Below are 230,686 nucleotides of genomic sequence, written 5' to 3'. Positions count from 1 at the left end.
GTCGTCTCCGCGGTGCCTGTGCTCGTGGTGTACGTGGCCAGCCTGCGGCTGCTGTCCTCGGGTCTGACCATGGGCGCGGTCAAATAGCCGCGACACCGCGCCGGTGTCGGCGCGGTGTCGCTGCCGGGAAGCCGACGTCGACGAGCTTCCCGCGCACCGGGCCGCGCGCCGGCGACCGTCCAGTTGGCCGGCTCCTGCCGACAGCGGCGGGTTGACGTCGTCGATGCTGCTCGGGCTCGCCGGATACCGCATCGGCGGTACGCAGGGCCCGGCTGCGGCGACCGCGGTATGTGCGATCACCGTGGTTGGCCGACGACGTGGGACGGGTCTGGTCGCGACAGTGGAGGCGTTCTGCTCCACCGTGGTGACGAAGGGACCTGCTCCATGTCTGTGCTGGCACGCTGGTGCGTCAGGCACCGCAAGACCGTCTTCGCCGGCTGGCTGCTGGTGGTGGTGGGCCTGCTCGCGCTGGTGATCGTCGGCGGGACGGCGTTCAAGACCTCTGCCGAGATGCCCGACAGCCAGTCGTCGAAGGCGTATGCGCTGCTCGCTCGGGTGTCCGGCGGTGCGGGCGAGGCGACGACCGCAGGCAGGGTCGCATGGCACGCGACGGCTGGTTCGGTGACGTCGGCGCAGGTGCGACAGCAGATCGATGGTCTGCTGGACGAGGTCGGTAGGCAGCCGGGCGTGGTCTCCGTGGTGAGTCCGTACGGCGAGGCCGGCGCTCGACAGGTGGCACCGTCCGCGAACACGGCGTATGCCCAGGTGATCCTGCGCTCCGACGCAGACGTCGCCGGCGTCGAGCAGGTCCTGGACCGGGCTGCGCTCAAAGGAGTGGAGCTGACCTACGGCGGCACCGCGTTCGACCACCAGCCGCAGCCGAGCCACGGCGGTGAGGCCGTCGGCCTGGTCGTGGCGCTGGTGCTGCTGATGCTGATGTTCCGGTCGTGGTGGGCGTCGTGGCTGCCGCTCATCACCGGGATCGCCGGCGTGGTCGTGTCACTGCTGCTCGTCGTGGTCGCCTCGCACGTCGTCACGCTGGATGCGACGTCGATCACCATGGCGTCGATGATGGGTCTGGCCGTCGGCATCGACTATGCGCTGTTCATCGTCAACCGCACCCGCAAAGGGCTGCTCGCCGGTCATTCGGTCGCGGATGCGGTGGTCCGGGCGGCCGACACCTCCGGCCGGGCGGTGGTCTTCGCCGGGCTGACGGTCATCGTGGCGCTGGCCGGGATCCGGGTCGTCGGCATGGGGGTGCTCACCGGCATGGGCGAGGCCGCCGCGGTGACGGTGGCGTGCACGGTGCTGGCCGCCTTGACGTTGCTGCCGGCGTTGCTGGGCACGCTGGGGGTGAAGGTGCTGTCGAAGCGGCAGCGCGCGCAGCTGGCCGAGGGTGTCGTCGAGGACCACCGGCCGGGCGGACTCGCCGCCGGGTGGGCCCGTCTGGTCCAGCGGGCGCCGTGGCTGGTGGTTCCGCTCGCGCTGGTGGCGGTCATGGTGCTCGCGGCGCCGGTCCTGCAGATGCGTGTCGGTGACACCGACGCGAGCAGCGACCCGTCCGGGTCGCGGTCGCACCGGTACGCCGTGATGACGTCGACCGCGTTCGGCGCGGGCTTCGACAACCCGCTCGTCGTCGCGGCGAGCACTCCCGACGCCCGGTCGAAGCAGGCGTTCGCGCAGCTGGCCGACCGGCTCGCCGGGGTGCCCGGTGTGGTCGCGGTGACTCCGGTGAGCGCGTCGGCGGACGGCACGGCCGGTATGACGACGATCGTCCCCGCCGGCAGCGCGCAGGCCGCGGAGACGGCGGACCTGATCGAGCGTCTGCGTGGTGACGTCATCCCGTCAGCGGAAGCCGGGACCGGCCTGCGCGTCTACGTCGGTGGGAAGGCGGCCTCGAGTCAGGACCTGGCCGACGCGCTGATGGGCAGGCTTCCGCTGTACCTGGGCATCATCGCGGTTCTCGGGTTCCTGCTGCTGGCGGTGGCGTACCGCAGCTTCCTGGTGCCGCTGGTGGGGGCGTTGAGCAACATCACGAGCATCCTGGTCGGCCTCGGCGCCATCACGGCCGTGTTCCAGTTCGGCTGGGGCAGCGAGCTGATGCGGGTCGGCTCCGGTGGGCCGATCATGTACATCGTCCCCGTGATGATCGTCGGGATCGTGTTCGGTCTGTCGATGGACTATCAGGTGTTCCTGGTCAGCCGGATGCATGAGGAGTGGAGGCACACCGGCGACAACCGCCGGGCCGTGCGGGTCGGCGTGAGCGAGACCGGCCGGGTCATCGCCACCGCTGCGCTGATCATGGTCGGTGTGTTCGCCTCCTTCGCGTTCGGTGGCCAGCGGATCGTCGCTGCGATCGGCGTCGGCCTGGCGGTCGCCGTGCTGATCGACGCCTTTGTCGTGCGGATGACCCTCGTCCCGGCGCTGATGACGGTGCTCGGCCGGTACAACTGGTGGTATCCGCGCTGGGCGGAGAAGGTCACGCCGCATGTGGCGGTCGAGGGCGCCCCGGAGACGCAGCCGGCACAAGAACGGGAGCCGGCCGCCGTCGGATGAGTTCAGTACGGGGTGCCCGGACATGCGTCCCGTGTCCGGGCACCCCACCGTCAGCGGATGATGGAACCGACCGAATGACCAGGGAAGGCATTGCACGTGACGATCCGCGTCCTCCTCGCCGACGACCAGGCGCTGCTACGGGCCACCTTCCGGCTGCTGCTGGACGCCGCCGCGGACATCGAGGTCGTCGCCGAGGCCTCCACGGGCGACGAGGCCGTCGCGAAGGCGTTGCAGACCGGCCCTGACGTCGTCCTGATGGACATCCGGATGCCCGGCAGCGACGGCATCGCCGCCACTGGTCGGATCGCCGGGGCGCAGAGCCTGGCCGGCACCCGGGTACTCATCCTCACCACGTTCGAGACCGACGAGCACGTCCTTGCCGCGCTGCGCGCCGGGGCCAGCGGCTTTCTCGGCAAGGGGGTCGACCCCGCCGACCTCCTGCAGGCGATCCGCACTGTCGCCGCGGGTGAGTCGTTGCTGTCGCCGGCCGCGACGACCGCGCTGATCGGCCGGTTCCTCACGATGCCGGACCAGGCCACCGCCGGCGCCGACGCCCGCTTGGCCGACCTCACCACGAGAGAGCGGGAGATCGTCGCGCTGGCCGGCACGGGACTGTCGAACGACGAGATCGGCCGGCGGCTGTCGATCAGCGCCGCGACCGCCAAGACACACGTCAACCGCGCCATGATGAAGATCGGCGCGCGCGACCGCGCCCAGCTCGTGGTGTTCGCCTACGAGACGGGCCTCGTCACGCCGGGACGGAGCTGACCGTGCGCGGGTTGCGGGCCGGCGGGCTCTCGCTGGTGGTCGTGCTGATCGGTCTGGCGCAGATCGCCTACGGCCACGGCCCCGGGTTGTTCAAGCCGACGATTCCCCAGCTCGTGCTCGTGCTGGTTGGGGCCGGGGCGCTGCTGGTGCGGCAGCGCCACCCTCGCGCGGTCGTGGTCGTCACGGTGCTGTGCGGGGCGGCCCTGCCGGCGTTCCCGCCGCACCTCGTGCTGGCGGACGTGCCGACCATGGTGGCGTTGTACACCCTCGCGCTGCGGGCCGGACGGCGCACCGCGGCGGCGTACGGTGCCGTCGCCGTGCTGCTGCTCACCGGCAGCTCCATGTGGTGGCTTCCGGGGCATCTCTTCGACATCCGCAACCTCCTGCCGCTGAACTACATCGCTGCCGCGGTCGCGATCGGCGACTCGGTGCGCAACCAGCGCACGCTCCTGACCCAGGAACGCCGCCGGGCGGCAGAGGCCGAACGGGACAGTGAAACGGAGGCCCGCCGGCAGGTGCGCGAGGAGCGCGTCCGTATCGCCCGCGACCTCCACGACGTCGTCGCTCACCACATCACCCTGGTCAACGCACAGGCCGGCGTCGCACACCACCTGCTGCGCACCGATCCGGACCGCGCCTACCAGGCCCTCGCCGGCATCAAGGAGACCAGCCGGGCGGCCCTGGACGAGCTACGGGCGACGGTCGGCCTGCTGCGGGCCGACGACGAGCCGGACGACCGGCAACCGGCACCCACCTTCGCCGGGCTCGACGCGTTGCTGGACGGGTTCCGCCAGGCCGGGCTCGAAGTCCGCCTGACCCGCGCCGGCGCTCCGCGACCGCTCACCGGCACCGCCGACCTCGCCGCCTACCGGATCGTGCAGGAGGCACTGACCAACGCCCGCAAGCACGGTGGCGGGGGAGCCGTGGACCTGGACGTCAGGTACAACGAGGACACACTCGACATCACGCTCGCCAATCCGGCGCAGCCGGGCGTGCAAGGACCGGGCACGGGCCACGGCATGATCGGCATGCGGGAACGCGCCGAGTCGGCCGGCGGCCGGTTCACGGCCGGCATGATCACCGGGAGGTTCGTTGTTCACGTCAGCCTGCCGTTGGCGGCGGACTGACCCGGCGGGCAAGCCGCGCACCATCCATTCCTGCCGTCCGCACCGGCGACCTGCAACCGGACGATCCCGGCCCGACGGGGCACCGGCCGCACCTACGCCCGCCGTCGGCGACCGCCCGGGCCAGTCGGTAAACCGCGTCTCGTCTGGGGCTGACATCGATGCATGAAGCGCCGACGCGGGTGTCAGGAGCGGTTGGGCTTGGCCTCGACCTTGGTAGTCACCGGAACGCGCGGCTTCGCGGTGAACGAGTTGAACCTGGCGCGTAGGTATTGGAGCTGGTCGAGCGCCTGCACCGACTCAGGCATCGTGGTGAGCAGATTCTCGTCGAGGTAGAGCGCGCGCAACGCGTGCAGGTTGCCGATCGAGTCGGGCAGCGAGCGCAATTTGTTGTACGACAGATCCAAGGTCTCCAGCTCGCGGAGCCGGCCGATTGAGTCGGGGACCGTCGCGAGTTCGTGGCCGGCGATGTTCATCCAGGTCAGTGCGGTGAGCTCGCCGATCGACTCAGGCAGGCTGGTCAGCCGACCGTTGCGGATGGCGAGCCGTGTCAGCCGGGTCAGTTCGCCGATCCAGCCGGGCACCTGGCTCACCGGGCCGGTGAAGTAGAGGTATTCGAGCGCGGTGCAGCTGCGCAGCTGCGCCGGGAACTCGGTGAACCGGTTGAATCCCAACGACAGCGTGGTCAGGTTGACGAGGTCGGCGAACGACGCCGGCAAGGCGGTGAGCTGGTTCGAGTTGAGATCCAGCCCGGTCAGGGAGGACAGCTTTCCGATCGATTCGGGCAGCGCGACGATCTCGTTGTCGCGCAGCTGGAGCGAGCGGAGACCGCCGAGGTCGCAGATCGTTTCCGGCAGCGCGTCGATCTCGTTGTCGTCGGCGCGAAGGTCGACGAGGGCGGCCAGCTCGCCGATGTTGTCGGGCAGCCGGGTCAGCTTGTTGCCGGTGACGCGAAGGGTGTGCAAGGAGCGTAGGTCCGCGCACCAGTCGGGCAGCGTCGTGAACGCATTGCGGTCGAGCCGCAGCGTGGTCAGTGCGGCGAGGTCGCGCATCCGGTCGGGCAGCGTCACCAGTTGGTTGCCACTGGCCGTGATGTGCTGGAGCGCGACCAGCTCGCCGATCTCGTCCGGCAGCGCGGTGAGCTGGTTGTTGTCGAGGCGTATGTCGGTCAGCGCGGTCAGCTCGCCGATCCAGGCCGGCAGCGCGGTCAGCCGGTTGCCGCTCAGGTCGAGTGTGGTGACCGTGGTGAGGTCTCGAATGGCCGGACGAAGCTTCGTGAGGCGGCGACCGGACAGGTCGAGGCGGGTGCCGCCGTTCGTGCGGGCGTCTTTGATGAGCTCATCTGTCGTGGGCACGCGCTGCCAACCGTTTCCGTTGAGGGTGGGGTGTTCGGCACCCTAGTAGCTCTCCGCAACCTCACATACGACAGTCGATCGTCACGGAACGCGATACCACCAGCAGAGGCGTTCGTCGTCGAGCGTGCGGCGTGACCGACCGGGCCCGGCCGCCCGCCGCAGCCCCGGACCGGGCTGGTAGCGGCGGTGCTCATGGAACGTGTGGCGGCCTACAGCGGCTGGGACGCGCGGCCCTTTCCGGGCTCCGACGGGGCCTCGCGGGTCCTGTGGTCCGCGGCCCGGCTGCTCGGCGCGTGGAGCGGTGAGGTCCGTGCCGAAGTGGCGCCGGGTGGTGGGCCGGTGGACGGCGTGGACACTCCCGATCAGTGGAGGCGGCGGCCAAGGCCGAAACCCAGCCTTGGCCGCCGCTGTCCTTGTTCAGCCGATGCCGGCGCGCGCAGTGGTGAGCCTGCCCAGCAGTTCGTGGGCGCGCACGGCGCGGTCGGCGTCCTCGCGGCGGACCTGTTCGATGAACGCCTCGACGTCGTCGTGGCCCTTGGCGTCGGCAGCGTACTTCGCGCACACCTGGCTGCCTTTGAGGGCGTGGTACTGGATACTTACGAGGTCGTAGACGATGTCATCGGCAGGGGTATGAGACTCGGCCATTGCACAACTCCTTGTCGTCTCCTTGCGTCGCTGGTTCCCTGATACCTACCCGCAGATCACCGACGAACCATCGGCACACGCCGGCGGAACAGCGAGGGGTGGCCCGGCACCGTTGGACTCCGACAGCTGTCCCTGGTTGACCCTGGTGGGCCCGGCACTGGTGGAGGTCACCGCCCGGTGCTGGTGTCCGGGGGTGGTGTGGTGAGCTGGGGCGGTTCGCTGGGTAGCTCGACGGGGAGCTCGGCGTGCAGGGCGGTCCCCGGGCCGGGTGGGCTGCTGATGGTGATGGTTCCGCCGAGGGCGTTGACTCGGTCGGTCAGCCCGAGCAGGCCAGTGCCGCGGGCTGGGTCGGCGCCGCCGATGCCGTCGTCGCGGACCGTCAGGTGCAGCCGGCCTGCCTCGAGCGTCACCTGAAGGTGAACGTGGGAGGCGTGGGCGTGCCTGGCGGCGTTCGTCAACGCCTCCGCAACGATGTGGTAGGCCGTCATCTCGACGGGTTCGGGGGGCCGGCGGTCGAGGCGCACGTCGAGCTCGACGGGCAGGCGGGAGCGGCGGGCGAGACGTTTGAGTGCGGGTCGCAGGCCAAGGTCGGACAGCAGTGTCGGGTGGATGCCGTAGGAGACGTCCCGCAGGTCGTCCAGGACCGCATTCAGGTTGTCCGTCACGGCGGACACGCGCTGGCGCAGCTGCGGCATTTCGGGCGGGATGTCCGAGGCGGTGCCGCCCGTCTCGATGGCGATCGCGATGAGCTGCTGGATGCGGTCGTGCAGGTGGCGTTCGATCTGGCGTCGGGCGTGGTCGGCGGCGGCGACCACGCGCACCCGGGAGGCTGCCAGATCGGTGCGGGCCCGAGTGTTGGCGATGGCGGTGGCGATCAGGTCGGTGCAGTCGGCGAGCCGCGCTTCGGCGTCGGGGGCCAGCGGCTGCTGGCGGGTCACGGTGGCGTTCACGACTCCCCACAGGCGTCCCTCGACGAAGATCGGGGCGCCGACCGCCGCGTGGACGTGATGCCGGCGCAGGTGGGCGGCGATCGGACCGGGAGCGTCGGCGTAGCTGTCCATCCGGGCTGCTCGCCCGGTCTGGCGGACCGTTGCCGTGACGCTGCGCCCGTCGAGGGACAGCCGTGTGCCGACCGGCAGTTCGATGTCGGCGGCTTGCCAGGCGCCGATCGCCGTTGCGGTGCCGTCCGGTTCGTACCGCACGATGTGCGCCCCGTCGCTGCCGATGAGTCCGCCGAGTTCGGTGGCGATGACGTCCAGGACCTCGGCCGGTGCGGCGCCGCGCGCCACGCGGGTCGCGATGCGCCGCACCGCGGTCTGTGTCTGGGCGGCGTGGACGAGGTCCCGTACGCGCTGGCGCACCGCGTCACCCATCGTGTTCAACGAGCGGGTGAGTTCACCGGCCTCGCCGGCGCCGGTCTCGGGGACGCGGGTGTCGAGCTCGCCGCGGGCGAGGTGGCCGGCCATGGTGGCCGCCCGGCGAACGGGCCGGACGACGACCCACGCCAGGTACTCCACGAGGATGACGCCGACCAGCACCGCACCTGCCATGCCCGCGGTGACCGCCGTCGCCGCGTGGCCGCCGGCCTGCTGGGCGTGTGTGGCGCGGTCGGTCGCCAGCTGCCGCTCCCTCGTGATGAGGTGGTCGAGTTCGGCTCGCAGTTCGGCGACTCGGCGCTCGTCGTCCTGCGCCGTGGCCGTGCTGTGCACGGCGGGGTCGCCGCGCTGCGCTGCCTGCAGCATCGGCGTGGCGTAGTCCCGGACGTAGGACTGGCTGTGCTGGGCGACCTGCCGGGCCTGCCGGGCCTGGTCCGGCGTTCGGGCCAACCGCTCCAGCCGGGCACTTGCGTGCGTGAGCGCGGCCTGCTCCTGCATCGATGCGTTGAGCAGGCCCGGGTCCTTGGTGGCGATGAAGCCACGCTCGGTCCGGTCCAGGTCGAGCAGGTGCTGCTCGACCTGCTGCTCAGCGACGACCATCTCCATGGAATGCGTCGACATGCGGTCCGTATCGCGGTGCTGCAGAATCGCGGCGAGCAGCGCGCTGAACACGCCGCCGAACACGAGGATGAGGACGACGAAGCTCACGACCATGCGAGGAATCAGCCCACCACACACGGCAACCTCCGATCCGGATCCGCGGCTCGGTCGCGGCCACACCGGCTACCCACTCCGTACGGCCCCGAACTGCAAGAGCCACGCAAACGGGCTACAGCCACTCAACGACAACTCGCAGGCGCCGCCGGGCGACGCATCGCCGATGTCCCGGGTACAAATTCCCCAGCTACGAATCTCCGGGCCACAACATCCCTGGCCGCTTGGGCCAACCGGCGCATTCCACCGTGCCGCGCGCATCCGTCATGAACACCCGCGGATGCCCCTGAGCACCCTGCGGAGGACGGTATTGTGGGATCAAGCCACCCCCAGGTAGCAGATGCCGAGCTGCCCGCGGCCAGCGCTATGTCATGAGCCTCACGTCCAGGCAAACCGCCATGGTCGTCTAGAACGCGGCAGCGTTCCCCAGCAGCACGGGGATCGGGGTGGCAATTGCATCAGCGCGGATGGTGAACGGACACGCATCCGAGCCATCTCGTTTCATTGTCCGCCCCGCCTCGTGCACCGACCACGGTCTCCGGGAAGTTGGGAACTGCGTCTGTTGGTTGGGTGATGCCGAGGGCGGTCAAGGGAGCCCTGGCCAGCCGCCGTGTCGCAGCCAATCCCGGACCGTGTCGTTCGCGGGCCGCCAGTACCGTGGCGGTCGTTGCCACGTCCTCCCCGGTCGCCCCGGACGAGCTCGTCCGGGTTGTGGGCTACTTCCGCGGCCGCGGGCCGCGGCTACCGCGGCTACGAGGTGCGGGTGTACGCGAGCGTCCACGCGTCGACCGGCTACCTCGCCGGGCCGGCCAAGCAGCGCGTGGCGGATGCGGTTGCGCAGGCGGCGGGTCTGCTCGTCGACGCTGACCTCGAGCCAGTACTTGAGCAGGATGATGCCGGAGTCGACGATGGCGCGGTTGTACCAGCTGCGGTCGAAGATCACGACGTCGCCGCGCCGGGTAGGTGCGGCAGGTAGCGTTGCAGGTACATCTGCGAGCGTTCCCGGTCGTCGGGTGCGGGTAGCGCGACGATCCGGAACACGCGGGGGCTGACCCGTTCGGTGTTGGCCTTGATCGTGCCGCCCTTTCCGGCGGTGTCGCGGCCCTCGAAGACGGCACAGATCTTGGTGCCGGTGGTCTTGACCCATTCCTGCATGGGCGACGAGCTCGCCGTGCAGGATGCGCAGGTCGCGCTGATACTGCTGGTCCTTCGTCCGGGACGGTGGCTGTTCGTCGCACTTCATGTCCTCTGCCTTTGAGCTCAGGTGGGCATCGGTGACTGGGCGGTCGCCGGTCCGGTGGCGGTATTGGTACTGGTGCGGTCGGGTCCGACGGCTCGGCGCGGGTCGGTGCCGGTCTGCCCGGCGCGGGCGCGGCGGATCGCTTTGGCGGTCTCGGCGACGGCGGGCAGCGCGAGAGCCAGGCCGAGGCAGGCCAGCCATTGCGTCCCGGTGAGCGGCTGGGTCAGCAGGGTGCGCTGGAGGAAGCCGACCCAGGTCGCCAGGATCAGCATCCCGATGGTGATGAGGCTGATCGCCGCGGCTTTGAGGATCGGCGGGCCGAGCCCGCTGGCCGGGTCGCGCCGGTTGATGACGGCGTTCGCGACGGTGCCGAGGCCCAGCACCACGAACGTCATCGTGAGCGACGCGCTCGGAGCGTCGGCACGTGGCTCGTCGGGACCCCAGAGGAGCGGGACGAGCGCGGCCAGGAACATCACTGCCGCGTAGGACAGCCAGGTCAGCTCGGCGGCGCGGTTGGTGATCGGCACCGCCGGGTCGCGTGGCGGCCGCCGCATGACCGCCGGGTCGCCGGGGTCGACCGCAATGATGATGACGCCGATCGCGGTGGCGAAGAACAGCAGGTAGAGCACCATCGCGGGGGTGAGCGCCTCGCCGCGGTTGAGGTTGCCGGCGGTCGCGGCGACGAACAGCATGACCAGCGCCAGCAGTTGCGTCATCTGAAACCGTATGTAGGCGACGATCTTCTCGTAGACGCGGCGGCCGATCTCGATGGCGTGCACGAGGGTGCCGAAGTTGTCGTCGGTGAGGATCATCCGCGCGGCCTGTTTGGTGACCGCGCTGCCGCTGCCCATGGCGACGCCGATGTCGGCCTGTTTCAGGGCGGCGGCGTCGTTGACCGCGTCGCCGGTCATCGCCACGACCAGCCCCTGACGTTGCAGGGACTGGGTCAGGCGGAGCTTGTCCTGCGGTGACACCCGCCCGAAGACGTGCAGCTGCGGCAGTCGGCGGGTCAGCTCGTCCTCGGGGAGTGCCTGCAGGTCCGGGCCGCTGATCGTGCCCGGTCCCAGGTGCAGCGTCTCGCCGATGGCCCGGGCTGTGGCGGCGTGGTCGCCGGTGATCATCCGGACGTCGATGCCGGCCTGCTGCGCGGTCCGTACCGCGGTCTTGGCCTCGGCGCGGAGCGGGTCGATGATGCCGACCATGCCGACGTGACCGAGCCGGTAGGTCAGCGTCATCGGGTCTGTGCGCATCGCCGGCTCCTCGTCGAGGTCCAGGAGCCGGGCGGCGAAGGCGAGCACCCGCAGGCCTTCGCCGCCCATCCGGTTGTTGGCGGCGTCGATGCCCGCGCGGGCCGCGCCGATCGGCTCCTGGCCGCCGTGCAGCGGTCCGCTGGCGTAGGCGCAACGGTCGAGGACCACGTCGGGTGCGCCCTTGACGAGCATGATGACCCGGTCGGTGCTGTCGACCTGGATGCGGTGGAAGGTGGCCATGAACTTGTAGCTGGAGTCGAACGGGACCTCGGCCAGCCGCGGGTAGGCGCGCCTGGTCTGCTCGGCGTTGACGCCGAGTTTGGCCGCGAGCACGACCAGCGCCGCCTCGGTGGGGTCGCCGATGACGCCGCCGTCGTCGGCGACGGTCGCGTCGCTGTCGAGTGCGAGGCCCAGCGCGAGCCCGGTGAAGTCGGGCGTGGGCGTGCCGGCGACGGATGTGATCCCGCCGGTCTTGCGGTAGCCCTCGCCGTCGACGGTGAACCAGGCGCCGTCGGCGTGGATGACCGAGACCATCATCTCGTTCATCGTCAGTGTGCCGGTTTTGTCCGTGTTGATGGTGCCGGTGGCGCCGAGCGTCTCGACGTCGGTGAGGTTCTTGACGACGGCCTCGGCCCCGGCGAGGTCCTTGGCGCCGTATGCGAGGAGCCCTGACACGAACGCCGGCAGGCCCGTCGGGATCGCCGAGATCGCCATCGCGGTGCCCAGCAGCACCACATCGTTGAGCGGCAGGCCCCGCAGCCAGCCGACGACGACGATGAACGCGACGGCGGTCCACGCGACGATGCCCAGTACCCGGGTGAGCGAGTCCAGCTCCCGTTGCAGCGGCGACCTGGTCCGGTGCACGGTGTTGAGCATCGTGGCGATGCGGCCCATCTCGGTGTGTATGCCGGTCGCGGTGACCGCCATCGCCGCCGTGCCGCGAGTGACGGACGTGCTCTGGAAGAGCATGTTGGACCGGTCGCCGAGTGCCACGTCCCCGCCGCTGGAGGCCGCGGTGAGGACGGCGCCGTCCTTGGCCACGGGTGCGCTCTCGCCGGTCAGCGCCGCCTCCTGGGTTTCCAGTGTCGCCGAGCGAAGGACCCTCCCGTCGGCCGGGACCAGGTCGCCGGCCTCGAGCTCGACGACGTCACCGGGGACCAGGTCGGCGGCGGGCACCACGATCACGGCGCCGTCGCGCACGACCCTGGCCTGCGGCACCTGCGTCGTGGCGAGCGCGTCGATGCTGGCCCTGGCCCGCAGCTCCTGCCGGGCGCCGAGCACGACGTTGAGCGCCACGAGCAGCCCGACGACGACCGTGGTCAGGAGCCCGCCGGACACCAGGCCGACCACGACCACGACGATGAGCATGAGGTTCATCGGGTCTCGTAGCTGCCGCAGCGCCACCGACCATGCGGACGGCGGTTGTTCACGCGGGATGCTGTTCGGTCCGTACGAGCTGAGCCGGGTGGCCGCCGCACCGTTGTCCAGCCCGCGCTCGGCGTCGCTGTCCAGTGCCGTCATCACCTCGCCCTGCGGCCTCGCGTACCACCGCGCCTCTGCCTGATCGATGGTGCTGGTCGCACCGGTCATCGCGGGCCCCCTTCGACGTCTCCTGCCGAACCTTCGCTGTCGCTCAGTCGTGGCCGGGGGACGCCGCGGCGGTACTGCGCTGACGCAGCTGGAATGCGAACGCCACCTCGGCGGCGCCGATGAGCAGGGCGCTGATCCCGGTCAGCAGGATCGTCACGCCAAGGGACAGGCCGGGCCAGAACACGAACGCCAGACCGACCAGCAGCGACACGGCGCCGATCGCGATCAGCGAGACACGGATCCTGCCGTGGGTGAGGAACGCGATGGCCAGTTCGGCGATGCCGCTGACCAGCCAGGCCAGGCCGATGATGCCGGCCAGGGCCGCCACACCGGTGGCCACGTGCTGCAGGCAGGCGATGCCGCCGACGATCAGCAGCGCACCGAGACCACCGAGCAGCACCCGCCGGCCGGTCGTCTGGTCGTGGGCGAACGCGCCGAAGATCCGGATCGCGCCGGCGACGAGCAGCCAGACCCCGACCAGCACACCCAGCAGGGACAGCGTCTTGGATGGCCACGCGAGGACCGCGATGCCGAACAGGATGGTGATCAGCCCGAGCCCGAGCATCTCCCGGAACGGTTCGACCGCCGCAGCAGGTTTGGCCGTGTCGTGTCGCCGGGTCTGCCGGTGATGCCATGGAAAGCTGGTCATGCCGCCTCCGTTCAACGTCCGCGGTTGTCCACCTTCGATACTCTGCGGCGGGCCGCTCGACCGCCTCACCCGGCCAGGTCGGTTCACCCGGGTCAGGGAACGGTGCCCGCATCGAGCCGCTGCCCGCGCACCGCTTCCACGACGACTCGGACCCCGGCGGGCACCTGGCCGTGCAGCGCGGTGAGGAGATCGCCGACCGGTGGCAGCGGTTGCGGTGCCAGGACGTCGATCACCGCGGTCCGCGAGGCGACGGTGACGTTGACGACCTCGGCGCCGGGCACGCCGGCGATCCACCGGCCGGCGGCCGTGGTGATGCGCTGGGTCCACCGGTCGACCTGCAGGTTGGCGGCGGTGTTCGCGCCCAGTGGGACGATCAGGATGACGAGCAGCACCATGATCGTCGCATAGCCGGCCCGCGGCCCACGGGTGACACCGCGTGTCTCCCGGGCGTAGCCGTAGGCGGCGAACACCATGGTGCCGGCCAGCACCAGCGACACCACGTTGGACGCGAACAGGACCAGCGCGCCGGCGGCGAGCGCGAACTCGCCCTGCCCGGCACAGACCCCGGCCACGGCGAGGGGCGGCACCAGCGAGATGGCGATCGCCACGCCCGGCAGTACGTCGCTGACGTCCCGCCGGGACAGCCCCACCGCGCCGGCGAATCCGGTCGCGACGGCGGCGACCAGGTCGGCGAGCCGCGGTGATGTGCGGCCCGACACCTGCGTGTTGGCGAGCAGGTTGGCGCTGCCTGGCACGGCGAGGGACGCGAGCACGCCGACGGCGACGACCGCGGCGAAGCCCAGGGTGACGAACCCGGCCGAGCGCAGTAGCAGCCGCCGCTCCCCGGTCACGATGCCCAGCGCCATGCCCATGATCGGCGTCGACAGCGGCGCGATGATCATCGCGCCGATCACCGTGGCGGTCGAGTCCGCGAGCACCCCCGCGCCGGCGATCACCGCAGAGATGAGCAGCATCGACCAGAACGCGGACTGCTTCGCCGAGCTGTCGCCCCGGGTCAGGTCGAGGTGGTCGGCCAGTGCGTCGATCGGCTTGCGTTGGCTGCGCGGCAGCAGCCCGGGCCACCACCCGCGGGCCTGCATGCCGTCGTTCATGGTGCCAGGCGGGTCATGCGCCGCTCATCGTCGCGAGCGGTGCGTCCTGGCCGACGCCGTTGCCGTGCGGGTGGTCGAGCTGGTGGTCGAGGTTGATGGCCGCGTTGATCAGGGACAGATGGCTGAACGCCTGCGGGAAGTTGCCGAGCTGCTCCCCGGTGAGGCCGACCTCCTCGGCGTAGAGGCCGAGCGGGTTGGCATACGTCTGCATCTTGTCGAAGACCAGCCGCGCCTGCGTGAGCCGCCCGGCGCAGGCGAGGGCCTCGACATACCAGAACGTGCACAGCGAGAACGTGCCCTCGTGCCCGCGCAGGCCGTCCGGCGACGCGCTCGGGTTATACCGGTAGACGAGACTGTCCGACACCAGCTCCCGATCCACGGCGTCCAATGTGGACAGCCACAGCGGGTCGGTCGGCGTGATGAACCCCGCCAGCGGCATCAGCAGCAACGAGGCGTCCATGACCTCGGAGCCGTAGTGCTGAGTGAAGCTGCGGGTGCGGTTGTTCCAGCCGCGTGCCATGAGCTGGTTGTAGACGGCATCACGGGCGGCGGTCCACCGGGCCAGGTTCGCGGGCCGGCCGCGGCGCGCGGCGAGCCGGATCGCCCGGTCGAGCGCCACCCAGCACTGGAACCGGCCGTAGATGAAGTCCTTGCGGCCGCCGCGGGTCTCCCAGATGCCCTCCTCGGGCTGATCCCAGTGCTCGCACAGCCAGTCGACGATGCCGGCGACACTCGTCCACCCGTCGTGGGCCATGCCTTGGCCCTGGGCGTCGGCCCGGTACAGCGCGTCGAGCGCCTCACCGTAGATGTCCAGCTGCAGCTGGTCGGCGGCGTCGTTGCCGATGCGGACCGGCTTCGACCCGCGCCAGCCCTCGAAATGCTCCAGGGTCTCCTCGGTCAGGTCGGACGAGCCGTCCACCCGGTACATCACCTTCAGCGGCCCCGACCGGCTGCCTTTGCTCTCCACCACACGGTCCTTGAGCCAGCGCCCGAACGCCGCCGCCTCATCCGTGTAGCCGAGACCGAGCAGCGCGTGCACCGAGAACGACCCGTCGCGGATCCAGGTGTAGCGGTAATCCCAGTTGCGTTCACCACCGGCGAGCTCCGGCAACCCGGCCGTCGGCGCCGCGACCGGTGCCCCGGTCGGCGCATAGGTGAGCAGCTTGAGGGTGATCGCGGACCGGGCGACCATCTCCCGCCACCGGCCGCGATAGGTCGACGCGTGCACCCAGTCCCGCCAGAACCGTGCGGTATCTTCGCCCAGACGCTCCAGCTCGGCCGTCGGCATCCGGGTCGGCCGGCCGCCCATCGACTCCAAGACGATCCCGGCGGTCTCACCCTCCCGCAACGACTTCGTGATGTGCAGATCATCGCCGCGACGCTGCACCTCGTTATTGCGCTGCGCCACGCCGACGGGATGCACCGTCAACTCCTGGCCCTCGGCGGAGAACACCGCGCCTTCGCTGGAGAGGTCGAGCTTGTGCGGCAGCCGGCCGTAGTCGAAACGGGGCCTGATGTCGATGGTGAACCGCATCGTGCCGCGGACCATCCGCACCATCCGCACCAGGCGGTGCCGGTCGGTGGCGACCGTCCCAGCGACCGGCATGAAGTCGGTGACCTCGCCGACACCGTCCGGGGTCATGAACCGGGTGATCAGCATCCCGGTGTCCGGGAGATAGAGCTGCCGACTCACGTAGTCCTCGGTGTCGGGCGCGATCCGGCAATGGCCGCCCCGCTCCACGTCCAGCAGCGAGGCGAACACGCTCGGCGAGTCGAACCGGGGACAGCACCACCAGTCCACCGTCCCGTCACCGCTGACCAGCGCGGCGGTCTGCAAGTCACCGATCAGCCCATGGTCGCCAATGTCCGGGTACCGATGCATGGCACACTCCCTCGTTGCCGGCCGCTCCCAGCACGGCCCTGATCCAGCCCGTCAACGCTGACCGGCGGTGGTTCCGCTCGCCTCGCCCGCCGGAGAGGACCTCTGGGGACTCACGCACCGGGGCGGGCGACGACTTCAGCCGCACCGCGAACCGTATTCGCCGCCGCCCGAGCTCTGAGCTGGAGGTATTCTTCGCCGCTGACCCACACAGCCGACGGAGGACTGCTCGATCGCTGCCCGCACCGGCGAGATCGGAGTCGATCCCGCCGGTGCGGTTCTCCGGGCCTGACTCTCTCTTGACGAATGCGATCAGCGGTGCAGCGGTGTCGTTCGATCTGGTCCAGGTCGCCGCGGCGCAGGGTGCCGGAGGTCTGGGAGTAATGTCACAGGTCGCTGTAGCGGATCATGACGGGGGTTTCGGTCAGGGTGAGCTCGGCGCCGCCAGCCAGGGGCTCCGTCGTGCCGTCGAGTCGGAGCAGCGCCTCCGCCGTGGCCTCGGCGTGCAGGCGTACCGAGCCGGTGTGGGTCCAGCGGATGACGGCGCGCCGGTTGCCGGCCGGGGTCGGCACGACGAACTCGCACTGCCACGCGTGCTGGGGCAGGCCGGCGGGCTGGCCGTGGCCGCAGGAGCGGATCTGCGCGCCGGCGAGCCAGCGCTGCAACTGCTGCACGGCGAGGGCGGCCTCGGTCGGCTCGCCCTCGTCGGCCTGCAGCACGATGGGGATCTTCGTGCCGCCCCAGTTGTAGAAGTACATGCGGTGCAGGTTCGTGGTGCGGGCGAGCAGCCCGACGAGGTAGAAGCGGACGGCGTAGTCGCGGGCGCGGGCCCGGTCGAGCTGGCCCTCCAGCGGGATGGCGTAGGTCGTGCCCGTGTTCCACAGCGGCGGGTGCAGGCCGGCCTCGTGGAAGAGCCGGTCGATCTGCGTGGTCAGCTCCAGCATCGTCTCCGGCGGGTCCTCCGGCGAGCGCTGGTGCAGCTTGACGGCGGCGGCGTGGCAGTACTCGTAGCCGCCGAGCCGGGCGAACTCCCGCAGCACCTGCTGGCCCTCGGCGCTCCACAGGTTGCCCATGCCCGGGCAGACCACGGTGGCGGCGGGATCGGTGGCGCGGATGATCGCGCTGCCCCGGCGGGTCATCTCGACCAGGGTTTCGACGCTGCCGGTGTACATCCGGGCGTCGTTGGCGAGCACCCACAGCTCGTAGGCGGCGATGCGGCCCTTGTACCGGCCGACCAGCGCGCTGACGTACGCGTCCCACACCGCCAGGTCGTCCGGCGGCGACGACTTCGCGTTGTCCGGGTAGACCGACCGCTTGCCGTTGGGCGCCGCCCAGGCCGGCGTGCCGCCCATCGTGTAGAGCACCGGCAGCCTGGCGGCGGCGGCCCCTTCGACGAGCCGGTCCAGGATCGTCCAGTCGAACCGGTCCCGCGCCGGGTTCACCCGCGACCAGCCCGTCTCGCTGTCCCACAGGCGCACCGCGCCGGTGGTGAACCCCGGCATGTGCCCGGTCGCGCTGTTGATCGTCACCCCGAAGTACTCCGGCGGGACCGGTCGCGCGGGCAGCGTCCAGCTCGGGCCGCTGATCCACTGCGGGGTCGCGCTCGGCGGCGCGGTCTGCGGCCGGTCTTCCCTGCCCCGCCACCACACCGCCGCGACCGCACCCGCCAGCACCAGCAGCGCCGCGGCCAGCCCGGCGTACAGGGCGAGGCGCCGCGGCACCGGTGCAACGGCGGCCTTCGACGAGGCGGCGGGTCCTGCGGTGGCGGCGGGTTCTGAGCCGGCGGCCGGGTCTGCGGTGGCGGCCGGGTCTTGTCGCGGGGCCGCGGCCCACAGCGGATAGAGCCGGTCGAGCTCGTCACGGTCCGCCCCGCACGCCGTGGCGATCCGCTCCACCGTGCCGAAGTCCTGCGGCACCGCCGCCCCGGCGACGAACCGGTGCACCGTCGACTTGCTCAGGTTCGTCTTCTGCCCGATGCGGGCATAGCTGAGCCCGCTGCGGTCCTTCAGCGCGGTCAGCAGCGCGGCAAGCTCGCCGGGACGGTGCGGCATCGCCGTCATCTCTCCAGGTGTCGGGGCGGGCTGCATCCTATCGGCCGTCCCAAGACCGCAGCATCCCCGCAGGTCAGCCCGTTTCCGCCGTCCCGCCGTCCCAGATCGGTCCCGGCATCTGGCGCCCGTACCGCGGCGTTGACAGACTGCCAGCGCGGTGGCCCGGACCGTTGGGGGAGCGGCGGTCCGGGCCGCCGGCGACGGTGACCGGATGCGAAACGGGGGCATCCGGTCACCGTCCGTCTCGAGCGCGGCATCGACGGGTTTGCACGCAAATTGCACGGGTGCTGAAACCGGAGGCGGCCACGCCGGCGGCGCAAGCTGCAGTGTGCGTCCGAGACTTCGAGGACCATCATTTTGCGACAGTTTCTGCACGCCGCCGTCGCAGCGCTGCTGGCCCTCGGCGCGGGGCTGGTGGTGCCGGCGGTCCCGGCACATGCGGCGCTGAACTGCAACGTCCCCGACCCGCCGCCGAAGTGCGAGGACCCGCCCGAGCCGATCGACCCGTCAGGCGCGCTGACCGGGGCGACCCGGGTGCCCGCCGGGGTGAGGGTCGTCGGGTGGGCCACCCACCCGGACCGGCGTCCGGTGACGATCAGTGTCCTGGTCGTCGGCGCCTTCGTCGGCACGGTGACCACCGGTACGAGTGGGGGCTTCACCGGGACGGTGCCGGCGCGGGCCGGAGACCGGGTGTGCGCCGTCGCGCACAACACGGGCCCGATCGTCGGGAGCGCCGACATCAGCTGAATCGCGCTCGCCGTCGCGGGCGACCCGGTCGGCGCGGTCGACCAGTTCGACCGGTCCGGGACCGACCTGGTCCTGAAGGGCTGGGCGGTCGACGGCGACACGACCGGCGCGCTGGATCTGCACGTGTACCAGGACGGCGCCTTCACCGGTTCGGCCCGGGCCGACGGTCCGCTGGCCGTGCCGCCGGCCGGGTACCCGGAGTACGGCACCGCACACGGGTACACGTTCCGGATCCCGGAGCGGGGGGACGGGGCGCACACGATCTGCGTCTACGCCCTCAACGTCGGCGCGGGCAGCGTCAACACGCAGCTGGGGTGCTGGCAGTACACCGTGAAGCACGAGCCGTTCGGCGCGCTGGACGGCGTGACGCGGACCGGCGACAAGCTGCGCGTGTGGGGCTGGTCGGTCGACCCGGACGAGCCGCGGACCCCGACCGACGTGCACCTCTACGACAGCGGCGGGTACGTCGGTGCCTTCACCGCGAACGGGAACCGGCCCGACCTGCCCGCCGAGTACGGCGCGGCGCACGGCTACGACCTGACCCTGCCGGCGAACATGGCGACGGGCGACCACTCGTTCTGCGCGTACGCGATCAACCGCTCGTACGGCAGCACCAACACCCTGCTCGGGTGCCGGCCCTACCACGTGCCGGCGCCGGTCGTCGCCCCGACGATCCTGGCGTTTCAGGACTGGGGCCTGACCTCCAAGGCGGTCGACCTGGAGTGGACGGACAACTCGGGCAGCGAGACCGGCTACCGCGTCGACCGGTCGGTTGCCGGCGGGGCGTGGCAGGAGGTCTGGCGCGGCCACCCCAACGCTTGCAGGAGCACCTTCCCAAGTCGAAGGTGGTCAAGGCCTTCAACCACATCGGCGCGCCGACATCACGACCGACGGTTCCCCGTCCGGCGCGCCGGGCCGGCGCGCCCTGGTGGTGTCGTCGGACCATCCCGACGCGGCCGACTTCGCCAGGGACCTCTACGACCGGATCGGCTTCGACACGGTCGACGTCAGCCCGCTGAGCGAGTCGTGGCGCGTCGAGCGCGACCGGCCGGCTTATGTCGTCAAGCAGACGAAGGCCGAGCTGGAGGCGAACCTCGCGAAGGCGACCCGCACGGTCTGAACGCAGCCGAACGGCCCGGACCGGGCCGCCGCCGTGCTGGGGCGGCCCGGGGACGGCGCGTCAGCGTGTCTTCGGCAGGTCGAACTGGTCGGCCCGTTGGCAGTCGCTCGAGCCGCCGATGCCGGACGAGCCCACGCGGTCCAGGGCGTCGCGGGCGTTTTCGCGGCCGAGGTTCCAGCCGTACCACGGGTCCGGCTCGTCCAGGTCGTCGACGATCCAGCTCAGCGCGCAGCGACGGACCGAGTCCGGGAGGGTTGACAGGGCCGGGGTGGCGTCGGAGGACAGGGCGCGCAGGTACCAGGCGTCGATCTTGCCGGTCTCCTGGTAGCGCGCGATGTTGCGGCGGGCCGCGTAGTCCTCCGGGTTGAGCACCGCGAGGGTGAGCAGCATGATGACCGCGAGACCGACGGTCGCCGACGGGATCCAGGTGCCGCGCCACCGGATGCCGGCCACCATGATCATGATGAAGACGGTGCCGAGGAGCAGCTCGAACGCCATCACGAAGATGCGCTCGCCGGTGAAGCTGTAGACCTTCTGGTAGGCGTACATGCGGGACAAAGCCGACACCACGATCACGATGCTCAGCGACGAGAGCAGGCCGAGCAGCGTGCGCAGCAGGATGCGGTCGACCCGGTCCTCGCGGCTGGCCCAGCGGGTCACGCCGCCCAGCACGGCGATCGTCAGCACGGTGACGGTCGCCAGCTGCCAGAAGCCGCTGCGGGCGTATTCGGCGTAGCTGAGGCCGGCGGTCTGCAGCACGTGGTGCTGGCCGCCGAACAGGACGGTGGCCTGCACGACGACGAATCCGCTGTACAGCAGGACCAGCGCCCCGATCGGCAGCCCCCACTCCAGGCGGCGCAGCCGCACGGTGCCCGGCTTGTCGATGGTGGACAGGTCCGGCGGTGCGGCGACGGTGTAGACGGCCGCGACGGCGATCAGCGCGCACAGGATGAACAGGAACACGCGGCCGACGCTGACCGTCGGCACGACGGCGGAGAGTACCTGCGAGAACGCGGCGTCGGCGGAGGAGAGCAGCGCGCCGAAGACCAGCACGAACAGGACAGTGATGATGACCGACCAGGCGACGCGCTGGGTGTGGCGGGGCTTGCCGTGCCGGTCGCCGGTGGCGCTGAGGTGCTTGGCCACCCACGGGATGCCGCGCAAGGCCGCGAACGGCGCCGCCACGAGGCTGAACAGTATGGAGCGGACGCGTTGGCCGCCGACGATGGCCAGGGCGGCGCAGCCGAGCGCTCCCAGCACACAGAACGTGACGAGCCACCAGGCGTTGCGGAACGCCAGCACCGACAGCAGGACGACCGCGGAGCCGGCCCAGACAGCCCGCATCGCCCGGTCGGCCTTCGGCAGCGCTGCGGCGGCCGGCCAGATGCCGGCGATGACGGCGGCGACGAGCGCGAACCCGCCGAGGAACCAGCCGATGCCGACCCGCGTGCCGGGCAGGACGATCGCGGCGACGAGTCCGCCGGCGAGCACGGCGACCGGTACGCGCCAGCCGCTCGCGGGCTCCGGCCCGGGCCAACGTGCTTCCAGGAACCCGGGCGGCAGCGGTCGCGGCGGCCCCATGACCCGCGGAACAGTCTGATAGGGCCGGAACGTGGGCACCACAGGATGCGGCGGGAAGGGCGCGCCAGACGGCGGCGCGAAGGGCCGTGTTCCCGGCTGGTGCTGCACCAGCGGCGGTGCGACAGCCTCCTCGTCTTGTTCCTTGTCTTCTTCGAGCTCGTCGTCGGGCAGTTCCTCAACAGGCGCGGCGGCTGTGGCCACAACGGGCGTGACTGGCACGGCCGCGACGGGCGTGACTGGCTCGGGCTCAACGGGCGCGGCCGTCATGCCCTCGACAGGCTTGACCGCCGCGCCCGGGACCAGCGGCACGAACACGGCGAATCCCGGGGTTCCCGCGGGAATCGTCACCGGAATCGCCCACGTCGTCTGCCCCTCGGCGGTGCCGGGCCAGGCGACCGGCTGTGGCCGTCCATCGCCGCCGGGCATGACCAGCAGATACGGTACGGCCACGGGCGGTTGGACGGTTGGATCGATTTCGTCGGGTACGGCGTCGGTCATTGGGTAGCTCCACGTGTCGGTGGACAGTTGCCGGACCACGCCCGTGCTCACCGTCCGTCGCCGTCCCGCCGATGAGCCCAGATCGGCGGGTTGTCACGAATAGTGACGGCGCGTAACACGGCAGTGCGGAGATGGCGGGGCGTGGCGCCAACTGGCGCTTTGGTCCGGACCGGATTTTCCCTGCATGGCCCGGCGGCAGGGATCATGGCACGGCGGCGCGGCCGCGGACCAGCCCGTGGCGCACACCTGGGACGGTGGGACGTTGCACCACCGCCCACCTGCGAAAACGCGGCTTCCCGGGACGAGGCGCCGGGCAGTCCAGTGCGGAGAACCGGCGGTGTGCGCCAGCAGCCCGACGATGCTCCGCTGTGAGGCGGGCAGGGTGAGGCGCTGGAAGAACTGCCACATCAGGGTGTTGGCGCCGATCTCCCGGGTGGTGGTGCCGTTGCCGGGGAAGGCGGCCGGGGTGCCGGGCCCGGTGTGGCCGCCGTCACTGATCGTGTACAGAACGGTGTCGGCGGCGCAGTTCGGGTAGCTGGTCCTCGTCACGTGGGTGGTGACGGAGACGGCGGCCGGGCCCGAGGTGCAGCGGTTGATCGCCGCCCAGCGGGCCTGGGCGCCCGGGATCGGGTAGCGCCAGACGTCGCCGCCGCCCTGGTAGGGGTTGGTGGCGTCCTGCTGGCCGCGGAAGGTGATGACCGGGACCGGACGGGCCGGGGCGCACGACGACGGGTCGGGCTGGGCGGGGTTCCGCAGGTCGGGGGCCGGCGCGCAGGCCGGCGACCGGGGCGATGGCGGCGACCTGGTGCGGCCGGGCGCAGGCGGCGGCCGACGTCATCCGGCCGCCGCCGGAGTACCAGGTGCCGTAGACGCGGGTCGGGACGGCGCACAGCGCGGAGGTCGCGGTGGTGAGAACGGCGACGATGGTCATTGCCACGCATGCGACGTCACGCCGCCCGTGGGGCCGTGCGGGGCTGGCGGACTCATGGGGTCGTCGCCATGCGGCGGGCGCGGCACAGCACGATCGCCGAGTAGCCGTGGGCGGTGTCCTGGCCGGTCCGGTGGACCTCGATGGTGCCGTCGAGCGGGGCGAACTCGGGCTGGAGCACCTCGTGGATGTCGTGTTCGTCGATGTCGGCGCCGGGGAAGGTGTGGCCCGCCACGGTGTAGCCGCGGCAGCGGCGCAGGGCCGCGGTGACGAACAGGCCACCGGGCTCTACCAGGCCGGTGATGTGGCGCATGAACAACCGCCACGTGGTCCGGTCGGCTGTGGCAGAGTCCGCGCAGTACGGGCTGATCACGGTGGCGTACGTGCGGCCGAGCGGGCGGGGATGGCGGGCATCGACCCGTACCAGCGATGTGATCTTGCTTCTCGTCAGGTCTTCACGTGCGGCGAGCTCCTCGTCGGACGGATCGGCGATGCCCTCGCACTCCAGGGTGTAGCGGACGAACGGGCGCCAGTCGTGGGCGCCGGGCTCGCGGTCGAGCCAGCGCTGGATCTCGGTGAGGTTGGCCGGGAGGTAGTCGCCGAGGTGGATCTCCGAGGCGATCTCGGCCGCGGCGAACACGTGGTGGAGGGTGGGCCCGGTGCCGAAGAACAGCACGGGGCGGTCGCGTTCGGCGTGGCGGACCGCGGCGACCAGGAAGGCGATGGTGGCGACCTCGTCCGGCTCGACGGTGCGGTAGTAGCCGGTCAGGTAGTGTGCCGGCACCCAGTCGATGTCGAAGGACGCGTACCGGCGGCGGCCGAGGAAGGCGCGGGTAAGCCGGGCCAGGCCGTACTCGTACGCCCCGGCGGCGAGGTTCGCGCCCGCCAGGAAGACCACGGCGTCGTGGGTGCCGACGGTGTCGCTGAGCGCGGCGGTGCCGAACGCACCCGCGTAGTACGGCACCTCCGCCGCGACCTGCGTGCCGGCGTAGCCGATCGCCGCCGCCAGCCGCGGCGCGCGGGCGCTGGTCGTGACGCGTCGGGTGAGGTCGTGAGCGGCCTTGGAGATGACGTTGGTACTGGTGCCGGTGCGCGCCAGCAACGACCAGTTCGCCACCAGGTTGGTGCGCAGTCCGAGCCCCCAGGCCACATAGCTGCCCGCGAGCAGCGCCACCGCCCAGGGCGGGGCGACGTCGTCGAGCAGACCCGACGCGACCAGGGCGACGCCGGCTGCGGCCGCCCAGACGTCCAGCGCGTAGTTCGACACCACGGTCGCGGCGATGCTGGCAGTCCATCCGCTCATCGGGACACCGAGACGCCGGCCTCGCGGTCCGTGAGCCGTCCCGTGCGGTGCAGCCAGCGGATCGTGTCGCCGTACGTCTCGATCAGCGAGCGCGGTTTGATGCCGAGCTCCTCGCGGGCGCGGGAGTCGTCGCAGCGGGTTGCCGCACGGATGAGAACCACCCCTTCATGGTCGGCCGGGAGGTGGAACGGGGTGATGCGCTGGAGGGCGGACATGCTCCAGGTCAGCGGCAGCATGGCGGCGGACGGGACGACGAGGCACGGCAGGCGGCGGCCGGTCAGCGCCCGCAGGGCGGCGTACATGGTCTCGCCGTCGGCGAACTGGCCCGGGACCAGGTAGCGGCGCGGTTCGGACCGGGTCGTGAAGACGGCGGCGTGCACGGCGGCGACGTCGCGGACATCGACGACCTGCAGGCCGCCGCTGGGCCATACCGGGTACCGCCCGCGCAGCATGTCCCGCAGCCGGCGGGTCTGGTCGCCGAAGTGCGGGTCGTCCGGGCCGAGGACCGCGCCCGGCTGCACGATCACCACCGGTGCGCCCGCGTCCTGCAGCTCGCGGGCGACGGCCTCGGACCTGACCTTCGACTGGATGTACGTCCCCGGTGTGCTCGACAGCGGAGCGTCCGGGCTGACGGTGGCTCCCCGCCGTAGCAGCGCGACGATGCTGGAGACGTGCACGACCGGGTCGCAGCCGGCCTCGACGGCGCCTCGGAGCACCGTCTGCGCAGCGGCGAGGTTGGTCCGCGCGATCGCCGGTCGGGCGCGGGCGTCCAGGTCGTACACGGCGGCGGCGTGCAGGACCGCGTCGCAGCCCTGCAGCGCGCGGGCGACGGTGCCGGGGTCGGTGACGTCGCCGACGATGTGCTCCACGACCGTGTGCACGCCGAGCGGTTCCAGGGCCGGGGCGATGCGGGCGGGCGAGCGGACGAGGAGCCGGACGTCGTGGCCCGCGGCGATGAGCGCCGCCACGCTGTGCGAACCGACGAAGCCGGTCCCTCCGGTGACAAGGATCTTCATGTCGTCGGCCCCTTCTTCGATGATGGCGACGTCGAGGCGAGGATGGAGCCGGGTGGTGTTCACTTTCCAGGTCAGATAGTTGTTATTCGCTGTCCAATCCGAACCGCGGCGGTGGAGAGTTCAGGTGGAGGTGACGACGTGTCGATGTCTCTCGGCGAGGTGCTCGAGTCCGCCCGGCGGCAGCGGTTCGTAGGACGCCGGGCCGAGCTCGCGGCGTTCGACGCCGCCGTCGGCGGGCGCTCGGCGCGGCGGGTGCTGTTCGTGCACGGCCAGGGCGGCATCGGCAAGACCACGCTGCTGGCGGAGCTGGGCGCCCGGGCGCGTGCGGCGGGCCGGACCGTGGTCCACGTCGACGGGCGGGACCTCGACCCCTCCCCGGACGGGCTGCTGTCGGCCATCGGGCGGCCCCTGCCCGCCGCCGCGGTCCTGCTCGTGGACGGCTACGAGCAGCTCGCCCCGATCGACGGGTGGTTGCGTGAGCAGTTCATACCGGGTCTGAGCGCCGACACTGTGGTCGTCCTGGCCGGCCGGGAGCCGCCGGCCGCGCCTTGGCGCTCCGATGCCGGGTGGCGAGCGCTGATGACGGTGTGCCGTCTGGAGCCCGTCGGTCCCGACGAGGCCGCGCAGCTGCTGGTGCACGCCGGTGTTGAGGCGTCCGTGCTGCCCCACCTGACCGCGCTGGGCGCCGGGCATCCGCTGACCCTGGCGCTGCTGGCCGATCTGGCGACCCGAGGGCAGGTGCCCGACACCCTCGCCGACGCGCCGGATCTGATCTCCACCCTGTTGCAGTCGTTCGTGGGCGAGGTTCCGACCCAGCCCCAGCTGATCGGCTTGGCCACCTGCGCGATCGCCTGGTCGACCACCGAGGACCTGCTCGCCCGGACGGTCGGCGCCGACGCCCCCGCGGTGTGGCAGTGGCTGGCCCGGCTGCCGTTCGTCACCAGCAGCCCCAGCGGGCTGTCGGTCCACGACCTGGCCCGTGACGTGCTCAACGCCGAGTTCCAGCGTCGCCTGCCCGAGCAGTACCGCACTTATCAGCGCCTCGTCTTCGACCACGCGGTCGCCGCCCTGCGCACCGCGAGCGGCCGGTACGGGCAACCGGAGGCGCACCACCTCTTCTTCATCCACCGCCACGGCCCGTTCGGCGAAGTGATCGCGGCGCTGCGGACGCAGGGGTCGGCGGCAGTGGTACCGGCCCGGCCCGACGAGCACGACCAGGTATGCGCCACCATCGAACGGTTCGAGGGACCGCTCAGCGCCGGCCTCGCCCGCGCCTGGCTGTCCGAGCAGCCCGAGCGACTGTCCGTGGTCCGCACCGGCGATCGCGTCGCCGGCTTCGCCCACCACGTGCTGTGCCCCAGCGGCTCCCCGCTCGAGGACCGCGACCCGGTCGTGCGCGCCGTGCTGGACCACGTCGCGCGGGAGAGCCCGATCCGCCCGGGCGAGCACGTGCTGATCAACCGCTTCGCCGCCGGGGTCCGTGACCACCAGCACGACCCGTACATGGTGGTGGCCGGCCCGGTGTCCAGCATCATCGAGTGGCTCACCCGCCCACTGGCCTGGTCATTCGTGGTCGTGGTCGACGAGGCGTTCTGGGCGCCGAAGTTCGACTACATCGCTTTCGCACCCATGGTCCGCATCGAGGTCGGCGGCCTGCCCCACGTCGCCTTCGGCATCGACTGGCGCCGCCTGCCGGTCGGGGCGTGGCTGGACCTCATGTACGAACGCGGCCACACGGGCGGCACGGGTCGTGCACCGGCTGCCCTGCTGCGGCCGCCGCCATTGTCCCGCGCCCGCTTCGACGCCTCCGTCCGGACTGCCCTGCAGTCCCTGCACCGTCCCGAGCAGCTCGCGGTCAATCCGCTGCTCGGCACGGCCCTGGGCACGGACGCCACCCAACTGCGCGCCACGATCGAGGATGCCGTCGGCCGGGTCGGCGACCTCCCGAAGGGCCACCAGCTCCAGGCCGTGCTGCACCGCACCTACGTCCGCCCGGCGCCGACGCAGGAGGCGGCGGCCGAGGTGCTCGGCCTGCCGCTGAGCACGTATCGCCGGTATCTGGCGAAGGCCGTCGATCACCTGACCGACATCCTGTGGACGATCGAGATCGGCGGGCGCACCGGGTAGGGCCGTCGTCGAGCTGGTTGGGATCCGTCCGTGCCGGCTGGTCGAGATCTTGAGAGGCGCTGCCCAGGTTTGAGCCCGGGATGCGCGGCGGGTTCCCGGCTTCTGACTTTGCCTGGAGGGGACCGTCCTCCCGGCGATCGACTTCAGGCGGGCATGTCAGGAGTCCGGACACGCCCAGGCGGCACTGACCCGCCGACGCTTCCCGCTGCAGGCGCGGGGGCGTGTCCTCTACGACGTGCCCGAGGCGTTGCCACACGCCTTCGGGGTGGAGCTGGTCCGTCCCCAGGAGCAGTCAAGGGCGACAGACATTTAGGTCCCTTCGGTGGTTGCCCGAAGCAGTTGACTGTCGCGTGTGCCCGTGCGGGCCGGCGTTGCGGCCGTAACGAAGGCGAGCAGGTGCTGCGGGCTGGCCAGTAGTGGGACAAAGCCGAGTTCGGCGGCGCCGACAAGGGTCGCGTCGTCGCCCAGAGCCGAGGTGCGCAGTCGTACCCGCTCGCGGGCCACCGGCAGAACGTTGATCGCGATCCGGGCACGCACCTGCGCCGACGCGGCTGGGTAGACGTCGCGCAGCATCCCGCCGAAGATCACCATGGCCGGGTTGAACAAGTTGATGAGATTGGCCACGCCGATGCCGAGCCAGTCCCCGATGCGCCGCACCGATTCCAGCGCGGCCGGATCGCCCCGGTCGGCGTCATCGACCACAGCCCGTACGGCGTCGCGGCCGAACTGCGTGGCGGGCCTGCCTGCGGTGTCGAGCAGGGCTCGTTCGCCCACCTCAGCCTCGAAACAACCCCGCGAGCCGCAACCACACGCCCGCCCGTCGTACGGGTTGATCACCATGTGGCCCACCTCGCAGCCGTAGCCGCCATCTCCATCGAGCAACTTGCCCCCGACGATGATCCCGCCCCCCACGCCCACATCGCCGTGCAGATAGATCAGGTTCTGCAGGCCGATGCCGACACCGCGCTGCTGTTCGGCCAGGGCGCCCAGGTGTGCCTCGTTACCCACAGCCACCGGTAGGCCCAGTCCGAGCCGCCGGGAGAGTTCGGCGCCGAATGCCTGGTCCACCCAACCCAGGTCAGGGCCGAAGCGCACCATGCCGTCATCGGGCCGGATCATGCCGCAGTACGATGCGCCGATCCCGACGCAGGCCGAACTGGCCGGCGCAGAGCGGTGCAACCGACGGCCGAAGCGGGCCAACACGTCCACGACCCAGTCAAGATCAGCACCGGCCCGTGGTCGTACCGCCTCGAGCCGGTCGAGTACGGTCCCGCCCAGATCCACCCTGGCCGCAGTCACCCGGTCCACGGCGACATCGAAGGCCAGCACGTGTACCCGGTTGGGCTCGGGGCGCACCACCAACGACGGGCGCCCACGCCGTCCGGCGCCGGCCGGCGTCTCCTCTCGGACCAAGCCGATAGCGATCAGCTCGGCCGTCAGCGCCATGATGGTGCTGCGGTTCAAGCCCATCCGCTCGGCCAACGCTGCACGGGAGACCGCGCCGTCCAGATGGACGTGCCGCAACAGGATGCCGAGGTTGGGCGATGGATCCTGCAGAACCACGCGAACCTCCGACATCGGCTCGGATGTGCCAACAGTCGAGCCCGGAAACAGGACCGGCGGGCGCCGTAGTCCAAGGCCACAGCGTACCGAGAACCCCGCCCCGCGTTTGCGCTCGGCCAATGCGCCCATCTCGGTGTTGCCTCCAGCAACACACCGCATGCCGTAACCCATCCGAAGATCGAGTTCGGTGCCAAAGCTTGGTCGACCAAGCGTGCATTCGGTCGAACCGCACCACCCCGTCATCTGGGCCGGACCATGCTCGACACGAATTCGGAGGCGCCTTTCGATCGCTTGCAGGGGGTAGCGTCATTCGAGCCGGGATATGTGAGGTTTCGGTGGCTGCGCGACGGGCCTGGTGTGGTCCCGGGCGGGGTCCTGTCAGCAGCCGCGCCACGTGCGTAGTTCACGGATGAGGGGTGTCGATGACCGGCCAGAGTGTTAGCCGTTTCGGTGTCGCTGGCGCCGCCCTCGTGTTCACGATGGGGACGCTCGTGCCCGGGAGCGCGTCCGCGGATCCGGGCGCTCCAGTGGCGCCAGGGTCGCCGATCGATCCAGCGTCGGCGGTGCCGAAAACCATCGTGCTCGACGTTGAGGCCGGGAAGATGGTGTCGGTGGAGCCCGGCCTACCAGCCGGGGTCGCCGAAGTACCGATCGGTTTTATCGACAGTGCCGACTGGCACAAGTAAGGCCTGCATGCATGGCTGACCTTCCCGCAACGCAAGGTGTCCCGGTCGTGCGCGCAGACTTCAGCGACGACAGCACCTGGCGGCGACTCATGAAGGAGATCACCGCCCCAACGGAGGAGGGCTTCGGCGCTGACGTCGAGTTCGTCGAGGACCGGACGCTCGCAGGCCTGGATGCCGTGGCGATCGCGGCCGGTTACCGTCGTGCCTACCCGCATCAGTACCGGCACCCGATCCTGTTCGTGGTCGACGCTGTTGCCGTCTCAGCGCCGAACCACCCGCTCCTGGTCATCAACCTCAATGCCAGGGACAGCTCGGGACCGTTCAGAACCCTGCCACGGCAGGTGCAGTCGATCGAGAACAACCTGTCGATCGCAAACATGGACTACTTCGAGTTCGCGCGGTCCACCGGTCCAGACGGCGTCTTCCGAGGCTTCTGAACACCTTGCCGACCCGTCTGCTCAATACAGGGGGCACCTCGACTGGACGGTGCTGGTCTGCTGCGGATGGGGCGCCGCCACCGTGCTGACCCGGCCCGGCATGCTGTTCGTCGGGCAGGGCATCCTGGTCGAGGCGGGCACGGTCGCGATCGACCCGGCGTTGCGGAGCATCAGCCGCTGGTACCTCGGCCTCTGGGCCCTGGTTCGTGCTGGGTAGCCTGGCCTTCGGCGCGGCGGCGCGGGCGCACGTCCTGGCGTCGCCCGATCGGCGCCGCGAGCGCGCGGCCGGCATCGTCAGCGCCGCAGGCGGGCTCGGCCTCTCCGCGATCGCCCTCGTCGCGTGCATCGGATAGTGGCTTTCGCAGCCGTCAGCCGGGGCCGGGGTCGTGCAGGCGGCGCCACTCGGCCGAGGCGTCGCCGTAGCGGGCGCGGAAGCGCCGGCGTCACCACCGAGGTCCTCCTGGCCGCGGCCGCGCGTGACGACGGCGGAGGTTTCCGGCCGCGCCGACCGGAGCCTCGGCAACCGAAGAGTTCCGGCATCTGTCTGTTCTGTAACATCGTGGAGCCCTGACGGGTCCGGACCGAGTTGGAGTGCCTCCGTGCCGTTGCGCCGCATCGCCGTACTCGGGTTGACGATCCTGATACTGACCTTGACGCTCGGTGGCAGCCGCGGCGGCAGCGGCCCGCCCGCGCCTGCTGTGGCCGCGCCGGTCGCGGCGGTGCCGGTGGTCGCCGAGCACCGGGAGCCGACGGTCCAACCGAGCGTGCCGAGCCCCATGGCCTCGCCGTCCGTGTCGTCGCCGGTTGTCGCGACGGGTGACGGCCCGGCTGGGACGGTGCGCAAGACGGGGTCGGATGCGGTCGCGCTGACCTTCGACGACGGCCCGTGGGACGACACCCCCGCCGTGCTGGACCTGCTGGCCCAGCACCGCGTCAAGGCGACGTTCTGCATGGTCGGCCGGCAGGTCGCTGCGCGCGCTGAGATGGTCCGGCGGATGGTCGCCGAGGGGCACACCCTGTGCAACCACTCGTGGAGCCACGACGAGATGCTGCGCACCCGTACGCCTGATCAGATCAGATCCGACATGCAACGCACCATCGACGCGATCCGGGCGGTCGCACCCGGCGCGGTGATCGGCTACTTCCGCGCCCCTGGCGGCAACTGGTCGCCGGACATCGTGAGCATCGCGGCCGGTCTGGGCATGACGTCGATCTCGTGGACCGTCGACCCGCGGGACTGGAGCGGCCCGGGGGTCCAGTCGGTCGTGAATACCGTGCTGACGAAGACTCGTCCTGGTGGGATCGTGCTCCTGCACGACGGCGCGGGGCCGCAGACGGTCGCCGCGCTGCGAACGATCCTGCCCGACCTGGCGGGCCGGTTCACCCTGATCGCCCTCCCGGCGCCGACCAGCGTGGCCCAAACCTTGCGATAGGAGACCGCCGGGCAACTCAGCCGGTCCTGACGGCGGCCGGGCCGCACCCGGCCCGTCGGCTGGCTGTTGCTCAGCACCGAGTCGAGCGGTGGTCGGCAGCGGTTGCGCCGGGGTCGTCCTATCCACGGGCGGCCCATTGATCACGACCGGAACGGCAAGACATGGTCGCCTCGGCGGTATCCTCCACGAGTGCCGACATGCGCCTGACCTGTACGGAGGAGATCTTCGGCAAGGGCGAGATCCGGCTGGGCCGGTTGGCGTACCGCATCAGCGCTATCCTGTCGCGATACGGCCGTGTCGAGATGTCGAACACGGTTCGGTACCTCGAAAGGACTGTGCATGCCTCGCGTGGTACCGGCGGTCATCCGCGCCCTCGACATCCTCGAACTCTTCCTGGACCAGCCCCGGCTGTCGGCCCGCGAGATCGCCGAACGGCTCGGCCTGCCTCGGACCACCGTCCACGAGTTGCTCGTCACGCTGGTCGCCCGCTCGTATCTGATCTCGGTGCCCGGCCAACCGGTCCAGTTCCGGCTTGGCATGCCACTGTTCCAACTTGGTGCCGCGTTCGCCGGCCAGCTCGACCTGGTCCGCGAGGCGCAGGATGTGGCGCAGGACGTCGCTGCGGCCTGTGACGAGGCTGTGCACGTCGCTGTGCTCAGCGGCGCGGATGTGATCTACCTGGTGAAGGTCGACAGCACGCACCCGGTCCGGATGGTGTCCGCGGTCGGCCGGCGGCTGCCCGCGCACTGCACGGCCGTCGGCAAGATGCTGCTGTCGAGCCTCGACCCGAGCGACCTTGACGCGCTCCTGCCGCCCGGCGGCCTGTCCGCCATGACGCCGGACAGCATCACCGACCCGGACCGGTTCCGTGCCGAGCTCGATCGCATCCGCGCCGAGGGCGTGGCGGTCGACGACGGCGAGTCCGACAGCGCGGTCCGCTGTGTCGGAGCGCCGGTCCGCGACCACACCGGCAAGACGGTCGCGGCGATGAGTGTCTCCGCGCCGATCATCCGCTGGACGCCCACGGCGCACGCGGAGTGGACGCGGCTGGTCTGCGAGGGTGCCGTCGCGTTGTCGACCCGGCTGGGATACCGCGCACCGCGCTGACGCGCCCGTTCGGCGCACGATGTGGCCGACTGTCCATCGGCCTCATTGACACCTCTCACTCGGTCCTCTACCGTCGCGTCCTATCGAGATATCGAACTCCGTTCGAAATATCGAACACCGCGTTGAGATGTGCTCACGAGAACACGCCGCAGTGGATCGCGCTGTCCTGTGTGGACTGACGATCCTCGCCTACGGAAGGGAGTTCCGTATCACCCGATTCGACACCTGGCGTCCGTGGATCCCCGTTCTATTTCTAGTCACGAACATCAATGTCGCACGCATTTTTCCAGGTACCGAAGTCATTCGGATGTAACTGTTCAATGTGGGTATTGACCCGCCGCGATCAGCGGCCGTAGCGTGCGGCACGCGCAGAACAGTTCGGAAGTCGATCGAAAGTATCAGACCGTTCCGGCGGTGGAATTGGCACATCGCCGTCCCCGCACCGCTGAGCCTTCGGATCATTTGATGGCTTGCGACAAAGGAGGTAAATGGTCATGGAGAACAACCCGTCGTGGTCCCGGCGCGGCTTCCTGGGAGTGGGTTTGGGCGTGCTCGGCGCGGCTGGTCTGGCCGCATGTGGGGACAGTCCCTCGAAGTCGGCTCCGAAGGTGCAGCCGGAGGTTCCGCAGGAACTGCTCGACGCCGCGGCGTCGTTGAAGGGCTCCTTGATGGGGGTGCTGTCGCAGAAGCTGTACTCGACGGCGGCGAACGCTGCGCTCGACAGCTCGATCAAGACGTTCGCCGACGCCACCGGGACGAAGATCGAGAACAGTCTGGTCCAGGCCGACGCCGGTGATGTGGTGGCCAAGATCGACGCAGAGGTGAAGGGTGGTGTGGCGCGCGACCTGGCGTTCATGACCGACTCGCGGTTCGTGGCGCAGTTCCACGCGCTGGGCGACCTGGAGGATGTGACGGACGTCGTCAAGGCGCTCACGGCCAAGTACGGCGAGCCCACCGCGGAGTCCAAGAACTTCTGCGTCTTCGACGGCAAGTGGTTCGCCATCCCGTACCACTTCATCGGCATCGGGTCTTTCCTGCGCAAGGACTGGATGCAGGAGAAGGGCATCACCCCCAAGGAGATCTACACCTGGGAGGAACTGCGGGACCTGTGCCTGGCCATCTCCGATCCGGGCAAGCGCCGGTACGGCTGGGGCATGACCGTGAACCGGTCCGGTGACGCCAACGGCATGATCGAGGCACTGATCAACGCCTACGGCGGGTCGATCGTCGACAACGACGGCAAGAAGGTCTTCTTCGACTCGCCCGAGACGGTGCAGGCGGTGAGCTTCCTGGGCGACATCTACACCAACCCCAAGTACAAGCCGATGCTGCCGCCGGGCGTGGCCGCCTGGACCGACTCCAGCAACAACGAGAACTGGCTCGCCGGGATCCTCGGCTACACCCGCAACCAGTTCAGCGTCTACGCGGACTCCAAGACCAAGAAGAATCCCGTCTACGACAACACGCACGTCTTCGCCGACTGCATCGGACCCGCGACGGACAAGCCCCTCCTGCTCGGCCAGTCCCAGGGCTTCGTCATCTTCAAGGGCGCCAAGAACGCGGCGCTCGCCAAGCTCCTGGCGCAGTACCTGGTCAGCGCGAAGGCGCTGCTCGGCGTGGCGAAGGAGGCGCCCGGCCTGGCATTGCCCGCCTGGGAGAAGGTGTGGGATTCCGACCCGTTCTTCACCAGCGGCGACCCCGCGTTCCCCGTCCTGCGCAAGATCACCCAGCTGTCGCTGCCGCTGAAGACGAAGAACGGCCTGGCCTTCCCGCAGAAGGCCAACGCCGGTCAGCAGGCCGCCACCGCCGCGTACGTCCTCACCGACATGATGCAGCAGGTCGTCCAGGGCACGGCGCCCGACAAGGCCGTGACCGCCGCCCACGCCAAGATGGTGCAGATCTTCAACCAGCAGGGGCTGCCCCAGTGACATCGGTGCGGACCCCACCGCCCCCGGCGACGAAGACATCCCCGTCGCCGGGGCGCGGCTCCCTCACGACGACCCAGCGGCGGCTGGGTCGCGACTGGCGGCTGGCGGCGCTGTTCCTGGCGCCGATGGCCCTGCTGGTCGGCGGGCTCGTGCTCGTGCCGATCGGCCGTTCCGTCGTCACCAGCACGACGGAGCGGCACGGGCAGGACAGCGTGTTCGTCGGCCTGGGCAACTACATCGCCCTCGCCGGCGACGAGCAGTTCCGCACGGGCGTGCTGAACTCGTTCGTGTTCACCGCGTACGCCGAGGTGTTCAAGGTGGTGCTGGGTCTGTCCGCGGCACTCCTGTTGCACCATCGGCGGCGTGGCCGGGCCGTGCTGGCCGGGCTGCTCCTGCTGCCGTGGGTGGTGCCGACGGTGGTGACGGCGTTCAGCTGGCGCGCACTGCTCGACCCGATCTTCGGCAGCGTCAACACGCTGCTCACCGACTCGGGCATCGGCCCCCTGCTGGCCGCCGCGCACCTGGTCGACGAGTGGCCCGCGGGCTGGCTGTCCGACCCGTCGCTGGCCATGCCGTCGGTCATCCTCGTCAACGTGTGGAAGGGCGTGCCGTTCTTCACCGTCACGTTCCTCGCCGGGTTGAAGGCCATCCCCGCGGACCTCTACGAGGCGGCGACCATCGACGGCGCGTCATCGCTGCAGCGGTTCATCCACGTGACCCTGCCCGGCCTGCGCCACGTCATCACCGTGACGGTGACCCTGTCGTCGATCTGGACGTTCAACAACTTCGACCTCATCTGGCTGCTGACACAGGGCGGCCCGGGCGATGCGACCGCGCCGTATGTGCTCGTCGCCTACTCCAAGGCGATCCTGCAGCTGCAGTACGGCGCGGGAGCGGCAGTCACGCTCGTGATGCTGCCGGTCATCGGCGTGCTGGTGTTCGTCCTGGTCCGGTTGATGCGCCGCAACGACGCCGGCGCGCCCTCCCGACCGCCCGGGCCGGTGCGCAAGGCAATGCCATGGGCCATGGCCGTGACGGTCGCCGGTCTGCTGGCCTGGGCATCACCCCAGATCTTCTGGAAGGCCGCGGTGGTCCTCGCGGTGATCCTGCTGGTCGCCGCGGTCGTGGGCCGGGTGGTTACGGCGTTGCAAACCTGGGGGCACCGCCGGGCGTCGTCCCTGGTCTCGCGCCTGGGATCTGGTGTCGCGCTGGCCGGGCTGCTCGTCTTCGTGCTCGGCCCGCTGTACTGGATCGCCGTCACGGCCTTCAAGTCCGAGGACCAGATCGTCATGCACAACAGCGACCTGTGGCCGACGCCGTGGACCCTGCAACAGTTCGGTGACCTGTTCACCAACCAGCCCTTCGGCCGCTGGTACCTCAACACCGTGCTGGTGTCTCTGACGTCCACCGTGGCGGCACTGCTCTGCGCCGCCCTGGCCGGCTACGCACTGGCCCGGCTGCGGTTCCGCGGGGCGCAGAGCTTCACGGTCACGGTCCTGCTCACCTACGTGATGCCGGGAGCGCTGCTGTTCATCCCGCTCTACCAGCTGCTCATCGGCGTGCGGCTCAACGACTCGCTGTGGTCGCTGGTGCTGACCTACCCGACCTTCACGCTGCCGTTCGCCACCTGGCTGCTGACCGGCTACTTCTCCTCGATCCCCACCGAGCTCGAGGAGGCCGCGCTGGTCGACGGCTGCACCCGCCTCCAAGCGTTCCGCCGGGTGATGCTGCCGCTGGCAAAACCGGGCCTACTGGCAGTCGGACTGTTCACCCTCACCAATGCCTGGAACGAGTTCCTCTTCGCCTTCGTATTCCTCACCAAGGACGAATACAAGACGCTCCCCGTCGGAATGCAGGCGATGATCACCGGAGACGTCGTCCCGCAAGGACAGCTCGCCGCCGCGTCGCTGCTCGTCAGCATCCCCGTGGTACTGATGTACGCCTTCGGGCAACGCTTCCTGACCGAGGGCCTCACCGCGGGCGCGGTGAAGGGCTGACACCCGCCCGCCCCTGCGAAGGCAGCCCAGTGGACCCCGGCAGTCCGGGCAGCCCGGCCGACAACGCCGGTGGCGGGCTCCGCAGCCCCGGTCTCGGCATTGATTTCCGCCCGGACTGCCTGCTGACGAATTGCACGGACGACTTCAGAGAGTGCAGGCCTTGAACATCGTCAGGTACGAGTTGAACGGCGACGTCCACGTCGGACTTCATACTGATGGCGCGGTCGTCGAGGTCGAGGGCGTCTCGGCGCTGGCGCAGTTGTGGCATCTGCCGGCCACGCAGTTGCGGGCGCGGTTGTCCCGGTCCGTGTCGGGTCCTGTGGTGCCGCTGTCCGGGGTGCGGTTGCTGGCCCCGGTCGACGCGTCGACCGAGGTGTGGGCCTGTGGTGTCACCTATCGGGAGTCGCGGGAGGCCCGTATCGAGGACAGTGAGCGGGCCGCGGATGTGTATTCGCTGGTGTACGACGCGCAGCGACCGGAGTTGTTCTTCAAGTCGGTGCCGTGGCGGGTTCGCGGTCCTGGTGCGCCGATCGGTATCCGGGCTGACTCCGAGGTCGATGTTCCGGAGCCGGAGCTTGCTGTCGTGATCAATCGGTTCGGTGAGATCGTTGGTTACACGGTCTGCAACGACGTGTCGTCGCGCAGTATCGAGGGCGCGAATCCGTTGTATCTGCCGCAGGCGAAGACCTACTACGGGTCGTGTGCCCTCGGTCCGTGGATCACGCCTGCCTGGGATGTCAGCGATCCGTATGCACTCGCGATCGACCTTTCGATCGAACGGGACGGTCGCGAGCATTGGCGGGGACGTACCAGCACGTCGTCGCTGCACCGGCGGTTGGATGAGTTGGTCGGTTACATCATGCGTGGTGATGTTCATCCTGACGGTGCAGTGCTGTCCACCGGAACGGGTCTTGTGCCGCCGGCGCCGTTCACCCTGGCCGATGGCGACACGGTGCGGATCACCATCGACGCGATCGGTACTCTGACCAACCCGGTCCGGCGCGGAATCCCTCAGGCGGGGGCATCGTGATCGCCAGCATCGACCCGAGCACCGGCGCCACCACCGAGGTGTTCGACGTCCCCGCCGAGGACCTCGACCGGCTGGGCGAGCGCGCCCGCGCCGCACACCGCGAACTCGAAGGGGCCGGGCGCTCCGGCCGGGCGGCGATGCTGCGGGCCATGGCGGCGGCGGTCGAGGAGCGCCGCACGGCGCTGGTGGCGGTGGCCGACCGTGAGACGGGCCTGGGCCGGCAGCGGCTGAACGCGGAGCTGACCCGCACGGCGTACCAACTCGAGTTCTTCGCCGGCGTGCTCGACGACGGCGCGTACCTCGAGGCGGCCATCGACCACGCCGGTTCGACCCCGATGGGTCAGCGCCCGGATCTGCGCCGGATACTTGTCCCGCTGGGGCCGGTGGCGGTCTTCGGCGCCGCCAACTTCCCGTTCGCCTTCTCCGTTCCGGGTGGCGACACTGCCTCCGCGCTGGCCGCCGGCTGCTCCGTGATCGCGAAGGTCCACCCGGCCCACCCCGCCACCTCGCTGCTGTCCCGCGACGCGCTGCTGGCCGGCGCCCGGGCCGCGGGCCTGAGCACCGATGTGGTGTCGCTCGTGTACCGCGACGAGACCGCGGCGCGGCTCGTGCAGCACCCGGACATCACCGCGGTCGGCTTCACCGGCTCGCTGCGCGTCGGCCGGCTGCTCGCCGACCTCGCCGCCGCCCGGCCGGCGCCGATCCCCTTCTACGGCGAGGTCGGCGCGGTCAACACCTTCGTGGTCGGCCGCGCCGCCGCACGCGACCGCGGCGCGCAGATCGGCGACGGGCTCGCGGCCTCCTTCATGCTCGGCGTCGGGCAGTTCTGCACAAAGCCGGGGATCGCGGTCGTTCCGTCCGGTGCGGCCGGATCTGCGCTGACGCAGGCACTCGTCGACCGGGTCGCCGCGGCGGGCGCCGGCATCATGCTGAGCGAGCGCATCGCCGACGCGTACGCCGACGGGGCCGAGTCCCTGCTCGCCGCCGCCGGCGTCGAGGTGCTCGCCCGGGGCGGCGACGGGCCGGCCGAGGGCTTCCGGGGCTCGCCGCTGCTGCTGCGGGCCCGGCCGGACGCGCTCGAGGGCACGCTGCTGGAAGAGTGCTTCGGGCCGGAGCTGATCGTCGTCGAGTACGACACCGACGACGACGCCCTCACCACGCTGCGCCGTTTCGGGCCCGCGCTCACCGCGACCATCCACGCCGATGACGAGGACCGGCCGCTGGCCACCCGGCTGCTGGACCACGCACACCGCACGGCCGGGCGCGTGGTGTGGAACGGCTACCCGACGGGTGTGGCGGTCGCCTGGGCGATGCACCACGGCGGTCCCTACCCCGCCACCACCAACGCCCTGCACACCAGTGTCGGCGCGAGCGCGATCCGCCGCTGGCTGCGCCCTGTCTGCTTTCAGGACGTCCCCCAGGAACTGCTGCCGGACGAGCTGCGCGACGTCCCCGAGCACGGCCGCACCCCGCGCCGCGTCAGCGGAACGCTGGATCGCGGATGACCGTCGCGCCCTGTCACCCGGCAGACGACGGGAGTCTGCACCTTGCCATGTCCGATGTGGACGATGGTCTGATGCAATATTTCGTGGAATGTTGAGAGGAAGGCGCATGCAGCCACGTCGCAGCGCGCAGTGGTACGCGGGCAACGACCGCAACAGCTACATCCACCGGGCTTGGATGCGTCGAGGCCTGCCGGCCGACGCGTTCGACGGCCGGCCGCACATCGCGATCGCCAACACCGCCTCCGACCTGACCCCGTGCAACGCCCACCTCGACGAGGTCGCCCGCAGCGTCAGCGACGGCATCTACGAGGCCGGCGGCATCGCGTTGAACCTGCCGGTGGTGTCGCTGGGGGAGACGCAGGTGCGCCCGACGGCGATGCTGTGGCGCAACATGGCCGCGATGGCGACGGAGGAGATGCTGCGGGCCAACCCGATCGACGGCGTGGTCCTGCTCGGCGGCTGCGACAAAACCATCCCGTCCCTGCTGATGGCCGCCGCGTCGGTGGACCTGCCCGCCGTCGTGATGCCCGGCGGCCCGATGCTGACCGGGACCTTCCGCGGCGTCCCGCTGGGCTGCGGCACCGGTGTCTGGCAGCTGAGCGAGGAGGTCCGCGCCGGCACCCTGAGCGCCGCCGAGTTCGTTCGCTCGGAATCCTCGATGATCCGCAGCAAGGGTCACTGCAACACCATGGGCACCGCCTCCACCATGGGCCTGCTGGCCGAGGTGCTCGGCATGACCCGGCCCGGCGTGGCCGGCATTCCCGCGCCCGACAGCCGCCTGCTGGAGGCCGCCCACGCCACCGGTGTGCTCGTCGTGGAGATGATCGAAGCCGGTCGGCGGCCCAGTACCGTGCTGTCCCGGGGCTCGTTCCTCAACGCGATCGTGGCCCTCGCCGCCCTCGGCGGCTCCACCAACGCGGTGGTCCATCTGCTGGCCATCGCCGGCCGGCTCGGCGTCGAGCTCACGCAGGACGACTTCGACCGTACCGGCTCGCACGTGCCGCTCCTCGTGGACCTCCAACCGGCCGGCCGCTTCCTGATGGAGGACCTGTACCGGGCCGGGGGCCTGCACGCGGTCCTCAATGAGGTCCGCGACCTGCTCGACCCGGCCGCGCTCACCGTCACGGGGCGGCCGCTGGTGGAGCACCTCGACACCGCGCGGGTCTACGACCGCGAGGTCATCCGCCCGCGGGAACAGCCGCTGCAGCCGGCCGCCGGGATCGCGGTCCTGTACGGCAACCTCGCGCCGGACGGTGCCGTCATCAAGCCCGCCGCCGCCTCACCGGAACTGCTCTCGCACCGCGGTCCGGCGGTCGTCTTCGACTCGATCGAGGATCTGCACGCCCGCCTCGACGATCCGGACCTCGGCGTCACCGCCGACTCGGTGCTGATCCTGCGCGGCTGCGGCCCGAAGGGCTACCCCGGCATGCCGGAGGTCGCCAACCTGCCGCTACCGGCCAAGCTGCTCGCCGAGGGCGTCCGGGACATGGTCCGCATCTGCGACGGCCGGATGAGCGGCACTGCGTACGGAACCGTCGTCCTGCACGTCACGCCGGAGGCCGCCGTCGGCGGGCCGCTGGCCAAGGTCCGGACCGGCGACATGATCATTCTCGACGTCGCGGGCCGGCGCCTCGACGTCGACATCCCCGACGCCGAGCTCGCCGCCCGAGAGCCCGCCGCCGCCGCCGTGAACGCCTTCGCCCGCCCACGGCGCGGCTGGGAGCGCCTCTACGTGGACACCGTCGGCCAGGCCAACATCGGCGCCGACCTCGACTTCCTGCTCGGCTCCAGCGGCGATGAGGTCTCCCGCGAATCCCACTGACGAGGAACCCCGGTGAACATCCCCCACACCGCCGCCATCGCCGGCGACACGTGCATCATCAAGCGGACCTGGTGATGCACGTGCGCCGGCCGCATACAGAGGGCCTTGCTGTCAGCGCTGCAGCGTCAGCACGCCCGGCCGCCACGGCAGCAGGTTGTAGTCGCCGCCCGCGCTGGGGTTCTTGCCCTGGTACAGGAACTGCAGGTTGCACGGGTCGATGGTCTTGGTCTGGTCGGGGTTGGTGCGGACCAGGTCACCGTGGCTGATGTCGTTGGTCCATGACGCACCGCTGTTCGCCTTGCCGGCGAAGGGGTTGCTCTCGCTGGCGGCCTGCGGGGTCCACGACCCGCTCAGGCTGCTGGACGTGAACGACCGGAAGTAGCGGCCCTGGCTGCCGATCGCCTCGACGATCATCAGGTACTGGTTCTGCCCCTGCACCTTGTAGACCTCGACCGCCTCGAACAGGTTGTTCGTCGAGTCGCTCATGATCGTCGTGTAGCTGGAACCGAAGTTGCCCGGGAAGTTCCCGATCGGCATGCTGGCCCGGTAGATCTTGCCGTTGTCACCGGCGAAGAACAGGTACATGTTCTGACCATCACCGATGAGCGTCTGGTCGATGACGCCGGTGCTCGAGCCGGTGATGCTGCCGGTGAACAGCGCCTGCGGCGACGACCAGCCGTTGGGGTTGGTCGGGTCGCTGGACGTCTTGTAGTTGAACGCGTTCGGACCCCACTGGTAGGCCAGCACCCACACGTTCTTCGGCGCGAAGTAGAACAGCGTCGGCGCCACCGTGCCCTGGCTCATCCCGGTCTGGGTGGCCGAACCCATGTCCGACCAGTTGGTGAACAGGCCGAAGCTCATCGAGCCGTACGACCCTCCACTGGAGACGTTCGACGCGTAGACCAGGTGCTTGCCGTTGTAGACGACATTGGTGAAGTCCTTCAGCGACACCCACCCGGACTTCGGGTTGGCCAGCGCGCCGGTCGACGACCAGCGATACGTCGACGGCAGTGAACAGTTCCCGCTCGGGCTGGTGCTCGGGCTGGCGCTGGCACTGCGGCTCGGGCTGGCGCTGGTCGAGCCGGGCGAGCTCGGCGAACCGCCGACCGGGCCGTTGCAGGCGGTGCCGTTGAGCGCGAAGTCGGTGGGGACCGGGTTCGAGCCGTTCCAGGAGCCGTTGAACCCGAAGGCGGCGTTGCCGTTGGTGGGGATGCTGCTGTTGTAGGTGGCATTGGTGACGGTGACCTGGGCGCCGGACTGGGCGACCGAGCCGTTCCAGAGCTGCGTGACGGTCTGTCCGGCGCCGAACGTCCAGGTGAGGCTCCAGCCGTTGACGGCGTCGCCGTAGTTGGTGACGGTGACATTGGCGTTGAAGCCACCCGGCCAGGAGCTGGACACGACGTATTCGACACGGCAGCCGGCGGCCGCCTGAGCGGTGTTCGCGGTCAGCACCGCGGCGGTCCCGGCCACGGTGAGGCCCGCCGTACAGGCGACCACCACCCAGGACCGCGAGCGAGGGAACTTCATCAGGTCCTCCGGAGAAACGGGGCGTGGTCGGGCGGCGCGTCAGCCGCCCGTGCGGTCGACCGTCTCGCACGCCTCCGTCCGGTCAGACAGCGGAGAGCCATCCGGCGGAGAAAGCTCCGGGTGGGACCGGCCGGATACTCGGAAGCGGGAGACAGACGTCCGCGAATGTTATCGCTCACATGTGTGCCGTCAAGTGACGCGGGAATGCTCGAGACTTTCGAAAGACGCGTCATGTTTATCTGCCGACGGCAGGTAGGCCAACGTCCGGCGTCACGCCGAGCGAGGGACGCTGTGCCGGACCGCGCTCAAGCGTGTGATCCGCAAGTTCTGCAAGGAGCCGCGATTGCCGCCGGCTCCGGTGCGGTGCGCCCGGAAATGGCCGAGCCCTGCGACCGGCACGGCAAAAGTGTTATGTGCGGTACTGCCGCGCAGTCGCGTGTGATGACGTGAAACTTCCATTCCTGGTCGTTTACTCCACCCGGTCCCGAAGGAGTTTCGGAATATGTTGTCTTCGCGTGATGGCCGTGACAACATCGGCGCGCACGAATCCCCCGTACGGCATCGCCCGGCGTTGCACCGCGACGTCCGGCGTGACGTGTTCGTGGAAGGAATCGCACGATGTCAAGACGCAGAGGTTCGCTCGTCGCGGTAATCGCGGCGGCGCTCGTCGTGGTCGCGGCCGGGTGGCAGGCCAGCGGCCACGACGCGACCGCGGAGGCGAGTACCAGCGGCACGCTCGCCACCACCGCCGGATGCGGCAAGGCTCCGACCCTCACGAGCGGCACCCGCTCCATCCAGAGCGGCGGCCAGAATCGTACGTACATCCTCAGAGTCCCCGACAACTACAACAACAGTCATCCGTACCGGCTGGTCTTCGGACTGCACTGGTTGAACGGCTCCGCCAATGCCGTCGCCTCGGCCGGCTACTACGGGCTGCAGCCGTTGTCGAACAACAGCACCATTTTCGTGGCGCCCCAGGGCATCGACAACGGCTGGGCCAACACCGGCGGCCGTGATCTGACGCTCGTCGACGATCTGACCAGCCTCATCGAGAACGGTCTGTGTGTTGACACCGCCCAGGTGTACGCGATGGGCTGGAGCTACGGCGGCGCGATGAGCTATGCGCTCGCCTGCGCCAGGCCGAACGTCTTCCGCGCGGTCGCGGTGCTGTCCGGCGCGAACCTGAGCGGATGCAACGGCGGCACGCAGCCCGTCGCCTACCTGGGCATCCACGGCACGCACGACAGCGTGCTGAACATCTCGAACGGACGGTCGTTGCGCGACACGTTCGTCAGGAACAACGGGTGTACCGCGCAGAACCCGCCCGAGCCGGGGCAGAACAGCCTCACGCACATCGCCACGAGCTACTCGGGCTGCCGGGCCGGATACCCGGTGCGCTGGATCGCGTTCGACGGAGACCACACACCCAGCCCGGTGGATGGTTCCACCAGCCCCAACGACTCCCGGACCTGGACGTCCGGGGAGGCCTGGCGGTTCTTCACGCAGTTCGAGAGCACCACGCCGCCGAGCTCGACCCCGCCGAGCTCGCCGTCCTCGTCGCCGTCGACCCCGGCGTCATCCTCGCCGCCCCCGCCGTCCGGTGCCAAGCGCATCGTCGGCGCGCAGTCGGGTCGGTGCGTCGACGTGCCGAACTCCTCGCGCACCAACGGCACGCGCGTGCAGCTGTACGACTGCCACAGCGGGACGAACCAGCGGTGGACGCTCACGTCGAGCCGCCAGCTGACCGTGTACGGCAACGTGTGCCTGGACGCCGCCGGGTCCGGCAACGGGTCGGCCGTGCAGATCTACAGCTGTAACGGCCAGGCCAACCAGCAGTGGAACGTCAACAGCAACGGCACCATCACCGGCGTGCAGTCCGGTCGGTGCCTGGACGTCTGGGGCACCGGCAACGGCCAGCAGATCCAGCTCTACGACTGCAACGGCCAGGCCAACCAACGCTTCAGCCTCAACTGACCCGCCATGTCGCCGGTGGTCGAACGGCCACCGGCGACATCTTCAACGGTAACGGCCACGACCACGTCACCGCGGCCGACCGGTACGGCCTCATCAGGAAGGGCAGGGCCTTTGCGTAGTCGGTTGGCGGATGGCTGAGCTGGGTATGTCCGGGTGTCTGTGTCGGGTCCGGGATGATGCAGGGCATGCGCGATCAACGCCGTTGCGCTCCGCGTCCGACCTGCCGCGCTCGGTCCCGTTGCGTCAGCAGTCGTAGCGACCGTTGGCGGACGTCGACGTAGCGCTCGTGCACCTCCGGGGTGCCGGCGGTGGCTACCTCCTCGGCCGCGACAGGCCAGTGCGGCGGCTCGGCACCGCCGGACAGCGCCCAGGCCGCCTGACGTGCCGCGCCGAGCGCGACGTACTCGCCGGGGCTCGGCACGCTCACCGGCGCGTCGAACAGCGCCGGCGCGACCGCCCGTACCGCGCGGGACTTGGCCGCGCCGCCGATCAGCAGCACCCGGTCGACCGGGGTGCCCTGGGCGCGGAGCGCGTCGAGGGCGTCGGCGAGGCCGCCGAGCATGCCCTCCACCGCGGCCCGCGCCAGGTTCGCCGGCGACGCGTTCGCCCGGGTCAGCCCGGCGAGCAGACCGCGCGCGTCGGGCAGGTTGGGGGTACGTTCCCCGTCCAGGTACGGCAGGAGCGTCAACCCGCCCGCGCCCGGCGGCGCCGAGAGCGCCAACTCGTCGAACTCGGCCAGCGACCGGCCCAGCAGGTCGGCGACCGTGCCCAGCACCCGGGCCGCGTTGAGCGTGCACACCAGCGGCAGGAACCGGCCGGTCGCGTCGGCGTAGCCGGCCACCAGCCCGCTCGCGTCGGCGGTCGCAACCTCGCTCACCCCGAACGCGCATCCCGAGGTGCCCAGCGACACCACCACGTCGCCGGGCCGCAGGCCGACGCCGAGCGCCGCGGCCATCGTGTCACCGGTGCCGGCGGCGAGCACCGCACCGGACGCGGTCTCGCCGACCGTCTCGGCGGGCCCAGCGACCCGGGGCACAGCCAGGTCCCGGCCGAAGGCGAGCCTCACCAGGTCCCGGCGGTACTCCCCGGTCGCCGGCGACCAGTACCCGGTGCCGGAGGCCTCGCCGCGGTCGGTCGTCGGCTCGCCCCCGTCCGCGCGCAGCCGGTGGGTGAGCCAGTCGTGCGGCAGCAGCACTGTGGTGGTCCGGGCCGCGAGATCCGGCTCGGCGCGGGCGAACCAGCGCAGCTTGGTGACCGTGAAGCTGGCCACCGGCACCAGCCCGACCGCGTCGGCCCACGCCTGCGGGCCGCCGAACTCGTCGGTGAGGTCGACCGCGGCGCGCGCCGAGCGGGTGTCGTTCCACAGCACAGCGGGACGCACCACTTCGCCGGCCTCGTCGAGGCAGATCATGCCCTGCTGCTGCCCGCCGACGCCGATCGCGGCGACACCGTCCAGCAGCCCAGCGCTGGCCTGCTCGTACGCGGCCCACCACAGGCGCGGATCGGCCTCGGTACCGTCGGGGTGCGGCGCGCGGCCCTCGCGGAGCACCTCGCCGGTGTCCGCGTCGCACACCACGACCTTGGTCGACTGGGTCGACGTGTCGACCCCGGCAACCAGGGTCATCGCACGCCCCGCAGGTGTTCCATAGTCAGTTGATCGAGACGCTCGAACGCCATGCCGGCGGCTTCGACCGGGTCGACGGGGGCGCGGGTGGCGTCACCGAAGTCGTCGCGGGCGGACCAGCCGACCGTCCACAAACCCAACGAGAACTTGTGCTGCGGAGTAGGCGTGAAGCCACTCATGGCGGTGCCTCCGTCGTTCGCGGTTGAACCGACTTTACGCACACCAACCGGTTAGTTCAATATCCTTCCAAACCTCGGCCGGGCGCTGCCGGAATGCTGCAACGATCGCCCGATGCTGATGGGTGCCCGCAAGATCGCTCCCGCGCTGGCGGCGGGCTGCACGACGATCACCAAGCCAGCGGCCCAGACGCCACTCACCATGCTGTTTCTGGCCCGCATCATGGAGGAGGTCGGCGTCCCCCCGAGTGGATGTACGCGATGATCCATGGGCTCGGTCGCGCCGCCAACGAGGAAGCCCTGGTCGGACGCAGAACCGCCGATGAAGCCGGTCGGTTGCTCTCCCGCACCCTGACGCACGCTTTCGTCGCCCGCCGTGACGGTTGAGCGAAATCCTACTTGTCCAATAGGATGCATCGGTGGCATTGGCCGGGCGTACGACCTTCGCGGTGGACGAGGTCACCAGCCTCGTGCGCGACCTCATCGGGATCGACACGTTGACGGTGACCAGCACCCGCAGGCCGCCGTCGCGGTACGCCCCCACGGTCGTGGGCTCGGCGACGGCCGCGGTGATCGGCGCGCGCCAGCGGAACACGCCGAGTTCGGCGCAGTGCTGGACGAGGTCGGCGACGTCGGTGCCGAAGCTGTGCGTGTGTAGCGCGAGGAGTTCCGGGAGTCCGAGATCGTCCAGGTGCGTGGAGTCTGGCTCCGTGTCGTCCGTGAAGGTTCCAGTTGCGTTCGGTGTCGGTGACCGGGAACGGGTCGCCTGACCATGGTTGGTGCAGCGCCGCTGTCCTGGTGAACAGCTGCCCGGGCTTGAGGTGTGGCTCGGCGACCTGCAGTCCCGGCGCGCTGACGCGGCCGGGTGCGGCGCGTTGATCGGGCCGGTCCAGGACCTGGCCGCCATCATCGGGGAGGAGCGCCGGGAAGGAGCCGGGGTGCGGGAGAGGCCCGGGGCGTGGTTGGTGGCGTCGGTTCAGCGGGCCGTCCGCCGATGACAGGCGGCTCAGCTATGCGGCCCAGCGCTTGTGTGACGGCTTGCGGACGCGCTTGCGGGAGAGGATCCACAGCGCTTCGACGCCGTCCTTCCAGGTGATCTTCTTGCCTTCTTCGCGGGTGCGGGCGCGGTAGCCGATCGGCACCTCGTAGGGGCGGTGCCGGTCGCGCAGCAGCTTGCCGGTGACCTCGGCCTCCATGCCGAATCCATCGGTCTTGTCGTGGCTGTGCGCTTTGGCGTACTTGGCGCAAAAGTCAGCAGGGCTCTCGTAGAGCATCGGAACCTCCTCCTTGGTCCTGCCTCAAGTTGGACCGTTGACGCTGACGGGCGAGCAGAGTGCCGGTCGGCCGTAGGCCGCGATGATTCCGCCTTGTCGTGCAACACGGGTGGCGCGCAGCTTCGTGTTAGGGGTGAGCAGGGAGGCGAGTTGACATTCGAGGAGTACGTGGCGGCGCGGTTGCCGGCGCTGCTGCGGCAGGCGACGGTGCTGGCCGGCGATCCGCACGTGGCTGAGGATGTCGTCCAGGACGTCCTCATCAAGGCGCAGCCGAAGTGGGCGCGGATCTGCGAGTTGGACGCACCGGACGCGTACCTGCGCAAGATGATCGTGAATGAGCTGCTGTCCGCCCGGCGGCGGGTGGCTGCCGCCCTCCGCCGGGAACGGGCCCAATGGCCGGCACCGGCCCAGAATGACGTCGACGTGATCGTGCTGCGTGAGGCGATCCTGCAGGTGATCCGTACCCTCCCGGTCCGTCAGCGCCTCGTGATCGCGCTGCGCTTCTACGAGGACATGTCCGACGCCGACATTGCCGCGTTACTGGACTGCACCGAGGGGACGGTGCGTAGTCAAGCGTCGCGTGCGCTGGCCAAACTGCGTGAGATGGCGGCGACGCAACCAGTACTGGAGGACAAATGATCGACGCCGATGCCATCCGAAGCGCCTTCGCCGCCCTCGCCGACGAGGCCCCACCACCGGAGCGGATCCACGCTTCGCTGGCCGTCCGCGCGCGCCGGCACCGCCAGCGCCGGCTGGTCCTGCGGCTCGCCGGCGCCGGTACGGTCGCGGCCGCCACCGGCGTCGCGGCGGCTGGAGTGTGGCGCTTCACCCGGCCGCCGGAGTCGAGGTTTCCGGTGCTGTACGCCGGTCCCGGCGGCGGCTGGCTGGAGGTTCCCCTGCGCTTCCGTCCGACATGGCTGCCCCGTGGGTACGGCGAAGGGCAACGTGGCGTCGTCGTGGATGGGACGCAGGCACCCGTGGTCTCGCGGGGCTGGCAGACAGGCGACATGAGCCAGGGGATCTCGTTGATGGTCGGCTGGCACTCATCGCTCGATCCCGACCGGCCGAACGGTCCACTGACAACGATCGACGTCAATGGAGTGCCAGGTCGGCTCGTCCAGGTCGGCGATCAGACTCTCGGCACGTTCCTCACCTGGCAGCCGCCTGGCCAGCCGCAGCTGTTGATCAGCGTACACACCGATGATGGCGCGGACGCCCAACAGAACCTGGCCGTCCGGGTCGCGCGCTCACTGCGGCCGGATCCGGGAGTCACCTCGGTCGGCCCGCGCTTCGGCTGGCTGCCGCTCGACCTTGCTGCCGCGCCCTGGCGGCTGGCACACGGATTTGCAGGCACCGACTGGGTCCAGGATGTGAGGGTGAGCGGCACCGGCGGACGGCAGCTCATCATCAGCATGGGGACCAGCGCCGAGATGCGCCTGGCGAACACGTTCACCAGCGAACCGGTCCGCATCCGCGACTGGAGCGGCTGGCAGGTGCCGGCGATGGGACAGCTCTTCCTGGTGCTGCCCGACGGCATCGAGGTGTCCGCCCAACTCGACGATGGACCCGGCGGCGAACAGGTCATGCCCACCCTGATCCGGATCATCGAGGAGTTTGAGTTCGGACCATGGCCGGACATGAGCTGGATCGGTGGACGTTGAGGTTCAGGCCCGACCACCCGGCGGGCACGTGGCCCTACCGGAAAGTTGACGTTGTCTCACTGAAGTTGGTGCTGGTTCAGGTCGTCCGCGTCTTCGCCGTAGATCTCGTAGTGGTCGCCGTTCGTCATCACCACTTCGATCGCTGGATCAAGCTGTCGTATGCCCATTGAACCGGCTGAGTGTTTTCCCAACCGGCTTCCGTGTACTCCTTGAGCACGTAGTCGGCTTCGGCCTTCACCACGTCAGGACCAATCGGCCTGATGCGGTCCAACCGGTCAACTACGCCCCACGCCGCCTGGTCGGGGCCGTTGCTGCCCGGGATGAATACCAGGTCGCCCGGTGCGATGGCCTCCGGTCATTCCCGCGAACCGCATGGCCGCGGCCTACACCGCCGGAGCGCTCACCGGCGGCCCCCGGGTCGCGCTCCTGGTGGTCATGATGGTCACGTTCGCGCTGGGCGAGTGCGCGTACAGCCCGGCGTTCTACACCGTCGTCGAGCGGATCGCGCCGAAGGGCACGCTCGGCCGCTCGTCCGGCGCGGCGTGGGCGGTGTTCCAGGTCGGCAACACCATCGGCCCGCCGATCGCGGTGTTCCTGGTCGGCGGCGACGTGCCGTTCTGGCTCGTACTGGCGACGGCCGCGGTGGCCGCCGCGGCGCTGGTGCTGATCGTCGCCCGGCGGATGCACGCGGCACCCGAGCCGGCGCTCGCCGCGCGGTGACGCCGGCCGCCCGGCCGAGCCCGTTCCTGACGCTGCCGGGGGAGACACATCGTGGCCGCGCGACACGCCGTGCACAGCCACGATGTGCTCCCTCGAGCACCGTCGCGGGTCAGTAACCGAGCCGGTCGAGGATCCGGGCCGCCACCTCGAGGGTGTCCCCCTCCGGTACGGCGGAATAGCCCCCGACCGCCCTGCGCCAGGCCTCCTCGTGCGCGACGACGCGGGCCCGCAGGTCGTCGACGTCCGGCGATTCCCCCGCCGTCGCCGCCCGCGCCAACCAGGTCGCCCACAACTCCCACCGAGGCAGGTAGTAGTCCCGGATCAGCCCGGCCCAGTGGCGTCCGGAGTAGTCGTGCAGCCCGCTCGTCTGGTGGCCCCAGACGGAGACGAGGCTTCGAGCGTCCCGCTCCATGACGTCGGCCTCGGCCGGCGACCCGCCCCACGCGCGGGCGTCGGCGATCCACCGGCCGACGCGCGAGTCCGAGCGGGTGCCGGCGAGTTCGTCGAGGTCGAGCAGGTCCACCCGGAACCGGGCCAGGTGCTCGAGGATCCCGTCCCGGTCGCCCTTCGCGAAGGCCGCCATCATGCCGCGGATGTGCACCCGGCACCCCTGCGCCACCACATGACCGACCAGATCGGCGACGTCCCGCTCCAGCGGTTCCCGAGCCCCCGCGTCCGCCGCCCGCCGCAGGAGCAGCCGCGTGGCGGCGGCGATCCGCGGCAGGGCGCCGAGCACCATCGGGTCGTTCTCGGCGTCGATGTTCGCCGACTGCCGCTGCGGCTCCGCTTCCCGCGGGACGAACTCCCCGGCCAGACGCTGCGCGGCGAAGGGCGTTCCGGTCGACCACGGACGGGCGATGACCGGCGACGGGATCGACCGGGTGCGGCCCGGCCCGTAGAGCGTGTCCGCCAGCAGCCGCCAGGCCTCGACGACGTCGTCGTGCCCGGAAACGTAGCGCTGCCGCGCGAACGAGTCCAGCCACTCGTCGACCTCCGCGGTGCCCCAGGCGAGGTCGGTGGCCAGCTCGTAGAAGACGGTGTTGTTCTCGATCGCCTCCGGCGCGAGGCCGATCCCGGTGAGCCGGGCCGGCCGGGTGCGCCGCAGTTCCTCGACATCGCGGCGCAGGCCACGCAGGTCGCCGAAGAGCGCGAAGCGACCGCCGAAGTTGTGCACCGCGCACCACACCCAACGCCGCTCGAACATGCCGTTTCGGCGCCACATGGGTGCGTGCTCACCCCACAGGTCGAGCAGGACGAGCCGCTCCTCCGGCACGCCGGCGAGGTACGCGCGGACCCGCTCCGGGCGCCAGAAGTCGCGGTGGTAGTGGAACGGCCAGCCGGCGAGCACCCAGGTCGCCGCCGGGTCGTTGTCGGCCATCGCCCGGTAGACGGCCCGGCCCGCGGACTCCAGGTAGTCGGGGTCACCGGACGGCGGCACCGACTCGATGTACGGATCGACGGCGTAGTGGTGGTCGGTGCCGAACAGCTCCCGTTGGACGCTCATGAACTGCGCGGCCAGCGAGCGGTACCGCTCGCTGCCGGGGCCGAGGATCCGGGTGTGCCAGCCCTGCCACTCGAGCTCGCCGTCCGACGGGCCGGCCAGTTCCGGCGGTACATGTCCGCCGAACATCGGCAGGACCGGCGTCATGCCCAGCGAGCGCTGCCGTTCGAGGATCCGCTGCGCCAGCTCGACGTGCCGGCTGACCCAGGTCGACGGCAGCGGCCCGCCGAACGAGTTGGTGTTGCCCATCCACGTCCACGGGAAGTGCGCCGCGCTGCCGATCCACTCGTCGATCCGGGCCTGGTCGAGCCCGGCCCGCCGGAACATCTCCGCCAGCACCGCCTCGTGCCCCACCTGCATGAGCGGGTGGGTGACACCGTGCAGCGCCATCCAGTCGATCTCCCGCTCCCAGCGGTCCCAGTCCCAGAACGCCGAGGAGTAGCCGTAGGTCACCGCGTTGAGGTAGTAGCGGATCGGGAACGGGCTCGCCAGCCGGGTCCGCGGGGCCGCGGGCCATGACTCCAGCGGCGGCTGGAGCCTCGGCTGGTCCCAGGTCACCTGGCGGCCGGTGACCGCCTTCAGGTACTGGGCGAACGCGGACGCCGCGGCGACGGGGTCCGAGCCGCGCAGGGTCAGTACGCCGTCACGGCACTCGTACTCGCCGGCGGCGGCGTCAGCGCCCGCCGGAATCGTCTCGACCCGCACGTCGCCGCCGGCCACGCGGGCCGCAAGGGCTCGGACCGCATCCAACGCTCACACCTCCTCGAGGGTGCGGTTCAGCCGGGACCGCTCGGCGGCGAAGGCGACGAAGTGGCTCTCCATGCTCTCCTCCAGCGAGGTCGGGGCCGCCCCGACGTCCGCACCGGCGAGCCGTCCCCGGACCCGTCCGGTGAAGTCGCTCATCAGCCCGGCGTCCCCGCCGCCGTGTCCGGTGAAGGCCTCGATGACCTCGTCGACGATGCCGGGCGATCCGGCACCGACCTCCAGCGTCGAGTCGGGTCGTTGCCCGTCCACGTGGGGTGGCGCCTCCAGGAAGGGCGTGACCGTGATCCGCCCGGAGCGCATGTCGGCGCTGATCTGCCCGTGGCTGCCCATCATGACGAGCGTCCGGGTGTTCTCGGCGGTGAACGCGGAGACCACCAGCGACGCGGTGACGCCGTTACCGAACCGCAGTGCGGTCGTCTGGTGGTCGACGACGTCGTTGTCCATCCGGTAGACGCACCGTCCGTAGTCGGTCAGTCGCAGGGCACGCTGGCGGCCTGCCGGACTCGTGTCGTTCGTGACGACGGTGACCGGCGGGCCGTTGATGCCGGCGAGTTGCTCGACGTAGAGGCGTTCGGCGTTGTACGGGCAGGTGTCGGCGACGGCGCAGCCGTCGACGCAGCGCTCCGTCGACCCCTTCGGCGCGCGTTCGGCCCGGAAGTGACGGCGTTCGCCGAACGAGGCGACCGCGGTGATCGGCGCCCCGACCAGCCACCGGAGGATGTCGATGTCGTGGCACGCCTTGGCTAGCAGCATCGGGCTCGACCTGTCCGCGCGGTGCCAGTTGCCGCGGACGTAGCTGTGCGCGAAGTGCCAGTAGGCGATGTTCTCGATGTGGGAGATGCCCTGGAGTTCGCCGATCCGGCCTTCGTCGAGCAGGCGGCGCAGGGTGCGGAAGAACGGGGTGTAGCGGAGCACGTGGGCGACGGTGACCGTGCCGGGGCTGCCGTCGGCGGCGGCCGTCAGTCTCCGCAACTCCTCGGGCGTCGGCGCGATGGGCTTCTCGAGCAGGACGTGGTAGCCCAGTTCGAGGGCCCGCAGGGTGGGATCGACGTGATCGCGGTCCGGGGTCGCGACGATGACCGCGTCCCATGGGCCGGGTGTCGCCAGCGCCTGGCGCCAGTCGGTGTACCGCTGGGTGGCCGGAACGGCATGGGCATCGCCCACGCGGTCGCGGCGCTCCGCGTCGGGGTCGGCGACCGCGACGACCCGGCCCTCGTCCGGGTGCTCCAGGCACCACTGGGCGTACGCGTGCGCGCCGCGACCTCCCGCACCGAGCACGAGGAGTCGCACTGGACCTGTTCCCGATGACACGGGGGCCGTCACGTCGATCATCAACCTTTCTGGGTTCATCGGTCCGCTCCCGAGGTCAGGCCGGCGACGATGTAGCGCTGAGCGAGGAAGAATATGGCGATGACCGGTGCGGTCACCGCGATGGAACCGGCCAGGAGCACGGTCACCGGCACCTGCTGGTCGGTGAGCTGGGCGAGACCGAGCGGTGCCGTCCACAGCGAACGGTCCTGGACCAGGAAGAGCAACGCGTAGAAGTACTCGTTCCACGCGATCATGAAGACGTAGATGGCGGTCGCCATGACACCGGGCAGCGCGATCGGCAGGACGACCTTGCGCAGCATCGTCGGCAACGAGCACCCGTCGAGCAGGGCCGCCTCCTCGACGCTCTCCGGCAGGGCGAGGAAGTAGTTGCGCATCATGTACAGCGCGACCGGGATCGTGGCGGCGACGTAGATGATGAGCAGTCCGTACAGCGATCCGGTCAGGCCCATCCGGCTCAGGATGACGAACTCCGGCACCGCGATCACGATGCCTGGGAACAGGTACACGGCGAGGATGATCGCGCTCGTGAACCGGCGGCCCCGGTACCGCAGGCGCGCCACCGCGTACGCCCCGAAGACGCACCCGATGATCGACAGTACGACGGCGGCGACGGCGACCAGCAACGAGTTGATCACGAACCGGCCGAGCCCGAAGCCTCCCGCCGACGGGTCCTTCATGGCTGTGGTGTAGCTGGACAGGTCGATCTCGGACAGCCCGGGCACGACGTCGAGCGGGTCCAGCAGCACGGCGGAGTACGGGCGCAGTGAGAGCAGCACGCCGTAGAGCACCGGCCCGACGCTGCACATGAGCGCGACGATGATGAACGCCCACCGCAGGGCGGCGACCGGGCGGGAGGAGCGCATCGGTGAACTCACATCGTCTCCTTCCGCCTGGAGAGCAGCACGTATCCGGCGAGCAGCACGCAGAGGATCACCGACATCAACATTCCGTAGGCGGCGGCGCCACCGATGTCGGCCCGGTTGATCAGCTGGGTGTAGACCTTGATCGCCATGACCTGGGTGCCTCCCGCGCCCCCGGTCAGCAGGTAGATGTCGTTGAAGCTCTGGAACGACCAGATGAACCGCAGCAGTACCAGGAGCAGGACCACTCCCCGCAGTTGCGGAAGGACGATGTGGCGCAGGCTCTGCCAGCCGGACGCGCCGTCCAGCGCCCCCGCCTCCTCGATCGCACCGGGAACGCTCTGCAGGCGGGCGGTGACGAAGAGGAAGGCGAGCGGGAATGACTTCCAGACCTCGAAGCAGACGACGACCAGCAGGGACACCGGCACCGGCAGGCCCGCCAGGTCCATCGAGGTGGTGCTGAGAAAGCCGATCGGACTGTCCCAGCCGAGGTACTCCTGACCGAACGCGTTGACGATGCCGTACTGCGGGTTGAGCATCGTCCGCCAGATCATCGCCGAAGCGATGACCGGCAGCACGTACGGGATCAGCAGCAGTACCCGGACCAGGCCCCGGCCCCGGAAGGGGCGGCGCAGGGCAAAGGCGAGGGCGAGGCCGACGCCGACGGCCCCGATCGTGGTCAGCGCCGAGTAGGCGATGGTGGTCCACAGCGCGCCCCAGAACGCGTCCGACCCCATGGCGTCCCGGTAGTTGTCGAGGGTCCACTCGACGGAGGATGGCGACAGCCGCGGGATGTCGATCAGCCGTATGTCGGAGAACGAGAAGACCACGGACAGGACGAACGGGATCAGGATGACCAGGGTGATCAGCACCAGCGACGGGCCGGTGAGCAACTGGCCGTTGAGGTTCTCCCGCTGGGCACGGCTGAGCCGTTCCCAGCGGGAGACCCGGGTCGTCGGAGTACTCACAGTTCCGCTTGGATCTTCTTGACCCGCTCGGCCATGTCCTTGGTCACCTGCGCGGGCGGCGTGCCGTTGTAGAGACGGTCGAGGAATTCCGCGAGCGCCCCCTGCGAGGTGACCGCGCCCGCGAGGGCCGAGTCTTTCGTCCCCATGCCCCACAGGTGCACGGCGTTGATGCCGTCACGGATCGCGGTGACCATCTCCGGGCCGTACAGCTCGGTGACGGAGCTCTTCCGCTCGGGCCCGATGCCGAGGTTGGCCCACGCCTCGATGTAGGCGTTCGGCTCGCTCGACGTCCCGTTGCGCAGCGGGATCCGCCCCTCGGTCGCCGAGGCGAGCGTGTCCTTGTAGCCCTCGTCCAGCACGTACTTGATGAACGACTTCGCCTCGTTGGTGTGGGCACCCCGCGGGATGCCGTAGCCGAGCGTCGCGCCGTACTGCGCCGGGTGGTCGCGGTCCAGCACAGTGATGAAGCCGGAGTTCTTCGCGAGGAACGCCGGGTCGTCCTTGCACTGCGGGCAGGTCGCCGGGTTCGCCTTGTCCAGGCCGGCCAGCTCGTCGAGGATGTGGGTGGAGAAGAGCAGCATCGAGGACTTCCCGGCGAGGTAGGCCGCTCGCGCGCTGGTCACGTCGAAGTCTCCCTGCACGCTCGAGTCGCGCAGCACCTTGAACAGTTCGGCCGCCCGGGTGCACTCCGGCGAGTCGATCGCGACCTTGCCGTCCTTCACGAGTTCACACCCGGCGCTCTGCCAGATCGAGTAGACGGCCTCGGTGCCCGAGGGGGTGCTGGACTGCGTGCCGAGGGCGATGCCGGTCACCCCGGTCTTCTTCATCTCGGTGGCGGCCTTCGCCAGTTCCTCGAGATTGGTGGGCGCCGCGACCCCGGCGGCCTGGAACAGGTCCTTACGGTAGACCAGCAGGTGCACCCAGCCGTCGCTCGGCACCGCGCCGAGCTCGCCGTCCTGGCTGAACGACTGCAGGGCGTTCTTGTTGAACGTGCCGGCACCGAGGTCGTCGACGACCTGCTTGGCGGCCTTCGTGTCCAGCAGCCCCTGCGACCGCCAGTTGGCCGTCGTCGCGGCGCTGTGCAGCATGACGTCGGGTACCTTCCCGGACGCCGCGCCCGTCACCAGCGCCTGCCGCTGGTCGGCCTCGCTCAGCGGGACGACCTTCACGGCGATGCCGGTCTTCTCCTTGAACTTGGCCGCGATCGCCTCCTGCGCCGCGACCCGGTCCGGGGTCGTCTGCGGCGTCCAGAAGGTGATCTCGTCGGCCTTCTTCGACTCTGGATCAGCGGACCCGCCGCAGGCGGCGAGTATGGTGAGCGCGGCCGTAGCGGCAGCTGCCGCCACGGTCCAGCGCCTGATCGCGTGGGCCATGTTCGATATCTCCTCGATCTGTTCGTACTCAGTGCCGCTCGATGACGCCGCGCATGACGTTGCCGACCGAGGTCGACGGCGGCTGCGCGCCGAGCAGGGGGCTGATGGTGGCGGCCACGTCCACGAGGCCGGCGTCGCACAGCGGGGCACCAGCCCGGATCCCGGCGCCGGAGGGCACCGGCGGGACCTGCGCCTCGGCCGGCCCGCCGGGTGCGGCACGCGGGACGTCGTCACGGACCCGGCCCATCGTTCCGCCTCCCTCCATATAGCGGGATCGTGAGCGACAGTCTGCGAATCTACGAGGAAGACTGTCAACAACGAGGGCCGAAGTGCAAGAATCCAGCATGCAACGCCACCTGTCTGATGGGAACAGCGGATCCTTGGACGAACTCGACCGGCGGGTCATCGGCGCGCTGCTCGCCCATCCCCGCGCCACTCACGCGCAGATCAGCGAGGCGGTCTTCACCTCCGAGGCGACCGTCTCCCGGCGGGTTCCCCGGCTGCTGCGCAGCGGCGCGGTGCGGGTCATCGGGGTCATGGACAACGAGACGACCCGCCGGGCACGATCGCTCTTCGTCCGGCTGCGCTGCCGCCCGGACGCCGCCAACCGGTCGGCCGATCATCTGGCCCGGTGGCAGGAGAGCGGGTCGGTCAAGCTGGTCACCGGCAGCGTCGACTGCGTGGCCGAGGTGTCCTATGCCTCCAACGAGCACCTGCTCCAGGTGATGTTCGAGCAGTTGCCCGGCCTCGACGGCGTCCTCGCCGTCTGGAGCAACCAGGTGATCCGCAGGTTCTCCACGCCGCACAACTGGAACCCGAGCCTCCTGCCGGCGGACGTGGTCGACCGGCTGCGGTCGCAACGGATCGATCGGTGGGACGAGCAGGCGCCCGTCGACGCTCCGCCGCGGCTGAGCCCGCTCGACGAGATGATCATCGCCAGCCTCGCGGTGGACGGCCGCCTGGGTTGGCAGCCGCTGGCCGATCGGTGCGGCGCGACGCCGGCCACCGTCCGGCGGCGCACCGAGGCGATGATGGCGGCCGGCCTGCTGCGAATGCGGACCGTCGTCGAGCCCGGCGTTGTCGGGCTTCCGGTGAACGCGTTCATCTCACTCAACGTCAACCCGACGCAACTCGGCCAGGCGGGTGCACTGCTCGCCGCCCATCCCGCCGTGCTCATGATCGCCGCGACCACCGGCGACCGGAACCTCTGCGGCGAGGTCGCGCTGGAGAGCGACCGGGCGCTGTACGACTTTCTGTCCGCCACCATCGGTCAGCTGCCCGGCCTCCAGCACGCCGACGTGGCGATCGCGCTGCGTTCCGTCAAGCGGGCGGGGAAGGTCCTGCCGCCGATCTCGATCGACGGTGCGCTCGGGCGCGATCCGGCGGATGCGGACCTCTAGGCCGTCAGGAATGGAGCCGGTGGCATCACGCGCGTGACGGCGGGCGGAGTGCTCCGCGGGATGGCCGATAGCCAGCATGAGAGCGCTCTCGGTCGTAGGATTCTTGCGCTGCATTGCCAATCGTTGACAGTCTGCATCGCCCGTGTCGAGACTCCTGGCAATTCTCGACAGTCTCGTCACCGAGGAGAGGGCATCATGATCCACCGGACCAAACCACTGTTTGCGACCGCCGCCCTACATAGAGTTCGATCCCGGTCGCGTGCCGTCGGCCTGCTCGCGTCCAGCCTCTGCCTTGCGCTCGCCGGCAGCCTCAGCCCGTCGCCGGCCTTCGCCGCCGACCCGGCGGCCGGAGCCCACCGACCGGCGCCGTCCGACCACATCGTGCTGCTCGCGTTGGACGGCTTCGACGTCGAATACCTCGACAAAGTCCCGATGCCGAACCTCCAGCACCTGCTGACCCGGGGCACCCTCACCACCTCCACCGGCGTGATGCCCTCCATCACCAACCCGTCGTGGTCGTCCATCGCGACCGGCGCCTGGCCGGAGGCGCACCAGAACACGGCCTACTGGTACAACCCCGCGACGGGGGTGGCCGTCGGCCAGCAGCGGGACCTGGCCGTGCCGACCATCGCGCAGGCGATCCGTGCGCAGGGTGGCACGGTGCTGTCCTCGCAGTGGTTCGTCGTCCAGAACTACGGCACGGCGTTCGGCGACCCCGACGGCATTTACACCCAGCCGGGCGGGGACTGCCCCCGTCGGGTCGACGACGCCGTCGCGGTGCTCGGCGGCAAGCCGGTGAGCAGCGGCGGAAAGCTGGTCACCGCACCGAAGATTCCCGACCTGATCGCGGTCTACTGCGACGTGCTGGACGCGCTCGGGCACGCCGACGGCGACATCGCCCCCGGCATCCCGGACGCCCTGCGGCAGATCGACGCGCAGATCGGCCGGCTGGTGGATGCCGTCAAGGACGCCGACATCTACGGTCGTACGACGTTCGTCATCACCGGTGACCACGGCATGTCCACGTTCACCCAGGGCACCGACACCGCGATGCTCGCCGCCATCGCCGGCGCGGGCTACAAGGCACAGATCCTCAACGCCGGCCAGTCGCCGGCCGCTGACACGGATGCGGTGATCGTCATCGGTGGCGTCGGCAGCCTCCACCTGGTCGGGGACGCCGCCAACGACCCGGCCGCCGCCGAGCGGATCAAGGCCGCGCTCCTCACCCTCCCGCACGTGCGCGCGGTGTACGACAAGGACGCGCAGCGCGCCATGCACATGAGCCCCAAGTTCGGCGAGCTGGTCATCGAGCCGGAGTCCGGATGGTCGCTGGGCGCGACACCGGCCGGGCCGCGCGGAGTGCACGGCCTGACCGAGACGCTCTCCGTGCCACTGGTGCTCGCCGGCGCCGGCGTGCGGCCGAACACGCCGCCCCAGTCGCCCCGGCACGTCGACCTCGCCCCGACGATGGCGGCCCTGCTCGGTATCGAACCGCCGTCCGGCAGCCAGGGGCGCGTCCTGACAGAGTCGATCCGTGTCAAGTGAGCGGAAGGACCACACCGTGACGTCCCAGCCGGCCTCCCCGCACGTACAGTTCCCGGTGGATCGGCGCCGCCTGCTCACCCTCGGTGCCGGTGCGCTCGTCGGAGCGGCCACCGGCGTCATCGCGTGCGGCTCGCCGGGCACCGCGGCACCGCCGGCACCGTCGGGTTTCGCGCTCCTCGGCGACACCCAGATCGACGTCTCCCTGCCTGAGCGCACCGAGTGGGTGGGCTGGGTGTACCAGCAGATCGCCGCAGCGGACCCCCAGCTCGTCTGCCACGTCGGGGACATCGTCGAGCACGGTTCGGCGGAGGAGTACGACACGTACCTGTCGATCGTCCCGGTCGCCCTGCGGCCGCGAATCCGGTACGTGCCGGGCAACCACGACTGGCGGTGGGACAGTACCGCCGGCGAGCGCTACGGCGCGCTCTTCGGACCCCGCCGCTACTCCTTCGACTTCGCCGGAATGCACTTCGTCGCCCTGGACCCCAGCCACCTGCTGCAGGAACCGGGCGGGTTCGGCGAGTCGGGCATCAGCTGGCTCACCCGGGACCTGGACCGGGTGCGGCCGGGTGTGCCGATCATTCTGCTCTGCCACTTCCCGTTCGGCGGCGACAACTACTACGTCAGCGACCAGGAACGACTGCTGGAGCTGCTGGACCGCTACAACGTGCGGGCGATCTTCGCCGGGCACATCCACACCGAGGAGGTGCAGCGGTTCAACGGCCTGACCCAGCTGGCCGTCGACGACACCCGTGGTGCGCCGATCTACTACTGGGTGGAGCGGGTGGTCAGCACGGCGGGCCCGATGCTGACGGTGACCGCCGTGCAGCGAGGCGCCGACGGCGCCCCGGTGTCGCGGCCGGTGCTGGAGATCCCGCTCGCCGGCCCCCGCACGGCGGTCGAGGAGCGACCGCAGTCGGTGCGGCTCGCCCAGTCCGGTGCCGCGCTGGCGGTGTCGGTGCGCCTCAACCCTCATGCCCGCGCGGCCAGCGTGCAGGCACAGCTGTTTCCCCAGCACACGTACGGGCTGAAGGACGCCGGCCAGTGGCGTGACCTGCCCGGGGACGCCTCCGGCCGCGGCTATGCCGGCACCCTGGACATCGCCGCGCTGCCACCCGGCGAGCACCGGATGACGGTCCGGGTCACCAACCCGGAGGGCGCCTGGTACGAGCAGAACCGCACCTTCACCCTGCCCGACGCCGACCGGAGGCTGCGCTGGCGCGAACAGCTCGGCGCCCCGGTGCAGGCCGGGCTGGCGGCCGGCGACGGCCTGCTGGTCGCCGCGACGGTCGACGGCACCGTGATCGGGGCGCGGCCCAGCCGTGCCAAGCTGGGGCGCTGCTGGCAGACCCGGATCGGGCCGGTGCACGGCCGGCCGGCGTTCGCACCCGACGGCCGAACCGTCTACCTGCCGTCGGATGATCACCACTTGTACGCGCTCGACCCGGCCAGCGGCAGAACGCGGTTCATGTACGACGCGGGAGCCCCGGTGCTCGGCAGTCCGCTCGTGACCACGATCGGCGGCCGCGACGTGGTGATCTTCGGCGCGGGCGAGGCACGGCACGCCATCGACGCGGCGACAGGCGCCCCGGTGTGGACCGTGTCCGGACAGGGCATGTTCACGGGGCGCGCGGCGAGCGACGGCACCCGGGTGTACGCGGGTGGCGGCCTCGGCTACGCGTACGCGCACGACGCCCGCACCGGTGCGGTGCTGTGGGAGTCCTCCACCAACACCCGCACCACCGCCTACAGCCGCCTCATCTACGGCCCCTGGGCCGACACCCTGATGGTCCTGCCCAACGGCCTGGTCCTGGTGTCCACAGTGGCCAACGCGTTCGCGCTGGACCCCGCCACCGGCGAACAGCGCTGGTCGCGGGCCGGCTCGTTCATCTATGCCCCGAAGGCGCAACTCGCCGGCGGTGACCTGCTGATGTTCGACGACGGGGCGCGCACCGCCGCCCGGGTGGACCCGTCCACCGGCCAGGCGCGGTGGACCGCGGGCCTGGTCGCCCGCCCGGTCAACACCGGCGCGGCGGTGCACAACGGCGTCGCCTGGGTGCCCGGCACGACGGGACTGCTGGTCGGCGTCGACGTGGCCAACGGGGCGATCCGGGCCCGCCTGCAACTGACCACCACGGCGTACTGCTACAGCCCGCCGGTGGTGGTCGACGGAACGCTGCTCGTCGGTGACCAGGACGGCCAGTTGTACGGCGTCGCCGTGGACTGAAACGACCCGAGTGGCTCCCCGCATCCAGGCGCGGGGAGCCGCTCGCTCCGTCAGGTACCTGGAGCCGGGACAACCGCTGGCGAGGACGTGCGATGGACGATGTGGCGATCAGGGACCTGCTGGCCGGGGACGCCCCGGTGACCTGGGTGTTCGCGGGCGACAGCATCGTGCAGGCCGCCCGGTGGACGGACGGCGCGCGCGGCTACGCCGAGCTGTTCTCCGAGTGCGTCAGGTATGAACGCGGCCGGTCCCTGGACGCGGTGATCAACACCGGGGTCAGCGGTTGGCGCGCCGCCGACCTGGCCGCGAACCTGGACCGCGCCGTCCTGCGGCACGCCCCGGACGTGACGGTGATCGGGGTCGGTACGAATGACGCCAAGGGCACCCCCGTCGAGGACTTCTTCGCCGTGATGGTGCCGATCATCGACCGGCTACGGCGGGCCGGGTCCCGCGTCGCCCTGCAGACCCCGGTCCCCGGCCCGATCGAAGGCATCCCCGCCTACGCCGAGGCGATCCGGGCGCTGGCCACCGAGCAGGGCGCCGCCCTGGTCGATCACTACGCCCGCTGGAAGCCGGCCGATCCGCGGTGGTACGGGGACCCCGTCCACCCCAACGCTGAGGGCCACCGCGTGATGGCCCTCAGCCTCATCGGGGCGCTCGGTGTGCCCACCGACCGGCCGCCAGCAACGGAGTGAACCGTTGCACCCACCGGAAGATCGTGACGTGATCGGCCTCGACACCACGCTCGAGCAGCAGTTCCTCGACGTCACGATACGAGAGGTTGTACCGCAGGTACAGCCGAACAGCGACCACGATCACCTCCGGCGGAAACGGGAACCCGACGAACGCGGACCGTGGCGGCGATGACAGTCGGCGGCTCGAAAGCATCACTGCTCAACCCTGCCTCGATCATGCCGAACGACGAATGCAACAGAGCCGTCAGCTCCTTGGTCTTCACGCCGAGGGTGAGGCTGCGCAGCGCGTCGCTGTCGGCGGCGGCGCGGTCGTTGACGACGAAGAGCTTGCTGAACCCGGTGCGTAGCGCGGTGACCCGCAGGTCGATGCCGGGCAGCACGTTGGGGTAGACGGCGGAGTCGCCGTCCAGCCGCGGCGGGGGCAGCGCCTCGGGCCAGGTGAGGGTGAACTCGCGGCCGTGGTCGCGGACGCGGACGATGTCGCCGTTGCCGCCGGCGGAGAACGTGAGGTCGACCGGGCCGGCCTTGGACCGCAGCGCCCGGCGGCGAGGTCCGGCTGCAGCGTCAGGTCGACCGGGACCCAGGTCTTGCCCTGCAGCACCCGCACGGGGGCGGTGTACTGCCGCATCGTGTAGGTGCCGGACGGGTTCGCGAACTACTCGGTCGTCTCGGTGTGTCGCTCGAGGATCTCCACCGGCTTGCCGGTGTGCTTGGCCTCGGCGAACCGGGTCACGGTCGGCACCTCGGCCGCGATCGCGCCGGGCTGCTGCTGCGCCGGGTTGGCGGCGGTTGGCGGCTGCGCCGACGGCTCCTGTGCGCCGAGCTGCGACCAGTTGATCACCGCCGCCGCGGTCAGGGCCGCCGCGACGGTCAGCACCGGCCAGCGCCGGCGTAATGCTTGCGATCTCATCTGTTGCCCTCCCCGTGGGTGTTGTCGCCGTGCCCGCATACGGCGTGTGGGTCGCCCGTTCTGGGCGACCCACACGACATCGGCTGTTCACGACGTTGACACCTTTGGGCGCATTTGCGCGGGCAGGGCGGCCTCGCACCTGCGCCCCGGTGCCGTTGCGCCGCAGCTTAGATGCATGCACCTGAATATTTCAATGCCTTGTAAATCGACCGATCGACATGGATGATCCGTGCTGCGACACCTCTACTCGAGGTGTTGATCATGGCTCGTTACGGGGAGGATGCCGTGGTCTGGTCCGGGTTTCATGCTGTGCGGACGGAAGTGCCGCCGGTTCGCCACCGCCGCCGTTGGCGGCAGCGGGTGGTCTCAACACTCATCGGCGTGATCGCTGTCACGCTTGCCGCTGGTGCGGTGTCGGTGCTGCCGGCGCATGCGGCGCCGGTGGATCCGTTCGTGGCGGGGCCGAACCAGGTGGAGCGGGTCGTCCCGGCGGATAAGAGCCACAAGAACGTGGTGCAGCCGCTCGTCGACGCGGAGCAGGACATTGCGCTCAAGGCGAGTCCGCCGGTGGCGTGGCCGACGGCGGAGACCACGACGGTCGATCTGGCTGCGCGGCGTCTGGCGGCGGAGCCGCAGCGGACGAACGCGCATGTGGTGAGTCCGGCGAGGGCGGGGCCGACCCGGGCTGGTGGCAGCCCGGTGTTTGTGGGTGATGCCCGTGAGGTGCGGGAGGATCTGCGGAAGGTGCCGCTGGCGGGCCCGCAGGCAGTGCAGGTGGAAGTGTACGACCGGGCCCGCACCGCGAAGTCCCGTGTGGACGGTCTGTTGCTGCGGGTGTCGCGGCCGGACCGGGCGATGAGCAATGACGCGATCGCGGTCGAGGTTGATTACAGCGGTTTCCGGGCCGCGTACGGTGGCGCCTGGAGCTCCCGGCTGAAGCTGGTTGAGCTGCCCGAGTGCGCCGCGACGACTCCGGAGTCGAGCGCCTGCCAGGTGGGCACGAAGCTGGCCGCCACCAACGACACGACGGCGGGGCGGATCGGCGGTGACGTGACCCTCGCCGGCGGTGCGACGAAGCTCCTGGCGGTGCAGGCCGCCGCCTCGGGCAGCGCCGGCAACTTCGGCGCCACCTCGCTGTCCACGTCGTCGACGTGGAATGCGGGTGGTGCGACCGGTGACTTCACCTGGTCCTACCCATTGCGGGTGCCGCCGGCGAACGGTGGCCCGAGCCCGAGCATCAGCCTTGCCTATGCGTCCAGCGCGGTGGACGGCCGGACGAACGCGGCGAACAACCAGACGTCGTGGATCGGGATGGGGTTCGAGTTCGCGCCCGGTCAGATCGAGCGGCGGTACAAGCCGTGTGCGTCCGATGTGGAGGGCGCGGCGAACAACAAGACCCGCCCGACGGGTGACATGTGCTGGTTCTCCGACAACGCGAGCATCTCCCTCAATGGGCACTCGTCCGAGCTGGTCCGGGTCGGGACCACGAACTTCTGGAAGCTGAAGGACGACGACGGCACGATCGTCGAGCAGAAGTTCGACGGGGGCCGCAACAACGGCGACGACAACGGCGAGTACTGGATCTTCACCTCGCCGGACGGCACCCAGTACTACCTGGGCTACAACCGGCTGCCGGGCTGGAACGGCGGCGACGAGACGAAGTCGACGTTCACGCTGCCCGTGTACGGCAACCACCCTGGTGAGGCGTGTTACAACGCGTCGTTCCAGGCGTCGGCGTGCCGGCAGGGGTACAAGTGGAACGTCGACTATGTCGTGGACGTCAACGGCAACACGATGTCGTACTTCTACGACCCGGAGACGAACAACTACGCCCGCTACGGTGAGGCGAACAGCCCGGACTGGTACACCCGCGGCGGGAACCTGAAGCGCATCGAGTACGGCCAGCGCAGCAACGCCGTGTCCAGCACGCCGGCCCTCGCCCGGGTGCTGTTCGAGACCGGTGACCGGTGCCTGCCGAACACGAACTGCAACGACGCGTGGAACTGGCCCGACACGCCGATGGACCTCAACTGTGCCGCGGCGCCGTGCACGCAGACGTTCTCGCCGGCCTTCTTCACCAAGCGCCGCCTGAAGCAGGTCGACACCGAGGTCCTGAACAACAACGGCGTCGGCTACCGGCCCGTGGACCGGTACACGCTGCGGCACTCCTACGTCAGCGGCGACGCGGCGACCGGCTACGCGCTGTGGCTCGACGGGATCACCCAGACCGGTCGCGGTGCCACCCCGGAGATCGTCATGCCGGAGGTGACGTTCGACGGCACCTTCCTGCCGAACCGGGTCGATGACCTCGCCAACAACATCGCGCCGCTGAACTGGCGCCGGATCATCGGCATCACCAACGAGAACGGCGGCACCCTCGCGGTCCGCTACGCGCCGACGAACTGCTCCCGCACCAACCTCCCGGCGTCACCGGCCACCAACACCCAGCGCTGCATGCCGGTGAAGGGCAGCGACGACGCGTTCCCGAACCGCATCGACTACTTCCACAAGTACATCGTCGACCGGGTCACGCAGTCGGTGGCCGGGTACACGGTGCCGGCCGTGACGCAGGTCGTGAACGACTACGAGTACGTCGGTGACGCCGCGTGGCGGTTCGACGAGCTCGACGGGATCACCCCCGAAGAGGACAAGACGTGGGCGCAGTGGCGCGGCTACGGCACCGTCATCACCCGGACCGGTGACGGCAACGACGGCACCCGCGGCAAGACCGAGTCGCGGTTCTACCGCGGCATGCACGGCGACAAGACCGGCACCGCCGGGGTGTTCAAGACGGTCAACGTGACCGACTCCAGGGGTGGGTCGGTCCCGGACGAGGACCGGTTCAACGGTCAGACCCGGGAAGCGAGCAGCTTCCTGGACGACACGACCCGGCTGAGCACCACCATCTCGGACTTCTGGGTGTCCGCGGCGACCGCGTCGCAGACCCGGCCGTGGGGCGTCATCAACGCCACCAAGGTCGCCACCTCTGCCAGCTACTCGTACATCTACCTCAGCCCGACGAACGTCCGTGAGACCCGTGTGGTCAACACGATCGCCGCCGACGGCACGATCACCGCCGTGCACAACATGGGGGTTGTCGGTGACACCACCGATGATCAGTGCACGAAGTACACGTTCGCGTCCAGCGCCGTCGCGTTCCTGCCGAACCGGCCGGTCCGGGTGCAGCAACTGAGCGCGGCGTGCTCGGTGGCGGATCCGCCGAAGGCGGATGTGCTGTCGGACTCCCGCACGTACTACGACGGGTCCGACACGTTCGGCTATGTCGGTGCTCGCGGTCTCGCGACCCGGGTCGACGCGGTCAACGGGTTCACCGGTGCGAACGCGAGCAGCGCGACGTATCAGACGAAGTCGAAGGCGGTGTACAACGCCGACGGCAACATCACCGACACGTACGACGTCAAGCTGAACCGGACGAAGACGGCGTACACCCGTGACGGCAACGGACCGATCACCCGGATCACGACGACGGACCCGATCGGTCACATCACCTATGTCGAGTCGGATCCCGCGTGGGGCGCGCCGGTGCTCAACGGTGACTCGAGCAACGCCACGGTGTTGGGTGATGTGAAGAACGAGGTCGAGCTCGACGCCTTGGGCCGGGTGCGCAATGTGTGGGGTACGACCCGCGTCCGCGGCGTGGACACCCCGGACGCCAGCTACCAGTACCTGATCCAGCGCAATGCTCCGCCGGTCGTCGTGTCGACGACGCTGCAGTCGCCGGTCGGGGCTCTCGCGCCGCAGTACACGTCGAAGTACGAGATCTACGACGGCCTGCTCCGGCTCCGGCAGACCCAGATCGCCAGCCCGTCCGGTGGGCGGTCGGTCAACACGATCGACTACGACAGCCAGAACCGGATCGTGAAGCGCTCCGGACCGATCTACAACGACGCGCCGTCCGGCTTCAGCTACCTGCCGATGAACGAGGCATCGCTGCCCAACCAGGTCCGCACGCTGTATGACGGCGCCAGCCGGGTCACCGCCGAGATCCTGATGGGCCACAACGCGTCCGGGCTGTTCGAGAAGTGGCGCACCACGACCAGCTACAGCGGCGACCAGGTCAGCACGACCCCGCCCGCCGGGGCGGGCGCTGCCACCGTCACCTACGACGCGCAGGGCCGGGTGTCGAAGCTGTGGCAGTACAAGACGGGGGTGCCGACGCCGTCGGATCCGAACAGTTACGACGAGACGAAGTACAGCTACACCAAGGACGGGCAGCAGAGCGTCGTCGAGGACTCCGCCGGCAACAAGTGGGAGTACTTCTACGACGACCTGCACCGCACCAAGGAGACCAGGGAACCGGACCGCGGCACGTCGAAGTTCGAGTACAACCAGTACGGCGAGGTCGTCAAGACCATCGACGCCCGGAACCAGGCGCTCAGCATCACCTACGACACGGTCGGCCGCCCGGTCGAGCTGAAGGACGTGACGCTCACGCCGGAGAAGCGCCTGGCGACGTGGACGTACGACACGCTCAAGAAGGGCCTGCTGACGTCGTCGTCGCGGTGGGTCGGTTCGGATGAGTACCGTAGCTCGGTCGTTGAGTACGACCACGCGATGCGGCCCACGAAGTCCTCGATCGGCATCCCCATGATCGAGGGCGGTCTCGCCGGCACCTACCTGTACGAGCACACGTACAACTTCGACGGGTCACCGAAGACGACGACGCTCCCGGCCGCCGGTAACCTGCCGTCGGAGACGCTGACGTACGGCTACAACGCGTGGGGTCTGCCGTTCTCCCTGACCGGCGCCTCGACGTATGTGCAGGCGTCGGCGTACAACTCCTTCGCGGAGCCGTTGAGTGTGACGGTCGGCGCGACCGGCGCCGGGAACAAGTCGCTGCTGCTGCAGTTCACCTACGAGGAGGCGACCCGCCGGCTGGCGTCGTCGTCGGCCCGCCCGAACGGCGGCGCGTCGGTGTACAACGCGAAGTACACCTACGACGCGGCCGGCAACACCACGTCGGTGTCGGACCAACCGGCCCTCACCGGTCAGCCGCAGGACCATCAGTGCTTCGCATACGACTACCTGCGGCGCATGACCGAAGCATGGACACCGACCACACTGGACTGCGCCGCCGCGAACCGTACCGTCGGCAACCTCGGCGGTCCGGCGAAGTACTGGAGCAGCTACACGTTCGACAAGACCGGCAACCGTACGGCCGAAACGAAGCATGAACTGCCGGGCGAGCCGACCAAGAACTACCTCTACGGCACCGGGCACAAGCTCGGCAGCACCACCGTCGGCGGCAGCACCCTCACGTCGTACCAGTACGACGCCTCCGGGAACACCACCCACCGGGTCGTCGGCGGCAGCACCCAGGTCCTCGATTGGAACTCCGAGGGCAAGCTCGCCAAGGTCACCGAGGGCACGAAGATCACCAAGTTCCTCAACGACGCCGCCGGTCAACGGCTCATCCGCCGCGACGACACCGGCACCACGCTCTACCTTCCGGGCCAGGAGATCCACCTGAGCACCGGCGGTGCGGAGACCGGCACCCGCTACTACAGCCACGGCGGGTTGAACGTCGCGGTCCGGACCGACGACAACAAGCTCACGTATCTGGCGTCGGACCCGCACGGCACCGCGACCGTGGCGATGGACGCCTCGACAGGGACGTTCCAGAAGCGGCGGTCGACCCCGTTCGGTGAGGACCGCGGCGCGGCCGTCACCGGGTGGCCGGGTGACAAGGGCTTCATCGGTGGCACGAAGGACCAGTCGACGGGCCTGACGCACCTCGGCGCCCGCGAGTACGACCCGACGCTGGGCCGCTTCATCTCGGTCGACCCGCTCACGATCCCCGAGGACCCGCAGCGGCTCAACGGCTACGCGTACGGCAACAACGCGCCGATCGTGAACGCCGACCCGACCGGCGAGGCGTTCCCGGCCGATCCGGACGCCAGCCCTGGGCCGCCCCCGCCGACGAAGCCCGGCCTCACACCGGAGGAGGAAGCGGCCCGCGCCGAGGCCGAGGCCGTCAAGAAGAAGTCGATCATGGACATCATCCTCGAACAGGGGCTGGCGTTCCTCCTCGACTTCCTCGGCATCACCGACATCATCGACTGCATCAACACCCGCAAGGTCAGCTCGTGCGTGAACGCGCTGCTCGGCGTGTTCCCATCAGGCCGGGTCCTGAAGTCCCTCAACTCGATCCGTAAAGGCATCGAACGGGCGTTCTCCGCCTACCAGTCATGGCAAAAAGCCATGAAGATCGCCAACGACGTCATCAAACGCACCGACGACCTCATCGCCGCGGCGAAGAGGAAGGCCGACGAACTCGCCGCCAACATCGGCGCCGGCGCCAAGAAAGCCGACGACGGCCCAGGCGGACTCGCCGACGACGCGGGCAACGCGGCCGGCGGCGGGGGCAAGGGCAAGGGCGGCAATCCCAGCAAGTGTGGTGGCAAGGGCGCGCGCCACAGCTTCGATCCGGAGACGCCCGTCCAGATGGCAGACGGCTCCGTCAAACCCATCAAAGACGTCAACGCCGGCGACGAGGTCGTGGCCACGGACCCGGAAACGGGTCGGACGACGACACGCGTGGTCGAACGTCAGCACGTCAACCTGGACAGTGACCTCGTCGATGTCACGCTCGCCGGCAGCGACGGCGTCGAGACTCTGCACACAACTGAACGTCACCCGTTCTGGTCCGTGACCCGCCAGGCATGGGTCGATGCGGCAGCCCTGCAGCCGGGCGAGCAGGTCCACACGCTCGACGGCGTGACGGTGGTCGTTCTCGAGGTCCAGTTCCTCGGCGCGACGCGGGTCATGTACGACCTCACCGTTGCCGAGATCCACACGTACTACGTGCGCGCCAGCAACTCGCCGGTCCTGGTTCACAACTGTGACAACTCGGAACATGCGGACGACTGCTACTGTGATCTGGGGGACACTCCTAAGCCGCGGGTAGATCCGCTGAGTGATGACGTCTGGGGTGCTGCCGAGGAGGCGACGTCATCGAGTCGCGAAGTCCACGGGGTGTTGGCAGCCGCGGATGACGGGTACTCGATGAGTGACATCGACGAAATCATTCAGAGTCCGGACCAGATCCTGCGGCAGGTCGAAGATAATAGATTCGTCTTTATTCGAGAACTTGGCTCAGGCCAAGCGTACGCGGTCATCCGCAACCCGGAAAACACTGTAACAATCAGCAGCTTTGAATTGCCGATTACATCGGTGAACGACAGGATCCGTAAGAGAAGGTGGCGTGTCGACTGACGTCAGTGGTAAGGTAATGTGTTGCTTCTGTTATAAGATCATCCGTCTTGAAGAAGATGAAAATGCGATGCGAGTGCGACTGGCCAGACTGTCGGACCTGCGCCCCAAGCAGGAGATGTACACCCATTCGGCGTGCCTGAAAGAACGGCTTCCCGGCGGTTTCGATGTCTGGTGGGAGTAGGAGTACATCCACCGATGAATGATTGCTCCGGGGAGGCCCAGTGGCTGGGCTTCCCCGGACGTCGGGTTCCTGAGAAGGTGCTTGAGACGGGTGTCGCACGGCGTGTCCGGCTGGTTGACGGTTCTGCCGGGGACGCCCCTGTCAGGTGCGGTTCGCCGATGTCAGACGCCGCTGCAGGATGCCGCTGAACTGGCGTGACACCTGCAGCGGGGGGCGGATCTCCACCGACTGGCTTTGTTTGCATCGAGGGGTCAGGGGTTCGAGTCCCCTAAACCGGAGGTAGTGCTCCGCCGCTCGGGCGCTTCATCGCGAGCACTCAGGGTTACCTGGATGGTCAACTCGGCTTCATGACGAGGAGAACCACACCGCCGCCGACAATTGGGCTGCCTATATCATGAGGAGGTCCAGCTAGCGCGGTGTGCACGATATCGGACCAGGGCGGTGACGGCATGGACGCCTTTGGCGAATGGTTTCTGCTTGCAGAAGGTGACGTGCTCTCCTACGTCAAGGACGTGGCCGCACTGCGCTTGTTCGATGAATTCGGCATGCTGCTGTGGGACATCCCGGACGATCAGTTCCGCATCGACGTGATGCGGAATGCGGATCGCTTCGGTTGCTCCTATCGAATGTTCATCAAGCGAGCCACGCTCGAGGCGCACCAACGCGGTACGCCTTCGTAGCCGAAACTGATCAGGACGTTTGCCGCAATGCCCGCCGTCGGACACCGACGGCGGGCATTGCTACGTAGTGGTGCCAGAAGGAGAAGTGCCCACACGATGTCGATGGTCTCGAGTAACGCGTAGTCCACCGACTTGTAATCGGGAGGTTGGGGGTTCGGCCGCTTCACCAGCCCGGTCGTCGGGCAGCGCACCGACGCTGCGGTGAACGCGACCTGGAAGGGCGGCAGCATCAACGCCCCGATCGGCGGCTTCGGCGTGACCCAGGGCGCAAACCTGCCGTTCCTGGTCCGCTGGACCGGTGTGCTGAGCCTGCCGGCCGGGACGTGGAAGCTCGGCGGCCTCACCAACGGCGCGATGCGTGTCTACCTCAACGGCTCGTCCACCCCCACCTACGACGACTGGGCGGGTACCGCCAGCGCCATCAGCCCCGGCTACGGTTCCGCCACGGTCAGCGGTGCCCACACCTACCAGGTCAAGGTCGAGAGCTGGGTCGCCGGTACGGCGGGCACCGATTACACCGTGCAGTTGTGGGCGAAGAACACCGACATCACCGACCCGGGCACGACCTCCGAATGGGTGGTGTCCAGCGGGTGGCTCACGCCGACCTCGACCGGCGTGCCGCCGGGCTGGAGCCTGCTGGCCAACCCGGCCACCGCGCAATGGGTGCACGCCGACGACGAAGGCAGCCAGGTCGTGCTCCAGGGGGCCTCCGGGCAGACGGCGATGTTCACCCGCACGGCGCCGGGCTACTACCAGGCGCCGCCGGCGTGACAACCGCCTCGCCGACATCCGCGACGCGCTCGCAGACGCCGCTGTCGCCGCCGGCACCCCGGCCGGCACCGCTGTCGCCTGCCCGGCCGGCAGCACCGGACTGTCGGTGACCCCGGTCGACACGCAGATCTGCTACGACAGCACCGGGCGCGTCGCCACGGTCATCCAACCCACAGCCCGGGGAAGGACGTGGTCGCATCGCCCCACCGGCCGGCCCGCGGCGCCCCCACACCGGCCGGCCCGCGACCCCGTCGCACTGACCTCGGTGGCCCCGCAGGTGCCCCGGGCCGAAGAACGGCACCCCCTCGGCCGATCCCCGGCCCAGCCGAACGGCCGACGCGAAACATGTCCGCACCAGGCGGAAACTCGCAGGTCACCCACGGTAGGAAGGTCCGCCGAAGCGCGTGAGATCCGCGTTGCCGGATGCATTGACGTGGCCTGAGTCACGGCTCTATCGTGAACCACCAGTTCACTCAGTGATCCGATCCAACGGTTCACTGAGTGAAACACTACCGCCGGACGACGGCTCCCGAGAGGTTTCGGAGAGTGCCTGCACATGACCGCGACAAAGATCGTTCCGCCGCCGTCGGCCGAGACGGGGCGCGCCCAGCGCGGGCGGCAGCAGCTGGCGCAGGGCCGGCCCCTTCGCGGACCTAACGTGAAGAAGCACGTCATCAACACCGTCGGCTCGATCGGGGTCGTCGCGCTGCTGGCCGGGCTCTGGGAGGGGTACAAGGCGCTGGGCCAGGCGGCCGGCGACGTCATCCCCGGGACCAGGATCGGCTTCCCGGTGGCCACCGACGACCTGTCGATGCCTCACCTCTCGACGATTCTGCACTCGCTGATCGAGCCGGCCCGGCGCGGCGACTCGACGTCCCTGGCTGCGTACCTGATCGGCGAGGCCACAGTGACCCTGCGCGAGGCCCTCTACGGCCTCGTCGCCGGCTCCGTGCTCGGCCTGCTGCTCGCGATCGTGTTCCTCAACGTGGTCCCGATCAGCAAGGGCCTGATGCCGTGGCTGGTGGCCTCGCAGACGGTGCCGCTGGTGGCGATCGCTCCGATGATCGTGATCTGGGGCGGCAAGGCCGGCGCCCCGCCCTGGATCGCCGTGACCGGCATCGCCGCCTACCTGGCGTTCTTCCCGGTCACGATCAACACCCTGCGCGGCCTGAAGTCACCGCAGAAGGTGCACCTGGAGCTCATGCACAGCGTCGGTGCCAAGCGCCGCCAGGTGCTGTGGTGGCTGCGCGTACCGGCCTCGCTGCCGTTCGTGTTCGCCGGGCTCCGGCTGGCCGCGACGGCGAGCGTCGTCGGCGCGATTGTCGGCGAGCTGTCGGCCGGCACCGGTCGCGGCATCGGCCGGTCGATCCTCACCTTCGCCTACTACTACTCGAACGGCCCGGAGAAGCTCTACGCGGCCGTGCTCGTATCCGCGGTCGCCGGCATCGTCTTCGTGCAGCTGCTGGGCCTGATCGAGCGATTCGCGCTCCGGCACCGCCATGCGTGAGCAGTCCGGAAGCGCCGGAAACCCATGGCTCGGACCGCGTCAGCGGCGGACCGTCGCTCCCGCCGGGAATCCCGGCGTCCGCGGTGGCAAGACCGCACCGAACCTTCGACATGTGCCTGGAGTAGCTGATGACTGAGCCCGCCATCATCTCCGTCCGCGGAGTCAACAAAGAGTTCAACAGCGGCGGCAAGCGCTCGGTGACCGCGCTTCAGAACATCGACCTGACGATCGAGCGCGGCGAGTTCGTGTCGCTGCTCGGCCCGAGCGGCTGCGGCAAGAGCACCCTGCTGCGTGTGCTGGCCGACCTCACCGAGCCGACCAGCGGCACGGTGACGCTCAACGGCAAGACGCCCCGCGCCGCGCGGACCGACCGTGACTACGGGATGGTCTTCCAGCAGGCCGGCCTGTTCGACTGGCGCAGCGTCCAGCGCAACGTGGAGCTGCCGCTACAGGTCGCCGGGGCCGGCAAGCAGGCCCGCCGGGCGAAGGCGCAGGAGATGCTGGAGCTCGTCCGGCTCTCCGAGTTCGCCAAGCACTTCCCGTGGCAGCTCTCCGGCGGCATGCAGCAGCGGGTGGCGATCGCCCGCGCGCTCTCCGCCGACCCCGCGATCCTGTTCATGGACGAGCCGCTGGGCGCGCTGGACGAGATGAACCGGGAGCGGCTGCAGGGCGAGCTGCTGCGGATCTGGGCCGACACCCGGACCACGGTCGTGTTCGTCACGCACAGCATCTCCGAGGCGGTCTTCCTCTCCTCGCGGATCGTCGTCATGTCGGCCCGCCCGGGCCGGATCGCCGCGAGCATCGACGTGGACCTGCCGTACCCGAGGACCTCGGCCACCCGTAGCACCGAAGCGTTCTTCGCCAAGGTGACCGAGGCCCGCACGGCCCTGCACAGCGAGCTCGCCGAGCAGGCTGCCTGATGGCCGTCACCCAGGCCGTCCAGCCGTCCCGGCTGCGGGTCCAGCTCGGCCGCGTCCTGCCGGTCGTCGTCACCGCCCTGGTGATTCTCGGCGCGTGGCAGCTCGCCGTCATCGTGTTCGACGTCCCGTCGTTCATCCTCCCGACGCCGACCGCGATCCTGTCCGCGTTCGCCGGCCAGTTCGGCACGATCATGTCGGCCTCCCGGATCACCGTCGAGGCGGTCCTGCTCGGCCTGCTCATGGGCGTGGTCTGGGGCGTCGTGGTGGCGTTGGTGCTGAGCCGGTTCCCGAGCATGTCCGGGCCCGTGCTCACCGTGGCCGTCATCATCAACTGCGCCCCGATCGTGGCCCTGGCCCCGATCTTCAACAACTGGTTCGGCGTCACCAGCCTGGTCTCCAAGGCCGGCGTCGCCGCCGTGATGGTGTTCTTCCCCGTTCTGGTCAACACGACCCGGGGCCTGCTCCAGGTCTCACCCCTGCACCTGGAGCTCATGCAGTCGCTGGCGGCCAAGCCCCGGCACGTGGCGCTGATGCTGCGACTGCCCAACGCGCTGCCCTTCCTGTTCAACGCGTTGAAGCTCGGCTCCACCCTCGCCGTCATCGGCGTGATCGTGACCGAGTACTTCGGCGGCCCGAGCAACGCACTCGGCGTCTACATCGCCTCGCAGGCGTCGCTGCCCCGGTTCGACTACGCCTGGGCCGGAATCCTCGTGGCGAGCGTGCTCGGCCTGGCCATGTTCGGCGTCGTCTCGCTGCTGGAGCGCCTCCTCATGCCCTGGCACTCCTCGCTGCACGACGAGAACCCGTAGGCGCCACACCCCCTCAGAAGCCCCCACACTCTTCTCTGCTTTGGAGTCACCATGTTCCTTCGTAGACGGCCGGGCCGGTTGGCAGCCGGTCTGAGCGCCCTCACCGCCACCGCGCTGCTCGCGACCGGCTGTGGCGGCATGTCCGACAGCGGCACGCAGGCCGCGTCCGACGCCGGCAAGGACTGCCAGTCGAAGACCAAGGTCCGCGTCGTGCTCCAGTGGGTCGCCCAGGCCCAGTTCGCCGGCTACTACGCGGCGAAGGACAAGGGCTTCTACGACGCGGCGTGCCTGGACGTGACCATCCAGGAGGGCGGCGTCAACATCGTCCCCCAGCAGGTGCTCTCGTCCGGCAACGCCGAGTTCGCGGTCAGCCACGTCACCAAGACGATGGCGACCCGCGAGCAGGGCGCCGACCTCGTCAACATCGGCCAGGTCTTCCAGCGCGGCGCGTACCTGCAGGTCGCCTGGGCCGACTCGGGCATCAAGACCCTCGCCGACCTCAAGGGCAAGAAGACCGGCAGCTGGGGCTACGGCAACGAGCTGGTGCAGTACGCGGCGATGCGCGGCGCGGGCGTCGAGCCGACCAAGGACACCCAGATCATCCAGCAGCCGTTCGACATGTCGCTGCTGCTCAAGCGCGAGGTCGACAGCGCGCAGGCGAAGACGTACAACGAGTACGCCCAGCTGCTGGAGACCAAGAACCCGAAGACCGGCAAGCTGTACCAGCAGTCGGACTTCACCGCGATCAGCCTGCAGGACGCCGGCTACACCAGCCTCGAGGACGGCATCTACAGCCGCGGGGACTGGCTCAAGGACCAGGCCAACCAGGACACCGCGGTGAAGTTCCTCAAGGCGTCGTACCAGGGCTGGGCCGCCTGCCGCGACGACCTCAAGGGCTGCGTCGACATCGTGCTCAACCACGGCAGCGCGCTGGGCGCCGGTCACCAGACCTGGATGCTCACCGAGGTCAACAAGCTGGTCTGGCCGTCGCCGAACGGCATCGGGGCGATGGACCAGAAGTCGTGGGACTCCACCATCGACATCGCGATCAAGGGCGGCGTGCTCAAGAACAAGCCGGACAGCAGCGCGTTCCGCACCGACCTGTCCGACAAGGCCCGCGAGGAGCTCAAGGCGGCCGGCGCGGACGTCGTGGGCAGCTCCTACAAGCCCGAGACGCCGACGATCACCGAGGGCGGCAAGTAGCCGCGCAGGGTGCCGGACGGGGGTACGGCCTCGTCCGGCATCCTGGCGGCCCGCCGCGCCTGCCAGGATGGCATCGAAAAGAATTGCCGCTGACGATGGCATGCGGATAACGGGAGGAACTCGATGGCATCTGGTGAAGCCGGCCTGGTCCGGCGCACCATCTGGCTGCTGCGCGCGGTGGCCGCCCACCCCGAGGGCGTCGGCCTCAGCGAGGTCGCGCGCGAGGCGGGCATTCCGAAGGCGACCTGCTACCGGGTGCTGACCGTGCTGGAGCGGGAGAGCTGGCTGACCCTCGACCCGGTGACGCGGCGCTACCGCGTCTCCCTCGGCCTGCTGTCCATCGTGGGCGGCCTGCTCGACGGCGGCGGCGCCTATGGCCACATGCGTGACGTCCTGCGCGGCCTGGCGGAGGAGACCCGGGAGACGGCGGGCTTCGACGTCCTGCTCGCCCCGAAGGTGATGGTCGTGGCCCAGGTGCCGGGACCCTCGCTCATCGGCCAGACCCTCAAGCCCGTGCCGCGGACGCAGCCCGTGTGGGCCACGTCCACCGGCAAGGTGCTGCTGGCCGCGCTCGACCCGGCCGAGGTCCGCGCCGACTTCGCCGAGGAGTTCGCCGCGTCCGCGCCGCCGGAGGTCGGCGACCTGGACTCGTTCATGGGCTCGCTGGCGGCGGTCCGCGCCCGCGGGTTCGCGTTCGCCTACGACGAGCTCGAGGTCGGCGCGGCCTCCGTGGCCGCGCCGGTGCGGATCCGGGGCACCACGCCGTACGCGGTCTGGATCGGCGGCCCCACCTACCGGCTCACCCGCGAACGGATCGACGAGGTGGCGGAGTCGGTCATGAAGGCCGCCCGGCAACTCAGCGAGCTGCTCAGCAATACCGACATCGAGCTGCCCAGTGGGCTAGGCCGGCTGTAACGCCGGCGATGGACCGGACCGGGGACGACCGGCCGGTGGAGGAGGAAGCAATGGCCTCATTTGACGAGGCGCTGGCCGCGGCGACGGCGGCGGCCGGCCGGGTGCCGAAGGGCCTGTACATCGACGGCGAGTGGCGGGCGGCCCAGGGCGGCAAGGCTCTGGCGGTCGAGGACCCGGCGACCGGCTCGGTGATCGCGGAGGTCGCCGACGCATCCGTCGCCGACGCGCTCGACGCCCTGGCCGCCGCCGACCGGGCCCAGCACGCCTGGGCCGCCACGGCACCGCGCGAGCGCGGAGAGGTGCTGCGCCGGGCGTTCGAGCTGATGGTCGAGCGCCGCGACGACCTGGCCGGGCTGATGACCCTGGAGATGGGTAAGGCCTTCGCCGAGTCGCAGGCCGAGGTCGGCTACGCGGCGGAGTTCTTCCGCTGGTTCGCCGAGGAGGCCGTCCGCATCGACGGCGGCTACCTGCCGGCCCCGGCCGGTGGCTCCCGGGTGCTGCTCATGCGCCAGCCGGTCGGCCCGTGCCTGCTCATCACCCCGTGGAACTTCCCGATGGCGATGGGCACCCGCAAGATCGGCCCCGCGCTCGCGGCCGGCTGCACGGTCGTGGTGAAGCCGGCCAAGCAGACCCCGCTGTCGATGCTGGCGCTGGTGTCGATCCTCGAGGAGGCCGGCGTCCCGCGGGGCGTGGTCAACGTGTTCACCACGGCCCGCTCGGGCGAGGCCAGCTCGGCGCTGCTGGACGACCCGCGGTTGCGCAAGGTGTCGTTCACCGGGTCGACCGAGGTGGGCCGGACCCTGCTGGGCCAGGCCGCCCGGCGGGTGCTGCGCACGTCCATGGAGCTCGGTGGCAACGCGCCGTTCCTGGTCTTCGACGACGCCGATCTCGACCTCGCCATCGAGGGGGCCGTCCAGGCCAAGATGCGCAATGTCGGCGAGGCCTGTACCGCCGCCAACCGCTTCTATGTCCAGCGCTCCGTCGCGGAGCGGTTCGTCAGCGGCCTGGCCGAGCGCCTGGGCCGCCTGCGCGTCGGCCACGGGCTCGACCCGGCGACCGAGGTGGGTCCGCTCATCGACGGCAACGCCGTGAAGTCGGTCGGTGAGCTGGTCTGCGACGCGACCGCGGCCGGCGCCCGGGTCGTGACCGGGGGAGCGGCAGTCGGCGGCGACGGCTACTTCTTCGCCCCGACGGTCCTGGCCGACGTGCCCGGCGACGCCCGGACGGTCCGCGAGGAGATCTTCGGCCCGGTGGCCCCGATCGTGGTCTTCGACGCCGAGGACGAGGCGGTCGGCCTGGCCAACGCCTCCGAGTACGGCCTCGCCTCCTACGTCTTCACCGAGAACCTGGGCCGCGGCCTGCGCGTCAGCGAACGCCTCGAGAGCGGCATGGTCGGTCTCAACCAGGGCGTCATCTCCAACCCGGCGGCGCCGTTCGGCGGGGTGAAGCAGTCCGGCCTCGGCCGCGAGGGCGGCCGGGTCGGCATCGACGAGTACCTGAACATCAAGTACACGGCCGTCCGGGCGAACTGGTGACCGGCTTCGTCCTGGCCGGCGTGCAGTGGGAACCGGTCCTCGGTGATGTCGAGGGCAACCTCGCGGCCTCGTCGGCCTGGATCCGGCGGGCCGCGGCCGAGGGGGCCCGGCTCGTCGTCCTGCCCGAGGCGTCCTCAGCCGGCTACGTGTTCGAGGACCGGGCGGAGGCGGCGAAGTACGCGGAGCCGATACCCGACGGCCCCACGAGCACCGGCTGGGCCGCGCTCGCGGCGGAGCTGGGGATCTGGATCGTCGGCGGCCTGACCGAGCTCGACGGGGACCGGGTCTACAACTCCGCGGTGGTGCTCGGGCCGGACGGCCACCTGGGCACGTACCGCAAGGCCCACCTGTGGAACGACGAGAAACGCATCTACGACCCGAACACGGCCGGCTTCCCGGTGTTCGACACCCCGCTGGGGCGCATCGGCGTCGGTATCTGTTACGACGCCTGGTTCCCCGAGATGTTCCGCAGCGCGGCCGTACAAGGTGCGGATCTTCTCGTGCTGCCGTCGAACTGGGTGCCCGTGCCCGGGCAGCCCGACACCGGGCCGGCGATGGCGCACCTGATGTGCATGACGGGCGCACACAGCAACCAGTTCTTCGTCGCCGGCATCAGTCGGATCGGCGTCGAGCGCGGGCAGGAGTTCGTCGGGCGGTCCGTGCTCGTGGGCCCTGACGGCTGGCCGTTGGCCGAGCCCGCGAGCCGCGACCGCGAAGAGCTGGTGCTGGCCGAGGTCGACCTCATCGGCACCCGTCGGCAGCGCCGGGAGAACCCGTTCAACCAGCCTCTGGCTGACCGGCGCACCGACCTCTACTCGAGCTGAGCCTCGAGTCCTCACGGCTCTTGACAGCCCCCCGCAGTGTCTACAGTATTTGAACCGACGGTTCGTTCAATGAACCACAGAGGAGTAATCGTGATCAGGGTCCGGAAGATCGTTCGCCACCTCGAGGAGACCTGGCTCGAGAACGGTCAGGACGTGCAGCCCCGCCACCGCGTCGCGTTCGTCGGGGTCGTCATCGAGAACCCCTACCCCAGCGAGTACGTGCAGGATCTGGTGACCCTCGCCGACGAGCTGGGCGAGGAGATCGGCAGCCTCATCGGCCCGGCCTGCGTCGAGCTGCTGGGCGACGAGGTCGAGGCCTTCGGCAAGGCGGCGCTCGTCGGCATCGACGGGGAGCTCGAGCACGGCTCGGCGCTCATTCACAACCTGCGGTTCGGCAACATGTTCCGCAACGCGGCCGGCGGCACCGAGCTGCTCCCGGCGGCCGAGAAGGTCGGGCTCACCGGCAGCCCGATCGACATCCCGCTCAAGCACAAGCTGGACTCGAAGACCCGCTCGCACCACCAGACGGTGACGCTGCAGGTCGCCGACGTCCCGCGGCCCCGCGAGATCTTCGTGATCGTCGCCGCGGCCAACGCCGGCCGCCCGCTCGCCCGCCTCGCCACCTTCGGCGCCGAGGTCAAGGCCGGCGCATGACCATCACCGAGCACCAGATCGACACCGGCGCCTGGACCGCGGAGCGCGTGAAGGCGGTCGACAAGGAGTACGTCATCCACTCCTGGTCGGTGCAGGGCTCGCTCGACCCGATCCCCGTCGCCGGCGGCTCGGGCTCGTGGTTCTGGGACTACGACGGCCGCAAGTACCTGGACTTCCAGTCGCAGCTCGTCAACCTGAACCTGGGCCACCAGCACCCCCGCCTCGTCGAGGCGATCCGCGCCCAGGCCGAGGAGCTGTGCTACATCGGCCCCGGCTTCGCGGAGCGCTCGCGGGCCGAGCTCGCCGAGATGATCGCGAACCTGACCCCCGGCGACCTGAAGATGAGCTTCTTCACCACCGGCGGCGCGGCGGCCAACGAGAACGCGGTGCGGCTCGCCCGCCACGTGACCGGCCGGCACAAGATCGTCGCGCGGTACCGCTCGTACCACGGCGCCACCGCCGGTGCGATGTCGCTCACCGGCGACCCGCGCCGGTGGGCCGCGGAGCCGGGCATCAGCGGCGTGGTGCGGATGCTCGACCCGTACACGTACCGCTGCCCGGCCGGGCACCCCGACCCGTGCCCGGTCTGCTCGGGCGGGCCGCACCTCGAGGAGCTCCTGCAGTACGAGAACCCCGAGACCGTCGCCGCCGTCATCGTCGAGCCGGTCACCGGGACCAACGGCCTGCTCTACCCGCCGGACGGGTACCTGCAGTCGCTGCGCGAGGTCTGCGACCGGTACGGCATCATCCTGATCTTCGACGAGGTCATGGCCGGCTTCGGCCGCACCGGCGAGTGGTTCGCCTGCAACCACTGGAACGTCACGCCCGACATCCTCATCACCGCCAAGGGCCTGAACTCGGGCTACGTCCCGCTCGGCGCGATGACGGTGAACGAGCGGATCTCCGAGTGGCTGCGGACGAACATGTTCTGGGGCGGCATGACCTACGCCGGTCACCCCCTCGCGTGCGCGTCCGGCGTGGCCTCGCTGCGGATCATGCAGGACGAGGGCGTCGTGGACAACTCGCGGGCGATGGGCGAGCGCCTCGGCGCCGGCCTGGCCCAGCTGGCCGAGCGGCACCCGAGCATCGGCGACATCCGCGGCCGCGGCCTCTTCTACGGCGTCGAGCTGGTGAAGAACCGCGCGACCAAGGATCCGCTCGTCCCGTTCAACGCCAAGGGACCCGCGGCCGCCCCGGTGGGCAAGCTGCTCAAGGCGGCGATGGAGCGGGGCGTGTACCTCACCGCCAACTTCAACGTCCTGCGCCTCACGCCGCCGCTGGTCATCAACGCCGCCGAGATCGACCTGGCGCTCGGCGTGCTCGACGAGGTCCTCGCCCTCGCCGACGAGCACTACCAGGGCTGAACTGGAGAGATTGCCATGGGATCGACACTGATTCGCGGCGGTACGGTCGTCAACGCCGACGCGGCCATCCGCGCCGACGTGCTCGTTCGCGACGGCCGGATCGTCGCGCTCGGTATCGGTTCGGACTGGACCGCCGACGAGGTGATCGACGCGACCGGCATGCTCGTCATCCCGGGCGGGATCGACGCGCACACGCACCTGGAGTACCCGATCGACGGGTTCACCACCAGGACGGCCGACGACTTCTACACCGGGACCGTCGCCGCCGCGCACGGCGGCACCACGACGATCCTGGACTTCGTCAAGAAGGAGCCGGACCGGTCGCTGTACGACACGTACCTGCGGCGCCGCGACGCGGCCCTGGAGCGCTCGGTCGTCGACTTCGGTCTGCACGCCATCGTCCCGCCCCGCGCCCAGCAGCCCGACGTGCTCGACGACCTGCGCCGCCTCGCCGGCGAGGGGGCGGCCAGCTGGAAGTTCTTCATGGCCTACCCGGGCACCCAGATGGTCGACGACGGCGAGCTGCTGGAGGGCTTCGACCTCGCCCGTGAGCTCGGCGTGCTGCCGATGGTGCATGCCGAGAACGGGCACATGGTGGCCCGCGAGACCCAGCTGCTCATCGACCGAGGGGACACGGCCGAGCACTTCCACGCGACCGCCCACGGCCACGACTCCGAGGCCGAGGCGGTGCACCGTGCGATCGTGCTCGCCGAGTCGGTCGGGGCGCCGCTGTACGTCGTGCACGTCTCCAGCGCCGCCGCGGCCGACGAGATCAGCCGGGCACGGGCCGACGGCCGCCGGGTGTGGGCGGAGACCTGCCCGCAGTACCTGCAGGTCGCCTACGAGGACTACGAGGGCCTCGGCGAGAAGGCCGCCGCCTACCTGTGCTCGCCGCCGATCCGCGAGCGCAGCAATCAGGAAGGCCTGTGGAAGGCGCTCGTCACCGGCGCGATGGCGACGGTCGCGACCGACCACGCGGGCTTCTGCCTGCACCAGCCCGACGACCTGCCCCCGCAGAAGCTGCGCAGCCCCGGCTATTTCCCCAAGGTGCCCAACGGGGTGCCCGGCATCGAGGACCGGCTCATGGTGCTCTGGGAAGGCGGCGTGGCGAGTGGGCGCTTCGACGCCTGCCGCTTCGTCGACCTGGTGTCGACCCGGCCGGCCAAGCTCTTCGGCCTGTTCCCCCGCAAGGGGATCGTCGCCGTCGGGGCCGACGCCGACCTGGTCGTGTGGGACCCCGCCGCCGACCACGTCATCACCACCGAGAACACCCACATGCGCACCGACTACAACCTCTACGACGGGATGCGGGTGACCGGCAGGCCGGTCCACGTCCTGTCCCGCGGCGACCACCTGGTCGACGCCGCCGGCTCCTTCTCCGGCGCCGCGGGCCGCGGAGTCTTCGCCGAGCGCGGCGCGCCGCACCTCTTCTGAACGGAGCGTTCTTCGCAATGAAAATTCCTCTTGGCATCCATGTCGGCGAGCGGCTCAGCCTCGAGCAGACCTACTGGCAGGCCGAGTTCGCCGACCAGAACGGCTTCGAGTCCGTCTGGGTCGCCGAGGGGCGCCTCGCCCGCGACGGCATCGTGCCCGCCGCGATCATCGCGAGCCGGACCCGCCACGTGAAGATCGGCACCGGCGTCGTCAACAACAAGAGCCGCAACGCCGCGCTCATGGCGGTCACCTTCAAGACCCTCGACGAGGTCGCGCCCGGCCGCGCGATCCTCGGCATCGGCGCCTGGTGGGAGCCCCTCGCGACCAAGGTCGGGCAGCCCCTCGTCAAGCCGATCGCGTCGATGCGCGAGTACATCACCGTCCTGCAGTCGTTCTTCCGCAACGAGCTCGTCGACTTCGAGGGCGACTTCGTGCAGATGCGCGGCGTGCGCTTCGACAGCATGTACCGCGAGAACAAGCCCGTCGACATCCCCATCTACATCGGCGCCGTGGGCCCGAAGATGCTCGAGCTGGCCGGGGAGATCAGCGACGGCGTGCACATGGACTTCCTGCTGCCGCCGTCATACCTCGTCGGCGCGAACGCCGCCATCGAGCGCGGCCTGGCCAAGCGCACCGACGGCAAGACGTCGATCGACCTCACTCAGATCGTCTCGTGCAGCATCAACGACGACGACCCGCAGGAGGCCATCGACGCCTGCAAGGCCTTCCTGACGCTGTACCTGTGCCAGCAGCCCCACATCGCCGAACACTGCGGCGTCGAGCGCGAGCTGGTCGACCGGCTCCAGGAGATCGCCGGCTGGCCCGCGACCCCCGAGGACATCAAGCGCGCGATGCAGCTCGTCCCCAACAGCCTGGTCCAGAACGTGACCGCCTGTGGCTCGACGGACGACGCGTTCGAGAAGCTCATGTCGTACCACGAGGCCGGCGTCCGCAGCCCGATCATCTCGACACTGGGCGACAAGGAGCAGACCCTCACCCGGCTCGCCCAGGCGGCCAAGGCATGAGCGTCACCACGATCGCCGTCATCGGCGGGACCGGCCCCCAGGGCCGCGGCCTTGCCTACCGCCTGGCTCGCGCCGGACACTCCATCGTGCTCGGCTCCCGAGACGCTTCGCGTGCCTCGGCGGCCGCGGTGGAGCTGGGGCATGAGCTCGAGATCGGCTCCGTGGAGTTGCGTCGGGTGGCCGGGAACGTCACCGGTGCGTCCAACCTCGACGCGGCCGCCTCCGCCCCCGTCGTGCTGCTCGCCGTGCCCTACGACGGACACACCGAGCTGGTGTCGTCGCTGGCCGCTGCCCTGGCCGGGAAAATCGTCATCAGCTGTGTCAACCCGCTGGGCTTCGACAAGCAGGGCCCGTTCGGCCTCGACGTCCCCGCGGGCAGCGCCGCCGAGGAGGCCGCGTCCCTGGCCGGCGGCGCCACGGTGGTGGGCGCGTTCCACCACCTCTCGGCCCCGCTGCTGCTCGACCAGGACGCGGACCTGAGCCACGAGGACGTCCTGGTGTGCGGCGACGACCGCGAGGCCAAGGAGCTCGTCATGGGCCTGGCCGCGGACGTGACCGGTGGCCGGGGCGTCGACGCGGGCCGGCTGCGGCTGGCCCGTCAGCTGGAACCGCTGACCGCCGTGCTCATCTCGGTGAACAAGCGGTACAAGACCCGCTCCGGGGTGTCCATCACCGGCCTGACCCAGGCCTCCCACGAGAGGGTCCCCGCGTGAAACTCGCCGCACTGCAACTGCAGGCCTCCAACGACCGCACGGAGACGATCGGCCGCGCCGCCGACCTGATCGACGACGCCGCCGGCCAGGGCACCCGGATCCTGCTGCTGCCGGAGCTCTTCGCCGTGCCGTTCGTCCAGCCGGAGCCGGACCTCGACTACTTCGAGCTGGCCGAGCGCCTCGACGGCCCCTCGAACCAGATGGCCGCCGAGCGCTCGCGGCAGCACGGCATGACGATCGTCTCGTCGATCTTCGAGGCCGCCGAGGTGCCGGGCGTGTACTACAACACGGCCTGCACCTACGTGGCCGGCGAGCTCAAGTCGGTGTACCGCAAGTCGCACCTGCCGTTCTCCAACGGTTTCCCGGAGAAGTTCTACTTCCAGCCCGGCGGCTCGGAGCCCGAAGTCGTCGACACCGGCGAAACCGGCGTCGGCACCATCATCTGCTACGAGCGCCACTTCCCGGAGCTCAGCCGGATCGTGGCCCTGCGCGGTGGCTCGGTGCTGTGCGTGCCGGTCGCCTCGGCCAGCGCCCCCATGCGCGAGGTCTTCCAGCTGGAACTGCGCGCGCACGCAGTGTTCAACGGCCTGTTCGTGATCTGCTCGAACCGGGTCGGCAAGGAAGGCGTCAAGGACTACTTCGGCCTCAGCGCCGTCTACGGCCCGGACGGCGACGTGCTGGCCGAGGCGGCGGACGGCGCCGACGGGCTGGCGGTCGCGGAGGTCGACCTGAGCCTGATCGACCGCACCCGGCGCAAGCGGCCGTTCCTGCGGGATCGGCGGCCCGAGCTGTACTCGCGCCTGACGAAGATGGGCCCGACAGCCTGACCCCAAGCCGGTGCGGCGCATGCGATGTCGTGCTCATTGCATGCGCCGTGCCGTTCCACCCACCCACCCCCGACCACGGCCGACCGATCCACCAGGACACCGCAGCGGCCTGGCTCGGAATCAGCCAAAGTCAGCCCTGCCCGACGCGCTGCCCGACGCGCTGTGCGCCGAGGTGGCCGAGCATGCCTGGCCGCGCGGGCCGCCGTGGCTGCCTTCGTGGCGCGCTGACCTGTTGGTTTGGTCGGCTTGGGCGGGTCGGCTAAGGCAGGTCGGCTTGGTTTAGGTCGGCGCTGGCTCGGTAGAGAGGGCTCAGCGGCGGCCTCGGGGGAGTGCGGATGTTGAAGGGCTTCAAGAACTTCCTGATGCAGGGCGACCTGATCATCATTGCTGTGGGTCTGGTGGTCGCGTTGGCCTTCAGCACTTTGATCAAGGCGTTCACCGACAGCGTCATCACGCCGTTGGTCAACGCACTGGCAGGCGGCGGCACGACGGGGAAGGGCATCGGCTGGACGGTGAACGGCCAGCGGATCGACCTCGGGGCCTTCATCGGCGCCCTGATCTACTTCATCATCTTCATGGCTGTCATCTACTACCTGATCGTGGTCCCGTACCGGGCGTACATGCAGAAGCGCGGCAGAACGGTGTTTGGGGACCCGCCTCCGACGAAGACCTGCCCGAGCTGCCGGATGGAGGACGTGCCGGCGGCCGCGGTCCGCTGCCCGCACTGCACCACGGACCTCGCCACGGCCTGACCTACCGGCGTGGTCGAGGTCGCGACGGTTGAGGAGATCGCCGGGTGGGGCGAGGATCTGCGAGCGCTGACCGATGGGTTGGAGTGGTTGTTCAACCGCCCGGAGCCGAGGGTGACGTTCGGGCTGATGGTGCGGGCGTTGCTGGCCGACGTGCCGAAGAAGAACTCGTGGGGGCTGGCAGAGCACGTCGGGTTGGCGACCCCGCAGCCGTTTGAGCACCTGCTGGGCGGTGCCCGGCGGGACGCCGACGCGTTGCGGGACGCGGTGCGGTCGCACGTCGTGCGGGGTTTGGCTGATCCGGGTGCGGCGTTGGTGCTCGACGACACGCAGGTGGTCAAGAAGGGAGTCAAGAGCGTCGGGGTGGCTCCGCAGCATTGCGGGCTGACCGGACAGACCGAGAACTGCCAGGTCATGGTGATGCTGTCGTACGCCTCGCTGCACGGGTACGCGTTCATCGACCGGGCGTTGTATCTGCCGGCCTCGTGGACCGACGACCCAGGGTGCTGTCGGGCCGCCGGAGTGCCTGCGCAGGTGGGGTTCGTCACCAAGCCGCACCAAGGGCTGGCGATGCCGAAGCGGGCTCTGGCCGACCCGGCGGTGGTGTTCTCCTGGTTCGCCGCCGACTCCGGCTACGGGCGCGACCCGGCGCTGCGCCGCTTCTGCCATGACCAGCAGGTGCCCTACGTGTTGGCGGTCCCGGTGGACCTGCCTCTGCTCGACGTGCGCGGGCAGCCGCTGCGCCCGGACGCGGTGCTGGCGTGCACACCGGCCACCGTGTGGCAGCGGCGGTCTTGCGGCGATGGCAGTACAGGAAAGCGTTCTACGACTGGCCGCGCATGCCGTGGTGGTCAAGGACCAGCCGCCGACCCGGCAATCTCCTCAACCGTCACGACCTCCATCACGCCGGCCATGATGATCGATCAGGCCAGTTCGGGGTGCGCTCCGTTTGGCTTTGCTGGGTCTGCTCGAGGAAATGGCAGACCAGTTGGAGCGGACCCCGACATTGGCAGAGTTCGCCGAGGTGTTCAGCCGGTCCGTGCCGGCCGAGGATGCCCGGATCGACATCGAACGCAGCCCGGCCGTGATCGTTGCGACCGCCGGAAACAAGCGTGTCAGCGGGGACACGGCCCAGGTCGACGACCTCGAGGACCATGTGTATGCAGCCGTCTCCAACGTGTTCAATGTGCTGGTCACGACTTGGCCGGGCTCCGATGCGCCCAAGTTGTCGGCGTTGCTCGTCGAGATTTCCGAGGTACTGCGGGAAATGCCGGCGCAGTCCGTCACCGGAGTCGGTCGCAACACGAGATTGAAGCTTCAAGGCCCGTCCGCACACCGTCGGCCCCAACCCGGCGACGTCGTCTCCATCCCTTCTGGAAAGGGCGGCTATCGTCTCGCGGTGGTGGTCGCCAGGAATCGCTTCGGGATCGCATACGGTTTATTCAAGGGGCGGCATGCGATTCCTCGGATTCCCGGCAATGACCACGCGATCTACCCCCTCCCGGTGTACTCCGACGATCGATCCGTGACGAATGGAACGTGGAAAATTCTGGGTACGCGGGAATCGCTGCTGCAGCGATTCCCGCGGGATCCGGTGATCTACCACTTCAAGGGTCCGGCGGAATCGCCGGACGGCACGCTCCGGGAGCTCTCCGAAGAAGAAGTCGTACTCACGGAACTGGCCAAAAGCTACTACAACCAGGCTTACATGAGCCATGTCCTCCAAGACGAGCTCGACCAGGGCCTTTGCAAGGTAGGGATTTGACTGGTTCGCCGGGTTGGGGATAGCCGCGCCCGTTGCGGCGGCCTCACGCGGCGAGCGTGGCCCCGTGGTGATCATGCAGTTGTCTACGCTGGATGATCAGAAGAAGGACCGCGCTCGTGGCGGCATCATCGCTGATTGATCGCCTCACCGTACGCACCCAGGGCGTGTCGATCGACCCCATGCAGACACGGGCGCTGCTGCAAGCGCTGGCCAGGGTGCCCGACCCACGCGATCCACGCGGTGTGATACACCCGCTGCCGAGCCTGCTCGCGGTCGCCGTCGCCGCCGTGCTGGCCAGTGCCCGCTCGGTCGCCGCGATCGGCGAGTGGGTCGCCGATGTACCAGCCGCGATCCTCGCCGCGTTGGGCGTGGTCCGTGACCCATTCACCGGCATCCACCGCGTGCCGGACGCCACCACGATCGGCCGGGTGCTGGCCAGTCTCGACAGTGACGCGTTCGACACTGCCGTCAGCCGGTGGCTGGTGGGCCTGCACACCCCACCCGCCGGCCAGCCGTCGCGGCGGCGTGCCTACGCCGCGGACGGCAAGACCCTGTGCGGGTCCGGCCCGGCCGGGTCACAGATCCACCTCCTCGCAGCGGTCGACCACCACACCGGGGCGGTGGTTGCGCAGACCGCGGTCGAGGGCAAGACCAACGAAATATCCAGGTTCGTGCCGCTGCTGGCCGGCCTCAACCTCGACGGTGCGGTGATCACTGCCGATGCACTGCACACTCAGCGCGAGCACGCCCGCTGGCTGGTCGAACAGCGTAACGCCGGCTACGTGTTCGTCGTGAAGAATAGTCAGCCGACCCTGTACCACCAGGTCAAACACCTGCCCTGGGGCAAGGTCCCAGTTTGCGACGAGGTCCACACCCGCGGCCACGGCCGCTACGACATCCGCCGTCTGCAGGTCCTCACCGTCGCTCCGTCGATCGGCCTGGAGTTCCCGTACGCCGTGCAGGCCATCCGCGTGCGCCGACGCCGCATGAACCTGACCACCGGCCACTGGTCGACCGTCACGGTCTACGCCGTCACCAACTTCACCGCCGGCCAGGCCACCCCAGCCGAACTGGCCGACTGGCTACGCGGGCACTGGACCATCGAAGTGCTCCACCACGTCCGTGACGTCACCTTCGCCGAAGACGCCAGCCAGATCCGAACCGGCAACGCCGCACGATCGATGGCCACCCTCCGCAACGCCGCGATCAGCGTGCTCCGCCTGACCGGGACGACCACGATCGCCCGAGCACTGCGCGCCAACGCCAGAGACCCCCGTCGCACGCTGCGCCTCCTCGGCCTACTGGCATAGCGCAAGTGGTCAAATACCTACCTTGCAGAGGCCCTGAGCAGCCCATCAGATCGGCCCGCAACCGCTGCACCCGCCCCGCGGCTGTCCTGACAGCCGCAGCCGCCTCGATCTTGTTGTCGTCACACACACATGATCCTCAGGGCAGCTGCACCCACATCAACGGCCCACAGCATCGACCTGGTCAGATACTGGTTCGCTAACAGTGCTATCACTGCCAGACGTCCTCCCAGTCCCATGCCCGAGCGGGGCCGCCATCTGCGTCCCGGCCGAACTGGTAGAGCCGCTCGTTGCCGGGCTGCTCGCGGAACAAGACGAACAGCCCCGCTTCAGGCAGCCGCTGGATCAGCATCTCGGCCTGGTGGTCCGCTCCCGCCTTCCGTAGTGCCGCTAGCAGGGCCGCCGCCGTCTGCTGGTTGCCAGGCGGCACCCGCATCCCAAGATCGCGCCCCAGCAGGGCGGCAACCTGGGTCTGCGCGTCACCCTCAGCCAGGATGTCCAATATCTGGGCGACGGACCTCGTGTCGTCCAGGGAGATCCGGCCGACAGCGCGACCCGCCAGCAGCCCGACCTGCTCTCGCGCTCCGGCATGCCAAAGCCCGTGCAGCACGGCCGCGATGCTGGAGGCGCCACCGAGCACGTCGTCCGGAGTATCGGCGGCAGCGCGGCCAGCCAGCCGCCTGACCTGCTCTCCCGCGCCCGCCTCATGGAGCTCAATGAGCAGGTCCCGCACCCCGAACGGGCGGTCGAGCCTGACCTGCCCGGCCGGGTCTCGCGACACCAACAAGGCGGCCGCGTCCGCTGCCCCGGCCTGCCGCAGTTCCCTGAGGAATTCCGCGACCGTGAACGGGTTGTCCACGCCGATCGCGGGGCTGGCCCTGGCTGCCAGCAGTTGCGCCTGGTCAAGCTCGCCGTTCTCGCGCAGTTCCACCAGCAAGCAGGTGACCTCAATCGGGTCATCGAGCCGGACGTCCGCGGTGGTGGGCATGGCAGGCGGGCTGGCCGCGTGCTCTTCCATGGCCTTCCGGTGCGCTTCGGCGAGGACCGCCGGCGGATCCACGCCTGTCCATGGGTCATCAAGGCTGGCAAGCTCAGCGCCGCGCTCCGCCAGCCGCCCGACCTGGTCTTCCTCGCCAGCCTCCCGGAGCGTGACGACCAGCTCCGCGACGCCGGGCGGGTCGTCGAGGCGAACGCCCGCGACAGCGCGCCCAGCCAGGTGCCGCGCCTCGTCGTCCGCGCCGGCCATGAGCAGTGCCCGCAGCAGGTACGCGTCGTGTGCCGGATCATCGACCGGGGCGCTCTCGGCGGCCCACCGGGCGGCGCGCGGGTCGCCGGGATGCACCAGGTGCCAGCACCGGACCAGGTCGGCGGCGGCTTTCGCGTCACCGGCCAACGCGGCGCGCCCATACAGCCGGGCGGCCTCGCGAAGCAGGCCGCGTGCCTCGATGCCAGTTCGGATCGCCCACAAGTCGGCCACGAGCGCCGAGTCTATTCAGAGGCCACGAGCCGTCCCCAAGACTCGGACCTAGTCCAACTCACCGTCCACGAGGCCAGGCGACTGCTCGCCAGCATCTCCGCAGGTCAACGCCGACAGGCCACTCCGCCCGCTGGCTCCCGCGACGATCACCACGGGGCGCGCTCGCCGCGTCAGGCCGCCGCAACGGGCGCGGCTATCCCCAACCCGGCGAACCGGTCAAATCCCTACCTTGCAAAGGCCCTGCGAGCTCGACACCGGCGTACTTCTCGATGATTGAGCCTTTCCCAACCTCATCCGTGCTGCTCTTCGGCATGTTGAAGGACGAGGATCGCGACGGTCAGCGCGGTGGCTTGCTGTGGGCGGCAGCGCAGTCCGCGGAGCGGGCGCCAGGTCTTGAGCGTGGCATTCGCTCGTTCGCCGATGCCGCGGATCTGGTTGTGGCTGCTGTTGCAGTCTCGCATCCGTGCCGGTAGGTCGCGGCCGTAGTGCGGCACGCCGATCGCGCCGCCGGCGCCGCGGTATGCCTTGTCGGCCAGGGTCGCGACCGCGGCGCTGGTCAGTGCGGCGATGATGCCGTGGGTGCGGGCTGCGGTCAGGTCGTGGGGTCGCGCCGGGCAGTGCCGGTGACAGCCCAGACGAGCCGGCCGTGCGGATCGGCGATGACCTGCACGTTCACCCCGTGCCGCCTGTGCTTGCCGGGGGAGTGCTGCCGGTCCTTGTGCCCGCGGATGCGGTCGATCGCGATCAGCGTGCCGTCGAGGATGACGTAGGACAGCCGGCGGATGCGGTGCATCGCCTCGGTGAGGGGCGGTGCGGTGGCGGCGAGCAGGTCGACCGCTTCGCGGATGTGCCGCCAGGCGGTGGCGACACCGATGCCGGATCCGGCCGCGAGCTGGGCGTAGGTGTCACCGTTGCGCAGATGGGCCAGAGCGAGCAGGGCCTGCTGGCCCGGGTCGAGACGCCGCCACCGCGACCGCAGCGACCGTCGGTGGCTGCGGATCAGGCCGGTGTGGTGGTTGAGGCCGCGGCTGGACAACGAGATCGCCGACGGGTGGGACAGCATCGAGAGGCTCCACGGAAGGGCAACGTCCTTGGTCGATTGCTGTCTTACCGGGAGTGCATATTCATGTGTGCGAGCTCGTCGCGACGACTGGCGCGCGGCCGGTGCTGACCAGACCACCATTTCGCCCGGTGCCAGTGAGGCCGGCGCTGTTTCATTGCTGAGCGGAGCGCTATGTGTCATGTGGATGACGATGGTGGCCGCCGCGTATCGCGATTCGGCGGCCACCATGGCCTCGGCATGTCAGCCGTTGAGTCCGGCGTAGATCTGCTCGGTGGCCTCGACGACCGGGCTCGGCTTGGCGATTTTCACGGCAGTGCCGACGGCCGAGTACGTCGTCGTCATGGTGTCGGCCTTTTCTTCACCGTGCTCCGGCACCATGAACGACAGCGCGGTGAGCTTGCCCTGGGCGTCGAGGGTGGCGGTGAATGGAATCGCTTTGGCCTTGTCGGCGAGCGCGGCGACCGATTCGGCGCCGATGCCACCGACGCCCTCGCCGACCTTTGTCGCGTCGAACGTGCCGGTGATCTTCGTGCCGTCCTTCTTGGCGGTGACGATGGCCTTCGCGATGAGCGTCAGGCCGGTCGGGTCCTGCGCGGTGTTGATGAGCAGCTTGTTGAGCGACTGCAGCTTCCCCGGTTCGAAATGAATCCACTTGTTCGCCGCACCCGGGATCTGGACGCCGTCGAGCTTGGCGTAGTAGTCCTCGCCGACGACCGTGACGCTGACCTTGAGCTTGGCGGCCGGGATGTCGGCGACCTGGGCGATGTTGCCGGCCGTAGGGTCGACCGACCCTTTCACCTGCGGGCCGCTCTTGGCCTTGGTCAGGAACGCGTACGGCTTGGTGGCGAGGTCGGCGATCGCCGCCTCGAACTCGGCGGACCCGGCCGCCGGCTTGGCCGAGGCCGACGCGGCGGGTGCCGCTGCGCCCGTGGTCGCCGGTGTCCCGTTCGCGTTGGACGACGGAGAAGACTCGCCGCAGCCGGCCAGCAAGGTCGCCGCAGCGACGAACGGAACCGCGATACGGTGCAATGCGCGCAAGATAATGCTCCCCTGGATGGTAGTCGCCGGTCAGGGTACGACAGTCTCGCCAGGGCGTACGACGGTCACAGCTCGGTGCCCCGGGCACCCCGCGGGTGCTGTCGGCGGCGCGGGTTTCATCCGGACTCACGATGTACTTCGAGGACGACATGACGGTCGAGCGAGGTGGCGTCCTCCTCCCGGCAGGAGCACCTGTACATACCGGCCGTCGCGCGGCGCCGATGCCGGATCGGCAGCGGCCCGTTGATCGACGGGTCTTCCTGTCGCGGGGCGCTTTGGCATACGATGACGCACGGTGCGCCGGGAAGTCTGGTCGGCAAGTCATTGTCGCTGACCAGGAAGGCCCACGATCGTGGATTTCGCCGCCGCGCACACTCATTCTGCAGTGCCGATGCTTCCGCCTGTCGTTGGCGGCGGTGCGATGTCCGGTGTCCAGACCCTGACCCCGCCGGGGCGGCCACGTCCGGTCGCCGACCCGCGATGACCGCCCGTGCAGCGATCCGGGCGTGCCCGGGGGCGGTGACGCGGATCCATGCGTGACTTCGTCAGCGCGGCATTCGCGTTTCCCACGGCTGTGTTCAGCGTGCTGCTGCTTGTCGTCGCCGGGTACTGGGTGGTGGTGTCGCTCGGAGCGCTGCACGTCGAGTCGCTCGACACGGGCGGCGACACCGGCGGCGATGCCGGCGGCGACGATGCCGGCGTGTTGGATGTCGCCGGTCTCGGCGGCGTGCCGATCACCGTTGCCGTCTCACTGCTGATCGCGGTCGGCTGGTTCGCCAGTCTCGCCGCCGCGACGGTGGTGCACGGCCCGTTCGCGCCGGCCGTGGTGCTGGTCGTCGCCGTCGGCGTGGCGTGGCTCGTCACCAGGCTGGCCGTCCTCGCGCTCCGCCGGTTGTTCACCGCTGCGCCGGGCCCGTCCCGTGCCGATCTGCTCGGGCGCCCCTGTGTCATCCGCACCGGATCGGTCACGTCGACCTTCGGTCAGGCCGAGGTGACGGCCGCCGACGGATCGTCGGCGATCGTCCAGGTGCGCCAGGCCGGCGACGGTGGGCTGCGCGCCGGCAGCGCCGCGTACATCTACGGCTACGACGATACCGGCGAGTTCTTCTGGGTCGTGGAAGACCCCAGCACCCTCGCCTGACACCGCTGCCCAATCCTGCTCGGCCCTGCGCCGGCGTCGCCCGACGCCGGCTGCTCGAGGCTTGCCAGTTTCCCGTCTGTCCCGCCCTACCAAAGGGGGTTTGTCGATGAATGTCATCACCACTGGACTCGCGGTGCTCGTCGCCGTCGTCGTGCTCATCGTGGTCGGCGTCGCGCTCATGGTCGCCCGGTTGTTCCGCAAGATCGACCAAGGAAAGGCGTTGATCATCTCCAAGGTACGGCGGGTCGATGTCACCTTCACCGGCGCCGTCGTGCTGCCGGTGCTGCACAAGGCCGAGGTCATGGACATCTCGGTGAAGACCATCGAGATCGAGCGCTCCGGGCACGAGGGCCTGATCTGCCGGGACAACATCCGGGCCGACATCCGGATCACGTTCTTCGTGCGGGTCAACAAGACGGTCGAGGACGTCATCAAGGTTGCCCAGGCGATCGGCACCGGCCGCGCGAGTGACCAGGCGACGCTGCAGGAGCTGTTCAACGCGAAGTTCTCCGAGGCGCTCAAGACGGTCGGCAAGCAACTGGACTTCGTCGACCTCTACACCAAACGCGACGAGTTCCGCGACCAGATCATCCGCGTCATCGGCACCGACCTCAACGGCTACAGCCTCGAGGACGCCGCCATCGACTTCCTCGAGCAGACCCCGATGAGCCGCCTGGACCCGGCCAACATCCTCGACGCGCAGGGGATCCGCAAGATCACGGAGCTCACCGCGATCGAACACGTGCGCACCAACGAGCTCCAGCGCGGCGAGCAGAAGGAGATCAAACGCCAGGACGTCGACGCACGGGAGGCGATCCTCGAGCTGGAGCGCCGGCAGGCCGAGGCGGAGATCCGCCAGGCCCGCGAGGTGGCGACGCTGCAGGCCCGCGAGGACGCGGAGGTCGTGCGGGTCAAGGCGGAGGAGCGGCTGAAGGCACACGGCGCCGACCTGCGCACCGACGAGCAGCTCGGCATCCAGCGGGAGAACCAGGCCCGCGAGATCGCCGTCGCACAGAAGAACCGCGAGCGGGTCGTCGCGATCGAGAGCGAGCGGATCGAGAAGGACCGCATGCTGGAGGTCATCGCGCGGCAGCGCGAAACCGAGCTGTCCGCCATCGCCAAGGACAAGGAGCTCGAGGTCGAGAAGCGCGGCATCGCCGAGGTCGTCCGCGAGCGCATCGCGGTGGAGCGGACCGTTGCCGAGCAGGAGGAGCAGATCAAGCGGCTTCGGGTGGTCGAGGAGGCGGAGCGCACCCGCCAGGCGATCGTCATCCAGGCCGAGGCGGAGGCGCAGGAGAACCTCGTCAAGGACATCAAGGCCGCCGAGGCGGCGGAGGCGTCAGCGAAGTTCAAGGCCCGCGAGGAGCTGGTCCTCGCCGAGGCACGCCAGCAGACCGCCGAGCTCGACGCCCGGGCGAAGATCCGGCTCGCCGAGGGCGTGCAGGCCGAGGCCGCCGCGACCGGACTGGCCGACGTGCAGGTGCGCGAGCGCAGCGCGGACGCGATCGAGAAGGTCGGCAGGGCCGAGGTCGCGGTCGAGCGGGACAGGGCCCTCGCCACCGCAGAGGTGGGCAGGGCCACCGTCGGCGTGGAGCGCGAGCGGGCGCTGGTGAGCGCCGAGGCCATCCGCGAGAAGCTCAAGGGCGAGGCGGAGGGGCTCACCGACAAGGCCGCGGCGATGGCGGCGCTGGACGACGCGTCCCGCCGGCACGAGGAGTACCGGCTGCGCCTGGAGATGGAGAAGGACGTCCGCCTCGCCGGCATCGACCTGCAGCGGCAGGTCGCCGAGTCGCAGGCGCTGGTGCTCGCGGCCGGCCTGGAGAAGGCCGACATCGACATCGTCGGCGGCGAGAGCATGTTCTTCGACCGGCTCCTGGGCTCGATCGCCATGGGCAAGAGCGTCGACGGCTTCGTGCAGCACTCCGACGTCATGGGCACGATCGCCGCGCCCTACCTCAACGGCGAGGCCAGCCTGGGCGACGACCTGGTCCGGCTGCTCGGCTCGATGGGCACCACGGACATGAGCAACCTGACGCTGTCGGCGTTGCTGCTGCAGCAGATCAACGCGGGCGGGTCCGACGCGGCGAAACTCAAGGAACTGCTCGGTGCCGCGCAGCAGCTCGGTGTCGCCGACGCTTCGGTGACCTCCCTGGCGGCGGGCAAGCGGTGACGGTGACGCAGGAGTCGAGCGCACCCGCAACGCCCGCGGCGGGCCTCGACGAGGGCACCTTCGAGGTGCTCCGCGCCCGGCTCGCCGTCCAGGCGGCGGAGCTCACCCGGCGGGCCGAGGCGCTCAACGCCCGCCGGGTCGGGGTGTTCGGCGGCGCCGAGCTCCGGCTGCTCGGCACCGAACGGATCCGCACGGGCCACAACTGCGTGCCCCGCGACATCGTGTCCGTCGGCGGACTGATGCTCCTCGGCTACAACGTGTCCGCCGGGGCCGAGCCGGCGACCATGGTCGGCCACGTCTTCTCCCTGCACGGCGTCGCTCGTGACGGCGACGGGTTCCGGTTCGAGGAGGCGGCGTGGGACGAGCTGCCCGGGCTGCTGCGCGACCCGCAGTTCGAGCGCGACCTCGGCGACCTGTACCGCTACTACAAGCAGGCCCGCCTGATGCGGCTGCGCCGCCTGGACGACCGGTTGCTCGCGGTGTTCCAGACCGGGCCACGCATCGACGACACCCGGGTGCTGCGCTGGCGGGTCGCCGCCGACGGCACGGTCACCTACCTGGACAACCAGGGCGAGCGCGACGACACGTTCCCCGCACCGCACGAGTTCACCTGGGTGCCGACCACCCGCGAACACCATGTGCCCGGCCGGCACCCGCACATCACCATCGAGGACGAGGTCTTCGTCGGGACGGTCGCCGGCGCACTCACCGTCAAGATCGAGAACGACACCGAGACCGGGGACGGCGTCTACGCGGAGCCGGTGGCCGAGCCGCTGCAGAGCCTCGCCGACGCCGAGGTCGCCTACGCCCGGGTCGGCGCGCTCATCCTGCTGCGCGTCCTGCCGTACAAGGAGACGGTCACCCGGTATCTGGTGTTCAACACACGTACCCGCGGCGTCGTGCGTCTCGACGGAATCGGCCAGGCCTGCCTGCGCCTGCCCGACGACCACGGCATCGTCTTCCCCGGCGGCTTCCACCTGGACACCGGTGACACGAAGACGTTCGACGGCGACGTGTCGGGTCTGGAGTTCGAGCGGGTGATCCGCTCGCCCAACGGCGAAGACGTACTGTTCGTCTTCCACGACAGAGCGGCAGGACGTTCGCTGCTCCTGCCGTACAACGTGATCCGCAAAGCGGTGACCAACCCCGTCTCCTGCCACGGATACTCGTTGTTCGACGACGGCACCCTCGTGGTGTTCCGCGCATTGTCCGACGCGCCGGCCCGGGTCCACACGATGCAGGTCTGGCGGACGCCGTACACCTCCGACGCATACGCTGCGACCCGACCGGCCGGCACCGGAACGCTGGCGCGGATCGGCAACGCCGACCTCGTGCGAGGGGTGTCGGAATGCCTGTCGGTGGCCCGCATGGTCGAGGACATGACGCCGACCGGTGCGGTGTTCGAGGCGATCATCGCCGCGTGCGATCGCATCATCGACCACCACCACTGGCTCGGCGAGCGCGAAGCCGGTGACCTGCGGGGGCCGCTGACAGCACTGCGGGCGACCGCCGCCGAGGTGCTCCAGGAGCACGAGAAGGTCCGCGACCTGCGCGATCGCGCCGCCACGGCCCTGCGCGAAGCCGCCGCCGGCCTTGCTTCGCTGATCCGCCGTTCGCGGGGGGAGACCCCGGCCGGCGCGGACGACTGGGTGCGCCGGCTCACCGAGCTACGCCAGGCACACGGCCGGCTCGTGACGCTGCGCGAGCTGCGCTACGTCGACGCCGGGCACGTCGAGGAACTGACCGGGCAGGTCACCGACGAGCTCGCCGCCGCCGCGCACCGGGCGGTCGGCTTCCTGCGGCGCGAGGACGCGTTCACCGGCTACCACCACGAGGTCGAGCGGCTCGCCGGTGACGCCGCCGCCATCGCCACGGTCGCCCAGGCGGCGCCCGTGGCCCAGCGGCTCGCCGAGCAGGGCGACGGCCTGCAGGTGCTCACCGAGGTGATCGGCTCGCTGGACATCGCGGACACCATCGTGCGCATCGGCATCCTCGAACGGGCCGGCGAGGTGCTCGGCGGCGTGAACCGGGCCCGGGCGATCCTCGACGGCCGCAGGCGCGAACTGCTGGACAGGGAGCGGCGCGGCGAGTTCGCGGCCGAGCTCGGCCTGCTCGGGCAGGCCATCACCGGTGCGCTCGCCGTCGCCGACAGCCCGCGACGCTGCGACGAGCAGCTCGGCCGGTTGCTGGTACAGCTGGAGCAGCTGGAGTCGAGGTTCGCCGCGATCGACGAGTTCGCCGACCAGCTCGGTGCGAAGCGGACCGACGTGTACGAGGCGTTCACCGCGCGCAAGCAGGCGCTGCTGGACGACCGGTCCCGGCGGGCCGACCGGCTCGTCGACACAGCCGGACGGATCCTGGGCACCGTCGGCCGGCGGGTGGCGAACCTCGCGTCACTGGAGGAGGTCAACACGTACTTCGCCGCCGACCCGATGGTGACGAAGCTGCACGCCGTCGCCGGCGAACTGCGCGCGCTGGACGACCAGGTGCGCGCCGGAGAACTCGAGGGACGCATCACGGCGGCCCGCGCGGCGGCCGGCCGGGCGCTCCGCGACCGGCTCGACCTGTTCACCGACGGTGGCGACACGATCCGCCTCGGACGGCACCGGTTCGCCGTCAACACGTCCCCCGTGGACCTCACGCTCGTCCCGCACGACGGCGGCCTGACCTTCACCATCACCGGGACCGACTACCACGCGCCGGTGCGCGACGACGTCATCGAGGCCGCCAGACCGTTCTGGGAGCAGCCGCTGCCGTCGGAGTCGGCCGACGTGTACCGCGCCGAGCACCTGGCGTCCGCGCTGCTCACCGAGGTCGGCCAGCAGGCACTGCACGAGGCGGCGGCGACCACCGACGGCCTGTCGGAGCTGGTCCGGCGGGCCGCCGAGCAGCGCTTCGACGAGGGCTACGAACGGGGTGTGCACGACCACGACGCCGCCCTGATCCTCGCGACGCTGCTGCGGCTGCACGCCGGCGCCGGGCTGCTGCGGTACCCGCCGGCGGCGAGGGCGGCGGCGCAGGTGTCATGGTCGCAGGACACCGCCGTCCTGCGGCGTGCGGTGTCGCTGTCGCGGGCCCGCACCCTGTTCGGCCGGTCCGCCGCGATCGACGAGCTGTGCGCCGAGCTCGGCGCGTCGATCGCGGAGTTCCACTCCGCCAACGGCCTGCACCTGTCCGCCGGTGACGCCGCACTGGCGGGGGAGTACCTGTTCGAGGAGCTGAGCGGCCCATCCGAGGGGTTCGTCACCAGCGCCGCGGCGCGGGCCGTGCTGACCGCGTTCCACACCGCGCTGGGCGACGCCCGGCGGGACCTCGAGGACGATCTGCGGGCGCTCGGCGACGACCCCACCACGCTCGCCGCCCGCCACCAGCTGGTCGCGGCGTGGCTCACGTCCTTCGCCGCGGGAACGTCGTTCGACCCGGCGGACCTGGCCGAGGCCGTGGCCGTGCAGCTGTGCGGACCACGGCTGTCGCGGTACGACTCCTCCGCGGCAATGACCGCCGAGGTGCCCGGGCTCCTTGGCGCGCACCCGCGGATCGTGGGCCGGACCCTTGCCGTCCGCCTCGACGAGCTGCTCGCCCGGACCCGGCGGATGCGCACCGAACGGATGCCCGCGTTCCGGGCGTACCAGCGGCGGCGCGCCGAACTGGTGGCCGCCGAACGGGACCGGCTGCGATTGACGGAGTACACGCCGAAGGTGATGAGCGGATTCGTCCGCAACCGGCTCATCGACGAGGTCTACCTGCCGCTGATCGGGGACAACCTCGCCCGGCAGCTGGGCGCGTCCGGCGACGGCAGGCGCAGCGACCAGCTGGGACTGCTGCTGCTCATCTCGCCGCCCGGCTACGGCAAGACGACCCTCATGGAGTACGTCGCCGACCGGCTCGGCCTGATGTTCGTCAAGGTCAACGGCCCGGCGCTCGGCCGCGACGTCACATCGGTCGACCCGGCGCAGGCCCCGAACGCCACGGCGCGCCAGGAGGTCGAGAAGATCTCCTTCGCCCTGGAGATGGGCAACAACGTGCTGCTGCACCTCGACGACATCCAGCACGTCTCGCCGGAGCTGCTGCAGAAGTTCATCTCGCTCTGTGATGCGCAGCGGCGGATGGAAGGCGTGTGGAACGGCCGCACCCGCACGTACGACCTGCGGGGCAAACGGTTCGCGGTGTGCATGGCCGGCAACCCGTACACCGAGTCGGGGCAACGCTTCCACGTGCCGGACATGCTCGCCAACCGCGCCGACGTGTGGAACCTCGGCGACGTCCTGTCCGGCCGGGACGAGCTGTTCGCGCTCAGCTACATCGAGAACGCGCTCACCACCAACCCGGTGCTGGCACCGTTGTCGACCCGGGCCCCGGGCGACGTCGAACTGCTGGTGCGACTCGCCCGCGGCGACGGACAGGTGCGAGCCGACCAGCTCGAACACTCATACGGGCCGGTCGAGCTCGACGAGATCCTGGCAGTGCTCCGCAAGCTGCTGCGGGTGCAGCGCGTCGTGCTGACCGTCAACCGCGCCTACATGGCCTCGGCGGCCCAGGCGGACGCCGCACGGACCGAGCCGCCGTTCCGGCTGCAGGGCTCCTACCGTGACATGAACACGATCGCGGAGCGGATCGTGCCCGTCATGAACGACGCCGAGCTGGAGGCCGTGATCGACGACCACTACGCAGGCGAGGCGCAGACCCTCACCGGCGATGCCGAGGCGAACCTGCTCAAGCTCGCCGAGCTGCGCGGCCGGCAGAGCGCCGAGCAGGTCCGCCGCTGGGCCGACGTGAGGGCCGCCTACGTGCGGCGGATGGCGCTCGGCGGGGGCGAGGACGATCCGCTGATCAGGGCGGTGGCGGCGGTCGGGCTCCTGGCCGACCGGGTCGGCGGCGTCGAGTCGGCGATCGACCGCGCCACCGCCACCGCCACCGCCGGCAGGCCAGGGGTTTGATGGCCGGGTTCGCGTGGCCGTCAAACCCCTGGCCGACCGCACCGTCATCGCCGGGCTCGCGACCCGGCGGGTCCGTCGCCGCGCCGCCGGCACCGCGGCGGTGTCATGGAACTGTCATGGTTCCGCGGGGAGACGGCCACATCGCGGCGTCAGGGTGGCATTGCCTGCCCCGACCAACGGAGGAACCGTTGACCGCACTGTTGAGCCGCGACGGCAAGAACTTCACGCTGGCCTGCGACCGCTGTGGTCAGATGGTCACCGGTCTGGCGCCGTCGATGGGCACGTGGGACGTGGCGTGGAGCCTGTTCGGTCAGGACGGTTGGCGTGGTGCCGACCTGGCGACGGGTCCGCACGCCTGCGGTCGCTGCGACGGGCAGATGGACGATGCGGGGATGGTCGAGCAGGCGTTCGACCGGCAGGCGGACGTCCCTGTCGGCCGGGCGTTGCGGCGGATCGTGCTGCACCGCCTGCCTGACCTGGTCGTGGTCCGGCCGGCCGGCGGACTGGACCTCGTGGCCAACGTCGGTCTGCAGGAGCTGCTGCGGACCGGTGCGGAGCCGGGCGGTCACGTCTTGTTCGACTTCACCAGGGTGACGAGCGTCGACTCCGGGACCTTCGCGGTGCTGGTCAACGCGCACCGGCGGGCCGTCGCGCACCAGGCGCGGATCGCTGTCGCCGGGGCACGGCCCGCCGTCCGTGCGGCGATCGAGTTGCTGTGTCTGCACCGCGTCCTGCCGATGTTCGACGACCAGCGCGACGCCATTCGGTGGCTTCGTGGCGAGCGTCGCGCGGGTTCGCACGACCAGGCGCCCATGAGCGACGTGCGGTCCGCCGATGTGGACGCGGCGGTCGGCCCGCCGTCCGGGTCGTAGTCGCGGCGTGCGCTCGCCGGCCCGACGGACGCGCTCAGGTGGGCACGGTGACAAACCGGGCGGGACCCGCGGGCAACGGCCGTGAACCGCGCGGTGGGTGGCGGTTCGCGACTTCGCGATGTCAGTGCCCTGCGAGTTGGGGTCGCAGGGTGTCGTACGCCCATGCGGCGAGGGTGGTGGGAGTCGTGGTCCGCCCAGTCCGCGACTGCTCGGGGACGAATCCGTCGCGCAGCCCGGTAGACATCCCGATCACGGCGTCGGTGAGTCCGGCCGTCATTCCGCTCGCGCGCAACAGCTGGCGCATGGCGTCGTCGGAGATCTGCTCGACCGTCACCGGACGCCCGACGGCCGCGCTGACGATCTCGGCCGCTTCCACCCAGGTGAGATCTGCGGGCCCGTGCACCGCCTGCACGACGCGGCCCGACCAGTCCCTCGACAGCAACCGGGTGACGGCCACCTCGGCGATGTCCCGCGGCGCGACCCACGCCATCGGCTGGTCGACCGGCAGGATGATCGGTATCCGTCCCGCGCGGATCGCCTCGAGCTGCAACTCGAGGTTGGTGAAGAAGAACCCGCAGCGCAGGTGCGTCACGGCAGCACCGGCGGCCTCCAGGGCAACCTCGGTCGCCGCCAGCCCGTCGATCTCTCCGGCGCCGTGCCGTAGCTCAGCGCCGACGCTGCTCTGGGTCTCTGCATGCCCCGGTGTTCGCGCGTACCCCCGTCACACCAGCCGGTGGCGGTGCGGCCCGCCGGAGCCCGAGCTGATCACCGGCCGTCTGGCTCGGCCGCGGCGGCTGCGGCGGCCGGGTGGGCCGGGGACGTCGCGGCACCGGCGAGCCACGTGGCGAGCGCGTCGGCGGCCTGCTCCGCCGCCCGGCGGGCGGTCTGCACGGTCGCGCCGGCGAGGTGCGGGGTCAGGACCGTGCCGGGTGCCGCCCGCAGCGGCGAGTCCGCCGGCAGCGGTTCGACGTCGAACACGTCGAACGCGGCGGCCCGCAGCCGTCCCGACGTGAGCGCCTCGGCCACGGCCCGGTAGTCGAGCAGGCCGCCACGTGCGGAGTTCACCAGCACCGCGCCGTGCGGCAACTGGGCCAGTTCCTTGGCGCCGATCATGCCGACGGTCTCGGCGGTGAGCCGGGCGTGCAGGCTCAGCACCTGGCTGCGGGACAGCAGCTCGTCCAGCGTGACCGCTTCGGCGCCGTCGAGGGTGGCGGGGTCGGCGTACGGGTCGTGCACGATCACGGTCGCGTCGAACGCGCGCAGGATGCGGGCCACGCGCCGGCCGATGGCGCCGTAGCCGATCAGGCCCGCGGTGGTGCCGCCGAGCTCGGAGCCGACGGCGTCGAGCGCGTAGAGGTCGGAGCGCCACTGGCCGGCGAGCACCGACGCGTGGGTTTCCGGGATCATGCGCAGCGCCGCGAGCATGAGCGCGACGGTGTGCTCGGCGGCGGCCACCGCGTTGCGCCCCGGCGTGCTGCGGACCTCGATGCCGCGGGCTTCGGCGGCGGCGAGGTTCACGTTCACCGGACCGCCGCGCGTGACCACGATCAGCTTCAGCGCCGGGGCGGCGGCCAGCACCCGTTCGGTGAGCGGCGCCATCTGGGTGATCACCACATCGACCCCGGACAGCAGGTCGATGAGCGCGTCCTCGATGTCCGACGCCTCGTCGACCTCGTTCACCCGGCCGAACGGCGTGTGCGGCCACGGTCCGGTGTGCGTGACGATGTCGAGGTCGGCGAGTCTGTGGAGGGCATCGATCACGAGCGCGGGGGTGACGAAGTGGTCGCCGGCGACGAGTACACGGGTCACGGGGTGGTCCTCCAGGTCGAGCGGGCGCTGGCAACAGCGGACAGGTAATGGGCGTATCGGTCGTCGCGGCAGCGGCGCGGGGTGAACACGGCGGTCGGCGGTGGTGGCGGCAGCTCGGCGATGCCGACGGTGCGCAGCGCCGCCTGGACCGCACCGCGGGCACCGACCTCATCGCCGAGCAGCACCCGGATGGGCCGGCCGAGGACGTCGGCGAAGATCTGTGCCCAGGCGCCGCTGCGCATGCCGCCGCCGCAGGCGAACAGTTCGCCGTCCAGGCCCGCGGCGGTGAGGCAGTGCCGCGCGCTGTACGCGATCGCTTCGCAGGTCGCGAGCACCAGGTCGGCGACCGTGACGCCGGTGTGCAGCCCGTCGATGCGGGCCCGGGCCGCGGGCGCCACGAACGGCGCCCGTTCTCCCGCCTCGGCGAAGAACGGCAGCACCGACAGGCCGGTGGAGTCGCCACTGGACAGCAGAGCAGGCAGGTCGTCGAGGGTCGCTCCGGTCAGGTTCAGCACCCAGTCCAGTCCCGCCGTGCCGACCATCGCCGGCAGCGCCCGCAGCCACCTCCCGGGTTCCCAGGTGGTGAGGGTCAGGCCGGCGGGTTCGCCGGTGCCGACGCGATCGGTGAGCACCTGGCAGGCCAGGGTGGTGCCGACGGTCAGCAGGCCGTCGCCGATCTGCGCGACGCCGGCTCCCAGCGCGGCGGCCGGCAGGTCGTACGGCGCCGCGACGACCGGGATGCCGGCCGGTATCGCGCCGATCGTGGTGCGCAGCCCCTCGACCGGGGCGGCCAGGACCGGTGGGAGCAGGTCCCGGCGGTGGGCGAGGCCCAGCGCGGCCAGCAGCGCGGGATCGTAGTCGCGCGTGCCCGGGTCGAGGAGGGGCACCGAGGACACGTCGGTCGCGCGTAGCCCGGTCAGGCGTTGCACGACGACGTCCTTGCAGTACGCCGCGGTGGCCGCCCGGTCGAGCGTGGCCGGCTCGTTGCGGTCGAGCCAGGCCAGCAGCGGGCCCGAGCTGCCCGCGAACGGCAGGTTGCCGGTGCGGTCGTACACCTGCTGCAGCGCCCCGTCGGTCGTCCACTCGGCGACGACGTCGGCGGCGCGCGCGTCGAGCCAGGAGATGGCGGGCCGGACGGGGTGCCCGGCGTCGTCCACGGCCCAGAGTCCGTCGCCCTGTCCGGTGATCCCGATCGCGGCGACCGGCCCGGGTTCGAGCTCGTCCAGGACGGCGGCGACCGAGGCGGCGACCGCCGCGGCGTCCTGCTCGTACCGGCCGGGGCCGGCCCGGTGCAGCGCCGTGGGGCGGGCGGCGCGGCGCAGGGCGGTGCCGTCCGCCGCGAACACGACCGCCTTGGTGACGGTGGTGCCGACGTCGACGCCGACCGCGTGGGGAGCATCAGACGGCTTCATATCTGACACCGTTTTCGCGCATCTCCAGCAGTGCCTCGGGCGGCGCCTGCTTGTCGGTGAGGACCAGGTCGATGTCGGACAGCGGGGCGAGCCGGTGCAGGGAGGCCCGGCCGAGCTTGGTGTGGTCGACCATGAGCACCGATCGCTGGGCGGCGCGGATCATGGCCCGCTTGACCAGGACGATCTCCTGTTCCTGGTGGTAGGCGTAGCCGCCGGACACGGCCGACGTCGAGGCGAAGAGCAGGTCGACGCGCAGCGCCTCGATCGCGTCGATGCAGGGCACGCCGAGGAAGGAGTCGTGGGTCGGGTAGTACTCCCCGCCGAGGGCCAGCAGCCGGATGCCCCGCATGGTGCTGAGCAGTTTGATGGTCTCCAGGAAGTTGGTCATCACGGTCAGTGGTGCCGCGTCCTCCAGGAGCCGGGCGAGCTCCAGCGTGGTGGTCGAGTCGTCCAGCATGATGGCCATGCCCGGTTCGATCAGTTCGCGGGCCCGTTGCGCGATCGCGATCTTCTCGGCCTTCGCGGCACGCAGCCGGAAGGACACGTTGCTCTCGAACACGCTCGACGGCTGGGCGCTCACGCCGCCGCGGAACTTGCGCACGACGCCTTGCCGTTCCAGCTCGTCGAGATCGCGGTGGATGGTCATCAGGCTGACGTGGAACAGCTCGGCCAGGTCGTTGGCCGACACCGAACCGTGCTGCAGGACGTGTTCGACGATCTCCGCCTGCCGCTGGGCCGGCCGGCTGCGCTCCGTGGGGTCGGTCATGGCTGCCATCCTTCAGACACCGGCACGTTGTACGCCAGCAGGGCCACCGGCACGCCGTCCTCGGACAGCCGCAGCGTGGTCACCGCGACCGGATCGAGCGCCGGCAGCCGGCGGCGGTACTGCGCGAGCGGCAGGCCCAGCGCCGCACACACGACCAGCCGGATGATCGTGCTGTGGGCCACCACCAGGGCGCTGCCCTGCGGCACCCGTGCGGCCAGCGCGGCGAGCCCGGCATGGAACCGGTCGACGGCGTCGTCCTGCTGCTCCTCGTCACCGCGATCACCGCGATCCAGTTCAGGGTCCTGCAGCGGAAGGTGTTCTACTCATGAGCCGGTTGCGCAACGCCGGCACGATCGCCGGACTGGTCGTCCTCGTCGCCGTGGTGATCTTCCCGCTGTACTACGCGGTCGCCGGATCATTGATGAGCCGCGACGACCTGACCCGCTTCCCGCCCGCGCTGCTGCCGACCAGCCTTCACGTGAGCAGTTTCGGTGCCGTGCTGGACGCGGTGCCGCTGGCCCGCCAATACGGCAACAGCATCCTGGTGTCCCTCGTCGTCGTTCTCGGCGTCCTGCTCACTTCGGTGCTGTCCGGCTACGTGTTCGCGTTCCTGCACTTCCCGCTGAAGCGGCTCGCGTTCGGCATGTTCCTCGCCACGATGATGGTGCCGGCCGAGTCGATGATCATCCCGAACTACCTCACGATGGCGGACTGGGGCCTGGTCAACACGTTCCCGGCACTGTTCCTGCCGTTCCTCGCGGCGGGCTTCGGGACCTTCCTCATGCGGCAGTTCTTCCTGAGCTTCCCGAAGGAGGTGTACGAGGCGGCGAAGGTCGAGGGCTGCGGGCACCTCCGGTTCCTCTGGCAGATCCTCGTCCCGCTGTCCCGGCCGGCGATCGGCACCCTGGCCATCCACTCCTTCATCAGCAGCTACAACCACTACTTCTGGCCACTGCTGGTCACGAGCACACCGAAGATGCAGACGCTGCAGATCGGCCTCGCCCAGCTCAACTCGGTCGAAGAGCGGGCGCCCGACGTCATCTTCGCCGGCGTCGTGCTCGCCATCATCCCGATGCTGGTGATGATCTACATGTTCCAGCGGCACATCGTGCGGGGCCTGACAGCGGGGGCGGTCCGATGACCACGACCCAGGGGAAGACGGCACCGACCCTCGTGCCGGGCGAGGTCGCCGGCACGGGCAGCCACGGCCTGTACCACCGGCTGCGGCAGGTGCCGGGCGAGGCCCACACCCTGCGCACCGACTTCGTGCCCGGGCCGGCGCCGTCCGGCGGCAGCACCGTGATCGCCACCCTCGCCCACCTGACCGATCTGCACGTCGTCGATCCCGGGTCGCCGGCCCGCCTGGACTTCGCCATGCGGACCGGCGCCGGCGCCGCCGGCTGGGCCGGGCTCGTCGACTGGGTGTTCCGGCCGCAGGAGGCGCTCGCCCCGCACGCCGCCGCGGCGATGATCCGCACGCTCGCCGCGCTCGACCTCGATGCGTGCGTGGTGACCGGCGACAACATCGACAACGCGCAGGCCAACGAGCTCGCCGCCTACCTCGCGCTGCTTGACGGCGGCACCGTCGAGGTCAGCCCGTTCGGCTATCACGGGCCCCAACGGCTGGACTGGGACGACCCCTGGTACTGGCGGCCCGACCAGGGCGACGACCGGTACAAACGCCTGTGGGGGTTCCCGACCCACCCCGGCCTGCTGGAGGCCGCCACCGCACCGTTCACCGCCGCAGGCCTCGGCCACCCGTGGCTGGCCTGCCTCGGCAACCACGACCTGCTGATCGGCGGCACCACCGCGGCCCGGCCGGACCTCGCGGCGATCGCCACCGGGCCGCGCAAGCCGGTCGGCCTGCCGGACGGACCGGATCTGCCCGATGCCCTGGGCACGTTCCTGACCGATCCGGCCGCGCTCTTCGCCGGGCCGTCCCGGCCGGTGCCGGCACTGGCCGGCCGGGCCTTCATCACCCCGGCCGACTTCGTGCGCGCCCACCGGCACCCGGGCGCGCGCCCGGCAGGGCACGGGTTCGCGGCGGCCAACCACCGCGGCGGCACCGCCCACTACGCCTACGACCCCGTGCCCGGCGTGCGGATCGTCGTGCTCAACACCGACAACCCGCACGGGCACTGGGACGGCAGCATCGACCGGGCCCAGCTCGACTGGCTCGCCGGGCAGCTCGCCGCCGACGGTCCGGACGACCCGCTCATCGTGCTCGCCTCGCACCACGCGACGAGCTCGCTGCGCAACGGTTACGGCGTCTGCCCCGACCACCCGGGCGAGCGCGCCTACGCCGGCGAGATCCTCCGCCTGGCGCTCGGCTGCCGCAACGTGGTGCTCTGGCTCAACGGCCACCACCACGCCAACCGGGTCGTCGCGCACCACCGCGGCGACGGCGGCGGCCTGTTCGAGGTGACCACCGCGGCGATCGCCGACTGGCCGGTGCAGGCGCGGGTCCTGCAGATCGCCCGCGAGCGGTCCGGCGGACTCTGCATCACCAGCACACTCGTCGACCACGACGCGCCCGTGGTGCCGGCCGCCGGGCAGGACACCACCGACCGGCTCGCCGCGCTGCACCGCGAGCTGGCCTACAACGACGCCGTCCGCGCCGGTCGCACCGGTGCGGCCGGCGGCGCGCCGGACCGCAACGTCCGGCTCCGTCTCCCCGCACCATCACGCTGAAGGGAGCACCGCCTTGCGCCGACCGTTTCTGGCGCTCGTGCTGGTGATCGGCATGGTTCTCGGCACGGCCTCGCAGGCCGCCGCCGCGACTGTGACCGTCACCAGCGGCTCGATCAAGGTTCTGTTCCTCCGCCCGAACCTCGACCCAGTTCCCGATGCCGACTACGCCACCCCCGACCCGAACAAGAACGGACCCCAGTTCACCCAGTACCAGACCACCGGACTGCGGGACGAGATCGACACCCTGGTCCAGGCCAGCGTCGCCGGATCGACCCTCTACGCGTCGCTGTACACCTTCACCGACCAGGCCATCACCGACCACCTGCTGGCCGCGCACGCACGCGGGGTGAAGGTGCGCCTGCTCATCGAGGCGTGCACCGACGGCGACCCGGCGGTGTGCAACCAGTCCGCCCAGGTCGACTCGCTGGTCTCCGGCCTGCCGGCGTGGTCGTCCAGCGCGACCGGCTCATGGGCCAAACGCTGCTTCGCCTCCTGCGCGGGCGGTGGCACCGGCATCAACCACAACAAGTTCTGGGTGTTCAGCGCCCTGTCGGACGGGCGCACCGACGTCACCCTCATCGGGTCGAACAACCCCACCAACCCGCAGCAGCAGATGTACCAGAACCTCGTCGAGGTCTCCGGCAACGCCGCGCTCGCCACGGCCTACCGCGACTACGTGAACCGCAAGCTCGCCGTGACCGGCAGCAGCAAGGTCTACGAGACCGGCCACGTCGACGCCGGGCCGTTCCGGCTCTGGTACTCGCCACGCAACTCCCCGAGCACCGCCGAGGACACCACGATCACCAACTCGTTCAACCCGCAGAGCACCCGCCACGACATCTTCGCCGCCGCGATCGACGACGTGCAGTGCTCCACGACGAGCACGGACGACGTGATCCGGCTCGCGATGTGGGGGTTCCGCGACGCCCGGCCCGAGGTCATCGACGCGCTGGGTGACAAGGCCGACGCCGGCTGCACCGTCGAGGTCGCCACCGGTGAGCACCAGGACATGATCGACGACCTGGCCGCACGCGGCATCGGTGTCTACTCGATGAACCCGGGCGGCTGCCGGCAGTCGTTCTTCGCGGTGGGCTCGGCCGTCAACGCCGAGTGCTCCGACGGCAGCATCCACTCCAAGTACCTGGTGGTGCAGGGGGTTTCCCGCAAGGACAACCAGACGCATCGGTACGTGTACACCGGCTCGCAGAACCTCACCAACGGCGCGCTGAAGAAGAACGACGAGACGTTCATGCGGATCGACGACACGACCGTCTACAACGGTTTCGTCGCCGACTTCGCCGCCATCAAGGAAGCGGCGGTGAAGATCGCGCCGTCGCGGTACCCGAACGCCACCTTCGCCACGGCGAACCAGGTCGCCACCGGCGATCAGTTCGAGCCGGCGGTCGCCTCGTACCGCGACGCGAACGGGCGCCACGTCAGCGTGGTCGCGTTCAGCTCCGGCTCGCTGACCGGCACCGGCAACGAGATCCGGCTGGGTCGCTTCGTCGACGGGGTGCGCCAGTCCGACGTCGTCGTGCGCACCGGCGGCAGCACGAACTGGAACTACCGCACACCCGACGTGGGTCTTGCCGCCAACGGCGACGCGGTGCTCGTGTGGGCCGACGACAGCAACGGCAACGGCGGCTACGAGATCCGGTCCCGGCGCGTCCACCCGGACGGGACGATGACCTCGATCGTCAACGTCAACACGCAGGCCGCCGGCGATCAGAGTGAACCGTCGATCGCCGTGCTGTCCGACGGCCGGTTCGGCGTCGCCTGGCAGGACACGACCACGGCCGGGGTGAGCTCGATCCGGTACGCCTCGTTCAGCGCCGCCGACGTGCGGCTGTCACCGGTGAGCGGCGGATACGACGTGCCGGTGCAGGCGGTGACGGGTGGGACCTACCGCAAGCCCGACCTCGCGATCAACGACTCCGGCACCGCCGCGGTCGCCTGGGAGGACGACGAGGACGGCAACGGCGGGTACAGCATCCGGGGGAAGACGGGCACGCTCGCCGGATCGTTCGGCACCGTCGTCGCCGTCCACACCGGCACACTGTCCGACGGCCAGCAACTCGAGCCCTCGGTCGCGATCGGCGCGTCCGGGATCTGGTACGTCGCCTGGACCGACGAGCACACCGGCCGGACCGGCTACGACGGCAACCCGCAATCGCTGATCTACGTGCGCGGCTTCACCGGCACGACCGCCGCGTTCGCCGCCCGCACCGTCAGCGGGCCGATCTACCGGTGGACGGCCAGCACGGCCGGCGTGTACAGCGTGACGGCCCAGACGGCGTACCAGTCCGACCGGGTAGGCCGACAGTCGCGTCCGGACGTCGCCGTGGACGGCGCCGGCAACGCCGTGGTGACGTGGCACGAGACCGGGCAGGCGACCGGACTCACCAGTGCCAGCAGCGGCACCGAGGTCTGGGCCCGCGGCATCGGTTCGACGGGCGGGACGAGCAACCTGTTCCCGGAGCACCGGCTGAGCGTCTTCACCGCCAACCGCCAGGACACCCCGGCGATCGGGGCCGACCAGGACGGCTACCTGACGGTCGTCTACGTCGACGACTGGGACGGCAACGGCGGCACCCAGCTGATGATCCGTTACGGCCTGCGCAACTGCGCGCAGACCTGCTGACAACGGTGGTGGGGAGGGCACCGCCGCTCTCCCCACCACCGTGCCCGGGCCAGCTGCTTGACGGCGGTCGCGGCATCGGGCAATCACCGCGCATGTCGCCGGCGCCCTCACATGTCGACGCCGGCGCCGGCGCGGCAACCCGAATGCCGGTGGCGACCGGGGGGAGCGTCATGCGTCGCCTGTCGCGGCCCGCATCTCGGCGAGCCTGCGACGAACGGCGTCCACCAACGGGCTGTTGTCCCCGAGCACCTGCTCGGCGAGGGGGAGCAGCTGCTCATCCATCGCGATAGCCTCGCCGACGCGACCCACCCGCCAGTAGGCGACGGCGAGGTTGTAGCGGGCGATCAGCGCGCCGGGGTGGTCGTCGCCGAACTGCCGGCGGCGGCCGGGAAGAACCTGCTCCCAGACCGCGACCGCGTCCTCGATCCGCTCGGCGTCCCAGTATGCGGTGGCCAGGTTGGAGAGGGTGGTCAGGACATCGGGGTGGTCGTCGCCGAGCAGCCGGCGGCGGCCGGCGAGCACCTGTTCGAGCGCCGCGACCGCGTCCTCGATCCGCTCGGCGTCCCAGCGGGCGACGGCCAGGTTGGAGAGGGTGGTCAGCACGTCGGGGTGGTCGTCGCCGAACAGCCGGCGGCGGCCGGCGAGCACCTGCTCCCACGCCGCGACCGCGTCCCCGGTCCGCTCGGCGGCCCAGTAGGCGAGGGCCAGGTTGTGGCGGGTGGTCAGCACCTCGGCGTGGTCGTCGCCGAACACCCGGACATAGCCGATGAGCAGCTGTTCGAAGGCCGCGGCCGCCGCGGCGGCGTGACCCTGCAACCGCCGGTAGTTGGCCGCGCCGCCGGCGATGCGCAGCGCGCCGACGTTGGTGTGGACGGCAGGCAGGTGGCTCAGCACCGCGTCGAGGTGCGGCAGCAACGCGTCCCACCGTTGCCAGCTGTCCACGTTGTCGATCGGCTCGACCGGCAACGCCGCGGTCAGCACCCGCACCGCCTCGTCCAGGCCGCCGTCCGGCGTCTCGGCGCGGATGATGGCCTGCACCAGCCTGTGCACGCGGACCGTGCCCGCATTCCAGGTGACCATCTTGTACGACGTCAGCAGCGTCAACGCCTCGTCCAGGTCGGCCGGGTGCTCGGACAGCGCCATCAGCACGTCCTCGGGCACCGCGTCGGGCGCCATCCAGGCCAGCACGCGCATCACGCGGTCCGCGAGCACCGACCGGCTCCGGACCGCGTTCAAGGTCAGGTGCAACGGTGCGGCGGCGGCCCGGTCCGCGGCGTTGCCGTGCGCGTCCAGAGCGAGCTGGCCGCGCAGCAGCGACCAGTACTGTTCGAAGGTCAGGCCGTCGTGCTGCCTGATGTACGCGCCCGCCTGCTCCAGCGCCAGCGGAAGGTCACCCAGCTGCGCGGCCAGCCGGTCCGCACCGGCGGTGGCCGGCAGGCCCGTCAGCGCGACCAGCAGCTCGACGCTGGCGGGACGATCCAGCACCCCCAGCGACAGCGGTGTCAGGCCCAGCGAAGCCCACCGGGCCAGTCCCGGGTCGCGGCGGGTCGTCACCACCACATGGCCCCGGCCGGCCACGTCGCCCAACAGCTCGGCGACGTCCTCCACGTCCTCGACGTCGTCCAGCACCAGCAGCCAGTCGCTGTTCGACCGCAACCAGCCGACCGCCCACGCCCGCGCATCGGCAAGTGTGCCGGCCGGACCCAGCCGCCGCGCGAACGTGGCCAGCCCGAGCCGCACGTTGTCTGCCGTGCCCGCGCTGACCCAGCACACCTGCCGGTAGCGGCCCGCGTGCTCCAGCGCGTAGCGCAGCGCCAGTTCGGTCTTGCCGATGCCGCCGAACCCAAACACCGACGCCTGGCCCACCACCACCCCGACGTCGGCGGCGGGCAGCCGCCGGGAGAGCTGCGTCAGGTCACGGCCGACGAACACGTCCGACGCCGGTGGCAGGTCCCTGAGCACGTCGGAGCGTGTGGTGCCGCGGGCCCGGCGGCGACACAGGCAGATCCGCAGCTGCGGCAGGCTCCGCCGCAGCTGCGCGACGGTCCGCGACAGACCGAACGCCTGCCGTGTCTCGTCGAGGACCAGCAGCACCGGGGTTCGCGTGAGGCCTGCGGCGTCGATGATCGTGGTGAGGTCGTCGCTCCAGCCGCGAGCCTCCTCGTCCGTGATCCCGCCCGCCGACGCCAGCCGTCGCTCCCAGTCCAGCAGGATCGGTGCGCAGCGATCGGCCGCCTGCGGGCGCTGCGCGAGGATCTGCCGCGCCGTCTCCAGCAGCACCGGCGGCAGCGTGGGTGGACGGACGTCCGGACGGCTCAGGTCGAGGTACGCGATGGGCAGACCGGCCCGGGCACGGTCGAGCAGGAAGCGGGCGGCGGCCACCGAACCACCACCACCGTCAAGGATGGCGAGGGTCGACCCGGGTGTGGGGTGGACCAGGTCGCGGAGCACACGAAGGTGCTCGCCGTCGTCAGGTTGCCGGCCCGCGGCGAGCGCTTCGACGGGTTGCAGCAGCAGGAGCCACTCCAGCCGGGCCGCGAGCGAGCCCGGGTCCGGCAGGTCGTCGAACCCTGCGGGTCTGAGCCAATCGCAGACGGTCCGAACGCAGACGAGCGCCGCGAGGTCCAGCTCGTCGATTGCGGGTCGACGGCCGGTGAGGTACAGCTCCAGGAAGACCTGGATCGGTTCGGCCGGACGCTGCGGGTTGACGGCCAGGGCGTCGAGGATCCGCCCTTCCTGCCGGAGCCGGCGCAGCACCTGAACGCGCACGTCCGTGCCCAGGGTCCACCGCCGCTGCAACGCGGCGTCGACCGTCACGTCCGAGTCCAGCAGCAGCAGGTCAAGGTCGCCGGGTGGGCCCGGGACAGGGGTGATGGCCGGTGGTGAGTACCAGGCGAGGACCGCGGCCGCCTCGTGCAGCCCGCCGTACGCCGTCGCCGTCCCCTCGGTCATGCGCGCACCGACGACCCGGCGGCATCCGCGAGCGCCCGGCTCGCCCGATCACCGAGCACCCGCAGGTAGTCGTGCTGCTCCGGGTGCAGATCCGCGAGGACACGGGCGGCGGCGTCGGCGAGGAGCTGCTCGGTCCACGGCACGCCGAGCTGCTCGTAGGCATCGCGGAAGAACTGCGCGACCTCGTCGGCGCCGATCTGCTCCAGGGTCTCGATCGACGCGTGCTGCCCCACGGCGACGAGGGAGTCGTCGAAGCCGAGGAGCACCAGCCGGAACCCGGTCAAGAACCGGTCGACGCGCCGCGCCAGCTCCTTCACGAGATCGATGGTGGCCTGCATGGCGACGACGTGATTGAAGCCGTCGATGACGATCCACGGGTTGCGCTCGTCGCGCATGGCATGCGACTCGAACTCGTCACAGAAGAGCAGCACCCACTCCGGCCACGGCGTGCCGACGGGGGCGGTGGCCAGCTCGGCCGGATAGCCGAGCATCCGCACGATGCGCTGGGCGACGTCGTGGGGTGTCACAATCCGGTCGCGGCCGAGCAGCCGCGGGATCGCCTCAAGATCTACGTGGGCGATCCGGAACGCCGGGCGCACCATGTGAAGGTACGCGATGAGCTGCGTCGTATGGGACTTCCCGGTCCGTCGCGGGCCGCCGACCACGAGAATCCGCCGGCCGGTGGGCTGGCAGAGCTCCCGGAGCGCCGCCCGCAGCCGGGACCGGTCGATCAGCACGTGACCGCCGCTGAGCCGGCACGCCGCGAAGTGGTCGGCGAGCGCGACCGGTGGGGCCGGCGACACCCGGTCGAGGGTTTCGCGCAGCAGGTCGTCGCTCGGAACGAGCGCCGAAGCGGTGCTCAGCAGCTCGATCAGCCAGCCGTCGGCGAACGCCGCCTTCACCACCGCCAGGACGTTGCCGCGGTAGTCGTTGCCCTTGACCTCCAGCTCATCGAGCGTGCGGTCGCACGACATGACCAGCTCTTCCAGTCGCTGCCGGTCTGCGAAGGCCACCAGTAGGCCGTCGCGCACGGCAAGGAGTTCGCGTGGTTGGAGGTTCGGCCGGGCGAAGGTCATCGCCGCCGGACCCGCTGCTTCGGCATAGGAGGCCAGCCTAGGTCAACCGCTCGACCGGGCTCAATCACGCGACCGCGCAGCATTGCCTGGCCCATCGGGTCGGGAAAGCTGGCGGCGCGGCCCGTGCGGTGTGCCTTCGTGGTATCACTGTGCTGGCTCTGGCATACGCCACGGAACATCCAGACAGACAGGCCATTCGCTGATGCCCCCAAGCCGGTTGACCGGTCCGGAGATGATCGAGCTCCGGAATCTGCTCGCCGACGCGTTTCCGCGTTCGCGGTTCCGGGAGCTGCTGCTCGGCAGGCTGGACCGGCGGTTCGACGACTTCGTCGGGGCCGAGGTGGGGTACCGTGCGGCACTGCTGGACATCGTCCAGGATGCCAACGCCCAACTGTGGTGGCGTGACCTGCTCACCGCGGCCCGGCAGGCCCTGCCGTCGGACTCGGACCTGCTGGCGTTCGCGGCACGGTTCGAGCTGGCGCCGCAGACCGGCACCGGCGGCGCGTCGCTGGAGCTCAGGATCCGCCAGTCCAACTCGATGTACGACCTGGCCACGTGGCTGGCCCGGCTCGGCGAGATCGAGGGTCAGGTGTGCCGTGTCGAGGTGTCCCATCCCGGCGGGCTTGGCACCGGCACCGGATTCCTCGTGGGGCCCGACGTCGTCCTGACCAACTCTCACGTCGTGAAAGCCGTGGTCGACGGCGTCGTGGCACCGGCCGCGGTCCGGCTGCGGTTCGACTACCGGTATCTCGCCGACGGCGTCACGCCCGCGCCCGGGACCGTGCACCGGCTCGCCGCGGACTGGCTGATCGACCACAGCCCGCACAGCCGGCACGACGGAGAGGTCCCGCCAACAGGTGAACCGTCCGCCGACGAGCTCGACTACGCCCTCCTGCGGCTGGCCGGCCGCGCCGGCGAGGAGCCGGTCGGCGGGCCCACCAACGACGGCGAGTGGACGCCGCGGGGCTGGCTGAAGATGCCGGTCGCCGACCACGACTTCACGAAGGTCCGCGCCCTGTACATCGTGCAGCACGCCGACGGGGCACCGCTGCAGGTGGCGATCGACTCCGAGGCGGTCCTCGGCGTGAACAGCTCCGGCACGAGGGTCCGGTACGCGACGAACACCGAGCCGGGGTCGTCCGGCTCGCCGTGCTTCGGGCCGGACTGGCAGTGGGTCGCGGTCCATCACGCCGGCGACCCCCATTACCCCGCCTTCGGGGTCGCCGGGTACAACCAGGGCATCCCCGTGGCCGCGATCCGCGCCGCCACCCGCAAGCGCGGCACCGACACGGCGTTCGGGCCATGACGGTGCCGCGCTCAGCTGCGTCGGCTCGTCCTCGGATGGGCCGCGGACATGGCCTCCGGTGGCGTCGCCGGCCCGGAGGTGGCGCTACTTCGGAGTAACCTGGTGAGAGGGTCACCATGCCTTTCGTGAGCGCGTCACCGCGCGATTCGGGCTACCTCACCGACCGCTGGCGTTCAGCGCGTGATGGGATGCGGAAGAGGGCGCCCCTGACGCGGGTACGCCTGCTGTCGCTCGTGATTCGTGCGCAGCCGCCGCCGTGGCCGCTCGGGTTGCTCATCGCGGCGGTGGTGATCGCGACCGAGACCTTCGCGCTGATCCCGTTGCGCGGCACGGTTCGCGAGGATTCCCGAGGAATGATCTACCTCGTCGGGGTGCTGGTCGTCTCGATGGTGTGCGGTGCGACGACGGGCGCGCTGACGGCGGTGGCCAGCACCGCCGCGTACAACTACTTCCACGTGCCGCCCTTCGGCGAGTTCCAGCTCTCCACCGGTCAGGACCTCCAGGACGTGGCCGTGTTCGTGGCGGCTGCGCTGCTGGTCAGCGGTCTGGCGAACCTCGTGCGCAGACACGCCGCCGAGATCTCCGACCGGCGCCAGGAGGCCGATCTCAGCGCCGACCTCGCCCACGTGCTGCTCGGCGCCGAGCACCTGCACCCCGCGCTGGACACCGCCGCCCACCGGATCGCCCAGACACTGCGGATTCCCTGGGCCGAGATCGCAGTCGGCGGGTGTGCCGCCGACCCGGACCGCAGTGCGTTCCCGCTGCGCACCGGGCAGACCACGCTGGGCACCTTGCTCGTCCCGGCCGGCCTGTCAGAACCCGTCCGGCGGCGCCTGCGGGAGCGGGTCGTGCCCGTCCTCGCCTCGGTGCTCGGCGCGGCGCGGGAGCGCGAGACGAGCCGAGAGCAGACCGCGAACCTGGCCGAACAGCAGGCCGCGTTGCGCCGCGTGGCCACGCTCGTCGCTCGGGGAGCCGCCCCGGCCGAGGTGTTCGACGCCGTGGCCGAGGAGATCGGCCACGTCCTCGGCCCGTACCCCACGGCGTTGTACCGGTACGAGTCCAACGGCACCGTCACCAGAGTGGCCGGCGCCAAGGAGCTGGACCTGGCCGAGCAGACGTTCCCGGTCCGGGGCGAGTCGCTCCTGCCGATGGTGCTGCGGACCGGCGCCGCGGCCCGGATCGCCTCGTACGACGACGCCGCCGGACCCAACGCCGAGATCGCCCGCCGCGAAGGCATCCGCTCGGGAGTCGGTGTCCCGATCATGGTCGAGGGCCGTATCTGGGGTGTGGCCATCGTCGTGACGATGCGGCCCGAGCCGTTGCCGGGCGACACCGAAACCCGCATGGCCGACTTCACCGAGCTCGTCGCGACAGCGATCGTCAACGCCGAGACCAACGCGGAACTCACCGCGTCCCGGGCCCGCATCGTCGCCGCCAGCGACGAGGCACGCCGCCGCATCGAACGCGACCTGCATGACGGCGCGCAGCAACGGCTCGTCGCGCTCGGCCTCCAGATGCGCATGGTGGAGGAGACCCTGCCCGCCGGGTCCGCTCGGCACGACCTGTCGCAGGCCGTGAACGACGTGACCAGCGTCCTGCACGACCTGCAGGAGCTCTCGCGCGGCATCCACCCGGCCATCCTGTCCAAGGGCGGGCTCGGTGCGGCCGTCAGGGCCCTCGTCCGCCGCAGCGCCACACCCGTCGACCTCACCCTGGCCGTCCAGCGGCGGCTCCCCGAGCAGGTGGAGGTCGGCGCCTACTACGTCGTGTCCGAGGCGCTCACCAACACCGCCAAGCACGCCCAGGCGAGCCTGGTCCGCGTCGACCTCGAGGCCAGTGACGGCCGCCTGCGGATCTCGGTGCAGGACGACGGCGTCGGCGGCGCGAACCTCAAGAGCGGCTCGGGCCTCGTCGGCCTCCGCGACCGCGTCGCCACGCTCGGCGGCTGGCTGGAGGTCGCCAGCCCACCCGGCCACGGAACAGCACTGCTGGCCGAGATCCCGATCGACGGCGACTGAACGCCGGCGCCGGGCGATCCGCCGGGCCCGGCCCGGCGTCCTCACCCGCCTCGCCGCGCAGCGCTGCCGCTACCGGCCGGCGTGGAACTCACGTTCGTGGTAGGTCAGCGCAGTCGGCCGGGCCGATCCGTGCGGCGACGACCTTACGAGCCCTACAGGATGGTGAGGCGGGAGATCGCGACGAGGTCGGCACCGGCGTTCGCCTCGGCGACCAGTTGGCGGTGGCCGGCGTCGTCGGGGTCGCCGACGGTCGCGGAGACGGTGAGCGTGGTACCCCCGTCGTCGGGCACCAGCAGCGGCCGTTTGAACTGGGTCTCATGGTCGAGAACTCCGGCCAGGTCGCCGATCCATTCGGTGACCGCCCGTGCGGTCAGCGCCATGGTGAGCATCCCGTGCCCGATGACACCGGGCAGTCCCGCCTGTCCGGCGGCGTGATCGCTGAAGTGGATCGGGTTGAAGTCACCCGACGCGCCCGCGTAGCGGACCAGGTCCTGCCGGGTGACCTTGAACTCGCGGTCTGGAAGCTGCTGACCGGGCGCGGTCCAGGGTCGCGCCGGCTCCGCGTCGCGAGGGCCGGACCGGGGCCGGGTACCCCGTTCGACCAGCGTCGAGTATGCGGTGCAGACCGGCTCCCCGGCCGTGGTGGCGATCTCGCTGCGCGTGGTGACGATCTGGTGCACCCCGCCGGACTGAATCTGTTCGATGTGGACGGTCACGGTCAGTTCGTCGCCGGCCCGGATGTCCCTCGTGTGCCGGAATCGCTGGCGCCCGTGCACCACCCGGCTGTAGTCCAGCCCGAGTGCCGGGTCGGACAACACGTGCCGGGTAGCGGGCAGGCTCAGCACGATGGGAAACGTGGAGAGGACCACTGGCTGGCCGTTCTGGCCGGGGGTGGCTGCGGTGGCCAGGCCGAACTCCCGAATCTTCTCCCGACTGACCTGGTACGGCGCGGTGGGTGCGAACACCTTGCCAATGAACGCCTCGTTGAGCGGCATGTTCTTCTCCTGATCGGGGTCTGCTAGAGCGCGGTGGCCAGCCACGCGGCCAGGTCGACGTCGGTGGTCTTGAGGGTCAGCACGTCGACCCCGGCATCCGCCCAGGCCGCCAGCCGGTCCCGGATCCGTTCCCGGGGTCCCACGAGGGCGAGCTGGTCGATGAGCGCGTCCGGTACCGCGGCGGCCGCCTCGGTGCGGTGCCCGTCCAGGTACAGGTTCTGGATCTGCTGGGTGGTCGCCTCGTAGCCCAGCCGGGACGCCAGGTCGGCGTAGAAGTTGCGGCCGCGTGTGCCCATGCCGCCCAGGTACAGGGCGAACACCGGGCGCAGCGCGTCGTAGCAGGCCGTGAGGTCGGCTCCGGGCGCCATGTGCACCGTGGCCACGACCCGCAGCGGGCCCAGGTCCGCGGTGCGGCGGGCCAGCCCGGGGGCGAGTAGCTCGCGATACACCTCGGGCCGGTCGGGGCAGTAGAAGGCGGGCAGCCAGCCCTCGGCGAGCTGTCCGGCCAGCGCCACGTTGTGTGGGCCGTTGGCCGCCAACAGGACCGGTATCCGCGGGCGAATCGGGTGCAGTGTGGCCTTCAACGGGCGTGGTCGTTCCCGGTCGGCCCGCGGGTACGGCAGCGGGTAGTGGACGCCCGGGTAGGTCAACGGGTCCTGCCGGGCCACCACCGCGCGCACGATGTCGACGTACTCGCGAGTGCGGGCCAGCGGGGAGTCGAACGCGACGCCGTGCCAGCCCTCCACCACCTGTGGGCCGGAGATGCCGAGGCCGAGCAGCAGCCGGCCCTCGCTGAGCTGGTCGAGGGTGAGCGCGGTCATCGCGGTGGCGGCCGGGGTGCGTGCCGGCATCTGCAGCACCGCCGTGCCCAGGCCGATCCGACTGGTCACCGCCGCCAGGTAGGCCAGCACGCTGACCGCGTCGGAGCCGTACGCCTCCGAGACCCACAGGGAGTCCAGGCCGGCCGCGTCGGCGCGGCGGGCCACAGCGGCGAGGTCACGCAGGCCGGCGGAGTGTCCAAGGCTGAGTCCGAGTTTCATGAAGTCCGACTCTGTTCTGTATATAGAACGATCATTGTCTTGATTGCGAGAACATTAGAGACGCCAAGGATGAGCGTCAAGGTTCGGACCAGCGCTCATCTCTGCTGCAAAAGCGGCGTTGAGGGTTGACACCCCCGGATGATCCATTCCATGATGTTCGAACCCAACCCGTTGAACGTCGTTCTACTGACAGACCGTCGGCGCTTCCCGACCGCTCTTCGGGACGCCGAGAGCCGGAGCCTCCGGCTCGTCGCATCCATACCAAGCAGCCCTGCGCGCATTTCCCCAGCCAGGGCTTCCGGCCGCATTGCCCACCCCGCAGGGAGCGACCATGTCCCGTACCCGCGCGGCACGATGCCTGAGCATCGTGGCCACCTCACTCACGCTCGCCGCATTAGCCACCGGCTGCGGCGACGGCAAGGACTCCGGCTCGTCGTCCGGAAAAGACATCGTCATCGGCATGGTCGAGGACACCTCGGGCGGAACCGCGGCCACATCGGCCGAGGCGAGCACGGGGATCTCGCTGGCCATCGACGAGATCAACAAGGCGGGCGGCGTCGGCGGGCGATCGCTCAAGCTGATCCGTCAGAGCGACGGCAGCCAGCCCAGCCAGACGCCGGCCGTGCTTCGCAAGCTCGTCAGCGACGGTGCCCGCGTCATCATCATGAACTCGTCGTCGGCGTCGGCCCAGCAGGTCAAGCCGGTCGTCGAGCAGGAGAAGATCGTGGCCATCTCGGCGACGAACATCGCCACCGCCATCGCAGAACCGCCGAACAACACGTTCTCGTTCATCCTGGCCAACCCGATCACCGACATCGGCACCGTCTACGCGGCGGCGTTCAAGAAGATCGGCGTCACGAAGCTGGCGGTCATCACCGACGACTCGCCCACCATGGCCGGCCTCAACAAGGGGCTGCTGCCAATCTTCGAGCAGTCCGGCATCACCATCGTCGCCAACGAGAAGGCGCCGCTCAACAGCACCGACGTGGCGCCGCAACTGAGCCGCATCGCCGCCGCCAAGCCCGACGCGCTGTTCGTGTCCTCACTGGGAGGGCAGCTGGAGGTGCTGTTCCACAACACCGCGCATCAGATCATCCCCGACGCGCCCCGGATCTCCCTGGCGTCGATCGGTAACCAGCCGGAGACCTGGAAGCTGGCCAAGCCCGGCGCGTTGCGGCAGCTCGTCTACGCCAGCGCCATCTCCGCCGACAACGCCCGCTCGACCGAGCTGGGCGGCAAGCTCAAGGCCAAGCTGGGGGAGAAGTACCTCGGGCTCACCGCGTTCGCCGCGCAGGGCTACGACACCGTGTACCTGCTCAAGCAGGCGATCGAGAAGGCCGGCGTGGACAGCAGCCCGGCGCAGGTGCGAGACGGGCTCGAGCAGATCAGCAAGTTCCCGGCGAGCTGGGGACGGCAGGGCTTCACGATGAGTTTCACGTCCAGCAAGCACGTCGGCAGCGACGGGCTGTGCGGCATCGTGCTGCGCCGCTTCACCGAGCAGAACCAGCCCGGCGACAACTGGGCCGACTACCAGCCGCAGTGCTCATGACGGGCACGACAGGTCAGTCGCGCACCGCGTTCATCACGGGCGGTGCCCGGGGCATCGGGCGGACGTTCGCGCAGGCGCTCGTCGCCGACGGTACCCGGGTGGTCCTGGCAGACATCGACGGGGCGGCGGCGGAACAGGCCGCCGCCGATCTCGGGGCCGCCGTGGCGCTCGGGGTCGCCTGCGACACCGCCGACGAGGCGTCGGTGCAACGCGCCGTCGACGAGGCCGCGGCACACTTCGGCGGTCTTGACATCCTGATCAACAACGCCGGCAAGCACCTGATGGCCTGGAGCCGGCCGGTCACCGAGATCTCGACCGCCGGCTGGCGGGAGATCCTCGACGTGAACGTGCTGGGCATCGTCAACTGCGCCCGGGCCTGCCGGCCGCACCTGCGCCGCAGCGGCGCGGGTGCGGTACTCAACATCTCCTCGGTGTCCGGGTTCGCAGCCACCGACGTGTACGGCATCACCAAGCTCGCCGTGCGTGGCCTGACCGGCGCGCTGGCGAAGGAGTTCGCGCCCGACGGGATCCGGGTGAACTGCCTGGCCCCTGGGCCGATGGACTCCGAGTCGGCCATGGCCGACCTGCCCGAAGCGTTGCTTCGTGACTTCATCGCCAACAAGCAGCTCATCCAGCGCCAGGGCCGGATGGCCGACCTCGTGGGCGCCATGCGGTTCTTCTGCGGCGCGGACAGCGCCTTCATCACCGGCGAGACCCTGATCGTCGGTGGCGGTCACCCGCTTCGGGTCTGACTCGCATCACTACACCCCAAGGAGTGAGTTCCATGTCGTGGAGCCTGCATCACGTCAACCTGCCCGCCTCGGACGTCCGGGCGATGGCCGCCTTCTACTCGAAGGTGTTCGGCATGCAGGAGAAGACGTTCCCGTTCGTCGCCGACGGACGGGGCGCCCTGGAGACGGGCAACGACTTCGTCGCCCTGTTCGAGGACCACAACCAACGGCAGATCCACATCTGCAAGCCGACCCCGTCGCTGCCGTGGGACAACCAGCTGCGGCTGCACCCGGTCATCAACGGGCACATCGCCATCGAGGTGGATGACATCGACGGCGCGATGCGGCGGCTCGACGAGCTGGGCATGCCCTACAACGACACCGGCACGTGGGCGCTCAAGGGGTACCGGCAGGTCTACTGCTACGACCCGTCGATGAACGTCGTCGAGATCAACCAGAAGCACCCCTGAGACAACGATGCCCCTTCAGGTCATCGTCTCGATCATCGAGACAGGATGCTTCTTCGGTCTGCTGGCCGCGGCGATGTTCGTGGTGCGGGAGAGTTCCGGATTCTTCAACTTCGCGATCGGCGGATACGCGGTGTTCGCCGGGCTCGCCTCGGCGTACTTCACCAGCGTGCGGGGTCTGCCCGCCGCCGCCGGGGTCGTCATCGGGGTGATCGGCGCGGTCGCACTGGCGCTGCTGACCGAGGTGCTCGTGGTGCGTCCGATGTGGAAGCCGGGCGCCAACGAGGAGCTGCCGATGGTGATCGCGCTGGTGGCCACGCTGTTCGCCCTGGAACAGCTCGCCGGGGTGCTGTTCGGCCGTGCCGCGCTGCCCGGGCCACAACTGGTCGGGGACGGCTCGGTGCGGCTGGGCAGCGCCACGGTGACTTCCCAGGCCGCCCTGGAGGTCGGGCTGACCGCGCTGGCGTTCGGGTTGCTGCTGCTGTTCATCTACCGCACCCGGATGGGTCGAAGTCTGCGCGCGATCGGCGAGAACACGCCGGCCGCCATCGTCCTCGGGCTGCCGGTGCGGGCGGTACGCATCGCCTCGTTCACCCTCGCCGGGGTGCTGGCCGGCCTCGCGGGCAGCGTCTTCGCGGCACGCTCCGGGATCATCTTCGACAGCTCGATGGACTACACCCTCTTCGCGTTCCTGGCGCTGGTGATCGGCGGCACCTCGTCGGTGTGGGGGCCGCTGGCCGGCGGGCTGATCCTGGCCACCATCCAGTCGGCCGCGATCTTCTACTTCGGCGCGGCCGCCCTGCAGTACGCGACCCTGGCCGCCGCCGTGCTCTTCTTCGCCTTCCGCCCCCAGGGCATCTTCATGAAACGGGTACGGGTATGAGCGCCACCCGCCTGCGGCCCCTCGCCGAACCGGTCATCACCGGCGCGCTGCTGATCCTCGCCATCACCTGGGTCGGCACCGACGGGTACCGGCAGGACCTCGCCGTGCTCACCGTCACGTACGGGCTGATCGGGCTCGGCCTGTACAGCCACTTCATCATGGGCGATTCGCTGTCCATCGCCTACAACGCCTACGCGGCGATCGGCGGCTACGCGATGGGCCTGGTCGCCACCCGGACCGGCTGGCCGCTGCTGGTGTCGCTACCACTGGGCATCGTCGCCGCTGTGCTCATCTCCGTGGTGCTGGGCCTGGCCACCCGCCGGCTCAACGGCTTCTACCTGGCCGCCGTGACACTGCTGTTCGGCGAGGCGTTCCAGGCATGGCTCATCGACGCGCACGACGTCACCGGCGGCGCCGAGGGCGTGATCCTCACCCGGTCGATCAGTGTCTTCGGCGCGCAGCTCGGCCGGGACGAGATCGTGATCGTCGCGCTGGTACTGATGTGGCTGATCACGTTGCTGCTGTCCCGGTTGCGTCGCTCGCCGTTCGGCGTCGCGCTGCGGGCCAAGGGGCAGGCCGCGGTCGCCGTCGAGGCGGCCGGGGTGCCGGTGACCGCGCTGACGCTCATCTCGCTGAGCATCGGCGCCGCGATCGGCTCGCTGGCCGGTGCCGTGTTCACCACCGCGAACCTGTCGATCCTGCCGGAGTCGATCCCGCTGTCGGTGGCGTTCCTCGCGGTGTTCATCCCGTTCCTGGGCGGGCGTTCCAGCCCGTGGGGAGTGGTCATCGGCGCGCTGCTGGTCACGCAGCTCACCTTCAACCTCAACTTCTTCCAGGGTTCCGGGACGCTCCTGTTCGCCGTCGCCGTGGTGGCCGTGCTCATCTTCGCGCCGGAGGGTCTGATCGGCGTGGCCCGGGACCTGACCGGTCGGCTCGTCGGCGCTGTCAACCGAGGCGGACGCGATGAACGCTGACATCCTTTCCTGTCATGAGCTGACCAAGTCGTACGGCGGGGTCAAGGCGGTCACCGGCGCCTCGTTCGCGGTCGGCGCCGGTGAGATCGTCGGGCTGGTCGGTCCCAACGGCGCGGGCAAGAGCACGATCGTCGACCTGATCGGCGGCGAGCAGCGGCCCGACAGCGGCCAGGTCCTCGCCGGCGGGGTACCGCTGGCCGGCCCGCCGTCCCGCCGCGCCCGTCGCGCCGGGCTGGCCCGCACCTATCAGTACCCGCTGGTCGCCGGAGCGCTCACCGCCCGCGACAACATCATCGTCGGCGGCCTCGCCCGGGGCATGTCCTCCGGCCTTGCACTGCTGGGCACGGCGGTGCGAGGCGTGATCGCCCCAGGCGGTCGGGCGCTGCGCGAGGAGGCCGGCCACACAGCCGCCCGTCTCGGGCTGCACCGCATCGACCGGCTGGCCGCCGACCTGACCCTCGGCGAGCTGCGGCTGCTGGAGGTGGCCCGTGCACTGCTGCAGCACCCGCGCATCGCGCTGCTCGACGAGCCGTTCGCCGGACTGGCCGCCGACGGCATAGCCGGCCTGTCCGAATCCATCCGCACGGTGGCCGCCGGGGGCACGGCCGTGCTGCTGGTCGACCACAACGTCGACATCGTGGCCTCGATGGCCGACCGGATGGTGCTGATGGCCGGCGGCACGGTCGTCTTCGACGGCGCACCCCGCGACTGCCTCGCCAGCGCCGAGATGCAGGCAGTCTACTTCGGCACCGGGCAGGTGGATCGATGAGCGAGACGGGACTGCGGGCCTCCGGCCTGACCGTCCGGTACGGACGGGCCAGCGCGCTGAACCTCGCCGGTACCGAGCTGCGGGTGCCGGCGGGGCGGGTGACCCTGGTGGTCGGCCCCAACGGCGCCGGCAAGAGCAGTCTGGCCCTTGCCATGTACGGCTCCGTGCCGGCGGGCGGGCAGGTGTTCCTCGGCGGCCGGGACGTCTCCGCGCTGCCCACCCGGAACCGGGCCCGGGCCGGGCTCGCCCTGGTACCGCAGGGCCGGCAGCTCTTCGCGCGGATGAGCGTCCGGGAGAACCTGATGGTCAGCGCCGAACTGCTGCGACTGGACCCGGCGCGGGTGGAGCAGGCACTGGACCGCTTTCCGATCCTGCGGACCCGCGCCAACCGGCCGGCCGGCGTGCTCTCCGGCGGTGAGCAGCAGATGATGGTGGTGGCCCGGGCGTTGATGACCGACCCCAGCGTGCTGCTGCTCGACGAGATGGCCACCGGGCTGGCCCCGCTGATCGTGGAGGACCTGCTGCGCACCGTGCGGGATCTGGCCCGGTCGGGCACCGCCGTGCTGCTGGCCTCGCCGACCATCGGCGTGCTCGGCCAGGTCGCCGACGGTGGCGTCGTGCTGATGCGCGGCCGGGTCGTCGCCGAACACGATGACGTCGCCGAACTGGACGCCGCCTACCAGGCCGCCATGGGCGCCGTCGTGGAGGGCTGAGCCGTGATCGATGGCACTGCGGTGATCGGTTTCGTGGGGCTGGGCAACATCGGCCGGCCGATGGCCGGCACGCTCGCGGCTGCGTTCCCGGTGGTCGTGTACGACGTGAACGCGTCGGCCGCCGCCGGGGTGCCCGGTGCCCGGGTCGCGGCCTCGCTGGCCGACCTGGGCGCCGCCGCCACCGTGGTGGGCGTCGCCGTGTACGACGACAGCCAGGTCCGCGACGTGGTGACCGGACTGCTGGCAGGGATGCGCCCCGGCAGCACCATCCTGGTGCACAGCACCATCTCGCCGGGCACCGTGCGAGACGTCGCGGCCCAGGCGGGCGCGGCCGGGGTGGCGCTGCTGGACGTGGCGGTCGCCGGCGGCGACAGCGTGGCACGACGTGGCGAACTCACCCTGATGGTCGGCGGCGACCCGGACGAGTTGGCCCGCGTCCGCCCGGTCCTCGACGCCCTGGGCAGCCGGATCCACCACGTCGGGCCGGTCGGCGCCGGACTGGCCGCCAAGCTGGCCAACAACCTCGCGCTGCACGTCGGGTTCCAGGTGCTGGAAGAGGCCCTGGCCCTGGGCGGCGACGCGGGCGTCGGCGAGGCGGAGCTGCTGGACGTGCTGGACTCCGGCACCGCGCGGTCCTGGTTGACCGGCAACTTCGCCTACTACCGCCGCCAGATCCGCGAGGTACTGCCGCCCGGCATGGTCGCCAAGGACCTGCGCGCCGCCGTCGCGCTGGCCGGCGACGGCGCGGACATCCCGCTGACCAGGCTCGCCGCCGGCACCCCGCGGGAGGCGGTGGTGGTGGCGGCGCTGCGGACCCCGCTGGGCCGCCGCCGGGGCGCGCTGAGCACGGTGCGCCCGGACGAACTGCTGGCCTACACCCTGCTCCGGCTCGTCCAGCGGGCCGGCATCGCACCGGACGCTGTGGACGACGTGATTGCCGGATGCGTCAATGCGGTCGGTGAGCAGGGCCGCAACATCGCCCGGGTGGCCGCGCTGGCCGCCGGCCTGCCGGTCACGGTGCCCGGCGTGACGGTCAACCGGATGTGCGGATCCAGCCAGCAGGCGCTGCACTTCGCGGCGCAAGCGGTGCTGAGCGGTCAGCAGCGGATGGTGATCGCCGCCGGTGTCGAGTCGATGTCCCGGGTACCGCTGGGCGCCGATGCGGCGGGCGTCGCGCCACCTGACGCGGTCACGGGCCGGTACGCGCTGGTGGACCAGGGCGTGGCGGCGGACCGGATCGCCGCGCGTTGGCGCCTGGACCGTGCCGAGCTGGACGCCTTCGCCCTGGCCAGCCACCGCAACGCCGAGGCCGCCTGGCGGGACGGCCGGTTCGCCGACGAGTGCGTGCCGGTACCTGCCGACCTCACCGCTGCACTGCTCGCCGGCGAGCTGCCCGACGCGGGCTGGCTCATCGAGCGCGACGCGGGCATCCGGCCGGACACCTCGCTGGCGACCCTGGCCACGCTGGAGCCCGCCTTCGGCGCGGGCGGCGTGCACCACGCCGGCAACTCCAGCCAGCTCACCGACGGCGCGGCGGCCGTGCTGGTCTGCGATCGCGCTGAGGCGCAACGGCACGGCCTGGTGCCGCTGGCCCGGATCGTGGACACCGAAGTGGTCGGCGTGGAACCCGACCTGATGCTGCACGGCGTCATCCCGGTGACCCAGCGCATCCTGGCACGCACCGGACTCACCCTCGCCGATATCGACCTGTATGAGGTCAACGAGGCGTTTGCCAGCGTCCCGCTGGCCTGGCTGCGGGAGACAGGCGCCGATCCCGACCGGCTCAACGTCAACGGTGGCGCCATCGCGCTGGGCCACCCGACCGGGTGCTCAGGCGTCCGGCTGGCCACCACCCTGCTGCACGAGCTGCGCCGCCGGGGCGGTCGCTACGGATTGCAGGTCATGTGCACCGGATACGGGATGGCCACCGCGACGCTCTACGAACGGATGGGTGAGGCATGAGCGAACTGCTGCCGGAGCAGACCCGGGAGATTCTGGATGGGCTGCGCGACTTCCTCGAAGCCGAGGTGCTCGCCCGCCACGGCGACGCCCATGCACTGCTGTCCGACCCGCGCCAGCGGTACGGGCCGGACGGCCGGCACGTCGCCGCGGTCGAGGAGCACCGCCGCGCCGTCCGGATGGCCTCGTCCCGCGCCGGGTACTACACGATGTGCGTTCCCGAGGAGCTCGGCGGCGGTGGGCAGGGCGCGGTCACCATGTACGCGGCGTGGGAGCTCATCAACCGGCTCTGCGGCAGCGCCGGCTGGCTGGGCAGCGAGGTGGTGGCGCACTGGGCGACCGGACCGAGCGTGGTGTTCGCCCGCGCCGGGCAACGGCTGCGCGACACGTTCCTCGGGCCCCTCCTGTCCGGCGAGCAGACCATGTGCTTCGCGATGTCCGAGCCGGGCGCCGGCTCGGACGTGTGGCAGATGTCGACCCGGGCGGTACCCGAGGCGGGCGGCTGGCGGCTCACCGGCGTCAAGCAGTGGATCTCCAATGGGCCGCATGCCGACCTGGCCCTCGTCTTCGCGGTCACCGACCCCGAGAGGGTACGGGCCCGGGCGGGCGGCATCTCGGCCTTCCTGGTGCCGACCGACGCGCCGGGATTCCGGGTGGACAGTGTCATCGGCCTGTACGGCCAGACGGGCGGCGAGCATGCCATCCTGTCGATGGACGACGTGCGCGTCGAGGACTGGCAGCTGTTCGGCGAGCCGGGCGGCGGGCTGTCGCTCGGGTTGGACGGCATCGCCACCGGCCGGCTGTACAACACGGCGAAGGGCGTCGGGTTGGCACGCTGGGCGCTGGGCCTCGCGGTCGAGTTCGCCACCGGACGGGAGACATTCGGTACTCGGCTGTTCGACAACCAGGGCATCTCGTTCCCGCTGGCGGATGCCGCCACCCGGATTCACGCGGCGCACCTGATGGGGCTGCACGCCGCCGGACTGGTCGACGCCGGGCGGCCCGCCCTGACCGAGGTGGCGATGGCCAAGCTGTTCGCCACCGAGATGGCCACCGATGTCATCGACCAGGCTATGCAGACGCTCGGCGGGATGGGCATCACGACCGAGGTGGGGCTTGCGAAGGCGTGGCAGAGCATGCGAACGGTACGGATCGCGGACGGCTCGTCGGAGATACTCAAGCGGCTCATCTCACGGCGTCTGGCCAATGGCGAGGTGAGCGGATGACTCGAGGTGAAGGTGCCATGTCCGAGGAGTACCGAGTCCCCGCCATCGAACGGGCCGTACGGGTGCTGAGGCTGCTCGCCGCGCGGGACTCGATGTCGCTGGCGCAGACGGTGGAAGCCACCGGGATGAACAAGAGCACCACCTACTACATCCTGCGCACCCTGCTGGCCGAGAACCTCGTGCAGTACGACGACGCCGGGCAGCGCTACCAGCTCGGCCCGGCCCTGGTCGAGCTCGGTGCCGCCGCGGCCAACCAGATGAACGACGTCAGCATCGCCAAGCGCAGCCTGGCCGAACTGCTGGAACAGATGAACGTCACGATCGTGCTGTACCGGCGGATCAGCCTGACCGAGATCATCTTGGTCGACAAGCTGGAACGCCCGCACCGGGTACGCATCACCCTGCAGGTCGGCACGCCGGTGCCGATCCAGGGCGGCTCGTTCGGCCGGGTCTTCCTCGCCTACGACCAGCCGTCGCAAGTCAACGCCGCGCTGGCCACCGGGCTGCAACTGTTCACCAGCAAGAGCGTCACTCGTAAGGAGATCTTCCTGCGGGATCTGGAACGCGTGCGCGAGCAGGGTTTCGCGGTCGACCACGAGGGTTACGCGCTGGGCGTCAGCACAGTCGCCGCGCCGGTCTTCGGGCCGGATGGGCGGATCCTGCTGGTCGCCGCCGCCGTGGGTTTCACCAATGAGATGGACGAACAACGATCCGCGCTGTACGGGCGACTGCTGCGCGAATGCTGCGAGCGGATCACGAAGATGCTCGCCGGTCGCACCGAACTCGTCGGTCAGGACGAGCCCTGGGTCGGCCACCAACCTCTGAAGGACAGGGAGTACCGCACATGACGGCTACGGCCTCGGTTTCAACACAGTCGCTCCGCGGTCAGGTGGCCGTGGTCACCGGTGGAGCGGGCGGACTGGGCCTGGCCATCGGCCGGGAGCTCGGGCTGGCCGGCGCCACCGTCATTGTCGCCGACATCGCCGCCGAACCCGCCGCCCGGGGTGCCGAGCAGTTCGCCGCGGATGGCATCGACGCACATCCGCACGTGCTCGACGTGACGTCCCGGCAGAGCATCGACGCGATGGCCGCCGAGGTGAACGACCGCCACGGCCGCATCGACATCCTGGTCAACAACGCCGGCTTCCCGGTGGACCGGCCGTTGGTGTCCATGAGCGACGACGACTGGCACCAGGTGCTCAACGTGTGCCTGTACGGCACCTTCGCGTGCAGCCGTGCCGTGGCGCCGGGCATGATCGAGCGCAGCTATGGACGGATCATCAACATCAGCTCCCGCGCCTACCTGGGCAACCCGGGGCAGGCGAACTACGCCGCGGCCAAGGCCGGCATCGTCGGCCTGACCCGTACCCTGGCCAAGGAACTCGGCCGGTACAACATCACGGTCAACGCGATCGCCCCCGGCCTGATCGCCACCGAGACCGTCCGCCGGCACCCGAAGTTCGACGCCATCGCGGAACGGGCGCAGCGCGCCAACTCGATCCGCCGCCTCGGCACCCCCGAAGACATCTCCGCCGCCGCGCTGTACCTCGCCTCGCCGGCCGCCTCGTTCGTCACCGGGGACGTGCTGCACGTCACCGGCGGCCGGTTCAGCTGAGGCGGCGGCAATGGACGTCCTGCTGAACGAGGACGAGCGGCTGCTGCGCGACAGTGTGCGCTCGTACCTCGACGCGAAGATCGCGCCGATCGTGACTGAGCACGAACGGGCACGCACCTTTCCCTGGCATCGGCTGGTCGAGCTGTACGAGTTCGGGTACGTGCGCGGCGTGGTACCGGAAGCAGACGGCGGCGACGGTGCCAGCCACATGGTGCTGGCGCTGCTGATGCAGGAGGCGGGCCGCTGCTGGGGTTCGCTGCGCACCACGCTCAACGTGCAGAGCATGCTGGCCCGGGTACTGAGCACGGCCGGCACGCCGGAGCAGAAGGAGCGGTTCCTGCGGCCGCTGCTGGCCGGGCAGCGGTTCGGCTGGTTCGCGCTCACCGAACCCGACGCGGGTTCCGACGCCGGGGCGCTGCGCACGACAGCCCGGCGTGACGGGGATGACTACGTCATCAACGGGCGGAAGCTGTACATCACCAACGCCTTGGCCGGCGACTTCGGGGTCGTGCTGGCCCGCGTGCCGGACACCGGCGAGGTCAGCGCGTTCCTGGTCGACCGGGCGGAGTCGCAGTATCAGGCCTACGACATCCCGCACATGCCGCTGCGGGCCACGACCAGCTGCGAACTGGTCTTCGACCAGACCCGGGTGCCGGCGGCGAACGTGCTCGGCGAGTTGGGCCGTGGGCTGGCCCTGGCGATGGCCGGCGTCAACCTGGGCCGGTTGAACATGGCCATGGGTGCGGTCGGGCTGGCCCAGGCCTGCCTGGAGTCCTGTGTGAGCTTCGCTCGCACCCGGGAACAGTTCGGCCGCCCGATCGCCGGATTCCAACTGGTGCAGGAGATGGTGGTGCAGGTCGCCACACTCACCGAGACGGCCCGGCTGCTGGGCTATCAGGCAGCCCGCACGCTCGACGCCGGGCTGCCGGGCCGGTACGAGTGCTCGATGGCCAAGTACTACTGCGGCGAGGCTGCCGGTCAGGCGGCCACGCTGGCGTTGCAGGTGCACGGCGGGGCCGGGCTGATGGAGGAGTCCCCGGTGGAGCGCTACTTCCGCGACGCGCGGGAGGCGACCATCCCCGAGGGCACCAGCCAGATCCAGATCCTGCACCTGGGCAAGCACCTGCTCGGGGTGTCAGCACTGCGATGAACACAGCACACGAAGAGGGAGACGTCATGTCCGGGCCGCTGCACGGGGTACGGGTCATCGAGGTGGCGGCGCTCGGCCCGGTGCCGTTCGCCGGGATGCTGCTGGCTGACATGGGTGCCGAGGTGATCCGGGTCGACCGGGTGGGCGCCCCCGCGCCGGGCGCGGGAGCGAGCGCCGGGACGGATCCGCGGCACCGGCACCGGCGCACCGTGGCACTGGACCTCAAGCGGTCCGAGGGCGTGGACCTGTTGCTGCGCCTCGTGGAGGGCGCCGACGTGTTGATGGAGGGGATGCGGCCCGGCGTGATGGAGCGGCTCGGTGCCGGCCCGCAACCCTGCCTGGAGCGCAATCCGGGGCTGATCTACGCACGGATGACCGGTTGGGGGCAGGACGGGCCGCTGGCCCAGCGCGCCGGGCACGACATCAACTACATCGGGATCGCCGGCGCGCTGTATCCGATGGGGCCGGCCGAGCTGCCACCGCCGGTGCCGTTGAACCTGGTCGGCGACTTCGGCGGGGGAGCGCTGTACCTGGCCTTCGGTATCGCATGCGCACTGCGGGAACGGGAGCGCTCCGGGGCCGGGCAGGTCATCGACGCGGCGATGGTGGACGGGGTGGTCTCGCTGACCGCGATGTTCCACGGGATGCTGGCCGCCGGCACCTGGTCGGACCGGCGGGAGAGCAACGTGCTCGACGGCGGTGCGCCGTTCTACCGCACGTACCGCACCAGCGACGGCGGCTTCATGGCGGTCGGCGCGATCGAGCCGCAGTTCTACGCCCAGCTGCTGTCCGGGCTCGAGTTGGCCGCCGATGACTTTCCGCAGCACGACCGGGAGCGCTGGCCGGCGCAGGCCGCCGCGTTCGCCCGGATCTTCGCCACCCGCACCCGGGACGAGTGGACGGCGGCCTTCGACGGTACCGACGCCTGCGTCACGCCGGTGCTGTCGATGGCCGAGGCCGCCACGCACCCGCACCTGGCCGCCCGGCGCACCCTGGTCCCGGTCGCGGGTGCGCCCCAGCCGGCGCCCGCGCCGCGGTTCTCCCGGACCGCACCGGTGCCGCCGGGCCCGCCGGTCGGGTACAGCCGGCACACCGACGAACTGCTCGGCGGGCTCGGGATGTCCACAGTGGACATCGAACGGCTGCGTGCCGACCGGATCGTGGGATAGGCCGGCATGACGAACGACTTGACGAACGAGGGCATCGAGTACGACGAGCGTGACGGCATCGCCACCATCCGGCTCAACCGGCCGGACGTGGGCAACGCGCTGTCCCGGCGGATGCGGCCCAGGCTGCGCGAGCTGTGGGCGAGGGTGCGCGACGATCCGTCGGTACGGGTGGTCATCGTCACCGGCACCGGGGACCGGCACTTCTGCACCGGAGCCGATGTCCGCGAGGTGGCCGACACCGGCACGACCACGTCCGGCCAGGGCACGGTGGCCGAGGACATCGTCTGGTCACCGTTGCAGAACCAGGTGTGGAAGCCCGTCATCTGCGCCGTGAACGGGCTGGTCGCCGGGGGCGGGCTGCACTTCGTCGCGGACGCGGACGTCGTCGTGGCCGCCGACCACGCCCAATTCATGGACACCCATGTCAGCGTCGGGCAGGTCGGTGCGGTGGAGAACATCGGCCTGGGCCGCCGGTTGCCGCTGGGCACCGTGCTGCGGATGACGTTGACGGGCAAGGGTTTCCGGCTCGACGCGGCACGCGCGTACCAGCTGGGCCTGGTCGACGAGTTGGTGCCGGCGGCCCAGCTGATGGACACCGCATGGGGCCTGGCCGTGGCCATCGCAGCCAACTCCCCGAGTGCGGTGTCGCGCTCGAAGCAGGCGATCTGGGGGGCCGCCGAACGGCCGCACCAGGAGGCCCTGGAGTACGGCTGGGAACTGGCCCGCCGACAGTGGACCCACCCCGACTTCCTGGAGGGTGCGCGTGCCTTCGTACAGCGACGTCCTCCACAATGGAACGTCGAGGCACCGGCATGAGATGGACCTTCACCGCCGAGCAGGAGCGACTGCGCGACGAGGTGCGGGCGTTCCTGGCCGAACACGTGCACAGACGCGACCCGATGCAGTACTTCCATGGCCGCGGCGGTGCCAGCCGCGAGCTGTACCGCGAACTCGGCCGGCGCGGCTGGCTACGGCTGGCCTGGCCGCGTGAGTGGGACGGGCAGGCCGCGCCGCCCTCGACCGAGTTCATCGTCTGGGATGAGCTGGCCTACGCCCGCGCAGTACGCCCCGACCTGGCCGCCGGGATCATAGCGAAGACCATCATCGGGCACGGCACGGACGAGCAACGGGCCCGCTTCCTGCCCGGTATCGGCCTGGGCGAGATCAGCTTCGCGTTGGGATACTCGGAGCCGGAAGCCGGCTCCGACCTGGCCGGGGTGCGCACCCGGGCGGTACGCGACGGCGACGGATACCGGGTCACCGGCGAGAAGCGGTGGACCTCCGACGCGCACAACTCCGACTACCTGTGGCTGCTGTGCCGTACCCCGGACGACGGTCACACGCTGCTGATGCTCGACCTCACGGCACCCGGGGTGCAGATCCGGCCGATCCACACCATCGACGGGCACCGGCTCAACGAGGTGAGCCTCGACGGCGTGTACGTGCCGCAGGAGAACCGGATCGGTGCCGAAGGCGAGGCGTGGCGGCTGATCCGGGCCGCACTGGCCGTCGAGCGGCATCTGATGGTGCTGCCCGGCCGGGTCCGCCGCGACTACGAGGATCTGCTGCGCTGGTCGGTCGAGCGCGGCTGGTCGGCCGATGCCCGGGTCCGCGCCGACATCGCCGACGTTGCGCTGGACGTGGCCGAGGTGGAGGCGGCCGCCATGAGTACCCTCGCGGCCCTGGAGGCCGGCCATGACGGTGCCGCGCAGGCGGCGCGGGCGAAGCTGCTGGGCAGCAGGACCCTGCAACGCATCGCGCGGCTGCCGTTCGACGTCGGCGATGCCGGGGCCGCCAGCACCGGCACGCCGAGCTTCCTGTGGCACGAAACCTTCATGGAGACCATCGCCGGAGGCACCTCGGAAATCATGCTGGGCGTGCTGGCCCGCGAGGCGCTCGGGCTGGGAGGACGTCGATGACCCTGTACCTGGACGTGCTGGCCGACCACGCGCGGCACGCACCGGACGCGCCGGCGCTGATCGACCCGGCCGGCGAGTACACCTACGCGGAACTGTGGACCGCGATCGAGGAACACGCCGCCGCGCTGCGCGCCCTCGGCGTCGCCCCGGGCGACCGGGTGGTCACCGCGCTGGCACCCGGCGCCCCGCATCTGGCCGCGCTGTTCGGGATCATCGCCGCCGGGGCGGTCGCAGTACCGCTGAACACCCGGCTCGCCCCGCTCGAGGCATACGCCTTCCTGGCCCCGCTCTGCCCGGCCCAGCTGCTGGCCGCCGAGTCCCATGCCGAGCCGGCGGCCGAGCTGGCGGCCAGGCTGGGCTGCGGCTTGGCCACGCTGCCCTCGGCCGGCGCTCCCGGGCCGTTGACCGACCGGATGGCGCTGACTGTCGCGACGCCTGCCTCCTCGTCGTCCTCGTTCCGGGACGAGGCGGCCGCGATGATCATCGGTACCGGTGGCACCACCGGCGAGCCGAAGGGCGCCACCTGGACCCATTCGGCGCTGTATCAGTACGCCGCGTCCTGCCAGGCGCAGATGGAGATCCGGCGCACCGACGTGGAGCTGTACTTCTCCCCGTTCTTCCACATCGCGATCGCCACGGTCGTGTTCGCGACCCTGTACGCGGGCGGCACCGCCTGGCTGCTACCGCGCTTCGACGAGGCCACCGTCCTCGACGCGCTCGCCACCGGCCGGCCCACCCGGCTGTTCGGCGCACCCACCGCACTGCTGCGGCTGCTGGACCATCCCGGCTTCGGCGCGGAACACGGCGCCCCGATCCGCCGGGTGCTGTTCGGCTCCACCTCCAGCGCACCCGACTTCCCTGGCCGGCTGCGCACCGCGTTCCCCCGGGCCCACCTGATCACCGGGTACGGCGCCACCGAGTTCGGCGCGGCGGCCCGGGTGCGCTCCTGGGAACACGAGGACGGCGACGACCGGGGGCTGGGGCGCCCGGTGCCGGGCGCGTCGATCCGCATCGTCGACGACACCGGCCACGACGTGCCACGGGGCAGCGTCGGGGAGGTCGTGGTCCGCACGCCGTGGCAGATGTCCGGGTACTGGGCGCGACCGGAACAGACCCAAACCACTGTGGTCGACGGCGCGATCCGCTCCGGCGACCTCGGCTGGCTCGACGCGGACGGCTTCCTCCACCTGGCCGGCCGGGCCAAAGACATGATCATCTCGGGTGGCGAGAACGTCTTCCCGATCGAGGTCGAGAACGTGATCGCCCAGCACCCGCAGGTCCACCAAGTGGCGGTGTTCGGCGCGGACGACCCGCTGTGGGGCGAACGGGTGGAGGCCGCCGTCGTCCCACATCCCGGCGGTGGCGTGGATCCCGACGCGCTGCGCGAACACTGCCGGGCCGCACTGGCCGGGTACAAGGTGCCCCGCCGGTTCCACGTGCTTGACGAGCTGCCGGTGACCCCGGCGATGAAGGTGGACAAACGTGCCCTGCGGGAGGTCACCCGTGACGCTTGAGGTGGACTACGGCCAGCAGCCGCGGGAGTTCGCGGAGGCAGTGCGTGCGCTGTGCCGGCGCCACGAGGAAGGTTGGCGCCACCTGCCGGGCGACGGGTTTCCCGAGCAGACCTGGCAGGACCTCGCCGACATCGGGTTCCTTGGCCTTGCGGCCGAGGGCACCGAGGTGGCCCGCGAGATCGCCGCCGTCATGGAGGAGCTGGGCGCGCTCGGTTGCCCCGGCCCGCTCTGGGAAACCGTCCTGGCGACCCGCGCCGCCGGCGGACCACCGGCGAACGGCATCGCCACCGTGGGCACCGGCGGTCCGTTGCCCTGGGGACACCGCGCCACCGCGTTCTTCGCGCTCACCGACGACGGCCTCTGGGAATGTGAGCCGGCCGGTGAGGCGGTGCCGGTACGGATGCTCACCGGTGACGGGTGGGCCGAGATGCCGCTGGCGCCCCGCCGTCGTATCTCCGACGAGTGCGGCGCGCTCGCCCTCGGTGACCTGGCGCTCGCCGCGCAACTCGTCGGAGCCGGTACCCGGCTGGTTCGGGACGCGGCCGGGTACGTGGCCACCCGCCACCAGTTCCGTCGGCCGCTGGGCGACTTCCAGGGCGTGGCGTTCCCCCTCGCCGAGGCCGACGTCGGCCTGGCGGCCGCGCATGCCTTGACCAGCCGTGCCGCGACCCGGCTGGCGGACGGCGCGCCGGACGCCGCGCGGGCCGCCCGTGCCGCCGTCCTGTCCGCCGCCCGCGCGGCGCGTACCGCCACCTACCACACCTTCCAGACGTACGGTGCGATGGCGTTCGCTGAAGAGGGTGGTGTGGCCTGGTACGGGCGGCGCATCGCCCAACTGCGCACCCAGGCGCTGGCCCCGTACCGCAGGTCGGCGTGGACCGCCGACGTCTTCGAAAGGAAGTCCCCATGACCGGCGACGTCGTCGTCCTCGCCACGGGTCGCACCCCGTTCGGCCGCTTCGGCGGCGCCCTGCGTAACCTGCCCTTGCCCGAGCTCGGGGCGATCCCGGTGGGCGCCGTGCTGCAGCGCGCCGGGCTGACCGGCGCGGACGTCGACGAGTTGGCGTTCGGGGTGAACTTCCCCGGCTCCGAGCGGTCGGTGGCCCGGCAGGTGCTGCTGCGTGCCGGCATCCCCGAGGAGAAGGTCGCGTACACCGTCGACCGGGCCTGCTGCTCGTCGCTCGCGGCGATCACGCTGGCCAGCCGGGGACTGCGGCTGAACGACACCGCGCTGAGCGTCGCCGGTGCCGTGGAGAACCTGAGCCGGGTGCCGTACTTCGTGCACGAGGCCCGCTTCGGCAACCGGATCGGCGACATCGTGCTCACCGACCAACTCGTCGTCTCCTGCCCGCACACGGGGGTACCCAGGGCGGTGCAGGCCGGCGCCGAGGCCACCGAGTACGGCGTGGACCGCGCCGCACAGGACGACTGGGCGCTGCGCAGCCAGCAACGCTACGCCGACGCGCTGGCCCGCGGCTGCTTCGACGACGAGATCGTGCCCGTGGACGTGCCGGACCGCAACGGCCGCGCCGTCCGGTTGGCCGCCGACGAGGTACCGCGGCCCGCCACCACGGCACAGCAACTGGCTGCGCTGCCGACGGTCTACGGCAGTGCCACGGTGACGGCGGGCAACGCGCCCAACATGAGCACCGGCGCGGTGGCCCTGGTGCTGGCCAGCGAGGAGGAGGCGACGCGGCGCGGCACCACCGGCCTGGCCACCGTCGGCGCCTGCACGCAGGTCTCCGGCGACCCGCAACGCCTGGCGTCGATGCCCGCGCGGGCGGCCCAGCGGGCACTGGCCCGGGCCGGCCTGACGCTCGCGGACATCGACCTGATCGAGGTCAACGAGGCTTTCGCCGCCGTACCCCTGGTGACGACGCTCGTACTGGCGGACGGCGACCGGGACAAGGCGCAGCGGCTGCGCGAACGGACGAACGTCAACGGCGGCGCCGTCGCGATCGGCCATCCCACCGGCGCGACGGGCGGCCGACTGGTAGTGACAGTGATCAATGAGCTGCGCCGCCGGGGTGGCGGGCGGGGCCTGGTCACCATCTGCGGCGGCGTCGGCGAAGCCGAGGCGGTCATCGTCACCGTCCGGTGATGCGCGCTGAGGCCACCAGCTCCTACCGCAGTCGACCTGTGGTGGTCACGTCCGGAGTGTCCCAGCTGGCCGGGTCACCGAAGATGAACTCCCCGCCGTGGCGGCGGGGCTGGCCGGCCCAGCTCTCCCGGCAGCCGGGTCGGCGCGGCCCGACGCGGGACCGGTCCGCCCGCAGCCCGGCCAGGACCCGGACCGCCAGATCCCCTCGGTCAGGACGTGGTGCTTCGAGCCCGCTCGCGCGCGGTCGACCGGGCCTTCGAAGCTCGGACCACTTTTTGGCCGCGTCTGGCGGCACGCACCTGGGAGAGCATGAGCGCGGCCGGGTGCAGCACCCACTCGCCGCTGAGCGACGAAGCACAGGCCCGTCGCTACGCGCCTGCTGGGTGTGCGCCGGCGTACCAGGGGTGTACCGCGACCTTGCCGGGGTAGTGCCGAACTCCGGGGTAGTGCCGAGCTCATCGGGTGGTCGGTGCAGCTGCCGCGCTTCCCGCGGCGGAAGCCGGACAGACTACGGCGAAGCCGCTGGGTGGCTTGCCGCTCTCCTTGACTGCGCGGGAGGGCGCGGGCCTCTGAAACGCAGGCCGGGGACCGTTCCATCGGTATTCCGGCCAGTTGCCGAATCGTCGGCGCTGCTGCAGAAAGGACGCTGCCGCTATGAAGAAAGTTCTTATCACTGGAGCCGGGACTGGTTTCGGCCATGAGGTGGCAATGCGCCTGGCTGGAAAGGGATTCGACGTCATCGCCACCGTGGAGATCTGGGCCCAGGTGCAGACCCTCAAGTGGCAGGCCGCTCAGCGAGGGGTGAGTTTACAGGTCGAGAAGCTCGACGTCACCGACGAGGGAGACCGGAGAAAAGCCCTTTCGTGGGACGTCGAGATCCTGGTGAACAACGCGGGTGTCGGGGAGGGTGGTTCGACTGTCGACATTCCCGACCGGAACATTCGCAATCAATTTGAGGTAAACCTTTTCGGACCCCTTCTACTGACGCAGGGAATCGCGAAGCAGATGGTCAAGCGGGGCGAGGGGCGTATTGTCTGGATGTCGTCCCGGGAGGGGCTGAACGTCAATCCTTTCACCGGCCTCTACTCGGCGTCGAAGCACGCGATCGAGGCCATCGCGGAAAGCATGGCGGACGAGCTGCGTGAGTTTGGCATTGAGGTTGCCACCGTCAATCCAGGCCCATTTCTGACCGGATTCAACGACCGCATGTTCCAGACCTGGAAGAGCTGGGAGGACGATGCCTCCGAGCGGCTGTTCGACTACTCGAAACTCGCGTTCCCGCGGGCGCAGTTCGATCCCGAGCCCGTGTACGAGACATTGACTGCCGTCGCCGCCGGTGAGGTGGACAGCTACCGCAACCTGGAACCGGCATCAATGATCGAGGAGACCAAGCGTCTCATCGAGGCGCCATGGCAGCGCCATGTCCGCGACGGACTTGGTACGCGCCCGGAGAAGCTTCAGGCTTCGTTCGACATGGAGCCCGAAACCCCTGTTTCCGTCTGAATCCCGTCAAGGGGCCAGAGGTGCTTGGCGGTCGCCGGACCTGACACTGCTACGGCGGTTCGTACCTTCCGACGCGACCAGCACCTCGTCGACGGTGAGCACGTCTCCCCGGTCGAGGCGCACCGTGACCGGTCCACCGTGGATCCAGACCCGGGCCCGGCGTCGTTGACCTCGACCCGCTCGACGCGATCGACCCGCTGCTCCAGGCGCACGTCGACGCCCGCGTCGCGGAACCACCACCCCGACGGAGTGATCCTGGTCGTGGACAAGGGCTACCGAGACCGGACCACCGAAACCTGGCTCAACGACAACAACATCGATGTCGTCCGACCCGCATACCGCACCGACCCGCCACGCCCCGGACGGCCACTGCTGCGCGCGGTCCGGCAGAACATCGAGTCCGTCAACCAAACCCTCAAAGGCCAACTCGACCTCGAACGCCACGGCGGACGAACCCCAGCCGGCGTCGCCGTCGGGGTACTGCAACGCATCCTGGCCATGACCGCCGCGATCTGGCACAACTGGCACACCGGCCAGCCGATCATGCGATCCCTGACCGCCTACGACCACTGAACCGCAAGCGTCACAGGCCGTACTGCTCCAGCAGGCGCAGCCAGATTTCGCTGACGGTCGGGAACGGCGGCACGGCGTGCCACAGTTGGTCGAGGGGAACCTCAGCGTTCACCGCGATGGTGGCCGAGTGCAGCATGTCTGCCATGTCGGAGGCGACGAAGGTCGCGCCGAGCAGGACCCGGCGGTCTTCGTCGACGACCAGCTTCGCCCGGCCGGTGTAGCCGATGCCGCGGACGATGGCGCCGGCGACCTCGCCGATGTCGTACTCCACGGTGCGGACGTTGAAGCCGTCGGCGCGGGCCTGGGACTCGGTGCGCCCGACCATGCACACCTGCGGCTCGGTGAACACGACCTGGGGCGCGCCCCGGTCGTCGGCGGTGTCGCGCAGCCCTGGCGCGTCCTCGGGCCGGCCGGTGGCGCGGGCGGCGATGACGTCGCCGCAGACGCGGGCCTGGTACTTGCCCATGTGGGTGAGCAGGTTGCGGCCGTTGACGTCGCCGACGGCGTACAGCCAGCCGTCCGCGACGGCGGTGGCCCGCATGCTCGCGTCCACCCGGATCGGGCCGTCGGGGCGCAGGCCGACCGTGTCCAGGCCGATGTCGTATGTCGAGAAGCGGCGGCCGGTGCCGACGAGGAGGTCGTCAGCATCGACCTGCCCGCCGTCGTCGGTGTGCACGGTCACCGGACCGCCCGCGACCGGCCGCTCCACACGGGTGGCCGAGCGGCCGAAGCGCACGTCGATGCCCGATTCCCGGAACGACTGCGCTACCAGGTCGCCGGCGAAGGGCTCGGCCCGGGTGAGCAGCCGGTCGCCGCGCACGAGCACGGTCGTCTCCTCGGCGCCGAGGGAGTGCAGCGCCTGGGCCATCTCGCAGGCCACCGGCCCGGCGCCTATCACGACCAGCCGCTTGGGTACCTGCTGGACGCTGGTCGCTTCCCGGTTGGTCCATGGGCGGGCCTCCCGCAGCCCGGGCACGTCGGGGACGGCGGGGTCGCTGCCGGTGGCGACGACGACGGCGTGCCGGGCACGCAGCGCCCGCGTGCCACCCTCCGGCGTCATGACCTCGGCGCGCAGCGGCCCGGCCAGCCGTCCATAGCCTCGCACGAACGTCGCCGGGAACTTCTCGATCAAGTTCACCTCGTGGCCGTCGTCGCGGTGCGACACCGTCTCGTCGCGGCGGGCCAGCACCGCGGCGGCGTCGATCGGGCCGCGCAGCTGCAGTCCCGGCATCCGGTTCACCTCGGCCGCCAATTCCATCGGCCACAGCAGCGCCTTGCTCGGAACACACGCGTAGTACTCGCACTCGCCGCCGGCCAGGCGCTCCTCGACCACGGCCGCGGTCAGGCCACCCCGTACAGCGCGCGCGGCGACGGTTATCCCGACCGGTCCCGCACCGATCACGATCACGTCGAAAACGTCATTCTTGTTCGCCATGGCGCTCCTCCGATGCTCGAAGTCATGCCTTGTGTGACTTCCCCAGCAGGCTGACTCGAACCCGTGGGTTCGAGTAGGTCCAGTGCCGGCGGACCAGCCGGCGGTGCCAGGCCAGCAGGGTCGCCGGGGTGACGATCCGATGCTTCCCCAGCTCCAGTGGCAGCGCCCGGACCAGCGAGGACAACACCGCCCGTTCCGGTCTGCCGACGCGTGAGATTGATGCTCGTAAACGCTTGACAGCTCCGTCGATGCGGTGGTCCCATCTCTAGCAACTGTCAGGCAACTTGCCTAACAATTCAGGCTTCTCAGGCTTGGAGGCTCGATGAGTTCCGGAGGACCACGAAAGGCAAGACGCTGGATCACCTCCCTGATGGCGGCAGCAGTGGTGGCCGCGATCCTCCCGCTGGCGAAACCCGCGCAGGCCGCCGCGATCCGGTATGAGGCCGAGAGCGCCACGATCTCCGGCGGCACCGTGGAATCGAACCACACCGGCTTCACCGGGACCGGGTTCGTCAACTACGACAACGCGACCGGCAGCGCCGTCGAATGGACCGTCAACGCCGCCACGGCGGGCACCGCGTCGATCGGGCTGCGGTTCGCCAACGGCACCACCACCGACCGGCCGATGGACATCAGCGTCAACGGCACGGTGGTCACCGCCTCGCTGTCGTTCCCGGGCACCGGCAACTGGGACACGTGGCAGACCAAGACGATCACCGCAGCGGTGAACGCCGGCACGAACCGGATCCGCGCCGTCGCGACGACCGCGAACGGCGGGCCCAACGTCGACCGGATCGACGTCGACGTCGCGCCGCCGACCTCGGACTACCAGGCGGAGAACGCGACCGTCTCGCAGGGCGCGGTCGAGGCGAACCACACCGGGTTCACCGGCACCGGCTTCGTGAACTACGACAACGTCATCGGCAGCTACGTCGAGTGGTCGATCCCGGCCGCCACCGCCGGCAACGTCAGCGTCGCCATCCGGTACGCCAACGGTGTCGCTAATGGCGCCAGCGTCGACCGGCCGATGGACGTGACGGTCAACGGCACCCTTGTGCGCAGTGCCCTGTCGTTCCCCAGCACCGGCAACTGGGACACCTGGCAGACGGTGACGCTCACGGTCGGCCTCTCCGCCGGTACCAATCGCATCCGGGCCATCGCGACGACCGCCAACGGCGGACCCAACGTCGACCGGCTCAGCACCGGCGTCCCCGGCGACACCGCGCCGCCGACCGCGCCCGGACAGCCCGTCTGCGGCACCATCACCGAGAACAGCATCAACCTGTCGTGGGGTGCCTCGACGGACAACGTCGGCGTCGTCGCGTACGACATCTACCACGACGGCAACAAGATCAGCGAGGCCGCCGGGAACGTCACCGCGAAGGCCCTGACCGGGCTGCAGCCCAACTTCGAGTACCGTCTGTCGGTCTTCGGCCGCGACGCCGCGGGCAACGTGTCGACGAGCAGCGCCCAGGCGATCTGCCGGACCCTCGCCAGCACCGACACACAGGCGCCGACCGCGCCGTCCGGCTTCGCCACCGCGAATGTCGCCGGCAGCACCGTCGACACGTCATGGACGGCGTCGACGGACAACGTCGGCGTGGCCGGATACGACGTGATGGGCGGCGGCTCGGTCCTCAAGTCGGCCGGCAACGTGACCTCGACAACGGTCACCGGGCTGGCCTGCAGCACCACCTACACGCTGACGGTCGTCGCGCGGGACGCGGCCGGCAACGTCTCCGCTCCGAGCAACGCCCGGACGATCACCACCACCGCGTGCAGCGGTGGCGTGCCGTCCGGCATCACCACCGTCTCCACCGGCTGGACGATCCCGTGGGGCATCGCCTGGATGCCCGACGGCCAGACCGCCATCGCCACCGAGCGCGACTCGTTCAAGGTCTTCAAGGTCACCCTGGGTGGGGCGCGGACGCAGGTCGGCGCCGTGCCGAATACGGTCACCACCGACGGCGAGGGCGGCCTGCTCGGCGTCGCGGTCGACCCGGCCTGGACCACTAACCATTTCGTGTACTTCATGCACACCGCCGCGGAAGGCAACCGCATCGCCCGGATGACCTACAACGGCACGACGCTCACGGCGTACACGTCGCTGGTCACCGGCATCATGAAGAACCGCTACCACAACGGCGGCCGCCTGGCGTTCGGCCCCGACGGCTACCTGTACGCGACCACCGGCGAGGCGCAGACGCCCAACCTCGCCCAGGACAAGAGCTCGCTCAACGGCAAGATCCTGCGGATGAAGACCGACGGCACCGCGGCGCCCGGCAACCCGTTCGGCACCCTCGTGTACAGCTACGGCCACCGCAACCCGCAGGGCCTCGCCTGGGACTCCCAGGGCCGGCTGTGGGAGGCCGAGTTCGGCAACAGCCAGTTCGACGAGCTCAACCTCATCAAGGCGGGCCGTAACTACGGCTGGCCGACGTGTGAGGGCACCTGCAGCGTCTCGGGCATGGAGAACCCGAAGCGGCAGTGGTCGGTGAGCACCGCCTCGCCGAGCGCGATCGCGATCGTCCGCGACGTCGTGTACATGGCGGCGCTGCGCGGCGAGCGGCTGTGGCGCATCCCGTTGCTCGACGCCGAGAACACCGGCACGCCGACGTCGTACTACGTCGGCACGTACGGGCGGCTGCGCACGGTCGTCAAGGTGCCAGGCGCCGACCAGCTGTGGCTGTCGACGACCAACTGCGACAACAACGGCGGTGCCGCCGCCGGTTCCGACCAGATCTTCCGCATCACGATCACCTAGCCATCCCGGAGGAACGATGCGACTCAACAGACGGCGCGCCGCGCTGGCGGCGGGCGTGGTGGCGGCACTGGCGGCGATCGGCCTGCCGACCGGTGTCGCCCAGGCCGCCACGACCACCGCCTACCAGGCGGAGAACGCGACGATCACGAATGGCGCGGTGGAGTCCAACCACGCCGGCTACACCGGCACCGGATTCGTCAACTACGACAACGCCACCGGCTCGTCCGTGCAGTGGTCGGTGACCGCCGCGGCGACCGGCAGCGCGACGCTCAGCATCAGATTCGCCAACGGTACGGTCACCAACCGCCCGATGGACATCGCGGTGAACGGCACGACCGTCGCGTCCGGCGTCGCGTTCAACGGCACCGGCGCCTGGACCACGTGGCAGGAGACGTCGCTCACCGCGACGCTGAACGCCGGCGCCAACACGGTGCGGGCCACCGCGACCACGGCCGGCGGCGGCCCGAACGTCGACAAGCTCACCGTCGTCGAGGGCGGCACCACCGGCCCGAGCATGGCGGTCGCGCCGTACGAGTACTTCGGCTGGGGCAACCCACAGAGCCCGACGTCGGTGATGTCGGCGACCGGCATCAAGTTTTTCACGCTCGCCTTCATGCTCTCCGACGGCGGATGCAACCCGCTGTGGGACGGCTCGCGGCCGCTGACCGGCGGCGACGATCAGGCGAAGATCAACGCCATCCGCGGCGCTGGCGGGGACGTCATCGTCTCCTTCGGCGGCTGGAGCGGCAACAAGCTCGGCGAGAAGTGCTCGTCGGCATCCGCGCTCGCCGGCGCGTACCAGAAGGTCATCAACGCCTACGGGCTCAAGGCGATCGACATCGACATCGAGGCGACCGAGTTCTCCAACGCCACCGTCCGGCAGCGGGTCATCTCCGCCCTGAAGACCATCAAGACGAACAACCCAGGCATCAAGACGTTCGTCACGTTCGGCACGACCCCGACCGGGCCGGACTCCGACGGCGTCGATCTCATCAACAAGGGCGCGGCGGCCGGCCTGAGCAACGACGGCTGGACCATCATGCCGTTCGACTTCGGCGGGCACAGCGGCACGATGGGCGCCGCGTCGGTCAGCGCCGCCAACGGCCTGAAGAACGCCGTCAAGAACGCCTACGGCTACAGCGACGCGGTGGCCTACACGAGGATCGGCATCTCGTCGATGAACGGCGTGACCGACGAGTCCGACGAGACGGTCACGCTCGCCGACTTCCAGACGATCCTGGCGTACGCACAACAGCACCACCTGGCGCGCCTGACGTTCTGGTCGGTCAACCGCGACCGGGCCTGTGGCAGCGGCTCCGACGCCGATTCGTGCAGCGGCGTCTCGCAGGCGGCATACGCGTACACCAAGATCTTCGTCCAGTACACCGGCTGAGAAGGGAAGCCCATGAGACGCAAGCAGCTCGGTCTGCCGGTAGTGGTGCTCGGGGTCGTGGCGGCGCTGACGTCGCCGGCGACGCCGGCGGCAGCGGCCGCGACCCGCTACGAGGCGGAATCGGCCACGATCTCGCAAGGCGTGGTCGAGTCGAACCACACCGGATTCAGCGGAACCGGATTCGTCAACTACGACAACGTCGTGGGCTCGTCGGTGCAGTGGTCGGTGACCGCGGCCACGGCCGGTGCCGCCACGATCGTCCTGCGCTACGCCAACGGCACCACCACCAACCGGCCGATGGACATCGCCGTCAACGGCACGGTCGTCGCGGCGGCCACGGCGTTCGGCAGCACCACGAACTGGGACACCTGGCAGAGCAAGACGATCACGGCGACCCTGAACGCTGGGACCAACACGATCCGGGCGACGGCCACGACGGCGAACGGCGGTCCCAACGTCGACTGGCTCAGCGTCGACGCGGGCACCACCCCGCCGACCGGACCGGCGGTGCCCTTCGGCAGCCACCTCTTCCCGTACCAGGCCGGCACGCTGAAGCCGACCGGCTCACAGTCGACCCTGGACCAGGCCGTCGTCACCTACTACAACAAGTGGAAGGCCGCGTTCGTCAAGCAGAACTGCGGCAACGGCTGGTACGAGATCATCTCACCGGACGCCGATCACCCGTACGTCGCCGAGGCGCAGGGCTACGGCATGGTGATCGTGGCCACCATGGCCGGCGCCGACGCGAACGCGAAGACCGTGTTCGACGGGATGGTCAAGTACATGCTGGCGCATCCCTCCGTACACAATCCGGATCTGCTCGCGGCCGAGCAGGATACGGCCTGCAAGAGCGTCAACGGTTCCGACTCGGCCACCGACGGTGACCTCGACGTCGCGTATGGGCTGCTGCTCGCCGACAAACAGTGGGGCAGCGCCGGAACGTACAACTACAAGCAACTGGCCATCAGGCACATCAACGCGATCAAGGCCAACGAGGTCAACCCCACGACACACCTGCTGCTCCTCGGCGACTGGAGCACCCCGGGCGACAGCCTCTACTGGACCACCCGGCCGTCCGACTTCATGATCGACCACTTCCGCGCGTTCAGGGCTGCCACGGGCGACACGGCGTGGGACACGATCCGCACCGCGCACCAGAACCTCATCACCAACCTGCAGGCCCAGTACGCGTCGGGCACCGGGCTGTTGCCGGACTTCGTGGTGAACACCAACACCACACCGAAGCCCGCGCCCGGCGAGGTGCTCGAGGACCCGAACGACGGCAAGTACTTCTGGAACTCGTGCCGCACCCCATGGCGGATCGGCGCGGACGCGGTGACCAGCGGCGACGCCGCGTCGCTCGCCTCCGCCCGCAAGCTCAACACCTGGGTGCGCGGCAAGACCGGCGGCAACCCGAACAGCATCGCGGTCGGTTACTCGCTGAGTGGATCGGCGATCTCGTCGGGCAGCGAGCCGGCGTTCTTCGCACCCTTCGCGGTGGCGGCGCTCACCGACCCCGGCGGCCAGGCCTGGCTGGACGCGCTGTGGACCAAGATGGTCAACACCTCGTTCACCAGCAACGACTACTACTCGACGAGCATCCAGTTGCAGGTGATGATCGTCGCCAGCGGCAACTTCTGGGCGCCCTGACCGCACACGGCCGGGCCCGGTGTCCCCAGCGGGCACCGGGCCCGTCCGCTCGTCAACGAGGCCGTGGCCGAGTTCACGGCCGTGCACAAATCGCCGGCAAGGCGATCACCATCGACAGCGGTGGCATCGACCTGGCCGACTGGGCGTACGCCATGCGCGGCGTGAGCGGCGACGACGTGGTCACCATCAAGACGAACGAGGGCACGTTCAACCAGTCGCCCGGCAACGGCACCGCCGAAGAGCTCGACCAGACCACCATCAACCTGCTCACCGCCGTCCGCACCGACCGGGTCAAGGGCTTCCTCGCTGCCCACCCTCAACTGGTCGCCGGCGGCTGACCGGCCGGCGTCGTGAAGGTCAGCGGGACAGCCGGATCGCGGCGTGCATTCGTGAGGACGAAACCTGAGTGGCCCGGCTGGTAAACGATTCGGCCGCTGCGGCAACCGTAGTGTGTGCTCTCATCCAACCTACTGTCCGCGCGGCTGAGTCGGCGCCGGTTCGTCGGCGGCGCGGCGGTCGCCGGCGTGGCGCTGGCCGCTGGCTGTGCTCATGAAGATGACGATGCCTTTGGCGCTGGTGTGCTCGCGGGCGGGCCGGCGGAGCAGTTCACGTCGCCGACGGCCAAGCTTTCCGGGGCGCTGCGGATCCTCGCCTGGAGCCATTTCGTGCCGACGTACGACCGCTGGTTCGACGGTTTCGTCCGTCGGTGGGCCAGCCAGGTCGGCGTCGACGTCACCGTCGATCACATCGACCTGGGCCAGATCACGACCCGGGTGGCGGCCGAGATCTACGCCGGTCGGGGGCACGACCTCATCCAGTACGTGGCGCCGCTGCCGCAGTTCGAACCGGCGGTGCTGGACCTCACCGACCTCGTCCGGGAGGCCAACCGGCGGTGGGGCCCGCAACTGGAACTGTGCCGGCGGTCGAGCTTCAACCCGGCGACGAACCGGTACTTCGCCTACGCGCCGGGCTGGGTGCCGGATCCCGGGAACTACCGGCGTTCGATGTGGTCGAAGATCGGCCTGCCCGACGGCCCCTCGAGCTGGGACGAACTGCTGCGCGGCGGGGCCGAGATCCGCCGCGCCACCGGCGTTCAGCTCGGGCTCGGCATGTCACAGGAGCTCGATTCGAACATGGTCGGCCGCTCCCTGCTGTGGTCGTTCGGATCGTCCATTCAGGACGCCGAGGGGCGGGTCACGCTCGAGGCGCCCGAGGCCGTGGCGGCAGTGGAGTTCATGACCAGGCTGTACCGCGAGGCCATGACCGACGAGGTCTTCTCGTGGATCCCCAGCTCCAACAACCAGGGGCTGGTCGCCGGCAAGCTGTCCTACATCTGCAACTCGATCTCTGCCTGGCGGACCGCGCAGCGCTCCACTCCGGCCGTCGCGGCTGACATCGACTTCGTGCCGGCGTTGGCCGGCCCGGCGGGCGCCACGGCCGCGCACCACCTCGTGCACAACTGGGTCATCCCGAAGTACGCCACCGGGGCCGCCGCCGGACAGGAGTTCCTGTTGCACTACACCGCGAACTTCGCCGCCGCCACCTACTCGTCGATGCTGTACGACCTGTGCGCCTGGCCCGGCCGTACCCCGGAGCTCGCGACCTGGCTGCGGCGCGACCCGTTCCGCGCCGACCCGCCCGGCAAGCTCGAGCTGCTCGTCGACGCCGCCCGGTGGAGCGCCGACCTGGGCCATCCCGGCACGGCCAACGCCGCCGTCGGGGAGGTCGCCAGCAGCTTCGTCATCCCAGACATGTTCGCCCGCGCGGCGCGCGGCGAGGTCAGCGCCGCGGTCGCGGTCGCCGACGCCGCGGCGCAGGTCCGGTCCGTCTACGCCAAATGGCAGGCCAGGGGACTGGTGGCCTGATGGGAAACCACGCCTTCCCGACGCGCGGGCGCAGCGCCCGCGATCGCGCGCTGGCATCGCTGTTCGTCGTGCCGACCGTCGCCTACGTCGCCGCCCTGATCCTCGGGCCGGTGGTACTGGCCGTCGCGTTCGCCGTGTCGGACGTGACCGTCGCCGATCCGACCTTCGACTGGGCCGGCCTGGCCGGCATCGAACGTGTGCTGGGCGACCCGGTGTTCTGGCGAGCGTTGCTCAACACGTGCATCATCACCGCGGCGACCACGTCGCTGGCGGTGGTCGGCGGGAACGTGGTGGCCCGGCTGATGTTGGCCCGGGTGTACGGACGTTGGCTGGTGCGGCTGTGCGTGCTGCTGCCCTGGGTCACCCCGGTCACCGTGTCATCGGTCGCGTGGCTGTGGATGCTCGATTCGGTCTACTCGCCGCTGGACTGGACCGGTCGGCAGCTCGGTCTGCTCGGCGCGGGGGAGAGCGTCAACTGGCTCGGCCGGCCTTCGACGGCCATGGCATCGGTCGTGGCGGTGCAGGCGTGGCGGCTCACCCCGCTCACCGCCGTCATCATCATGGCCGGGCTCGTGGCGATCCCCCGCAACATCTACGAGGCCGCTCGCGTCGACGGTGCTGGCCGCTGGCTGCAGACCCGGTTCATGACGGTGCCGTTGACGGCCCCGATCGTCGCGGTCGCGGGCCTGTTCTGCGCGGTCCTCACGTTCAGCGACATGGCGGTGGTGCGGGTGCTGACCAACGGTGGGCCGACCCATGCCACGGAGGTGCTTGCCACGCTGGCGTTCCGCCGGGGCATCGACGGCGGTGATGTCGGCCAGGGCGCTGCGGTGGCCCTGTTCCTGCTGCCGGTGCTGCTGGCCGCGACGCTGACGATCCTCGGCCTGGTGCGCCGGATGGTGGCCCGGTGATCCCCGTGCGGCGCGCCGAGCGGGCGCGGCGGCGGCAACGGCTGGGTGGCGTGGCTGTGCACGCGGCGGCATACGCGGCCGCGTTGCTGGGCGCGGGGCCGTTCCTGTGGAGCATGATCACCGCCGTGAAGCTCAACCGGGACCTGTACGACCCGGCGCACAGTCCCTTGTGGTTCAACGCCCCACCGACCGCCGACCACCTTGCGTACCTGTGGCGGCACACGGCCTTCCCGACGTTCGCCTGGAACACGCTGTGGATCGGCGCGGCGGTGGTCGTGGCCACCCTCCTGCTCGCCACGCCGGCCGGCTACGCGCTGGCGCGGCTGCGGCGGCCATGGGCCGGCCGGCTCGGCATGGCGATCTTCCTGTGCTATCTCGTCCCGCCGAGCGTGCTGTTCCTGCCGCTGTCGCGGCTTGTCGCCGCCATCGGCCTGCAGGACTCGGACTGGGCCCTGGTGCTGGTCTACCCGACACTGACCGTCCCGGTGTCGGTCTGGCTGATGATGGGCTTCTTCAGCGCCATCCCGCTGCAGGTCGAGGAGCAGGCACTGGTCGACGGCTGTACCCGGTTCGCCGCCTTTCGCCGGGTCGCGCTGCCGCTGGCGGTGCCCGGGGTGGTCGCGGTCGTCGTACTCAGCTTCGTCCTGTGCGCGAGCGAGTACCTGTACGCGATCGCGTTCGTCTCTCCCACCGCCGGGAAGGTCGTCTCGACCGGGATCCCCACCGAGCTGATCCGCGGCGACCTGTTCTACTGGCAGTCCCTGCAGGGCGCCGTCGTGCTCGTCGCGGTGCCCGTCGCGGTGGTCTTCAACCTGTTGCTCAAGCGGTTCGTCGCGGGGTTCACCGCGGGCGCGGTGACCGTGGGCTGACCACGGCGGAACGCCGCCAGTGGCGGCTACGGTGGCGGCTACGGCGGCGGCCCGATGCCGCTCCTCGGCGCCTCGGTGCTGCTGCCCGGCCGGTCATCGAAGATGATGTGGATGTTGACGTCAGCGCGGCTGAGCGCCCACAGGCCGATGATGTCGGCCACCGCGAAGATCACCGCGGCGAGGATCGCCAGCACGATCCGCCGCCGCCGTTCCCGGCGCCTCCAGCCGGCCAGAGCGGCCGGGTAGCGGTTCGACGCGCCGTGGACCGAGGTGGCCAGCGCGTCGAACACGTCGCGGAGCTGTTCCTCGGCGACCCCCGAGCCCGCGGCCGAACCGGTTGCGGGTGCCTGACCTGGTACCTGGCCGGATGGAACGCCACTCATCTCCGCTCCTCCAGTAACCGCGTGAGCGTGGCCATACCTCGCGACGTGTGTGACTTGACCGCGCCGGCCGAGATACCCATCGCCGCGGCTATCTCCGATTCTCGCAGATCCAGCCAGTACCGCAGGACCAGCGCTTCCCGCTGCCGGGCCGGCAATTGCTTGATCGCCTCCACGAGGGCGCGCTGGTCGTCGCGCAGCAGCACCTCGGCCTCGGCCGACCCGACCGACTCGATCACCTGCTCCGCGTGCCGGCGCGCCACCTGCAGCCGGCGCACCCGCATCCGCACGAGGTTGCACACGACGGCGCGCACGTAGCTCAGCGCGGCGTCGTGACTGCGTAACCGGTGCCAGCGGCGGTACAACTCGTAGAACGCCTCCGAGACGATGTCCTCGGCCTCGCCCTCCGCACCGAGCAGCACCGCCAAGCGCAGCAGCGGGGTGTGGTTGGCGTCGAAGAGCCTGGCCAGTGCGGCCTCGCGGTCCAGGTCGGCGAGGTTCACCCCGGTGGGGCCGAGGGCGGCCGGCGCCGGGTCGGCGGCCGGTGCGAGCGGCCGTGACGAGACCTGCTGCCTCATGGGACCACCGCCCCGGTGGCGGTACCGTCGCCGAGCTCGCGGGCCACGCCGAGCCGGTCCAGCGCCGGGGTCAGCGCGGCAGCGACCGCGAGGTTGAGCACCAGCGCGGCGAGCGCGACGTACACGTGCACACCGGCGAACGAGACGACGGAGGAGAAGCCGCCGGAGGCGACCAGCACGGTCCCCGCGACCATGCCGGCGAGCCAGCCGACGAGCAGCGCGCCGCGGTGCGGCCAACTGGTGAACAGCCCGAGTGCCACCGTGGGAAACGTCTGCAGGATCCACACCCCGCCGAGCAGCTGCAGGTTGATCGCGTCCTGGTCCGGTAGGCCGAAGATGAACGCGAGCGCCCCGAACTTCGCCACCAGCGACACCGCGCGGGCGACCTGGGCCTGGTGCTTCGGTGTCGCGGTCGGGTGGAAGTACTCGACATAGACGTTGCGGACGAACAGTGTGGCCGCGCCGATCGACATCACCGCGGCGGGCACCAGCACCGCCACCGCGAGCGCGCCGAACACGAGCCCAGCGGCGACCGGTGAGGTCAGCTCCCGCACCATCAGCGGCACGGCCGCCTCGGCGTTGCCGGGCCGGGCCTCTACGCCCGCGGCAAGCGCGGCGACGCCGAGCAGCGCGAAGAGCCCCAGCACCGCGGTCCATGCCGGTAACCCGATGATCGCCTTGCGGAGCCGGTCGCCGCTGGACGCGGCGAAGGACGCGGTCAGTACGTGCGGATACATGAGCAGCGCGAGCGCGGAGCCGAGCGCCAGCGTGGCGTAGGCGGTGTAGAGCGAGGGGGTGAGCGTCAAGGAGGTCTCCGGTACGCCGCGTGCGGTGATGGCGTCCTCGGCGGCTCGGAACGTCGCCTGCGGCCCGCCGAGCCGGTTGAGCACGAGCCCGACGATGCCGACGACCGTGGTGCCGATCAGGACCCCTTTGGCCAGGGAAATGACGGTCGGTGCGCGCAGCCCGTTGCGGTACGTGGCGCCAGCCAGCACCGCGAACACCGCGACCAGCGTGAGGTCGCCCGCGATCCCGTCGGTGGGGTAGAGGCCGCCGGCGGCCAGGATCGCCCGGATGCCGAGGAGTTGCAGGGCGATGTACGGCATGGTGGCGAGGATTCCGGTGAGCGCCACGGCGAGCGCGAGCAGCGGTGAGTCGTACCGGGCTCGCACGTAGTCGGCCACCGTCGTATGGCCGTTGTCCTTCGCGACCTGCCACAGCTTCGGCAGGAGTACGAAGGCCAGCGGGTAGACGATCACCGTGTACGCGAGTGCGAAGAACCCCAGCGCCCCGATGCCGTACACCAGACCTGGCACCGCGGCGTACGTATAGGCCGTGTAGATCGTGCCGCCGAGCAGGAACCAGGTGAGCACGGCCCCGAACTGCCGTCCCGCCAGCGCCCAGTCGTCGAGTGTGGGCAGCTCGTCGCGTACCCGGAAGCGCCGCGCGGCGATCGCGAGCAGCGACGTACCGGCGACGACCAGCGTGAAGGCGGTGGTGCTGGCGGGATCGACCATGGGCACCCTCTCAGTCCTCTGTGTGTTGCGCAGGCTCCCGGATCGGTTGACACGAAACAAGAGGCAATCGGTCGGTAAACCGTGCGACATGGGTGCGCAACATTCAGGCATCGTCGACGACTGTTCGGGAGGCTGGGATGGCGAGATTCCGCAAGGCAATCAGGGTCGCCGCCCACACCGGCCTGGCACTGCCGCTCGTGGCAATCCTCTGGGTCCCGCTGTACGCGCGGACCACGCCTCGGCTGGCAGGGCTGCCTTACTTCTACTGGTTCCAGTTCGCTTGGATCTTCCTGAGCATGGCGCTGATGACAGCCAGTCATCTGCTGCTGAAGCGCACGGACCCTGGAGTCCGTGCGCCAGGGACGCATCCAGGCGGACACCCCCACCCTGGAGAGCATGCATGAGCATCTTCACTCCGCAGACCCGGGCCCGCCCAGGCCTGCGGTCCATCGTGATCTGGACAGCCGTGTCGATCGTCGGCGCGATCGCCTGGGGGGTCATCGCCCTGGCCCGCGGCGAGCGTATCTCGGCGATCTGGCTGGTGGTCGCGGCGCTGTGCTCGTACGCGATTGCCTACCGGTTCTACGCGCGCTTCATCGCCCGGCGCGTGCTCAAGGCCGACGACCGGCGCGCCACGCCCGCGGAGAGGCTGGACAACGGCATCGACTACCACGTCACCGACCGCCGCGTGCTGCTGGGCCACCACTTCGCCGCGATCGCGGGCGCCGGGCCGCTGGTCGGGCCGGTCCTCGCGGCGCAGATGGGCTACCTACCCGGCACCATCTGGATCATCGTCGGTGTCGTCTTCGCCGGGGCCGTGCAGGACATGGTGGTCATGTTCCTGTCCATGCGCCGCGACGGGAAGAGCATCGGCCAGATGGCCCGGGACGAGATCGGCCGCGTCGGCGGCGTCGCAGCCCTGGTGGCCGTCTTCTCAATCATGATCATCCTGCTCGGTGTCCTCGCGCTCGTCGTCGTCAACGCGCTCGCGAAGTCGCCCTGGGGCACCTTCTCCATCGCCATGACCATCCCGATCGCCCTGTTCATGGGCTTCTACCTACGGGTACTCCGACCGGGCCGCGTGGTCGAAACCAGCGTGATCGGCGTCGGCCTGCTGGTCCTCGCCATCGTCGCGGGCGGCTGGGTCCAGGACTCCAGCTGGGCCGGCGCGTTCACGCTCAAGCCCGAGACCCTGGTCTTCTGCCTGGTCGGGTACGGCTTCGTCGCGTCCGTCCTGCCGGTGTGGATGCTTCTGGCGCCGCGCGACTACTTGTCCACCTTCATGAAGATCGGAACGATCGCGCTGCTCGCGGTCGGCGTGCTGGTGACCGCTCCGGTACTGCAGAACGAGGCCGTCACCAAGTTCGCCTTCAGCGGCAACGGCCCGGTCTTCGCCGGCACACTGTTCCCCTTCGTCTTCATCACCATCACCTGCGGGGCGCTGTCCGGCTTCCACGCGCTGATCTCCTCGGGCACCACGCCGAAGATGATCCAGAAGGAGTCGCAGGTCCGGCTCGTCGGCTACGGCGGCATGCTGATGGAGTCGTTCGTCGCGGTCATGGCCATCATCGCCGCATCGCTGCTGGACCCGGGGCTGTACTACGCGATGAACTCGCCCGGCGGCGTGGTCGGCACGACCTTCCAGAGCGCCGCGACGGCGGTGACCAATCTGGGATTCACCGTCACCCCCGATACCCTGCAGGCCGCGGCCGCCGCCGTCGGCGAACCGACACTGGTGTCGCGTACTGGTGGCGCGCCGACGCTCGCCGTCGGCATCTCCGAGATCTTCTCCGGCTTCCTCGGCGGGGCGGGGCTCCAGGCGTTCTGGTACCACTTCGCGATCATGTTCGAGGCGCTGTTCATCCTGACCACAGTCGACGCCGGGACCCGGGTCGGCCGGTTCATGCTCCAGGACATGCTGGGCAACATCTGGAAGCCGATCGGCCGGGTCAGCTGGCTGCCTGGCGTGTGGATGACCAGCGCGGCGGTCGTGGGCGCCTGGGGCTACTTCCTGTACACCGGTGTCACCAACCCGCTCGGCGGCATCAACCAGCTCTTCCCCCTGTTCGCCGTCGCCAACCAGCTGCTCGCCGCCCTGGCACTGACCGTCGTCACGGTCATCCTGGTCAAGAGCGGCCGGCTCAAATGGGCCTGGGTCACCGCCATACCGTTGGCCTGGGTCGCGGCCGTGACGATGACCGCCAGCTACCAGAAGGTCTTCTCCACCGACCCGAAGATGGGCTTCTTCGCCCAGCGCCAGCGCTTCGCCGACGCACTCGAACAGGGCAAGGTGCTCGCACCCGCCAAGAACCTCGACCAGATGCAACAAGTCGTCACCAACTCGACCGTGCAGCTCGTGCTGTCGGCGCTCTTCGCAGTCCTGATCATCATCGTGATCGTCGACGGAGCTCGGACATGCCTCCAGGCGATCATCCGCGGTCGCGAGCTCCCGACGACGGAGACACCGTTCGTCGAATCGACGATCGTCGCGCCGGCTGGCCTCTTCGCCACTGCGGATGAGCGCCAGGAACTGGTCAGTGCCGGAGCTGGCGCCTTCGCGGCCGGGACCGATCAGCAGCGCGGCGGCAGACGCAGGGACGGCGACGGATGAGAGCGCGTCACCTGCTGTCGCGACTCTGGTGGTACCTCCGGGAACTGGTTGGCGAGACCAGCTACGACCACTACCTCGCACATCAGCAACAACACTGTCGGGACGGATCGCCGCTGACCCGACGTGAGTTCGAGCACCTGAGGACCGCGTCTCCTGTGCGCTGCTGTTGACCGACGCATGACAACGCGTCCGGCCGGTCGGATTCACGGACCGGCCGGCCGGACGTGCCCACCACCCGCTTGACCATCTGACGTGCGGAGTCCGACGCCGGCCAGTTGGAGCCGAACATCCCCGGGCTCCCTGAGTCGAAGGTAGGGACCACACCAAACCGTGGACGCTGGCGGCCGGGGGCGCCCCCACACCCCGGCCGCCAGCTGTGAACAACGCGACGGATCGTTCCGTCAGCGACGTGCCACGCCGCCTCCATTGCCGGAATCCTGCTACCCGCCATCACGGACTCAAACGTCGGCACACCACCAGCCGGCCGGCCGTTCACCTCGATGGCCGACGCCGTCGTGCGACCGGACGAGCCAGATGCGCAGAATCGGATAATAGGTCTGAAACCGACTGATTATTACTTCATCGTCACATACGTTGCATTAAGGGTTGGGTGATCTGTCGAAACTGCCGTCTCACGTTTGGCTCCGATCTGACGTCTACAGAGTGCAGAGAGAAAGGAGCCGCGATGAGCACGCGACACATACTGATGGAGACGTCCCTCGGATCGGTCACGATCGTGGCGAGCGGTGAGGCGATCATCGGCCTGTACTTCCGTCATCACATCCGCCGGCCCGCGCAGGAGACGTTCGGGCAGGAAGTGGCGCCGGCAGCGGACGCGCTGCTTGCCGAGGCTGCCGAGCAGCTGATCGACTACCTGGCCGGCGGCCGACGTGAGTTCGCCCTTCCGTTCGACGCCTCGGGTGATGCGTTCCAGCGCGCCGTGTGGAGCATCGTCGCCGAAATCCCGTTCGGTGCGACCGCCACCTACGGGCAGATCGCGGAACGGCTCGGCGACAAGTCCCTGGCCTACCGTGTCGGCCAGGCGGTCGGCGCGAACCCGCTGTGCATCTTCGTGCCGTGTCACCGCGTCGTCGGTGCGAATGGGAACCTCACTGGCTACGCCGGCGGGCTCAAGCGGAAGCAGGCGCTTCTGGAGCTTGAGGAACCCGCTCAGGTGCGCGCCGGACGGTTGTTCTAGCGAATCTCGCGAAAGACCCGCCTTCGCCGACTTCAATGGGATGAACATGAAACTGCCGTTCGAATCTGTGGTCGCGCAGCACAGCGTCACCGTGCTGCGCGTCTGCCGAGCGCTGCTTGGAGTACAAGATGCGGACGACGCCTGGTCGGAGACCTTCCTTGCCGCGTTGCGCGCCTACCCGGACCTTCCGGAGACCGCGAACGTCGAAGCCTGGCTCGTGACCATCGCCCGCCGTAAGGCGATCGATGTCCAGCGGGCCGCGAAGCGGGACCCGCTGCCGGTGGAGACACTGCCGGAAGCGCCGGCCTCGATCGGAATCCCGGGCACCGACGACACCGAACTCTGGGAACTCGTCGGCCGCCTCCCCGACAAGCAGCGGCAGGCGATCACCTTCCGATACCTCGTCGGCATGCCACATGCGGAGATCGCGGCGATCCTCGGCGGAACCGTCGACGCGGCACGGAGAGCCGCCGCCGACGGGCTCAAGACCCTCAGGAAGCAGTTTCCGGGCGCAAACGCGAAAGGAGCAGTCCAATGAGCGACATCCGCAACGATGACGCCCTCACCGCCCTGTCGGCGCCCATCGACCCCGAGACCCTGGCAAGGCTGCACGCCCGACTCGAGCACGAGGCGCAGGCCGAAGGTCTCGTCGACGTCGCGTACACGACCGTCGACAGCCCGGTCGGGAAGCTGCTGCTCGCGGCGACCGCGAAGGGCCTGATCCGCGTCGCCTACGCCCGCGAGGACCACGACCGTGTGCTGGAGAACCTGGCCGAGAAGGTCAGCCTCCGCATCCTGCGCGCACCGAAGCGACTCGACGACGCGGCGCGCGAGCTCGACGAGTACTTCGACCGCCGCCGGAAGGTCTTCGGCCTGGCGCTCGACCTGTCCCTCTCGCGCGGGTTCCGGCAGCTCGTCCAGAAGCACCTCCCAGAGATCGGGTACGGCCAGACCCGTAGCTACCGGGAGGTCGCCGAGCTCGTCGGCAACCCCAAGGCCGTGCGCGCCGTCGGCACCGCGTGCGCCACCAACCCGCTGCCCGTCGTCGTTCCCTGTCACCGTGTACTGCGCACCGACGGCACTCTCGGCGGGTACATCGGCGGGCTCGACGCCAAGACCACCCTGCTCGAGCTGGAGGCCGCAGCATGACCGCCAAGCCGAAGCCCCCGGCGAACCCCTGGCGGGAACGCGTCGAATCCGCGGACTGGGCCGCCGTCGCAGTCGAGATGGACGAGTACGGCGGCGCCTTGCTCCCGCAGCTCCTCGCCCCCGCGGAGGCGAAAGAGATCCGCGACCTGTACGACAGCGATGAGCTGTTCCGCAGCACGATCAACATGGGCCGGCATCGCTTCGGCGAAGGGCAGTACCGGTACTTCGCGGCACCGTACCCCGAGCCGATCGAGGCGCTGAAGCAGGCGCTCTACCCGAGGTTGCTGCCGATCGCCCGTGACTGGTGGACCAGGCTCGGCCGGCCCGCCCCTTGGCCGGACACCCTCGACGAGTGGCTGCAGATGTGCCACGACGCCGGGCAGGCCAAGTCGACGGCGATTCTGCTCCGCTACGGCGAGAAGGACTGGAACGCGCTGCACCGCGACCTCTACGGCGACCTCGTCTTCCCCCTTCAGGTCGTGATCAACCTCAACGAGCCCGGAGTCGATCACACCGGCGGCGAGTTCCTCCTGCTGGAACAGCGGCCACGGGCGCAGTCCCGCGGCACGGCCACACTCCTGCCGCACGGTCACGGGTATGTCTTCACCACTCGCGACCGCCCCGTCCGCTCCGCCCGCGGCTGGTCGGCGGCACCGGTGCGGCACGGGGTCTCCGCGATCCGCTCCGGCGAGCGGCACACGCTCGCCCTCGTCTTCCACGACGCGGCATGAGCACCACGAAGACCTACACGCTCATCGGCGCGGACGAGCGCCCCCACTCGTCTCCCGCCAAGGGCGAGTGGGGCGGCCACCGCGGCAACAAGATCTACGGCCGGTTCGACTGCCCCTCCGCGCTCCGAGCGATCGCGCGAGGCGGCTACGTGACGCACCGCGTCTTCTTCGCAGACGAGGCGACCGCGATCGCCGCCGGCTACCGGCCGTGCGGGACCTGCTGCACAGACCGCTACCAGGCGTGGATGGTCGCACAGGAGAAAGGCGAACCGTGGATGCCCTGGTGAGCCCGCTCCTGCGCAGTTCGCAAGGAATCCGCCCCCCGCACGCTGCGGCGGCGACGGAGGCGGAGGTCGAGGCGATCACGGCACTCGCCCGGACCCGCGGCGCAACACGGCTCGCCATCGGATCGGGCCGAGCGGACGACGACCTCACGACAGCACGCGCTGTCGCGACACGGTGGGAAGCACTCGGCGGCGAGATCGTCACGACCCTCACCTGGCCGGAGACCGCCGCGTCGTGGTCGCGGCAGGCCACCCGGTTCACCGCTGCTGATCCAGATCTGTGGATCATGACCGGTTCCCCAGCCGGATGGGCGCAGATGACCCGCAGGCTCCTGTGGTCGACGAGTTGGCGGCCGGCTCGAACCATCCTGGCGGCGGCGCTGTCCGGGCGGGCGGCGCTCGATCTGGTCGGCCTCGCCAACCTCGACGGAATCACCGGCGTCACCGAATCAGGCCGCGCCTGGCGGATCGAGCACGAGGTCGTCACAGCACACCATGTAAGGACTTGACGATGACGCTCTTCACTCCGGACCTCGACCCAGGGGAACGCCGCGAACCCGGTCCCGGTGCGATCCTGATCCCGAGTTGGCTCAACATGGAGCAGCAGGAGTGGCTCGTGCGCCAGTTTCACCGTTGGACGCAAGGGCCCGTTCCCATTCGGGCCGCAACGGTCCGCGGCCACGAGATGTCCGTGCGCACCGTGTGCCTGGGCTGGCACTGGCAGCCGTACAGGTACACGCGAGAAGCGACCGACGTCAACGGTGCCCGGGTCCTCCCGTTTCCGGGCTGGATGGTGCGGCTCGGCCGGCGCGCGCTTCGCGACGCCGGCTACCCCGAAGACGAGGTGAACGCCTACACGCCGGACACGGCGCTCGTGAACCACTACGACGACTCCGCACGTCTGGGCATGCACCAGGACAAGGACGAGCGCTCCCTCGCCCCAGTTGTGTCGCTGTCGATCGGTGACGCCTGTACGTTCCGCTTCGGCAACACGGAGAACCGCGGAAAGCCCTACACCGACCTCCGCCTCCGCTCCGGGGACCTCTTCATCTTCGGCGGAGCATCCAGGCTCGCCTACCACGGCGTCACGCGCGTGCATCCCTTCACCGCCCCGGACGGATGCGGCCTGGAAACCGGCAGGATCAACATCACCATGCGCACCACCGGACTCACCGACTGACGGAGAAGCAACACGGCAATGAACGAGACACCCGACGACCCCAGCGTCGTGATCGGCGAAGACGGCCTGGCCCGACCCGCGTGGGCGTCGATCGAGCCGATGCTGCGCGACTACTACGACACCGAATGGGGCATGCCCGTCACCGACGAACGCGGCGTCTACGAGCGGGTCACGCTCGAAGGGTTCCAGGCGGGCCTGTCCTGGGCCACGATCCTCCGAAAACGACCCGCATTCCGCGCCGCGTTCGACGATTTCGATCCCGACGCGGTCGCCGCCTACACCGAGGGCGATGTCGAACGCCTCCTCGCAGACACCGGGATCGTCCGAAACCGGCAGAAGATCGAGGCCGCGATCCGAAACGCCCAGGCGACGCAGAGGCTCCGCGACGACATCGGACTATCCGCGCTCATCTGGTCGTCCAAGCCGGCAACGACCCCCCGGCCGCGAACCTTCGCCGACATCCCCACCACCTCGCCCGAATCCGTCGCCCTCTCGAAAGAGCTCCGCAAGCGCGGATTCGCGTTCGTCGGCCCGACGACGATGTTCGCGCTCATGGAGGCGATCGGCATCGTCGACACGCACCTGATCGGCTCGCACCGACGCGGCACCTCCGGCGTCTGGCCCGAATGAGCACGATCCATCCCGACGCCTCCGGGCCGTTGCATCACGATGCTGCGCTCGCGATGCTCGCAGCGCATGCCGTTCCGGGTTGGAGAACACCGACCGCGAAGCGTCAACGCATCGCGCCCGGCGACCGCGGGTGTCCAAACTGTGCGAGCCGGGGCCGGACACCAGAGCCCCGATCCTGCACGACCTCACGCGACACGAGCCCAAGCGCGAGCCGGACCCGGCAGGCGCGGGCATCGCCATGCACCGCTCGCCGCGAAGCAAACCGGCTACACCGCCCTGTGGATGCCGAGCGACGTCCGTTCCGAGTATTTCAATCTGTCGCTCGGGCTGCGATCTGAGTTGAGAAACCCCGGCGGCCAGTCTCACGAAACACCCATCCGACGCGTCTTCCCGGTGTCGGCGGCCAGCAACCGGCCGGCGATCACCCACACGAGCAAAGGGACGACATCATGTCGCTGGAAGAGAACAAGGCCGTCGTCGGACGCTGGTTCACCGAGTTCTGGGGCAACCCCTGGAACCCTGCGGTCATCGACGAGCTCGCGCACCCCGACATCCGCTTCGAGTACTCGCTGCACAAGCCGATGCGCGGTCGCGACGAAGTGCGGGTCTTCGCCACCGACTTCCGCACCGCGTTCCCGGACCTCAACTTCTGGGGCACCGCCGACCTGATCGCCGAGGGCGACTACGTGGTCGGACAGTGGGAAGGCGGCGGCACCCACACCGGGTCGATCGTCTTCGACGACCTGCCCATCGGCTCGGTGCCGGCGGCGTCCGGCAAGACGCTCCGCTTCACCGGCACGACCGTCCTCAAGGTCGTCGACGGACTCATCGTCGAAGAGGTCGGACTCGACGACGGCGTGAAGGTCCTCCAGCAGCTCGGCATCATCCCCACCGAGTAGGTCGACGAGCACGCCGTTTGAAGGCAGGGAGGGGTCGAGCGACGCGCACGGCCCCTCCCTGCGCAGTTCTCGCCCTGATGGATTTCGGCATCGCCGGGAGGCTCGCGTACAGCAACAACGACGAATTCGCCACCCCCGCCGACGTCACAGCACGCTTCCGCGGTGGAAGAAACGGGGAAGGTCACGGGCCGGCCGCCGACAGCCGGGAGCTCCCTGGACCGGGTGCGGGGCCAGCATCGTGACGGTGCAGTAGCGGTTGCTGGTCCTGTGAACCGCCGGTTCCGGTCGCATCTACAGGCGCCGTATGGTGATGCCGTGGGCAGGTATCCGGTGGCGAGCGAAGCTGCCGTGCCTCCACTGCGCACTGTCGCAGGTGGTGGTGCGATCGTTCGTCCGTGCGGCATGCCCGGCGTTGGGCTGGCGTCGGCCGAGCTGCGGCAGCGTCGGTGCTCAGCCCCGCGGCCTTCGCTGGTCCGCTGGTCGGCCCGTCGCGCGTCAGCCCGGTCCGCGCGGTCAGCACGGTCCACGACGATCACGGCGCGCTGTTCATGACCGGTGCGGCTTTGGAGCTCGTCGGCCGGGACGCCGAGCTTGCGATGCTGCGCGGGTTCCGTGCGGAGATGGCCCGGTCCGCAGGTGCGTTGCTGCTGGCCGGCGATCCGGGTGTCGGGAAGACTGCGCTGTTGCGGGCGGCCGCCGCCGACGCGGCGGCTGCTGGGATGCGGGTGCTTTCTGCGTCGGGTACGCCGTTCGAGGCCAAGCACAGTTTCTCCTGCCTGCACCAGTTGCTGCATCCCGTGGGCGAACAGATCGGCTGGCTGGGCCCGGCCCACCGGCAGGCGTTGCAGGTCGCGCTGGGCATACAGGACTGTGAACCGCCGAGCCTGCTGATGATCGCCAACGCGGTCCTGGACCTGCTGCGCCAACTGGCGACAGAGGACCCGGTGCTGCTGATCGTGGACGACCTGCAGTGGATCGATCGCGCCAGCGCGATGGTTCTGGCGGTCGTGGCACGCCGCCTGACCCGCGGCGTCGGGCTGCTGGCCGCCTACCGGTCCGGGCACGAGACCTTCTTCGACCGGGCCGGTCTGCCCGAGTACGAGATCCGTCCGTTGGACCAGACAGCTGCCGCGGCGTTGGTGGCGCAGCGTTTCCCCGCCCTGGTGCCCCGTGTGCGCGGGCGGCTGCTGGCCGAGGCGCAGGGCAATCCGCTGGCGTTGCTGGAGCTGCCGTTGGCACTCACCGACCGGCAGCAGACGGGCGTCGGATCATTGCCGGATGTGCTAGCGCTCAACCGTCGACTGCAAGCGGCATTCGCCGCGCGGATCGACGGACTGCCTCCGCAGACCCGGCGCATCCTCCTGCTCGCCGCTCTCGACGGCAGCGGCCTGCTCAGCAACCTCATTGCTGGCGAACCGGACCTGGTGGCGCTTGCGGCGGCCGAGCGGGCAGGCCTGATCCACGTCGACGACCGCGCCGGCCGGCTGACTTTCCATCACCTGCTGACCCGCTCCGCCGTGGTCGAAGGGTCCATGTTCGACGAGCGCATTCGAGCCCACGCTCAGCTGGCCGCCGCCATGGCCGACCGCCCCGAGCGGGCCGCGTGGCACCTGGCCCAGGCGAGCACCGGGCCGGACGAGACTGTCGCCCGGCTCCTCGAGGACGCCGCGTACACGGTCCGCAGCCGCGGTGACGCCGCCGGCGCGGTCACCACCCTGCTGCGCGCCGCCGACCTGAGCCCGACCGACACCGACCGCAGCCGACGCCTTGCCGAAGCGGCGTATCTCGGTGCGCTGGTCACCGGCGACCTGCGTGACGTGCCGCGGCTGCTGGCCGGCGACGGGCACCCCTCGGGCGAGCAGTCGCTGGTCACAGCCGTCGCCGCCGCGCATCACCTGTTGCTGAGCGGGGAAGGCGACATCGGCACCGCCCACCGGCTGCTGGCCGGAGCCATCCAGATGCAGCCGGTCCCGTACGACGGTGACAACCCCACCATGGTCGAGGCCCTCTACACCCTCGGCTGGGTCTGCTACTTCAGCGGCCAGGCCGACCTGTGGGAACCGTTCCACGCCGCGTTGTCCCGCCTGTGGCCGCCGACACCCGAGTTGCTCGCCCTGCTGGCCGGCACCTTCGACGACCCGGCCCGCACCGCAGCGCCGCTGCTCGACCGGCTCGACGCCGCGATCGTCGGGCTGAGCGTGCAGACCGACGCCGTGTGGACCATCCGCGTCACGCTGGCGGCGATGTTCCTGGACCGGTTGACGTCGTGCCGCACACCGCTGTCGGCGATCCTCGGCAGAGAACCGGGCCCAGGGCTCACCCTGACCCTGCACGCCCGGTCGCTGCTCGGCCTCGACCAGTTCATGACCGGCGAGTGGGACGCTGTGCGGCGCATCGCCGAGGAGCACGTCGAGCTGTGCCAGGCCCACGACTACCGGCTCCTGGAGTGCATCGGCCTGTACCTGCTGGCGATGCTGGCCGCGGCGCACGGCGACCACGAACAGGTGCGACAGCTGACCGACCGGATGACGATCTGGGCCACGCCCCGCGGAGCCGGGCTCGTGCTGCGCATCGCGGAACAGGCGAAGCTGCTCGACGCGCTCGGCCGCGCCGACTTCGGGCAGGCATACCAGCACGCCACCACGATCGCGACTGTCGGGCAGATGCCTGCGCACATCCCGCACGGCCTGTGGCTGATCATGGACGTCGTCGAGGCCGCAGCGCGCACCGGACGCATCGCCGAAGCCCGGGCGCACGTCGCGGCAGCCCGGGATTGCCGGGTCGCCGCGATCTCCCCGCGGCTGGCCATGACCATCGAGGCGGCGGCCGCGCTCGCCGCACCCGATGACCAGGCACCTGCCCTGTTCGACGCCGCCCTCGCCGTCAGCGGCGGCCAACGCTGGCCGTTCGAGCGAGCCCGGATCCAGCTCGCCTACGGCGAGCGGCTGCGCCGGTCCAAGGCCAACGCCGCCGCCCGGCAGCATCTGGCGACCGCCCTGGAAGCCTTCGACCGGCTCGGCGCCCTGCCGTGGTCCGCGCGGGCATCGGCGGAACTGCGGGCGACCGGTCACACCGTCGGCGGCCTCCCGTCAACCGGGCCGGCCGCGCTGACGCCGCAGCAACGGCAGATCGCCGAACTCGCCGCCGCCGGGCTGAGCAACAAACAGATCGGCGAGAAGCTGTTCCTGTCGCCCCGCACGGTCGGCACCCACCTGTACCAGATCTTCCCGAAGCTCGGCATCACTTCCCGGGCGGCACTGCGCGACGCGATCGCCGACACCAGTCATTTGACGTAATCGAACCGCACGCTGCAGCGCCTACCGTCACCGCATCCACACCCACTCATCCAAGGAGTGCAAGTCGTGAGTGCTGTGACCAACGTCGTGCTCGTGCACGGCGGCTTCGTCGACGGATCCGGCTGGCAGCCGGTCTACGACCTGCTCACCCAGGACGGCTACCGGGTCAGCGTCGTGCAGAACCCCACCCTGTCGCTGCACGGCGACGCCGAGGCGACCCGGCTGATCCTCGACCAGCAGGATGGCCCGACGGTGCTCGTCGGCCACTCCTACGGCGGCGCCGTGATCAGCGAGGCCGGCACCCACCCCAACGTTGCCGCCCTCGTCTACATCGCCGCGTTCGCTCCCGACAAGGGTGAGTCGGTGAACACGCTGATCGCCGACCCGCCGCCCGGGGCGCCGGTCCCGCCGATCCTGCCACCGGTCAACGGGTACCTCTTCCTCGACCGGGACAAGTTCCACGCCTCGTTCGCCGGTGACCTCCCAGCCGCCCAGGCGGCGTTCCTGGCCGACGCACAGGTCCCCTGGGGTGTCGACGCCCTCGCCGGCGCCGTGTCCGAACCCGCCTGGCGCGCCAAGCCGAGCTGGTACCTGGTCGCGACCGACGACCGCATGATCCCGCCGCCCGCCCAGCGCGCCATGTCGGCACGGGCTGGATCCACGGTCGTGGAGGCCGCCGGCAGCCACGCCATCTACGTGTCGCAGCCCGCCGCGGTCGCCGACCTGATCAAGCAGGCCGCCGCCAACCGCTGAAACACCCGCACGTGCCGGCCGCCATCCTGGCGGCCGGCACACCACCGCACCAACGTCAACCACCACGCCCGGCCGCGCGCAGGGGACCGCACGGTGCTTGCTGCCACCCGGCGCACCGTCGACGCGGCCGCAGTGGACCGCGCTGCCGCCGGCGACGATCTGAGCCGGGACGGAGTCGTGGTGGTGCGTTGGCGGCACCGGCCGACGTTCTTCGGACTCGGGCGGACCTGTCGATGTAAACGTGGCTCAAGCGACCGGCTTCTGGCGATGTCGTGGTGGGCGTGGTCATCGTGACCGTGGGGCGGTGCAGTGATCCTGCTGCAGGAGGTTCGGTACCGCGGCTGCCGACCAGGCCGACGCCTTCGGTGACGTGCAGGGTCTGGGCGACGGCGTGGAAGTGCAGTTGGTGCGGGCACCCGGCGTGAACCGGACCAGCGAGACAGTCATCCGCGACGGTCCCGTCCCGGAGTAGATCGGCGTCATGTACACGTCGCCGGTGAATCGTTCGGCGGGTGTCTTGATCGTCGCGGCTACGGGCTGCAGTTGCGTTGTGGGCTCCTTACGGCCGCAGCAGGGTCTTGATGGTGCGGCGCTCGTCCATCGCCGTGTATCCGTCGGCGACTTGGTCGAGGGGCAGGGTGAGGTCGAAGACCTTGCCCGGGTCGATGGTGCGGCTGGTGATGAGGTCGACGAGTTCGGGCAGGAACCGGCGGACCGGGGCGGGGCCGCCGTGCAGGTGGACGTGGGAGTAGAACAGCTCCTCGCCGGGCAGTTCGACGCCGTGGGCGACGCCGACGTAGCCGACGTGCCCGCCGGGGCGGGTGGAGCGGATTGCCTGCAGCATCGACTCCTGGGTGCCGACTGCCTCGATGACGCTGTGCGGGCGGAGGCCGCGGGTGAGGTCTTTGATGCGGGCGACGCCGTCGTCGCCGCGTTCGGTGACGATGTCGGTGGCCCCGTATTCCAGGGCGAGTTTCTGCCGGTCGGCGTGTCGGCTCATGGCGATGATCCGTTCTGCGCCGAGCTGCTTTGCGGCGAGGACCGCGAGGAGGCCGACGGCGCCGTCCCCGACGACGGCGACGGTCTTGCCCGGGCCGGCCTCGGCGGCGACGGCGCCGAACCAGCCGGTGCCGAGCACGTCGGACGGCGTCTCGCGGGTGGCCACAGCTCGGGGCGTTGCCAGACCTGCCCGAACAGGACGGTGTCGGTGCAGTCGACGAGCGCCGAGGCGAAGTCGCCGAACATGGTCTGCGCGCCGGACGGCGCAGCATCGTCAGCCATCGGTGGTTTCCTTAAGCTGGTCAGCGAGGGGTGAGTTTGAGGGTGGCGGCGCGGGCATCTGGGGCGAGCATCGCCTCGATGTAGGTGGCGCCGTAGCGGCGGTACTTGGTGCGGTAGCCGGCGTCGATGCGTTCGTGGACCGGGTCGTCGCCGGGCACGTCGGTGAAGGTGACGTCCCGCTCGACCCCACCTGCGCTGATGTGGCCTTCGTGGCGGGCGCGGGTGCCGCGGTACCAGACCGAGTCGGGGCCGTTCGCGGCGCGCACGTACAGGTCGTCGCCGTCCGGGACGACCCAGATCGTGGTCGTCCGCCGCAGGCGGCCGTCGGCGCGGACGCTGGCGATGCCGAGTTCGTCAGCGGCGGCGATGCGACGCAGCTCGTCTGTTGTCCAGGTGGTCATAGCGGGTACTCCAGGTGGTTGTGCGACGTGGCGCGTCAGTGAGCCTGGGCGGCCGGGATGAGCGGCCGGTCGGCTGGGGCGGCGACGGTGGCGCGGTCGCGGTTGAGCAGCACGAGCAGCGCCCCGGCGAGGGAGCAGCCGGCGGTGGCCAGGACCGCGTGGTTCCAGCCGACGAGGACCGCCGCCGGGGTGGAGCCGCGACTGATCAGGAGGGTAACCAGGGCCAGGCCGATCGCCGAGTCGAGGTAGCGGGCGGTGTTGTGGGCGCCGCTGCCCATCGCGGCCCGGTCAGCCGGCACGCTGGAGACCGCCTGCCGGCCCAGCGCTGCATTGAGGACGCCGTTGGCCGCGCCGGCCGGCAGCAGGCCGGGCAGCAGCCGAGCGACCGGGCTGTGCGGGTGCAATTCCATCAGGGCGAGTTGCCCGGCGGCGCAGCCGAGCAAACCGGCGATGAGCTGCCCGCGGGGTGTCAGTCACCTGGACAGTCGGCGGGCGCCGAGCGGGGTGATGGCGCTGAGCCCGGACCAGGCCAGCATCGCCGCCACGCTGGCCAGGGCGGTGCCGCCGAGGCCGCGTTCGACGATGATCGGGGTGAACGACGTCAGCGACAGCATTCCGGCGCCGGCGGCGAGCGCCGCGGCCAGGGCGGCGGTGAAGTCGCGGCGGCAGCAGCGCCAGGTCGAACATCGGATGTGCCTGGAGGTGCTCGACGACCACGAAGCCGGTCAGCAGCAGGAGCCCGGCGCCGAACAGGCCGAGCGTCGCCGGGCCGGTCCAGCCGGTTCGGCCCTGCGCCAGCCCGGCCAGCAGCGCCGCCGGCCCGAACCCGAGTAGCACGGTGCCGGGCACGTCAATCGGGCGCGGGCGCGCCGCCTTCGACTCCGGCAGCCACCCGCGTCCCGCGGCGGCGACCGCGAGCGCGCCGAGCGCTGTGGCCAGGAAGGGCCACCGCCACCCGCCCGTCGCCTGCAGCCCCAGCGCGAGGAACGGGCCGGCCGTGACGCCGGCGCCCAGCGCCGCGCCCCAGATGCCGGTCGCCTGAGCCCGCTGCGGCCCATCCGATAGGCGTGCCCGATCAGGCCGAGGCTGCACGCGACGATTGCGGCGCCGCCGAGCCCCTGCAGGACCCGGCCCACGATCAGGACCAGCGCGTCGGGGGCGGCGGCGCCGACCAATGACGCCGCAGCGAGCAGCAGCGCGCCGATGAGGACGGTGCGGCGGCGGCCGTGGTCGTCGCCGAGCGCGCCGCTGCCGCGCAGCCCGGCCGCGCAGCCGACGCCCATCCCGCTGAGGATCCACGCCTGCCCGCCGACGCCCGCGTGGACCGGCAGCTGCGGCGGGCAGCCTGGCCAGGGGCAGGGTGAACGCGACCAGCACCAGGGCGGTTCCGGCCGCCACGACGGCCAGGACGCTCCCGCGGCGGCCGGATCGCGGCCGGGTCGCGGCTCCGGACTGGACGCATCGGTCATGTCATCCATACAGCCGGCGGCTCCAGGCCGGGGGAGGGTTGCCGAAGGTGGTAATGCCAGCGCCCACCTCGCCTGCACCGGCGCCCGTACCGTGAAGGGCATGGACAACCGCGACGAGGTGCGCGAGTTCTCCGAAACAGCAGGTCCGGCCGGGCGCACTGCACCTGCTGCACGCGATGACCGACGCGCTCGCGTTCGTCCGCAACGGCCGCCTCGGCATCCTCGCCGCAAACCGCTCGCCGAAGCCCTGTACGCACCCGCGTTCGACACCCCGGCCCGGCCGGTGAACCTCGCCGGTTCTGTTTCCTCGACCCCCGCGCCGACGAGCTCCACCCGGACTGGGACGAGGCGGCGAACACCACCGTCGCGCTGCTGCGCACCGAGGCCGGCCGCGACCCCTACGACAAGGCCCTCACCGACCTCGTCGGCGAGCTCGCCACCCGCAGCGACGCCTTCCGCACCCTGCGGGCCGCGCACAACGTCCGCCTGCACCACACCGGCGTCAAAACGCTTCCACCACCCCGTCATCGGCCGCATCGAGCTCGGCTTCGAAGCCATGCCCATGCCCGCCGATCCCGGCCTCACCCTCACCGCCTACAGCGCCGCCGCCGGCACCCCGGCAGCGGACGCGCCCCGGCTCCTGGCCAGCTGGGCCGCATCCACCGAACCCGCCGAGCCCGCCGCGGCCCATGAGGCCGACCGGGCCTGACGCCTCGACCCGATCCACACCCTCCAGGAGTTCACCATCTTCCTCACCGGCACCCTCAACCAGGAAACCAGGTTCGCCGACGGCGACATCCGCGCCGGCATCCCGCGCTTCGACGCCGACGTCCGCGAGGCCGACCTGGCCCTCGTCGACCTGCTCCGGGCCGTTGCCGAGCGCAACGGTGCCACCGTCGCGCAGATCGCGCTCGCCTGGCTGCTCGCTCAGCAGCCGTGGATCGTGCCCATCCCGGCACCCGCAGGCTCGAACGCCTCAACGAGAACCTCGGCGCCGCCGCCGTCGAGCTCACCGCCGATGACCTGCGCGACATCGACGCCGCCGCGGGCGTCGAGATCGTCGGTGCTCGCTACCCCGAGCATCTGGAACGCATGACCAACCTTTGACGCCACCGGGCCGCGAGCTGCTGGACAGTATGTGCCGCTCAAACCCGGGTGAGGATCCCTGCTGGTACTCCTTTCGGCAGGGGCTCCCTGAGTGTCGCTGGCAGGGCTTGTATGGCATGAACGTCATGCTCGCCGACAGTAGACCGGGAGATACTTCGTGAACGCCATGGATGTGCATCCGCGTCGCGCGCTGCTGCGCGGCGTGCTTCTCGGCACAGCCGGGGTTGCCCTCAACGCCTGCACCGATGCACCCAGCGCCGCCCCGAGCCGGCCTGCGCCGACCGGAGCATCACGAAGTGGTCCAGCACCGTCTTCGCCGGCCTCGAGCGCAGTCCTGCTGGCCTATTTCTCTCGGGCCGGCGAGAACTACTTCAACGGCGGCCGGACCCGGCTGACCGTCGGCAACACCCAGGTCGTGGCCGACATGATCACCAGACTTGTCGGCTGCGAGGTGCACCGCATAGAGGCCGCCGAGCCGTACTCCGACGACTATGACCCGACGGTCGCGCGCAACGTGCGGGAACAGCAAGCGAACGCCCGGCCGGGCATCGCGAACCCGCTCCCGTCGATCGGCCGGTACACCACGATCCTGTTGGGCAGCCCGATCTGGAACGTGCGAGCGCCGATGATCATGACAGCGTTCGCGGAGGGCTTCGACTTCACCGGCAAGACGGTCCACCCGCTGACCACGTACGCGGTGAGCGGCTTGGGCACGACCGAGCGCGACTACGCCGCGTCGTGTCGCGGCGCGACGCTCGGGGAAGGGCTGGCCGTGCGGGGTGAGGAGGCCGGAGACGCCGAGCCGGCGGTCACGGCCTGGCTGCGCCGCATCGGCCTACTCGCCCCCTGACGGGGAAAGATAGCGCCGTTCAGGTCGAATCCAACGTTGCAGCGGACCTACCGGCGTCCGTTACGGCCCAAGTGGCCAGCAGTGCCAAGCCGTCGCTGGATGGCGTGCCGGGCTCGGCGGAGTAGGTGACGATGGTGAGGGTTTCGTCACCGGGCAGTTCGAGTCCTTCGTAGGCGAGTTCCAGCTCGCCGATGGCGGGGTGGCGGAAGCGTTTGGTGCCGTGGGTGTGGACGAAGACGTCTTGGGCGGCCCACCAGGTGCGGAAGGTGTCGCTGCGCATGGACAGCTCGCCGATGAGGTGCATCAGCTGCTGGTCGTGGGGGTGGGCTGCGGCGGCGGTGCGGAGTGAGCCGACAGCGGCGCGGGCGGTTTTCGCCCATTCGGGGTAGAACGCCTGGGCGTGCGGGTCGAGGAACGTGAACCGCATCGTGTTGACCGGCAGGGTCGGGTGGGCGGCGAACATCGGGGCGTAGAGCGCGCGGCCGAGCGGGTTCGCGGCGAGGATGTCGAAGCGGTGGGTGCGCAGGAACGCCGGGACACCGGTCATGGAGTCCAGTAGCCGGCGCACGGCCGGGCGGATCTCTGGCGTGCTGGGGCGGCGCCGGGAGCGGGCTGGGGCGGGACCGGCGGCGCGGGCGAGGTTGTGCAGGTAGGTCGTTTCGGTGTCGTCGAGCTGCAGGGCGCGGGCCAGCGCGGAAAGGACGCTGTCGGAGGCGCCGGCGAGGTTGCCGCGCTCGAGGCGGGTGTAGTACTCGACGCTGACCCCGGCGAGGGCGGCGACCTCGCCGCGGCGCAGCCCGGCGACGCGGCGGCTGCCGCCGGCGGGGATGCCGGCCTGATCGGGGCTGATTTTGGCGCGGCGGGTGGTGAGGAAGGCGCGGACCTCGCCGCGGTTGTCCATGCCCATAGCACCAGGCTAGGCGGCGTGCCGGGCGTGAGGGGGTCCCTGTCGGTACCCCTTTCACAGGTGGCTCCCTGCCAGAGGTGGGTAGGTGTCTGATGGAGGAAGGACGCCATGCTCGACCGCCGCGCCACCAAGTCGCTCGTGCGCATCAGCGCCGCCTGAAAGGACCTCGCATGTCCACAATCCCGCAGTTGACGCTGAACAACGGCGTCACGATGCCCGCCCTCGGCTTCGGCGTCTTCCAGACACCGCCCGAGGAGACCCGCGCCGCCGTCGACGCCGCCTTGCAGACCGGGTACCGGCACATCGACACCGCCGCCGCCTACGGCAACGAACGGCAGGTCGGCGAGGCCGTCGCCGCGTCCGGCCTCGACCGCGGCGCGGTGTTCCTGGAGACGAAGATCTGGATCAGCGACTACGGCTCCGACGAGACCCTGCACGGCTACACCAAGAGCGCCACCAAGCTGGGCGTCGAGCAGATCGACCTGCTCATCCTGCACCAGGCCCTGCCGTCGGAGTTCGGACGGACTCGCGAGGCGTACCGAGCGCTGGAGAGACTGTACGCCGACGGGAAGGTACGCGCGATCGGGGTCAGCAACTTCATGGTCGAGCACCTGACCGCCTTGCTGGACAAGGCCACCGTGGTCCCGGCGGTGAACCAGATCGAGGTCCACCCGTACTTCACCCAGCCCGAGGTTCAGGCGTTCGGCGCCGAGCACGGCATCGCCACCCAGGCGTGGTCACCGATCGGCGGCATCACCTTCTACCGCGACGGCGAGCACACCAGCACCCTGCAGGACCCGGTCATCGGCGACATCGCTCAGCAGCACGGCAAGAGCCCGGCGCAGGTGATGCTGCGCTGGCACCTGCAGCAGGGCCGCTCCGCGATCCCCAAGTCGACGAATCCGCAGCGTATCGCCGAGAACTTCGCCGTCTTCGACTTCGACCTCACCGACGACGAGCTCGCCGCGATCGACGGCCTGGACACCGGCCGTCGTGGAGGCCCCGAACCGGCCGACATCACCCTCGCCACCTTCGGCCGGCCGATCCCCGAAGCCTGACCTACCCGTGGCCAGCCCCCTGCATCTGGGGGCGGCCGGACCGAATCCGACGACGATACGGAGCAGCTACCATGCGAACTGCGGCACTCGGTGACCTCAAGGTCGCCCGCATCGGGCTCGGCGCGATGGGCATGTCCCACGGCTACACCGGCGCCGGCACCGACGACGCCGAGTCGATCCGCACCGTCCACCGCGCCCTCGACCTCGGCGTCACCCTCATCGACACCGCCGAGATCTACGGCCCGTACGTCAACGAGGAACTCGTCGGCCGGGCCATCAGAGGCCGCCGCGACCAGGTCGTCCTGGCCACCAAGTTCGGGCTCGTCAGCCGCGTCGAAGAGAACACGGCCGCCGACGCCATCGAGCTCAGCCCCGGACAGCTCGCGACCCTCGACAGCCTCGCCCCGGCAGAAGGCGGCCACCACACCGACGAGCAGATGACCATGATCGAACGCTAAGGGGTGTCTCACCTGGTGATCTTTGTGAGTCGGCGGTGGCAGATGAGGATTGCGGCGAGGTCGGCAAACGCTTGGAAATGCTCGGCTTTGCGTTCGTAGCGGCGGGCGAGGCGGCGGTTGTTGGCGAACCAGGACAGGCATGACTCGACGATCCACCGGTGCCGACCGAGGCGTTGGGAGGACTCGACGCCCTTGCGGGCGATGCGGACCGTGATGCCTCTGCGGCGGATCTCGGCCCGGCCCACCGCCTCGACCGCAGCCCCGCCCAGCTCCTCCAGCTGGGCGACCTGACCGTCATGAACATCCGCCAAGGCCCCGTCACCCACCTCGAGCCCGGCGATGTCGCGCGGTTCGCGACGCTCACCGGCCTGCACGTCGACGAGGTCGCCGCGCTGTGCCTGTCCGCGCACGCCAGCCGCTGTGCGCCGCTGCAGGCGACCTTCCTCGGCCGGCGCCGCGACCCGGCCCGGCCCGGCACCAACGAACTGTGGATCTTCGGCCGGTTCGGCCGCTACTGCCCGGCCTGTCTGGCTGGCCCCCGCCCGAACGCCGCACGCCGGAGCCCGGCGCCGCGTCCCCGCTCGAGCAATCGCTGCTGCGCCTGCAGCACCGCATCCATTGGAGCAGACGGGGTCGGTACGGCGTGGGCGGTCGGCTGCGGAGACCGAGCCGAAGCGTGCGTTGCCTGTGGCCGCGGAGTTCCGTGGTCTGTTGCCGGTTGGACTGCGGCGGGGCCGCGCGGTGTTGGTGACGGCGTCCGGGCCGGCCAGCTATCGGAGAACGAAACCGGCGTACGACAGACACTGAGGCTTCCGCGTGGACGATGCGCTCGCCATGCCCATGAGGAATTGCGTAAGCGCTGGTGAGTTGTAATTGCATGGGCGCCGACATCCTCGGTGCGGTGGCGGGCTTGTGTAGTTCCAGCTCACCACTGGTCAGGGCGCTGACAGAGGCCTGCCGGTAGTCTCAGCCAAGCGTCGATCACAATCTGGAGAACAGACGGCGCTAACCAACAGGGGGAGCACTCGATGACAGCGAGCCACGCCGGCTCGACCGAGACCGCGGCAACCATAGCGGCGGATGCGATCAGGCTGCGGATCTTACAGCAACGTCTGCTGCCCGGTGTGCACGTGCGTCAGGACGAACTCGCCGCTGAGCTGGGCATGAGCCGGGTTCCTGTCCGCGAGGCGCTGAAGATGCTGACTGTGGATGGGCTGGTGACGTACGAGCCGAATCGCGGCTATTTCGTCACGAGGCTGTCCCAGTCGGAGATGCTCCAGCTGTACTGGCTGCGTGAGGTCGTGGAGGACGAGTTGATGAGGACGGTCCGGTGGCCGTCCGCCAGCGAATTAGCGGCGCTTGAAGCGCAGAATCAACGCATGAAGCAGGCCGACATCACGGTTGAGGAGATGGTGGCGGCCACCGACGCGTTCCACTCCGCGATCTTCGCCTTGTCGCCCAAGCACGTTCTTGCCCGTGAAGTGCGGCGGTGGTGGGCGGTGTCCACTGCCTACCGGGCGCTGTCGATCAGCATTCACGTCCGAGAGCAGGGCGAGGCCGACGGCGACCACGACAGGTTCGTGCGGGCCCTTGCCGAACAGGACCGGGAGCTGTTGCTGGCAGTGTCACGTCAGCACCGCGAGACGACCATCGGCCGGCTTCTTCCAGTTCTGCCCAGCTCCAGCTGAGAGTGACCGGCAATCGGGCGTAAGTCGGTCAGAAGATCAGATCGGGACGGCAAGCGGGCACAGGCATCAACGATCATGTGAGTTCTCTACGCTCTGTGGTCGACAAGGATGCCCGTGCCCGCAGCGCAGTCTGTGGTCAGGCCGGCTGCTCGGGCGAGGGCCTGGCCGGGCGAGTCGGGTTGCGTCTGGCTTGGCGCCGGTTCAACCAGGATGCCAACGGTGGTGTGACAGCGAGCACGATGAGCAGGCGCAGTACCTGGACCGCCATGACGTAGGTGGGGTTGCTACCAGTGTCCGTGGCCGCGGCCAAGACGGCGACGATGCCACCAGGCGTTGTCGCGAGGTAGGCGGTCAGCCCGTCCACAGGAGTCAGCCAGGCGAGCAGTGCTCCGAGCGCGGCGGTCACCGCGACGACCGCGACCACCAGGAGGACCACCACCGGCAGCATGCGCGCGATCGAGATGAGGCTCGCCCGGGTGAACCGCAGTCCCACCTGTGCGCCGACGAGCGCGTATCCGAGCCATTGTGCTGGTTGCGGCACGTCGACCGGGCCGAGCCAGCCGGTGGCGGCCAGGACCGCGGCGGCAGCGAGGGGGCACAGGAGGCTGCCTGTCGCGACGGGAACGAAGCGGGCGGTCAGTAGACCGATGAGGGCGGCGCCGGCGACGAAAACTGCGGACGGCCACACCGGCGCGTGCGGGGCAGCCACTGGCCCGAGCCCGCCCGTCGCGTGGAACGCGAGCGCCACGACGGCGGGCATCGAGAACAGGACGGCCAGTAGCCGGAGCTGCTGTACGACGGCAACGACGCGATCATCGGCTCCGAGGTCGTGGGCGACCGCGCTCACCCCTGCCCCGCCACCGGCGATCATCGCGAATGCCCCGGTCGCGGCGCTGACGTCGGCTCGCAACGCGAGCAGTCGGCCGGCGAGCACGCTGATGACGACGGTGGCCAGGGTGACTGCCGTGATCGCGACGAGGTCGGCGCCGATCGCGGCGAGCGCTGATGGGGTGACCATGGTGCCGATGACGACGCCGATCAGTGCCTGACCGAGCCGTGTGGCGGGCTCGGGCATGTGCAGCGGCGTGCGGGAGAGTAGCGCGTACCCGGTTGCGGACAGCAGCGAACCGAACAGCACCGGCGCGGGCAGGCCGACGAGATCCAAAACGGCGCTGGCCGCCGTCGTGGCCGCCGCGATGGTCAGGTAGGGCAGGGCATAGGCGCGCCACTGAATGCTGTTCATGGTCGGCCGGGCACCCGACCGACCGCGTCGGTCGGCGTCGCTGCGGAATCGACGATCCAGTGCCAGTCCCGGCGCCACAGGTAGTCGACCGCGCGCCGTCGCAACCTCCAGGCGTCGCCGTCGGCCGTGATTACGTCGTCGTAGCGGCCCATCGATTCAGGCCTGCACAGCGGGTCGAGCACGCGCCAGCGTGCCCTGCCGATGAAGGTACTGGCGTCGACGCGTTCGAGGTGGACGTTGAAGGTGTCATGGACGTAACCGGGGCGGCTACCGGACACGGCCATCATGTGCTCCACGATGGCGGATCGACCTGTCCTTGTGACGGGCTCGCTGGGTCCCTCCGGCCGTGGGTAGGTGATGATGACCTCGGCGTCCTTGGTGAAGCAGGCTTCGATCATCCGGGGGTCGTGATCATCAATCGCGTGGGCGTAGCGGGCGTAGAGGTTCAGTAGCGCCAGGTGTTCGGTGGCATCCAGCATCGGTGTCGCCACGGCGATCTCCTCCCGATAGCCCGGCACGGGTTCGTGCGGGGTGGGCGGTTTGTTGGGCGGGTCAGTGAAGCGGCGAGAAGGCCGTCGGTTCCAGCGCGAGGGATACGGTCTCCGTCACGAGTGTGCCGTTGACCATCGACGCTGCTCGCGCCGCGACCCATTCGGGGTCAGCCCGGAATCTGGTCCAGTTGCCGATCGGGTCTCCGGTGTGCCGCACGAGGTAGACCAGGCGGTTGTCGTCGGCGGCGACGGTCCAGATTCCGACGACGTCGATGCCATGGCGTCGTAGCAGCCGCACCGAGTGGTCTCGGAATCGTGCAACGAGATCGGCCCTGTGGCCGGGCGGGCTGGTGTAGGTCAGCAGTTCGTACACGGCGAGTACCTCGATTGGCGTGATCTGCGACGACGGGCTGGCCGCGGCGAACCTGGATGAGGTCTGGTGCGGCCCGCATGTGTCTGATACGTTTCCGCCATCCTACAGATTGGATCCGATCGTGAATAGTATTGTGGATACTCCAGCCCTCGGCGGGGACGAGGTGCTGCGCCGGATCGAGCAACGGCGGGGCGCGGTACTGCCCGTGCACAACCTCATGGCGGAGCTGGATCCGCAGTTTCTGGACCTGTTCGACGAGATGTACTGCCACACCCTCGGGGTGGACCCGGTGCCCGCGGACGGCCGTCTGTCGGCTTCCTACCGCGAGCTGATCTGCGCCTGCGCGTGCGCGGTCGCGAACGCCCCGGTGACCACGATCGCCCGGCATCTGCGGCGGGCCCTGGACCTCGGCCTGACCGAGCAGGAGGCCATCGACGGGTTTCATGCGCTGCTCATTCCGTGCGGCGGGCTGGCAGTGGCCGCCGGCGTACGGGCGATGATGCTCCTGCGAGACCAGGCCGCCGAGGCCTGATCGTGACCGCCGGGACCAAACCTCGCGCCGCGGGCCTGGTCCGCCGCGGGCCGTTGCGTGCGCTCTGGGGCCCAGGGGTGCTGGACCGTCTCGGCGCCGAGCTCGCCCGGCTCAACGTGCGGCGCGGGCTGCTCGTCTGCGGGTCGACGCTCGGCGGCGACCGCGCTGTGCTGGCGCGCGTCCTCGGCGCCGCCGGCGGTCGCATCACTGATGTCTACGCCGGTGTGGAGGCGCACAGCCCGATCGCATCCGTTGAGACCGGCGTCCAGGTCATGCGGGCGCATTCGTGCGACGCGATCATCGCGCTCGGCGGCGGGTCGGTGCTGGTGACCGCGAGGGCGATGGCTGTGCTGCTGGCTGAGGACGCTCCGCTGCGCGACCTGGTCACCTACCGTGCGCCGGACGGCCGGTTCGTCAGCCCGCGACTGAACACCCCGAAGGTGCCCATCGTGGTGCTGCCGACCACACCCACGACCGCCGTTCCCGGGGCGGCGACCGCCGTCACGGTGCCCGGCGAGGACGGCCGGCTGGCCATGTTCGACCCGAAGACCCGCGCCGCCTCGATCCTCATCGACCCGACGCTGCTCGATACCGCCCCGGCCGCGGTGGTCCGGTCGGCGGCGTTCAACTCCCTGGCGATGTCCGTAGAGGGGCTGGTCTCCGCGCGGGCGAATCCTTTCTCCGACGCCTGGCACATCCATTCGTTGCGCCTGCATGCGCGGCACGTCCCGCTGATCGACGCAGGCGGGGCGGACCGGGTGACGATGGTGCTGGCGAGCATGATGTGCGCGGAGGGTGCCGACCTGTCCGGCGTCGGGCTGACTGCCGCGTTGTCGCACGTGATCGGGCACCGCTTCCACGCGTCCAACGGGGATGTCGACGTCGTCGTGCTGCCGCACGTGCTCGACTTCGTCGCCTCCGACGAGAACGTCGGCCGGCGCTTGGCGGGCGCCTGCGAGGCGGCGGGCATCGGCGACGTGCCCACGATGCTCGCCAACCTGCGGACGCCGGTGTCGTTACGCTCGCTGGGCGTCGGCGAGCAGGACCTAGATGCCATCGCCGCAGCCGCGGCGACCGACTTCGCGTTCAGCACGAGTCCTCGCCACGTTCGAATCGAAGACGCCGTGGCCGTCTTGCGCGCCGCACTCTGACCGCGCGGACGGCGCAGGAGCCGTCGCGGGCCGGTGCGGACTCCACCCCCAACGCATCGAGGGAAGTGACATGCCGTCCTATCGAGACATCCACGAGCGTAGCATCGACGATCCCCTTGGCTTCTGGGCCGACCAGGCCGCGCTGATCGACTGGACCCGCCAGCCGATGCGGATTCTGGACGACAGCCGTGCGCCGTTCTATCGCTGGTTCGCCGACGGCAGCCTCAACACCTGCTTCAACGCGCTGGACCGGCACGTGCTGGCCGGAAACGGTGGCCGCACCGCGTTGCGCTTCCACAGCGCCATGACCGGCGACAGGCTGCGCCTGTCCTACGCCGAGTTGCTCGCCGCGGTGGCGGCCTGCGCCGGTGCGCTGCGGGACCTCGGTGTCCGCACCGGTGACCGGGTCGTGCTCTACATGCCAATGATCCCGGAGGCGGTGATCGCGATGCTCGCCTGCGCCCGTCTCGGCGCCGTGCACTCTGTCGTGTTCGGTGGGTTCGCGGCGCACGAGCTCGCAGCTCGCATCGATGACGCCCAGCCTACGGTGATCGTCGCCGCGTCGTGCGGTATCGAGCCCTCCCGCGTGGTGGACTACAAGTCGATCCTGGACCGGGCCCTCGACATCGCCACCCACCGCCCGCTGGCCTGCCTGGTCAAGCAGCGCCCGCAGGCTCCTGCGGCGCTCGCCGCGCCGCGTGACGTCGACTGGGACGCCGCGGTGGCCGCGTCGGCGCCGGCCGACTGCGTGGAGGTGGCCGCGACGGATCCCCTGTACATCCTCTACACCTCCGGGACCACGGCCCGGCCCAAGGGCATTGTTCGGGACAACGGCGGACACGCCGTGGCCATGGCCTGGTCGATGCGCAACGTCTACGACATCGGTCCTGACGACGTGTGGTGGGCGGCGTCCGACGTCGGATGGGTCGTGGGCCACTCCTACATCGTCTACGCTCCGCTCATCGCCGGCGCTACGACGGTGCTCTACGAGGGCAAGCCCGTTGGGACACCGGACGCGGGTGCCTTCTGGCGCGTCGTTGAGGAGTACGGCGTCCGGGGGCTCTTCGCCGCGCCGACCGCGATCCGGGCCATCAAGAAGGAGGACCCCGACGGCACGCTCCTTGCCCGGCACGACGTGTCCTGTCTGCGGAACCTGTTCATGGCCGGCGAACGACTCGACCCGGCCACCTACGAATGGGCGTCCCAACACCTCGGCGTCCCGGTCGTGGACAACTGGTGGCAGACGGAGACCGGCTGGCCAATCGCCTCGAACCTGCGCGGCCTGGCGCCCATGCCGATCAAGGCCGGTTCGCCGTCGGTTCCGGTGCCCGGCTACGACGTGCGGATCCTCGATTCCGCCGGACGCCCGTGCGCACCGAACACGGAAGGCGACATCTGCATCCGCCTCCCGCTTCCCCCGGGCACGCTGCCGACACTCTGGCACGACGACGATCGCTACGTCGCCTCGTACCTGTCGGCCCATGCCGGCTACTACTTATCCGCCGACAGCGGGTACATGGACGAGGACGGCTACCTGTTCGTCATGGGCCGCACCGACGACGTGATCAACGTCGCTGGCCATCGCCTGTCGACCGGCGCCATCGAGGCCGTCCTTGCCTCCCATCCGGCCGTCGCCGAATGCGCCGTCATCGGGGTGGCCGATCCGCTCAAGGGCCAGATCCCCCGCGGCTTCGTGGTCCTCAAGGCCGGGGTCGCCCTCAACCAAGGGGACGTCGGCGGGCAACTGGTCGCTCTCGTCCGCGATGAGATCGGGGCTGTCGCGGCGTTCAAGGACGTCGTAGTGGTGCCGATGCTGCCCAAGACCAGATCGGGCAAGATCCTGCGCCGCACCATGCGGCAGATGGCCGACGGTGAAGCGCCCGACATCCCGTCCACCATCGAGGACCCGTCGGCGCTCGACGCCCTCGCACCGCTGCTCGTCCGTTCGTCGGACGCGCCGCTGCGGTCGGGCTGAGGGCACCGCACGCCACCAGCCGTTTCATGTACAAAACATCCCCTTGACGCCTGCGGAACGGAGAAGTAGCGTGCGTCACATGTCCAAGATTGGATCCACAATTGAATCCGAAGTTGGCGAAGGACTGGTTGTCGGCTGTTTCTCCGGCTTTCTCGGCGACCGCGCCGACGGGATGACGGCCCTGCTCCGCTCGGGCGTCGACGTGCTGGTCGGCGACTATCTCGCGGAGCTGACCATGCTCATCCTCCGCAAGAACGTCGACCGCGGCGGCGTCGGCTATGCCCGCGCGTTCCTCGACCAGATCGGCCCGCACCTCGGTCAGATCGCGGCGCAGGGCGTGAAGGTCGTCGTCAACGCCGGCGGGCTCGACCCGCTGCGATGCGCCGCGGACCTGCGGGCCCTGTGCGCCGATCGCGGGGTGGCGCTGCGCGTGGCCGCGATCACGGGTGACGACGTGCGGCAGCAGCTGCCCACGATGTTTCCGGACGGTTCCGGACCGGTCAACATCGACACCGGCGAGGCCCTGCCGGTGGCCGAGGTCGAGGTGCTGACGGCCAACGCCTATCTGGGCGCCTGGCCGATCGTCGAAGCGCTCCAGCACGGCGCCGACATCGTCGTGTGCCCGCGGGCCACCGATGCCTCGCTGGTCGTCGGGCCCGCAGCGTGGCGGTTCGGCTGGAACCGCGACGACTGGTCGCGCCTGGCCGGCGCCGTCGTGGCCGGGCACCTCATCGAGTGCGGCTCACAGGTGACCGGCGGCAACTTCGCCTTCTTCACCGAGCACGAGCATCTTGGCACCCCTGGCATGCCGATCGCGGAGGTGCTGCCCAACGGCGACTGCGTCATCACCAAGGCCCGCGACACCGGCGGGATCGTCACCACCGACACCGTCATCGCACAGCTGCTGTACGAGACCGGGCCGGTGGAGTATCAGAACCCCGATGTCATCACCGACCTGTCGACGATCACCCTTGCTGACCTGGGCCACGACCGTGTCCGGGTCACCGGCGTCGCCGGCCGCGCGCCGACGGGCACGACAAAGCTCTCCCTCACCTTCGACGGAGGATTCCGTAACTCGGTCTCCTTCGGGCTGACCGGCCGCAACATCCCGCAGAAGCTGGAGTGGGTGCGCGAGCAGATCGCGACGACCGTCGGGCCCGACTCCTCGTTCGACAGGATCCGTTGGAGCGTCGTCGGCCCCGCGGCCGTGCACGGGAACAAGGACCAGTCCACCGCAATCGTCGTGGTGACCGCCCGGGACCACACGCGGGATCGGATCGGACGCCGGGGGTTCGCCGACAAGTTCGTGGAACTCGTCACCGCCGGGCCGCCCGGCATGTACCTGGTAACCCCGCCTACCGACGCCAAGGCGTATGGCGTGCAGTGGCCGAGCCTGGTCGACAAGCACCACGTCGAGGTCGTCGTACACCTGGACACCGCGGATGCCGTGCCGGTCGCCTGGGGTCCGTCCAGCGACGAGCGTCGCGAGACGCCCGCGCGCCCGAAGCCGGACCTTGACCGGTCCGGCACCGGCGACAGCCGGGTCGCGTTCGGCACCCTCTTCGGAACGCGGTCCGGCGACAAGGGCGGCATGGCCAACGTGGGCGTGTGGGCCCGCAGTGAACGGGCCTTCGCGTGGCTGTGTCACCACATGACCGCGGAGCGGCTCACCAAGCTCCTACCGGAGCTCGAGTCGCTGCGCGTGGAACGGCATGTTCTGCCCAACCTCAAGGCGGTTAACTTCCTCGTCTTCGGCATCCTCGAGGATGGCGCCGCATCCAGCACCAGCATCGATATCCAGGCGAAAGGGCTCGGCGAATACCTCGCCGCCCAGAAGATCGACGTCCCGGCCGAACTCGTCGACGACCGCGCCTGAACGGTTACGAAGCCGCCCACCCCGTTCGCCGGCGGCTTCGGTGATCCACACCCCGCCGGCAGGTCCTGCCCGCCGGTTCAGCCTCCGTCTCTCAGGTCGACATTGGAGTTCCCATGAAACACATCTTGGCGCGGGCGGTGATGGTCCTGGTCGCGGCCACGACCCTCGCCGCGTGCGGCGACGACGAGCCGCCGGCCACCGTCTCTGGGCCGATGGCCGAGCTGTATCAGCAGGCGCGCAACGAGCCACCGCTGACGTGGTACAGCTCGCAGGACCCCGCCCTCAACGAGGCCCTCGTCACAGCGTTCGGCAAGGCATTTCCCGGCCTTCAGGTGCAACAGCTGCGGCTGGCCAGCGGTGCACTGGCAACCCGCTACGCCCAGGAGCACAACGCCGGCGCGAAGACCGCGGACGTGCTCACCGCCTCGGCGCAGGCGTTCCTCAAAGACGGCTTCACCAAGGGATGGTTCGAGCAGATCGACAAGACGAGCCTCCCGGCGGTGGCGAAGCTGGACGACAAGTGGTTCATCAACGGCGGCGAGGCAACGGCCGCCATCTCACTGTTCGGCATCTGCTACAACACGAACCTGGTCAAGAACCCACCGAAGGACTGGACCGACGCGCTCGACCCGCAGTACAAGGGCAAGATCGCGTTCGCTGACTTCCGCAACGCGCCGCTCTATCTGGACCAGGGCGCCCTGTGGATCGACAACTACGGTGAGCAGTACCTGAGGGACCTCAAGGCGCAGAGCCTCAAGGTCGTCGACAGCATGGTTCCTGGGGTCCAGCAGCTCGCCGCCGGCCAGCTCAGCCTCGCGGTGCCGTGTCCGCCCACGATCATCGAATCGCTCAAGAACGACGGTGCTCCGATCGCTGTGACGTTCCCGCCGAAGGTCGTCGGCGCCGAGTTCGACAGCGTCATCACCAAGGGGACCCGCAGCCCGAGCTTCGCGAAGCTGTTCTACGACTTCATGTTCACCCCCGAGGGGCAGGCGGCGATCAACGGCAAGACGGGCGCGTCGGCGCTCGGCGCCCCGGGCACGACACCGCTGCCGGCTGGCTACACCCGGCCGATCGTGGACAAGCAGCCAGCCACCCTCAAGACGATGCAGGACATCTTCCAGCTGGCCTGACGGCTCACCCCCACCCGAAAGGCACCGAGCAGTGAGCGAGTCACAGATCACTGTCGCCAACGCACGGCGACGATTCACACGCCAGGACAAGTCGACGATCAACGCGCTCGACGACGTCTCGTTCGACGTTGCGGCAGGGGAGTTCCTCGTCCTTCTCGGGCCTTCCGGGTGCGGCAAGTCAACCCTGTTACGGACGATCGCTGGACTGGAGCACCTCGACTCCGGGCGCATCGCATTGGGCGGAACCGCGGTCATCGACACCGGCAAGCGCGTCAACGTACCCACGGAACAGCGGCGCCTCAGCATGATGTTCCAGTCCTATGCTCTCTGGCCGCACATGACGGTCGCCGACAACGTGGCCTACCCGCTGCGGGCCCGGCGCGTGAGCCGGTCCACCATCCAGGCCAGCGTCCAGGAGGTGCTCGCCTCGGTGGGCGTCGGCGAACTGGCACGCCAGTATCCCGGTCAGATCAGCGGCGGGCAAGCGCAGCGGGTCGCCCTCGCCCGGGCGCTGGTCGCCAAGGACAGCATCGTCCTGTTCGACGAGCCGCTGTCCAATGTGGACGCCAAGGTGCGCGAGCGCTTGCGGCACGAGATCGCGCGGCTGCACCGCGAGTCCGGGTTCACCGCGGTCTACGTGACGCACGACCAGGAGGAAGCCCTCACCCTGGCCACCCGCATCATCGTGATGAAGGACGGCCGGGTGTGCCAGTCGGGCACACCGCAGGAGATCTACGACCGGCCCAATTCCCGCTACGTGGCGAGGTTCATGGGTTCCACCAACGAACTTCTGGTCACCCCCACGGGGCAGGTCGTCGACGGGCTCGCGGTCGTCGACTCGCCGATCGGCCCCATGCGGATCGACGGGCCCGAGCCGTCGCCCGGACCCCTGACGGTGTTCTCCAGGCCCGAAGCGTGGAAGATCAACACCGGGGGCGTCGCGGTCGAGGAGCCGAATACCTGGAACGGTCTCATCCGCCAGGTCGTGTTCCTGGGCTCGGTGTCAGACATCACCGTCGAGGTCAACGGCCTGTCCGTGCTCGTGCGGTCCATGGACCGCCGGCTGCGCGCCGGCGACAAGGTCCGGCTGTCCATCGACCCCCGGTCCCTCGTGTGCCGGCCCGACGACCCGGCCGAGGCCGGTAGTGCGCCGCCGCGTCCCGAACTGCGGGTCGACCGACGGGTGGGGGCGCCACGATGACCACGACCGCCCAGGCCCGCTCCAGCGGGCGAAACCGGCGCCGCTTCAGCCCCTTCGACGTCGTCGTCACCGCGGTGTGCGGCGCACTCGTCCTGCTGATCGTCTACCCGCTCGCCGGAACACTGGTCAACATCGCTTCTGGCGAGGAAGGCTCCGTCACCGGCACCTTCGCGGACGTATTCACCGACCGTCGGCTGCTCACCGTCCTGGGCAACACCGCCCTGGTCATCGGCGTCAGCTGCCTGATCGCGATCGTTCTCGGCTCGACCCTGGCCTGGCTCAACGAGCGCACCAACGCCCGGCTGGGCTGGGCCTCGGACGTGCTGCCTGTGGTCTCGCTGCTGGTCCCATCCACGGCCGGCGCCATCGGGTGGGTGCTGCTCGCCTCGCCGGGCGCCGGATTCCTCAACGTCATCATCAGCGACATCAACGACGCGGCGGGCATCGGCCTGCCGCAGCTGAACATCTTCTCCCGGCCCGGGATGATCTTCGTCTACTCGCTGTACATGATCCCGCAGGTCTACCTGGTCGTGGCATCGGCGATGCGCAACATCGACCCCGCCCTTGAAGAGGCCGCCCGCGTCAGCGGCCGACGCACGTTCGCCGTGGTGCGCACGGTGACCCTGCCGGCCGTCGCGCCGGCGATCGTGGCTGGGGCGGTCCTGTCGCTGGTGTTCGGCATCGCGATGTTCTCCGTGCCGCTGATCATCGGCACGCAGGCCAATGTGCCGATTTTGACCGTCGAGATCGTCCGGAAGCTGACGGTGGCGTATCCGCCGGATCTGCTTGGCGCGGTGCTGCTGTCCCTGCTGCTGCTGGTCGCCATCCTCGGGTTCACCGCGCTGAGCCGGGTGGTCACCCGCCGTGGGCACTACGCCACCATCGGCGGGCGCGGCGCGGCACAGAACCCGTACGCCTTCGGCATCGGCGGCCGGACCGTCGCCTGGGTGTTCATGTTCGGCTACATGGCCCTGGGCTGTGCGCTGCCGGTGGCGGCGCTGACGCTGGTGTCGTTCCAGCCGTTCTGGACCGGCAGCTTCACTGCCCCCTTGCGGTTGCGGGCATACGAGCAGCTGTTCCGGTCGGGAAGCGAGACCTACGAGGCGCTGACCAACAGTCTCGTGCTGGGCATCGCCGCTGCGACGATCTGCATGGTGGTCGCGATCCTGGTGGCGTACCGGATCGGCCGGTCGAGGCGGTTCGGGGCACTCCTGGACACGACGACGAAGATTCCCGGGACGGTGTCCCACGTGATCTTCGCGATCGCTTTCGTCAGTGCGCTCGCCGGGCCGCCGCTGCGGCTCGGCGGGACGCTGACAATTCTGCTGCTGGCCTATGTGGTGCTGTACATCACCCAGGCGACGGTGTCGTCGCAGTCGGCCGCGGCTCAGGTCGGCAAGGATCTGCTCGACGCGTCCCGGGTGTCCGGCCGCGGCCCCGCCGAGACCCTGCGCCGGATCTCGCTGCCGCTCATGGCGCCCGGGATCGCCGCCGGCTGGGTGTTCGTGTTCGTCCTGGTCGTCGGGGACATCACGGCCTCGGCGATCCTCGCCGGTACCAAGACGCCGGTGGTGGGTTTCACGATGTTGAGCCTGTTCCAGAACGGCACCTATCCGAACCTGGCCGCGCTGGCCACGGTCATCACTGTGCTGTCGATGGTCGTGGTCGGGGCGGCACTGGTCTGGGTCAATCGGGCACGGAAGCGGGTGAGCCGGTGACCGCCGACAACCAGGCGACGACGGCGGCGGCATCCGCCGACGTCACGGAGCCGGTGCTGCTGACCCAGCGCCACGGCCGCGTCCTCGTCGTCACCATGAACCGGCCCCGGCAGCGCAACGCGCTCAACGCCGCGCTGCGGCGGGCACTGCGCGAGACGTTCGACGCGTTCGAGCAGGACGACGAGCTGCGCTGCGCGGTCCTGGCCGGCAACGGGCCGTCGTTCTGCGCCGGCGGGGACCTCAAGGAGATGGCCGCGACCCAGCTGCAGGCGCCGGGCGAGGACTGGATGAAGATGGTCGGCAGCAACGGCTCACCGGCCAAGCCGGTCGTCGCCGCGGTGCAGGGACACGCCTACGGGGGCGGGTTTCTGCTCGCCCAGGCGTGCGACCTGTGTGTCTGCGACTCGACCGCGCTGTTCGGGATCGCCGAGGTCAAGCGCGGCCGTGGCGCGCCATGGGCTGCCCCGCTCGCGTCGATGCTGCCCAAACGCATCATGACCGAGCTGCTGCTGACCGGCGAGCCGCTGAACGCGACCAGAGCGTACGAGCTCGGCCTGGCCAACCGTCTCGTACCGGAGGGCGAGGCGATCACCGCGGCCGTGGAACTGGCTGCGCTCATCGCCGGCAACGCGCCGCTGAGCGTGGCGGCGGCCAAGCAACTGGTCCAGTTCAGCGCCGAGGTCGGCCAGAGCAGCGCGCTCGTCGCCGCCGGTTGGCTGTACGAGCGCGTCTACGCCAGCAACGACGCGCTCGAGGGACCACGGGCGTTCCGCGAACGCCGAGACCCGACCTGGACCGGAACGTGACAGCGCCGAGATGGTGTCCACCCGTCACCCCGGCGCAGTCAGCGCCGGCGGATGTCAGCCACACGAGCACGACGGAAGCAAGGAGACAGCGAAATGCCCCAGGTGTCGTTCCCCCATCGTGAGCGCCAGGCCGATCTGCGCGCCGCGGTCAGCGAGCTGTGCGCCAAGTACGACGCGGCGTACTGGGAGCGCCAGGACCGCGAGCACACCTTCCCCACGGACTTCGTCCGTGAGTTCGTCGACGCCGGCTACATGGGCGCGTTCATCCCCGAGGAGTACGGCGGCGGCGGCGGCTCGATGGCCGACATGTCCGCCATCGTCGAGGAGGTCGCCGCGTCCGGCGGCGGCCTCAACGCCACCAGCTCCATCCACATCCCGCTGCTGTGTGTGCCCGCACTGCTGTCCTTCGGCACCGAGGAACAGAAGCAGGAGTTCCTGCCGAAGGTCGCCCGCGGCGAGCTGTTCGTCACCTTCGGCGTGACCGAACCGACCGCAGGCACCGACACGATCCGGATCACCACCCGGGCCACCCGCGTCGACGGCGGATACCTGATCAACGGCGCGAAGGTGTGGAACTCGGGCGCGGTCCGCGGCGACAAGATCCTCTTCCTGGCCCGCACCAGCGCCCCCGGTGAGGCCGGTGGCCGTCGCGGCACTGGGCTGACGCTGTTCATGACGGATCTGCAGGTGCCCACTATCGACATCCGGCCGATCCCGAAGATGGTGCGTAACGCCGTCGAGTCCTGCGAGGTGTTCTTCGCGGACACGTTCGTCGCCGACCACGAGGTCATCGGTCGTGTCGACGAGGGCTTCTACCACATGCTGCACAGCCTCAACGGCGAGCGGCTGCTCATCGCCTCGGAGGCGCTCGGGCTCGGGCGGTGGGCGATCGAGAACGCCAGCCGCTACGCCAACGAGCGGATCGTCTTCGACCGGCCGATCGGCATGAACCAGTCCGTCGCGCACCCGCTCGCCAAGAGCTACCTGCAGCTGCTGGCCGGCGCCGAGATGCTCACCCGGGCGATCGACGTCTACGCCACGCAGGGCCCCGCCGCGGCGGGCCTGCTCTCCAACGCCGCGAAGTACCTCATCAGCGAGGCGGCGTTCGACGCGACCGACGCGGCCATGCAGACCTTCGGCGGCTATTCGTTCGCCCGGGAGTACCACATCGGCCGGTTCTGGACCGAAGCGCGCCTGTTCCGGGTGGGCCCGGTCAACAACCAGATGGTGCTCAACTACGTCGCCGAACGCGCCTTGGCGCTGCCCCGCAGCTACTAGGCCCGACCAGCTCGAGGGGAAGATTCTTGGTGGGAACACGCAACACGGCGGCCGCTCCGCTGGCCGGGGTACGGGTGCTCGAGGTCTCGACGCGCGCTGCCGGCGGCTACTGCGGTCGGCTGCTTCACCTGCTCGGTGCGACGGTCAGTCGCGTCACGGTGGCGCCGTCGGTGGACTGCCCGCCCGAACTGCTCGCGGAGTTCGAGGCAGCGCTGCACGCCGGCAAGGCGACGATCGGCGCCGACGACATCGCCGGCCAGGACACGGCACTGGCAACCAGCTCGATCCTGGTCGTGGACTGTCTGCACGACGACACGCACGGTGGGGCGGTCACGGCTGTTGCCCGCCGTGTCGCCGACGCCCGACCGGATACGTGCAGCCTGGTGGACGTCTCATCGCACCGCGACCCCGACATCGACGACACCGGCGGCACGTCACCGGCGTCGTCGATCATCGCGGGCGCGCACTCCGGTCTGATCAGCAGCCTGGGCAAGCCCGACCGGGAGCCGCTGTCGCTGCCGTTTGACCTGGCCGACTACTTCAGCGGTACCGAGGCGGCCACCGCGGCAGTTGTCGGTGTCCTGCTACGCGACGGCGGCGTCGACCGGGCGCTGTCGTTGGACGTCTCCGCCACCGATGTCCTGACCTATTTCATCGGGCAGATCGGTTCGAACTATCTGCCCTACGGGCGGCCCTGGCACCGCGACGGTGCCCGGGCCACCATGTCCGGCGGCTCCTACCCAGCCGCGATGTTCCCGTGCCGCGACGGCTGGATCTCCGTCATGTGCCGCACACCCGGCGAATACCGAGGGCTGCTGTCCGCGCTGGGCAACCCGCAGTGGAGCCGCAGACCGGGTTACGACGACCCGAGGATCGTCGCCATGGAACATGCCGACGAGGTCGACACGTACGTCACGGCGTGGACCACGTCGCTGACCCGCGACGAGGTCTTCGCCGCGAGCAGGCGGCACGGCTTCGCGACCGGATCGGTGCTCACCATGGCCGAGGTGCTCGTCAACGAGCACCTCAACGCCAGAGGCTTCTTCCAGCCGGTATCGTCCGGGCGGGTGGTGCCCGGCAGCCCGTTCCGTCTGGCCCGCACGCAGCCCGGCGGAGCGCCACGGGCCGCCAGGCGCAGCGAACGGCCGGCCCGGCCGAGCCTCGCGCGGCCGCTGGACGGACTGCGGGTGCTGGACATGACCTGGGTCTGGTCCGGACCGATGGTCACCGCGGCACTCGCCGACCTGGGCGCCACGGTCATCAAGATCGAGCACCGTGGCCGTCCCGATCCCACCCGGCTGCGTGGCCCGGCACTCCGCGACGGCGTGCCGATTGCCGGCCCGCTCATGGAGGTCGCGCCGTTCTTCAACCAGGTCAACCACGGCAAGCTCAGCGTCGAGGTGGACCTCAGCACCGACGACGGTGCTCGGCTCGTGCACCGACTGGCCGACCACGTCGACGTGCTGGTGGAGAACATGAGGCCGGGCGCGCTCGAGCGGCGCGGTCTGAGCTTCGATGCGCTCTCGGCCACCAACCCTGACCTGGTCATGCTCTCCATGTCGGTGTTTGGGCGGACCGGGCCGCTGCGTGACGTGCGTGGCTACGCTCCGGTGATGTCGGGAACATCCGGGCTCGATTCGCTCGTCGGCTACGGAGATGATCTCATCGGCACGTTCAACCCGGCCGTCGGCGACCCCAACGGTGCCGGCCACGGACTCGTCGCGGTCCTGGCTTCGGTCGTCGCTCAGCGCCGAGGCGCCGGCGGCTGCCACATCGACGTCTCACAGGTCGAGGCGTTGCTGAGCACACAACTGGCGCCAGTGCTGCTGCAGCAGGTCGCTGGCAACGTCGCGCCGCCGGGCAACCGCCACTCGACCTTCTGGCCGCACGGCATCTACCGCTGTGCCGGCGACGATGCATGGGTTGCGGTGGTGGCCCGCAACAACTCCGAGCGCAGCCGCCTCGCCTCGCTCGTCGGCATCGAGGTCGACGCCGACCCGGCCACCTACGAGGTGGCGCTGTCCGACTGGGCGCGCAAGCACGACGCCAGCGAAGCCGAGCACAACCTCACCGCATTGTCCATCCCGGCCGCGAGGGTGGCCGGGTTCGAAGCCGTCGAAGGGCCACGGGCACGGCGGCGCGGCCTCAACCAGTTCGTCGAGCACCCGTTTCTCGGCCGGCAGCGCGTCATGGTTCCGCCGTGGAAGTGCAACGGGCTCTCGTTCCACGCCCCGGGAGCCGCCCCGCTGCTGGGCGCCGACACCGATCAGGTGCTGCACGAGGTGCTGGGCATGAACGGCGACGAACTCGCGGCGCTTCGGGCCGCGAAGGTGATCTCGCACGACGCCGGCCAGCAGGAACGTCCCCAGCCCGTCGGGTTGACTGAAGCATGAGGAGCATCGACACAATGAACAGCGGCAAGATCCGCGTCGAGACCGACGCCGAACATCCCAATGTCTTGGTGGTGACGCTGGACAACCCTCCGGTCAACGCCCTGACCACCGCCATGTACCGCGAGATCACCGAGATCTTCCGGTCCGCTGGCAAGGCCGGTGAGCGGTGCGTGGTCCTCACCGCGGAGGGCAGCCGGGCGTTCTGCGCGGGCAGCGACAAGAACGAGCACATCGAACTCTCGCCAGGGACCGCGGTTTCGCGGTCCCGGATGCTGCGGGACTGCTTCGGCGCCATCCGGGACTGCGAGATTCCCGTCATCGCCGCCGTCGGCGGCCCTGTCCTGGGCGGAGGCATCGCGCTGGTCGGGTCCGCCGACGTCGTGGTCGCATCAGACAACGCTGCCTTCGGCGTACCCGAGATCAACGTCGGTGTCATGGGCGGCACCAAGCACATGGCACGCCTCGTGCCGGAGAAGGTCCTGCGGTGGCTGGCGTTCAGCGGTGAGAGCCTGCCTGCCGCCGACCTCGCCCGGCTCGGCGGCGTAGTGCGGCTGACGACCCGCGACGCCCTGCTGCCGGAGGCGATGGCCATGGCCGGGCGCATCGCCGCCAAGGGACCCAGCGCCGTCAGACTGATGAAGGAGATCCTGAACCTGTCCGAGCTGGGCGACCTCGCCAGCGGCTACCACATCGAGCAACTCGGGACGGCCATCATGAGCGGCATCCCGGAGTCCAAGGAAGCCGCCCGCGCAGTGAGGGAGCGCCGTGCGCCCAACTTCGCCTGAGCACGACGTCGCGTCAGCCGAAGCGCCGTTACGAGTGCGGGACATCGGCCCGGTGCGCGTACTCGAGCTCAACGACCCGCGCCATCGCAACCCGCTCACCGTGCGGCTGCGCGCGGAGCTGTGCCGGGCGATTGAGGCGGCCCGCGACAGCGCGCACTGCCGCTCGATCGTGCTGACGGGCAGCGGGGGACATTTCTGCTCCGGTGGAGACATCCACACGATGAGCCAGGACACGTCAGCGAACCAGGCCCGCATGCAGTGGGTCACCCGGCTCGTCGAAACCATCGCCGGCAGCCCGTTGCCGATCGTTGCGGCCGTCGAGGGAGCCGCATTCGGCGCCGGCATGGGCCTCGCACTGGCCAGCGACTACGTCGTCGCCGCTGAGCAGGCCCGGTTCTGCGCCTCCTTTGGAGCCATGGGACTCGGGCCCGACGGCGGCCTGTCCTGGACCCTGCCACGCGTTGTCGGTCTGCTCCGCGCCCGGCGGCTGCTGCTGTTCGGCGACGTCGTCAGCGCCGCCGAGGCACAGGCCATGGGGATGGTCAACGAAGTCTGCGCCGCGGGCACCGCCATGGACATTGCCGTCGAACGGGCGACGGCACTGGCACAACGGTCCGCGAGCGCGGTGGCAGCCGCCAAGACCGCGCTGCACCACGCCTCCAACGATCTGCACGCGGCCCTCGACCGGGAGAGCCTGGCACAAGTCGGGCTTATGGCCGGGGCGGACTTCGCCGAAGGACTCTCAGCGTTCCGGGCCAAACGACGGCCGCAGTTTCCCACCGCATCCGCGACCACGTGAAGGAAGTAGCCCTCGATGGCAGGCAGCGGCGCCGACGCGAACGAGACCGCGGCAACGATCGCGGCCGACGCCATCCGGCGACGGATCCTCCAGCAGCGCCTCATGCCTGGCATGCACGTCCGCCAGGACGAGTTGGCCACTGAGCTGGGCATGAGTCGCGTGCCGATCCGCGAGGCGCTCAAAATGCTCAGCGTCGACGGGCTGGTGACCTACGAGCCGAACCGCGGCTACTTCGTCACCCAGCTGTCGAGGTCGGAGATGCTGCAGCTCTACTGGCTGCGCGAAACGGTCGAGGACAACCTGATCAACACCGCGCGCTGGCCCACCGCGCAGGAACTGGCGGACCTGGAGGTGCAAAAGCAGCGTATGAAGAGGGCCGACATCACCGTCGAAGAGATGGTCGCCGCCGCCGACGCGTTCCACTTCGCGATCTTCGCGTTGTCGCCGAAGCACATCCTGGCCCGTGAGGTGAAGCGGTGGTGGGCAATGTCCACGGCATATCGAGCACTGTCGATCAGTATTCACATCAGGGAAGACCGGGAATCCGACGGCGATCACGACCGGTTCGTCGAGGCACTGTCCAGCCGCGACCGCACCATGCTGCTGGAGGTGTCCCGCAGACACCGCGAGACCACGGTCGCCAGGCTCCTGCCCATCCTGCCCGACCCGGGCGAGGACTCCACGCCGGGCGAGCCGGCGCCCAACCGTACGGCACAGGCAGATCCGTCCAGGCATGCACGAGGGGCACGGCGATGACAATGGGCAAGCCAATGAACCTTGACACTATCGGCGTAGGACTGGTCGGCCTGAGCGCGACCGGCGGCTGGGCCTCGGTGGCCCACGAGCCCGCCCTCGGAAAGACGCCAGGCGTGCAGTTGCGCGCTCTGAGCGCCAGCAGCGAGCAGACCGCCAGCCGCGCGAGCGAGCGCTACGGCGTGCCCGGATACGGCTCTGTGGAGCAGATGGCAGCCCGCGACGACGTTGACCTGGTGGCGGTCTCGGTCCGAGTCCCGCTGCACTACCCACTCGTCACAGCCGCCCTGCCGGCCGGCAAGAACATCTTCTGCGAATGGCCGCTGGGCAACGGCACCGAAGAGGCGCAACGCATGACCACCGAGGCCCAGCGGCTCGGCCTGCGGACGTTCGTCGGCCTCCAGGCCCGGTCTGCGCCCAACCTCAGATTTCTGCGCGACCTTGTCCATGACGGACAGATCGGCGAGGTTCTATCCACCAGTATGGTGGCCTCAGCCCGCCGATGGGGCGGCTCCTACCACCCGAAGAACGAATACCTGCTCGACCGGCGCAACGGCGCCACCATGCTCACCATCCCGTTCGCGCACACCCTCGACGCCCTCGAGATGGTGCTCGGCGACCTGCACGAGGTCAACGCGACCCTCGCCATCCGCCGGCCGCTCGTCCGCAACGTCGACACAGGTGCACTCACCCCGATGACCGGTGAAGACCAAGTCGTCCTCGCCGGCACGCTCCAATCCGGCGCCGTCGCATCGATGCATTTCCGCGGCGGCCTCTCGCGCGGCACGAAATTCCTCTGGGAGATCAACGGAACCGCCGGCGACATCGTCGTCAGTGGCGACACCGGGCAGCTTCAGTTCGCACAAGTCGACATCTTTCTGGGCAACCGCCAGCGAGATTCGCAACTCGAGCCCATGCCAACGCCCGAGCGGTACGTCCTGCCGGAGCTACGGGATCTGGGAGGCCCCGACAACTACGGATACGGCGTCGGTCACGAATACGCCCAACTCGTCCACGATCTTCGCACCGAGTCCCAGACCGTGCCCGACTTCGTCCACGCCGTCAACCTGCACAAGAAGCTCGATCTGATCCACACCGCCGCACAGACGGGTGAACGGGTCGACCTCTCCTCGGCGTCGACGGCCGCCTCCACGCCGGACCGTCACCGAGCCCCGTGATGGCCTCGCCCGCGGCGTCACGTGCGGGGTCGGACAATCCGGCTGGCCGTCGGCCACGTCTGACCCGCAGTGACGCTGCGGGTCAGGCTGTCTACTGGTGTCGTGCGCCGAAAGGGGACGTCTGATCGAAACCATGGTGAAGGTGACCGGCGTCGCGCAACGCGAGGCATGGCAGGCCCGGGCAATGCCGCCGGTCGAGCAGGTCCGGCCTGGCCTGTGGTCCGTGCCCGTGCCGATGCCAGGCAACCCGCTGCGGTACGTGCTGATCTACGTTTTCGAGCGCGTCGACGGCATCGCCATCATCGACAGCGGCTGGCCGACGCAAGAGGCATGGGATGCGCTCGTCGCGGGCCTGGCAGCCCTCGGCGCGTCCATCGCCGACGTACGGGCGACGCTGGTCACACATGTGCACTCCGATCATCACGGGCTCAGCGGCCGCGTCCGCGAAGCATCCGGCGCATGGATCGGCATGCACGCGCTCGAGGCCGCAGTCCTCAAGCAGCGCCACGACCTCGATGCCTTCGTCCGCCGCTGGTACGGCTGGGTGCTGGCCCGAGGCGGCAGCGACGCCGATGCCGATGCCCTCATCGGCACTACCGATCAGCTGCGCCAGTGGTTGGCGCTAGCCGATCCGGACCGCCTGATCGACGACGGTGACCGACCGCTGCCCGAACTGCGAGCAGTGTGGACCCCTGGCCATACACCTGGTCACCTGTGTTTCCACGATGAGACCCGCGGGCTGCTGTTCTCCGGCGACCATGTCCTGCCACGGATCAGCCCCAACATCGCGCTGCAGCCCGGGCAGCCCGACGACCCACTCGGGGACTTTCTGAACTCCCTGGAAAAGGCGGGCGCGCTGGCGGTCGACGAGGTACTACCGGCCCACGAGTGGCGCTTCGCCGGCCTCTCCGCACGCACCGACGAGCTCCTGCGCCATCACCAGACCCGGCTCGCCGAAATCCGCGCGGTGCTCGGCCGGTCACCGGGGGCCAGCACTTGGCACGTCGCCGAGCTACTGAGCTGGTCACGGACGTGGCCAGAGATTCAAGGCCCCATCCGCCGCTCCGCCGTGGCCGAGACATTCGCCCATCTCGCGCACTTGGAGCGGCTGGGCGCGATCGTGCGGAATCCGGGACCTGTCGACAGTTGGACCTTACGGCTTCCGGCCTGATGGGCGACGCCGCTGGCCGCACCATTTCGCAGAAGAACGGGCTATCGCGGCTCCGCCATGCGGTGCGGGTGGGCGGCGCGCAGCTACCGCATGGCGGTCTCGACACGGATGCCGAAGAGGCGTATCAGCCGGATCGGATCGGCGGTGACGGCGGCTTCGTGCAGGATCCGGTCGGCGCGCAGGCTGCAGGCGCGCACACCGGGGCGGTGCAGCGGCACCGAGACAACGGTTGCGGCGACGGGCGAGTGCCGGTTGGCTTCGTCCGTGATTTCGGGGTTCTGGCGCAATCCCCGTGAATGATCACTGCGACTACGCGGACCCGCTGTGGCGCTGCCGCAGCCCTGTGACCGAATCGGCTTGAGCCATTTTCCCAGCTCAGGACACACGCAGACAAACTTCACTGGCAGAAACCGCAGGCTGGACATACTTCGATGGCATGGGTGCAAGGTTTGATGGCAACGGACAGCGAGCTCGGGACCCACCGGCTGAAGTCCGATTCTTGTGTTCGTGAGTTCAGGGCCCACCCATGTGGATGGTCTGACGACCGGCGAGCCCAACGCCGTCGAGTCGCCAGTGACGTCCCTTACGCTCTCGGAACCCTGCTCACGACGGGCCGGGTCCATGTCGTGGGCCTGTCGAGGCGGTCGGTGGGCATGCCGTTCCGCCGGGGGTGACCAGGCGCTGCGGTACGCCCCGCAGCAGCGTTCAGTCTCCGGCCGGATGAGCATTCGTAGGTGCTCGGCGACCGGCGGGTCCGTCAGTGACAGGGACGGCCGGCGGTTGCCTGCTGCGGGTAGCGGCACAGGACGCCGCTGAGGTGCGGATGCGCTCCGGTGGTGGCAGCGGGCAGTGTGTCGGGCGCGCGGTCGTGTTCGACCCAGTCCACGAGTGCGGCGTGCGGGTCGGTGGGGACAGGTCCGGCCCCGCCGGAGCAGTGCCCCACGCCTGGGGCGAGGAAGACGCGGTAGAACCGGTCGGTGGCCTCGCCGCCGCCCATGGCGGATTCGACGCGGCGGCGGTAGTCGACCGTGCCCTGCGGGAAGACGGCTGGGTCGGCCAGGCCATGCCAGGTGATCATTTTGCCGCCGGCGGCGCGGAAGGCGGACAGGTCGGGATCGTCGGAGTCGATGACGGCGCCGTAGCGTGCCTGGGACTCCTCGAACAGGCGCTCGAACTCGGCGTAGCCGATGGTGGAGACGTCGAGGTGGGGTTGCCGCAGCAGGAAGTAGTGGATCCAGTCCGCGGCGACGGGGAACGGCGCGCCGTGCCTCGGCCCGAACAGGGGCTTGGTTGTGCCGGCCAGCCAGCTGAACGACGCGCCGCGCGGCAGGCCGTACCACTGCCGTTCCCCGGTGCGGGTCGTCGGGCCGTCCCAGATCCTGCCGACGATGTCGGCGTCCACCCGGCTGATCCGGATCGTCCGGCCGTGACAGCGCACGCTCGTGCCGACGAGCCGGCCGGGGTCGAACCGGCAGGTGTCGGGCCGCCCGATGATCCCGTCGAGGCGGCCGTCGTCGGTATCGCACGCCGCGATCGCGGCGCGGTTGAAGGCGGCGAACTCGCATGTGGTCGGGTACGTACCCGCCTCGTTCATGACGACCTGCGGCCAGAACTGGGCCAGGGTAAGGCGGTTCCAGGCGATGGCGGGCGCGTCGGCGAGGATGCCGTCGAAGTCGCCGGGGTAGCGCTGCGCCTCGGTCAGGCCCTGCCGGCCGCCGGTCGAGCAGCCGGTGAAGTATGAGTAGGCGGGCGGCCGGCCGTAGAACCCGGCGATCACCTGTTTCCCGATTCGGCTCATCTCGTGCACTGAGCGGTAGGCGAAGTTGGCCAACAGCCCGTCGTTGATCGGCCGGTCATGGCGCTGCGCCCAGACCGGCGGGCTCTTGGCAGTGCTCGGCACACCGGCGTCGGTGGAGGCCGCCGCGTAGCCCCGCCGGACCGCTGGGACGAGGGCGCGCTCGAACTCGCCCGCGGCGAACGCTCCGCCGCCGGTGGCCTGGAAACGGCCGTTCCACGTCGATTGTGGCAGCCACACCTGGATGCGGACCCGGTCACGAAGCGGCGGGTGCGTCAGGATGATCGTAACGTCGCAGAACGCCGGAACCCCGCTGGCAACGGGCCGACCGGGGAGGGAGGCCCGGGCACCCATGCCGTCCGGGTGGGCGACCGCGGACATCGCGAGGATCCGCGTGCCGGGCAGGGACGGCGGGGACAGGCGTGGGCAATTGCCGTGACCGGTGAGCATCACGGCGGCGGCGACGGACAACGTGAGCGCCACCGGCAGCAGGAGCGCACCGATGGCAACCAGGGGTGTTCGCATCGCTGCTCCCGTGGGGACGGCCGCGCGGGCGGACGTGCACCGACGCCTCGCTGGCTACCCGGCGCGGCCCGCGTCACACTCCGGCGGAGCGGACGGCGCCGGGCCGAGCGTCCGGCATCCGGTCGATGCATCATCGCCATTGGGACTGGCGACATAGCGGGGATGGCGCGCCGCGGGTCGGCGATCCGGATCTCGGCTCAGCCGTGCGAGTCCAAACGACCTGTACCCGGATGTACGGGCTAGCGCCTCGAGCGGGGTGTGAGGCAGCTGCCTGGCATGCTTCCCACCGTCATCCCTCTACGCGTAGGCGGTCGCGGCCGGCGGCGGCTCCGGCACTGCGCTCGTGGAGACGGGGGCCGTGTTTGCGGTCTTTGACGTGGGCGTGGGCCATGAGCCCGAACAGCACCGTGAGCAGGACTGCGGACGAGCCGAGTGTGCCCAGGTCCAGGCCGCCCTTGGTGGTGGGTTTGGTGAGCAGGTCACCGGCCGTGGCGCCCAGCGGCCGGGTGAGGACGAACGCGGCCCAGAACAAGGCCACGTTCGGGACGGCCGGCACGTACTTGAGCATGAGCAGGGCCGCGAGCACGGCGGTGATGAGGAGCGCGCCACCTCCGTAGCCGAGGCCGGAGCTGTCGGACAGGAAGTCGCCCATCGAGGTGCCCAGGGTGTTGGACACCAGGATCGCCGCCCAGAACAGCGCCTCGCCTCGGAACGTGTCGATGTCGCGGATCGCGAACGTGAGCCCGGCGTACCGCCATGCCACGAAGATGGTGACCAGCAGTGTGACGAGGATTGCCGCACCGGTGGGGTAGCCAAGCCCCAGTCCTTGCGGCCCCCAGCCGAGGGTGGCGGCGCCGGTGGGGAGGTACTTGGCGGTGGCGTCGCGATTCATGAAGTCCGAGATGGTGGTGCCGGCCATGCTCGTGGACAGGATGACGGCCCAGTAGCAGAACGGGTTGTACCGGCGGGAGCGCAGCTGCGCGAGCAGCGTGACGACGAAGATGCAGAACAGGGCGATCGTGGTGAGGAAGTAGCCCAGCTTGAGGGTCTGGGCGAACAGGTCTCCGGCGGTCTCACCGAGCGTTGTGGCGGCGATTTTCATGATCCAGAAGGCGAGGGTGACGTCGGGCAGCTTTCGCATGGCGTAGCGGCTGCCCCGAGCCAGCGCTGCTTGGGTGGTGTCCTCGGCATGCTGCATAGGGATCTCCTTGCGCCGTCGGTCGCCGAGGGCCGGCGACAGTAGGGCAAATCTGGGCAAACCTATGACAAGCCGCATAAGAAAGGCCTGAAAGTGGTTGCGACCCGCGGATCACGCTGACGCCGGTCAGCCGTGGGGCAGCGCTCTCAGCGGTTCCTTATCGGTGCGCAGCAGGCTTGAAGGGTCGGTTCAGGGGGTGATCGCATGCGGGTGCTGCTCGTGGAGGACGAGGAGGGGCTGGCCAAGACGATTCGGCAGGCGCTCAACGTCGACGGGTTCGCGGTGGACCTTGCCCTTTCCGGCACCGACGGGTTGTGGGCGGCGAAGGGGACCGTGTACGACGCGGTGGTGCTGGACATCATGCTGCCCGGGCTCAGCGGCTACGAGGTGTGCCGGCAACTGCGGGCAGCCGGCGTGTGGACGCCGGTGCTGATGCTGACCGCGAAGGACGGCGAGTTCGACGAGGCGGACGCCTTCGACCTCGGCGCGGACGACTATCTGACCAAGCCGTTCAGCTTCGTGGTGCTCGAGGCCAGGCTGCGGGCGCTCATCCGCCGGGGTGCGCCCGAGCGGCCGGCCGTGCTCACCGTCGGGGACCTCAGCCTGGACCCGGCCCGGCTGACCGTGGCGCGCGGCGACGAGCCGATTGCGTTGACGCCGCGCGAGTTCAATCTGCTGCATTTCCTGATGCGGCACCGGGGCGAGGTCGTGTCCCGCACCCAGGTCCTCGAGGGCGTCTGGGACACGTACTACGACGGCGACTCCAACGTGGTCGAGGTCTACATCGGCTACCTGCGCCGCAAGATCGACCAGCCGTTCGGGCGCACGGCGATCACGACGGTCCGCGGGGCCGGTTACCGTCTGGCGGCTGACGGCGGATAGCCTGCCCGGCCGCATGGACCCGCGTTCAGCGGGCTTTCAGGCACTCGCGCCTACGGTGCCGGTCATGCGGAATCGTTCGGTTGTGACACTGGTCATCGCGGCCGTCGTCGTCATGCTCGCGGGGTGCGGCCGGGGCGGGTCGGGTGGGGACACCGGCGGTGCCGGGGACATCCCTGACAACCAGGCGTTCGTCGAGTACCGGCCGGCGGACGGCCGGTTCAGCATCAAGGTGCCGGAGGGCTGGGCCCGTGCCGAGTCCGGCGACACAGCGACCTTCACCGACAAGCTCAACACCATCACGGTCGTCGTCGCGCCGCGGGCCACGCCGCCGGACGCCGCCAGCGGCGCCGCCGACCTCGCGGCGCTGAAGGACACCACGGCCGGGTTCACGCCCGGCACGGTGAGCACAGTCGACCGCAAGGCGGGCACGGCGGTGCTGATCACGTACCGGGCCGACTCCGCCGCGGATCCGGTGACCGGCAAGGTGGTCAGCGACGACGTCGAGCGGTACCAGTTCTGGCGGGACGCGACGCTGCTGACCGTGACCCTCGCCGGGCCGCACGGCGCCGACAACGTCGACCCGTGGCGGACCGTCACCGACTCCGTGCGGTGGCTGCCGTGACCGCACCACCGGCGGCGGTGCTACGGGCGCAGCGGCTGTACCGGTTCTTCCACGCCGGCGACGAGGAGGTGGTCGCGCTGTGCGGGGTGTCGGTGCAGCTGGCCGCCGGTGAGTGGGTCGCGGTGACCGGGCCCTCGGGGTCGGGCAAGTCGACGCTGCTGCAGTGTCTCGCCGGGCTCGACGAACCCGACGGCGGTGATGTGTGGGTCGCCGGGCAGCGCATCACCCGCCGGCCCGACACGGATCGGGCCCGGCTGCGAGCAAGGTACATCGGCGTGCTGCACCAGTCGGGGAACCTCCTGGAGCACCTCACGATCGGGCAGCAGATCCGCTTCGCCCGACGGCTCGCGGGGCAGCGGCACGACGCCGGTGTCGTCGACCGGCTCCTCGGCGCCGTCGGCCTCGACGGGCGCGGCCGGGCGCTGCCGGGGCAGCTGTCCGGAGGTGAGGCGGCCCGGGCGTCGCTCGCGGTCGCGCTGGCCAACGACCCGCCGGTGCTCATCGCCGACGAGCCGACCGGTGAGCTGGACGCGTTCACCGAGCGGGCGGTGCTGTCGCTGCTCGCCGCGCGCGCCGTCGCCGGGACCGCGGTCCTCGTCGCCAGCCACAGCCGGGCCGTCACCCGCGCCGCGCACCGGGTCGTCGAGCTCCACGACGGTCATGTCCACCAAGCCGACACCCGAACCGCAGACCGAACCGCAGACCGAACCGCAGACCGAGCCGCAGACCGAGCCGCAGACCGAGCCGCAGACCGGGGCACAGACCGGACCGGCCATGACGGGTGACGGCACCGTGCTGTTCGTCGGCACCGGGCTGGGCCGCACGTTCGGTGAGGTGACCGCCGTCGACGATGTCAGCTGCCTCGTGGTCGCCGGGGACCGGATCGCGGTGACCGGGCCGTCCGGGTCCGGCAAGTCGACGCTGCTGCACCTCGTCGCCGGCATCGACCGGCCCACCAGCGGCACCGCCACCTGGCCACGGCTGCCCGGCGGGCCGCTGCAGCACCCCGGCAGCGTCGGGATCGTGTTCCAGCAGCCGAACCTGCTGCCCGATCTCACCGCCCTCGAGAACGTGCAGCTGCCGCTGCTACTCGCCGGGCACACCGCTGAAGCGGCCGCCGAGGCCGCCGCCGAGGCACTGCGCACCCTGGAGCTCGGCCATCTTGCCGACCGGCTGCCCCACGAGCTGTCCGGCGGGCAGGCGCACCGCGTCGCCGTCGCCCGTGCCGTCGCGGGCCGGCCCGAGCTGGTCGTCGCCGACGAGCCGACCGCGGCCCTCGACGGACCGACCGCCGCCCACCTCGCCGCGGCGCTGCTGGCGACCGTCGAGCGCGTCGGCGCCGCCCTGCTGATCGCCACCCACGACGAGACCGTGGCCGCCCGGATGCGGACCAGCTGGTCGATGACGCACGGGACGCTCACCCGCACCACACCCATCGGAGCAGACACATGCTGATCTGGCTCGACGGGCTGCTGCGCCACCGCGGTGCCCGCCTGCTCGCCACCGCGGCCGGGATCGGCACCGCCGTCGCGCTGCTCGCCACCCTCGGCGCGTTCCTCAGCAGGGCACAGCAGAGCATGACCACGCGCGCCGTCGCGACCGTCGGCGTCGACTGGCAGGTACACCTGGGCGTCAACGCAGACCCGAAGACCGTCCTGGACCTGGTGCGTGCCGAACCCGGTGTCCGCACCGCGCTGCCCGTCACGTACGTGCGCGTGCCGGCGCTCGCCGCGACAATCCGCGGGTCGGTGAGCACGACCGGGGCGGCCGTCGTCGTGGGCCTGCCGGACGGCTACCGCGACCGGTTCCCGGGACAGATCCGTGACCTCGGAGGCGGTCCTGGCGACGGCAAGGGCGTGCTGCTGGCGCAGCAGACGGCGGCGAACCTGCGGGCCGTGCCCGGCACGGTCATCACGGTCCAGCGGCCCGGCCTGACGCCGGCGGAGGTGACCGTCACCGGGGTGGTGGACCTGCCGCACGCCGACACCATGTTCGCCGGGACCACGCCGGGAACCGCCGTGGCACCACCGGACAACGTGCTGCTGCTGCCGGACACCACGTTCGCGGAGATGTTCACGCCGCTGCGGGCTGTGCGGGCCGACCTGTTCACCGACGAGGTGCACGCCCGGACCGACCGGAGGCTGCCCGCCGACCCGGGCCGGGCCTACACGGCGACCGGCGGTGCCGCACGGCACCTCGACGCGGACCTCGCCGGAGCGGGCCACACCACCGACAACCTCGGCGCGGCGCTGGACGCCGCAAGGGCCGACGCCGCGTACGCCACTGCCCTGTTCCTGTTCCTGGCCACCCCAGGCGCCGTCCTCGCCGGGTTGCTCACCGCTGTCATCGTCGCCACCGCGAGCCGGCGGCGGCAGCGCGAGCAGGCGCTGCTGCGGACCCGTGGCGCCACCACCCGGCAGGTGCTGACCGTCGCCGCGGTCGAGTCCGCCGCCTGCGGAGTTCTCGGCGCCGGTCTCGGGGTGGCGGTTGCGGCGGCGCTCGGCGCGGCCGTGTTCGGCAACCCGGGCACGCCCCTGTGGTCCGCCGCCGCGGCCGTCGCCGGGGTCGCCGTGGCGGCCGCCACGGTGCTACTGCCCGCCTGGCGGTCCCTGCGCGCCGACAGTGTCGCCGTGGTGCGGGCCGGGGCCGACCACGATCGGCTGCCGCTGGTCCTGCGCCTCGGTGGTGACGTCGCCGCGCTGGCGGCCGCGTTCCTGGTGCTGCGGGCCACGTCGGCGGCCGGCTACCAGCTGGTGCTGGCGCCGGAGGGGGCGCCGCGGATCGCGGTGGACTATTGGGCGTTCGCCGGTCCGGCGCTGCTGTGGGTCGGGGCCGCGTTGCTGCTGTGGCGGCTCGTCGAGCTCGCATTGCGGTTCGGGCGTGTGCCGCTGACCAGGCTGCTGCGCGGACCCGCGGGTCCGCTGGCCGGCACGGCCGCCGCCGGGCTACGGCGGCGCCGACGGGCGGTCGCGACAGCGGTGACGTTGATCGCGCTCGCGGTCGGGTTCGCCGTGGCCGCGGCCGGGTTCACCGCCACATACCGGCAGCAGGCGGAGGTCGACGCCCGCCTCACCAACGGCGCCGACGTGACCGTGACCGCCGCCGACTCCAGCGGCGATCTGGCCGGCGCGATCGCCGGCACGCCGGGGGTGCGGCACGTGGAGACGATCCAGCACCGCTTCGCCTATGTCGGCGCGGACCTGCAGGACCTGTACGCGGTGCGGCCCGCCACGGTCACCGCCGGCGCGCACCTCGCCGACGGCTGGTTCACCGGCGGTACCGCCGCGGCGCTCATGCAACGCCTCGGCCGGCAGCCCGACGGGGTCCTCGTCTCCGCCGAGACCGTCGTGGACTTCCAGCTGCAGCCCGGCGACCGGATCACCCTGCGGGTCACCGACGCCCGGACGGGCGCGGCGACTCCCGTCGACTTCCACTTCCTCGGTGTCGTCAACGAGTTCCCGACCGCGCCGACGGACAGCTTCCTGGTCGTCAACGAGACGTATCTGACCGCGAAGGCCGGGGCGGGGCCCGGGACGCACCTCGTCGACACGGCGGGCGGGGACCCGGCGGCCGTCGCCGCCGCGCTGCGCACCCGGCTCGGGCCCGGCCCGGCCGTCACCGACATCACCACGAGCCGGGCCCTGGTCGGCTCCAGCCTCACCGCCGTCGACCTCGGCGGGCTCACCCGCATCGAGCTCGGCTTCGCGCTGGCGATCGCGGCCGCCGCGGCGGGCCTGGTCCTGGCGGTGGACATGGCGGAGCGGCGGCGCACGTTCAGTGTCGCCGCGGCGCTCGGCGCTCGGCGCCGGCATCTCGCCGGGTTCGTCGCCGGTGAGGCCGCCGTGATCGTCGGGCCGGCCGTGCTCGCGGGGGTGGCGCTCGGGGTCGGGCAGGCCCTGGTCCTGGTCGCGACGCTCAACGGCGTGTTCGACCCGCCACCGGACCGGCTCGCGGTGCCGTGGGGCTATCTCGCCGTCGTGATCGGGTCGGGCGTCGCCGCCGCGGCAGCCACCGTCGCCGCGGTGGTGGCCCGGACCCGCCGTCCCGACCTGACCCTGCTCCGCGAACCGTAACTGCGACCACAGGCCGGTCAGGTGCGGGCGACGTTGACGGCGTAGGAGGCCGCGCCCGGCACCCGCGCCGCGACGGCGTCCACGGCTCGGGCGGCGGCGCGCAGGCAGTTCCCCCACCATCTCCTACGACGTGTAGGAGGTGCTGGGGTTGCGTGGCGACACGAATTGGCCACGACAGTGGACCGGCAGGCGGCATTGACGGTGTGCGGCAGTGTCGTAGAGGGCGTCTGCGGCGGCGAGAACCGTTCCCCAGCTCACGCCGGGCGCGACTGCGCGGTTGTGCCGGGCGACGGCGGTGAGTCTCGCGGGATCGTCCAGGAGCGATTCGACCGTCCCACGCAGGTCGTCGTCGGAGTGCACGAGCCAGCCCTCCGTCCCGTCCCGGATGAAGTCGGCGATCCCGCTGCCGGCGCGGGCCACGACCGGGAGGCCGGCGCTGCGGGCCTCGAGGGCGGCGATGCCGAACGACTCGTGCCGGGCCGGCGCGACGTACAGGTCGGCGGCGGCGAGCAGGGCCCGGATCGCGGGCCGGTCCAGGGCCCCGGCGAGCACGATGTCAGCCTCGGCGCCGGCGGCGGCGACCCGGCGGCGCAGCCCAGGCAGCAGCGGGCCGTCGCCGACGAGCACGGCCCGGAACCCGCCGGGCCGCATCGTGCGCATCGCCAGGAGCAGGTCCAGCAGCGCCGCGGGCCGTTTGCGGCGGACCATCCGCAGCACGCTGATCAGGGTCGGCGCCGCACCGGTGCGCGGGGCGGGCGGGGCCAGCCAGGCGGCCGGGTCGATGCCGTTGGGCAGCACAGCGACGGGTGCGCCGTCCAGGGCGCCCTGGACCGCGGCCGCGGCGGCCGTGCTGACCGCGGTCCACGTCACCGGCCAGGACGCGGCACCGTATCGGCGGGCGTAGCGGCGCACCAGGGGAACGATGTCGTGCCACATCGAGTGCACGGTCACGACGGTGGGGATGCCGTCGGCGGCGGCGAGGCGGGTCAGGGTCCACGCGAGCGGCGAGATCGCCGAGATGTGCGCGTGCACCACGTCGGGTCGACCGGCCCGCAGTGCCCGCAGCAGCAGCGGCTCCCGCGCGACACGGTAGGGCCCGATTCCGGCCGTGCCGTGCCGGAGCCGCCGCACCGGGACCGCGCCGGCAGCACCCGCACCGGGCGCGGTGGTGGTCAGGACGGTCGGCTGGTGTCCGCTGTGCAGCTGGCGGGTGCTGAGGTCGTCGACCTGGAGCTCGATACCGCCGAGGCGGGGCAGGAAGACGTCGGTGACGTGGGTGATCCGCATGGGGGCTCCGGTCGGGACGGTCCGGTTCGGGGAGTGGTGCGCCGGGTCAGCAGCCACAGCGCGGCGGCGAGGCCACCGACGGGGATCTCGGCGATGAAGATGAACGCGCGGAACAGCAGTACCCCGGCGAGGGCGCCGGTAGCGTCGGCGCCGAGGCCGATCAGCAGCCCGACGGTGCCGGCTTCGATGAGTCCTGCGCCGCCCGGGGTGATCCCGGCTAGGGTCAGGAGTCGTTCGGTGACGAGGCCGGCGACGACCAGCGGCCATGGCATGGCTGCGCCGATTGCGAGCAGGCACAGCCACCACAGGGCGCCCTGCATCAGCCAGTAGGAGATCATGCCCCAGGTCAATGCGGCCCACCGGCTCCGGACGAGCTGGTCGGTGCCGTCCAGCAGTGCCGCGGCCGTAGCTGTCCAGCCCGGCACGGCACTGGGTGCGCCGGCGCCGTAGCCGGGCCGTCGGTGCCGCAGCCGCTCGGCGAACGCGACGACGCGCAGGAGTGGTCCCGCCCGGCCGAAGAGCGCGGTGACCAGGAGCAGACCTGTCCCGGCGGCGAATACCGCCGTCGCGAGCCACAGCATGCCGTTGGGGCCTGCGTCCAGGAAGCCGGTGGCGAGCAGCGTGCCGACGGCGACGAGTGGCATGACGAGCTTTGCCGCCGTGTCCCAGGCCTTTGACAGCATGACGAACCGGGCGAAGTCGAGGTTGCCGTGGCCCCAGCCGCGGACCATGGCGAGGTTGAGCGCGGTGCCGGCGACGCCGCCGAGCGGCAGCACATTGGACAAGGCGCTGCCGGCCAGGTTGAGGGTGAGGGCCCGGCGGTGGGTGAGGCCGGGCATGGCGGCGCTGAGCACGATGGTGTGCACGCAGAGCCCGGCGAGCCAGACGACGCCGAGCGCGGCGAGCCACTGCCAGGTGACGGTGCCGAGCTGCCGCCAGGCACCCGACCACGATGCGCCGACGGACGACAGGTGCAGCGCCGCCCACACCACCACGGCGATCCCGCCCGCCAGCAGGATCAGCCGCGCCCTGGTCGTCATGGCCGTCCGGCCGTCGCGACCGTGTCGTGCCGCCGGGCCGTCCACGCGGCGGCAACCGTGTCGGCGAGCGTGTGCCAGGCCTGCCAGGAGAGCCCGTCGCGGATCCGGCCGACGGCCGCGACGACGGCGGGCGCGTCCCCGGCCCGCCGCGCCCCCGCGTGACGCGGCACCGGCAGCCCGGTGACGGACTCGACGGTGCGCACGACGTCGAGGACCGATGCCCCGCGACCACTGCCGACGTTGTAGATCCGCCCGACGGCCCGCCGGGTCTCGAGGTGTACGGCCGCGGCGTGGTGCGCGTCGGCGACGGTCAGCGGCACGTCGGCGGGCACCCGGTGCGGCATCCCGGTGGACAGGTCGTCCAGCACGACGACGGGCTGCCCCGCGGTGCGCAGCCGCCGTACGACGTGGGCGCCGATGTATCCGGCGCCGCCGGTGACGAGCCACGTCATGCCGACACCACGCGGCGCTCGGCCAGACGTTCGCCCGCTCGTTCGCCCGCGTGTTCGCCCGCTTGTTCGCCCAGGTGCTCGCCGAGCGTGCCGACGGTGAGGCCGCGGTCGCGGGCCAGGGTGATGATCCTGGGCAGCGCGGCCAGGGTCCGCTGCCACGAGCCGGGGGCCGAGGTGCAGTCGGAGTCGTGCAGCAGCACCGTGCCGCCACCGGCGAGCCGCCCGGCGACGGTGTCCACAATGGACGTCGGGGTGGCGCGGGCCCGCCAGTCGCGGCCCCAGCTGGTCCACAGCACCGGTCGCAGGCCGATCCGCCGGCAGGTGCGCAGGGCACTGGCGGTGAGCACACCGTAGGGCGGGCGGTAGTACCGCGCGCTCACGCCGGTCGTCGCGGCGATGAGGTCGCGGGCGGCGGTGATGTCGTCGGCGGTGGCACCGGGGGTGCGCCACAGCAGGCACCGGTGTGCCCAGCCGTGCACGGCGACCTCGTGGCCGGCGGCGACGATCTCACGGCCGAGGTCGGGGTCGTGCTGCAGCATCGAGGCGAGCAGGAAGAAGGTGGCCCGTACGTCGTGCTCGGCGAGCACCCGCAGGAACTGCGGGGTGGAGCGGCGGTCGGGGCCGTCGTCGAAGGTCAGCGCGACGTGCCCGGCGGCCCCGGCCCCGGCGAGACCGGGCAGCACCGCGCGGCGCAGCGGCGTGCAGGCGGTGACGGCGGGAGCGGCGTGCACGGCCCACGCGGCACCGGCGACACCGGCCGCCCACGCCAGTCCCCGCCTCATGCCGCCACCACCCGCGGACCGCCGTCCGCCACCGGCGAAGGCGGCCGGACCGCGGACGGGACCGGGCTCGGGCTCGGCATGCCGGCCGCTGCGGCGATGACGGTCTCCGGGCGGATCGCCGCCGGGCGGAACGCGTTCGGGGTGACCATCGCCTGGCGCAGCGCGGCGGCCAGGTCGGCCGGGTCGCGGATCCAGGGGACCCAGCCGGCCACGTCGAGGGCCTCGGCGTTGCTGCGGCCGTGGCCGGGCACGCACCGGTAGGTCACGACCGGGACGCCGGCGGTGAGCGCCTCCAGGGACGACAGCCCGCCGGCGTTCTGCACCACCACCTGGCAGGTGCGCATGAGGGCGGCCATGTCGTCGATCCAGCCGAGCGCGACCACCCGTCCGGTCCGAGCGAGCCGGTGCCGCAGCGGGTCGTTGCGTCCGCACGCCACGACGGGGACGGCGAGGCCGGTGGCGGCGATGTCGGCGGCGGCCCGCTCGACGGCGCCGACGCCCCAGGCACCCGCGACGATGAGCGCCAGCGGCGCCACGGCCGGCAGACCGAACCGCAGCCGCTGCCGCACCTGAGAGGTGACCGGGGGCGTACGGCCGAACGCCGGCGACACGGCGGGTGCGACGACCCGCACGTCGCGGGCGCCGTGCCGGCGCGCCTGCCGGGCCGCTTCGTCGTGCAGGGCGAGGTGGGTGTCGACGCCGCCGGCGATCCACAGCGGGTGCACCGACAGGTCCGTCAGGTAGGTCAGCGCCGGAGCCTTCAGCCGGCCGTCCCGACGCAGCCGACCGAGGACCTGACCAGCAAGCGGGTAGGTGGAGACCACGGCGGCGGCATCAGGGCCGACCGCGGCGAGGGTCGCCTCGTCGGCGAGCGCGGTCAGCCGGGACGCGGCCGCCGCAACGCCCGCGGTGCCGACCGCGGACAGCAGCCAGCCCCAGGTGGCGGGAAGCGTGGTGAGCTGCCGGCGGTACATGCCGCGCAGCAGCCGGCCGGCGCGGCGGGGCAGCAGGTCGACGAAGTCGTGCCGCTGGACCGCGAACCCGTCCAGCCGCAGCCGACGGCTCAGCTCGGCGGCCGCGCCGTCGTGGCCCGCGCCGAAGCTGGCGGAGACGACCACCACGCGGGCCGACCGGCCGTGGATCAGCGGTGCCGTCATCGGTCCGATCCTTTCGGGTCCGGGACGCCGGTCCGGATGGGCCAGGCTGCGGTGGATGTTCGGCCTGCCAACCTGAAAGGACGCTGAACAGCCGCCGGTCCACGAAGCGGTGACACGACCGTGGCGCTCGACCCGCGCACCCACGATCTCCTACAAATTGTAGGAATGCGTATCATTCCGGCAATCCTGGTGGGCACCTCACTGCTCGGCACGGGTGCGGTCCTCGCCGCACCGCCATCGAGCACCACGCGGCCCGACCACATCGTGATCGTGGTGATGGAGAACAAACGGTACGACGCCGTGATCGGGCACCGAAAGACCCCGTACATCAGCGACCTGGCCCGCCGCGGAGCGAACTTTACCGCAGCGTACGGCGAGACCCATCCCAGCCAGCCCAACTACCTCGCCCTGTTCTCCGGCTCCACCCAGGGCGTCACCGACAACCACTGCGGGCACACGTTCCACGACGAGCCGAACCTCGCCCGGCAGCTGCTGGACGCCGGGCACACGTTCGCCGGCTACGCCGAGGACCTGCCGGCCGTCGGCTCGGCGGTCTGCGCCGCCGGCAGCTACGTGCGGCGGCACAACCCGTGGGTCAACTTCGACAACGTGCCCGCGGAGGTCAACCGGCCGCTGACGGACCTGCCCGCCGACTACGACCGGCTGCCGACCGTGGCGTTCGTCATCCCCGGCCTGTGCCACGACATGCACGACTGCCCGAAGGCCGACGCCGACGCGTGGCTGCGCCACACCCTCGGCGGCTACATCGACTGGGCCGAGACCCACAACAGCCTGCTCATCCTCACCTTCGACGAGGACAACCGCACCGACGGCAACCACATCCCGACGGTCGTCCTCGGCGCCGGCGTCACCCCCGGCAACCGGACCGCGCGCATCGATCACTACACGATCCTGCGGACGATCGAGGACGCCTACGGCCTGCCGCCGCTCGGCGCGGCCGCGGACGCCGGGACGCTCACCCTCCAGTAGCGCGCTTCAGCGTGGGTTCAGGAGCACCGGGTTGCCTTGCCAGGTATGGCGGGCAGGACGAAGCTCAGGGACCGGGTGCGGCGGCGGCTCGGCGTGCGGATGCGCTCCGCGCTCGCCGCCGCGCTCGTCGTCGCCGTCGCGTCGATCCTCAGCGGTATCGCGCTCGTCGTCGCGGCGCGGCTGATCCTGCTCGACAACGTCAACCAGACCACCAATCAGCGGGCCGTCCAGATGGCGGCCGCGGTCGGCCAGTCCGGCGGGGCGAGCCTCACCGCCGCGATCCGGCCGTCGCCCCGGGACCGCACCTTCGTGCAGGTCGTCGACGCCGACGGCCGGGTGATCGCCGCGTCCGCGGCTGTCGGCGGCGCCGGCCCGATCTCGCCGCTGCGGCCGGCCGCCGGGCAGACCGTCCGCGAACAGCGGTGCCTCGACCTGGCGCACGACGAACACCTCAGGAAGCCGGCTGCTGGGGCTGCTTGGCGGCGCCGGTGCGGCCCGCTGCGAACGCCGTCGTCACCGCGGTCGCGAGGAACCAACCGGCGAGGACATCGGTCGGCCAGTGCGCGAGGAGGGCGACACGGCTCACGCCGACCAGCACGGCCCATCCGGCGGCGGTGACGATCAGGGCGGTCCGCAGCGGCTCGCGCCGCACGTAGGCGAGCACGAGCAGGATCGCGACACCCGCCGCGACCCCGCTGGACGTGGTGTGACCCGATGGGAACGACCATCCAGAGATCGCCGTGAGCCGGTCGACGGGCCGCTCCCGGGCCACCAGGTGCAGGACCGTGACCCGGATGGCGACCGATGCCGCGGGGGCGGCGACGACCAGCAGCGCCGCCTGCCACTGCTGGCGCCACGCGAGGACGATGAAGGTCAGCAGGGCCAGGGACACCAGCACGCCCGAGTCACCGGTGTGGGTGACGAACGACATCAGCGTGCGCCAGCGGACGTGCCCGGCCGCGAACTGCCGGGCCGTGCTGCTCATGCCGTTGTCGAACCGCTCGACCACCGCGACGCGGGCCACCACGACGGCGGTGAGGGCCAGGAATCCGGCCGTGGCGGCCGCCGCCGCCGCCAGCAGCCAGGTCCGCAGATGCCGAGGTGCTCGATCCATGTGCGCCGCCTCCGGATGCACGTGCCGGGAATGCCGGGCAGTGTGCCGAGGGCGGCCTGAGAGTCCGCTGAACGTGCCGGTGTCAGGCCGCCGACCACCACGCGTGGGCGACCAGCGCGAACTCCACGACGGCGATGCTTGAGGCGCTCCAGCGGCGGCACGAGGCCGACTTGCACACTCCTACAAGATGTAGGAGTCTAGCGAAGTTAGCCTAACCTTGCTTGGAGTGAGTGCGTGGGAACGGTGTTCTTCGCGAGCTTCCTGATCGGTCTGCGCGACGGTCTCGAGGCTGCGCTCGTGGTCAGCATCCTGGTCGCGTTCCTCGTCCAGGCGGGGCGGCGGGATCGGCTGCCGCACGTGTGGGCCGGGGTGGCGGTGGCGATCCTGCTGTCGGCGGGGCTCGGTGTCCTGCTGACCACGGTCGCGGGGTGGCTCGGCAGCGGCGTGCGGATGGAGCTGTTCGAGGCCGTCACCTCCCTCGCCGCCGTCGTCCTGGTCACCGCGATGATCTTCTGGATGCGCCGGACCGCCCGCACGCTCAAGGGCGAGCTCACCGACCGGCTGGCCACCGCGCTGAGCGTCGGCGGGTGGGCGGTCGCCGCGACCGCGTTCTTCGCCGTCGTGCGTGAGGGCGTGGAGATGGTGCTGCTGGTCTTCGCCGCCGCGGAGGGGGCGAGCGAGTCCGCGGCGCCGCTGGCCGGGATGCTGAGCGGGGTCGCCGTGGCGGTCGGGCTCGGCTGGCTGATCAGCACCGCGACCGCCCGGATCAACCTCGGCCGGTTCTTCACCTGGACCGCGGTCCTGCTGATCCTGGTCGCGGCCGGGATCCTCAAGTACGCCGTGCACGGCCTGCAGAGCGCGGCCGTGCTGCCCGGCGGCACCACCCTCGCCTTCGACGTGAGCGCCGGCGTGGACCCGACCTCGTGGTACGCCACGCTCCTGGCCGGCACCGTCAACGTCACCACCCGCGCGACCGTCCTGGAGGTGCTCGCCTGGGCCGGGTTCGCCGCCGTCATGCTGCTGCTGTACTTCCGTCCGGTCACCGCACCGGCCAAGGTGCGGGTCGGTGCGGTCGCGGTCGTCGCGGTCGTCCTCACCCCGAGCAGCAGCTGCGGCGGGCCGGCCGCCGCGCCCGCGACCGACCGGATCACGGTCACCGCCACCGACACCACCTGCACCGTCAGCACCGAGCACACCACCGCGGGCGGCCGCGAGTTCACGGTCACGAACAAGGGCTCCAAGCTGACGGAGTTCTACGTGTACGCGGCCGGTGACCGCATCATCGGCGAGGTCGAGAACATCGCGCCCGGCGTCACCCGCACCCTGCACGTCGAACTGGCGGCAGGCTCGTACACCACCTCCTGCAGACCCGGCATGACCGGCACCGGCCTGCGCGGGCCGCTCACCGTCACCGACGGTGCCCCGTCCGGCACCACCAGCGCCGACCCGGCCCTCACCACGGCCGCCGCCGCGTATCACCGCTACCTGCTGGCACAGGGCGACCTGATGACCGCGCAGACCGCCGGGTTCGTCGCCGCGGTCAAGGCCGGCGACCGTGGCCGTGCCCAGGCGCTGTACGCGGCGGCCCGCACCCCGTACGAGCGGATCGAACCCGTCGCGGAGTCCTTCGGCGACCTCGACCCGCGCATCGACGCCCGCGACGGCGACCTCGACCCCGGCCAGCCCTGGACCGGGTGGCATCGCATCGAACAGCAACTGTGGAACGGCACACCGATGACCGAGGTCACGCCCGTCGCTGTGCAGCTGGAGTCCGACGTCACCGAACTGCGGCACCGCCTCGACGGGGTCGCGCCGACCGCGCTGGAGGTCGCCAACGGCGCCAAGAGCCTCCTCGACGAGGTCGCCGCGAAGAAGGTCACCGGCGAGGAGGACCGCTACTCCCACACCGACCTGTGGGACTTCGCCGCGAACGTGGACGGCTGCCGCGCCGCCCTCGACACGCTGCGGCCGGTCCTGGACGCCCGCCGGCCTGACCTCGGCACGGCCCTGGACCAACGATTCGCCGCAGTCACCGCCGAGCTCGGCAAGCACCGCCACGGCGACGGGTTCGCGTCCTACGACACGCTCACCCGGGAACAGGTGCAGCTGCTCGCCGCCGCGGTCAACGCCCTCGCCGAGCAGGTCAGCGCCGTCCCGGTGGTGATCACCCACCCGTGAACGGTCCTTCATCGGATTCTCAGGATGCCCGGCCTACCGTCACCGGCGATGAACTACGAACTGATCCCGCACGACGCGGGCGGCTCCCTGCCCAGCGACCACGCCACCGCGGCGTTCACGATCGCCGTCGCCATCGGCTGGTTCCTGTACCGCCGCTGGGGGATCACCCTCCTGGTGACCGCAACCGTCGTCGGCGCCGCCCGGATCTGGGTCGGCGTGCACTACCCCGGTGACATCCTCGCCGGTCTCGGCATCGCCCTCGCCTCGGTCCTCGTCATCGAAGCAGTCACCAGACTCGTCCACCCCCTCAATGGGAGTTCCGCATCGTGTACGCCCTGAGCACGACCCTCGCCGTCGGCCCCAAGTTCCTCGACCCCGAATGGCTCATCTCCACCTTCGGCCTCATCGGCATCCTCGCGATCGTGTTCGCCGAGTCCGGGCTGTTCATCGGGTTCTTCCTACCCGGCGACTCACTGCTGTTCACCACCGGACTGCTCGTCGCCGGCGGCAGATACCTGCACCAGCCACTGTGGCTGGTCTGCCTGCTGGTATCGGTCGCGGCCATCGCCGGTGACCAGGTCGGCTACCTGTTCGGCCGGCGGGTCGGGCCGGCCCTGTTCCGCCGCCCCGACTCCCGGCTGTTCAAACAGGAGTACCTGACGAAGGCGCAGGAGTTCTTCGAACGCTACGGCGCCCGCTCGATCGTCCTGGCCCGGTTCGTGCCGATCGTGCGCACCTTCACCCCCATCGTCGCCGGCGCCAGCCGCATGCACTACCGCACCTTCATCGTCTACAACGTCCTCGGCGGCATCCTGTGGAGCTGCGGCGTCACGGTCCTGGGGTACTTCCTCGGCCAGGTCACATTCGTCAAGGACAACATCGAGCTCATCCTGATCGGCATCGTGGTCGTGTCGGTGGCACCGATCGCCGTCGAGCTGCTGCGCGCCCGGTCCCGCGCCCGGCGCTCCTCCACCACCTGACCCGGCAGGCTGTAAGGACCCGGTTCAACGGCGGTGATCTGTGGGTCCGGCGAAGCGGGCAGGTCAGTTCAGGATTCGATGACGTCGCGCCGTGACGTCGTCAGGTACGTCACCAGCCCGATCACGATCACGAGGAAGGCGACGCTGGGTCCGACGGTACCGAGGCCGAGTCCGCTGTCGGCGCGCGCCTGGGACAGCCAGTCGCCGAGTGACGCGCCGAGCGGCCGGGTGAGCACGTACGCCGCCCAGAACGCGAACACGCCGCCGAGCACGCCGAACCGGTAGCCGATCGCGATCACCGCGATGACCGCGGCGAAGATTCCGGCCGACGGCAGGTAACCGAGGCTGAGCCGCTCCGCGAGCAGGTCGCCGGCGGCGGTGCCGAGCGCGAACGTGAACAGGATCGCCGCCCAGTAGAACCATTCGCGGCGGCGCGTGGTGATGGAGTGGATCGAGAGGGTGCGTTCGCTGCGGTACCAGAGGACGAACGTCGCGGCGAGCAGGACGCTGAACACGATGGTGGTGACGATGAGGGACACGCCGAAACTGTCGGTGAGGTTGTCGGTGACGAGCGTGCCGGCGACGCTGACGAGGATGACGACCAGCCAGTACCGCCACGGGACGTAGCGGTCGGCGCGCAGCTGCAGCGCCAGGGCGATCGCGAGGGCCACGGCCATGATGCCGGTGGTCGCGCCGAGCCCGATGCCGAGGTTGAAGTTGAGCAGGTCCGCGGCGGTCTCGCCGACGGTGGTGGCGAGCACCTTGATGATCCAGAAGTAGACCGTGACCTCGGGGACCTTGTTCGCCATTCCGCGCAGGTCAGGCCGGATCCAGGCGCGGTCCACGTTCGTGTCTTGATTCATACGGCACAGGCTCACACCTCGGACCTGAACGGTCGCTGAACGTCGTGGCCGGCGTTCCCCCGGACGTGCCGCCACGGCCGGGCGTACTGGTACACGGCGCGTACTACGCGGCGGGTAGCATCGGGTGATGCAGACGGCGGACGCTCAGACGCTGGTGTTGTGTGCGCTCGCCGACGGGCCCAAGCACGGTTACGCGATCAACACCGCGATCGCCGAGCTCACCGGCGAGCGGCTCGGCGTCGGCAGCCTGTATGGGGCCCTGGCCCGGCTGGAGGCGAAGCGGTTCGTCGAGCCGGAGCCGTCGGACGCGGAGGGGCGCAAGCGGCCGGTCCGGATCACCGCGGAGGGCCGCGCCGTCTTGGAGCGGGAGCTGCGTTCGATGGCCCAGGTCGCCGCGGCGGGGCTGCGGCGGCTCGCCACCGGTGCGGCGTGAGTGCCGTGTCCGGCGGCGGGCGGACACGGCTCGTGCGGGCGCTCGTCGGCATGTATCCGGCGGCGTTCCGGGCGCGGTGGGGCGAGGACGTCGAGGCGGAGGTGCACGCCGCCGGCCCACGGGCCTGGCTGGGACTCACCTGCTCGGCCGTGGGCATGTGGCTGCATCCGGCGGTGTGGCCGGCCGACAGTGGGGAGCCAGCGACGGCACCGGGCGTCGGTGCTGGCCGTCGCGGTCGCCGCCGTCGGCTGGTATGTGCTGCATCTGGCCGCCGAGCTCGACGACGCGCAGCTGGCATCCGCGGGCCGGGCTCACCTGCCCAGCGGTTGCCTCCTTGCCATGCTCGCCGGGCTCGTGCTGGTCGCGCCCCGGCCGAGGTGGCCGCTGGCGGGCAGCGGGGTGGTGTGCCGAGCCGGGGTCCGCGGGCTGCTGCCGCCGGCGCTGGTGGGCGCTCTCGTCGTCGGCGTGGTCCGCGTCGCGCCGGCCCTGACCGCAGGGTTGAAGGCCGCGTTGCTGCTCGGCTGGTACATGGCACTCGCCTGGGCCGCGGCGCAGACCTGCCGGCTGGTGGCCCGGCTCGGACCGGTGCTCGGCCGGCCGGCGTCGCCCCGGGCGATCATGGCCGGGCTGGGCACGCTCGCGGCTACGGCAACGGCGGCCGGGCTGGTGATCGGGACCGCGTCACTGCCCGGCGGCCCGCAGTTGCTGCCGGTCGGTGCCGGCGGGGCCCTGCTGACGCTCGCCTGGGTGTGTGCCGGCGCCGCCGTCGATCTCGGCCCGCTGCTGCGCATCGACGCCCGGTAGGGCCTCCAGCCGTAGGGCGTCGGTCAACGCGGCCCGCAGGCGGTCGGCGTGAGCGTGGAGGGTCGGGGGCACCCACCGTACACCGGCCGCGGCGGCACGATCGGTCCAGCCGCGGGGCGCGAGGACGAGGCCGCAGCAGGCGGCGAAATAGGCGACGGTCAGCCATCCGTGCGCCCGGTCGGGCATCGGCACGAAACGGCTGGTGAACAGCCCGACGCCGGCGCCGATCGTCCACCACGGCAGCACCGCGCGGGAGCCGGCGACGTCCCACAGTGCGGCACCGACGACGATGCCCGCCACGTAGTAGCGGTTGGTGCCGGGGTCGAGCACGACGCGGGCCATCACGGCCAGCAGCGGCACTGCGGCCCACCTGCCGCGGCGGACCGCCACGACGCCGAGCGCGAGGCCCAGCAGCAGCTGTGCCGGGCGGGCCCACGACGGGGTCCGAGGGTCGTGCACGCCGAACACCCGCAGTGCGGACAGTTGCGTGTTGGGGATCGTGTAGTGCACGGCGCGCATCGTGCCGGGGTCGGCGAGCAGGAACGGCAGCCAGGCCACCGTGACAGTCGCCGCCAGCGTCAGCAGCCCGAGCCGCCGACCGCGCCGGTCGCCGGCGATCAGCAGCAGAGCCGCGAAGGCGAGCGCCCATGGTTTCGCGTCGACGGCGAGGCCCAGCAGCAGGCCCGTCAGGACCGGTCGGCGGGCGCAGGCGGCCTGTGCGGCGGCGATCGTGCCGAGCAGGGCGAGGACGTCGTCGAGGTGGGCGGAGCTGACCGCCAGGTACATCCAGACCGGCAGCAGGTACAGCGCGGCCAGGGCCACCCGTAGGTTGATGTCGTGCCGGTCGAGGTTCGGCCGGATCCGGCCGGCGACCTGCCGGATCTGCCGGACGATGACGAGGCCGGCGGCCGCGCCGAGGACCTGCACGGCGAACAGTGCTCCGGGCGGCCCGGCGGCGAGCAGCGGTAGGGCAGCCAGCAAGGCGACGGGGCCGATCTGCAGCACGGGCGCGGCCGCATAGAGGTGCAGGCCGCCGGCGGCCGTGTCGTCGAGGTCGGCGAGGGCGGTCGCGCCGTCGACGAAGAAGTGCCACGACCCGCCGCCGTGGACCGCCATCACGACGAACCACATCACGGCCCAGCCAACCAGCACGCCCGCGACCAGGCGTTCCCGTCGTAGTGTCGCCAGCTGCCACATGCCGGGCACGCTATGGACCGGGACCTGAAGGCTCGCTGAACCTCCAACCTTAGTACACGCTACGTACTACGCGCCGTGTACTATCACGGTCATGGCGACCCGTTCGACCTTCGCGCGCCGGCTGCTGCGATATGTGCTGGTTTCGTTGCTCGCCATCACCGGCGTCGGCGTCGGTTACGTCGGCTACGCGGCGTCCGGCACGCCCGGCCGGTGACGTTGCCCGCACCGGACGGCGCCTACCCGGTCGGCCGGGCGATGTTCGACTGGACCGACGAGTCCCGCACCGACCCGCTGGCACCGCAGCCGGACATCCATCGCACGTTGTCGGTGTGGCTCTGGTATCCGGCCGCCCCGCCGGCGGGAGCCCGGCCCGCGGCCTACGCACCGGGCGCCTGGGCGCGGCTGCACCTCGGCGGGCTGCCCGGCCTCGGCGAGACCCGCTTCGACAAGATCCGCGGCCACGCCGTCCAGGACTCGCCGGTGGCTTCGACGGTCAGGTCCTTGCGGTGCACGCCGGGGAGGTCGATCTCGACGGGGTAGGCATCGTCGGTCTCGGTGATGTCTGCCAGGGGAGTCCAGCCCGCTGCGGTGCCGGGCATGAGGTCGGTGCCCAGTGCGGTGCTCATCAGCTCGCAGATCGGTGGAAGCGTTTCCATTTCCGTACCCTCGTGGCCGCCGCCGCACTCAGTACAGGGTGAGCTCCCACGGCTGCACCAGGTCGGCGTCCGGCGGCACGGTCAGGTCGACGCCGCTGCCGAACGACAGGCCGCGCCGCGGCGGGCGGGGCACCCCGCCGGTGCGGGCGCCGAGCTGCCGGGCCGCCTCGGCGAGCACTATGCCGGTGAGGAGTCGGTACCGGCCGACGTTGCCGGGCGTGGTGACGCGGGCGAACTCGGCACCGGGCACGGGTTCCCAGCCGTCACCGTCCGGGATGACCAGCGTGGTGCCCGGGCCGGTCAGCTCGGTGCGGTGCGGGGGCGGTCCGTCGACGTCAGGTCCGCACACGACGACCCGGCCGCCGGGTGGCGGGGACCAGGCGTCGCCGGCCGGCACGACCCGCAGCGGGTTGCGGTGGCTGCGCGCGGCGGCGCGGGCCTCGTTGCGAACCGGGCGCGGCGTGCCGAACCACACTTTCTCGCGGTCGTCGAGCGTCACGCTCTGCCATCCGAACGCCGCCGCGGAACGCAGCGTGCTGCCGGCCTCCACGTGGTCCCGCGGAGCGGCCAGCAGCAGCGCCGGACGGTGCGACTCGGGCCGCGGGGCGCGGGGGCGGCGACGGCCGTCCGCGTCGAGAAGGTAGTACAGCGCCACGGCCGCGGCGGTGGCGACGTTGAGCGTGTTCACGCCCCGGCCCGGCATCGGGATGTGCACCGTCTTCGCGGCGGCGCGCAGGACGTCCGGGCGGATGCCACGGCGCTCGTTGCCGACCACGATGGACGCTCTACCGTGGACTGTTCCGGCGCGGTACACGGACTCCGCTCCCGTCGCGTTGTCCACGGCCACGACCGGGTCCGCGCCGCCGAGCAGCGCCTCAGTGTCGACAGTGGACAGGTCCGGGACGTGCCCGGCGAGGCCGCGGCTGTCGCGGAACACGCACGGCACCGCGAACATCCGCGCGGCCTCGGCGAGCGCCAGTGCGTTGGCGGGGTTCTCCACGCCGTCGCCGACCAGCCGGGCGCGTGAGCTCACCACCGCGCCGCCCAGGCGGCCCGTGCCCGCGCGGCGAACGCGTCCGCGCGGCGCTCATGGTCGGCGGTACGCATCGCGCGGGTGTGCCGCCGGCGCGCCGCGTGCTGGATCCGGTGGTGGCCGATCTCGTGCATGAGCCCGTCGAAGAGCACGAAGTCACGCAGCGCCTCCTCCGACGGCCAGTCCACCAGCGTGCCGGCCGAACCAGCCACCACCCGGGCACCGGCACGCTCCAGCCGCGCTGCGGCGGCATCGGTGAGCCGGCCCGGCAGTACCCACGGCGGCGCGGGCTGCTCGAACAGCAGCACCACCCCGGGCACCCGCAGCACCGCGACGGCCGGCCCGGCAGATGCTGCCGGGCGCTGTCGCAACTCGACGCCGCGCAGCCCGTACGCGGCCGCCGGCCCGAAGAAGGTCAGGACCCGAACGATGTCGTCGGTGCCGGCCGGGTGAACGAACCCCGGTCGCGGCCGGCACACCCGCACGGGCACGGAAGCGCCGGCGCGCCGGGCGGCGCGGATCGGGTACGGGTCGGTGCGCAGGCTACGGCTCAAGGGCGATCACGGGGACCTTGATAGCAGCCGGCCCCGCCGCACACCACCGGTTTTCCGTGCCGTCCAGGCCACCGGTCCGCGCACAGTCGCTGTACAACCACGTCACCTCCCAGGACGAGATCCTCGACGGTGCCATCGACACCGCCGCACTCGCCGACCCCGACTGGCGCCACAGCAGCGCCGCGCCGCCCCGCCTGTGCCGTGACCCGTGGATCCCCGCCGGCTGACTCCGACGAAGCGCGGCGGCCGGCCCGGCCGGCGATGAAACTGGCGCGCGGGCCGGGCGAACGTGACGTTATCCTGATCGGGGCCGGTCGCGGGACTGTCTGTGCGACTTCCGGAACCCGCCTCTGAAGCGCCGCTTCGCAGTTCGCGCGGCGAACTCCCCGACCGGCCCTCGACAACGTGGGGGAGGGGCCGTGGACCTGGCCGAGCGGGTCGCGTGCGAGGACGTCGTCATGTTCGTCAACGCCGCGGTCACGTCCACCGGGCAACGGGAGTTCCACGCCGGCGCCGCGCAGCAGCGGCTGTCGCTGGCGTTCCTGCACGAGTACGTGCTCGTCAACTACCGTGAGCTGTACGCCGCCACGCTCGCCCTGGACGTCAACGACTTCAACGCCGGGCTCGTCGTGCTCAACCTGTTGCGCACGGCGCAGGAGGTACCGCTGCCGCGATGGAAGCTGGAAGGCGCCCTGATCGCCGCGCGGCTGCGGACGCTGCCGCCGCAGCGCGTGTACCGCATCCTGCACACCCTGCGGGCGGAAGGCATCAACAACCGGCGGACCCGAGCGATCGTGCGGGACTGGGTCGCGGGCCGGCCCGACATCGCCTTCGACGCCGTCAAGTACCGGCGCCACCTGGCCGGCGCCGTCCGGCACACGCACGTGCGGCTGCCCGACGAGGTCGGCACGATGCTGTTCGACTGGCGGCGGCCCAAGCGCTACGCCACCCCGATCCTGGAGACGTGGCGGCGGGCGCACTACGAGCAGCGTGCCGTGTTCGACCTGCCGTACACGGTCGCGGAGGGCTTCGCCGCCATGCACCGCATCGACCGGGCCCGGCTGCTGCAGCGCGCCGGCTCGCAGCTGACCGGGCTGGAGCGGCTACGGCTGCAGGACACCGCCACCCGGGCCGGTCGCAAGACCCCCGTACGGGTCGAGGTCGACCTCCACTGGACCCCGCTGACCCGCCTCGCCGTCTACGTGCTGTCCCTGCCGCGGCCGGAGCGTGCCCGCCGTCGCGACGAGCTGACCGCGGCGCTGCGCTCGGCCGCCCGGCGCGCGGCCGGACGCCGGGCCGGCACCTGGGGCACCGTCGTCGGTGTGCTGGACGACAGCTACTCCGCCGCCGGCTCCGGCGTGAAGCGGCGCCGGCCCCTCGCGGTCGCCCTGGCCATGCACTACCTGCTGGAGGCGCTCGCCACGCGGCACCACACGGTCTGGCTCGCGCACACCGGCGACCCGCTGCTGGTGCACCCGATCGGGGCGACACCGCTGGGCCAGCGGCTCCTCGACGGGCTGCGGCTGCGCCCCGACCGGCTCGTCGTGGTCTCCGACGGCTGGGACAACGCGCCGCCCGGGCAGGCCGCGGAGGTGCTGCGGGTGTGGCGGGAGCGCCTCGACCCGGCCGGGCACACGTCGATCGTGCACCTCAACCCGGTGTACGACGGCGAGGCGTTCGACGTGCGCCGCCTCGCGCCGACGGTCGCGACGGTCGGGGTCCGCGACGCGGAGGACGCCGCGGCCCTGGTCGAGCTGGCCCGGTTCTCCACCGGGACGGCGACCTTCGCGCAGCTGCGCGCGTACCTGGACGATCTGGTGGAAGGATTCCTGCGATGATCGCCGGTCTGCGGGCCGGCCCCGCCCAGACGTGGGGCGCGGTGCGGCTCGTACCGCTGCTGCGCGACGAGCCGGTCACCGACCTGCGGCTGCACGCCCGGCTGCACGACGAGGACGAACTGTCCGTGGTGGAGCTGTCGCCGCGGGAGGCCTACGTCGCGTACGTGCCGCACGCGTTCGTCGCGACCTGGACGTCCGACGGCTCACCCGCCGCCGCGTACGGCACTCAGCTGATCGACCCGCGGGAGCCGGGCCTGCCGCGGGCGATCGGGCTGCGGTTCCGGCGCCGGCTCGCCCGCCGCGAGGACCGCCGCCGCCTGCGCTTTCTGCCGCTGCACCTGGCGCTGGAAGGCTTCCTGGACCTGCAGTTCGGCGGGCCGCCGATCGCCTGGCAGGAGTGGACCCACCGGGCCGTCACGCACGGCCTGTCGCCGCGGGTCGAGGAGGCCTACTGCGGCGCCTCGATCACCGGCCTCGATGACGCCCTGCGCGTCTTCGAGATCCACCCCACGCAGTGCGGCGTGGTGCTGTACCTCGCTGACGCGATCGCCGCGGTCTTCGCCGTGCCGCACCCGGCCGACTACCGCGCCCTGCACCCGACGCTTCTGCGTGACTTCTACGGTGAGCTGCTGTACCAGTACGCGCACCTCTTCCCGGCCGTGCCGGACTTCCACCAGCCGCTCGACGCTACCGCGGTGTCCACTGTGGACGATCTGCAGGCCGAGCTGTCCCGGGTCGCGGCGCAGTGGTCGGCGTTCCACGACGACACCATGTTCACGGTGACGGCCGGGACGACGCGGCCGGTGTACCGCATGGGCCGCTTCACGCTGTCGCGGTTCCTGCCACCGTTCGACCCGGCACTGGACAACCACATCGGCGAGGTCATCACCGACGAACACGGCACCGTCGCATACCTCAAGACGTTCCGGCTGTCCGCGGCACAGACCCGCCGCGGCCACCTGCTGTCCCGGCTCGCCGCCACCGGATGGGACCTGGACGCGACCGCCGCCGCGCTGGGCACCGACCGGCCGGGCCTGGTGCAGCGGCTGGACCGGGCCGGCTTCGGCCACCTGCTGCGCCCGGACATCCTCGACGCCTGCCGCGCCGGGCAGGCGTCGTGAGCCGTGTCGAGCTGGTGCGGGTGCTCGAGGCGGCGCGGGCGCTGCTGGCCCGGCCCGGCAACGACTTCACCTGGTCGTCCTTTGTGGACTCGGCGGCCGCCGTCGAGGAGCTCGACAATGCGATGGCCGCGGTCCTGGCCGGCGGTACACCCGTGGGGCTGTCGATCCTCTTCGCGCCGACCGGTCCCATCCAGGAGGTCGCGATCTCCAGCGGCTGGGGGGACGCGTTTCTCGAGCTGGCAGACCGCTTCGACACCGCCGTCGCGGGGGAGTAGGTGCCAGCGGCGCGTCAGGCCAGGAAGTCCTCGATGAAGGGCAGCGTGCGGCACAGCGGACCCGGGTCGCTCGCCGCGGCCAGCTCGCCCAGGTAGTCGCCGTGGTTGCCGGGGACGACCAGCAGGCGGGCGCCGGGGATCAGGGCGGCCAGGCGCGCGGCGTGCTCGACCCGCACCACGTCCCGGTCGGCGACGACGACCAGGGTCGGCGCGGCGATCGCGGCGGGCAGGGCGTCGGGCCAGTCGGTGAATCCGGTGAGCATCAGCTCGTGGTCCAGTTCGAACATCCGCTCGGCGTGGGCCGGGTCGCCGCTGACCGCGAGGTCGGCGTCGCGGTACACCTGCGGCAGGTGCTCGAACGTCGCACCGGCCATGCCCTCCCAGAAGCCGTCGATCATGCCGTCGCGGCGGAACGGCGCCGACGCCACGACGAGGCGGCCGGCCGCCGCCGGGTGGCGCGCGGCGAGCTGCATCGCGACCTGGCCGCCGTTGCTGAAGCCGAGCACGTCGACCGGCCCCACGCCCAGCTCCGCCAGCAGCGCGGCGACGCCGTCGGCGGAACCCTCGAACGACGCAGGCCCCTCGCCCGCCCCGGTCCGGCCGTGCCCCTGCAGCTCGACGGCGAGCAGGCGGCGGGAGTCGCGCAGCAGCGGGATGAGCCGGCCCCAGTTCGACTCGATCGTGGACCCGCCGCCGTGGATGAGCAGCAGCGGCCGGCGGTCCGCGCGGGGCTCGCCGTGCCATTCGTAGTACAGCGGCAGGTCCGCGTTGGAGAACATGGTGCCAGCATAGGCAGGGTGCGGACCTGCGCAGCGGGTGCGCTGCCTGGGCAGCGTGGCGGGCAGCGCCTCGGCCTCGCGGGCGCACGACTGCAGCCGGTCGGCGCGCTGCCGGGTCGCCTCGATGCGGGTGGTGAGCTCGTGCAGCTGGGCGCGGTGGCGCTGGTCGTGGCGGCGGACGGCGGCGAGGTCGGCGGACAGGAGCCGGTTGATGTGGTTGACCGAGTGCTCCAGGTGCAGGCAGACCTGGTTGAGCTGGTGGTAGGCGTGCTGGCTCAGCTGCGGCTCGGGCGTGGTTTCAGCAGAGACCCAGATCGATGTCCGGTCACTCGTCGTTCGCGCCGGGTGCGGTCCTGGGAGGCGGTCGGCGAGTCTGGGTGGGGTTGTCGACGGTTGTCAGTTCGAGCGGGATGGTGAACCGCAGCGTCGTGCCCTGGCCGGGTGGACTGGTGAGCCGGCTGCTGCCACCGAGGGCGGTCACCCGGTCGTCGAGGCCGCGGATGCCGGAGCCGGCGCTCGGGTCTGCTCCGCCGACGCCGTCGTCTTCGATGCGCAGCCGCAGGGTGTGTGCGTCGGCCGTGACGGTGACGCACACGTATGAGGCGTTCGCGTGTTTGGCGGTGTTGGTGAACGCTTCGGCGATGATGTAATACGCACCGGTCTCGATGTTGGGCGGGAGTCGGGACGGTAGGTGGATGTGCAGTTCGGCAGGCACTGGTGAGCGGCGCGTCAGGGTCTTGAGTGCGGACTCGAGGCCACGTTCGGTCAGGATCGCCGGGTGGATGCCGTGGGAGAGTTCCCGGAGCTCGTCGAGGGTGCCGGCCAGGTCGGCGTTGATCGTCGCGAGCTCGTCGGCCAGCCCCGGTGGCTCGGCGGTTGTCCGGGCCTGGAGCTGGCGCAAGCCCAGGAGAAGCGCGAGGAGCCGTTGTTGGGTGCCGTCATGCAGGTCGCGTTCGACCTTGCGGCGGGCCTGGTCGCTGGCTTCGACGATGCGGACGCTCGCGGCAGCCAGGTCGGCGCGGGCCTGGAGGTTCGCGACGGCCAGGCCGGCGAGATCGGTGAACGCGGCGGTCCGCGGGGCGTCGTCCGGACTCAGCTGTTCGTCGCTTGAGGCCATGACGATCAGCACCCCCCACAGGTTGCCCTGGACCACGATGGGCGCGCCCACGGAAACCTTGATCCCGTACTGGGACAGGAACGGGTCGGCGACGCAGGTTCCCTCGCCGACGCGGGTCCAGCATGGCCGCTGTTCGGCGTAGACATGCACGGCTGCTCCGTGCGGTGGCAGGATCGTGCGGGTGCCGACCGCCACGGGTATGTCATGCGGGCTGCACGCCGCGACGACGGTCGCCGCACCGTCCAGCTCGTACCGCAACAGCATCGTCAGGTCGGCTCCCAGGAGTTCTCTGACCTCGTCGGTGACCGCGCTGAACACGGTCTGCGGCGGCGATGCGCGGGCCACCAGGGTCGCGATCCGCCGCAGGGCGCGCTGCTCGGCCACAAACCGGTTGAGGTCGTCACGGTGGCTTTCCAACGACGTGGCCATGGTGTTGAACGAACGTTGCAGGCTGCCGATCTCGTGCGGACCGTCTTCAGGCATCCGGGTGGACAGGGCGCCGCCGGCCAATTGATCGGCCATCCCGGCCGCCGCGCGCACCGGTCGAACGATCCCGCGGTTCACGAGCGTTGCGAACATCAGCATGACAAGCACGGAGCCGGCCAGGCCGGCGCCGGCCACGGCCCGTGCCCACACGGTGGCAACGTCGGCGCCGGCCGCCTGTCGGGCCGCGGCCCGCAACTCGATGGCGTGGAACTGCGCGAATCCGGCATGGATCTCATCGAGACGCTGCTGGCTGTCGACCAGATGGACCGGGTCAGACGCTGGGCCGCCGGGGTGGACCCCGACCACCACCGGTGCGGACTCATCACTCATGTACGCGGTGATCTCCTGGTTGAGGAGCTGGACGCGGGCCTGCTGCCGCGGATCTCCCAGGACGGAGCCGGCGAGTTGGGTGGTCTGTTGCGGGATCGCCGTACGAGCCTGTTCCCACGACTGCATGAACCGTGGATCGTGGGTGATGATGTAGCCGCGTTCAGCGCTCGCCACCGCGAGCACGGAGGACTGCAGCTGCCCAGCGCTGATGAGCGCGGCCTGCGAGCTGCGTGCCGATCGAACCTCCTGATCCAGCTTCGCCACCGCGGTCAGCATCACGGCCAGGATCGCGCTCAACGCCACCGCGAACACCGTGCACAGCACGACCACCTGGCGGGTGAGCCCGGCGCCGAGGAGTCCCGACCAGGACGGCCGATGCCCGAAACCCCACCCGTGTACCTTCACCGCAGATCTCCATCCAGCACACCGCCGCCGGAGACGGGTAGTGCGCCAGCTGGGAGGCGATGACATCGCATGGTCGAGCTAAGACAGTCCTGCTCGGATCAAGCGTACTGCCGCAAATGCTGCTTTTTAGCGCCGTACCGAGGCGATTGACGTCGCTACGGGCCTGGTGGCGGGATGCCGGGAACTGGTATGGCCGCCTGGCCGGATCGGCCAACGTGCAGGTCCGTTGCCAGCGGACACGGCATGCTGCAGCTATCGAGGATGCGGGTCTGAGCTGTGGAGCGTCATTGTGCGAGTGACGCTGGCTCCTTTGAATCGCACGTCCACCCGGACTTGGGTGATGGATTCGCGTGACGGGCGTTGAAACGTCGCGTACCGAATCATTGCTGTGTCGGCGGTGCCGCCGCCGTTGGCGGTGCTTCGACATTCCGTCCAGCGTTCCCCCGGCAGCCGGGCGGCCAATGCGACGGTCGGCCTGGCTGCCGGGGTTGTCAAGCTGAGCGGGTCGGCACCTTCGACCCATCAGGGACACGAGCAGCGTCTCTCCCAGGGCGATGACCGGACAGATCCACACCCGCATCTCGTCATCGGCGATGAGAAGATCGGCTTCGCCGTATGCGCCAGTGTCTGCCATGACCTCGCGTCCCTGAGCCGTTGCGGGCTGGCCGATGTCGCAGTTTACGGTCATTGTGGCGCTGAACGCTACGAACCGGTAGCGCCCAGGAGGCCGGTCAGCAGTCCGTGGTCCTGCGTACCGTCACCGCCGTGCAGGGCGGGCGTCGCCGCGGCCGGGTTCAAGGCCACCAGCAGCTTCGGCGGCCATGTCGCTGCGCCCTGCTCCGTCACATTCCACCACTTGACTGGTCGGCCTCCACACCCTGCCGGCCTTGGCCGCCCATGGGTAGCTTCACGTTGACGGACGTGCCGGAGCCGGTCGGGCTGGTCAGTGTCAATGTGCCGCCGAGCGCCTCGACGCGGTCGCGTAGGCCGGCCAGGCCGGAGTCCTGGTTCGGGTCCGCGCGGGCGGTGCCGTCGTCGTGGACGGTCACGGTGAGGATCTCGCCGGGCGCTGATTCGTCCATCGCCGGCTCGTCGGCGATGACGTCGATCTTCACGGAGACCTCCGAGACGTCGGCGTGGTTGGCCGAGTTGGCGAGCGCCTCCGAGATCACGTGGTAGGCGGCGACCTCGACGTTGCCGGGCAGGCGATGGTTCAGCCCGCCGTGCACCGCCACCGGGACCGCGC

Annotated in this window: 196 protein-coding genes and 12 pseudogenes (2 of these 208 running past the window's edge); 139 read left to right on the top strand and 69 right to left on the bottom strand. The window is 70.6% G+C overall.

The features are described from left to right. The 4 genes from ACQEVZ_RS07540 to ACQEVZ_RS07525 form a co-directional block, all read left to right on the top strand. On the top strand, nt 1-87 hold the final stretch of the coding sequence (locus ACQEVZ_RS07540; protein ID WP_433363124.1) for a carbohydrate ABC transporter permease. It extends 732 nt beyond the left edge of the window; 87 of the gene's 819 nt are visible here — the last part of the coding sequence; its start codon lies beyond the left edge, outside the window; it ends in the stop codon at nt 85-87. A gap of 297 nt (nt 88-384) precedes the next feature. After that, entirely contained in the window at nt 385-2,556 is a 2,172-nt protein-coding gene (locus tag ACQEVZ_RS07535) for an MMPL family transporter (RefSeq protein WP_433363121.1), read from the top strand. A 96-nt stretch (nt 2,557-2,652) separates the two neighbouring features. Then, nucleotides 2,653-3,324 carry a response regulator gene (locus tag ACQEVZ_RS07530; protein ID WP_433363118.1) on the top strand — a complete coding sequence of 224 codons (672 nt, stop codon included), beginning with the start codon at nt 2,653-2,655 and terminating at the stop codon, nt 3,322-3,324. A gap of 2 nt (nt 3,325-3,326) precedes the next feature. After that, a complete protein-coding gene (locus tag ACQEVZ_RS07525) occupies nt 3,327-4,451 on the top strand; it encodes a sensor histidine kinase (RefSeq protein WP_433363115.1) in 1,125 nt (374 codons plus the stop codon). Between the two features lie 182 nt (nt 4,452-4,633). On the opposite strand, the gene ACQEVZ_RS07520 is transcribed toward ACQEVZ_RS07525, so the two are convergent. From ACQEVZ_RS07520 to ACQEVZ_RS07480, 9 genes are all read right to left on the bottom strand, one after another. Next, nucleotides 4,634-5,803 carry a leucine-rich repeat domain-containing protein gene (locus ACQEVZ_RS07520; protein WP_433363112.1) on the bottom strand — a complete coding sequence of 390 codons (1,170 nt, stop codon included), beginning with the start codon at nt 5,801-5,803 and terminating at the stop codon, nt 4,634-4,636. Between the two features lie 417 nt (nt 5,804-6,220). Then, nucleotides 6,221-6,448, bottom strand: coding sequence for a hypothetical protein (locus tag ACQEVZ_RS07515; RefSeq protein ID WP_433363109.1), 228 nt, complete (start codon nt 6,446-6,448; stop codon nt 6,221-6,223). A gap of 167 nt (nt 6,449-6,615) precedes the next feature. Continuing rightward, nucleotides 6,616-8,538: a HAMP domain-containing protein gene (locus tag ACQEVZ_RS07510; protein WP_433363106.1), complete on the bottom strand. Its 1,923-nt coding sequence runs from the start codon at nt 8,536-8,538 to the stop codon at nt 6,616-6,618. A gap of 939 nt (nt 8,539-9,477) precedes the next feature. Then, the gene (locus tag ACQEVZ_RS07505) at nt 9,478-9,693 is read right to left on the bottom strand and encodes a hypothetical protein (RefSeq protein WP_433363103.1); all 216 of its coding nucleotides are present in this window, start codon (nt 9,691-9,693) and stop codon (nt 9,478-9,480) included. Between the two features lie 105 nt (nt 9,694-9,798). Beyond that, a complete protein-coding gene (locus ACQEVZ_RS07500; protein WP_433363100.1) occupies nt 9,799-12,618 on the bottom strand; it encodes a cation-translocating P-type ATPase in 2,820 nt (939 codons plus the stop codon). A 43-nt stretch (nt 12,619-12,661) separates the two neighbouring features. Beyond that, entirely contained in the window at nt 12,662-13,267 is a 606-nt protein-coding gene (locus ACQEVZ_RS07495) for an HdeD family acid-resistance protein (protein WP_433363097.1), read from the bottom strand. A gap of 92 nt (nt 13,268-13,359) precedes the next feature. Further along, the gene (locus ACQEVZ_RS07490) at nt 13,360-14,379 is read right to left on the bottom strand and encodes a TIGR00341 family protein (protein ID WP_433363094.1); all 1,020 of its coding nucleotides are present in this window, start codon (nt 14,377-14,379) and stop codon (nt 13,360-13,362) included. 13 nt (nt 14,380-14,392) lie between these two features. Beyond that, nucleotides 14,393-16,261, bottom strand: coding sequence for a glycoside hydrolase family 15 protein (locus ACQEVZ_RS07485; RefSeq protein ID WP_433363092.1), 1,869 nt, complete (start codon nt 16,259-16,261; stop codon nt 14,393-14,395). Between the two features lie 383 nt (nt 16,262-16,644). Continuing rightward, nucleotides 16,645-18,309 carry a helix-turn-helix domain-containing protein gene (locus ACQEVZ_RS07480; RefSeq protein ID WP_433363089.1) on the bottom strand — a complete coding sequence of 555 codons (1,665 nt, stop codon included), beginning with the start codon at nt 18,307-18,309 and terminating at the stop codon, nt 16,645-16,647. Between the two features lie 357 nt (nt 18,310-18,666). Between ACQEVZ_RS07480 and ACQEVZ_RS07475 the strand changes: the two genes are divergently transcribed. Next, nucleotides 18,667-19,056 (top strand): hypothetical protein, encoded by a 390-nt coding sequence (locus ACQEVZ_RS07475; RefSeq protein WP_433363087.1) that lies wholly within the window; start codon nt 18,667-18,669, stop codon nt 19,054-19,056. A 931-nt stretch (nt 19,057-19,987) separates the two neighbouring features. Then, nucleotides 19,988-20,176 carry a hypothetical protein gene (locus ACQEVZ_RS07470; RefSeq protein WP_433363084.1) on the top strand — a complete coding sequence of 63 codons (189 nt, stop codon included), beginning with the start codon at nt 19,988-19,990 and terminating at the stop codon, nt 20,174-20,176. 60 nt (nt 20,177-20,236) lie between these two features. Here ACQEVZ_RS07470 and ACQEVZ_RS07465 read toward each other — a convergent pair whose 3' ends face one another. From ACQEVZ_RS07465 to ACQEVZ_RS07455, 3 genes are all read right to left on the bottom strand, one after another. Then, complete coding sequence (locus tag ACQEVZ_RS07465) at nt 20,237-22,207, bottom strand: DUF4153 domain-containing protein (protein WP_433363081.1); 1,971 nt, start codon at nt 22,205-22,207, stop codon at nt 20,237-20,239. A gap of 1,031 nt (nt 22,208-23,238) precedes the next feature. After that, nucleotides 23,239-24,486, bottom strand: a complete 1,248-nt coding sequence (gntF, locus tag ACQEVZ_RS07460; RefSeq protein WP_433363078.1) for a guanitoxin biosynthesis pre-guanitoxin forming N-methyltransferase GntF — start codon at nt 24,484-24,486, stop codon at nt 23,239-23,241. Continuing rightward, nucleotides 24,483-25,502 (bottom strand): NAD-dependent epimerase/dehydratase family protein, encoded by a 1,020-nt coding sequence (locus ACQEVZ_RS07455; protein WP_433363075.1) that lies wholly within the window; start codon nt 25,500-25,502, stop codon nt 24,483-24,485. The genes gntF and ACQEVZ_RS07455 overlap by 4 nt, the downstream gene beginning before the upstream one ends. A 144-nt stretch (nt 25,503-25,646) precedes the next feature. On the opposite strand from ACQEVZ_RS07455, the gene ACQEVZ_RS07450 reads away from it, so the two are divergent. Further along, nucleotides 25,647-27,629, top strand: a complete 1,983-nt coding sequence (locus ACQEVZ_RS07450; RefSeq protein WP_433376670.1) for an ATP-binding protein — start codon at nt 25,647-25,649, stop codon at nt 27,627-27,629. A gap of 309 nt (nt 27,630-27,938) precedes the next feature. Here ACQEVZ_RS07450 and ACQEVZ_RS07445 read toward each other — a convergent pair whose 3' ends face one another. Further along, nucleotides 27,939-29,207, bottom strand: a complete 1,269-nt coding sequence (locus tag ACQEVZ_RS07445) for an ROK family transcriptional regulator (protein WP_433363072.1) — start codon at nt 29,205-29,207, stop codon at nt 27,939-27,941. 407 nt (nt 29,208-29,614) lie between these two features. Between ACQEVZ_RS07445 and ACQEVZ_RS07440 the strand changes: the two genes are divergently transcribed. From ACQEVZ_RS07440 to ACQEVZ_RS07390, 11 genes are all read left to right on the top strand, one after another. Beyond that, a complete protein-coding gene (locus ACQEVZ_RS07440) occupies nt 29,615-29,878 on the top strand; it encodes a hypothetical protein (protein WP_433363069.1) in 264 nt (87 codons plus the stop codon). Between the two features lie 11 nt (nt 29,879-29,889). Beyond that, a complete protein-coding gene (locus tag ACQEVZ_RS07435) occupies nt 29,890-30,315 on the top strand; it encodes a DUF6924 domain-containing protein (RefSeq protein WP_433363066.1) in 426 nt (141 codons plus the stop codon). Between the two features lie 49 nt (nt 30,316-30,364). Continuing rightward, nucleotides 30,365-30,532: a hypothetical protein gene (locus ACQEVZ_RS07430; protein ID WP_433363063.1), complete on the top strand. Its 168-nt coding sequence runs from the start codon at nt 30,365-30,367 to the stop codon at nt 30,530-30,532. Then, nucleotides 30,522-30,668: a hypothetical protein gene (locus ACQEVZ_RS07425; RefSeq protein ID WP_433363060.1), complete on the top strand. Its 147-nt coding sequence runs from the start codon at nt 30,522-30,524 to the stop codon at nt 30,666-30,668. Before ACQEVZ_RS07430 ends, ACQEVZ_RS07425 begins: the two co-directional genes overlap by 11 nt. A 276-nt stretch (nt 30,669-30,944) precedes the next feature. Then, the gene (locus ACQEVZ_RS07420; RefSeq protein ID WP_433363057.1) at nt 30,945-31,748 is read left to right on the top strand and encodes a polysaccharide deacetylase family protein; all 804 of its coding nucleotides are present in this window, start codon (nt 30,945-30,947) and stop codon (nt 31,746-31,748) included. A gap of 339 nt (nt 31,749-32,087) precedes the next feature. Further along, complete coding sequence (locus ACQEVZ_RS07415; RefSeq protein WP_344515474.1) at nt 32,088-32,855, top strand: IclR family transcriptional regulator; 768 nt, start codon at nt 32,088-32,090, stop codon at nt 32,853-32,855. A 608-nt stretch (nt 32,856-33,463) separates the two neighbouring features. After that, nucleotides 33,464-34,783 (top strand): extracellular solute-binding protein, encoded by a 1,320-nt coding sequence (locus ACQEVZ_RS07410; protein ID WP_433363053.1) that lies wholly within the window; start codon nt 33,464-33,466, stop codon nt 34,781-34,783. Further along, complete coding sequence (locus ACQEVZ_RS07405) at nt 34,780-36,780, top strand: ABC transporter permease subunit (protein ID WP_354904540.1); 2,001 nt, start codon at nt 34,780-34,782, stop codon at nt 36,778-36,780. The genes ACQEVZ_RS07410 and ACQEVZ_RS07405 overlap by 4 nt, the downstream gene beginning before the upstream one ends. 160 nt (nt 36,781-36,940) lie before the next feature. Continuing rightward, nucleotides 36,941-37,810 (top strand): fumarylacetoacetate hydrolase family protein, encoded by an 870-nt coding sequence (locus tag ACQEVZ_RS07400; RefSeq protein WP_433363049.1) that lies wholly within the window; start codon nt 36,941-36,943, stop codon nt 37,808-37,810. Beyond that, a complete protein-coding gene (locus ACQEVZ_RS07395) occupies nt 37,807-39,315 on the top strand; it encodes an aldehyde dehydrogenase family protein (RefSeq protein ID WP_433363046.1) in 1,509 nt (502 codons plus the stop codon). The genes ACQEVZ_RS07400 and ACQEVZ_RS07395 overlap by 4 nt, the downstream gene beginning before the upstream one ends. A 106-nt stretch (nt 39,316-39,421) precedes the next feature. Further along, a complete protein-coding gene (locus ACQEVZ_RS07390; RefSeq protein ID WP_433363043.1) occupies nt 39,422-41,137 on the top strand; it encodes a dihydroxy-acid dehydratase in 1,716 nt (571 codons plus the stop codon). A 111-nt stretch (nt 41,138-41,248) separates the two neighbouring features. Here the strand turns inward: ACQEVZ_RS07390 and ACQEVZ_RS07385 are convergent, their stop codons facing one another. Continuing rightward, complete coding sequence (locus tag ACQEVZ_RS07385) at nt 41,249-42,664, bottom strand: non-reducing end alpha-L-arabinofuranosidase family hydrolase (protein ID WP_433363040.1); 1,416 nt, start codon at nt 42,662-42,664, stop codon at nt 41,249-41,251. A 618-nt stretch (nt 42,665-43,282) separates the two neighbouring features. On the opposite strand from ACQEVZ_RS07385, the gene ACQEVZ_RS07380 reads away from it, so the two are divergent. Further along, the gene (locus tag ACQEVZ_RS07380) at nt 43,283-44,638 is read left to right on the top strand and encodes a ricin-type beta-trefoil lectin domain protein (RefSeq protein WP_433363037.1); all 1,356 of its coding nucleotides are present in this window, start codon (nt 43,283-43,285) and stop codon (nt 44,636-44,638) included. 193 nt (nt 44,639-44,831) lie between these two features. Here the strand turns inward: ACQEVZ_RS07380 and xylB are convergent, their stop codons facing one another. Further along, nucleotides 44,832-46,262, bottom strand: a complete 1,431-nt coding sequence (xylB, locus tag ACQEVZ_RS07375; RefSeq protein ID WP_433363034.1) for a xylulokinase — start codon at nt 46,260-46,262, stop codon at nt 44,832-44,834. After that, nucleotides 46,259-46,441, bottom strand: a complete 183-nt coding sequence (locus ACQEVZ_RS07370) for a hypothetical protein (RefSeq protein WP_433363032.1) — start codon at nt 46,439-46,441, stop codon at nt 46,259-46,261. The genes xylB and ACQEVZ_RS07370 overlap by 4 nt, the downstream gene beginning before the upstream one ends. A 112-nt stretch (nt 46,442-46,553) precedes the next feature. Here ACQEVZ_RS07370 and ACQEVZ_RS07365 point away from each other — a divergent pair, with 112 nt between their 5' ends. After that, entirely contained in the window at nt 46,554-46,703 is a 150-nt protein-coding gene (locus ACQEVZ_RS07365; protein ID WP_433363029.1) for an aldehyde dehydrogenase family protein, read from the top strand. A gap of 745 nt (nt 46,704-47,448) precedes the next feature. Here ACQEVZ_RS07365 and ACQEVZ_RS07360 read toward each other — a convergent pair. After that, a pseudogene (locus ACQEVZ_RS07360) lies at nt 47,449-47,643 on the bottom strand (glycosyltransferase family 2 protein); the annotation flags it as partial. 219 nt (nt 47,644-47,862) lie between these two features. On the opposite strand from ACQEVZ_RS07360, the gene ACQEVZ_RS07355 reads away from it, so the two are divergent. From ACQEVZ_RS07355 to ACQEVZ_RS07345, 3 genes are all read left to right on the top strand, one after another. After that, the gene (locus tag ACQEVZ_RS07355; protein WP_433363026.1) at nt 47,863-48,351 is read left to right on the top strand and encodes a SigE family RNA polymerase sigma factor; all 489 of its coding nucleotides are present in this window, start codon (nt 47,863-47,865) and stop codon (nt 48,349-48,351) included. After that, on the top strand, nt 48,348-49,373 hold the full coding sequence (locus tag ACQEVZ_RS07350) for a hypothetical protein (protein ID WP_433363023.1): 1,026 nt from the start codon (nt 48,348-48,350) through the stop codon (nt 49,371-49,373). The genes ACQEVZ_RS07355 and ACQEVZ_RS07350 overlap by 4 nt, the downstream gene beginning before the upstream one ends. 339 nt (nt 49,374-49,712) lie before the next feature. Then, entirely contained in the window at nt 49,713-50,093 is a 381-nt protein-coding gene (locus ACQEVZ_RS07345) for a hypothetical protein (protein ID WP_433363020.1), read from the top strand. A 109-nt stretch (nt 50,094-50,202) separates the two neighbouring features. On the opposite strand, the gene ACQEVZ_RS07340 is transcribed toward ACQEVZ_RS07345, so the two are convergent. The 6 genes from ACQEVZ_RS07340 to ACQEVZ_RS07315 are packed head-to-tail and all read right to left on the bottom strand — an operon-like array spanning nt 50,203 to nt 57,139. Next, complete coding sequence (locus ACQEVZ_RS07340; protein ID WP_433363017.1) at nt 50,203-52,344, bottom strand: alpha-N-acetylglucosaminidase TIM-barrel domain-containing protein; 2,142 nt, start codon at nt 52,342-52,344, stop codon at nt 50,203-50,205. 3 nt (nt 52,345-52,347) lie between these two features. Next, the gene (locus ACQEVZ_RS07335) at nt 52,348-53,649 is read right to left on the bottom strand and encodes a Gfo/Idh/MocA family protein (RefSeq protein ID WP_433363014.1); all 1,302 of its coding nucleotides are present in this window, start codon (nt 53,647-53,649) and stop codon (nt 52,348-52,350) included. Between the two features lie 56 nt (nt 53,650-53,705). Further along, complete coding sequence (locus tag ACQEVZ_RS07330; RefSeq protein WP_344513370.1) at nt 53,706-54,566, bottom strand: carbohydrate ABC transporter permease; 861 nt, start codon at nt 54,564-54,566, stop codon at nt 53,706-53,708. Further along, a complete protein-coding gene (locus ACQEVZ_RS07325) occupies nt 54,563-55,519 on the bottom strand; it encodes a carbohydrate ABC transporter permease (protein ID WP_433363010.1) in 957 nt (318 codons plus the stop codon). The genes ACQEVZ_RS07330 and ACQEVZ_RS07325 overlap by 4 nt, the downstream gene beginning before the upstream one ends. Beyond that, the gene (locus ACQEVZ_RS07320) at nt 55,516-56,892 is read right to left on the bottom strand and encodes an ABC transporter substrate-binding protein (RefSeq protein WP_433363007.1); all 1,377 of its coding nucleotides are present in this window, start codon (nt 56,890-56,892) and stop codon (nt 55,516-55,518) included. Before ACQEVZ_RS07320 ends, ACQEVZ_RS07325 begins: the two co-directional genes overlap by 4 nt. Before the next feature lie 28 nt (nt 56,893-56,920). Beyond that, nucleotides 56,921-57,139 carry a hypothetical protein gene (locus tag ACQEVZ_RS07315; RefSeq protein WP_433363004.1) on the bottom strand — a complete coding sequence of 73 codons (219 nt, stop codon included), beginning with the start codon at nt 57,137-57,139 and terminating at the stop codon, nt 56,921-56,923. Nucleotides 57,140-57,272: 133 nt separating this feature from the next. Between ACQEVZ_RS07315 and ACQEVZ_RS07310 the strand changes: the two genes are divergently transcribed. The 4 genes from ACQEVZ_RS07310 to ACQEVZ_RS07295 all read left to right on the top strand — a co-directional run bounded on the left by ACQEVZ_RS07310 (nt 57,273) and on the right by ACQEVZ_RS07295 (nt 62,759). After that, nucleotides 57,273-58,292, top strand: coding sequence for an Lrp/AsnC family transcriptional regulator (locus ACQEVZ_RS07310; RefSeq protein ID WP_433363001.1), 1,020 nt, complete (start codon nt 57,273-57,275; stop codon nt 58,290-58,292). Between the two features lie 195 nt (nt 58,293-58,487). Further along, nucleotides 58,488-59,837, top strand: coding sequence for an alkaline phosphatase family protein (locus tag ACQEVZ_RS07305; RefSeq protein WP_433362998.1), 1,350 nt, complete (start codon nt 58,488-58,490; stop codon nt 59,835-59,837). 16 nt (nt 59,838-59,853) lie between these two features. Then, nucleotides 59,854-62,064, top strand: coding sequence for a PQQ-binding-like beta-propeller repeat protein (locus tag ACQEVZ_RS07300; RefSeq protein WP_433362995.1), 2,211 nt, complete (start codon nt 59,854-59,856; stop codon nt 62,062-62,064). 92 nt (nt 62,065-62,156) lie between these two features. Next, on the top strand, nt 62,157-62,759 hold the full coding sequence (locus tag ACQEVZ_RS07295; RefSeq protein WP_433362992.1) for an SGNH/GDSL hydrolase family protein: 603 nt from the start codon (nt 62,157-62,159) through the stop codon (nt 62,757-62,759). Here the strand turns inward: ACQEVZ_RS07295 and ACQEVZ_RS07290 are convergent. From ACQEVZ_RS07290 to ACQEVZ_RS07280, 3 genes and pseudogenes are all read right to left on the bottom strand, one after another. Next, nucleotides 62,743-62,877 (bottom strand): annotated as a pseudogene (locus ACQEVZ_RS07290) (IS6 family transposase); the annotation flags it as partial. The gene ACQEVZ_RS07295 and the pseudogene ACQEVZ_RS07290 overlap by 17 nt on opposite strands. Continuing rightward, nucleotides 62,831-63,139, bottom strand: coding sequence for a hypothetical protein (locus tag ACQEVZ_RS07285; RefSeq protein ID WP_433362989.1), 309 nt, complete (start codon nt 63,137-63,139; stop codon nt 62,831-62,833). The pseudogene ACQEVZ_RS07290 and the gene ACQEVZ_RS07285, both read right to left, overlap by 47 nt. Nucleotides 63,140-63,414: 275 nt before the next feature. Then, the gene (locus ACQEVZ_RS07280; RefSeq protein ID WP_433362986.1) at nt 63,415-63,669 is read right to left on the bottom strand and encodes a hypothetical protein; all 255 of its coding nucleotides are present in this window, start codon (nt 63,667-63,669) and stop codon (nt 63,415-63,417) included. 381 nt (nt 63,670-64,050) lie between these two features. Here ACQEVZ_RS07280 and ACQEVZ_RS07275 point away from each other — a divergent pair, with 381 nt between their 5' ends. From ACQEVZ_RS07275 to ACQEVZ_RS07175, 21 genes and pseudogenes are all read left to right on the top strand, one after another. Further along, nucleotides 64,051-70,905, top strand: a complete 6,855-nt coding sequence (locus ACQEVZ_RS07275; protein WP_433362983.1) for a polymorphic toxin-type HINT domain-containing protein — start codon at nt 64,051-64,053, stop codon at nt 70,903-70,905. Beyond that, complete coding sequence (locus ACQEVZ_RS07270) at nt 70,895-71,086, top strand: hypothetical protein (RefSeq protein WP_433362980.1); 192 nt, start codon at nt 70,895-70,897, stop codon at nt 71,084-71,086. The genes ACQEVZ_RS07275 and ACQEVZ_RS07270 overlap by 11 nt, the downstream gene beginning before the upstream one ends. A gap of 449 nt (nt 71,087-71,535) precedes the next feature. Further along, nucleotides 71,536-71,766, top strand: coding sequence for a hypothetical protein (locus ACQEVZ_RS07265; RefSeq protein ID WP_433362977.1), 231 nt, complete (start codon nt 71,536-71,538; stop codon nt 71,764-71,766). Between the two features lie 201 nt (nt 71,767-71,967). Next, entirely contained in the window at nt 71,968-72,537 is a 570-nt protein-coding gene (locus ACQEVZ_RS07260; protein WP_433362974.1) for a hypothetical protein, read from the top strand. Between the two features lie 556 nt (nt 72,538-73,093). Next, a complete protein-coding gene (locus tag ACQEVZ_RS07255; RefSeq protein WP_433362971.1) occupies nt 73,094-74,044 on the top strand; it encodes an ABC transporter permease in 951 nt (316 codons plus the stop codon). A gap of 128 nt (nt 74,045-74,172) precedes the next feature. Further along, nucleotides 74,173-74,964, top strand: coding sequence for an ABC transporter ATP-binding protein (locus ACQEVZ_RS07250; RefSeq protein WP_344513355.1), 792 nt, complete (start codon nt 74,173-74,175; stop codon nt 74,962-74,964). Beyond that, nucleotides 74,964-75,773 carry an ABC transporter permease gene (locus ACQEVZ_RS07245; protein ID WP_433362967.1) on the top strand — a complete coding sequence of 270 codons (810 nt, stop codon included), beginning with the start codon at nt 74,964-74,966 and terminating at the stop codon, nt 75,771-75,773. The genes ACQEVZ_RS07250 and ACQEVZ_RS07245 overlap by 1 nt, the downstream gene beginning before the upstream one ends. Nucleotides 75,774-75,824: 51 nt before the next feature. Next, the gene (locus tag ACQEVZ_RS07240; protein ID WP_344513351.1) at nt 75,825-76,976 is read left to right on the top strand and encodes an ABC transporter substrate-binding protein; all 1,152 of its coding nucleotides are present in this window, start codon (nt 75,825-75,827) and stop codon (nt 76,974-76,976) included. Nucleotides 76,977-77,099: 123 nt separating this feature from the next. Then, on the top strand, nt 77,100-77,891 hold the full coding sequence (locus ACQEVZ_RS07235) for an IclR family transcriptional regulator (RefSeq protein ID WP_354893722.1): 792 nt from the start codon (nt 77,100-77,102) through the stop codon (nt 77,889-77,891). Nucleotides 77,892-77,941: 50 nt separating this feature from the next. Then, complete coding sequence (locus ACQEVZ_RS07230; RefSeq protein ID WP_433362962.1) at nt 77,942-79,426, top strand: NAD-dependent succinate-semialdehyde dehydrogenase; 1,485 nt, start codon at nt 77,942-77,944, stop codon at nt 79,424-79,426. Then, nucleotides 79,423-80,250 (top strand): nitrilase family protein, encoded by an 828-nt coding sequence (locus ACQEVZ_RS07225; RefSeq protein WP_354893728.1) that lies wholly within the window; start codon nt 79,423-79,425, stop codon nt 80,248-80,250. Before ACQEVZ_RS07230 ends, ACQEVZ_RS07225 begins: the two co-directional genes overlap by 4 nt. A gap of 90 nt (nt 80,251-80,340) precedes the next feature. Continuing rightward, nucleotides 80,341-80,904, top strand: a complete 564-nt coding sequence (locus ACQEVZ_RS07220) for an amino acid synthesis family protein (protein WP_344513343.1) — start codon at nt 80,341-80,343, stop codon at nt 80,902-80,904. Next, nucleotides 80,901-82,268 carry an aminotransferase class III-fold pyridoxal phosphate-dependent enzyme gene (locus ACQEVZ_RS07215; RefSeq protein WP_433362958.1) on the top strand — a complete coding sequence of 456 codons (1,368 nt, stop codon included), beginning with the start codon at nt 80,901-80,903 and terminating at the stop codon, nt 82,266-82,268. The genes ACQEVZ_RS07220 and ACQEVZ_RS07215 overlap by 4 nt, the downstream gene beginning before the upstream one ends. 15 nt (nt 82,269-82,283) lie before the next feature. After that, nucleotides 82,284-83,702 carry a dihydropyrimidinase gene (hydA, locus tag ACQEVZ_RS07210; protein ID WP_433362955.1) on the top strand — a complete coding sequence of 473 codons (1,419 nt, stop codon included), beginning with the start codon at nt 82,284-82,286 and terminating at the stop codon, nt 83,700-83,702. Between the two features lie 17 nt (nt 83,703-83,719). Further along, nucleotides 83,720-84,727: an LLM class flavin-dependent oxidoreductase gene (locus ACQEVZ_RS07205; RefSeq protein WP_344513336.1), complete on the top strand. Its 1,008-nt coding sequence runs from the start codon at nt 83,720-83,722 to the stop codon at nt 84,725-84,727. Next, nucleotides 84,724-85,440, top strand: a complete 717-nt coding sequence (npdG, locus tag ACQEVZ_RS07200; protein WP_344513334.1) for an NADPH-dependent F420 reductase — start codon at nt 84,724-84,726, stop codon at nt 85,438-85,440. Before ACQEVZ_RS07205 ends, npdG begins: the two co-directional genes overlap by 4 nt. Beyond that, nucleotides 85,437-86,267 carry a carbon-nitrogen hydrolase family protein gene (locus ACQEVZ_RS07195; protein WP_433362950.1) on the top strand — a complete coding sequence of 277 codons (831 nt, stop codon included), beginning with the start codon at nt 85,437-85,439 and terminating at the stop codon, nt 86,265-86,267. Before npdG ends, ACQEVZ_RS07195 begins: the two co-directional genes overlap by 4 nt. A gap of 335 nt (nt 86,268-86,602) precedes the next feature. Beyond that, nucleotides 86,603-87,019 (top strand): MscL family protein, encoded by a 417-nt coding sequence (locus tag ACQEVZ_RS07190; RefSeq protein ID WP_344514000.1) that lies wholly within the window; start codon nt 86,603-86,605, stop codon nt 87,017-87,019. 9 nt (nt 87,020-87,028) lie between these two features. Next, nucleotides 87,029-87,862 (top strand): annotated as a pseudogene (locus tag ACQEVZ_RS07185) (IS701 family transposase); the annotation flags it as partial. 109 nt (nt 87,863-87,971) lie between these two features. Beyond that, nucleotides 87,972-88,781 carry a hypothetical protein gene (locus ACQEVZ_RS07180; RefSeq protein ID WP_433377286.1) on the top strand — a complete coding sequence of 270 codons (810 nt, stop codon included), beginning with the start codon at nt 87,972-87,974 and terminating at the stop codon, nt 88,779-88,781. Nucleotides 88,782-88,945: 164 nt separating this feature from the next. Beyond that, nucleotides 88,946-90,091: an ISAs1 family transposase gene (locus tag ACQEVZ_RS07175; protein WP_433362946.1), complete on the top strand. Its 1,146-nt coding sequence runs from the start codon at nt 88,946-88,948 to the stop codon at nt 90,089-90,091. A 208-nt stretch (nt 90,092-90,299) separates the two neighbouring features. On the opposite strand, the gene ACQEVZ_RS07170 is transcribed toward ACQEVZ_RS07175, so the two are convergent. The 3 genes and pseudogenes from ACQEVZ_RS07170 to ACQEVZ_RS07160 form a co-directional block, all read right to left on the bottom strand. Continuing rightward, a complete protein-coding gene (locus ACQEVZ_RS07170; protein ID WP_433362943.1) occupies nt 90,300-91,565 on the bottom strand; it encodes a hypothetical protein in 1,266 nt (421 codons plus the stop codon). 290 nt (nt 91,566-91,855) lie between these two features. Beyond that, nucleotides 91,856-92,628 (bottom strand): annotated as a pseudogene (locus ACQEVZ_RS07165) (transposase family protein). Nucleotides 92,629-92,868: 240 nt separating this feature from the next. Continuing rightward, nucleotides 92,869-93,657, bottom strand: a complete 789-nt coding sequence (locus tag ACQEVZ_RS07160) for a hypothetical protein (protein WP_433362940.1) — start codon at nt 93,655-93,657, stop codon at nt 92,869-92,871. Nucleotides 93,658-94,198: 541 nt separating this feature from the next. Between ACQEVZ_RS07160 and ACQEVZ_RS07155 the strand changes: the two genes are divergently transcribed. The 4 genes from ACQEVZ_RS07155 (at nt 94,199) to ACQEVZ_RS07140 (ending at nt 102,786) form a co-directional block, all read left to right on the top strand. After that, nucleotides 94,199-94,807, top strand: a complete 609-nt coding sequence (locus ACQEVZ_RS07155; RefSeq protein ID WP_433362937.1) for a hypothetical protein — start codon at nt 94,199-94,201, stop codon at nt 94,805-94,807. A 106-nt stretch (nt 94,808-94,913) separates the two neighbouring features. Continuing rightward, a complete protein-coding gene (locus ACQEVZ_RS07150; RefSeq protein WP_433362934.1) occupies nt 94,914-96,977 on the top strand; it encodes a flotillin family protein in 2,064 nt (687 codons plus the stop codon). A 2-nt stretch (nt 96,978-96,979) separates the two neighbouring features. After that, nucleotides 96,980-101,914, top strand: coding sequence for a DNA repair ATPase (locus tag ACQEVZ_RS07145; RefSeq protein WP_433362931.1), 4,935 nt, complete (start codon nt 96,980-96,982; stop codon nt 101,912-101,914). A gap of 188 nt (nt 101,915-102,102) precedes the next feature. Continuing rightward, nucleotides 102,103-102,786, top strand: a complete 684-nt coding sequence (locus ACQEVZ_RS07140; protein WP_433362928.1) for an STAS domain-containing protein — start codon at nt 102,103-102,105, stop codon at nt 102,784-102,786. A 121-nt stretch (nt 102,787-102,907) separates the two neighbouring features. Here ACQEVZ_RS07140 and ACQEVZ_RS07135 read toward each other — a convergent pair whose 3' ends face one another. From ACQEVZ_RS07135 to ACQEVZ_RS07115, 5 genes are all read right to left on the bottom strand, one after another. After that, the gene (locus ACQEVZ_RS07135; RefSeq protein WP_433362925.1) at nt 102,908-103,378 is read right to left on the bottom strand and encodes a hypothetical protein; all 471 of its coding nucleotides are present in this window, start codon (nt 103,376-103,378) and stop codon (nt 102,908-102,910) included. Between the two features lie 173 nt (nt 103,379-103,551). After that, nucleotides 103,552-104,595, bottom strand: coding sequence for a 2-hydroxyacid dehydrogenase (locus tag ACQEVZ_RS07130; protein ID WP_433362922.1), 1,044 nt, complete (start codon nt 104,593-104,595; stop codon nt 103,552-103,554). Beyond that, nucleotides 104,592-106,007: an FGGY family carbohydrate kinase gene (locus ACQEVZ_RS07125; RefSeq protein ID WP_433362919.1), complete on the bottom strand. Its 1,416-nt coding sequence runs from the start codon at nt 106,005-106,007 to the stop codon at nt 104,592-104,594. The genes ACQEVZ_RS07130 and ACQEVZ_RS07125 overlap by 4 nt, the downstream gene beginning before the upstream one ends. Next, nucleotides 105,994-106,773 carry a DeoR/GlpR family DNA-binding transcription regulator gene (locus ACQEVZ_RS07120; RefSeq protein ID WP_433362916.1) on the bottom strand — a complete coding sequence of 260 codons (780 nt, stop codon included), beginning with the start codon at nt 106,771-106,773 and terminating at the stop codon, nt 105,994-105,996. The genes ACQEVZ_RS07125 and ACQEVZ_RS07120 overlap by 14 nt, the downstream gene beginning before the upstream one ends. Next, nucleotides 106,770-106,991: a histidine phosphatase family protein gene (locus ACQEVZ_RS07115; RefSeq protein ID WP_433376667.1), complete on the bottom strand. Its 222-nt coding sequence runs from the start codon at nt 106,989-106,991 to the stop codon at nt 106,770-106,772. Before ACQEVZ_RS07115 ends, ACQEVZ_RS07120 begins: the two co-directional genes overlap by 4 nt. A 107-nt stretch (nt 106,992-107,098) precedes the next feature. Here ACQEVZ_RS07115 and ACQEVZ_RS07110 point away from each other — a divergent pair, with 107 nt between their 5' ends. From ACQEVZ_RS07110 to ACQEVZ_RS07100, 3 genes are read left to right on the top strand one after another with little or no spacing between them, the layout of a single operon-like run. Continuing rightward, nucleotides 107,099-107,914, top strand: coding sequence for a carbohydrate ABC transporter permease (locus ACQEVZ_RS07110; protein ID WP_344513962.1), 816 nt, complete (start codon nt 107,099-107,101; stop codon nt 107,912-107,914). Next, nucleotides 107,911-109,464 (top strand): hypothetical protein, encoded by a 1,554-nt coding sequence (locus ACQEVZ_RS07105; RefSeq protein WP_433362912.1) that lies wholly within the window; start codon nt 107,911-107,913, stop codon nt 109,462-109,464. Before ACQEVZ_RS07110 ends, ACQEVZ_RS07105 begins: the two co-directional genes overlap by 4 nt. A 13-nt stretch (nt 109,465-109,477) precedes the next feature. Beyond that, complete coding sequence (locus tag ACQEVZ_RS07100) at nt 109,478-112,105, top strand: phospholipase D-like domain-containing protein (protein ID WP_433362909.1); 2,628 nt, start codon at nt 109,478-109,480, stop codon at nt 112,103-112,105. A gap of 168 nt (nt 112,106-112,273) precedes the next feature. Here ACQEVZ_RS07100 and ACQEVZ_RS07095 read toward each other — a convergent pair whose 3' ends face one another. Further along, nucleotides 112,274-115,057 carry a tetratricopeptide repeat protein gene (locus ACQEVZ_RS07095; protein ID WP_433362906.1) on the bottom strand — a complete coding sequence of 928 codons (2,784 nt, stop codon included), beginning with the start codon at nt 115,055-115,057 and terminating at the stop codon, nt 112,274-112,276. Further along, nucleotides 115,054-116,133: an effector-associated domain EAD1-containing protein gene (locus ACQEVZ_RS07090; protein ID WP_433362903.1), complete on the bottom strand. Its 1,080-nt coding sequence runs from the start codon at nt 116,131-116,133 to the stop codon at nt 115,054-115,056. Before ACQEVZ_RS07090 ends, ACQEVZ_RS07095 begins: the two co-directional genes overlap by 4 nt. A 202-nt stretch (nt 116,134-116,335) precedes the next feature. Between ACQEVZ_RS07090 and ACQEVZ_RS07085 the strand changes: the two genes are divergently transcribed. Together ACQEVZ_RS07085 and ACQEVZ_RS07080 are read left to right on the top strand one after the other, a co-directional pair. Then, nucleotides 116,336-117,439: a trypsin-like peptidase domain-containing protein gene (locus tag ACQEVZ_RS07085; protein WP_433362900.1), complete on the top strand. Its 1,104-nt coding sequence runs from the start codon at nt 116,336-116,338 to the stop codon at nt 117,437-117,439. A gap of 233 nt (nt 117,440-117,672) precedes the next feature. Beyond that, nucleotides 117,673-119,457 (top strand): sensor histidine kinase, encoded by a 1,785-nt coding sequence (locus ACQEVZ_RS07080; protein WP_433362897.1) that lies wholly within the window; start codon nt 117,673-117,675, stop codon nt 119,455-119,457. A 152-nt stretch (nt 119,458-119,609) separates the two neighbouring features. On the opposite strand, the pseudogene ACQEVZ_RS07075 reads toward ACQEVZ_RS07080, so the two are convergent. The 3 genes and pseudogenes from ACQEVZ_RS07075 to ACQEVZ_RS07065 form a co-directional block, all read right to left on the bottom strand. After that, nucleotides 119,610-119,984, bottom strand: a pseudogene (locus ACQEVZ_RS07075) (MaoC/PaaZ C-terminal domain-containing protein); the annotation flags it as partial. A gap of 63 nt (nt 119,985-120,047) precedes the next feature. Next, nucleotides 120,048-120,452, bottom strand: a pseudogene (locus ACQEVZ_RS07070) (FAS1-like dehydratase domain-containing protein); the annotation flags it as partial. 23 nt (nt 120,453-120,475) lie between these two features. Then, nucleotides 120,476-121,492: an LLM class F420-dependent oxidoreductase gene (locus tag ACQEVZ_RS07065; RefSeq protein ID WP_433362894.1), complete on the bottom strand. Its 1,017-nt coding sequence runs from the start codon at nt 121,490-121,492 to the stop codon at nt 120,476-120,478. A 331-nt stretch (nt 121,493-121,823) separates the two neighbouring features. On the opposite strand from ACQEVZ_RS07065, the gene ACQEVZ_RS07060 reads away from it, so the two are divergent. The 21 genes and pseudogenes from ACQEVZ_RS07060 to ACQEVZ_RS06960 all read left to right on the top strand — a co-directional run. Then, complete coding sequence (locus ACQEVZ_RS07060; protein WP_433362890.1) at nt 121,824-123,041, top strand: ABC transporter substrate-binding protein; 1,218 nt, start codon at nt 121,824-121,826, stop codon at nt 123,039-123,041. Further along, a complete protein-coding gene (locus tag ACQEVZ_RS07055) occupies nt 123,038-123,793 on the top strand; it encodes an SDR family NAD(P)-dependent oxidoreductase (protein ID WP_433362887.1) in 756 nt (251 codons plus the stop codon). The genes ACQEVZ_RS07060 and ACQEVZ_RS07055 overlap by 4 nt, the downstream gene beginning before the upstream one ends. Before the next feature lie 32 nt (nt 123,794-123,825). Further along, nucleotides 123,826-124,242, top strand: a complete 417-nt coding sequence (locus ACQEVZ_RS07050) for a VOC family protein (RefSeq protein ID WP_238009904.1) — start codon at nt 123,826-123,828, stop codon at nt 124,240-124,242. Between the two features lie 7 nt (nt 124,243-124,249). Continuing rightward, the gene (locus ACQEVZ_RS07045) at nt 124,250-125,122 is read left to right on the top strand and encodes a branched-chain amino acid ABC transporter permease (RefSeq protein ID WP_344513940.1); all 873 of its coding nucleotides are present in this window, start codon (nt 124,250-124,252) and stop codon (nt 125,120-125,122) included. Further along, entirely contained in the window at nt 125,119-126,096 is a 978-nt protein-coding gene (locus ACQEVZ_RS07040) for a branched-chain amino acid ABC transporter permease (protein ID WP_190252746.1), read from the top strand. The genes ACQEVZ_RS07045 and ACQEVZ_RS07040 overlap by 4 nt, the downstream gene beginning before the upstream one ends. Next, the gene (locus tag ACQEVZ_RS07035; protein WP_433362881.1) at nt 126,086-126,865 is read left to right on the top strand and encodes an ABC transporter ATP-binding protein; all 780 of its coding nucleotides are present in this window, start codon (nt 126,086-126,088) and stop codon (nt 126,863-126,865) included. The genes ACQEVZ_RS07040 and ACQEVZ_RS07035 overlap by 11 nt, the downstream gene beginning before the upstream one ends. Beyond that, nucleotides 126,862-127,578 (top strand): ABC transporter ATP-binding protein, encoded by a 717-nt coding sequence (locus tag ACQEVZ_RS07030; RefSeq protein ID WP_344513934.1) that lies wholly within the window; start codon nt 126,862-126,864, stop codon nt 127,576-127,578. Before ACQEVZ_RS07035 ends, ACQEVZ_RS07030 begins: the two co-directional genes overlap by 4 nt. Before the next feature lie 3 nt (nt 127,579-127,581). Then, nucleotides 127,582-128,343: pseudogene (locus ACQEVZ_RS07025) on the top strand (NAD(P)-dependent oxidoreductase); the annotation flags it as partial. Then, on the top strand, nt 128,335-129,540 hold the full coding sequence (locus ACQEVZ_RS07020; RefSeq protein ID WP_433376664.1) for a thiolase family protein: 1,206 nt from the start codon (nt 128,335-128,337) through the stop codon (nt 129,538-129,540). The pseudogene ACQEVZ_RS07025 and the gene ACQEVZ_RS07020, both read left to right, overlap by 9 nt. Beyond that, on the top strand, nt 129,537-130,763 hold the full coding sequence (locus ACQEVZ_RS07015; protein WP_433362877.1) for an acyl-CoA dehydrogenase family protein: 1,227 nt from the start codon (nt 129,537-129,539) through the stop codon (nt 130,761-130,763). The genes ACQEVZ_RS07020 and ACQEVZ_RS07015 overlap by 4 nt, the downstream gene beginning before the upstream one ends. Continuing rightward, nucleotides 130,760-131,611: an IclR family transcriptional regulator gene (locus tag ACQEVZ_RS07010; protein ID WP_433376661.1), complete on the top strand. Its 852-nt coding sequence runs from the start codon at nt 130,760-130,762 to the stop codon at nt 131,609-131,611. The genes ACQEVZ_RS07015 and ACQEVZ_RS07010 overlap by 4 nt, the downstream gene beginning before the upstream one ends. Next, nucleotides 131,608-132,378, top strand: coding sequence for an SDR family NAD(P)-dependent oxidoreductase (locus tag ACQEVZ_RS07005; protein WP_344513930.1), 771 nt, complete (start codon nt 131,608-131,610; stop codon nt 132,376-132,378). The genes ACQEVZ_RS07010 and ACQEVZ_RS07005 overlap by 4 nt, the downstream gene beginning before the upstream one ends. A 10-nt stretch (nt 132,379-132,388) precedes the next feature. Beyond that, nucleotides 132,389-133,528, top strand: coding sequence for an acyl-CoA dehydrogenase family protein (locus ACQEVZ_RS07000; RefSeq protein WP_344513928.1), 1,140 nt, complete (start codon nt 132,389-132,391; stop codon nt 133,526-133,528). A gap of 26 nt (nt 133,529-133,554) precedes the next feature. Then, a complete protein-coding gene (locus tag ACQEVZ_RS06995) occupies nt 133,555-134,697 on the top strand; it encodes a CaiB/BaiF CoA transferase family protein (RefSeq protein WP_344513926.1) in 1,143 nt (380 codons plus the stop codon). 6 nt (nt 134,698-134,703) lie between these two features. Next, on the top strand, nt 134,704-135,513 hold the full coding sequence (locus tag ACQEVZ_RS06990; protein WP_433362872.1) for an enoyl-CoA hydratase/isomerase family protein: 810 nt from the start codon (nt 134,704-134,706) through the stop codon (nt 135,511-135,513). Then, nucleotides 135,510-136,616, top strand: coding sequence for an acyl-CoA dehydrogenase family protein (locus ACQEVZ_RS06985; RefSeq protein WP_433362869.1), 1,107 nt, complete (start codon nt 135,510-135,512; stop codon nt 136,614-136,616). Before ACQEVZ_RS06990 ends, ACQEVZ_RS06985 begins: the two co-directional genes overlap by 4 nt. Continuing rightward, nucleotides 136,613-138,130, top strand: coding sequence for a class I adenylate-forming enzyme family protein (locus ACQEVZ_RS06980; RefSeq protein ID WP_433362866.1), 1,518 nt, complete (start codon nt 136,613-136,615; stop codon nt 138,128-138,130). The genes ACQEVZ_RS06985 and ACQEVZ_RS06980 overlap by 4 nt, the downstream gene beginning before the upstream one ends. After that, a complete protein-coding gene (locus tag ACQEVZ_RS06975) occupies nt 138,120-139,040 on the top strand; it encodes an acyl-CoA dehydrogenase family protein (RefSeq protein ID WP_433362863.1) in 921 nt (306 codons plus the stop codon). Before ACQEVZ_RS06980 ends, ACQEVZ_RS06975 begins: the two co-directional genes overlap by 11 nt. Then, nucleotides 139,037-140,230 carry a thiolase family protein gene (locus ACQEVZ_RS06970; RefSeq protein ID WP_433362860.1) on the top strand — a complete coding sequence of 398 codons (1,194 nt, stop codon included), beginning with the start codon at nt 139,037-139,039 and terminating at the stop codon, nt 140,228-140,230. The genes ACQEVZ_RS06975 and ACQEVZ_RS06970 overlap by 4 nt, the downstream gene beginning before the upstream one ends. 654 nt (nt 140,231-140,884) lie before the next feature. Then, nucleotides 140,885-141,733, top strand: coding sequence for an SDR family oxidoreductase (locus ACQEVZ_RS06965; RefSeq protein ID WP_433362857.1), 849 nt, complete (start codon nt 140,885-140,887; stop codon nt 141,731-141,733). Nucleotides 141,734-141,967: 234 nt separating this feature from the next. After that, nucleotides 141,968-142,306 (top strand): annotated as a pseudogene (locus ACQEVZ_RS06960) (IS982 family transposase); the annotation flags it as partial. 10 nt (nt 142,307-142,316) lie between these two features. Here the strand turns inward: ACQEVZ_RS06960 and ACQEVZ_RS06955 are convergent. Then, nucleotides 142,317-143,741: a dihydrolipoyl dehydrogenase family protein gene (locus ACQEVZ_RS06955; RefSeq protein WP_433362854.1), complete on the bottom strand. Its 1,425-nt coding sequence runs from the start codon at nt 143,739-143,741 to the stop codon at nt 142,317-142,319. A gap of 370 nt (nt 143,742-144,111) precedes the next feature. Here ACQEVZ_RS06955 and ACQEVZ_RS06950 point away from each other — a divergent pair, with 370 nt between their 5' ends. The 7 genes from ACQEVZ_RS06950 to ACQEVZ_RS06920 all read left to right on the top strand — a co-directional run bounded on the left by ACQEVZ_RS06950 (nt 144,112) and on the right by ACQEVZ_RS06920 (nt 153,193). Then, entirely contained in the window at nt 144,112-146,505 is a 2,394-nt protein-coding gene (locus tag ACQEVZ_RS06950; protein WP_433362851.1) for a PQQ-dependent sugar dehydrogenase, read from the top strand. A 16-nt stretch (nt 146,506-146,521) separates the two neighbouring features. Beyond that, nucleotides 146,522-147,898, top strand: coding sequence for a CBM35 domain-containing protein (locus ACQEVZ_RS06945; protein WP_433362848.1), 1,377 nt, complete (start codon nt 146,522-146,524; stop codon nt 147,896-147,898). Between the two features lie 12 nt (nt 147,899-147,910). After that, a complete protein-coding gene (locus ACQEVZ_RS06940) occupies nt 147,911-149,548 on the top strand; it encodes a glycosyl hydrolase family 8 (RefSeq protein WP_433362845.1) in 1,638 nt (545 codons plus the stop codon). 161 nt (nt 149,549-149,709) lie between these two features. Beyond that, a complete protein-coding gene (locus tag ACQEVZ_RS06935) occupies nt 149,710-149,886 on the top strand; it encodes a hypothetical protein (protein WP_433362842.1) in 177 nt (58 codons plus the stop codon). A 240-nt stretch (nt 149,887-150,126) separates the two neighbouring features. Beyond that, nucleotides 150,127-151,413, top strand: coding sequence for an ABC transporter substrate-binding protein (locus ACQEVZ_RS06930; protein ID WP_354893851.1), 1,287 nt, complete (start codon nt 150,127-150,129; stop codon nt 151,411-151,413). Continuing rightward, nucleotides 151,413-152,324, top strand: coding sequence for a carbohydrate ABC transporter permease (locus ACQEVZ_RS06925; RefSeq protein ID WP_344513899.1), 912 nt, complete (start codon nt 151,413-151,415; stop codon nt 152,322-152,324). Before ACQEVZ_RS06930 ends, ACQEVZ_RS06925 begins: the two co-directional genes overlap by 1 nt. Beyond that, nucleotides 152,321-153,193: a carbohydrate ABC transporter permease gene (locus tag ACQEVZ_RS06920; RefSeq protein WP_433362837.1), complete on the top strand. Its 873-nt coding sequence runs from the start codon at nt 152,321-152,323 to the stop codon at nt 153,191-153,193. The genes ACQEVZ_RS06925 and ACQEVZ_RS06920 overlap by 4 nt, the downstream gene beginning before the upstream one ends. Nucleotides 153,194-153,231: 38 nt before the next feature. Here ACQEVZ_RS06920 and ACQEVZ_RS06915 read toward each other — a convergent pair whose 3' ends face one another. From ACQEVZ_RS06915 to ACQEVZ_RS06905, 3 genes are read right to left on the bottom strand one after another with little or no spacing between them, the layout of a single operon-like run. Next, on the bottom strand, nt 153,232-153,576 hold the full coding sequence (locus ACQEVZ_RS06915) for a hypothetical protein (protein WP_344513895.1): 345 nt from the start codon (nt 153,574-153,576) through the stop codon (nt 153,232-153,234). Then, the gene (locus tag ACQEVZ_RS06910; RefSeq protein WP_433362834.1) at nt 153,573-154,151 is read right to left on the bottom strand and encodes a sigma-70 family RNA polymerase sigma factor; all 579 of its coding nucleotides are present in this window, start codon (nt 154,149-154,151) and stop codon (nt 153,573-153,575) included. The genes ACQEVZ_RS06915 and ACQEVZ_RS06910 overlap by 4 nt, the downstream gene beginning before the upstream one ends. Continuing rightward, a complete protein-coding gene (locus ACQEVZ_RS06905) occupies nt 154,148-155,668 on the bottom strand; it encodes a sodium:solute symporter family protein (RefSeq protein ID WP_433376658.1) in 1,521 nt (506 codons plus the stop codon). Before ACQEVZ_RS06905 ends, ACQEVZ_RS06910 begins: the two co-directional genes overlap by 4 nt. Here ACQEVZ_RS06905 and ACQEVZ_RS06900 point away from each other — a divergent pair. The 13 genes from ACQEVZ_RS06900 to ACQEVZ_RS06840 all read left to right on the top strand — a co-directional run bounded on the left by ACQEVZ_RS06900 (nt 155,637) and on the right by ACQEVZ_RS06840 (nt 168,399). Continuing rightward, the gene (locus ACQEVZ_RS06900) at nt 155,637-158,279 is read left to right on the top strand and encodes a carbon starvation CstA family protein (RefSeq protein ID WP_433362831.1); all 2,643 of its coding nucleotides are present in this window, start codon (nt 155,637-155,639) and stop codon (nt 158,277-158,279) included. The genes ACQEVZ_RS06905 and ACQEVZ_RS06900 overlap by 32 nt on opposite strands. Next, entirely contained in the window at nt 158,276-158,449 is a 174-nt protein-coding gene (locus tag ACQEVZ_RS06895; RefSeq protein ID WP_433362828.1) for a YbdD/YjiX family protein, read from the top strand. Before ACQEVZ_RS06900 ends, ACQEVZ_RS06895 begins: the two co-directional genes overlap by 4 nt. A gap of 515 nt (nt 158,450-158,964) precedes the next feature. Continuing rightward, nucleotides 158,965-159,477, top strand: a complete 513-nt coding sequence (locus ACQEVZ_RS06890; RefSeq protein WP_433362825.1) for a methylated-DNA--[protein]-cysteine S-methyltransferase — start codon at nt 158,965-158,967, stop codon at nt 159,475-159,477. A gap of 46 nt (nt 159,478-159,523) precedes the next feature. Next, nucleotides 159,524-160,015: an RNA polymerase sigma factor gene (locus ACQEVZ_RS06885; RefSeq protein ID WP_433362822.1), complete on the top strand. Its 492-nt coding sequence runs from the start codon at nt 159,524-159,526 to the stop codon at nt 160,013-160,015. Beyond that, nucleotides 160,012-160,626, top strand: a complete 615-nt coding sequence (locus tag ACQEVZ_RS06880) for a methylated-DNA--[protein]-cysteine S-methyltransferase (protein WP_433362819.1) — start codon at nt 160,012-160,014, stop codon at nt 160,624-160,626. Before ACQEVZ_RS06885 ends, ACQEVZ_RS06880 begins: the two co-directional genes overlap by 4 nt. Beyond that, entirely contained in the window at nt 160,623-161,357 is a 735-nt protein-coding gene (locus tag ACQEVZ_RS06875) for a 2OG-Fe(II) oxygenase (RefSeq protein WP_433362816.1), read from the top strand. The genes ACQEVZ_RS06880 and ACQEVZ_RS06875 overlap by 4 nt, the downstream gene beginning before the upstream one ends. Next, complete coding sequence (locus tag ACQEVZ_RS06870; RefSeq protein ID WP_433362813.1) at nt 161,354-161,644, top strand: Ada metal-binding domain-containing protein; 291 nt, start codon at nt 161,354-161,356, stop codon at nt 161,642-161,644. Before ACQEVZ_RS06875 ends, ACQEVZ_RS06870 begins: the two co-directional genes overlap by 4 nt. Further along, nucleotides 161,641-162,150, top strand: coding sequence for a hypothetical protein (locus tag ACQEVZ_RS06865; RefSeq protein WP_433362811.1), 510 nt, complete (start codon nt 161,641-161,643; stop codon nt 162,148-162,150). The genes ACQEVZ_RS06870 and ACQEVZ_RS06865 overlap by 4 nt, the downstream gene beginning before the upstream one ends. A 2-nt stretch (nt 162,151-162,152) precedes the next feature. Beyond that, nucleotides 162,153-162,821: an alpha-ketoglutarate-dependent dioxygenase AlkB family protein gene (locus ACQEVZ_RS06860; RefSeq protein WP_433362809.1), complete on the top strand. Its 669-nt coding sequence runs from the start codon at nt 162,153-162,155 to the stop codon at nt 162,819-162,821. An 18-nt stretch (nt 162,822-162,839) separates the two neighbouring features. Further along, on the top strand, nt 162,840-163,451 hold the full coding sequence (locus ACQEVZ_RS06855; RefSeq protein ID WP_433362806.1) for a DNA-3-methyladenine glycosylase I: 612 nt from the start codon (nt 162,840-162,842) through the stop codon (nt 163,449-163,451). A gap of 449 nt (nt 163,452-163,900) precedes the next feature. Further along, the gene (locus ACQEVZ_RS06850; protein ID WP_433362803.1) at nt 163,901-164,350 is read left to right on the top strand and encodes an ester cyclase; all 450 of its coding nucleotides are present in this window, start codon (nt 163,901-163,903) and stop codon (nt 164,348-164,350) included. A gap of 446 nt (nt 164,351-164,796) precedes the next feature. Beyond that, on the top strand, nt 164,797-167,646 hold the full coding sequence (locus ACQEVZ_RS06845; protein ID WP_433362800.1) for an AAA family ATPase: 2,850 nt from the start codon (nt 164,797-164,799) through the stop codon (nt 167,644-167,646). 66 nt (nt 167,647-167,712) lie between these two features. Beyond that, complete coding sequence (locus tag ACQEVZ_RS06840) at nt 167,713-168,399, top strand: alpha/beta fold hydrolase (RefSeq protein ID WP_354893893.1); 687 nt, start codon at nt 167,713-167,715, stop codon at nt 168,397-168,399. A gap of 559 nt (nt 168,400-168,958) precedes the next feature. Here the strand turns inward: ACQEVZ_RS06840 and ACQEVZ_RS06835 are convergent. The 4 genes from ACQEVZ_RS06835 to ACQEVZ_RS06820 all read right to left on the bottom strand — a co-directional run bounded on the left by ACQEVZ_RS06835 (nt 168,959) and on the right by ACQEVZ_RS06820 (nt 170,695). Then, a complete protein-coding gene (locus ACQEVZ_RS06835; RefSeq protein ID WP_433362796.1) occupies nt 168,959-169,564 on the bottom strand; it encodes a zinc-binding dehydrogenase in 606 nt (201 codons plus the stop codon). Nucleotides 169,565-169,700: 136 nt separating this feature from the next. Beyond that, the gene (locus tag ACQEVZ_RS06830) at nt 169,701-170,081 is read right to left on the bottom strand and encodes a DUF2255 family protein (RefSeq protein WP_433362793.1); all 381 of its coding nucleotides are present in this window, start codon (nt 170,079-170,081) and stop codon (nt 169,701-169,703) included. A gap of 35 nt (nt 170,082-170,116) precedes the next feature. Then, nucleotides 170,117-170,491 carry a hypothetical protein gene (locus tag ACQEVZ_RS06825; RefSeq protein WP_433362790.1) on the bottom strand — a complete coding sequence of 125 codons (375 nt, stop codon included), beginning with the start codon at nt 170,489-170,491 and terminating at the stop codon, nt 170,117-170,119. Nucleotides 170,492-170,554: 63 nt separating this feature from the next. Next, entirely contained in the window at nt 170,555-170,695 is a 141-nt protein-coding gene (locus tag ACQEVZ_RS06820) for a hypothetical protein (RefSeq protein WP_433362787.1), read from the bottom strand. Here ACQEVZ_RS06820 and ACQEVZ_RS06815 point away from each other — a divergent pair. Further along, the gene (locus ACQEVZ_RS06815) at nt 170,673-170,915 is read left to right on the top strand and encodes a hypothetical protein (protein WP_433377283.1); all 243 of its coding nucleotides are present in this window, start codon (nt 170,673-170,675) and stop codon (nt 170,913-170,915) included. The genes ACQEVZ_RS06820 and ACQEVZ_RS06815 overlap by 23 nt on opposite strands. Here ACQEVZ_RS06815 and ACQEVZ_RS06810 read toward each other — a convergent pair. Further along, nucleotides 170,807-171,550, bottom strand: a complete 744-nt coding sequence (locus ACQEVZ_RS06810) for an MFS transporter (RefSeq protein ID WP_433362784.1) — start codon at nt 171,548-171,550, stop codon at nt 170,807-170,809. The two genes, ACQEVZ_RS06815 and ACQEVZ_RS06810, sit on opposite strands and share 109 nt — an antisense overlap. Nucleotides 171,551-171,856: 306 nt before the next feature. On the opposite strand from ACQEVZ_RS06810, the pseudogene ACQEVZ_RS06805 reads away from it, so the two are divergent. The 5 genes and pseudogenes from ACQEVZ_RS06805 to ACQEVZ_RS06785 all read left to right on the top strand — a co-directional run. Next, nucleotides 171,857-172,060: pseudogene (locus ACQEVZ_RS06805) on the top strand (transcriptional regulator); the annotation flags it as partial. A 16-nt stretch (nt 172,061-172,076) separates the two neighbouring features. After that, entirely contained in the window at nt 172,077-172,259 is a 183-nt protein-coding gene (locus ACQEVZ_RS06800; protein WP_433376655.1) for a hypothetical protein, read from the top strand. Nucleotides 172,260-172,271: 12 nt separating this feature from the next. Then, a pseudogene (locus tag ACQEVZ_RS06795) lies at nt 172,272-172,448 on the top strand (hypothetical protein); the annotation flags it as partial. A 38-nt stretch (nt 172,449-172,486) separates the two neighbouring features. After that, a complete protein-coding gene (locus tag ACQEVZ_RS06790) occupies nt 172,487-172,657 on the top strand; it encodes a hypothetical protein (RefSeq protein ID WP_433362781.1) in 171 nt (56 codons plus the stop codon). A gap of 166 nt (nt 172,658-172,823) precedes the next feature. Further along, on the top strand, nt 172,824-173,507 hold the full coding sequence (locus ACQEVZ_RS06785; protein WP_433376652.1) for a flavodoxin: 684 nt from the start codon (nt 172,824-172,826) through the stop codon (nt 173,505-173,507). 19 nt (nt 173,508-173,526) lie between these two features. Here ACQEVZ_RS06785 and ACQEVZ_RS06780 read toward each other — a convergent pair whose 3' ends face one another. Continuing rightward, nucleotides 173,527-174,414: a helix-turn-helix domain-containing protein gene (locus ACQEVZ_RS06780; protein ID WP_433362778.1), complete on the bottom strand. Its 888-nt coding sequence runs from the start codon at nt 174,412-174,414 to the stop codon at nt 173,527-173,529. 170 nt (nt 174,415-174,584) lie between these two features. Here ACQEVZ_RS06780 and ACQEVZ_RS06775 point away from each other — a divergent pair, with 170 nt between their 5' ends. Together ACQEVZ_RS06775 and ACQEVZ_RS06770 are read left to right on the top strand one after the other, a co-directional pair. Further along, nucleotides 174,585-175,472 (top strand): aldo/keto reductase, encoded by an 888-nt coding sequence (locus ACQEVZ_RS06775; protein WP_433362775.1) that lies wholly within the window; start codon nt 174,585-174,587, stop codon nt 175,470-175,472. Between the two features lie 71 nt (nt 175,473-175,543). After that, nucleotides 175,544-175,861, top strand: a pseudogene (locus ACQEVZ_RS06770) (aldo/keto reductase); the annotation flags it as partial. A gap of 77 nt (nt 175,862-175,938) precedes the next feature. Here ACQEVZ_RS06770 and ACQEVZ_RS06765 read toward each other — a convergent pair. Beyond that, nucleotides 175,939-176,169 (bottom strand): annotated as a pseudogene (locus ACQEVZ_RS06765) (IS5/IS1182 family transposase); the annotation flags it as partial. A 789-nt stretch (nt 176,170-176,958) separates the two neighbouring features. On the opposite strand from ACQEVZ_RS06765, the gene ACQEVZ_RS06760 reads away from it, so the two are divergent. Further along, nucleotides 176,959-177,618: a GntR family transcriptional regulator gene (locus ACQEVZ_RS06760; RefSeq protein ID WP_433362772.1), complete on the top strand. Its 660-nt coding sequence runs from the start codon at nt 176,959-176,961 to the stop codon at nt 177,616-177,618. A 136-nt stretch (nt 177,619-177,754) separates the two neighbouring features. On the opposite strand, the gene ACQEVZ_RS06755 is transcribed toward ACQEVZ_RS06760, so the two are convergent. From ACQEVZ_RS06755 to ACQEVZ_RS06745, 3 genes are all read right to left on the bottom strand, one after another. Continuing rightward, a complete protein-coding gene (locus ACQEVZ_RS06755; RefSeq protein ID WP_433362769.1) occupies nt 177,755-178,861 on the bottom strand; it encodes an AbrB family transcriptional regulator in 1,107 nt (368 codons plus the stop codon). Beyond that, nucleotides 178,858-179,352 carry a nuclear transport factor 2 family protein gene (locus ACQEVZ_RS06750; protein WP_433362766.1) on the bottom strand — a complete coding sequence of 165 codons (495 nt, stop codon included), beginning with the start codon at nt 179,350-179,352 and terminating at the stop codon, nt 178,858-178,860. Before ACQEVZ_RS06750 ends, ACQEVZ_RS06755 begins: the two co-directional genes overlap by 4 nt. 61 nt (nt 179,353-179,413) lie before the next feature. Continuing rightward, nucleotides 179,414-179,725 carry an NIPSNAP family protein gene (locus ACQEVZ_RS06745; protein WP_433362763.1) on the bottom strand — a complete coding sequence of 104 codons (312 nt, stop codon included), beginning with the start codon at nt 179,723-179,725 and terminating at the stop codon, nt 179,414-179,416. A gap of 19 nt (nt 179,726-179,744) precedes the next feature. Between ACQEVZ_RS06745 and ACQEVZ_RS06740 the strand changes: the two genes are divergently transcribed. The 16 genes from ACQEVZ_RS06740 (at nt 179,745) to ACQEVZ_RS06665 (ending at nt 198,770) form a co-directional block, all read left to right on the top strand. Further along, the gene (locus ACQEVZ_RS06740) at nt 179,745-180,257 is read left to right on the top strand and encodes a carboxymuconolactone decarboxylase family protein (protein ID WP_433362760.1); all 513 of its coding nucleotides are present in this window, start codon (nt 179,745-179,747) and stop codon (nt 180,255-180,257) included. A 2-nt stretch (nt 180,258-180,259) separates the two neighbouring features. Continuing rightward, nucleotides 180,260-181,408, top strand: a complete 1,149-nt coding sequence (locus ACQEVZ_RS06735) for an iron-containing alcohol dehydrogenase family protein (protein ID WP_433362757.1) — start codon at nt 180,260-180,262, stop codon at nt 181,406-181,408. Nucleotides 181,409-181,478: 70 nt separating this feature from the next. Then, nucleotides 181,479-183,383: an AMP-binding protein gene (locus ACQEVZ_RS06730; RefSeq protein ID WP_433362754.1), complete on the top strand. Its 1,905-nt coding sequence runs from the start codon at nt 181,479-181,481 to the stop codon at nt 183,381-183,383. A 79-nt stretch (nt 183,384-183,462) separates the two neighbouring features. Beyond that, nucleotides 183,463-185,259 (top strand): acyclic terpene utilization AtuA family protein, encoded by a 1,797-nt coding sequence (locus ACQEVZ_RS06725; protein ID WP_433362751.1) that lies wholly within the window; start codon nt 183,463-183,465, stop codon nt 185,257-185,259. A 113-nt stretch (nt 185,260-185,372) separates the two neighbouring features. Next, a complete protein-coding gene (locus ACQEVZ_RS06720; protein WP_433362748.1) occupies nt 185,373-186,392 on the top strand; it encodes an extracellular solute-binding protein in 1,020 nt (339 codons plus the stop codon). Between the two features lie 31 nt (nt 186,393-186,423). Next, the gene (locus tag ACQEVZ_RS06715; RefSeq protein ID WP_433362745.1) at nt 186,424-187,593 is read left to right on the top strand and encodes an ABC transporter ATP-binding protein; all 1,170 of its coding nucleotides are present in this window, start codon (nt 186,424-186,426) and stop codon (nt 187,591-187,593) included. Continuing rightward, the gene (locus tag ACQEVZ_RS06710) at nt 187,590-189,311 is read left to right on the top strand and encodes an ABC transporter permease (RefSeq protein WP_433362742.1); all 1,722 of its coding nucleotides are present in this window, start codon (nt 187,590-187,592) and stop codon (nt 189,309-189,311) included. Before ACQEVZ_RS06715 ends, ACQEVZ_RS06710 begins: the two co-directional genes overlap by 4 nt. After that, nucleotides 189,308-190,117, top strand: a complete 810-nt coding sequence (locus ACQEVZ_RS06705) for an enoyl-CoA hydratase-related protein (RefSeq protein ID WP_433362739.1) — start codon at nt 189,308-189,310, stop codon at nt 190,115-190,117. Before ACQEVZ_RS06710 ends, ACQEVZ_RS06705 begins: the two co-directional genes overlap by 4 nt. Nucleotides 190,118-190,210: 93 nt before the next feature. Then, nucleotides 190,211-191,395 (top strand): acyl-CoA dehydrogenase family protein, encoded by a 1,185-nt coding sequence (locus tag ACQEVZ_RS06700; protein ID WP_433362736.1) that lies wholly within the window; start codon nt 190,211-190,213, stop codon nt 191,393-191,395. Between the two features lie 29 nt (nt 191,396-191,424). Beyond that, nucleotides 191,425-193,788: a CoA transferase gene (locus ACQEVZ_RS06695; protein WP_433362733.1), complete on the top strand. Its 2,364-nt coding sequence runs from the start codon at nt 191,425-191,427 to the stop codon at nt 193,786-193,788. A 14-nt stretch (nt 193,789-193,802) separates the two neighbouring features. Beyond that, the gene (locus ACQEVZ_RS06690) at nt 193,803-194,573 is read left to right on the top strand and encodes an enoyl-CoA hydratase-related protein (RefSeq protein WP_433362730.1); all 771 of its coding nucleotides are present in this window, start codon (nt 193,803-193,805) and stop codon (nt 194,571-194,573) included. 52 nt (nt 194,574-194,625) lie between these two features. Beyond that, entirely contained in the window at nt 194,626-195,372 is a 747-nt protein-coding gene (locus ACQEVZ_RS06685; protein ID WP_433362727.1) for an enoyl-CoA hydratase/isomerase family protein, read from the top strand. A 15-nt stretch (nt 195,373-195,387) separates the two neighbouring features. Continuing rightward, nucleotides 195,388-196,128: a GntR family transcriptional regulator gene (locus ACQEVZ_RS06680; protein ID WP_433362724.1), complete on the top strand. Its 741-nt coding sequence runs from the start codon at nt 195,388-195,390 to the stop codon at nt 196,126-196,128. 14 nt (nt 196,129-196,142) lie between these two features. Continuing rightward, a complete protein-coding gene (locus tag ACQEVZ_RS06675) occupies nt 196,143-197,303 on the top strand; it encodes a Gfo/Idh/MocA family protein (RefSeq protein WP_433362721.1) in 1,161 nt (386 codons plus the stop codon). Between the two features lie 133 nt (nt 197,304-197,436). After that, nucleotides 197,437-198,474 carry an MBL fold metallo-hydrolase gene (locus ACQEVZ_RS06670; protein ID WP_433362718.1) on the top strand — a complete coding sequence of 346 codons (1,038 nt, stop codon included), beginning with the start codon at nt 197,437-197,439 and terminating at the stop codon, nt 198,472-198,474. Beyond that, nucleotides 198,474-198,770, top strand: coding sequence for a hypothetical protein (locus ACQEVZ_RS06665; RefSeq protein WP_433362715.1), 297 nt, complete (start codon nt 198,474-198,476; stop codon nt 198,768-198,770). Before ACQEVZ_RS06670 ends, ACQEVZ_RS06665 begins: the two co-directional genes overlap by 1 nt. Nucleotides 198,771-199,231: 461 nt before the next feature. On the opposite strand, the gene ACQEVZ_RS06660 is transcribed toward ACQEVZ_RS06665, so the two are convergent. Both ACQEVZ_RS06660 and ACQEVZ_RS06655 read right to left on the bottom strand, forming a co-directional pair. Further along, entirely contained in the window at nt 199,232-200,794 is a 1,563-nt protein-coding gene (locus ACQEVZ_RS06660; RefSeq protein WP_433362712.1) for a tannase/feruloyl esterase family alpha/beta hydrolase, read from the bottom strand. A gap of 289 nt (nt 200,795-201,083) precedes the next feature. Beyond that, the gene (locus ACQEVZ_RS06655) at nt 201,084-201,992 is read right to left on the bottom strand and encodes a COG4705 family protein (RefSeq protein ID WP_433362709.1); all 909 of its coding nucleotides are present in this window, start codon (nt 201,990-201,992) and stop codon (nt 201,084-201,086) included. A gap of 204 nt (nt 201,993-202,196) precedes the next feature. Here ACQEVZ_RS06655 and ACQEVZ_RS06650 point away from each other — a divergent pair, with 204 nt between their 5' ends. The 5 genes from ACQEVZ_RS06650 (at nt 202,197) to ACQEVZ_RS06630 (ending at nt 207,569) form a co-directional block, all read left to right on the top strand. Beyond that, nucleotides 202,197-202,874, top strand: a complete 678-nt coding sequence (locus ACQEVZ_RS06650) for a response regulator transcription factor (RefSeq protein ID WP_433362706.1) — start codon at nt 202,197-202,199, stop codon at nt 202,872-202,874. Between the two features lie 64 nt (nt 202,875-202,938). Then, the gene (locus ACQEVZ_RS06645; RefSeq protein ID WP_433362703.1) at nt 202,939-203,496 is read left to right on the top strand and encodes a hypothetical protein; all 558 of its coding nucleotides are present in this window, start codon (nt 202,939-202,941) and stop codon (nt 203,494-203,496) included. Continuing rightward, nucleotides 203,493-204,281 carry an ABC transporter ATP-binding protein gene (locus ACQEVZ_RS06640; protein WP_433362700.1) on the top strand — a complete coding sequence of 263 codons (789 nt, stop codon included), beginning with the start codon at nt 203,493-203,495 and terminating at the stop codon, nt 204,279-204,281. Before ACQEVZ_RS06645 ends, ACQEVZ_RS06640 begins: the two co-directional genes overlap by 4 nt. Then, nucleotides 204,271-204,951 (top strand): ABC transporter ATP-binding protein, encoded by a 681-nt coding sequence (locus tag ACQEVZ_RS06635; protein WP_433362697.1) that lies wholly within the window; start codon nt 204,271-204,273, stop codon nt 204,949-204,951. The genes ACQEVZ_RS06640 and ACQEVZ_RS06635 overlap by 11 nt, the downstream gene beginning before the upstream one ends. Further along, nucleotides 204,945-207,569 carry an FtsX-like permease family protein gene (locus ACQEVZ_RS06630; RefSeq protein WP_433362694.1) on the top strand — a complete coding sequence of 875 codons (2,625 nt, stop codon included), beginning with the start codon at nt 204,945-204,947 and terminating at the stop codon, nt 207,567-207,569. The genes ACQEVZ_RS06635 and ACQEVZ_RS06630 overlap by 7 nt, the downstream gene beginning before the upstream one ends. 123 nt (nt 207,570-207,692) lie before the next feature. Here the strand turns inward: ACQEVZ_RS06630 and ACQEVZ_RS06625 are convergent, their stop codons facing one another. The 5 genes from ACQEVZ_RS06625 to ACQEVZ_RS06605 are packed head-to-tail and all read right to left on the bottom strand — an operon-like array spanning nt 207,693 to nt 212,287. Next, nucleotides 207,693-208,856 carry a glycosyltransferase family 4 protein gene (locus ACQEVZ_RS06625; RefSeq protein ID WP_433362691.1) on the bottom strand — a complete coding sequence of 388 codons (1,164 nt, stop codon included), beginning with the start codon at nt 208,854-208,856 and terminating at the stop codon, nt 207,693-207,695. Beyond that, on the bottom strand, nt 208,742-209,896 hold the full coding sequence (locus ACQEVZ_RS06620) for a lysylphosphatidylglycerol synthase domain-containing protein (protein ID WP_433362688.1): 1,155 nt from the start codon (nt 209,894-209,896) through the stop codon (nt 208,742-208,744). Before ACQEVZ_RS06620 ends, ACQEVZ_RS06625 begins: the two co-directional genes overlap by 115 nt. After that, a complete protein-coding gene (locus tag ACQEVZ_RS06615) occupies nt 209,893-210,348 on the bottom strand; it encodes an NAD-dependent epimerase/dehydratase family protein (RefSeq protein WP_433362685.1) in 456 nt (151 codons plus the stop codon). Before ACQEVZ_RS06615 ends, ACQEVZ_RS06620 begins: the two co-directional genes overlap by 4 nt. Next, nucleotides 210,345-211,130 (bottom strand): polysaccharide deacetylase family protein, encoded by a 786-nt coding sequence (locus ACQEVZ_RS06610; RefSeq protein ID WP_433362682.1) that lies wholly within the window; start codon nt 211,128-211,130, stop codon nt 210,345-210,347. Before ACQEVZ_RS06610 ends, ACQEVZ_RS06615 begins: the two co-directional genes overlap by 4 nt. Continuing rightward, the gene (locus tag ACQEVZ_RS06605; protein WP_433362679.1) at nt 211,127-212,287 is read right to left on the bottom strand and encodes a glycosyltransferase; all 1,161 of its coding nucleotides are present in this window, start codon (nt 212,285-212,287) and stop codon (nt 211,127-211,129) included. The genes ACQEVZ_RS06610 and ACQEVZ_RS06605 overlap by 4 nt, the downstream gene beginning before the upstream one ends. 165 nt (nt 212,288-212,452) lie before the next feature. Here ACQEVZ_RS06605 and ACQEVZ_RS06600 point away from each other — a divergent pair, with 165 nt between their 5' ends. Next, a complete protein-coding gene (locus ACQEVZ_RS06600) occupies nt 212,453-213,277 on the top strand; it encodes an alkaline phosphatase family protein (RefSeq protein ID WP_433362676.1) in 825 nt (274 codons plus the stop codon). Between the two features lie 6 nt (nt 213,278-213,283). Here ACQEVZ_RS06600 and ACQEVZ_RS06595 read toward each other — a convergent pair whose 3' ends face one another. Both ACQEVZ_RS06595 and ACQEVZ_RS06590 read right to left on the bottom strand, forming a co-directional pair. Then, nucleotides 213,284-213,718, bottom strand: a complete 435-nt coding sequence (locus tag ACQEVZ_RS06595) for a hypothetical protein (protein WP_433362673.1) — start codon at nt 213,716-213,718, stop codon at nt 213,284-213,286. A 10-nt stretch (nt 213,719-213,728) separates the two neighbouring features. After that, nucleotides 213,729-214,391, bottom strand: coding sequence for a phosphatase PAP2 family protein (locus tag ACQEVZ_RS06590; protein ID WP_433362670.1), 663 nt, complete (start codon nt 214,389-214,391; stop codon nt 213,729-213,731). 234 nt (nt 214,392-214,625) lie between these two features. On the opposite strand from ACQEVZ_RS06590, the gene efeO reads away from it, so the two are divergent. From efeO to ACQEVZ_RS06575, 3 genes are read left to right on the top strand one after another with little or no spacing between them, the layout of a single operon-like run. Next, entirely contained in the window at nt 214,626-216,569 is a 1,944-nt protein-coding gene (gene efeO / locus ACQEVZ_RS06585; RefSeq protein WP_433362667.1) for an iron uptake system protein EfeO, read from the top strand. Nucleotides 216,570-216,617: 48 nt separating this feature from the next. Continuing rightward, entirely contained in the window at nt 216,618-216,908 is a 291-nt protein-coding gene (locus ACQEVZ_RS06580; RefSeq protein WP_433362664.1) for a phosphatase PAP2 family protein, read from the top strand. Then, nucleotides 216,896-217,549 carry a DedA family protein gene (locus ACQEVZ_RS06575; RefSeq protein ID WP_344513590.1) on the top strand — a complete coding sequence of 218 codons (654 nt, stop codon included), beginning with the start codon at nt 216,896-216,898 and terminating at the stop codon, nt 217,547-217,549. The genes ACQEVZ_RS06580 and ACQEVZ_RS06575 overlap by 13 nt, the downstream gene beginning before the upstream one ends. Nucleotides 217,550-217,617: 68 nt before the next feature. Here ACQEVZ_RS06575 and ACQEVZ_RS06570 read toward each other — a convergent pair whose 3' ends face one another. Then, the gene (locus ACQEVZ_RS06570; protein ID WP_433362660.1) at nt 217,618-218,412 is read right to left on the bottom strand and encodes a COG4705 family protein; all 795 of its coding nucleotides are present in this window, start codon (nt 218,410-218,412) and stop codon (nt 217,618-217,620) included. A 127-nt stretch (nt 218,413-218,539) separates the two neighbouring features. On the opposite strand from ACQEVZ_RS06570, the gene ACQEVZ_RS06565 reads away from it, so the two are divergent. Next, the gene (locus ACQEVZ_RS06565) at nt 218,540-218,845 is read left to right on the top strand and encodes a PadR family transcriptional regulator (RefSeq protein WP_433362657.1); all 306 of its coding nucleotides are present in this window, start codon (nt 218,540-218,542) and stop codon (nt 218,843-218,845) included. 681 nt (nt 218,846-219,526) lie between these two features. Here the strand turns inward: ACQEVZ_RS06565 and ACQEVZ_RS06560 are convergent. Then, the gene (locus tag ACQEVZ_RS06560) at nt 219,527-220,846 is read right to left on the bottom strand and encodes a hypothetical protein (protein WP_433362654.1); all 1,320 of its coding nucleotides are present in this window, start codon (nt 220,844-220,846) and stop codon (nt 219,527-219,529) included. 91 nt (nt 220,847-220,937) lie between these two features. Here ACQEVZ_RS06560 and ACQEVZ_RS06555 point away from each other — a divergent pair, with 91 nt between their 5' ends. Both ACQEVZ_RS06555 and ACQEVZ_RS06550 read left to right on the top strand, forming a co-directional pair. Beyond that, entirely contained in the window at nt 220,938-221,060 is a 123-nt protein-coding gene (locus ACQEVZ_RS06555; protein WP_433362651.1) for a hypothetical protein, read from the top strand. Next, nucleotides 221,057-221,386: a hypothetical protein gene (locus ACQEVZ_RS06550; protein WP_433362648.1), complete on the top strand. Its 330-nt coding sequence runs from the start codon at nt 221,057-221,059 to the stop codon at nt 221,384-221,386. Before ACQEVZ_RS06555 ends, ACQEVZ_RS06550 begins: the two co-directional genes overlap by 4 nt. A 144-nt stretch (nt 221,387-221,530) precedes the next feature. Here the strand turns inward: ACQEVZ_RS06550 and ACQEVZ_RS06545 are convergent, their stop codons facing one another. Then, a complete protein-coding gene (locus tag ACQEVZ_RS06545; RefSeq protein WP_433362645.1) occupies nt 221,531-222,535 on the bottom strand; it encodes a TrmH family RNA methyltransferase in 1,005 nt (334 codons plus the stop codon). Beyond that, nucleotides 222,532-223,089, bottom strand: a complete 558-nt coding sequence (locus tag ACQEVZ_RS06540; protein WP_433362642.1) for a hypothetical protein — start codon at nt 223,087-223,089, stop codon at nt 222,532-222,534. The genes ACQEVZ_RS06545 and ACQEVZ_RS06540 overlap by 4 nt, the downstream gene beginning before the upstream one ends. Before the next feature lie 56 nt (nt 223,090-223,145). Between ACQEVZ_RS06540 and ACQEVZ_RS06535 the strand changes: the two genes are divergently transcribed. The 4 genes from ACQEVZ_RS06535 (at nt 223,146) to ACQEVZ_RS06520 (ending at nt 226,323) form a co-directional block, all read left to right on the top strand. After that, a complete protein-coding gene (locus ACQEVZ_RS06535) occupies nt 223,146-223,316 on the top strand; it encodes a hypothetical protein (protein WP_433362639.1) in 171 nt (56 codons plus the stop codon). A 192-nt stretch (nt 223,317-223,508) separates the two neighbouring features. Next, the gene (locus ACQEVZ_RS06530; protein WP_433362636.1) at nt 223,509-224,927 is read left to right on the top strand and encodes a hypothetical protein; all 1,419 of its coding nucleotides are present in this window, start codon (nt 223,509-223,511) and stop codon (nt 224,925-224,927) included. Further along, complete coding sequence (locus ACQEVZ_RS06525; protein ID WP_433362633.1) at nt 224,924-226,048, top strand: ARPP-2 domain-containing protein; 1,125 nt, start codon at nt 224,924-224,926, stop codon at nt 226,046-226,048. The genes ACQEVZ_RS06530 and ACQEVZ_RS06525 overlap by 4 nt, the downstream gene beginning before the upstream one ends. Then, on the top strand, nt 226,045-226,323 hold the full coding sequence (locus tag ACQEVZ_RS06520) for a hypothetical protein (RefSeq protein WP_433362630.1): 279 nt from the start codon (nt 226,045-226,047) through the stop codon (nt 226,321-226,323). The genes ACQEVZ_RS06525 and ACQEVZ_RS06520 overlap by 4 nt, the downstream gene beginning before the upstream one ends. 14 nt (nt 226,324-226,337) lie before the next feature. On the opposite strand, the gene ACQEVZ_RS06515 is transcribed toward ACQEVZ_RS06520, so the two are convergent. The 3 genes from ACQEVZ_RS06515 to ACQEVZ_RS06505 form a co-directional block, all read right to left on the bottom strand. After that, nucleotides 226,338-227,102, bottom strand: a complete 765-nt coding sequence (locus tag ACQEVZ_RS06515; RefSeq protein WP_433362627.1) for an alpha/beta fold hydrolase — start codon at nt 227,100-227,102, stop codon at nt 226,338-226,340. A gap of 325 nt (nt 227,103-227,427) precedes the next feature. Continuing rightward, nucleotides 227,428-229,506 carry a CHASE3 domain-containing protein gene (locus tag ACQEVZ_RS06510; protein ID WP_433362624.1) on the bottom strand — a complete coding sequence of 693 codons (2,079 nt, stop codon included), beginning with the start codon at nt 229,504-229,506 and terminating at the stop codon, nt 227,428-227,430. Between the two features lie 776 nt (nt 229,507-230,282). Next, on the bottom strand, nt 230,283-230,686 hold the end of the coding sequence (locus tag ACQEVZ_RS06505; protein ID WP_433362621.1) for a sensor histidine kinase. Its footprint extends 1,480 nt past the window's final position; only the last 404 of its 1,884 coding nucleotides appear in the window; its start codon lies beyond the right edge, outside the window; the stop codon is at nt 230,283-230,285.

Source organism: Dactylosporangium sp. CA-152071 (assembly GCF_050936335.1).
Lineage (GTDB): Bacteria > Actinomycetota > Actinomycetes > Mycobacteriales > Micromonosporaceae > Dactylosporangium > Dactylosporangium maewongense.
This window is presented reverse-complemented; position numbering and strand designations above follow the sequence as displayed.

Bases quoted from the DNA above. Each gene is read 5' to 3' on its own strand.
- ACQEVZ_RS07535 (WP_433363121.1), top strand. From the start codon at position 385: ATGTCTGTGCTGGCACGCTGGTGCGTCAGGCACCGCAAGACCGTCTTC.
- ACQEVZ_RS07515 (WP_433363109.1), bottom strand. From the start codon at position 6,448: ATGGCCGAGTCTCATACCCCTGCCGATGACATCGTCTACGACCTCGTA.
- ACQEVZ_RS07510 (WP_433363106.1), bottom strand. From the start codon at position 8,538: ATGGTCGTGAGCTTCGTCGTCCTCATCCTCGTGTTCGGCGGCGTGTTC.
- ACQEVZ_RS07505 (WP_433363103.1), bottom strand. From the start codon at position 9,693: ATGCAGGAATGGGTCAAGACCACCGGCACCAAGATCTGTGCCGTCTTC.
- ACQEVZ_RS07500 (WP_433363100.1), bottom strand. From the start codon at position 12,618: ATGACCGGTGCGACCAGCACCATCGATCAGGCAGAGGCGCGGTGGTAC.
- ACQEVZ_RS07495 (WP_433363097.1), bottom strand. From the start codon at position 13,267: ATGACCAGCTTTCCATGGCATCACCGGCAGACCCGGCGACACGACACG.
- ACQEVZ_RS07490 (WP_433363094.1), bottom strand. From the start codon at position 14,379: ATGAACGACGGCATGCAGGCCCGCGGGTGGTGGCCCGGGCTGCTGCCG.
- ACQEVZ_RS07485 (WP_433363092.1), bottom strand. From the start codon at position 16,261: ATGCATCGGTACCCGGACATTGGCGACCATGGGCTGATCGGTGACTTG.
- ACQEVZ_RS07480 (WP_433363089.1), bottom strand. From the start codon at position 18,309: ATGCCGCACCGTCCCGGCGAGCTTGCCGCGCTGCTGACCGCGCTGAAG.
- gntF (WP_433363078.1), bottom strand. From the start codon at position 24,486: ATGAGCGGATGGACTGCCAGCATCGCCGCGACCGTGGTGTCGAACTAC.
- ACQEVZ_RS07455 (WP_433363075.1), bottom strand. From the start codon at position 25,502: ATGAAGATCCTTGTCACCGGAGGGACCGGCTTCGTCGGTTCGCACAGC.
- ACQEVZ_RS07450 (WP_433376670.1), top strand. From the start codon at position 25,647: ATGTCTCTCGGCGAGGTGCTCGAGTCCGCCCGGCGGCAGCGGTTCGTA.
- ACQEVZ_RS07445 (WP_433363072.1), bottom strand. From the start codon at position 29,207: ATGTCGGAGGTTCGCGTGGTTCTGCAGGATCCATCGCCCAACCTCGGC.
- ACQEVZ_RS07440 (WP_433363069.1), top strand. From the start codon at position 29,615: ATGACCGGCCAGAGTGTTAGCCGTTTCGGTGTCGCTGGCGCCGCCCTC.
- ACQEVZ_RS07435 (WP_433363066.1), top strand. From the start codon at position 29,890: ATGGCTGACCTTCCCGCAACGCAAGGTGTCCCGGTCGTGCGCGCAGAC.
- ACQEVZ_RS07415 (WP_344515474.1), top strand. From the start codon at position 32,088: ATGCCTCGCGTGGTACCGGCGGTCATCCGCGCCCTCGACATCCTCGAA.
- ACQEVZ_RS07390 (WP_433363043.1), top strand. From the start codon at position 39,422: ATGCAGCCACGTCGCAGCGCGCAGTGGTACGCGGGCAACGACCGCAAC.
- ACQEVZ_RS07385 (WP_433363040.1), bottom strand. From the start codon at position 42,664: ATGAAGTTCCCTCGCTCGCGGTCCTGGGTGGTGGTCGCCTGTACGGCG.
- ACQEVZ_RS07380 (WP_433363037.1), top strand. From the start codon at position 43,283: ATGTCAAGACGCAGAGGTTCGCTCGTCGCGGTAATCGCGGCGGCGCTC.
- xylB (WP_433363034.1), bottom strand. From the start codon at position 46,262: ATGACCCTGGTTGCCGGGGTCGACACGTCGACCCAGTCGACCAAGGTC.
- ACQEVZ_RS07370 (WP_433363032.1), bottom strand. From the start codon at position 46,441: ATGAGTGGCTTCACGCCTACTCCGCAGCACAAGTTCTCGTTGGGTTTG.
- ACQEVZ_RS07365 (WP_433363029.1), top strand. From the start codon at position 46,554: ATGCTGATGGGTGCCCGCAAGATCGCTCCCGCGCTGGCGGCGGGCTGC.
- ACQEVZ_RS07350 (WP_433363023.1), top strand. From the start codon at position 48,348: ATGATCGACGCCGATGCCATCCGAAGCGCCTTCGCCGCCCTCGCCGAC.
- ACQEVZ_RS07320 (WP_433363007.1), bottom strand. From the start codon at position 56,892: ATGGCCCACGCGATCAGGCGCTGGACCGTGGCGGCAGCTGCCGCTACG.
- ACQEVZ_RS07315 (WP_433363004.1), bottom strand. From the start codon at position 57,139: ATGGGCCGGGTCCGTGACGACGTCCCGCGTGCCGCACCCGGCGGGCCG.
- ACQEVZ_RS07305 (WP_433362998.1), top strand. From the start codon at position 58,488: ATGATCCACCGGACCAAACCACTGTTTGCGACCGCCGCCCTACATAGA.
- ACQEVZ_RS07295 (WP_433362992.1), top strand. From the start codon at position 62,157: ATGGACGATGTGGCGATCAGGGACCTGCTGGCCGGGGACGCCCCGGTG.
- ACQEVZ_RS07280 (WP_433362986.1), bottom strand. From the start codon at position 63,669: ATGAGATCGCAAGCATTACGCCGGCGCTGGCCGGTGCTGACCGTCGCG.
- ACQEVZ_RS07265 (WP_433362977.1), top strand. From the start codon at position 71,536: ATGGACGCCTTTGGCGAATGGTTTCTGCTTGCAGAAGGTGACGTGCTC.
- ACQEVZ_RS07255 (WP_433362971.1), top strand. From the start codon at position 73,094: ATGACCGCGACAAAGATCGTTCCGCCGCCGTCGGCCGAGACGGGGCGC.
- ACQEVZ_RS07250 (WP_344513355.1), top strand. From the start codon at position 74,173: ATGACTGAGCCCGCCATCATCTCCGTCCGCGGAGTCAACAAAGAGTTC.
- ACQEVZ_RS07245 (WP_433362967.1), top strand. From the start codon at position 74,964: ATGGCCGTCACCCAGGCCGTCCAGCCGTCCCGGCTGCGGGTCCAGCTC.
- ACQEVZ_RS07240 (WP_344513351.1), top strand. From the start codon at position 75,825: ATGTTCCTTCGTAGACGGCCGGGCCGGTTGGCAGCCGGTCTGAGCGCC.
- ACQEVZ_RS07235 (WP_354893722.1), top strand. From the start codon at position 77,100: ATGGCATCTGGTGAAGCCGGCCTGGTCCGGCGCACCATCTGGCTGCTG.
- ACQEVZ_RS07230 (WP_433362962.1), top strand. From the start codon at position 77,942: ATGGCCTCATTTGACGAGGCGCTGGCCGCGGCGACGGCGGCGGCCGGC.
- ACQEVZ_RS07215 (WP_433362958.1), top strand. From the start codon at position 80,901: ATGACCATCACCGAGCACCAGATCGACACCGGCGCCTGGACCGCGGAG.
- hydA (WP_433362955.1), top strand. From the start codon at position 82,284: ATGGGATCGACACTGATTCGCGGCGGTACGGTCGTCAACGCCGACGCG.
- ACQEVZ_RS07205 (WP_344513336.1), top strand. From the start codon at position 83,720: ATGAAAATTCCTCTTGGCATCCATGTCGGCGAGCGGCTCAGCCTCGAG.
- npdG (WP_344513334.1), top strand. From the start codon at position 84,724: ATGAGCGTCACCACGATCGCCGTCATCGGCGGGACCGGCCCCCAGGGC.
- ACQEVZ_RS07190 (WP_344514000.1), top strand. From the start codon at position 86,603: ATGTTGAAGGGCTTCAAGAACTTCCTGATGCAGGGCGACCTGATCATC.
- ACQEVZ_RS07155 (WP_433362937.1), top strand. From the start codon at position 94,199: ATGCGTGACTTCGTCAGCGCGGCATTCGCGTTTCCCACGGCTGTGTTC.
- ACQEVZ_RS07150 (WP_433362934.1), top strand. From the start codon at position 94,914: ATGAATGTCATCACCACTGGACTCGCGGTGCTCGTCGCCGTCGTCGTG.
- ACQEVZ_RS07125 (WP_433362919.1), bottom strand. From the start codon at position 106,007: ATGAAGCCGTCTGATGCTCCCCACGCGGTCGGCGTCGACGTCGGCACC.
- ACQEVZ_RS07120 (WP_433362916.1), bottom strand. From the start codon at position 106,773: ATGACCGACCCCACGGAGCGCAGCCGGCCGGCCCAGCGGCAGGCGGAG.
- ACQEVZ_RS07110 (WP_344513962.1), top strand. From the start codon at position 107,099: ATGAGCCGGTTGCGCAACGCCGGCACGATCGCCGGACTGGTCGTCCTC.
- ACQEVZ_RS07105 (WP_433362912.1), top strand. From the start codon at position 107,911: ATGACCACGACCCAGGGGAAGACGGCACCGACCCTCGTGCCGGGCGAG.
- ACQEVZ_RS07095 (WP_433362906.1), bottom strand. From the start codon at position 115,057: ATGACCGAGGGGACGGCGACGGCGTACGGCGGGCTGCACGAGGCGGCC.
- ACQEVZ_RS07090 (WP_433362903.1), bottom strand. From the start codon at position 116,133: ATGACCTTCGCCCGGCCGAACCTCCAACCACGCGAACTCCTTGCCGTG.
- ACQEVZ_RS07085 (WP_433362900.1), top strand. From the start codon at position 116,336: ATGCCCCCAAGCCGGTTGACCGGTCCGGAGATGATCGAGCTCCGGAAT.
- ACQEVZ_RS07065 (WP_433362894.1), bottom strand. From the start codon at position 121,492: ATGAAACTCGGACTCAGCCTTGGACACTCCGCCGGCCTGCGTGACCTC.
- ACQEVZ_RS07060 (WP_433362890.1), top strand. From the start codon at position 121,824: ATGTCCCGTACCCGCGCGGCACGATGCCTGAGCATCGTGGCCACCTCA.
- ACQEVZ_RS07055 (WP_433362887.1), top strand. From the start codon at position 123,038: ATGACGGGCACGACAGGTCAGTCGCGCACCGCGTTCATCACGGGCGGT.
- ACQEVZ_RS07050 (WP_238009904.1), top strand. From the start codon at position 123,826: ATGTCGTGGAGCCTGCATCACGTCAACCTGCCCGCCTCGGACGTCCGG.
- ACQEVZ_RS07045 (WP_344513940.1), top strand. From the start codon at position 124,250: ATGCCCCTTCAGGTCATCGTCTCGATCATCGAGACAGGATGCTTCTTC.
- ACQEVZ_RS07040 (WP_190252746.1), top strand. From the start codon at position 125,119: ATGAGCGCCACCCGCCTGCGGCCCCTCGCCGAACCGGTCATCACCGGC.
- ACQEVZ_RS07035 (WP_433362881.1), top strand. From the start codon at position 126,086: ATGAACGCTGACATCCTTTCCTGTCATGAGCTGACCAAGTCGTACGGC.
- ACQEVZ_RS07030 (WP_344513934.1), top strand. From the start codon at position 126,862: ATGAGCGAGACGGGACTGCGGGCCTCCGGCCTGACCGTCCGGTACGGA.
- ACQEVZ_RS07015 (WP_433362877.1), top strand. From the start codon at position 129,537: ATGAGCGAACTGCTGCCGGAGCAGACCCGGGAGATTCTGGATGGGCTG.
- ACQEVZ_RS07010 (WP_433376661.1), top strand. From the start codon at position 130,760: ATGACTCGAGGTGAAGGTGCCATGTCCGAGGAGTACCGAGTCCCCGCC.
- ACQEVZ_RS07005 (WP_344513930.1), top strand. From the start codon at position 131,608: ATGACGGCTACGGCCTCGGTTTCAACACAGTCGCTCCGCGGTCAGGTG.
- ACQEVZ_RS07000 (WP_344513928.1), top strand. From the start codon at position 132,389: ATGGACGTCCTGCTGAACGAGGACGAGCGGCTGCTGCGCGACAGTGTG.
- ACQEVZ_RS06995 (WP_344513926.1), top strand. From the start codon at position 133,555: ATGTCCGGGCCGCTGCACGGGGTACGGGTCATCGAGGTGGCGGCGCTC.
- ACQEVZ_RS06990 (WP_433362872.1), top strand. From the start codon at position 134,704: ATGACGAACGACTTGACGAACGAGGGCATCGAGTACGACGAGCGTGAC.
- ACQEVZ_RS06985 (WP_433362869.1), top strand. From the start codon at position 135,510: ATGAGATGGACCTTCACCGCCGAGCAGGAGCGACTGCGCGACGAGGTG.
- ACQEVZ_RS06980 (WP_433362866.1), top strand. From the start codon at position 136,613: ATGACCCTGTACCTGGACGTGCTGGCCGACCACGCGCGGCACGCACCG.
- ACQEVZ_RS06970 (WP_433362860.1), top strand. From the start codon at position 139,037: ATGACCGGCGACGTCGTCGTCCTCGCCACGGGTCGCACCCCGTTCGGC.
- ACQEVZ_RS06965 (WP_433362857.1), top strand. From the start codon at position 140,885: ATGAAGAAAGTTCTTATCACTGGAGCCGGGACTGGTTTCGGCCATGAG.
- ACQEVZ_RS06955 (WP_433362854.1), bottom strand. From the start codon at position 143,741: ATGGCGAACAAGAATGACGTTTTCGACGTGATCGTGATCGGTGCGGGA.
- ACQEVZ_RS06950 (WP_433362851.1), top strand. From the start codon at position 144,112: ATGGCGGCAGCAGTGGTGGCCGCGATCCTCCCGCTGGCGAAACCCGCG.
- ACQEVZ_RS06945 (WP_433362848.1), top strand. From the start codon at position 146,522: ATGCGACTCAACAGACGGCGCGCCGCGCTGGCGGCGGGCGTGGTGGCG.
- ACQEVZ_RS06940 (WP_433362845.1), top strand. From the start codon at position 147,911: ATGAGACGCAAGCAGCTCGGTCTGCCGGTAGTGGTGCTCGGGGTCGTG.
- ACQEVZ_RS06925 (WP_344513899.1), top strand. From the start codon at position 151,413: ATGGGAAACCACGCCTTCCCGACGCGCGGGCGCAGCGCCCGCGATCGC.
- ACQEVZ_RS06915 (WP_344513895.1), bottom strand. From the start codon at position 153,576: ATGAGTGGCGTTCCATCCGGCCAGGTACCAGGTCAGGCACCCGCAACC.
- ACQEVZ_RS06910 (WP_433362834.1), bottom strand. From the start codon at position 154,151: ATGAGGCAGCAGGTCTCGTCACGGCCGCTCGCACCGGCCGCCGACCCG.
- ACQEVZ_RS06905 (WP_433376658.1), bottom strand. From the start codon at position 155,668: ATGGTCGATCCCGCCAGCACCACCGCCTTCACGCTGGTCGTCGCCGGT.
- ACQEVZ_RS06895 (WP_433362828.1), top strand. From the start codon at position 158,276: ATGAGAGCGCGTCACCTGCTGTCGCGACTCTGGTGGTACCTCCGGGAA.
- ACQEVZ_RS06890 (WP_433362825.1), top strand. From the start codon at position 158,965: ATGAGCACGCGACACATACTGATGGAGACGTCCCTCGGATCGGTCACG.
- ACQEVZ_RS06885 (WP_433362822.1), top strand. From the start codon at position 159,524: ATGAAACTGCCGTTCGAATCTGTGGTCGCGCAGCACAGCGTCACCGTG.
- ACQEVZ_RS06880 (WP_433362819.1), top strand. From the start codon at position 160,012: ATGAGCGACATCCGCAACGATGACGCCCTCACCGCCCTGTCGGCGCCC.
- ACQEVZ_RS06875 (WP_433362816.1), top strand. From the start codon at position 160,623: ATGACCGCCAAGCCGAAGCCCCCGGCGAACCCCTGGCGGGAACGCGTC.
- ACQEVZ_RS06870 (WP_433362813.1), top strand. From the start codon at position 161,354: ATGAGCACCACGAAGACCTACACGCTCATCGGCGCGGACGAGCGCCCC.
- ACQEVZ_RS06860 (WP_433362809.1), top strand. From the start codon at position 162,153: ATGACGCTCTTCACTCCGGACCTCGACCCAGGGGAACGCCGCGAACCC.
- ACQEVZ_RS06855 (WP_433362806.1), top strand. From the start codon at position 162,840: ATGAACGAGACACCCGACGACCCCAGCGTCGTGATCGGCGAAGACGGC.
- ACQEVZ_RS06850 (WP_433362803.1), top strand. From the start codon at position 163,901: ATGTCGCTGGAAGAGAACAAGGCCGTCGTCGGACGCTGGTTCACCGAG.
- ACQEVZ_RS06830 (WP_433362793.1), bottom strand. From the start codon at position 170,081: ATGACCACCTGGACAACAGACGAGCTGCGTCGCATCGCCGCCGCTGAC.
- ACQEVZ_RS06825 (WP_433362790.1), bottom strand. From the start codon at position 170,491: ATGGAATTGCACCCGCACAGCCCGGTCGCTCGGCTGCTGCCCGGCCTG.
- ACQEVZ_RS06820 (WP_433362787.1), bottom strand. From the start codon at position 170,695: ATGCTGTCGCTGACGTCGTTCACCCCGATCATCGTCGAACGCGGCCTC.
- ACQEVZ_RS06810 (WP_433362784.1), bottom strand. From the start codon at position 171,550: ATGACCGATGCGTCCAGTCCGGAGCCGCGACCCGGCCGCGATCCGGCC.
- ACQEVZ_RS06785 (WP_433376652.1), top strand. From the start codon at position 172,824: ATGGATGTGCATCCGCGTCGCGCGCTGCTGCGCGGCGTGCTTCTCGGC.
- ACQEVZ_RS06780 (WP_433362778.1), bottom strand. From the start codon at position 174,414: ATGGGCATGGACAACCGCGGCGAGGTCCGCGCCTTCCTCACCACCCGC.
- ACQEVZ_RS06775 (WP_433362775.1), top strand. From the start codon at position 174,585: ATGTCCACAATCCCGCAGTTGACGCTGAACAACGGCGTCACGATGCCC.
- ACQEVZ_RS06760 (WP_433362772.1), top strand. From the start codon at position 176,959: ATGACAGCGAGCCACGCCGGCTCGACCGAGACCGCGGCAACCATAGCG.
- ACQEVZ_RS06755 (WP_433362769.1), bottom strand. From the start codon at position 178,861: ATGAACAGCATTCAGTGGCGCGCCTATGCCCTGCCCTACCTGACCATC.
- ACQEVZ_RS06730 (WP_433362754.1), top strand. From the start codon at position 181,479: ATGCCGTCCTATCGAGACATCCACGAGCGTAGCATCGACGATCCCCTT.
- ACQEVZ_RS06725 (WP_433362751.1), top strand. From the start codon at position 183,463: ATGTCCAAGATTGGATCCACAATTGAATCCGAAGTTGGCGAAGGACTG.
- ACQEVZ_RS06720 (WP_433362748.1), top strand. From the start codon at position 185,373: ATGAAACACATCTTGGCGCGGGCGGTGATGGTCCTGGTCGCGGCCACG.
- ACQEVZ_RS06710 (WP_433362742.1), top strand. From the start codon at position 187,590: ATGACCACGACCGCCCAGGCCCGCTCCAGCGGGCGAAACCGGCGCCGC.
- ACQEVZ_RS06700 (WP_433362736.1), top strand. From the start codon at position 190,211: ATGCCCCAGGTGTCGTTCCCCCATCGTGAGCGCCAGGCCGATCTGCGC.
- ACQEVZ_RS06690 (WP_433362730.1), top strand. From the start codon at position 193,803: ATGAACAGCGGCAAGATCCGCGTCGAGACCGACGCCGAACATCCCAAT.
- ACQEVZ_RS06680 (WP_433362724.1), top strand. From the start codon at position 195,388: ATGGCAGGCAGCGGCGCCGACGCGAACGAGACCGCGGCAACGATCGCG.
- ACQEVZ_RS06675 (WP_433362721.1), top strand. From the start codon at position 196,143: ATGAACCTTGACACTATCGGCGTAGGACTGGTCGGCCTGAGCGCGACC.
- ACQEVZ_RS06670 (WP_433362718.1), top strand. From the start codon at position 197,437: ATGGTGAAGGTGACCGGCGTCGCGCAACGCGAGGCATGGCAGGCCCGG.
- ACQEVZ_RS06665 (WP_433362715.1), top strand. From the start codon at position 198,474: ATGGGCGACGCCGCTGGCCGCACCATTTCGCAGAAGAACGGGCTATCG.
- ACQEVZ_RS06660 (WP_433362712.1), bottom strand. From the start codon at position 200,794: ATGCGAACACCCCTGGTTGCCATCGGTGCGCTCCTGCTGCCGGTGGCG.
- ACQEVZ_RS06655 (WP_433362709.1), bottom strand. From the start codon at position 201,992: ATGCAGCATGCCGAGGACACCACCCAAGCAGCGCTGGCTCGGGGCAGC.
- ACQEVZ_RS06650 (WP_433362706.1), top strand. From the start codon at position 202,197: ATGCGGGTGCTGCTCGTGGAGGACGAGGAGGGGCTGGCCAAGACGATT.
- ACQEVZ_RS06645 (WP_433362703.1), top strand. From the start codon at position 202,939: ATGCGGAATCGTTCGGTTGTGACACTGGTCATCGCGGCCGTCGTCGTC.
- ACQEVZ_RS06635 (WP_433362697.1), top strand. From the start codon at position 204,271: ATGACGGGTGACGGCACCGTGCTGTTCGTCGGCACCGGGCTGGGCCGC.
- ACQEVZ_RS06630 (WP_433362694.1), top strand. From the start codon at position 204,945: ATGCTGATCTGGCTCGACGGGCTGCTGCGCCACCGCGGTGCCCGCCTG.
- ACQEVZ_RS06625 (WP_433362691.1), bottom strand. From the start codon at position 208,856: ATGCGGATCACCCACGTCACCGACGTCTTCCTGCCCCGCCTCGGCGGT.
- ACQEVZ_RS06620 (WP_433362688.1), bottom strand. From the start codon at position 209,896: ATGACGACCAGGGCGCGGCTGATCCTGCTGGCGGGCGGGATCGCCGTG.
- ACQEVZ_RS06615 (WP_433362685.1), bottom strand. From the start codon at position 210,348: ATGACGTGGCTCGTCACCGGCGGCGCCGGATACATCGGCGCCCACGTC.
- ACQEVZ_RS06610 (WP_433362682.1), bottom strand. From the start codon at position 211,130: ATGAGGCGGGGACTGGCGTGGGCGGCCGGTGTCGCCGGTGCCGCGTGG.
- ACQEVZ_RS06605 (WP_433362679.1), bottom strand. From the start codon at position 212,287: ATGACGGCACCGCTGATCCACGGCCGGTCGGCCCGCGTGGTGGTCGTC.
- ACQEVZ_RS06600 (WP_433362676.1), top strand. From the start codon at position 212,453: ATGCGTATCATTCCGGCAATCCTGGTGGGCACCTCACTGCTCGGCACG.
- ACQEVZ_RS06590 (WP_433362670.1), bottom strand. From the start codon at position 214,391: ATGGATCGAGCACCTCGGCATCTGCGGACCTGGCTGCTGGCGGCGGCG.
- ACQEVZ_RS06580 (WP_433362664.1), top strand. From the start codon at position 216,618: ATGAACTACGAACTGATCCCGCACGACGCGGGCGGCTCCCTGCCCAGC.
- ACQEVZ_RS06570 (WP_433362660.1), bottom strand. From the start codon at position 218,412: ATGAATCAAGACACGAACGTGGACCGCGCCTGGATCCGGCCTGACCTG.
- ACQEVZ_RS06565 (WP_433362657.1), top strand. From the start codon at position 218,540: ATGCAGACGGCGGACGCTCAGACGCTGGTGTTGTGTGCGCTCGCCGAC.
- ACQEVZ_RS06560 (WP_433362654.1), bottom strand. From the start codon at position 220,846: ATGTGGCAGCTGGCGACACTACGACGGGAACGCCTGGTCGCGGGCGTG.
- ACQEVZ_RS06555 (WP_433362651.1), top strand. From the start codon at position 220,938: ATGGCGACCCGTTCGACCTTCGCGCGCCGGCTGCTGCGATATGTGCTG.
- ACQEVZ_RS06525 (WP_433362633.1), top strand. From the start codon at position 224,924: ATGATCGCCGGTCTGCGGGCCGGCCCCGCCCAGACGTGGGGCGCGGTG.
- ACQEVZ_RS06515 (WP_433362627.1), bottom strand. From the start codon at position 227,102: ATGTTCTCCAACGCGGACCTGCCGCTGTACTACGAATGGCACGGCGAG.
- ACQEVZ_RS06510 (WP_433362624.1), bottom strand. From the start codon at position 229,506: ATGTCATCGCCTCCCAGCTGGCGCACTACCCGTCTCCGGCGGCGGTGT.